Source organism: Rhodoferax sp. WC2427 (assembly GCF_040822085.1).
GTDB lineage: Bacteria > Pseudomonadota > Gammaproteobacteria > Burkholderiales > Burkholderiaceae_C > Rhodoferax_B.
In genome coordinates, this window is the sequence record NZ_CP162006.1 from 3,957,022 (window position 1) to 4,183,015 (window position 225,994).

The window sequence follows — 225,994 nt, forward strand, 5'->3', positions numbered from 1 at the left end:
TGCCGTGCCGGTGGAGCAGGTTGAAGCCCAGCTGGCCAAAATCAAATAATCCAGAGTTTTATGCCTTTCAGGCCTCCCGCGCTTATAGATAGAGCGTGAGCAGCTATTAAATATGAAGCAAACGATGTTGCACGACCTGAATGTCGAAACCCTGGTGCGCCGCCTGTCCTATTTTGGCCTGGTGCCTTTTGTGTTGTTGGCCGCGCTGATGTGGATGGTGTCGGCCGATCTGCATCCCTTCGTCGCCATCGCACTGGTCAGCTACGCGGGGGCCATCGCCGCGTTTCTGGGCGGCATCCACTGGGGCATTGCGCTGCGCCCCGATACGCTGAACGCGCCGCACGCCCGGTGGCACCTCGTCTGGGGCGTGGTGCCTTCGCTGGTGGCCTGGGTGGCGGTGGTAATGCCCGCCTACGCGGGGTTGCCGCTGCTGGGCTTGCTGCTGGTGGCCTGCTGCGTGGTGGACTTCAAGACCTGGCCCCGCGCCGGGCTGGCGGCCTGGCTGCCGATGCGCCTGCGCATCACCATCGTGGCGGTGCTGTGCTGCGTGCTGGGTGCTGCAGGCACCTGAGTCCATTGGGGTATTCTTGGCACCATGCCAAACCCCACTGAGATGTGCCCCGTCCATTACCGCGTGGAGGTTGCCCATCTCCACGCCCACCTTTTCCGCGTTACGCTAACCGTCGCCCAGCCCGCCGCCCTGCAGCGGGTATCGCTGCCGGTGTGGATCCCGGGCAGCTACCTGGTGCGCGAATTCTCCAAGAACCTGCAGCACCTGCAGGCCCGCCAGGGCAAGCGCACCCTGCCCTTGCAGCAGCTGGACAAAAACACCTGGGAAGTCGCGGCGCAGCCGGGCAAGCCGCTGGTGCTGGTGTGCGAGGTCTACGCCAATGACGCCTCGGTGCGCACCGCCTGGCTGGACGCCACCCGTGGGTTCTTCAACGGCACCAGCCTGTTTTTGCGGGTGCACGGGCAGGAACATACGGCGCACGGCCTGGAACTGGTGGCCGCCCCGGCCATCGCGCACTGGTCGGTGGCCACCGGCCTGACCGCCACCAAGGTCGACACCGCCGGCTTTGGCCACTACCAGGCCGACCACTATGACGAACTGGTGGACTGCCCGGTGGAGCTGGGCACCTTCTGGAGCGGTGCATTCAAGGCCTGTGGCGTGCCGCACCGCTTTGTGGTGGCGGGCGCACCGCCCTCGTTCGACGGTGCGCGGCTGCTGGCCGACACCAAGGCCATTTGCGAGGCCGAGATCCGCTTCTGGCACAGCGCCAACGGCGACGGCAAGCGCCCCGGCAAGCCACCGCACAAAAACTACCTGTTCATGCTCAACGCCGTGGACGACGGCTACGGCGGGCTGGAACACGGCAACTCCACCGTACTGGTCTGCAACCGCCGCGACCTGCCGCGCCTGCCGGATGCCGAGGCCAAAAAACCCGACGGCAGCACCAAACGCAGCGATGCCCCGGTCAAGCGCAGCGAGGGCTACACCACCCTGCTGGGGCTGATCTGCCACGAATACTTCCACACCTGGAACGTCAAGCGCCTGCGCCCGGCCGAGTTTGCGCGCTACGCCTACGACGCAGAGCAGTACACCCCGCTGCTGTGGTTTTTTGAAGGCTTCACCAGCTACTACGACGACCTGCTGCTGCGCCGCGCCGGGCTGCTGGACAACGCCCACTACCTCAAGCTGCTGAACAAGACCATCAACCAGGTGCAACAAACCCCGGGCCGCTTCGTCCAGTCGGTGGCCCAGGCCAGCATGGACGCGTGGGTCAAGTACTACCGGCAGGACGAAAACACCCCCAACGCCACGGTGAGCTACTACACCAAGGGCGCGCTGGTGGCCCTGTGCTTCGACTTGACCCTGCGCGGCCAGGGCCAGACCACGCTGGACGAGGTCATGCGCGCGCTGTGGCAACGCTGCCAGGCCGGGCCGATGCGCGAGGCCGACTTTGCCGAGGTGCTGGCCGACCTGGCCGGCCGCAGCTTCGACGCCGAAATCCAGGCCTGGGTGCACGGCACCGCCGACTTGCCGCTGAAAGACCTGCTGGCCGGCCACGGCGTGGCGGTGCACGAAGACCCGGCCCAACTGGCCCAACGCCTGGGCCTGCGCGTGGCCGAGGCCCAGGGCGTGCAGGTCAAGGTGGTACTGCGCGGCGGCGCGGCCGAGCAGGCAGGCATGGCGGCGGGCGACGAATGGCTGGGCGTGGAAACCGCCGAGGGCGGCTGGCGCATGGCCAAGCTGGACGATCTGCTGTTGTACCTGGGGACCACCCGCCAATGCACCGCCCTGGTGGCGCGCGACAAACGCCTGCTGCGCCTGCCGCTGACCTTGCCCACCGGGGCCAGCACCACCACCTGGCGGCTGAGCACCGAGAACGCCCGCGCTGTCACCGCCTGGCTGGAGCCCGGCAAAACCTGATTTATATGCAAAAAGTGCTTCTAGTGCTTATCGAATAAGCGTGAGCAGCTCTAAATTAAATAGCAAACCTTAAAGGATATTTGATGGACTACCAGGCAATCACCGCCACCACCGAGGCTGGCAAGGTCGGCATCGTCACCCTGAACCGCCCCAAGCAGCTCAACGCCCTGAACGACCAGCTGATGGACGAGCTGGGCCACGCGCTCAAGGCCTTTGATGCCGACCCGGCCATTGGCTGCATCATCGTCACCGGCAGCGAAAAAGCCTTTGCGGCGGGCGCGGACATCGCCGCCATGGCGGCCTACGACTTCTCGGACACCTTCAAGACCGACTTCGTTACCCGCAACTGGGAAACCCTGCGCAGCGTGCGCAAGCCGGTGATTGCTGCGGTGGCGGGCTTTGCACTGGGCGGTGGCTGCGAGCTGGCCATGGCCTGCGACTTCATCATCGCCGCCGACAACGCCAGGTTCGGCCAGCCCGAGATCAAGCTGGGCGTGATTCCCGGCGCGGGCGGCACCCAGCGCCTGCCGCGCGCCGTGGGCAAATCCAAAGCCATGGACATGGCCCTGACGGGCCGCATGGTGGATGCCGTTGAAGCCGAGCGTGCAGGCCTGGTGAGCCGCGTGGTGCCGCTGGACCAGCTGATGACCGAGGCACTGGGCGCGGCGCTGGTGATCTGCGACTACGGCCAGCTGGCGGTGATGGCCACCAAGGAATCGGTCAACCGCGCTTTTGAAAGCAGCCTGAGCGAAGGCATGTTGTTCGAGCGCCGCCTGTTCCACGCCATGTTCTCCACCGCCGACAAGCGCGAAGGCATGGACGCGTTCCTGAACAAGCGCAAGGCAGTTTTTACGCACCGCTAAAAACAGGCCAGAATTCGGTATATAATTTTCCTCTTTGGTGATATAGCTCAGTTGGTTAGAGCGCAGCATTCATAATGCTGATGTCGGTGGTTCAAATCCACCTATCACCACCAAATCTAAAACCCGCAGAGCACCCGCTCTGCGGGTTTTTCCGTTTTTGGGTTTCCGTTACAGAGCTGCCACATGAAATCAAACTTCTTCCGCACTGCACTGGTCCTGGGTTTGCTGTCGGCCATTGGCCCGTTTGCCATCGACATGTACCTGCCCGCCCTGCCCTCCATCGGCCAGACCTTGAACGCCTCCATGGCCGCGGTGCAGCTCAGCCTGATGGTGTTTTTTGTTTCCATGGGCGTTGGGCAAATCATCTACGGCCCGGTGTCCGACATGTTTGGCCGCAAGGCGCCGCTGTACTTTGGCCTGCTGCTGTTTGCGGCGGGCAGCATTGGCTGCGCGCTGGCCCCCGACGTGCACACCCTGGTGGTGCTGCGCTTCATCCAAGGCCTGGGAGCCTGCGCGGGCATGGTGATTCCGCGGGCCATCGTGCGCGATCTGCACACCGGCCATGATGCCGCCCGGCTGATGTCGCTGCTGATGCTGGTGTTCAGCGTGTCGCCCATCCTGGCGCCGCTGGCGGGCAGCTTTTTGATCGAGTGGTTTGGCTGGCGCAGCGTGTTCTGGGCCGTCACCGTGGCGGCGGCCCTGGGCCTGGCCCTGCTGGCTACCAGCCTGCCCGAAACCCGCCCCGCGTCCGAGCGGGTCAACAGCAGCGTGGCAAGCGCCCTGGCGGGCTATGGCAAGCTGCTGCGCGACCGGCATTACCTGGGGCTGGTGCTGATCGGGGCCTTCGGCATGGCCAGCTTCTTTGCCTACCTGGCCAATTCGTCCTTCATCATGATCGACCACTACGGGCTCACACCGCGCCAGTACAGCATCACCTTCTCGGTCAACGCCGCCGCCTTCATCGGGGTGTCGCAGTTCACCGGCAAGCTGAGCCAGCGCTTTGGCCTGGTCAAGGTGGTGAACATCGCCGTAACCGGCTTTGCCGCGGTGATGGCGGTGCTGCTGCTGGTGAACCTGGGCGGCGTGGACCGACTGGACGTGCTGATCGGCCTGCTGTTCGTCGGCTTTGGCTTTTTGGGCCTGGTGGTGCCCACCACCGCCGTGCTGGCGCTGGAAGAGCACGGCGAGATTGCCGGCACCGCGTCGGCCCTGATGGGCACCATCCAGTTTGTGGTGGGCGCGCTGGTGATGGCCGTGGTGGGCCTGTTTGTGGACGGCAGCGCCCGGCCCATGGTGCTGGGCATTGCCGGGTCGGCCATCGCGGCGTTTGTGTTTGCGCGCGTCACGCTGGGTGGCACGCGCGCAGTGCGTGCGGCCTGAACTTTCAGGCCAGTAGCCGCGCCTCGGCCTGGCCGTATTTCAGCGTCGCCTCCTGGCCGTTGAAGCGGCCGGTGTGTTCATCGCGGCCCTGCAGCACAAAGCGCGCCTGCGGCTGGCCCAGCGTGGCCACCGCCTGCTGGCTGTTGGCCCCGATCTGACCGGTGTGCAGGCGGTTGATGATCACGCCCAGCCGGGTGTCGGCAAAGTCTTTCATCATCCACGCGTCGCCATCGCTGTCACCACACACCAGCGCCGGGCCGTAGCCCTTGGTGGCGATGAAATGCTTTTCGATGCCGGTGGTTTTGCCCGGCCCCCAGTTGAAGTGCCAGTCTGCGCGGTACACGTTGGTGTACTTGCCGTCCTGGATGTCCAGCTTCAGGCCCAGCACGTTCTCGGGCGGCACGCCGTAGCCGTAGTCGGGCTGGCTGGCAAATGCGCGCACCACATCGTCCATGGACGCGGTGGATACATGCACGTCAAAACCATGGGCGCGCAAAGCCCCCATCAACGCCACCATGTCGGAGTCCACCCGCATGCCGTAGAAGTGCACCGGGGCGACCCGGCCTGCCCGGCCCGGTAGCTCGGCGCTGCTGTGGATGGGTGCCTGCACCAGGGGCTCGGCCAGGTTGTGGGCCACGCAGTTGGCCACCAGGGCCTGGAACTCGGCCGGGGTGAAGTTTTTGTAGAAGTAGATGATCCACTTGTAGCCCACTTCCATCGGGTAGCTGTCGCACAGCGCACCGTACAGAAAGTAGAACTTGGCGCGGAAGTTTTGGAAGGGCGCGGTCTGGCGGATGGCGGCCAGCGGCTGGGTGCCGCCCAGGGTATCGCAATGGGCGTATAGCCAGGCGTAGGCTTCGTCGATGTCGGCCGCCAGGTCGTGCATGGACACCGGCTGGCCGTCCAGGTTGGTGTAGTCGGCGTGGAACACGCCTTCGGGCACGCCCTGGCGCAGCACCTCGGCAAACTCGGCCGGGGTCAGCTTGAACTGCAGGTTTTCCGCCTGGTACAGCAGCAAGGCTTCTTCGGTGTCGTTCATGATGCAGGTGTTGTCCCAGTCGAACACCGCGTAGGGCTTGCGCGCCGGGTCATAGCCGGGGCTGTGCTGGCCCAGGCTGTCCAGCAGGTGTTGCAGGGCGCGGCGGTTGGCGGGAGACCAGCCGGGAGTCAATGCAGATGCCATGGTTCAGACCGTTTCTTCCAGTACCAGCAGGTTGTCAAAAGAGAAGCCCAGGGTCACGTTCTCGCCGCGCTGCGGCAAGGTGCGGTGCGGGTCGTTGAAGACGTCGAGCGACAGCACAAAGGTGCCCGTGCGGGCACGGATGCGCACCACCGCCCCCAGGAAATTCACGTCTTCCACCGTGGCTTGCAGGGTGTTGCGGCCGGGCACCGGTGGCTCCAGGGTGATGGCTTCGGGCCGGATGGCCAGCGCCCGGATTTGCCCGGCCACCGCCCCCGGCATTTTGTTGGCGGTGACCAGCGGCTGCCCGGCCACCGAAATCTGGCCCGCGGCCGGGTCCACCACCACCCCCGACAACAGGTTCAGCGTGCCCACAAACGAAGCCACGAAACGGGTGCGCGGGAAGTTGTAGACCTCGCTGGGCGTGCCGATCTGCTCGACCCGGCCTTCGTTGAGCACCACGATGCGGTCGGAGATGGACAGCGCCTCTTCCTGGTCGTGGGTCACGAACACCGAGGTGATGCCCAGCTCGCGCTGCACGGCGCGGATTTCTTCGCGCAGCGAGACGCGGATCTTGGCGTCCAGCGCCGACAAAGGTTCGTCCAGCAGCAGCACCTGCGGCTTGCCCGCCAGCGCACGCGCCAGCGCTACCCGCTGTTGCTGCCCGCCCGACAGCTGCCAGGGGTAGCGTGCACCCAGCGCCGCCAGGCCGATCAGCTTGAGCATCTCGGTCACGCGGACCTGGATCTGTTCTTGCGGCATCTTGGCGACCTTGAGGCCAAAGCCGATGTTCTCGGCCACCGTCATGTTGGGGAACAGCGCGTACGACTGGAACACCATGCCGATGTTGCGCTGGCTGGTGGGCGTATGGGTGACGTCCTTGCCGTCGAATCGGATAGTGCCGCCCGAGGGGCCTTCAAACCCGGCCAGCATGCGCAGGATGGTGGTCTTGCCGCAGCCGGAGGGGCCGAGGAAGGTGATGAACTCGCCTTTGGCGATGTCCATGGTGAAGTCGTGTACGGCGGTTTGGGTGCCAAAGGTCTTTTTCAGATGGGAGATTTCGAGGAAAGCCATGTGCGGTTTTTTTTCTGAAAAATTTATTGCTTGACGGCGTTCTTGGCATTGCGGCCAAAGACCTGGATCAGGCCCATCGAGGCCCAGGTGATCATGAAAGCCATGATGGCCAAGGCCGACGGCTCGTACGCCTTGTTGGCACCCACCAGTTGCAGGTAGGGGCCAAACGCCGGTCGGCTGAGCAGGCTGGCCATGGTGAACTCGCCAATCACCACCGCAAAGGTCAGGAAGGCGCCCGACAAAATGGCCGAGCGCAGGTTGGGAAAGATCACCTTGAACAAAATGGTGAAGGTGCCCGCCCCCAGCACTTCCGCGGCCTCGGTCAGGGTGCGCACGTCGATGGTGCGCAGGCCGGTATCGATGGAGCGGTACATGTAGGGCAGCGACAGGGTCACGTAGCTGCACACCAGCAGGAAGTCGGTGGCGCGTTCGTTGCCGGTCAGCGGAATCCACGAGTTGCTGCCAAAGATGCGCAGGTAGCCAAACACGATGACGATGGCCGGAATCACCAGCGGCAGCAAGGTGATGAACTCCACCAGCGGGCGCAGCTTGGGCAGGCGCAATTGCACCCAGTACGCCGTGGGCACCACCAGCAGCACGCCCACCACGATGGTGATGACGGCCATCATGATCGAGTAGCCAAACGTGGCCTGGAACAGCGGGTCGGTAAACACCACCCGGTAGGCCTCGAAGCTGTATTCGCCGCGCAGCATGCGCATGCTGAACTCAAAGGTGGCGATGAGCGGAATCAGGAAGTAGCTGGCCCCCACGCCAATGGCGATCCAGGCGCCCAAACGCGACGGGGATGAAGAGGTTGAGCTCATATGCGCCCCTTTTCTGATTTGCTGCGCAGCCAGATGTAGCCTGCGTTGGAAACACCGGTGATCACCACCATGCCCAGGGCCAGCGCATAGCCCAGGTTGGGGTTGTGCAGCACGTCGCCACGGATCTGCGCGTACAGCAGGATGGGCACGATATTGAGCGAGCTGCCGGTGAGCGCGTAGGCCGTGGCCACCGCACCAAAGGCATTGGCAAACAGCAGCAGCACGGCACCCATGATGCTGGGCCACAGCACCGGCAGTGCGATATAGCGCCAGTAGTGGTAGGCCGAGCCGCCCAGGCAGTCGCAGGCCTCGCGCCATTCGCGCTTCAGGCCTTCCAGCGCGGGCGAGACGATCAACACCATCAGTGGAATCTGAAAATACAGGTAGGTCAGCGTCAGCCCGGTGAAGCTGAGAATGCTGAAGCCGGTGGAGTACAGGTCAAAACCCAGGTACTTGCGCATCAGCGCCGTGACCAGGCCCACCCGGCCCAGCGTGGCCAGGAAGGCAAAGGCCAGAGGCACGCCCGCAAAATTGGAGGCCACGCCCGAGAAAGTCATCAAAGTGGGCTTGATCCAGCCTGGCAGCTTGCCCTGCACCGCCGCCCAGGCCAATAAGAACCCAATAATGCCGCCGCCCAGGGCCGATGCAGCACTGATGCGAAAGCTGATCCAGTAGGCCTGGATGACGCTGTCGGTCCACAAACCAAAAATATTGGCCAGGGTGAAATGCCCGGCTTCGTCCTGGAACGCCCCGACCATCAGGTAGGCCGTGGGCAAAATCAAGAACAGCGCAGCAAACAGCAGGAATGGCAGCACGCCAAGCCAGTGCCACGGTGGACTGGGCTGGGCGGACTTCGCCGGAACCAAGCCCCCGCCGGAATTCAAAGTAGGTGCCACGTGGTGCTACGCCTTTGTGCAAACTATCCCTAAAACAATACTGGCATGGCCCGTGAGAACCATGCCAGCGAGGTCACTAACCTAACGCGGTGCTTACTTGGCTACGTCAGCGCCCACCACACCCCACTGCTTGGTGATGATGTCTTTGGAAGCGTTTTGGTCTTCCAGGGTGGGGAACACGGCCTTGGCATAACCGGCTGCGGGGGGCAGCTTGTCGAGCATGGCCTTGGGCAGCTTGTTCTTGGCCACCAGGTCGGTGAAGCGGATGGGGTGGCAGTAACCATCCAGCCAGCCAATCTGGCCTTCGTCCGAGTACAGGAATTCCATCCACAGCTTGGCCGCGTTCGGGTGCGGTGCGTAGGCGCTGATGCCTTGCACGTACACGCCTGCGACCACACCGGTCTTGGGCACTACCACGGCGACCTTGGGGTTGCCCTTGAGTGCGTCACGGTCGGCCAGGGCGTTGTAATCCCAGCGGATCACGATGGGCGTGGTGCCCTGGGCCAGCGACGCGGCCTTGCCGGTCACCGGCACAAAATTACCGGCCTTGTTCATGTCGGCAAAGAACTTCAAACCGGCCGCGCTGGCAGTAGCTGCATCTTTGCCGCCCATGGCCACGCCTGCGGCGTAGACACCCTGGATCGCCTGGTTGGCCGAGCGGGGGTCACCCGCCAGGGCCACGGAATTCTTGTAGTCGGACTTGAGCAGGTCGCTCCAGTCGGCAGGCACCTTGCTGATCAGGTCGGTGTTGACTTCGAAGGCCAGCACGCCGTAGTAGTCGCCGTACCAGTAGCCTTGCGCGTCCTTGGTCGAATCAGGAATGGTGGCCCAGTTGGCCACCTTGTAGGGTTGCAGCAAACCTGCAGCTTTGGCCTGGGGGCCGAAGGACAGGCCCACGTCGATCACGTCCGGCGCTTGCGGGCCTTTGTTGTCTTTATTGGCCTTGATGGCTTCTAGCTCATCACCAGAGCCCGCGTCGGGGTTCAGTTCGTTGACCTTGATGCCGTACTTGGCCTTGAAGGCATCGATCAATTTGCCGTAGCCACACCAAGAGCGGGCCAGGGCAATGACAGTCAGCTCGCCCTCGGCCTTGGCGGCTGCCACCAGTTGGGCCGACTGGGCCGAAGCACTTTGCACACCACCCAGGGCCGCGGAGACCGCAGCGGTGACGGCTAGAACTTTGAACATTTGACGAGGCATATCACTTCCTTTTTTGAAATTTCAGTAATCTGATAAAGACACATGTGACCGATGAAAGATCAGGGCTGTGCCAACGGCTGCACAAGCGCATACATTGGTACATACCCAGCCTGGACTGGCTGCGTGAAGGCACAAAAAATGCCTGAAACTCCCCGATTGCATACTACTGCCAGCCCTTTGCTAGCGCAATCGTAGTGGCGATATATGACTACTTTGCGACTATTCCATGACACTAGCAATTTGCAAGCCAATGCCACCGCAGGCTGTACCTGCCTGGAGCGCTACAGTAAACTGAGCATCCCTTGTCCTGTGCTGGTACCTGCCCTCGATGCGAGACACACTTCTTTCTCTTAGTGGGCCCCAGATCATGCTGTGGGGCTGCATTTTTTTCGCCACGCTGTACCTGGCCACCGGTGCTATCAACCTGGGCATCGTCCGCGTGCTCATGCCGCTATGGGGAAAAGGTAGCCCATTGGACCCCCGCCCGCTGGGCCCGGGCCAAACCGCCCGTGAGCTCCGGCAATCGGCCCTGGCCATCTTGCTGTTTGGCGTGGGCAGCGTGGTGCCCTGGGGCTTTTTGCAGCTGGGCTGGGCCCGCCTGGCCACCGATGCCAGCGGCTGGCAGATTGCATTGGAAATTGGCGTTTTGGTGGTGTGGAACGAGGTGCACTTCTACACCAACCACTGGCTGCTGCACCGGCCCTGGTTGCGCCAATTTCACCTGGTACACCACCGCTCGGTGGTCGTCACGCCCTGGTCCAGTTACTGCTTCCACCCGGTGGAGGCCATGATGTTGGGCAATGTGATCCTGTTGCCGATGCTGGTGCATGACTTCAATGTGTGGTCGCTGCTGTCGGTGCCGGTGTTCAGCATCGTGTTCAACAACATCGGCCACTCTAATTACGACTTCTTGCCCGATGCCGACCGCGACCGCTGGTGGCTCAATGGGGCCCGCCGCCACCACCTGCACCACGCCTGCTACCAGGGCAATTTTGGCTTCATGTTTCCGTTCATGGACCGGCTGTGCGGCACCGCCTTGCCGCCGGATGCAGCCAATACCCACATAGATCGTCATATGGCCCGCCACCAAGCCAAACCGCATGCTGCGCCACCCGCGTGACTGGCAGTCGCTGCTGTACCTGCTGGCCCTGCCCGCGCTGGTGGTGTGGCAGTGGCGCTATGGCATGCACTGGTGGCTCTATCTGCCGATGCTGTTTTTGACCCTGGGCATCAGCGTAGTGCACCACAACCACATGCACCTGAAGATGTGGCGCAGCCGGGGCTTGAACCGCGCCACCGATCTGTGGTTGACCCTGCTGCAAGGCCACCCCGGCTTTGTGTTCCACGCCACCCACAACGCCAACCACCACCGCTACCACCACGGCCCGCAGGATGCCGCGCGCACCTACCGGTTTGGCGGCGACCACAACCACCTGGCGGGCTATCTGCTGCATCCCCTGCAGGCCACCTGGGCGCTGTACCCGCTGTTTGGGCGTTGGCTAGGCCGCCTGCGGCGGCGCGCGCCGGGGGCGTTTGCATACTGCGTGCTGCAGTACCTGCTGGTGGCTGGCTTGTGGCTGGGGCTGGCGCTGCTGGACTGGCAGAAGTGGCTGACGCTGGTGCTGCTGCCGCAACTGCACGGCCTGCACTGGCTGCTGGCCACCAACTACCTGCAGCACGCCCATGCCGATGGCCGTTCCAAGACCGATTTCGCCCGCAATTTCGAGGGCGCGCTGAACCCGCTGCTGTTCAATATCGGCCTGCATACCGCCCACCACCACCATGGCCGCGCACACTGGTCGTCCCTTCCGACCTTGCACGCCCATTACCGCCAGCGGGTCCACCCGCGCCTGAACTGTGGCGGACTGCTGCCCTACATGTTCAGCACCTTTGTACTCGGCCTGCTGCTGCGGCGCTTGCGCAGCCGGCCGCTCATGCCATCCCACAAGATCACCTGATGCCTACCCGTTTTAACCACGTCTACATCGAATCCGCAGGCTCCTTTCTGCCCGGCGCCCCCATCGCCAATGCCGAGATGGATGCCTACATTGCCCCGCTGAACCGTATTTCCAGCCGCATCAAGGCCCGCATCCTGGCCGAGAATGGCATCCAGTCGCGCCACTACGCGATAGACACCGAAGGCCGCACGACCATATCCCACGCCCAGATGGCCGCCGCCGCCGTGCGCGACTGCCTGGGCCAGGCCGGGGCAAACATCGCCGACGTGTCACTGCTCAGCATGGGTTCGTCGGGCGGCGACGCACTGATGCCCGGCTTTGCCAACATGGTGCAGGGCGAAATGGGTGCGCCGCCCATGGGCACGCTGTCCAGCCAGGGCGTGTGTGCGGCGGGGGTCACCGCCATCCTGCATGCCGCACAGGGCATCGAACTGGGCGCGCACCAGAAGGCGCTGGCGGTGGCGGCCGAGATGCCTTCGCGCATGTTCAAGCGCAGCCGCTTTGGCCCGCGTGGCTACCAGAGCGACTTTGACGCGCATTTTTTGCGCTGGATGCTGTCCGACGGCGCGGGCGCACTGCTGCTGGTGGACGGACGAAAAAGCACGCAGGGCCTGCACACGCCCACGGGCCGCGCCAAGGTGCGCCTCAAACTCAACTGGGTGCACCAGCAAAGCTTTGCGGGCGACTACCCGGTGTGCATGCAGCTGGGCCTGAGCGAAGACCGCAGCACCTCCTTCCTCGACTACCCCAGCGCCAGCGAAGCCGAGGCCGCCGGGGCCTTGTCGCTGCGCCAGGACATCCGCCTGCTGCCGCACTTGTTCGACGTGTGCATCCACGAGTATTTGAAGCTGGTGGACCAAGGCTGGGTGCAGTCCAGCGAGATCGACCACTTTCTGTGCCACTACTCGTCCGAAAAATTCATGCCGGTGGTGGCCGACCTGCTGGCCAAGGCCGGGCTGACGATCCCGCCCGAGCGCTGGTACAACAACCTGCGCACCCGGGGCAACACCGGGGCGGCATCCATCTTCATCATGCTGGCCGAGTTCATCGCCACCCGCACCTTGAAGCCGGGCGAAAAGATCCTCTGCTTCATCCCCAAATCGGGCCGCATCAGCGCCGCCTACATGCTGCTGGAAGTGGAAGCGGCCGATGCGCCTGCCAGCCCTGCAAAACCCGCACCAGTGGTTCAAGCCGCGCCCACCATCCCCGCACCGCACGACCCCCAAAAAGCCCCGCCCACGCTGCAGCCGCTGCTCACCGCCCTGGCCAGCATCTGGCACGGCTACCGCTCGGACGTGTGGCGCAGCCCGGTCATCCACAAGCTGGTGGCGGGGCAGTTTGGCGTGGTGGATTACCGCAATTGGACGGCGCAATGGGTGCCCCAGGTGCGCCAGGGCAGCCAGTGGATGCGCAAGGCCGTGGCCTCGCTCAGTGGCCCGTTTGCCGAGCTGGGCGCACTGATAGAGACCCACGCCAGCGACGAGCAGGACGACTTCCACATCCTCTACAGCGACTACCAGGCGGCGGGCGGTACATTCGCGCTGGACGATCTGCAGCGCAACCCCGGCGGCGAGGCGCTCAACAGCTACCTGCACGCCCTGGCCGCCACCGAGAATCCGCTGGGCTTGCTGGGTGCCATCTACATCATCGAAGGCACCGGCCAGCGCATCGTGCCCGCCCTGTTGCCGCTGCTGCGCCAGCAGGTGAAGCTGCCGCCCAGCGCGTTTCGTTTTCTGGAATACCACGGGGCCAATGACGCACACCACCTGGCCCGCTGGCTGGCGGCAGTCGAAATCACCCTGGCGCTCGACCCGCGTGCCGCAGATGCCATCCTGCAAACCGCCCGCCATACAGCCCAGCTGTACCTGATGCAGTTTGAACACATTGCCCAAACTTCACACTCCCAATGAAACGCCTACCCGACCTGCTCGCCCGCGACCACGACCCCTCCGACCCCAGCCCCTGGCTGGCGCTGTACCTAGACCAAAGCACCCCACTGCCCGACCATGTCAAACAGGCCTGGCTGGAAGATTCGAGTTCGGCGTCCCGCCAATTCCTGCTGCCCTTTGTACGGCCCCTGGCGCGCACCTGCATCGTGCTGATCCAGGTCGTCAAGGCGTTTATGCCCCGGGGCTGGGCGGCATCCAAGCTGCTGCACCAGCTGCTGGCCGAGGGGCTCAAGCGTCTGGTCTCGCCCGAGGCCAACTGGCTGGTGATGCGCCACTTCCACATGGGCGGGCAGATCCTGGAATTCATCGCCAAAAACGCCCCCACGCCGGTCGCCACCCACCCGCTGCAGCCCCTGACGCTGGACGACCTGAAGGACGAGACCTTCCTCAAGCACGACCTGAACCTGTTCAACTTTGTGATCCGCCTGAACCAGACCCTGCGCGATGCCGGGCAGCGCCTGCAGTTTGTGGAAAAGCCCGACTTCAGCATGGTGGTGGAGCCGCCACTGACCGTGGAGCAGTTCCCCCATGGCCGCTGGAACAAGGTGGACTTGCAAACCGCCATCGAGTGCTTCACACCCATCTACCAGCTGTTTTTGACCGACAACGACTTCTGGCGCGCCGCCAATTCGCTGCAACTGGACGAAACCATTGGCATCTACACCGCCACCATCCTGAACGCACCGCAGCACCTGATCCTGCTGAACAACAAGCATCCTCTCGTGCCGCTGAGCACGCTGCGGGCCGGGCACCGGCTGGTGGTGCACGGCCTGTCCACCGAGATGCTGCACGCGCTGCTGATGGAGCTGAAGGCAGCGCAGGCCCGCGGCAACTAAAATCGCCCCTCCCCCAGCCTCTGGATGTTTACCACGGACCGCTGTATGCCAATTCTCTCTCCCCACCGAAACGCTATATTTAGAATAGCTGCTCTCGCCCTATCCATAAGCGCTGGAGCCACTTTTTCCTTAAATCTACACGCCCAGGAGCGCAACTTCCCGGCCACGGCCCTGCGCGGCACGCTGGAAGTCACGGTGCCGCCGCAGGTGCTGCTGGATGGCAAGATCGACCAGCTCTCGCCCGGTGCCCGCATCTACAACAGCAACAACATGCTGGTGCTGTCGGGCAGCTTGGTGGGCCAGCCGACGCTGGCCGTCAACTACACCCGTGAGATCGGTGGCGCGGTCCACCAGGTGTGGCTGTTGACCGAGGCCGAAGCCGAAGTCAAACGCCCCACCGCCGCCAAGCCCTGGCGCTTCTTTGGCCTTTTCGATTGAGCGCCAGCGGCTGGCCCGCTGCGCTGTCCTGCACTGAGAGTTCCCCCATGTCTAAAAAAGTATTTATCAAAACCTTCGGCTGCCAGATGAACGAGTACGACTCGGGCAAGATGGTCGACGTACTGCACGCCGCCCAGGGCTACGAGGCCACGTTGAACGTGGACGAGGCCGACCTGATTTTGTTCAACACCTGCTCGGTGCGCGAAAAAGCGCAAGAAAAGGTCTTCAGCGACCTGGGCCGCATCAAGCACCTGAAGAAAAAGGGCGTGCAGATCGGCGTGGGCGGCTGCGTGGCCAGCCAGGAAGGCGATGCCATCATCAAACGCGCACCCTATGTGGACGTGGTGTTTGGCCCGCAAACCCTGCACCGCCTGCCCGAGCTGCTGAACCAGCGCCTGCTGCAGAGCCGCCCGCAGGTGGACATCAGCTTCCCCGAGATCGAGAAGTTCGACCACCTGCCGCCCGCCCGGGTGGAGGGCGCATCGGCCTTCGTCAGCATCATGGAAGGTTGCTCCAAATACTGTAGCTACTGCGTGGTGCCGTACACGCGTGGCGAAGAGGTTTCGCGGCCTTTTGAAGACGTGCTGGTGGAAGTGGCCGGGCTGGCCGACCAGGGCGTGAAAGAGGTAACGTTGCTGGGCCAGAACGTCAACGCCTACCGCGGTGTGATGGGCGACACAGCCGACATTGCCGACTTCGCCCTCCTGCTGGAATACGTGTCCGACATCCCCGGCATCGAGCGCATCCGCTACACCACCAGCCACCCGAACGAGTTCACCCCGCGCCTGATCGCGGCCTACGCCACCCTGCCCAAACTGGTGAGCCACCTGCACCTGCCGGTACAGCACGGCAGCGACCGCATCCTGATGGCCATGAAGCGCGGCTACACCGCCATGGAATACAAAAGCACCGTGCGCAAGCTGCGCGCCATCCGCCCCGACATGGCCATGAGCAGCGACTTTATCGTTGGCTTCCCCGGCGAGACGGAAGACGACTTCCAGAAAATGATGAAGCTCATCCATGACGTGGAATACGACAACAGCTTCAGCTTCATCTTCAGCCCCCGCCCCGGCACCCCCGCCGCCAACCTGGCCGACGACACCCCGCACGCCGTCAAGCTGGCGCGCCTGCAGCACCTGCAAGGCGTGCTCAACGACAGCGTACGCGCCATTGCCGCCCGCCGTGTCGGCACCGTACAGCGCATTCTGGTCGAAGGCCCGAGCAAACGCCCCAGCGCCGAAGGCCTGGAGCTGATGGGCCGCACCGAGTGCAACCGCGTGGTCAACTTCCAGGGCCAGCCACGCCAGATCGGCCAGATGGTCGACGTGCGCGTGACCGAGGCGATGTCGTTCTCGCTGCGGGGTGAGGTGGTGGTGCAGGCCTAACTGTCCAGCTCCGACCGCGCCAGATCCGCATCCAGGTGCTCCATGGCATCCAGGGGCGCGGCGGTGGCGGCCTGCTCGTACAGGCGAGTGGCTTCGGCCAGGCGCTGCTGGCCGTCCAGCATCAGCAGGGCGTTGGCGTACTCGACCATGGCGATGGCGGCACCGGGGGTGAGGTTCAGGGCTTCTTGCAGCAGCTTCAGGCCCACGTCTTTGCGCACGCCGTAGGTCATGCTGCCGATCAAGGCCCCCACTTTGTCGATCACCTCGGCATGGAACGCGCCCAATGCGATGTGCGCCCCGGCATGCTTCGGTTCCAGGCGGATGGTGCGCTCCAGCGACTCCTTGACCTTGCCGCCCAGGCCCTGGGCCAGCGCCTTGGCCACGCTGATGCCCTGGCTGTAACGGCCCAGCGCGTAGGCGTGCCAGTACCAGGCATTGGCGTTTTGCGGGTCTTCCTGGGCCTGGGCCTCGGCCCGGGCTGCCACTTCCAGGAACAGATCGAGCCGCAGGCGTTCAAACGGCTCCAAGTAGGTGGCGTAGATACAGGTGGCCTTGTTGGCCAGGGTCAGCCCGGCACCGCCCAGGGCCAGCCCGGCGGCTGCGGCCTTTTGGAATTCGCCGTTGTGGAACAGCGCCCAGGCATCGAGCAGGGGCGCATCGACCGGCAAAGGCTCGGAGTCGCCCTGGTGCAGGCGTGCCCAGCCCAGGGCCGTGCTGGCGGCGTCAAACGCATAGGCCCCGGGATGGGGAAAGGCGGTCCATAAGAACATGGTGTGTCTCCTCGTGGGCAGGCGTTTAGGAACCGGTCAGCCCGCCGCGCCGGCAGCAGGTTGGGAGTAGGCGGACACCAGGTTCAACAAATGCAGGCGCTGGCCCGGTTCCAGGTAGGGCAACAGCAAATTCAGCACGTGGTGGGCACCGCGCAGCAGCGCCATCTGGGCGCTCTCGGCCTCCAGCGCGTGGCGGGGGTCGCGCACGTATTCAAAGCTCAGCCAGTAGGTCAGCACCACCACCATGCTGGTCGCGGTGGGCTCGGCTTCGCGGCTGTCGATCTGCAAAGCGCCCGACTGGGCCATGCCATCGAGCAGCGCACGGATGGCGCGGGTCTTGTGCTTGAGCACCGACTGGAAATGGGTTTCCAGGTGCCTGTTGTTGCTCAGCAGGTCGTTCAGGTCGCGGTACAAAAACCGGTGTTCCCAGATCAGCTCAAACAGGCTGTGCATGAAGAACCAGGCATCTTCCACGTCGCGTACGCCGTCGCTGGCGTTGAGCAGTTCGTTCAGGCCGCGCTCATAGCGGTCAAACAGGGCGTTGATCAGCTCTTCTTTGGCGGGGTAGTGGTAGTACAGGTTGCCGGGGCTGATGGACAGCTCGGCCGAGATCAGGGTGGTGGAGACATTGGGCTCGCCAAACCGGTTGAACAGATCCAGCGTCACTTCCAGAATGCGTTCGGCCGTGCGGCGCGGCGCTTTTTTCGCCATGGATGTCTTCCCCCGTTATTGAGCATCCACTCTAACCGACGCGACCCGACACAGGCATTAGGGATGGCGCTAGTGCCCTCAACACGGCAAAAAGGGTGCCGCAGCACCCTTTTTCCACGCCCGGCCCGCTCAAGCGTCGGGCTTGGTCGTGCGCTTGGCTTTGGCTGCAGGCTCCTGCTGGGCCACCAGGGTTTGCACCAATTTGCTGAGTTCGTCGACCCGGGCCGTCAGCACCGCCACGTCCTGGGCCGAGGGCACACCGAGGCGTTGAAGGGCTTTGGCGACGCGGTCTTCAAAAATATTCTCCAGCTTATCCCACTGGCCGGTGGCCCGCTCGGTGATGCCCTGGGCCATGCTGGTCATCTTGCTGGCGGCCTCGGCCAGCTTTTCCTCGGCCATGGCCTGCGACTTGGTCTGCATGCCGATGCCGTCCTTCACCAGGGCTTCAAACACCTTGCTGCCCTCTTCCTGCGCCTTGGCAAAAGCACCCAGACCCGCCAGCCAGATCTGCTGGGCGGAATCTTTGACGCTGGGCTTGGGCGACGCGCCGGACGGGGTGTCATCGTCGGAAGGGTTGGTTTTTTTGTCCATGGCAGTCTCTTTAAAGGGGATTCGGGTCTTCAACTGTACGCAGTCGATGGTGTTGCGTGTAGATGCACACTTCTAAACGGCCTGGGCAGGATCCCGGGGTGGGCTAAACTTTAGCGGTTTATGCGCTGCCCGCAGCGCTTTGCTCTACAAGGAAAATCATGATTCTGGTGACTGGCGGCGCAGGTTTTATTGGCGCGAATTTTGTATTGGACTGGATCGCTCAGACGGGTGAAGCGGTCGTCAACCTCGATAAGCTCACCTACGCAGGTAATCTGGAGAACCTGGCCAGCCTGCAAGCCGATAGCCGCCACACTTTCGCCCAGGGCGACATCGGAGACCACGCGCTGGTGGCAGCCTTGCTGGCCCAGCACCGGCCCCGCGCCGTGGTCAACTTTGCGGCCGAGTCGCATGTGGACCGTTCCATCCACAGCCCCGAGGCCTTCGTCCAGACCAACGTGATGGGCACCTTCCAGTTGCTGGAAGCGGTACGCAGCTACTGGGGTGGCTTGCAAGGCGATGCCAAGACCGGCTTCCGTTTCCTGCACGTCTCCACCGACGAAGTCTACGGCTCGCTGGCGGCCACGGACCCCGCCTTCACCGAAAACCACCCCTACGAGCCCAACAGCCCCTACTCGGCCAGCAAGGCTGCCAGCGACCACCTGGTGCGCGCCTACCACCACACCTATGGCCTGCCGGTGCTGACCACCAATTGCAGCAACAACTACGGCCCCTACCATTTCCCGGAAAAGCTGATTCCGCTGATGGTGGTCAACGCGCTGGCGGGCAAGCCCCTGCCCATTTACGGCGACGGCCAGCAAATCCGCGACTGGCTGTATGTCAAGGACCATTGCAGCGCCATCCGCCGCGTGCTCGAAGCCGGGCGCCTGGGCGAGACCTACAACGTGGGCGGCTGGAACGAAATGCCCAACCTGGACATCGTGCACACCGTCTGCGGACTGCTCGACACCCTGCGCCCCCGCGCCGACGGCCAGAGCTACACCTCGCAGATTACCTACGTCACCGACCGGCCCGGCCACGACCGCCGCTACGCCATCGATGCCAGCAAGATCGAGCGCGAACTGGGCTGGAAACCGGCCGAGACCTTCGCCACCGGCATCGCCAAAACCATCGCCTGGTACCTGGACAACCCCGAGTGGGTGGCCCGCGTGCAAAGCGGGGCCTACCGCGACTGGGTCGACACCAACTACGCAGCCCGCGCCGCATGAGGCCTCCCTTGAAGATTCTGCTGCTGGGCAAGAATGGGCAAGTGGGCTGGGAGTTGCAGCGCAGCCTGGCCCCCCTGGGCAGGTTGACCGCACTCGACCGCCACAGCACCCACTACTGCGGCGATCTGGCCAATCTGGAAGGCATCGCCGACACGGTGCGCCGCCTGCAGCCCGACATCATCGTCAATGCCGCAGCCCACACCGCCGTCGACCGGGCCGAGAGCGAACCCGAACTGGCCCACACGCTGAACGCGCTGGCCCCCGGCGTGCTGGCCACCGAGGCCGCCCGGCTCGGCGCCTGGCTGGTGCACTACTCGACCGACTACGTATTCGACGGCGGCGGCAGCCAGCCCTGGCGGGAGTCGGACGCCACCGGCCCGCTGAGCGTGTATGGCCGCAGCAAGCTCGAAGGCGAACAACGCATCCAGGCCGCCTGTGCCAAACACCTCATCTTCCGCACCAGCTGGGTTTACGCCGCACGTGGTGGCAACTTCGCCAAAACCATGCTGCGCCTGGCCAAGGAGCGCGACAAGTTGACGGTGATCAACGACCAGTTCGGGGCCCCCACCGGAGCCGAACTGCTGGCCGATGTAACCGCCCTGGCTCTGCGCTCGGCCACCGCCACGCCCGCCCTGGCAGGCCTGTACCACCTGGCGGCAGCGGGCGAGACCTCGTGGCATGGCTATGCGCAGTACGTGCTGGCCCACGCACAGCGGGCCGGTGTGGTGCTCCAAGCCGGGCCCGATGCCGTAGCCACCGTACCGGCCACTGACTTTCCCACCATCGCCCAGCGGCCCTACAACAGCCGCCTGGACACCCACAAACTGCAAGCCGCCTTTGGCCTGACCCTGCCCGACTGGCAGATCGGCGTGGCGCGCATGCTCAACGAGACACTCACCCCATGACCAAGCCCCGTACCCAGCGCAAAGGCATCATCCTGGCGGGCGGCTCAGGCACCCGCCTGCACCCCGCCACCCTGGCCATCAGCAAGCAACTGCTGCCGGTGTACGACAAGCCGATGATCTACTACCCGCTGAGCACGCTGATGCTGGCCGGTATCCGCGACATTCTGATCATCAGCACGCCGCAAGACACGCCGCGCTTTACCCAGTTGCTGGGCGACGGCTCGCAGTGGGGCCTGAACCTGCAATACGCGGTGCAAGCCAGCCCCGACGGTCTGGCGCAGGCGTTTCTGATTGGCGAAGACTTCATCGGCAACCACCCCAGCGCGCTGGTACTGGGCGACAACATTTTTTACGGCCACGACTTTGCCCACCTGCTGGGCCGGGCCGATGCCCAGACCAGCGGAGCCTCGGTGTTCGCCTACCACGTGCACGACCCCGAGCGCTATGGCGTGGTGGCCTTCGATGCCCAGGGCAAGGCCCGCAGCATCGAGGAAAAACCGGCTGTCCCGCAAAGCAGTTATGCCGTCACCGGCCTGTACTTCTACGACAACCAAGTGGTGGACATCGCCAAGGCCGTGCAGCCCAGCGCGCGTGGCGAGCTGGAGATCACCGCCGTCAACCAGGCCTACCTGGACCAGGGCACGCTGGACGTGCAAATCATGCAGCGCGGCTATGCCTGGCTGGACACCGGCACCTTTGAGAGCCTGCTCGAAGCCGGGCAGTTCATCGCCACGCTGGAGCGCCGCCAGGGCCTGAAAATCGCCTGCCCGGAAGAAATCTCCTGGCGCAACGGCTTCATCACCAGCGAACAGGTGGAGCGCCTGGCCCAGCCGCTGGCCAAGAACGGCTATGGCCAGTACCTGCTGCGCATGCTCAAGGAGGAACTGCGCAAATGAAAGCCACCCCCACCCGCATCCCCGATGTGCTGATCCTGGAGCCCAAGGTCTTTGGCGACGCACGCGGCTTCTTCTTTGAGAGTTTCAACGCCAACGCGTTCGCCCAGGCCACGGGCCTGGACGTGGCCTTTGTGCAAGACAACCACTCGCGTTCGGCCCAGGGCGTGCTGCGCGGGCTGCACTACCAGATCCAGAACCCGCAGGGCAAGCTGGTGCGCTGCGTGCGCGGTGCCGTGTTCGATGTGGCGGTGGATATCCGCCGCAGCTCCGCCACGTTTGGCCAATGGGTCGGAGTGGAGCTGAGCGAAGAAAACAACCTCCAAATGTGGATACCGCCGGGCTTTGCCCACGGATTTATGGTGCTGACGGCGACTGCCGACTTTCTGTACAAAACCACCGACTACTACGCCCCGGCCCATGAGCGCTGCATCGCCTGGAACGACCCGGCCATCGGCATCGACTGGCCCGCAGGCATTGCGCCCCAACTGTCCGCCAAAGATGCGGTAGGCAGCCTGCTGGCCGATGCGGATGTGTTTGAAAGTTGAAGTAAACGCAGCGCGCAATGCTACATAAAAAATAGCTGCTCACGCTTATTTTATAAGCGTGAGCAGCTATTTTTGCTTCAATTTTCCACTGCACGCAGTGGCCGGCCGGATCAGGTCACCTGGGTCAGCATTTTGTCCATGCGGCGGGCGACTTCGGTTTCAATCTTGTCCTTGAATGCGCTCCACAGAAAGCCCAGCTCCGCGTCCAGCACAAAGCGGTCGTCGGTGATCTGCACCGTGCCGGTCACACCCGCGCGGCGAAAGCTGATCTCGTCACTGGCCACCCCTTCGGTGTATTCGCAGGTCATGCCCAACCGGGTTTCGGCCTGTTCCAGCCATTCGTTGGCCAGCTTGCGGGCAGCGGGGAGGCCCAGCGCGTGGTCGCGCTGCATGTGGATATCGGTCACTCAAAATCTCCTGTGTGGAATCGGCGAAGAAAGCTGCATCATGCCAGCCTGCACACGCCAGCGCGGGCACAATGGGGACATCATTCTGAAGGGGACAACCATGCTGTACAAATTCAAATCCAAAGTCGACGGCGATCTCATCCTGCTGGAGGCCAATGGGCGCAAAGTGCTGGAGATTATCGGCAAAACCCCAGGGCCCCAGGGCATCATTCTGGTTAGCGAAATGGCCGCGGCCATCACCGCGCTGCAAGCCGCCGTGGTGCTGGACGATGCCGCCCGCCAGGCCGCCACCGCCGAGGCCAAGGCCCATGAGATGGACACCGTGTCGCTGCACCAGCGCGCCAAACCCTTCATCAACCTGCTGCGCCGCTGCGAAGCAGAAAACGCCGAAGTGACCTGGGGCACGTAGGTCAAATAAAAAAGCCGCCGGGCCTTGCGGCGCGGCGGCTTTTGGCATCTTGGAAAAGGATCAGTCGGCGTAGACGTTGGCAGCCTTGATGATCGGGCTCCACTTGGCGATTTCGGCCAGCACAAACTTCTTGTGTTCGGCGGGCTCCATGCGCTTGTCGGTCACCACCACGGCGCCCAGGCCTTCTTGCTTCTTGATGAAGTCGGGGTCTTTCAGGGCGGCCTTCAAAGCCGTATTCAGCTTGGCCAGCACATCGGCTGGCGTGCCCTTCGGGGCATACAGGCCGTGCCAGATGGTGACTTCAAAGTCCTTCAAACCCGACTCTTGCAAGGTGGGCAGGTCTTTCAGCGACGGCGTGGTCAGGCGCTTGGCCGTGGTGACGGCCAGGGCCTTCACTTTCTTGGCTTCGATCTGGCTGGTGGTGTTGGTGGTCTGGTCGCACATCAGGTCGATCTGGCCGCCAATCAGGTCGGTCATGGCGGGTGCCGTGCCCTTGTAGGGCACGGTGGTCATGTCGATCTGCACAGCATTCTGGAATAGCAGGCCGCACAGGTGCGAGGCGGAGCCCACACCGGCATTGCCCAGGTTGACCTTGCCCTTGTTTTGCACCAGCCAGGCCGACAACTCTTTGTAGTTGTTGGCCGGCAAGCTGGGCTTGGTCACCAGCGTCATGGGCACTTCGTTGACCAAGCCCAGGTATTCAAAATCGCTCTCCACCTTGAACGGCAGGTTGCGCACCAGCACCGGCATGGTCGCCATGCCGATATGGTTCAACAACAAGACGTAGCCATCGGGCGTGGCGCGTGCCGCTTTGGCCGAGCCGATGGAACTGCCCGCACCGGCCACATTGTCGACCACCACACTCACCCCGCCCAGTTGCTTGCGCATGGCTTCGGCCAAGTCGCGGGCTACGCGGTCGGTGGGGCCTCCCGCCGTGAAGGGCACGATGATGCTGATGGGTTTGGTCGGGTAGTCAGCAGCATGGCTTGCCAAGGCAACGGCGGCGAGGGCCAACAACGTAACAAGTTTCTTCATCAAAGCTCCTGTGGAATTGGGGCCGATCATAGCCATACCACCGTGGTCCGATGTATGGGGAACCACGTAGACCCTGGCGAAACCGCCTCAACGGTGCAGAAGCCTATTCAGCTTCTGCATCTGCGTTCCCTTCGGACTCTTCGGGTTCTTCGCTGGGTTTGATCAACATCACGGGCACCTGCGCGGCGTGCAGCACCTCGTGCGACACCGAGCCCAGCAAGGCGCTGCGCAGGCTGCCTTTGTCGCGCGCGCCCATCACCACCATGTCGCAGCCATAGCGCTCCAGAATGTCGATCAGCGTGTGCGCCGGGTCGCCCACCGCCACCTCGGTGGCGTAGGCAATGCCCGCGTGCCGCATCAAGGCTTCGCCCGCCTTCAGCGCCTTGGCACCGGCCTGGGCGCTGGCCCGGGCAATCAGTGCCGGGTCGGCGGCCATCACCATCTCGTACAGGTGGGCGGGCTCCTGCACATTGGCCAGCACCACCTCGGCCTGCAGGCCCTGGCGCACCAGACGGATCACCTGCCGCACGGCTTGCAGCGACACCTCAGAGCCATCCAAAGGCAACAAAATCTTCATCGCGTATTCTCCCGAGGTTTAAACATGGCCAGCATAGGCGCAATTTGCGCCCCGCAAGATCCCGACATGCCCCAACTCGTATTTATTCCCGGCCTGGCCACCGATGCCCACATGTGGCAGGACCAACTTGCCGCCGTCGCCCCCTTCTGGCAGGCCACGGTGGCCGACGTGCTGGTGCACTACACCCGCATCGAAGACATGGCCCAAGCTGTGCTGCGGGAGCACCCGGGCGACCTGGTGCTGTGCGGCGCCTCCATGGGCGGCATCATCGCCATGGAGGCCGTGCGCCAGGCCCCCGCGCGCGTCCGCGCCCTGGCCCTGCTGGGCACCAGCGCCCGGCCGGAACTTCCACACCACCGTGCGCAGCGCGAAACCGCGATCAAGATGGTGGAAGCGGGTCGCCTGGCCGAATTTGTGCGGGCCACGGCCGCCATGGCGTTCTCGCCCACCCACCCCAGCGACAAGGCCGACCTGCAGCGCTACAAAGACATGGTGCTGCGCACGCCGCCCGCCCTGTGGGTGCAGCAAAACCGCGCCCTGGCCGACCGGCCCGACGCGCGCCTGCACCTGGGCGCGGTGCGCTGCCCGACCCTGGTGCTGTGCGGTGACAAGGACCTGCTGACCCCGCCCAAACTGTCGGAAGAAATCGCCAGCCTGGTGCCCGGCGCAGAGCTGCACCTGCTGCCCCGCTGCGGCCACATGCTGACCATGGAGCAACCCGACGAAGTGAACGCCGTGCTGCTGGACTGGCTGGGTCGGCTGCAACCGTAGTTGCTACAGTTTAAATAGCTTGTCACGCTGATGGAATAAGCGTGAGAGGCCTATTTTCCTTAAATGCTCAAGCCCGCTCGCGTACCTTCTCGGCCAGCTTTTCCAGCACAAACGGCGAGACGAACTTGTGCACCTCGCCACCCAGCAGGGCAATCTCGCGCACAAAGGTGCTGGAGACAAACTGGAAGCCGTCGCTGGGCGTGAGGAAGACGGTTTCCACGTCCGGCATCAGGCTGCGGTTCATGCCGGCCAGCTGGAATTCGTAGTCAAAGTCGGTCACCGCGCGCAGGCCGCGCACCATGGCCTTGCCGCCCTTGGACACCACAAAGTCGCGCAGCAGGCCGCTGAAGCTTTCTACCTGCACCTGTGGGTAGGCTTTGACCGACTCGCGCACCATCTCCAGGCGCTGCTCCAGGCTGAACAGCGTTTTTTTATGGTGCCCGGCGGCCACGGCCACGATGACCTGGTCGAACAGCTGCGTGGCGCGGCGCACCACGTCTTCGTGGCCCAGGGTCATGGGGTCGAAGGTGCCGGGGTAGACCGCAACCACCGGGGGATTCATGGCGCTTCGGCTGCCGTCAGCAATTGCAGCAAATGGGCGTGGACCGCGCCCGCCTTCAGGTAGCGGTGCACGCGCAAGCCCAGCGGGGCCAGCAGTTCGTCGGTCCACTTGGCGGGCGCTTCCAGGTAGACAAAGCCGTTGGCCTGCACGGCCTTGGCGGCGGCGTTCATGGCGGGCTCGTACAGGCCGGATTCAAACGGCGGATCCAGAAACACCAGGTCCAGGCTGCCCGCTGCCAACTGGCGCAGCGCCGCCACGCCGTCGCCACGCTGGACTTGGGTGGCCGTCGCCTGCAGCTTGGTTTGCGTGGTCTTGAGCTGGGCCACCAGGGCCGGGTCTTGCTCGAACAGGTGCACGGTGGCGGCGCCACGCGAGGCGGCCTCGAAGCCCAGCACGCCGGTGCCGGCAAACACGTCCACGCAGCGCCAGCCGGTCAGGTCCTGGCCCAGCCAGTTGAACAGGGTTTCGCGCACGCGGTCGGGCGTGGGGCGCAGGCCGGGCTTGCTGGCCACGGTGAGGCGGGTGCGCTTCCAGGCGCCGCCGATGATGCGGATCTCGCCGGGCTTGCCGCCCACCGGATGCGGGTCGGACGGGCGGGGCTTGGTCTTCTTGGCGGCTTTTTTAGGGGGGCGTTGCAACGTAGACATAGGATTTAGGGGGTTTCTCCGACCACCACGGTGGCCATTTTCTCGGGTTGCAGGATACGGGCAAAAGCCGTTCGGATGTCGGCTTGCGTGACGCGGGCGATCTGTGCGGTCCAGTGGTCCAGGTAGTCCAGCGGCAGATGGTTCCACGCGATGTTAGCCACGTTGTCGAGCAGTTTGCGGTTGCTGTCGATGCGCAGGGCAAATCCGCCCTGCAGATTGTCCTTGGCGGCCTGCAGTTCGGCGGCGGTGGGGCCGTCGGCCACGAAGCGGGCCAGCACATCCTTGGCCACCTGGATGGCCTGCTTGGCCTGGTCGGGCCGGGTCTGCAGGCCGATGGTGAAGGCCCCGGCGTGCAGGGCGGGCATAAAGCTGCTGTAGACGCTGTAGCTCAAGCCGCGCTTTTCGCGCACCTCGGTGGTCAGGCGCGAGCCAAAGCCGCCGCCGCCCAGGATGTGGTTGCCCACCAGCAGGGCGAAGAAGGCCGGGTCGCTGCGCGCATAGCCGACCTGGCCGATCAGCACCTGCGCCTGGGCAGCATCAAACGGGATTCGCTGCTCGCTGCTGCGCCCCAACGGCTGCACCTCCGCCACGGCGGGCAGGGGCAGGCAGCCGGTGGCGGGCAGGCGGGCCAGCAGCCGGGTCACCAGCGCATCGGCCTGCGCCCGGTCCACCGCGCCCACCAGGCTGACGGTGGCCCGGCAGGGCAGGATGCTGCGGGTGTAGAAGGCGCGCATGTCGGCGGTCTGGATGCGGGCCAGCGTCTCGGCGGTCAGCTCGTAACCGTAAGGGTGCGTGCCGTACACGGCGGCGGCAAACGCGCGCCCGGCCACCGTGGCGGGCCGGGTGGCGGATTCCTTGAGCTGGGCCGCCACCCGCTGGCGTTCGCGCTGCCACAGGCTGTCGCTGAAGGCGGGCTCGCCGATCTGGCGGGCCGCCAGGGCGGTGGCCTTCTCCAACAGGTCAGGATAGGTCAGGGTACGCAGCGAAAAGCTGAAGCGGTCGCTGCTGGCGCTGCTGTCCAGCGACGCGCCCAGATCGGCCCAGGCTTCGCCCAGGGCGTTTTCGTCCAGCGCGGGCGCTGTGCCCACGGCCAGTACGCCTTCCGAGGCCATGCCTGCGGTCAGGCTGGCCAACCCGGCCTGCGCAGCCGGGTCGCGGCGGCTGCCCGCGTCGAAGTCGATCTGCACGTCCAGCATGGGGATGGCCGGGCTGGGCACCAGGTAGACCTGCGCGCCGCTGGGCTGGGTCCAGTGCTGGATGGGAATGCCCGCCCATGCGAAATTTAAGCCAAACAGGCCGCTAGCGCTTATGGCAAGAGCGTGAGCAGCTATTTTTTTGATAGTAAACATCAGCGCAGCTCTCCCTGGGGAATGGCACGGGGCTTCTGGCGGTTCGGGTCCAGCGGCTGGGGCAGCAGCGTCGCCACGGTGAGCTGGTCGTCGCCAAAGTATTTCGCGGCCACGGCCTGCACCTGGTCGGCGCGGATGCCACGCAGCCGGGCAATCAGGCGGTCGTTGGCATCCAGCGGCAGGCCTTGCACCCAGTGGCTGCCCAGTTCGCGGGCCTGGTTCATCACCGAATCGAGCTTGTAGACGGCGCTGGACACCCACTGGGTCTTGACGCGGCCCAGCTCGGCCTCGGTCACGCCCTGTTGCGCCACCAGGGCCACCTGGGCGCGCAAGGCGGCCTCTACCTGCGCGGCGCTGTGGCCTGCGGCAGGCACGCCGTCCAGCACAAACAGCTGCGGGCCGCGCCCGGACAGGCCGTTGTACGCCCCCGCGCTGTCGGCCAGCGGACCACCGGCCTGGCCGTGGTCTTGCGTCAGCGCGCGCTCCAGCCGGGCACCGGTGTAGCCGTCCAGCACGGCGGCCAGCACGGTCAGGGCCAGCGCGTCGTCGCTGTCGGGCCCCATGTCCATGGTCAAACTGGGCACCTTGAAGGCCAGGGTCACCAGCGCCTGCTCGGCCGGGGCTTTGAAGTCCAGGCGCTTGGTGCCTGCCTGCGCGGGCTCCAGCCGGGGCTTACGCAGGGGCACGGGCCGCGCCGCAATGCTGCCGTAGGTCTTCTGCGCCAGCGCGCAGACCTGCACCGGGTCTACATCGCCTGCCACCACCACGGCGGCATTGGCTGGCACGTACCAGCGCTGGTAGAAAGCGCGGGCATCGTCCGGGGCCATGGCCTCCAGGTCGCTCATCCAGCCCACCACCGGGCGGCGGTAGGGCGATGCGGTGAAGGCGGTGGCCATCAGGGCCTCGTTCACCAGGGCCCGCGGGGCATCCTCGGTGCGCATGCGGCGCTCTTCTTTCACCACTTCCAGTTCGCGCTTGAATTCTTCGTCAGACCACTGGTTGTGCGCGAAACGGTCGGCTTCCAGCTGCATCACGGCCTCCAGCTGCGTCGCCGGGATTTGCTGGTAGTAGCCGGTGTAGTCCTTGGTGGTGAAGGCGTTTTCCCGCCCGCCCAGGGCCGCTACCCGGCGCGAAAATTCACCCGGCGCCAGGCTGGGCGTGCCCTTGAACAGCATGTGCTCCAGGATGTGGGCCACGCCGGACGTGCCGTCCACCTCGTCCAGCGAGCCCACCCGCACCCACAGCATCTGCACCGCCGTGGGGGCGCGGTGGTCGGGCTGGACGATGACCGCCATGCCGTTGGGCAGATCGCATTGCGTGGGTTGGGTGGTGGGTGTTTGGGCGCATGCCAAGGTGCTGCACAGGGCGAAAACCGGAAGTATTTGGCGTTTCATAGAATGGCTGATTCTAAGAACCCACCAAATGTTCAGCTTTTTCAAGAAAAAACCTCCTGCCCCCGAAATTGCGGCCCCTGCACCGGCAGTCGTTGCCCCCGCCTCGGGCTGGCTGCGCAACCCGTTTGCGGCCAAGCCTGCCGAGGTTGACGTCCCCAAAGAGCCCGAAGCCCCCGCCGCCCCCCGCGCGGGCTGGATGGACAAGCTCAAGAACGGCCTGCGCAAAACCGGCTCCGGCATCGCCACCGTGTTCACCGGCACGCAGATCGACGACGCGCTGTACGAGGAACTGGAAGAAGCCCTGCTGATGGCCGACACCGGCGTCAAGGCCACGCAGTTTCTGCTGGCCGACCTGAAGCAGCGCGTCAAAGCCGCCAAGGCCACCGAACCCCAGGCCGTGAAGGCGCTGCTGGTCGAGTCCATCACCACCCTGCTGGCGCCGCTGGAAAAAGCCCTGGTGATCGGCCAGTACACGCCCACGGTGATCATGGTGACCGGTGTGAACGGCGCTGGAAAAACCACATCGATTGGCAAGCTCACGCGCCACCTGTCTGCATCAGGCGCTAGTGTTTTACTAGCAGCAGCGGACACCTTCCGCGCCGCCGCCCGCGAACAGCTGGGCATCTGGGCCGACCGCAATACGGTTGAAATCGTCAGCCAGGAAGGCGGCGACCCGGCCTCGGTGGCGTTCGACTCGGTCAGCGCAGGCAAGGCGCGCGGCAAGGACGTGGTGCTGGTCGACACCGCGGGCCGCCTGCCCACCCAGTTGCACCTGATGGAAGAGCTCAAGAAGATCCGCCGCGTGGTCAACAAGGCCGATGCCAGCGCGCCCCACGAGGTGCTGCTGGTGATCGACGGCAACACCGGCCAGAACGCGGTCAGCCAGGTGAAGATTTTTGACGATGCCATCCAACTCACCGGCCTGATCGTCACCAAGCTGGACGGCACGGCCAAGGGCGGTGTGCTGGCGGCGATTGCCCAGGAGCGGCCGATTCCGGTGTACTTCATCGGCGTGGGCGAGCAACTGGAAGATCTGGAAACCTTCAACGCACGGGAATTTGCCCAGGCCCTGCTGGCCTGACCGCGCCAAGCATACGAATAGTGGTGCAAATTAGTTAACAGATTCGCTAGTTTCCTGCACAAGTGGGGCCACCCGTTGCATACAGGGGAACTAGTTCACAAGCGCTTTGAGGGCCCAGCCCTAGCATCCAGGTCACCGGGTTCACGCCCCTACCCTGACCTCAAACGCTATGCAAAAAACTGCTTTTCCCCGCACCCAAATGGCCAGCCGCATCGCCGGCGTACTCGCTGCAGGTTGGCTGGCTGCCTCCAACCCCGCCCAAGCCACCGCCCTGACCTTCCAAAACTACGTCCAGGGCTCCCAGTCGGTCAGTTTCAGCAACGCCGCGCCCGCCGCCAGTGGCTCATTCGGTGCGGGTGAAATGTTGTTTGGCATGAACGACGATGGTGTTGCCAGCGTTTTGCGGGCCTATTGCGTAGACATCTTCCAAAGCGCCTCCTCGACCGCCCAGAATTACACCCTGGTCGACGGTATCACCCACTTCGGTGCCGAAAAAGCCGCCGACCTGGGCCGTTTGTTCACCTCCTTCGATGCCTGGAACGGCAGCACCTCCGTCACCGCACAGGAAACGGCGGCCTTGCAAATCGCGGTGTGGGAGATCGTCAACGAAACCGCCCGCAGCGCATCGCGCCTGCAGTTGGACCTGGCTTCCGGCAACTTCAAAATCACCGCTGCCGCCACCGGCACCGTGGCGCTGGCCCAGGGTTGGCTCAATGGCCTGGCCGGCGCCAACAACTGGTACCAGGTCAGCGCCTATGAAAACGCTTCCTACCAGGACTACCTGGTACTGAACAAAGTACCCGAGCCCGGCAGCCTGGCCCTGGTGCTGGGTGCCTTGGGCAGCATGGGCCTGGTGGCCCGCCGCCGCAAGACCCAAGCCGTCTAGATATTACGGACGGGGCGGCACGCTGCTGCAGGCCCCGGCAAACAGCAGCGCCCCACCCGCCCCCAGCAGCCGCGCCCGGCCGGCCTGGCGGTCCACGATCCACTGGGCACCGCTGCCAAACACCACTTCGGTGTCGCTCACAAAACCCGAACTCAGCCACTGCGTCTGCACCGCCACCGCATCGTCGGACGCGCTGTAGCGCACTTCGGCATTACGCCGCGTCTGCGTACTGCCGTCGGCCTGCAGGTCGCACCACAGGCGCAGCATGTCCGGCGGGCCGCCTTTTTCCAGCAGATCCTGGGCGATCTGGCGGGCCCGGCCCGGCTGGCTGGTGCTGCGGCAGGCAAATTCGGCCACCATCCAGCTACCGTCCAGCATGTGCACCGGGTTGAAGGTGAGGCTGGCTATGTCCAAGGCCGTGGCGCGGCGCTGCAACAGCGGTGTTTCCGGCTTGATCGACCCCGAAGGCAGGCTGGATGCCAGCGTGGCCAGGCGCAGCGGACCCTGGCAGTCGGCCACAAACTCGGCCGTACCCGCCACCGGGCTGGGCCGGTGCAGGTTGATCAGAAAATAGCTGCCCGCCACATGGCGGCGGTCGATGATGGCCAGCGACACCGCGTCCACGCCCACCAGCACATCGTCGATGCGCTGCACGATCTGCATGTCTTTGCTGGCGGGCGCCTCGGGCGCAGCCCCGGCGACACTGCAAAAACCCAGGTAAAGCGATAGCAACAGGGTTCTACGGAATGGCAACATGCGGGCGATTTTGCCCGGGTTGGCCCGACCTCCTTAGAATCACGTTCCTCTCCAGACCGCAATATCCGGGTAAACCCCAATTCCGACCACCATGACACCCCTTTTGCAACGCATCGAAATCGAAAGCGCCCCCCACCCCACGGCGGCCGTCATCTGGCTGCACGGCCTGGGGGCCAGCGGTGACGATTTCGCGGCCATCGTGCCCGAGCTGGACCTGGCCGGTTGCGCGCCCATCCGCTTCGTCTTTCCCCATGCGCCAACCATGCCAGTCAGTATCAACAACGGCTACGTGATGCCCGCGTGGTACGACATCAAGAATGCCGACCTGGTGCGCCAGGAAGACCCGGTCGGCATCCACGCCTCGGCGCGCGCCATCGATGCGCTGATCGCCCATGAGGTGGCCCGGGGTATCGCCCCCGACCACATCGTGCTGGCCGGTTTCTCGCAAGGCTGCGCCATGGCTCTGCACACCGGGCTGCGGCACAGCGCGCGGCTGGCGGGCATCATGGCCTTGTCGGGCTACCTGCCCTTGGCCGACACCCTGGCCACCGAGCGGCACCCGGCCAACTTCGCCACGCCCATCTACATGGCCCATGGCACGGCCGACCCGGTGGTGCCCCTGGCCCGCGCCGAAGCCTCGCGCCAGGCGCTGCTGGCGCTAGGCCACCCGGTGCAATGGCACACCTACCCGATGCCGCACAGCGTGCATCCGCAAGAGGTGGCCGACATCAGCGCGTTTCTGCAATCGGTACTGGGAGCGACCCAGGGATGATGCTCGGTATTGATTTCGGCACCTCGAACACGGTGGCCGCACTGGTGCGTGCTGACGGCAGCCTGGAGACGATTGCGCTGGACGCGGGCAAGCCCACGCTGCCCACCGCGCTGTTCTTTTCGCACGAAGACCAGCACACCAGCTATGGCAGCGCGGCCATGCAGGCCTACCTGGCGGGCACCGAGGGGCGGCTGATGCGCTCTATCAAAAGCCTGCTGGGCAGCGGCCTGATGGACGAAAAAACCGTGGTCAACGGCCAGATGGTCAGTTTCACCGACATCCTGGGCATGTTTTTCAAAGAGCTGAAAAAGCGCTCGGAAGCCCACCTGGGCCACGCGGTGCAGCACGCCATGCTGGGCCGCCCGGTGCATTTTGTCGATGGCGATGCACAGCGCGATGCGCTGGCACAGGCCACGCTGGAACAGGCGGCCCGCGCCGCGGGCTTTGACGAGGTGCAGTTCCAGCTGGAACCGATTGCCGCAGCCTTCGACTTCGAACGCCGCGTGACCACCGACACCACCGTGCTGGTGGTAGACATTGGCGGCGGCACCTCCGACTTCACCGTGGTGCGCGTCGGCCCCGGCCGGCAAGCCCTGGGCGACCGCAGCGGCGATATTCTGGCCACCACCGGCGTACACATCGGCGGCACCGACTTTGACCAACTGCTCAACCTGCGCCACGCCATGCCGCTATTGGGCCTGGGCCATGTGGGGCCGAGCGGGCGTGAAGTGCCGTCGGGCGTATTTTTTGATTTGAGCACCTGGCATTTGATCCACCAGTCGTATTCGCGCAAGAGCCTGGCCCAGGCGGTGGATTTACGCGATGCCTATACCGACCGCGTCCTGCACCAGCGCCTGCTGCAGGTACTGCAGGAGCGGGTGGGGCACCACATCCTGGCCAACGTGGAGGCGGCCAAGATCGCCTGCTCGTTGTCTGGCGCCGCAGGCACCATCGACCTGGACTGCATCGCCCGCGACCTGAGCGCCCAGCTCACGCCCGAAGGCCTGGCCCAGGCGCTCCAAGGCCACCTGGCCCGGGTGGTGCAGTGCGCGCAGGAATGTGTGGCGCTGGCCGGGGTGGCACTGCCCGATGCCGTGTACCTGACCGGTGGCTCATCGGCGCTGGCCCCCTTGCAAGCGGCCCTGAAAGCCCTGTTTCCGCAGGCCCGCATGGTGGCAGGCGACCGCTTTGGCAGCGTGGCAGCGGGACTGGCGTATGCGGGTTCGGTGGCGATGGAAGCGGCTGTCGCTTAAAAATGATAGCTCCTCCCGCCCATGGATATTGGGCTGGAGGCCATTTTCGTTGGGAGTTCGGCTTATTTACTGGCCGGTTTGGCGGGAACGGATGCCTGGATGGCGGTGTTCAGGCGCTTTTCCACCGCCTGCCCCAGGGCTTTGAACCTGGGTTCGAGCTGTGCCTTGGACTCTGCCATCACCTTGTCGGTCAGCGCCTTTTGCATCTCTGCATTGAGCTGCGAATATTTGCGCAGCACTGGCGACTCCATCACGGTAATGAGTTGGCGCAACTCATCTTCGCTGAACTTGGCGTCCAGCATCGCACCAATCGTGCCCGGCGCAGCCTTGTTGGCGCGTTCGCGCAGCACGGGGCCAATGTCGTCCAGGTATTTCTTGACCTCAGCCTGGATGTCCTTGCCCAGGGCTTCGCGGTTTTCAGGGGCCACCCGGAACTGGATGGCTGCACCGACTTGCTGCAACAGAGGTGCCAGCGACAGTTCGGCCCATTGGCGGGCGGTCAGGTCCAGATTGGGCTGTTGCAGTTGTGCAATCTTGTTGAGCAGCTCTTTTTTGGCTGGGCTGGTTTCAGCCTGCGCCAGGAACGCAACAGACAGCAGTGCAATGGCAAGAAGTTTGTTTTTCATGGTCGGATCTCTGGTTGAAAAAAGGGCAACTGCGCCGCATGGGTGATTATCACCAGCTACGGCTTCGGCAAGGTAAACCGCAGAGTGCACCCACCGTCCACTGCCCCCTGCGCGCTGATGCTGCCGCCGTGGCGCAGCACGATCTGGCGCGCCAGGGCCAGGCCCACACCCGCGCCCTCGAACGCCGAGGCGGCATGCAGGCGCTGGAACAGGTCGAACATGCCAGCGCTGGCAGCGGGGTTGAAGCCCACGCCGTTGTCACGCAGCCAAAACGTAATGCCTCCCGCTACGGGCTCCCAGCCCAGAGCGATCTGCGCCAAGGGCCGGGTCCGGGTGAACTTGACGGCGTTGGACAGCGCGTACTCCCACACCTGGCGCAACAGCGCGGCATCGCCCTGCACGGCGGGCCAGTCGGCAGGCAATTGCCAATCGATGCTGCGCCCGGCGGTATCGGCCGACAGCGCGCGTTGCGCCTCCGCCACGAGCGCAGCCATGGGTACGGCGGTGGTCTGCAGCGGTATGCGCGACAGGCGCGACAGCTCCAGCAGTGCGTCAACCATGCGGGCCATGCTGCGGGCCGACTGCTCCAGGGTGTCCAGGCAAGGCGCGGGGTCTTCACCCTCGGCCAGCATTTCGCGCACCAGCGGGGCGTAGGCCGTGATGTGGCGCAGCGGGGCGCGCAGGTCGTGCGAGACGTTGCGCACAAAGTGCTCCAGCTCGGCCTGCAGTGCCAGGTTGTGGGCCTCGCTCTGCTGCAGACGGGCCTCTACATCGGCCAGACGGATATCCAGATCGCTCAAAGCGGGGCTTTCTTGACGGCGCGTTTCCAGTGGGGGATGGCCACCTGGCGGCCACGGGCCACGCTGAGTACGCCCTCGGGGGCATCCTTGGTGAGCGTGGAGCCGCCGCCTACGGTGCCGCCCGCGCCCACGGTGATGGGGGCCACCAGCACGCAGTTGCTGCCCACATGCACGTCATCGCCGATCACGGTGCGGTGCTTGTTGACCCCGTCGTAGTTGGCGGTGATGCTGCCCGCGCCAAAGTTGACGCGAGCGCCCACCGTGGCGTCTCCCAGGTAGGCCAGGTGGTTGGCCTTGGCACCCGGGCCCAGGGTGGAGTTCTTGACTTCGACAAAGTTGCCAATGTGCACATCGGCACCCAGCACCGCGCCAGGGCGCAGTCGGGCAAACGGGCCGATGCGCGCATCTACACCCACGGTGACACCGGCTTTTTCACCGTCGATGTGGCTGAACGGGTGGACGATGGCACCCGCAGCGATGCGGGCGTTGGCGATGATGCAGTTGGCACCAATTTTTACACCCTCGCCCAGCGTCACCGCGCCTTCAAACACGCAGTTCACGTCGATGGACACGTCTTGCCCGCAGACCAGGCTGCCGCGCACATCCAGCCGGGCCGGGTCGGCCAGGCGCACGCCCTGCTCCATCAGGGCCACGGCCTGCTGGCGCTGGTAGGCGCGCTCCAGTTCGGCCAGTTGCACGGGGCTGTTGACACCGGCCACCTGCACCTCGTCGGTGATCTTGTGGGCCACCACGGGCACACCGTCGGCCACGGCCATCTTGACGATGTCGGTCAGGTAGTACTCGGACTGGGCATTGCGGTTGTCCAGCCGGGCCAGCCAGGTGCGCAGACGGGTGGCGGGTGCCGCCATGATGCCGCTGTAGATTTCGCGGATGGCGCGCTGGGCCTCGGTGGCGTCTTTGTGTTCCACGATGGCCTGTACCGCATCGCCGCTGCGCTCGATACGGCCGTAGCCGGTCGGGTCGGGCAATTCCAGCGTCAGCAGGGCCAGCTTGTCGCCGCCACTGGCCGCCACCAGCTGGCGCAAGGTGTCCACCTGGGTCAGCGGCACGTCGCCCGACAGTACCAGCACCACACCGTCGTCGGCCAGAAAAGGCAGTGCCTGCTGTACCGCGTGGCCGGTTCCCAGTTGCGGTTCCTGGCGTGCAAAATTTACAGAATATTCGGCCCCATCGCAGATGTAGCCTGGCACAGCCGCTTCCACTTCTGTAGCACCGTGCCCGGTGATCACCACCACATTGCGGGGCAGAAGGCTGCTGGCGGTGTCAACCACATGGGCCAACAATGCGCGCCCGGCCAGCGTGTGCAACACTTTGGGCAACTTGCTTTTCATGCGGGTACCCTTACCTGCCGCCATGATGACTACATCGACTTCTGCCATAGCTTGCAACTTTTTAGTTAAATGGACCCGAATTATGGGACTGTTGCTGCTGGTGGGCGCGCTGCAGGCCTGCACCGGCATCAAGCTTGGTTACAACAATGGCGTGAACCTGGCGGCCTGGTGGCTGGACGGGCATATCGACTTCAGCAAAGCCCAGTCGCAGCAAGTGCGCGAAGACCTGCGCCAACTCCAGGTGCGCCACCGCCAGCACGACCTGCCCGACTACGCCCAAACCCTGCGCCAGGCACAAGCCCTGGTAACCCACGACCTGGACGCCGAGCAGGTCTGCGCCGTGGGCACCACCCTGCGCGGCTACTTCGAAGCCCTGCTGGTGGAGGCCGAACCCGCGGCGACCAACCTGTTGCAGACGCTGACCCCGGCACAAATCACGCATTTGGAGGGCAAATACGCCAAGACCAATGCCGAGTACCGCAGCGACTGGCTGGCATTGACCCCCGCCGCGATGCACCAGAAGCGCTATGACAAAGCCCTGGACCGGGCCGAGATGGTCTATGGCCGCATAGACGCCGCGCAAAAAGCGCTGATCCGCCAGCAGGTGGAGCAGTCCCGCTTCGACCCGCAGCTGGTGCAAACCGAACGCCTGCGCCGCCAAACCGACACCTTGGAGACCCTGCGCCAGCTCCAGCACGACACGGCCACGGTGGCCGACACCCGCAACGCGGTACGGGGACTGATGGAGCGCTCCGTGCACTCGCCCCAGCCCGGCTACCGCACCTACGCCCAAGCCCTGGCCCTGCAGGACTGCCAGGGCATCGCGGTGGTGCACAACAGCACCACCGCCAAACAGCGCGAGGCGGCGGTGCGCTGGCTGGCCGGGTACGAGCAGACGCTGCGCGAGCTGTCGGCGCAGCGGTAAGCAAAAGTAAGAACGCCCCGCCACGGCGGGAACCTGCCGAACGCATCGTCCCAGCGCCCGCGGCAGGCGCAGGGCCTGGTCCTATGGCCGTGGACCAACGACACGCGTGGTTGGGGTTTGCCGATGGGGCGTTGAAAGATGACAGTCCCCGGCTCTACCCTGTTTTTGGTGCATACGTCACAAATTCGAGTGGTCCGAATACCAGCCCAAACTCAATCCAAATGCCTATGCTTGTTTCAGCCTTGCTGCAAATCGTTTCTTTTTTGTATCTTCTCGCTCCAGCCTGCACGTCGCAGGACCAGCAGGCACCCTTGGGACTCCGCCATGCTGAACACTGCCCCATCCTCTTTCTCCGCCGATGCCATCAACTACATCGACGAACCCGAACTGTCCGACACCCTGGTCCTCATGCAGTGCGTGCTGGAGCAAATGGACTACGGTCTGGCCCTGGTGCACATGGCCACGCGCCAGATCCGGTTTGCCAACCGCCTGGCGCTCGACGGGCTGAACGGCCCCGGCAGCATGCGCAGTGGCCTGTGCGTGGTGGACGGGCGGCTCAGCACGCTGTTGCGCACCGACGTCCCGCAACTGGACCACGCTTTAGTGCGCGCCCAAACCGGGGTGCGGGCGCTGATCAGCCTGGGCGGTGAAGACTGCACCACCAGCGTGGCCCTGGTGCCGCTGAATGCCCCTGGCGCGGCCCCATACGCCCTGCTGGTGTTTGCCAAACAGCAACTGTGCGACAGCTCGACCATGGCGCTGTTTGCCCGCGAACGCGGCCTGACCAGCGCCGAAAGCAATGTGCTGGCCTCGGTGTGCAGCGGCATGCGCCCCACCGAAATTGCCACCCACCACGGGGTGCAGATCTCCACGGTGCGCAGCCAGTTGCGCAGCATCCGCATCAAAACCCGCTGCGACACCATCCGCCAACTGGTAGAGACGGTGTCTATCCTGCCGCCCATGGCCCGGCATATGGCAGCGGTGCAGCATTAATAGCCGCCCGGATCTGTCGAAAATGTAAAGATGGGTCGGCGAATGGCATAGACTGCGTGCGCGCGACGTGCGCCCACCTATGCCATGCAGTCACCCATCAACGCACTCACCCACGCTTTTTGCAACGATCCGGTCCAGCCCCAGCTATTGCGCGAGTTGGTGCACCTGGGCGAATCACGGCGCTACCGCAAGGGCACGGTACTGATCCACGAATCCGACCCCGGCGACACGCTGTTTGTGGTGGTGGAAGGCCGGGTCAAGGTGTACTGCACCGACGACTTCGACAAGGAAATCACCTTTGGCGTGATCGGCCCGGGCGACTATTTTGGCGAAATGGCCCTGGACGGCGGGCCACGCTCGGCCAACGTGGTGACCCTGGAGTCCACCGTTTGCACACTGCTGACGCGCACCACCCTGCTGGGCTTTATTGGCCGCCACCCCGAGTTTGCGCTGGACCTGCTGGCCAAGGTGATCCGCCGCGCCCGCATGGCCACCAACAGCGCCCGCAACCTGGCGTTTGTGGACGTGTATGGCCGTCTGAGCCAGTGCCTGCAAAATCTGGCCACGCCGCAGCCTGACGGCACCCAGCGCATTACCGAACGCATCACCCACCAGGAAATCGCCAGCCGCACCGGTTGTAGCCGGGAGATGGTCAGCCGGATTCTGAAAGACCTGGAAAACGGCGGCTACGTGCAAATCGAGAAGCGCCAGATCGTGCTGGTGCAGCCCCTACCGGCCCGCTGGTAACAGAATTTGCCGGAGCTTCTATATACCTTTTAGGCCGCTAGCGCTTATGAAATAAGCGTGAGCAGCTCCTAAAGGCATAGCAAATCAATCCAGCGCGCGTTTCAGGCGGATTTCTTCGATCTTGATGTCGCCCATGGGCACGGTCTTGGCGGTATTGAGTTCGCGCTTGAAACCGGCCAGATCGAAGAAACGCAGCGCGCGTTCATTGCGCAAGGGAATCCACACGGTCACGGTGGTGCAGCCTTCTTCGACCAGGGCTTCGCGGGCGGCATCCCACAGGGCCAGGCCTACGCCTTTGTCCCAGTGGCTCTCGGCCACGTAGATCGACCAGATTTCGCCCACGGTGTTCTTGGTGCCCTTGTCGCGCGAGCGGTCGAAACCGACAAAGCCGACGATTTGGCCACCGTCCACCGCCACCTGCACCTGCGGGTCACCGTATTCGATGGCATCGCGCCACATGCCCAGGCGCTTGCCAGCGGGCATCAGGTTGAGATGTTCGTCGGGCACCAGGCCCCGGTAGGCGGACGCGGTGGCGCTGACATGCAGGTCGGCAATCGCCTGCGCCTCTTTCAGAACAGCGGGGCGGACATCGACGGTAAAAGAACTGGTCATGGAAAAGTAAGGCCTGAGCGGGAAAATATTTGGGGGACCGGGATTGTCGCCGCAAATCGCGATGGCCTTGGCACCCCATGGGCCTCCGACTAAACTCAGCTCTACCTATGCGATACGAAACCGCCTGTTACACAGCCCAGATCGCACCCGAAGATTCGCACTTTGGTGCGCCACCTGACCTGCCCCTGCTGGTGTCGGCAGAGCACGCGGGTCGGCTAATGGCCAGTTCCTGCCGCAATGGCACCTGCCGCACCTGCATCTGCCTGCTGGTCAGCGGCCAGGTCCGCTACAGCATCGCCTGGCCAGGGCTGAGCGCCGAAGAAAAGGCCGAGGGCTTCATCCTGCCCTGTGTGGCCTACCCGTTGTCTGATGTGGTGGTCCGGCTGCCCGCGCAGGCCGGAACGACCACGTTAGACCCCTTGCCCCTTTGACCCTGCACATCCGCATGGACCCGCTTGTGCACACCCCCGACACGCCGGCGCTGACGCTGACCGTCTTGCTGGAGGACGCGGTGCTGTCCATGGCCCTGAGCGATGGGCGTGCCATCGGCCACATCGACCGGGTGGCGCTGCCCGGCGGTTGCCTGCACAGCTTGCTGGCACCCCCCCTGGACAACCCGAAGGTTCTGGGGGCCCGGCTCACCACCCGGCTGTTTCCCGAAAAAATCCACCAGTTCCTCAAACGCAGCCCGCCGCGCGACCTGTGCCTGCAGCTGGGTGACAACCTGCTCGACATCCCCTGGGAAATAGCCTTTGATGGCAGCCACTACCTGGGCGAGAAGTTCCAGACCACGCGGCGCATCCTGTCCGATGTGGAGGTGCCGCCCAGCGTGCGCCTCGGAGCGCACCGTGAAACCGTGCGCGTGCTGCTGCTGCAAGGCCTGGGTAGCACCCCGACCCACAGCGCCTACGGTGCCGAGCTGGCCAGCCGCATCCTGCCCACCGAAGGCCTGGCGCTGACCCGCATGGAGGTGGAGCACGCGCATGCCCTGGACCGCGCCACGCTGCTGCGCCTGGCCGACGACCACGACGTGGTGCACTGCATCGGCCCGATGGAATCCGACCCGGCCCGCATGGAGGCCATGCCCGGCGGGATGGTCGGCTGGACCGACATCGCCCGGCAGTCCAAATCCTCCCAGTTGCTGGTGTTCGACCACGCCGCCAGCGAAACCGCCCCGGCCCAGACCCACACCCCCTGGTTGCACATGGCCTGCCGCCGCGGTGCCCCAGTGCTGGTCCACAACGGCCACTGCGGCGCGCCGGGCCACCTGGACTTCATGCACCAGATGTACCGGGGCCTGGCCCTGGGGCTGCCACTGGGCGAAGCCGTGCGCCAGGCCCGGGGCGACAGTGTCCGCCAAACCGGCCACGGCGGCACCGGCACACCGCCCTGGACGGCAGCGCTGTATGGGGATGCCGCGCTGGTACTGCTGCCCAGCACAGACCGGCCCGGCATGGGCGACAACCTGCGCCAGGTCACCGCCATGTCCTGCGACCTGGTGAACTCCACCCAGCTGCTGGGTGCCTGGGGTGCCGAGCGCTACAGCGACATGCTCGACAGCTACCACGCCGCCTGTGCAGGCATCGTGGCCCGCTGGGGCGGCATGTCGGACGACCCGCAGGGCGACGACGGCATCATGTGCTACTTCGGCGTGCCGCTGGCCTACGAAGACTCGGTCGCCCGGGCGCTGCGGGCCGGGCTGGAGATTTTGCAGGCTGTGGCCCAGCTGGGCGTGCAGGTGCGGGTGGGCGTCGTCACCGGGCATGTGGTGGTCAAGGCTGGCCAGCCGATTGGCGTGTCGCTGCACCTGGCCGCACGCCTGCAGTCGATCGCCCTGCCCGGCACGCTGGTGGCCAGCGACTCGACCCGGCAGATCGTTCGGGACAAATTCGTCTTCGAGCCGCTTACCGACCTGCCGCAGCTCAAAGGCTTTCCCCTCGCCACCAGTGCCTACCGGGTGCTAGGCGAGGTGCGCGACCACACCCGCTACCCCGCCGAAGCCAGCCCCCGGCGCACGCCGTTTGTGGGCCGCGACAGCGAGCTGCAACTGATGGAATCGCATTGGGCCACGGTAACCACCAGCGGCTTGCGCACGGTGCTGGTGTCGGGTGAGGCGGGCATGGGCAAGTCGCGCCTGACCAGCGAATTCCGCCGCGCCCTGGGCGCACGCGGCCACCGCACCATCGAATGCCGCTGCACCCCTGAGCACGCCCACAGCGCCTTCCACCCGCTGATCTACCTGCTGCGCCGCCGCCTGCGCCTGTTTGAAGACGACAGCACCGAAGCCAAGCTGGCCCGCATCCGGGCCCGCATGCCCGCTTCGCTGCCCGACAGCGACCTGGCCCTGGTGGCCGGGCTGCTGTCGGTGCCTACCGAAGGCTACTTGCCGCCCCTGCCCCTGTCGCCGGAAAAGCAACGCCAGCGCACCCTGGAGGTGCTGGTGGCCTGGCTGGTGCATGAAACCCGCAGCGGCCCGGTGTGCCTGGTGGTGGAAGACCTGCAGTGGATTGACCCATCCACCCGCGAATGCGTGCACCGCCTGATCACCGAGGGCGCGCAGGCACCGCTGCTGGTGGTGCTGACCCTGCGCTCCGAGCTGCCACCGCCGCACGACCCCGGCTTTGCGGTCTTCGAAGTGCCCCTCAAAGGCCTGTCGGCCGCCTCCACCCGGGCCATGATCCTGACCGCCTGCGGCCCCAACACCGTACCCGGCGACATGGTCCAGCTGCTGGCCGACAAGGCCGACGGCGTGCCGCTGTTCATCGAAGAGTCGGCCCGCATGCTGATCGACCTGGGCGTGCAGCCCAACAGCATGGACGCCACCCTGGCCGCCCGTTTCAGCGTGCCCACCACCATCCAGGACCTGCTGATGGCCCGGCTCGACCGGCTGGGCAGCGCCAAGCAAGTGGCCCAGGTGGGCGCCACCATGGGGCGCGAATTCTCCCTGCCGCTGCTGCAGGCCGTGCTGTCCCACGAAACCTCGCCGATCGGCCTGAACCACCTGAGCGCCCAGCTGGCGGCGCTGGTGCGTTCGGGGCTGGTGGTCGAAAAGGGCGACACCAGCAGCCCGCGCTATTTCTTCAAGCACGCACTGGTGCGCGACGCGGCCTACGAGTCGCTGTGGGAACGCGACCGCAAACGCCTGCACCGCACCATCGCCAACGTGGTGCGCGAGCAGTTCCCCGATGTCGCGCAAAGCCAGCCCGAGCTGCTGGCCACCCACTTTGCCCAGTCAGGCAACGATGCCCAGGCGCTGGAATACTGGGAGCGCGCCGCCCGCCGCGCCGCCAGCCGCTGGGCCCACGTCGAAGCCATCAACCACCTGCGCAGCGGCCTGGCGCTGCTGGCGCGGCTGCCCCCGGTGTCGGAGCGTGACCGCACCGAACTGCGCCTGCAGCTGATGCTGGCCGGGCAGCTCATCACCACCCACGGCTACGGTGCCGACCCGGTGGGTCACGCCTACGAGCGCGCCGCCGAACTCTGCCAGCGCGCGGGGGACGAAGCCGCGCAGATGAAAACCCTGCTCGGGCTCGAGGGCTACCACTTCATGCGCGCCGACTTTGGCCGCGCCCACGTCATCGCCCGGCAGGCCGCCGCGGTGGTGGCCGACTCGGCCGACCCGATGCGCAAGATCCAGCTGCAATGGGCGGTGGGCAACATCCTGTTCCACCAGGGTGAATTTGTGGAAACCGTGGCCCACCTGGACGCCTGCCTGGTCCTGTACGACCAACTCGTGCACCGGCCCCGCATGGTGCAAGACCCTGGCGTGATGTGTATGTGCTATTCGGCCTGGGCGCTGTGGGAAATGGGCCTGGCCGACCAGGCCCTGGAGCGGGCGCACCGGGTGGTGGCCTTGGCCGAGCTGCTGGACCACAAATTCAGCATGGCCGAAGCCTACGCGTTTTGCGCCTCGGTGCACCTGTTCCGCGGCGAGCACACCGAGGCCCTGCGCTGCGCCAAGCGCTCGCGCGACATCTGCACCGAAGGCGGCTTTGCGGTGTGGCTGTCGTACGCCCAGCTGTTGCATGGCCGCCTGGAGGCCGAGCTGGGGGACCCGGAGGCCGGCGTGGCCGAGATGCGCCAGGCCTACGCCCAGTGGATCGCCACCGGGGCCATCGTCACCCGCCCGCTGTACCTGGCCATGCAGGCCGAAGGCCTGGCCCTGGCCGGACGGCCCGACGACGGCCTGGTCTTGCTGGCCGACGCCTTTGAACTGCTCAGCCACACCCGCGAGCACTACCACGAGGCCGAGGTGCGCCGCCTCACGGGGGAACTCATACTGCAGTCGTCCCGCTTAACGGGCGAGGACCGGCAGCACGAAGCCCAAGAGTGGCTACAGGGCGCACTGGAATTTGCCCACAGCCACCGGCACACCGCTGCCGCCCTGCGCAGTGCCACCAGCCTGGCCCAGCTGTGGGTGGCCCAGGGCCGCCATGCCGAGGCCCGGCACATCCTCAAAATAGAGTATGACGGCGTAACAGAAGGTTTCTACACTCGCGACGTGCAGGCTGCCAGCGCTTTGCTGCAGTCCCTAACGCACGCCAGCAGCCTGCCCACCACCGCCTGACAACCGCGACCTGCTGGCCCACCCGATGGAGCCACCATGCCTGCCCCGTACCTTCCCACCCTGACCTCAGGCCCCCAAGACTCCACCCACAACCACCGGCTTTTCAGCATCCTGTGCGACAACACCCAGCGCAGCCAGCTCTACCAGGAGCTGCTGGCCCAGCCGCAGGTGCTGTCCTTTACCAGCCGCGCCGACACCAAGTTCCGCCCCAGCGACGACGGCAACTCCCGCTACCACCAGACCGCCCACCTGCTGACCCAGCGCGCGCACATCGAGCAGGCGCTGACCGATACCGCCTGCTTCAGCAACGCCCCCTACCTGGCGCTGGGCAGCGGCACCTTCATGCTGGGGCTGGACAAGCAGCCCGATCCGGCTGCCGACGAGCACCAGCAACAGCGCGCCCTGGCCATGCAGGCCTTCCGCTTCGACCCGGCCACCATCGCCGTGCTGTCGGGCGTGGCCTGGCAGGCGGCCGCTACCCTGCCGCTGAAATCGCGCTTCTTCGACCTGGCCCTGCTGGCCGAGCAGGCCGCGCTGCGCTTTGTGGGCTTTATGTTTGGCTTTGCCCAGGCCGACATTGCCCTGCTGGAACGCACCGCACGCCTGGCCTACGCGGGCATGGGCTACCAGATGTTTGCCCGGCACTTTGTCAGCTCGCCCGGCACCCTGCTGGAGGCCTCGGGCGGCATGGGCGCGCTGCTGGTGCGGGTGGCGCAGCTGATCGACCAGTACCAGAACCCTATTGGCCGCACCGCCATCGACGAGGCCAACACCATCGCCGGTGAACTGGCCGAGCTGCAGGCCTTTCACCCGACACTCGCCAAGTTCCAGCCGGTGCTGCAAGGCCTGGCCAAGAACCCCGGCAGCTTTTCCGGCACCGAACTGGCCGCCATCGTGGTGGGATCGATTGCCGGCATCATCGGCAACGTGCAGGCCAGCGTGTCGATTGCCGTCAGCCAGTTTTTTGAGCTCAGGCTGCTGGCCGCCGCGCGGGATGCCGCCGACAGCGCGGCCTTGCAACGGATGGTGATGGAGGCCCTGCGCCTGCAACCGCCCGCGCCATTTCTGCCCCGCAAGGTGCTGTGCAACAACCCCTTTGGTAACGCGCCCGGCCTGCAGATCAAGGCGGGCGACATCGTGGTGCTGGCCATCGGCGCGGCCACCCGCCAGGGTGCGGGCGGGCCGCTGCACAGCTTTCGCAAAGAAGCCCCCACCGACGACCCGCTGGTCTTCGGCGGCCCCACCGGGGCCACGCCCGACTACCTGCACCAGTGCCTGGGCAAGCACATCGCCCTGCCCCTCATCACGTACGTGGTGCAGCAGGTGCTGCGCCTGCCCGGCCTGGACCGGGTACTGGACCCGCGCACCGGCGACCCCCAACCGCTGGTCAAGCGCTGGGGCTTCAACTGCGACAGCTTTCCGCTGCAGTACACGGTGGACAAGGCCCTGATCCAGCAGTCGCTGAACGTGGTCATGCCCATCAAGACCCCGCTGTCCGAGCACGCCGAGATGGTGAAAAAAATCATTGCCTACGGCGCGCCGCGCATCCAGCACCGGTTGGACCAGTCGCGCCACGTGCACTTTGCCTGGTTCAACCTGCAAAACAACGACAGCGAACTGGCCCTGCACACCGTGTTCGACGGCGACTTCGATGCCTACATCGAGCACTTTGCGCTGCACGTCGGCCCGCTGTTCGACCAGCTGCTGGAGCACATCCAGCACGCCCCGCCCCTGCCGGTGGCCGAGTTCCCCAAGGAATTTGTGGACACCATCCGCCGTTTCCACCAGGCCCCGGTGGGCGGCTATTTCTACAGCGCGCACCCGCTGCGCACCGTGGACAAAACCATTCCCGCGCCCCGGGCCCTGCCATGACGCTGCGCCCGCACATCCAGAACCTGGTGGCAAACGGCTTCGACACCGACCGCAGCCGCTACTTTTTGCTCCATGTCGCGCAGCCCGCCGCGGCCCGGCTGTTCTTGCGCACCCTGCTGGCCCAGGGCTGGGTGCTCCATGCCCATGAAGCGCGCCAACAGGCCAAGGCCCTGCACGAGCAGCACCGCTGCCCCGCCGGCATCGGCTTCACCTATGCCGGCCTGCAAGCCCTGGCGCTGCCCACGCGCTTTCTGCGCCTAGTGGCGGAGCAGGCACCGGCCTTTGCCGAAGGTGCCCCGCTGCGCGCCGCGCACCGCCTGGCCGACACCGGCCCCAGCGCCGCCGCGCTCTGGGAGGAGCCGTTCCGCCACCGGCACGCCCACGTGTTTTTGACCCTGCACGCCGACGACCCCGCCACCCTGGACCGCTGCAGCCAGACGCTGCAGACAATAGCGGGCGAGGCCTTTGCCCCGGCAGGCTGGGCCACGCCCTTGGACGGTGCCCACCTGGGCAGCAACAAAAAGCAGCGCCGCGAACACTTTGGCCACCTGGACGGCCTGACCAATCCCTTGATCGACGGCCTGCACACCCTGCGGGAGACCCAAGCCGCCCTGGCCGTGCCACCCACATTGCAGGCCCCTGGCGAATTCTTGCTGGGCCACCGCAACGCCGACGGCTACAACCCCTGGCTCAACGCCGCCGAGCCCGCCACGGTGCGGCAGTTTTTTACCAACGGCAGCTTCTCGGCCCTGCGCAAAATGGCGCAAGACGTGGAGCGCTTCAACCACTTTGTGCACAGCCAGCCCCTGCCCGCAGCCACCGTGCGCGCCAAGCTGCTGGGCCGCTGGGACGACGGCCAGGTGGTCAGCCCCGTGCCCGTGGCCGGGCCCAAACCCACCACCCGCGCCGGGCTGAACAGCTTCGACTTCAAAAACGACCCGCAGGGCCTGGGCTGCCCCTATGGCGCGCACATACGCCGCATGAACCCGCGCGAGGACGCGGTGGTGCCGGTGCGCAAACGCCCGCTGATCCGCCGCGGCATTCCGTACACCACAGACAGTGAGCGCGGCCTGCTGGGCCTGTTCTTTTGCGCCAGCCTGGAAGACCAGTTTGAACACCTGCTGGCCGAATGGGGCAACAAAAACCCCTTTGGCGTGCCCAACGCCAGCACCGCCAAGGACCCGATGGTGGGCAACCACGAGGCCGACGGTGGCGTCTTCTGCATCCCCAACGCCACCGGGCCCGACACGCAGCTCAGCGGCTTTACCCCGTTTGTCACTACCAAGGGCACGCTGTACAGCTTCTTTCCGAGCCTGGATGCCTTGCACATGCTGGCGGATGGCTTAGGCACGGAATAGGCCTCTTGCGCTTATGGAATGGGCGTGAGCAGCTATTTTTACAATAGCAAACAGATTGGCGGCTGCAAAGCGTGGATGAACCGGGTGTAATACAGCATCGTTCCTTCTCCACCACGATCCATGACCACCACCCTCCCCACCTATTTCATCTCCCACGGCGGCGGGCCGTGGCCCTACATGGACAGCATGCGCGAGGCCATGCGTGGCCTGGCCACCGCGCTGGCCGACATGCCGCGCCAGTACCCAGCGCCCAAGGCGATTCTGGTGATCTCGGCGCACTGGGAAGAAAACGCCTTCAGCGTCATGTCCAACCCCCACCCCGGCATGCTGTACGACTACGGCGGCTTTCCGCCGCACACCTACAAGGTGGTCTACCCGGCCCCCGGCGCGCCGGAGCTGGCCGTGCGCGTCCAGGGCCTGCTGGCTGCTGCCGGGCTGCCGGTGCGGCTGGACCCGCAGCGCGGCTTCGACCACGGCACCTTTTCACCGCTGGTGGTGATGTACCCGGATGCGGATGTGCCCCTGCTGCAGGTGTCGCTGAAAACCGGGCTCGACCCGGCGGTGCACATTGCCCTGGGCCGGGCGCTGGCCCCGCTACGCGACGAGGGCGTGCTGATTGTGGGCAGCGGCCTGAGCTACCACAACCTGCGCCAGTTCGGCCCGCCGGGCAAGGCCCCGTCCATGGCTTTTGACCAGTGGCTGCAAGACACCGTGGTGGCCGCCAGCCCGGCCGAGCGCGAAGCCCGCCTGCTGGACTGGGCCGCCGCCCCCGCCGCCCGCATCGCCCACCCGCGCGAAGAGCACCTGCTGCCGCTGATGGTGGCGATGGGCGCGGCCGAAAACGACGCTGCCACCTGCGTGTACCACGAGGACAACGTCTTCGGCGGCATCACCGTGTCCAGCTTCCGGTTCGACGCCTCCCAATAAAAAGAGCTGCTCACGCTTATGGAATAAGCGTGAGCAGCTCTTAATTAGATAGCAACAGGTTTACACGGCCCGGCCACGTCCCACCACCAGGTAGTCGCCCAGGCCGACCAGGCCCAGCACCAGGCGGCTGGCCGCGGCGCCCGCCGAGCGCAGGGCCTGGGCCAGGTCGCGGCTGGGTTGCACCACGCCGCCGCGCCACTGGGCACCGACGCTGGCGGCCTCATGGCGGCCATCCCAGACCACCTCGGCCACCGGCTCCCAGCTGAAGTACACCGGTGCGCGGGCCGCCGGGTTCCATGGCTCCACCACCAGGCGCTGACCGGGTTGCAAGGCCAGGCTGTCGCCCGCCTTGAGCAGGCGGTCGCCCGGCAGCTCGGGTTCGCCGTGCTGCATACCGTTGACCGTGGCCCACACGGCCCCCTGGGTTACGCGGAACACGCCCGGCTGGCGCGGCTGGAAGGTGGTGGCCTCGCCCGCGTCCAGCTTCCAGCATGCCGTCAATGCCGCTGCGGACAGAGGGGAGGACGATGAGAAAGTACGGAAGTGGACCATGGAATACTCCTTGAAAAATAACTGCTTGGGTGTGAATCATCGGCGCGATGGGCTAGAGGGTCCAATGAAAACGCGGTAGGCTATTGATTCCCAAACCGCATGAATCGCTATGCAGACCACCCAGACCCATTTGCGCACCCGCCCCATCGGTGTCGGCCAGTTGCGCGCCTTTGCCGCGGTAGCGCGGCTGCTGAACTTCAGGGCGGCCTCCGAAGAGCTGTCGCTCACGCAATCGGCCGTCAGCCGCCAGATCCAGGCGCTGGAAGACGAGGTGGGCGTGCCCCTGTTTCTGCGCCACACCCGGGCCGTGGAGCTGACCGGCGCAGGCGCCCAATTGATGCGTACCGTGGGCCAAACCCTGGAGCAGCTCGACAGCACGGTGCGCATGATCCGGCGCAGCGCCGGGCGCAAAAGCGTGGCCATCAGCACCTGGGCTTCGTTTGCGTCGATGTGGCTGATCACCCGGCTGGAGGCCTTCCAGACCGAGTTCCCCGACATCGACATCCGCATCGATGCCACCGACAACCTGGTGGACATGGACACCGCCGACGTGGACCTGGCCCTGCGCTATGCGATGCCCGACACCGTGCCTGCGGGCGCGGTACGCCTGTTTGGCGAGCAGCTCACCGCCGTGGCCAGCCCCTGGCTGCTGAAAACCGGTAAAAAGCTGCTGCGCGGTGAGGACCTGGCGCATTTCGCGCTGCTGGAAGCAGGCGACTCGCACCGCACCCAGCACCTGGAATGGCTCACCTGGCGGCGCTGGTTCGAAATGCACCATCTGGCAAAGGTGGAGCCCAAGCGCTGGATGCACTTCAACTACGCCCACCAGATCGCCCAGGCCGCCCTGACCGGCCAAGGCGTGGCCCTGGCCCGCATGCCGCTGATTGCCGACAGCCTGGCCAGCGGCGACCTGGTGGAAATCCTGCCCCACATGCGGCTGGACTCGCCCATGGCCTACTGGCTGGTGGTGGGCCCGCGCAGCGCCGCCCGGCCCGAGATCAAGGCCTTTTGCGCCTGGCTGCTGCTACAGGCCCAGGCCACCCGCACCGCGATCGGCGACGCGCCCGACCCGGACACGGTGGACAATCTTGATTGAAAGCAAGTTTGCTATCTTAAAAAGAGCTACTCACGCCCATCTAATAAGCGCTAGCAGCCATTTTCATGCCTAACCTACCGGCCAGACGACGCCGTTATCGTTCAGGATGGCGTCCAGCGGCACGTCGTGCGGCTCGGGCTCGAAGTCGTCCAGGTAGCCCTGGGTGAAGCCCAGGCCCACGGTGAAGGGCTTGGGCTCCAGCGTGGCCAGCATGCGGTCGTAGAAACCGCCACCGTAGCCCAGCCGGTAGCCGCCCGCCGCGTAACCCACGCAGGGCACGAACAGCAGGGTGGGCTGCACCATCTCGGTGGCCTTGGGCTTGAGGATGCCGTAGGCATCTTCTTCCATGGGGCAGCCGGGGTACCAGGCGTGGAAGGTCATGGTTTTGTGCAGCTTGTTGACCACCGGCAGACCGATGCGCTTGAGCTGGGGGCCATCGAGCAGTTCGCCGTCTTCCTTCCAGCGGTGCAGGGCGGGCAGCGGGTCGAACTCGCCTTTGATGGGCCAGTAGGCACCGATCACGGTATCGGGCCGCCCCACCAGCCAGATGCGCATCACGCGCTGCAGCAAATCGGCCCGCTCCAGGCGGTCGGGCAGCTCCAGACGTTGCGCAACCAGGGCCTCGCGCAGGGCTTTTTTGTCCTGGGCTTTGTCGTTGTTTGAGTTGTCCATAATCCCCACATGCAAGTTCCCGCCATTCTGACATCCTTAACGCTGGCCCTGAGCCTCATCTTCTCAGGCGCTGCCTGCAGCCAATCCAGATCCGATCCTGCCGGGGATGCCACCATCCTGGACATGGCCCAGGCCTTCAAAAAGGGCGACCGCAAGCGCCTGGCGGCCCTGCTGCCCCAGGCGCGCGGCCATATTTTGGAACCCTGGGCGGCCTACTGGGAGCAGCGCCTGCGCCTGGACGAGATGACCGCGCTCGACCTGCAGGCCTTCGGCGCCCGCTTCCCCAACACCTACCAGGAAGACCGGCTGCGCAACGACTGGCTGCTGCTGCTGGGCCAGCGCCGCGACTGGGCCACCTTTGCCGACGAATACAGCCGCTACCGCATGGCCGACGACCGCGAAGTGCGCTGCTACGCCCTCGGCATCGAACAAATCGAGCAAGGCGCCCGCAGCAGCCCGGCCCTGGCCGAGGAGGTGCGCAAGAACTGGTACGCCCTGCGCGAGGCCGACGACGGCTGCACCCAGGCCGCCAGCCAGCTGTTTGCCGCCAAAAAGCTCACGCCGCTGGACATCTGGCGCAAGGCCCGCCTGGCCGCAGAAGCCAACCGCCCGCGCATGGCCGCCAAGGCGGTGGAAATTGTCGCCCCCGAATCGTTGCCGCTGCTGGCCGAGCTCAACGACAGCCCGACCAAGTTCCTGCTCAGCAAGGTCACCGCCCTGTCCCGGGCGCGCCGCGAAGTGGTGCTGCTGGCCCTGGTCAAGATGGCCAGCACCGACCCCGACAACGCCGCCGCACTGCTCGACAACAAGTGGAGCAGCCAGCTCAACGCCGAAGAACGCAACTGGGTCTGGGGCGTGGTTGGCAAGCAGTCGGCCATGCGGCTGTCGCCCTTGGCGGTGGATTACTACGCCCACGTCACCGAAGACGCGGACCTGAACGACGAGATGCTGGCCTGGAAGGTACGCAGCGCGCTGCGCGTGGGCCGCTGGAAAGAGGTGGTCAGCGCCGCCAGCGCCATGGGCAAGGACGCGCAGGCCGACCCCACCTGGGTGTACTGGAAGGCGCGGGCCCTGCAGGCGCAGGTCAAGTCCGACCTGGACCGGGTGGAGCCCAAGCGTTTGTTTGAAAGCATTGCCGGGGTGCGCGGCTTCTACGAGCAGCTGGCACTGGAAGAACTGGGCCAGAAAATCACCGTGCCACCGCGCCCGCTGCCCGTCACCCCCGAAGAAAAAGACGCGGCCCGCGCCAACATCGGCCTGCAGCGCGGCCTGGCCGCCATCCAGCTGGGCCTGCGCAGCGAGGGCAACCGCGAGTGGAACTACAGCACCAACCTGCACGAGCGCGGCGGCATGGGCGACCGCGAGCTGCTGGCCGCTGCCGACCTGGCCTGCCAGCGCGAGGTGTGGGACCGCTGCATCAACACCAGCGAACGCACCCGCACGGTGATGGACTTCGAGCAGCGCTTTCCCACGCCCTACCGCGATACCGTGGTGCAGCGCAGCCGCGCCATCAACCTGGACCCGGCCTACGTGTACGGCCTGATCCGCCAGGAGTCGCGCTTCATCATGGACGCGCGCTCGGGCGTGGGCGCCTCGGGCCTGATGCAGGTCATGCCCGCCACCGCCCGCTGGACGGCCAAGAAAATCGGCCTGAACGGATTCACCCCCGACCAGCTCAGTGACCGCGACACCAACATCACCATTGGCACGGGCTACCTGAAGCTGGTGCTGGACGACTTTGCGGGCTCCATGCCCATGGCCGCCGCCGCCTACAACGCCGGGCCGGGCCGCCCGCGCGTGTGGCGCAACGGGCCGGTGCTGGAGGCGGCGATTTGGGCCGAGAATGTGCCGTTTACCGAAACCCGCGACTACGTCAAAAAAGTGCTCTCCAACACCACCAACTACGCCGCCCTGTTGACCGGCCAGCCGCAGTCGCTGAAAACCCGGCTCGGCCTGGTGGGCCCACTCGACGCGAACGCGGTGGAACTGATCAAGGACCTGCCATGAACTCCCCCGACACCGCCCCAGCCAACACCACACTGCACGCGTCACCCTACGGCACCCTGCCGCCCACCAGCACCCCGGCGCAGCGCCGCCCCATCAGCCTGCCGCGCCTGGCCGAAATGCACCAGCGGGGCGAAAAAATCACCATGCTGACCGCCTACGACGCCACCTTTGCCGCCGTGGCCGATGCCGCTGGCGTGGAGTGCATTCTGGTGGGCGACTCGCTGGGGATGGTCTGCCAGGGCCTACACAGCACCGTGGGCGTCAGCCTGGAGGCCATGCGCTACCACACCGAAAGCGTGGTGCGCGGCATGCTGCGCAGCCAGTCCACCGCCTGGGTGATTGCCGACCTGCCGTTTGGCAGCTACCAGGAAAGCCGCGAGCAGGCCATCCGCAGCGCGGGCGTGCTGATGCAGGCGGGCGCGCACATGGTCAAGCTCGAAGGCGGCGGCTGGACCACCGAGGTGGTGCAATTCCTGGTGGAGCGCGGCATTCCGGTGTGCGCCCACCTGGGGCTGACCCCGCAAACCGTGCATTCCCTGGGTGGCTACCGGGTGCAGGGCAAATCCGACGCGGCAGCCAGCACCCTGCGCCAGAACGCCCACGCCCTGCAGGACGCCGGTGCCGCCATGGTGGTGCTGGAGATGGTGCCCGCCCCGCTGGCGGCCGAGCTCACCACCGCCCTGCCCCACTGCGCCACCATCGGCATCGGCGCGGGCAAGGACACCGCCGGCCAGGTGCTGGTGATGCACGACATGCTGGGCATCAACTTGGGTAAGATGCCGCGCTTTGTGCGCAATTTCATGCTGGACGCGTCCAGCGTGCGGGGCGCCATGGAAGCGTATGTGCGCGCCGTGAAAGACGGCAGCTTTCCCGACAACAGCCAGCACGCCTGGTAAGTAACCCACGCTGCGACAGACAACGCAGCACCCCACCGATGCGCATCGCCCACACCCTCGAAGAACTCCGCGCCCACCTCAGCGGCCACCAGCACCCGGCTTTCGTGCCCACCATGGGCAATCTGCACGCCGGCCACCTGGCCCTGGTGCGCCAGGCCAAGCCCTTGGGCGATGTGACGGTGGCCAGCATCTTCGTGAACCGGTTGCAGTTTTTGCCGCACGAAGACTTCGACAGCTACCCGCGCACCTGGGAGCGCGACTGCACCTTACTCAAAGATGCCGGTTGCGACGTGCTGTTTGCACCAAAGGAAAAAGTGCTCTACCCCGAGCCGCAGACCTTCAAGATCCAGCCCAACCCCGCGCTGGCCGACCTGCTGGAGGGCCAGTTCCGCCCCGGCTTCTTTGTGGGCGTGGCCACGGTGGTGATGAAGCTGTTTGGCTGCGTGTTCTCCGAGTCCAAGGGCCAGCGCACCGCCCTGTTTGGCCAGAAGGACTACCAGCAGCTGATGGTGATCCGCCGCCTGGTGCAGCAGTTTGCCCTGCCCATCGACATCGTGGCGGGCCCCACCCAGCGCGACGCCGACGGCCTGGCCCTGTCGTCGCGCAACGGCTACCTGAGCCCCAGCGAGCGGGCCGAAGCGGTGCAGTTGTCCAAGACCCTGCAGTCCATGGCCGCCGCCCTACGTGCAGGTGCGGGTACAGGTGCCACCGACATCCCCGCCCTGGAAGCCCAGGCCATGGACAGCCTGCGCGCGCGCGGCTGGGCCCCCGACTACCTGGTGGCCCGCCGCCGCAGCGACCTGCTGCCACCCACCGCCTCCGACGAGCCCCTGGTGGTGCTGGGCGCAGCCCGGCTGGGCAGCACGCGCCTGATCGACAACCTGGAAGTCTGAGGCGTCTTGCTATTTAATCAGTAGCTTCTTACGCTGATTGGATAAGCGCTAGAGGCTGTTTTCATCTATAAAAACTGGTTCAAGCCTCCACGCGGTTACGGCCTCCGTGCTTGGCGCGGTACATGGCCTGGTCGGCCTGGTCGATGACCGCGTCCAAGGGGTAGCCCGGGCGGCACAGCGCCAGGCCGAACGAGGCGGTCACCCGCAGCTCTGCCGGGGGTGGCAGGATGGCGGTGGCAGCCAGGGCACGGCGCAGCCGCTCGGCCATGGCCTGCACGGTGGCACCGTCCGCGTCGGCAAGCAGGCAAATGAATTCTTCACCGCCCCAGCGCGCCAGGCAATCCTGCGTCCGCAGGTGGTTGCGCAGGCAGTCGGCCACCGCCACCAGCACCTGGTCGCCCACGCCGTGGCCCCGGCTATCGTTGATCTGCTTGAAGTGGTCGATGTCGAGCAGGACGATGCCGAAGCAGGCTCCGAAGCGTTGGTGCCGCACGGGCTCCTGCAGGTGCCGCATCAGGGCGCGGCGGTTCAGGCATTGGGTCAGCGGGTCGAGGTCGGCCATCTCGGCAATCACCGCCAGGGCCTGGGTCAGGTCTTCGTTCTTCTGCCGCAACTGCGCGGCCATGGCCTCGGTGGCCAGGTGGGCGCGCATGCTCCGCAGGAACAGTTGGCGGGTGGTGCGGCCATAGATTTGCACCATGGTCCATTCACCGGCCACCGTGACCACCAAAGCCAGCGGCAAAAACATCGTGTAGACCGCCCCGGCCACCAGCAGTGGCCACATCAGCCCCACATTGAAGGCGATCAGGGCGGGCCAGGACAGGCACAGGTTGTGCACCGAAATCACCCCCACCACCACCAGAAACAGCACGTTGAACATGTACAGCTGGTACTGGCCATGCAGCCCCGGCATCAGGGATGTCAGCCCCCAGCTGCTGCCCGAACAGAACAAGGCCACGGCCAGCCAGCGCACCGCGCGCCGCCGCTGCACCGGGTCGCCGGTATGCCGACCCAGCCGCACCGCCAGCATGCCGTTGGCCGCCTCAGAGGCCACCACCAGCAGCAGCCAGCCCCACAGCACCCGGTCAGCCACATGGCCATACAGCACCAGGGCCTGCAGACCATAGGCCAGGAAAGAGGTGGACGCCGACATGCGGTCGCGCACAGAAAGCTGCCGGGCCGCCTCCTGTTGCACCGGCTCGGACTCCCGTGCCATCCACAGAAACCACCGGTTTGCCAGGCCACCCCTGTCGGTACGTCGACGCACGTCCCTCATGACAGAAGTAGCCCATTTATTGCCATGCAACCCACCTGTTTATGTACCCAGATGTAGCAAGCATAAGCCAAACAGGCCACCTGGGGATAGCCAGAAAACGACACAACATACGCTACAAATAAAAGAGCTGCTAGCGCCTATTGAATAAGCGCTAGCAGCTCTTTTTACACTGAACTTTGGCCCCAGGCCAGGTGCTTAGGCCGCGTGTGTGGCGGCCCGCGAAATCGACACGCCTGCCACCAGCGGCTGACCCAGTATTTCCTGGGGTGCGGTGCGCTTGGTGGCCACACCATTGTCGTCAAACAAGTGCATGCAGTGCGGTGGGAAATACAGGTGGACCGGGTTGCCCACACTGCAACTGGACTGGCCGCTTTCGCGCACCGTGACCAGCTCGCCGCCGGTCAAACGCACATAGATGTAGCTGGCTTCGCCAAGTTGCTCCAGGAAAGCAACCAGGCCGGTCACCACATTGGGGCCACCGGGCGGCACGATCTGCACGTGCTCGGGGCGCACGCCAATCGTGACATCGGCGTTGGCGGCGATACGGGTGGCATCCACCTCGGCGTGCACTTCCACGTCAGCCACGGTCGCCACGGCGCTTTTGCCATTGGCGCGGGTCAGGCGGGCGGCGATGAAGTTCATCTTCGGGCTGCCGATGAAGCCCGCTACAAACTTGTTCACCGGGTGGTGGTACAGCTGCAAGGGGGCGCCGCACTGGGCCACGCTGCCGTCGCGCTGCACGGCTTCACCGGCGTTGAGCAAGACGATCTTGTCGGCCAGGGTCATGGCTTCGACCTGGTCATGGGTCACGTAGATCATGCTGGCGGTGCCGATGTCTTTGTGCAGCTTGGCGATTTCCAGCCGGGTTTGCACCCGCAGCGAGGCATCCAGGTTGGACAGGGGTTCGTCGAACAGGAACACGTCAGGTTCGCGCACGATGGCGCGGCCAATGGCCACGCGCTGGCGCTGGCCGCCGGAGAGTTCCTTGGGCAGGCGCTTGAGCAGCGGGTCGAGCTGCAAAATCTTGGAGGCTTTTTGCACCCGCTGCTCCACCGTGTTGGCATCGGTCTTGGCTTGCTTCAGGCCAAAGGCCATGTTGTCAAACACGGTCATGTGCGGGTACAGCGCGTAGCTCTGGAACACCATGGCCACGCCGCGGCGCGATGGCGGAGTTTCGTTCATGCGCTGGCCGTTGATGCTCAGCTCACCGCTGGTGATGTCTTCCAGGCCTGCGACCATGCGCAAAAGTGTGGACTTGCCGCAGCCCGATGGGCCCACGAACACGACGAACTCGCCTTTTTCAATGTCCAGATCGACCTTGCGGATGGTGTCGGGCAGGTGGCTGGCGTAGCGCTTGTGTACATCACGGAATCGGATTTCAGACATGGAGGTCTCCTAATGTTTTTAAGGTGTGCTGGGGAGGACGGGCTGGCGCTCAGCCCTTGACGGCACCTGCCGTCAGGCCGCCCACAATCTTGCGTTGGAATATCAACACCAGCGCGATCAATGGCAGAGTGACCAGTACCGAAGCGGCCATGATCTTGCCCCATGGGATTTCATATTTGTCGGCACCGCTGATGAGCGAAATCGACACCGGGACCGTACGGTCGGCGTTGTTCAGCACAAAGGTCAGGGCGAACATGAACTCGTTCCAGGCGGCGATAAAAGCCAGCAGGCCGGTGGTCACCAGCGCAGGCCACATCACCGGCAGAAACACCTTGGTGATGATGCCCCAGGGGGTGCAACCGTCCATGATGGCGGCCTCTTCCAGCTCTTTGGGCAGGTCGCGCACAAAGGTGGTCAGCACCCACACGGTGAATGGCAGGGTGAACACCATGTACGGCAGGGTCAGGCCCCACCAGTGGTTGTAGAAGCCGATGGCCTGCATCAGCTCGAACATGCCCGACAGCACCGCCACCTGCGGGAACATGGACACCGCCAGCACCGTCAGCAGCAGCAGGCCCCGGCCCCGGAACTGGATGCGGCCCAGCGCGTAGGAGGCGGTAACCCCCAGAAACAGCGAGGCAATCACCACCAGGGTGGAGACCATCAGCGAGTTCAGGATGTGGCGGCCAAACGGGTGCTCGGCCACGGTGAACATGGCGATGTAGTTCTTGATCGACGGTGAGGCCGGCCACAGCGAGGAGCTGAACAGTTCGGTGCCCGACTTGAGCGAAGTGACGATCGCAAAGTAGAACGGAAACAGGCAAAACAGCGCGATGACGGCCACCAGCAGGTACAGGCCAATGGCACCGAGTATTTTTTGTTGTTGGTAATTCATGGCGCGGTCCTTATTTCGACATATCCACTTTGGCCAGCTTCAGGTACAGCACCGTGCAGGCCCCGATGATCAGGAACAGCACCGTGGAGGCCGCTGAGCCATAGCCCACATAGTTGTTGTCCACAATTTCACGCCGGACAAAACCCGACATGCTGATGGTGTCCACACTGTTGGAGGTCATTACGTAGATGATGTCGAACACCCGCAATGCATCCAGCAAGCGGAAGATCACTGCCACCATCAAGGCGGGCCAGATCAGCGGCACGGTGACCTTGAAGAACACCCGCACCGGGTGGATACCGTCCACGTGGGCCGCTTCGTAGCAGTCGGTGGGCAGCATTTGCAGCGCCGCCAGGATCAGCAGGGCCATGAAGGGCGTGGTTTTCCACACGTCCACCAGCACCACCGACCACAGCGCGAAATGGGGGTCCGCGGTCCAGGCGATGTTGTGGTCAATGATGCCGGCACTGCGCAGCAGCGCGTTCATCACGCCAAACTGGTCATTCATGATCCAGGCCCACATCTTGGCCGACACGATGGTCGGGATAGCCCAAGGCACCAGCACCGCAGCACGGATGAAAGAGCGGCCCTTGAAGTTGGCATTCAGCACCAGGGCAAAGATCACGCCCAACAGCGTCTCGGTCACCACCGAGAAGAATGAGAACTTAAAGGTATTACGAATGGCCATACCCCAGTCGGTGCTCCAGAAGCCCTCTACCGCGTTCAAATTGAACACCCCGTATTCGCCAAAATAATTTTGGAAACCCACCATGTTGTAGGTAGAGTCGCCAATCGCTTCCAACGAAGCATCGGTGAAACTGAAAAAGATGGTGCGGCCCAGGGGCCAGCCTGCCACCAGTGCCAAAACGAGCAGCGTGGGGGCCAGAAATATCCACGCGCTTCGGGTGCGCTCGCGGGTCAGTTCGGATGTTTTAGTGCTCATGGAGACTCCAAGGGGATCTAGTGGCTGAACGGGCCGCTGCACGGCAAGCATGCAACGGCCCGAGGCTCAACGGAAGCGGCTTAGTTCCACTTAGGGCCGCGACGGATACCGTTCAGCTTGCCTTCCAGCTTCTTGACGCTTTCTGCGCCCGTGGCCTTCTTGGACAGCACTTCGTGGGTGGCATTCCAGAATGCGGCCGACACTTCGTTGTACTTGGCACCGGTGACGGTGGCAGGGCGTGGCACGGCACCGACAAAGGTCTCATACAGGTCGCCGAAGAATGGGTTGGCGGAGAGCACTTCCTTGTCTTTGTACAAAGCCGCAATCGTGGGGTTGTACGAACCGCGGATAGCGCGGTCTTTTTGTACCGCCGCGCTGGTCAGGTACATCACCAGATCAGCCGACTCTTTGGGGTGGGCCGAATACTTGCTGACCGCCAACTGCCAGCCGCCCAGGGTGGCAGCAGTCTTGCCGCCATCGCCCTTGGGCAAAGCCACCACACCGACCTTGCCCTTGACGGGGCTGTCTGCGCCCTGGCTCAGCGACCAGGCGTAAGGCCAGTTGCGCATGAACACCGCATTGCCCTTCTGGAACACGCCACGGGCTTCTTCTTCGCCGTAGTTCAGCACGCCGGTGGGGGCGATGGTGCCGATCCAGCTGGCTGCGGTGTCCAGTGCCTTGGCAGCCTGGGGGTTATTGATGGTGATCTTGCCGGTGCTGTCCACAATGTTGCCGCCGCCGAAGCTGGAGACCCACTCGACGCCGTCGCAGGTCAGGCCTTCGTAGGCCTTGGCCTGGAACACAAAACCTTGCATGTCGGCCATACCTGCCTTGCGCTCGCCGTCCATCACCTTGGTGGCGGTAGCGGTCAGCTCAGCCCAGGTGGTGGGGGCTTTTTCGTTGTACTTGGCCAGCAAGTCCTTGCGGTAGTACAGCACACCGGCATCGGTGAACCAGGGCATGGCCAGCAGCTTGCCGCCGACGGTGTTGTTGGCCACGATGGCAGGGAAATGCTCTTTTTCTGCGCCCTTGGCGTAAGAGGTCAAGTCCAGCAAGTGTTCCTTCAGCAGGCCGGGCCAGACCACGTCGACAGACAGCACGTCGAGTTCGGTGGCCTTGGCGGCAAACATTTGGCGGAACAGGCCCAGGATGTCGCTGGACGACTGGGGAATGCTCAGGTGCTTGACGGTATTGCCGGTCTTAGCGCTCCACTCGTCGCCCGCCTTTTTGCAGAACTCGAAATCCTGGCCTACGGAACCGCACGAAATAGTGACGGTGACACCCGCTGCCTGTGCGCCAACGGCGCCCAATGCGCCGAAGCTGATCAGCACGGCGGCTGCGGTTTTGGTCATGACTGTCATGGAATGTCTCCTGTTGTGTTCGGTGTCGGCCCAGATAGAAGACGTAGTGAATGCCGCTCCCAAAGGCCGAAGTTTTGTTGCTGTTTAGTGCCAACGCAGTATAAATTCAAAGCGCTTTGAATTGAACACTGGGTTTACCCGAGGACGCCGCTGACAGCGTCGATAATTTTTTGCAACCACCCAAAAAACGTCCCATGCAAAAAGCCCCTCATGGTCAAACTGACCATGAGGGGCTTTTCAATGTTCAACACCCTCGCCTCCTGCAGGCAGGGGGCTCAGGTGCATGAGCGCTGCAAATTAGAACGCGTAGTTCACACGGACGCTTGCACCAGACGAATCCTTGGCGGTGTTGGTGCCGCTACCCTGCGAGAACGACACTGCGGGGGTGACGGTGGCACCCTTCACGTCGAAGAATGGAATTGCGTAAGCAGCCCAGAAAGTGGTGACCTTGTCGTCGGCGTTGGTGGTAGAGCCCTTGCCAAACACGCTGGCAACGGTCAGCTGGCCAAATTTGGCCATCAGTGCAAAGGTGTTTTGCTTCACACCGATATCGCTCTTCACGGCCGCATAGTTTGCAAACAAAGTGAAATCGCCGAAGTTGTAGTCACCGGTCAGGCCCAAGCCCGTTTCACGCTTCATGTTGCCCGTGTGGTACTGCATTGCTTCCAAGCCAGCAGCGATGTGCAAGGGGCCGTTGGCGTAGGACAGTACGGGACGCAAGCCATTGACTTGGCCAGTTCCTTTGGTGGAGACACCGCTCAACACGAACGACAGGCCACCGCCCAATTGCACGGTTCCCTCTGCGTGGAACACGGCTGTGCCATAAGAACCACCGCTATTTGGAACAATGGTTACGCCGCCTTGGCGACCACGCAGCACATTGGCTTGGTAAGGCGAAAAGCCTGCGTATTCCACAATCACGTCGCCAGGGGTTTGGAACAGGTTGTAGGCTTCAAAACGGCCCAGCTTGATGTCGGAGGTATCGCCACCCATCTGAACCCACAAGTCATCCGTACCAACGGAGCCATCTGGTTTGGCCAAAAAGCTGGCCTTGCCCGCGATGAAATACTTGGATCCGGCTTTCTTGCTGGCATTGAACTCAACCCGACCGGCTTGGGAAGCGCCACGGGCATTGTTTTCGATCTTGTTGTCAAACTCGATGTTGGCATCAAAGTCTGCAAAAGCGGAAGCGGACACCATGGCGAATGCGGCAAGAGCGGTAGCGCGAAGGGCCAGTTTGGTAGTAGAAGTCAAAAAAATCTCCTGTGTTTAAGTTTTGCGAGGGATTTGCGTCAGTGTTCAGGCCAGGCCTTGCGGAGCCCATCGTTGCCACCAAAGATTGCAAACCTGCTGCATTTTTGGCTACCTGTGTTTGGGCCGGGATAAGGAAGAACCCGAATAGTCATACAAATGAGCAGGCCATAACTTACTTCACATTTCTTTTCGAGCGCGCTGCATATGCAAGAGTTACATACAAGGAACATGCCCTGCCAAAAAACCCATTTCTCCTGTGACAACCTCTTTTTTCCGCCGCCGTTTCCGGCCTTCCACAATGCGGATTTTTTTCTCCATGTAACAGACTTGTAACCAAAAAAATAGTCCACCCAAAAAGGAACTTTTTATTTTCTCCAAAAGCTGTTGCATGTTGCAGAATTACTACATTCACCGTGCTGCCTTGGGCGCAAGCACCGTTGACAAGCCGTTACATTTGAATCCCACAGGCTACTATTGCATGCTTGCCCTACGCACTACCCTTCTTAAATGTCACTGAAACGGATCGCCGAAGAACTCGGCCTGTCGCTCACCACCGTGAGCCGCGCCATGAACGGCTATCCCGAAGTGGCGGCAGCAACACGCCGGGACGTTCTGGAAGCGGCGGCGCGCATGGACTACCGGGCCGATTCCCGCGCCCGGGGCTTGGCGCTGGGGCGGGCCGATGCCGTAGGTATCGTGTTTCCTATCACCACGGGCGATCTGGGTGACCAGCAGTTTTTGCAGGTGGCTTCGTCGATGAGTGAGCGCTTTGCGCTGGCCGGGCTGGACTTGCTGATCGTGTCGGCCTCGGCCGACGACGAATTGACGGCGTACGAACGGGCCATCACCAGCCGCCATATTGGGGTGTTCGTGGTGCCCCGCACCCGCGTGCACGACCGGCGGCTGGAGCTGCTGCAGGCCCGCAACGTGGCATTTGTGGCCTACGGACGCAGCGCGTCGCTCACCTCCGAATACGCCTGGTTTGACTTCGACAACCTGGCCGGTGCCCGCATGGCCACCGACCGCCTGCTGCGCCTGGGCCACCGCCGCCTGGCCTATCTGGGCGCATCGCCTGAATACAACTTTGCCGACCAGCGCTACGCCGGGTTTTGCGCCAGCCTGAAAGCGGCGGGCGTGCCGCTCAAACCCCAGGCGGTGCAGCGCAATGCGCTGGAGCGCCGCTCCGGCTATGCGGCCATGCAGAAGCTGCTGGCCCTGCCGCAGCGGCCCACTGCGGTGCTGGTGGACAACAATTTGGCCGGTATTGGCGCGGTCCATGCTGTGCTGCACTCCGGCCTGGTGCTGGGACGGGATCTGTCGGTCATCGTGTACGACGGACTGGGCTCGGATTCGGTGGTGCGGACCTCGGTCACCGCGGTGCTGCAGCCGACGCCCGCCACCACGGGTGTGGCGCTGGCCGAAATGACGTTGGCACGCCTGCGCGGCGAGCCGCTGCAGACGCTGCAGAAACTGTGCATGCCAGAGCTGGAAATCGGCGACAGCGACGGCCCGCCGTTGGCCAGTTAATCGGCCAACCCGGCCGCGTGGATGGCCGCCACCCGCGCGGCGTGGACCAGTCCCCCAATGTCTTTGCCTTGCACGCCCTTTTCCTGGGCCATCTTGGCGATCGGCTCGGTGGCCACCGACTGTGCCGCCTGTAGCACGGCCAGCCAGTGGGGACGTTGCGGGTAGGGTTGCCCGTCCAGGCCCAGTCTTCCGCGCGCATCGCACTCGCAGGCCAGCAAGGCATCGGCGAAGCGCTGGGGTTTGCGAAAGGCATCGGCCCGCTCCAGCAGACGCAAGGCGGCGGCGCTGCTGATGTCCAAGCCGCGGTGGATATTGCCGTGCTCGCGGGCCACCACGTCGGCCAGGTCACGGCAGTCCGTGGGCACGCGCAGGCGCTGGCACAGGCCTTTCAATAGATCCGCACTGCGCATTTCGTGGCCAATATGGCGGGGCAAGATGTCGGCGGGCGTGGTGGCTTTGCCCAGATCGTGCGTCAGGCACGCAAAGCGCACCGGCAGCGGCGCCTGCAGCCGCGCCGCCATGTCGAGCACCATCATCACGTGGATACCGGTGTCGATCTCGGGGTGGTAGTCGGCGCGCTGGGGCACGCCCCACAGGGCCGCCACCTCGGGCAGCAGCCGGGCCAGGGCACCGCAGTCGCGCAGCACCGCAAACATGCGCGAGGGCTGCGGCTCCATCAGACCGCGGGCCAGTTCCTGCCACACCCGCTCGGGCACCAGGGCATCGACCTCGCCTGCGGCCACCATCTCGCGCATCAGTTCCAGGGTCTCGGGGGCCACGGTGAAGTCGGTGAAGCGGGCGGCAAAGCGGGCCACACGCAGGATGCGCACCGGGTCTTCGCGGAACGCATCGGTGACGTGGCGCAGCAGCTTGGCCTGCAGGTCGCGCTGGCCGCCAAAGGGGTCGGTCAAGGCTTCAAAATCTACGTCAAATTGGCCGTCAGCGCTTATAGGACCAGCACGAGCAGCTATTGCATTGATAGTGAGATCGCGCCGGGCCAGGTCTTGCTCCAGCGTCACATCGATGGCCGCGTGGACCGCAAAGCCACGGTAGCCGGGGGCTGTCTTGCGCTCGGTGCGGGCCAGGGCGTATTCCTCGTGGGTGCGCGGGTGCAGGAAGACGGGGAAGTCCTTGCCCACCGGCAGGAAGCCCTGGGCCACCAGCGCCTCGGGCGTCGCCCCCACTACCACCCAATCCCGGTCGCCGCCGGTGCGGCCCAACAGGGTATCGCGGACTGCGCCGCCGACTAGATAGATTTGCATCCGCCCAGTTTAGGCGACCCTGAATAAGTCCCCGCGAGCGCCGACCGCAGAGGGCTTGTTCGGCGTTGCCTTTAGCTAGCGCGCGACCCGGTAGGGCTCCTCGAAGTCGAGGAAGTCGTGCTCGGCCAGGGCCTCCTGGACCCAGGCTTGCACGCCCGGCAAGGCGGTTACCCGGTCCACATAGGCCTGGGCGGCAGCGGGCAGTGGCAGGGCATAGGTGTTCAAGCGCATGCAGACGGGTGCAAAAAACGCGTCGGCAATGCTGAAGTTGCCAAACAGCATGGGGCCGCCATGGGTTTGCAGCAGCTCGGACCACAGGGCCACCAGGCGGGCGATATCGGCGCGCACCCCGGGCTGGTCGCGCCAGACCAGTTGCCCGACCACCGGCAACTGGGCTTCGATGTTCATCGGGCAGTGGCTGCGCAAGGCTCCAAAGCCGGAATGCATTTCGGCGCACACGCTGCGGGCCCGGGCCCGGGCATGTGGGTCACGCGGCCAGAGCTGCTTGTCGGGATATTGCTCGGCCAGGGTTTCGGCAATAGCCAGTGTGTCCCATACTGCCAGATCGCCATCTACCCATACCGGTACTTTGCCGACCGGATTCACCGCATTCACCGTGGCTTTGAAGTGAGAATCAGGGTCGAAGGAATCAAACCGCACATAAATCTCTTCAAATGCAATACCAGCCTGCTTTAACAGCACCCATGGGCGCATGGACCAGGAAGAATAGTTTTTATTGCCAATGTAAAGCTTTTGCATCAGATCTCCTGAAAATAGAAGGGGTTTTGGTTGAAACCGCCGCCAGATGGCAGCCTGGTGCCAGCTTATCGCAAGCCAGGCTGGCTATTGATGCCAAAACAGGCCTCGATTGATGCGCTACCGCTGTGTGTCGGCCTGACCCTATTTTCCCAAGCCAGCCGCACAACGCAAAAAGCCCAGTCAAGTGACCGGGCCTTTTGAATATCTACCCGGGCCTGCGCAATGCAGGTGGTAGAGAATGGGATTTAGGCAATCAGAAACTGGTCGCGGTCCAGGTTTTGAATCCACTTTGGTGGTTTGCCACGGCCGGTCCAGGTATCGCCCGTGAGGGGATTGCGGAACTTGGGGGCCACTTTGGCAACGGCTTTGGTGCGGGCTTTGCCTGCGCCGAAAATATCGTCGGCAGTCAAACCAAAATCAGCTACCAGCGCCTTAACCTTTTCGATGGCATCGGCATTTTCCAGCGTATGGGCTTGCTTGATTTGCTGCTCCAGGAGTGCGCGCTGTTCGAGAAGTTCTTTGTAGGTTGGCATTTTGGTGTCCGGATTGTCTATAAATTGGCTGAGAGATAATATTATAGACCCCAAAATAAACAGTTACTAGCTTGGTACATTAAAAAAAGGCTCCGCACACCTTTTATGCGAGAGCCCTGGCACTTGCAACCAAAAATGATCCATTTAAATCCGTAAGTAGGCCGTTTTTCGAGCCTATCCGGATTCAGGCCAGTGCCACGGCCGCGTAATCCCCGACCTTGTCGGCCAGGCCGGCGGGTACCAGCAAAGCGCCGGTGGTTAATGCGGGCAAATGGGCATCAATATGCGCCTGCAAACGGGGCAGCAGAAAGTCGCGGTTATGCCAAAACACGCTGCCACCCATACTAATGCGCTGCAAATCCAGGATGGCCACCAGGTTGTACAAGGTGCGCCCCATCACGCGGCACAGGTCATCGACGATTTTCAAGGCGGCAGCATCGCCCGCGCGGGCCGCCTGGAACAGCACCGGCGCCTCCTGGCCAAAGCGGCGGGCGATCGAGTTGCCCGCTACCAGGCCCTCCACGTCGCCCACGTTGCCGCAGCCGCACAGGGCGTCGTCGTTGTCGCTCACAAACATATGCCCCGCGTGGCCGGCATTGCCGTTTTTGCCGCGCAGCACATGGCCGTCCACGCACAGGCCGACGCCGATGCCGGTACTCCAGGTGACGTAGGCACAGTGGTCAAAGCCTTTCAAGGCGCCCCAGTGGCGTTCGGCCTCCAGCGCGGCGACGCAGTCGTTTTCGATACGCACGCGGGCGAAGCGGGCTCCCAGCGGGGCTTCCAGCAAGGCGGTGGTCCAGTCGTTGGGCAGGCCACGCGCCGGGCCGGCCATGCCGCCGCAGATATTGGGACCGGCCAGTTCGATGAGGCCGTCGTTGATGATGAACGGGCCGGCCGACGAGACACCGGCGTTTTGCACCGATGCGGGGTCTACGCCGAGCTCGGCACAGGTTTCATCGACCATGCGGATGATCTGCACCGCCAGCGCGTCGTTTTTGCCGGTTTTGGCAGTGGGTTCGGTGCGGCGGCCTTGCAGCACCGGCAGGTCGTCGTTACCGCTGGCCAGGCTCACGGCAACCTTGGTGCCGCCGACGTCGATACATGCTTTCATGGAGCTCTTTTCATTAGATAAATTTAGCGACCAGGCCTGCAACCAGGCTGAGGACGAGGGTGGTGGTGATTGGAATGAACCAGGGCCGGCCGAAGAGCCGAAAGCGCAAGTCGCCCGGCAGTCTGCCAAAACCCAGCTTCTGCAGCAACGGGGAAAACCAGTCTATGAGTAACAAGGCGAAAAAGATGACCAGCAGCCAACGGAACATGGCTAAAGGGTGTGGCTGCGGTCGCCCTGGGTGAAGCCCAGCGGCTCCCACTCCTGGCCAGCGCCAAACGCCACCACCTTGAACAATTCGCCCATTTCGTGTTCCGTGATCAATTTAAGGGCTTGCGCCCGTTCCATATGCGTAGCGTGCTCCATTTTAGATAGCAAACCACAGTTCATCAGAAACCGCGCCTGGCTGGTGTAGCCCAGCACGTTGAGGCCCGCGTCCTGCCCGGCCAGGGCGATGCCGCTGAAGTTGACGTGGGCGGTGATGTCCTTCAGCCCCACCAGGGCCAGCGGGTCGGGGTCGGCGCGGTGCTGGTAGTGGCACATCACCGTGCCGGTGCTGCGCTGCGGGTGGTAGTACTCGGCCTCGGGGAAGCCATAGTCCAGAAAGAAGGCCGCGCCCTGGGTGAGCCGGTCGGCCAGGGTGCGGATGAAGGACTCGGCCTGGGGGTGGATTTCGGTCAGGTAGTCGTGCGGGCCGTCGATGCCACAGGGCGGACGCAGGGCGGTGGGGCGGTCTTGCCAGGTGAACTCTTCGCCAGACCACGCCACGCCGCGCTCATGCCACACGCCGCCGACCCGGGCCAGCAGCTGCACCGGCATCGCGTCCAGCACCTCGTTGCCCACCACCACTGCCTGCAGCGTGGCGGGCAGCTCGGTCACCCACTGCACCTTGTCGGCAAAGCGGGCCAGGCGCAGCTGCTGGCGGGCCCGCAACGTGCCCGACAGGTCGACGATGCAATAGCGCTGCACCTGGTCGCCCAGGGCTTCGAGCAGCTGCAGCGCCAGCGCACCCGAACCCGCGCCGAACTCCCACACCTCGGTGGTACCGGTGGCTTGCAGCGCCTGGGCCACCTGCGTGGCCAGGGCCTGGCCAAACAGGCCGGACAGCTCGGGCGCGGTGACAAAGTCGCTGCCGTCGGCATCCTGGCTGCCGAACTTGGGGCGCTCGTTGGCGTAGTAGCCCAAACCGGGGTGGTACAGGGCCTGGGCCATGAACTGGTCAAAGGGGATCCAGCCGTCGGCGGCTGCAATAGCCCCCCGAATCTCGGTCTGGAGCGCGATCGTTAAACTGGGCGATGTTTTTTCCACCCACGGATTGTCTCTGAATGTTGCCACCAAACCCGCCCGTCCCCCCAGCCCGTACTGCATTGGTAACTGGTGCGGGCAAACGGCTGGGCCGCGAAATTGCCCTGGCCCTGGCGGCAGGCGGCTGGCAGGTAGCGGTGCACTACCGACACTCCGAGCACGATGCTATTCAAACTGTAGCTGACTGCGCCGATATTACAAGCGCTAGCGGCCTAAAACACCATATGTTTCAGGCCGATCTGGCCGACGAAGCCGCCGTACGCGCCCTGCTGCCCCGCGTGGTGGCGCACTTTGGCGCGGTAGACGCGGTGGTGAATTGCGCCTCCACTTTTGAGCACGACAACGCCGCCACCTTTGGCTTTGCCGCACTGGAGCAGCATCTGCGCAGCAATACCGGCGCACCGATTTTGCTGGCCCAGGCCCTGCACAGCCACCTGCAAGCGCGCAATGCGGGGGGTGCGGTGGTCAATCTGCTGGACCAGAAGCTGTGGAACCTGAACCCTGACTTTTTCAGCTACACCCTGTCCAAAGCCGCGCTGGAGGTGGCCAACACCATGCTGGCGCAGGCCCTGGCGCCGCATGTGCGGGTGGTGGGCGTAGCCCCCGGCCTGACGCTCAAGAGCCACATGCTCAGTGACGAACAGTTTGCCGTGCTGCACCAGATCTCGCCGCTGGGCCGCTCGTCCACCGCGGTCGATGTGGCGGCCACGGTGAAGTTTGCACTGGAAAATGGCTCCATCACCGGCACCACCCTGCTGGTGGACGGCGGCCAACACCTGATGCAATTCGAGCGGGACTTTTCCCTCATGGACCTTACCTAAAAAAACACTATGTCCCACATTTCCGGCAACCAAACCCTGCAACTCTCCGGCCTGCGCTTCAACGCCAACCTGGGGATCCTGGAATCCGAAAAAACCACGCCGCAGCCCATCCTGGTGGATGCCGAACTCAACCTGGGGCCCCAGCCGCTGGAGCCCAGCGACGACGACATCCACCACGTGCTCGACTACCGCAAGGTGCGCCAGATCATCATCGACGACTGCACCGCCCAGCATGTGAACCTGCTGGAGAGCATGATCGGCAAGCTGGCCCAGCGCCTGATGCAGCTGCCCGGCGTGTTGGGTGTGCGCGTCAAAATCGCCAAGCTGGAGATTTTTGACGACTGCGAAGTGGCCATCCGGGTCGAAACAGGGCAGTGGTGAGCCTGAAATACGCATAGCATGCACTACGCGTAATAATATGTATCCGCCATCCTCTTCACAGGGTGCACAGAGCCCCCCTTGGAGAGCTGAATGACACTGTTGGCTTCCCGCGCAATTCACCGCCGCACTGTATTGCGCATCGCAGCCCTGGGCCTGTGGGCCTGCGCTGTATCGGCCCAGGCTGTCGAAACCATCCGCATCCTGACGGAAGAGTACCCACCCTTCAATTTCACCGACAAAGGCCGCATCACCGGCCTGGGGACCGAAGTGGTGCAGGCGGTGCTCAGGGAAATCAACGTCGAAGGCCAGTTCCAATCGGTACCGTGGGCCCGCGCCTACGAGACCACGCAAACCAACGCCAACGTGCTGATCTACTCGATCAACCGGTCCAAGGAACGCGAAAAACTCTTCAAATGGGTGGGTCCGATCACCCCTACCGACTTCTATCTGTTCTCGCTGAAATCCCGCAACGTGCACCTGGGCAGCCTGGAGGACGCCAAAGCCCTGCAAATCGGCACCGTCAACCAGGACATTGGCGAGCAGTATCTGGTGTCCCAGGGGTTTGCGCTGGGCCACAACCTGCAGTCCAGCACCCGGTATGAGCTGAACTACGAAAAGCTCAAACTCGGCCGGGTCGATTTGTGGGTGATGAACGAGCTGGGGGCCTACTATATGGTGCGCCAGGCCGGGGATGACCCCGCCGAGATGCTGAACAAGGTACTGCGCATCGCCGACATCAGCGGCAGCGGCAACTACATGGCTTTTGGCCTGAAAACCCCGGATGCCGTGGTGGAGCGCTTCCGCAAAGGCCTGGACGCCATCAAAAAGAACGGCATCTACGACGCGCTGCAGAAAAAATGGCTCTAAAAGCCGCCAAGCCCACCACCCTGGGCGGACGCATTGTGTGGGCCACACTGATGTTTTGCCTGCTGTTCACCCTGGTGGTGGTGGCCGTGCGCACCTGGTCGGCCTGGCAAAGCAATGTGGCCCGCATGTCGGGCGAAATAGCGCTGATCGCGCAGGTCTACCAGCAGACCGTGTCCAAATCCATCTGGGAGATGGACCGCGACACCCTGCAGACCCACATCAACAGCATGGCCAATGCAGCCTCGGTGGGCCAGGTGGTGGTGACGCTGCAGTCTGCCAACCACACCCCTGAAGTGTTCCGGCGGGTGCGCGACGGGTGGAAGCCTTCCACCCAGGCGCCGACGCTGGACCGCACGCTGGACTACGAATTGTTTGCGGGCAACCACGAGACTGTGGGCCATCTGGTGTTGTATGGCGACGAGCGGGTACTGTGGATACGCTTGCGCGGCGAGGTGGCGGAAATCGTCGCCACCCAGATCGCCCAGTCCTTGTTGCTGGCCAGCCTGATCATGCTGCTGCTGAACCGCCTGGTCACGGTGCATGTGCGCCGCATCGCCCAGCACCTGGGCCAATTGACCCCCGCCAACCTGCGCCAGCGGCTGGCCCTGGACCGCGCGCCCACCCGGCAGGACGAACTGACGCAACTGGTGGACGGGGTCAACCACCTGCAAACCACGCTGTCCGACTACCTGGAGAAGCAACAGCGCGATGAAGCAGAACTGCTGATCCACCGCGATAACCTGACCGCGCTGGTGCGCGAACGCACTGCCGCACTGGAAAGCGCCAACAGCCAACTGGAAGACACCAACACCCGGTTGGACGGCCTGGCACGCACCGATCCACTGACCGGCCTGGCCAACCGCCGCCAATTTGACGAAATGAAGCAGATCGAGTTTCGCCGGGCCCTGCGCACCGGCCACCCGCTGACCTTGCTGGTCTGCGACATTGATTGCTTCAAGCGCTACAACGACACCTATGGCCACGCCAGCGGCGACCAGTGCCTGCGCGCCGTAGCCGCGGCCCTTGGAGCGGGCAGCGCACGGGCCGGAGACCTGGTGGCCCGCATCGGCGGCGAAGAATTTGCCGTGCTCCTGCCCGCCACCGATGCCACCCAGGGCACGCTGCTGGCCAACCAGCTGCTGCGCGCGGTGGCCGATCTGGGCATCGCCCACAGCAACTCCGATGCCGCGTCGGTGGTCACCATCAGCGTTGGCCTGGCCCAACTCGACCCCAAACAGGTGGACCAGTTCGAGACCCTGTTCGACCAGGCCGACAAAGCCCTCTACCAGGCCAAAAGCGCCGGCCGCAACCGGGTGGTGGCGCACGGGCAGGGCCCGGCATGACCCCGTTCCCTTCCACTCCGCAGGAACTCCGCATGACAACTGCACGGCGCGCCGCCCTCCTCGCCTGGGCCCTGCTGCTACCGCTGAGCCCTTGGGCGCAGACGGTGCAGGTGGTGACCGAAACCACACCCTTCGTCTACATGCAAGATGGCAAGATTGCCGGCCCGGCCACCGAGGTGCTGGAAAAAACCCTGCAACTGGCGGGCATCAAAGACTACCGCCTCAACGTATACCCCTGGGCCCGTGCCTACGACATGGCGCAAAACGAGCCCAATGTGCTGATCTACCTGGTGGCCCGCACCCCCGAGCGCGAGGCCAAATTCCAGTGGGTCGGCGAATTCATGCAAACCCGCTACCACCTGTACAAACTGCGCGAGCGAGCCGACATCCGCGCCAGCAATCTGGATGCGGCGCGCCAGTTCACCATCGGCGTGATGCGCGACGACCTGCGCCACCAGTTCCTGCAGCAGCAGGGCTTTACCCGGCTGGTGATGTCGGCGCAAACCAGCGAAAACTTTGGCCAGTTGCTCAAACACAAGGTGGACATGGTGCCGCTCAGCGAAGCCGGTGCCGAAGCCCAGTGCCGCAGCACCGCGTTCGACTGCGCCGGGCTGGAGCGGGTGCTGCCCCTGGACGCGCTGACCACCGGCCTCTACATGGCCTACAGCCTGGGCACCCCGCCCGCCTTGGTGCAACGCACCCAGGCCGCGTTCAAGCAACTCAAGGCCAACGGCACCGTGCAACGCACCATGGAACCCAAGACCACGGTCAGCAAAGCACCCTGATCTGGCACAGAAAACAGACGACGCGGGATAATCGGCATTTTTCAGCACCGATTGCCCCCCTATGAGCGCCGTATGGACCACCGACGAGGTGATTGCCCCCACCTCTCCAGCCGCCCCCGATTTCAAGATCGAGCGCGAAACGCATAAATTAGAGAAACGCCTGTGCCGCGAGATGGGCAAGGCCATCGTGGACTACAACATGGTGGAAGAAGGCGACAAGGTGATGGTGTGCGTGAGCGGCGGCAAGGACAGCTACGCCATGCTGGACATCCTGCTCAAGCTCAAGGCCCGCGCGCCCATCCACTTCGACATCATCGCCGTCAACCTCGACCAGAAGCAGCCCGGCTTCCCCGCCGACGTGCTGCCCACCTACCTCACCGCCCTGGGTGTGCCCTTTCACATCGAGAACCAGGACACCTACAGCATCGTCAAGCGCGTGATCCCCGAGGGCAAGACCACCTGCGGCCTGTGCAGCCGCCTGCGCCGCGGCATTCTGTACCGCGTGGCCGACGAGCTGGGGGCCACCAAGATTGCGCTGGGCCACCACCGCGACGACATGCTGCAGACCTTCTTCTTGAACATGTTCTTCGGCGGCAAGCTCAAGGGCATGCCGCCCAAGCTGGTCAGCGACGATGGCCGCCACATCGTCATCCGTCCCCTGGCCTACGTGACGGAGAAAGACCTGACCCGCTGGGCCGCGCACAAGCAGTTCCCCATCATCCCCTGCACCCTGTGCGGCAGCCAGGAAAACCTGCAGCGCAAGCAGATCGCCCAGATGCTGCAAGAGTGGGAAAAGAAACACCCCGGCCGCATCGAAAGCATGTTCAGCGCGCTGCAAAACGTGGTGCCCTCGCACCTGATGGACCGCAGCCGCTACGACTTCGAAGGCCTGCAAACCACCGGCATGCCCAGCGATGACGGCGACCAGGCGTTTGATGCGCCGACCTTTCCACCCGCAGGTTTGCCCGGTCTGCAGGTCGTGCACCTATGACCGCCTGGCGCACCCTGCTCTTGGCCGCCGCCGTGCTGCTGGGCGGCTGCGCCACCACCACCCGGGTGGACAGCGACGTGCAAAGTTTTGCCAACTGGACCAGCGCCGTACCCCGCCCTGTGGGTTTCCGCTTCGAGCGCCTGCCCTCCCAGCAGACCGATGCCGCGCAGCAAACCGCCGTCGAGCAACTGGCCCTGCCTGCCCTGGCGCAGGCCGGGCTGGTGCTGGATGGGCCCAACGCCCGCTTCAGCCTGCAGATCAACACCCAGATGGTCACCGAAAGCACCTGGAGCAACCCCTATGGTCCCTGGGGGCCACGGGGTCCCTGGCTGGCCGGTGGCCGGGGCCTGCACGGCCCCTTCATGGGCCCGCTGATGCCTCCCATGGAAGTGCGCAGCTACCAGCGCCTGCTCAGCCTGGTGCTGCGCGACCTCACCACCGGCCAGGTGGTCTACGAAACCCAGGCCCGCATGGACAGCCGCTGGCCCATCGGCAACGATCTCCTCCCCGCCATGGTCACGGCGGCTCTGCACGGATTTCCAAACCCTCCCCAGGGCCTGCAGCGCATCACCGTCGACCTGCCCCCCGCCACCCCGTGAAAGCCCCCTTGATGGACGCCACCCGCATCATCGCCATCCGCCACGGCGAAACCGCCTGGAACGTCGACACCCGCCTCCAGGGCCAACTGGACATTCCCCTCAACGACACCGGCCGCTGGCAGGCCCACCAACTGGCGCTGGCGCTGGCCGGAGAACCCATCACCGCCGTCTACGCCAGCGACCTGTGGCGGGCCTATGAAACCGCGCTGTCGGTGGCCGGGGCGGTCGACCTGAACATCACCACCGACGAGGGCCTGCGCGAACGCGGCTTTGGCAGCTTCCAGGGCCGCACCTTTACCGAAATTGAAGCCGAACTGCCCGAGCAGGCCTTGCGCTGGCGCAAGCGCGACCCGACCTTTGCCCCCGAAGGCGGCGAGTGCCTGAACGACTTCCGCGACCGCGTGCTGGCCTGTGTCGACACCCTGGCCGCCCGCCACCCCGGCGAGCTGATCACCGTGGTGGCCCATGGCGGCGTGATGGACGTGCTGTACCGCGCCGCCACCGGCCAGGGCCTGCAAGCCCCGCGCACCTGGGACCTGGGCAACGCCGCCATCAACCGCCTGCTGTGGACCCCCGAGGGCTTCACGCTGGTGGGTTGGGCCGACACCAACCACCTGGAGCAGCAGGGCGCGTTGGACGAAAATTCGGCGTAGTGCTATTTATTTAGGAGCTTCTCACGCCCATTCCATCAGCGTAAGAGCCCGATTTAATCTACAGAAAACAGCCCACCCTCGGTCTGCGGTGGGGTCACGCCCAAATGCCGGTAGGCGGCCAGGGTGGCGATGCGGCCGCGGTTGGTGCGCTGCAAAAAGCCCTGCTGGATCAAATACGGCTCGATCACGTCTTCGATGGTGTCGCGCTCTTCGCCGATGCTGGCGGCGATGTTGTCCAGCCCCACCGGGCCACCGTCGAAGCGGTGGATCACCGCCTCCAGCAGTTTGCGGTCCATCAGGTCAAAGCCTTGCGGGTCCACGTCCAGCATGGCCAGGGCGCGGTTGGCGATGTCCAGGGTGATGGTGCCGGTGCCCTTCACGTCGGCGTAGTCGCGCACGCGGCGCAGCAGGCGGTTGGCGATACGCGGCGTGCCACGCGAGCGGCGGGCGATCTCGAAGCCGCCATCGGCATCCATGGGGGCATTGAGCAGCCCGGCGCTGCGCTTGACGATGCGGGCCAGTTCTTCGGGCGTGTAGAACTCCAGCCGCGCCACGATGCCAAAGCGGTCGCGCAGCGGGTTGGTCAGCATGCCGGCGCGGGTGGTGGCCCCCACCAGGGTGAAGGGCTGCAGATCGAGCTTGATGCTGCGGGCCGCCGGGCCCTCGCCGATCATGATGTCGATCTGGTAGTCCTCCAGCGCGGGGTACAGGATTTCTTCCACCACGGGGCTGAGCCGGTGGATTTCGTCAATGAAGAGTACGTCGTTTTTTTCCAGATTGGTCAGCAGCGCGGCCAGGTCCTTGGGCTTTTCGAGCACCGGGCCGCTGGTCTGGCGCAGGTTCACGCCCAGTTCGTGGGCAATGATGTGGCTGAGCGTGGTTTTACCCAGGCCGGGCGGGCCGAACAGCAGCACGTGGTCCAGCGCCTCGCCGCGCTTGGTGGCGGCACCGATGAAGATCTCCAGCTGCTCGCGGGCCTTGGTCTGGCCCACGTAGTCGTCGAACAGCTTGGGGCGCAGGGCGCGTTCGATCGCCTCCTCTTGCGGCGAGGTGGGGGCGGCAGAAACCATGCGCTTCGGGGGCGGCGCGGCAAAATCATCAGTCTGGATGGACACGGGCAGGCAGTCGAAAAAAGGAAAGCCACTATAGCGCCTGGGCCTGCCCGCGCTGAAAACACGGCCCGCTTGTGGCTATAGTCAAGACCCACCCCTTTCGCCCCCGCCAGGATTCCCCATGACGCACTGCACGCACACTGTTTCAACCCGTTGGGCACTGGCCCTGCTGCTTTGTGCCGGCGGGATGGTCGCGGCCCATGCCGAAGATGCGGCCGCCGACAAGCCCAAGGCCAAGGCCATGGGCAAAATCGTGCTGCCCGCCAAACCCGAGCCGCAAGACCCGGGCAGCAAGGAATCCATGGCGCAGCGCGTGCGCGAGGCGGTCGACAAAGTCAACGCCGGTGAAGGCAGCAAAACCAAGAAGACCAAGGGCAAGGCAGAGGAAACACCGGCCGTCACCATCACCATCGAGGCCGAACCCAAAAAAGCCACGGCCCGGGGCGCGCCAGCCCCTCCGCCCGACATTGCCGCCGCCCACGCCAAGGCGCACGGGCTGGTCAACCCCACCGACAGCAAGGCGGCTACCCGCGCCGCCGCGATGGCGGCCACGGCTTCTGGTTCGCCCACCCTGGTCCGCGGCAATGGCAGCGCCCACGAAACCCACTGGGACTATGCGGGCAGCAACGGTCCACAGGTCTGGTCGCAGCTGAATCCTGAATTCAACCTGTGTGCACTGGGCCAACGCCAGTCGCCCATCGCCATCCAGGATGCCAACAACCTGCAGGGCCCGGCCGAGCCGCTGCAAATCCATTACCAGCCCAGCAGCGCCATGGTGGTGAATAACGGCCACACCATCCAGGTCGATGTGGTGGGCGAGAACACGCTGACCGTGCGCGGCTCCACCTACAAGCTGCTGCAATTCCATTTCCACCACCCCAGCGAAGAGCGCGTCAACGACCGGACCTTTGGCATGGTGGCGCACCTGGTGCACCGCAATGTAGACGGCCAACTGGCGGTGCTGGCCGTTCTGCTCGATCCCGGCCAGGCCAATGGGTTGATCAATAAGGTCTGGACCTACATGCCCCTGGATGTCGGTGACCGGGTGCGCATGCCTGCCGGACTGTTGGATTTGAACGAGCTGCTACCGCAAGACATGCGCTACTACCAGTTCATGGGCTCGTTGACCACGCCACCGTGCTCGGAAAATGTGCTGTGGATGGTGCTGAAGCAGCCGGTGCAGATCAGCCCCGAGCAGCTGCGCCTGTTTAGCCAGCTGTACCCGGCCAACGCCCGTCCGGTGCAGCCCTTGAATGGCCGCGTCGTCCGAGACGCACAGTAAACTGCAGGCGCAAAAAAAAGGGCTGGGAATACCCAGCCCTTCTTATTTAGAAGCGCTACTTACTTGGTCGCGGATGCAGCGGCAGCCGGAGCGGCGGCGGGCGCATCCATCTTCTTGGCGGCCACGTGCTTCTTCACCTTCTTGGCGGCATGCTTTTTCACGGGTGCAACGGGCTTGGCGGTGGCATCGGCAGGCGCGGTGGCCGCAGCTGGTGCGGCCTCTTTGGCGGGTGCGGCGGTCTGGGCAAACGAGGCCACGGACACAGCAGAAATCAGGGCAGCGGCAAACAAAGATTTGATCATGGTCATAACAATTTCCTGGCAGTGACAGTCGTGTGTGCTCCGACTTCCTAGAGCGAATCTGAATTGCGTTCAGACCTGCACCTACAACGGGCCCCGCCAACGCTGGTTGACCAGCTATACATTTCTTTATACAAGCCCGATCTGCCCCACCGGGCCTATTTGCCCAGCGCCTTCAGCGCCAGCTTGATGCCCTCGCTCACACCCACACTGGCGGGCAGGGCTTTGAGTGCCAACGCGGCTTCCTTGTCGCTGTAGCCCAGGGCCACCAGGGCCTGCAGGATGTCGACCTGGGCATCGCTGGTGGCGCCGGTGCGTACGCCGATGTCGGAACCCAGCTTGCCCTTGAGCTCCAGCAGCAGACGCTCGGCGGTTTTGGGACCAATGCCGGGCACCTTCTTGAGCCGCCCCACTTCTTGCAAGGTGATGGCCTGGGCCAGGTCGTCTACGCCCATGCCCGACAGCACGCTTAGCGCCGTGCGCGGCCCCACGCCACTGATCTTGATGAGCTGGCGAAAGGCATCGCGCTCACCCGGCGTGGCAAAGCCATACAGGATTTGGGCATCTTCGCGCACCACAAAGTGCGTCAGCAGCGTGACCTGCTCGCCCAGGCCCGGCAGGTTGTAGAAAGTGCTCATGGGTACATCCACGTCGTAGCCCACGCCGTGGCAGTCGATCAGCACCTGGGGCGGGTTCTTGGCGGCCAGCAGGCCTTGGAGTCGTCCGATCATGGGGTTCCTGGAGAGAAACCGCCATTGTCCATGACGCCGCACCCCGGCATTCGAGCGAAATGTGAGCGAATCTACGCCAGTGATTTGCTTCCATTTTGTTACATACATTGCATCCTGTACGAAGATGTAACCGGCCCCGGCCCCTACCATGGGCTTCTTTCAAGAAGGGAACTCCCATGGCTCTACAGACCCCGTTTTTTGGCAAGCGTGAACCCGAAGCTTTTGGCGTGCGCAACAACCTCGCCCAGGCACAGGCCCTGGCCCCGCGGCCCCAGCCCCTGCCCACCCCACCGGTGGCCGAGCCCGTGGACATTCCGGTCGACACGGTGGCCGTCCAGCCCCCGGCCAAAGCCACAGGCAGCACCCTCACCGTGGGCCCCAACATCAAGCTCAAGGGCGTGGAGATCACCGACTGCGACACGCTGGTGGTCGAGGGCACGGTCGAGGCGACCATGGATTCGCGCCTGATGCAGATCACCGCCGCCGGGGCCTTCAAGGGCTCGGCCGACATCGACATCGCCGAAATCCACGGGGCCTTTGACGGCGAGTTGACGGTGCGCGACAAGCTGGTGATCTACGCCACGGGCCGCGTCACCGGCAAAGTGCGCTACGGCAAGCTGGTGATCGAGGAAGGCGGCCAGTTATCGGGCGAAATCGCCTTTGGTACGGCCAAGACCGTACCGGTCAAAGCCCCACTGCAATCCATCGCAGCCTGAGGCGCGGGCTCAGCGCCCCGCCGTCTCCAGCCAGGCGTCGAGCTCCTGCGCAAGGGCATCGGTGGCGGCGGCCAGCGCCCGCACTCCACCGGGCGCGTCGGCACTGGGGGCCGGGCGCTGCACGCTGAAAGACCGTTGGGCCAACAGGCTGTCGCCCAGCGGCGTGTTCTCCAGCAGCGTGGCGCGCAGCCGCACCAGGCCGGTGCTGGCGGTGGGCGACTGGAATACCTGGGTAAATTCCTGCAGCTCGAGCCGCACCAGCCGCGGCGCGGGCCCGCTGGTACGCGCCAGCGCCGCGCTGTCGCCTGCCCCCAGCACCGCCCGGCGCTGGCCCAGTACATCGCGCAGCCGCTGGCCCACCAGTTGCGCGGGCGGCACGCTCCAGCGGGCCTGGGTGTAGGGGCGCAGTTGCTGGGCATCGGCATAGCCCAGCCGGTACACGACTGCGGTGCCACCGTCACTCAGCCCGGGCGCTTCCACGTCGGCCAGGGCCAAGGGTGGCAAGCTGGCAGTTGCCAACGCCGTAGTGGTGCCGGGACCAAAGTCGTACTGCACCGCCCGCAGCGGTTTGTCGGGCAGGGCCGAGCACGCGCCCAAGGTCAAAAATACCAAGCAAAACAGGCACTTTACGCCCATTCCATAAGCACAAGCAGCTCTTTTATCCATAGCAAATCCTAAGGGTTTCATGGTTGCGCAGCCGGGGCGACAAAACCCGCCTCGCCCGGGCCGGGCACCACCGCGCCGCCGCCAAAGATCAGCGACTGCGGCTGCTCGCTGATGCCGTTGACGGTGCGGCCCAGTTGCCGCGCCGCACGCGAGGCGTCGTCGGCCACGCGGTTGATGCGCGGCAGGGTGGCGCTGCCAAAGGTGTCGGCGGCGTGGGACAAGGCGCTCGAGCCGTCGGCCAGCCGGTCCATCACGCCGCCTTTTTCGTTCAGCCTGGCCGCTGTCTGGCCGATGGCGGCAAAACTGCCGTTGGCCGTGTCGGCGGCGGTTTGCAATGCGCGCATGGCCTGGTGGGTGTCGTCGGCGAGTGCCGGGATGCGGGCCAGCGCCGGGTCCAGCCGCTGGGCCACCGTCTGCTCCAGCCGGGCACTGAGCTGGGCCAGGCTGGTGGTGGCGTGGTCGGCGCTGGTCAGCACGCCAGTGAGCAGCTTCTGGTTTTCATCGCTGAGCAACTGGTTCAGGCGCAGCGATGCTTCGTCCACCTGGGCCAGGATGTGCGGCACCTGCTCGGTCAGCTTGCCGAGCTGCGAGGTCTCCAGCGGCAGGCGCGGCACGCCGCTGCGGCCAGGGGGCAGACGCTCCTGCGGCTGGCCCGCGTCGTCAATCTGCACAAAGGCCAGACCGGTGATGCCCTGGTAGCTCAGGGTGGCAAAGGCAGTGGGTGACAGCGGCGTGGTGTCGTCCACGGCGATGCGGATCAGCACATTGCCCGCCACGTCGGGGTCGAAGCCGATGTGGGTCACCTTGCCCACGGCCACGCCCTTGTAGCGCACGGCGGCCTGGGGCTGCAGGCCGGTGACCGGGTCGCGCGACGAGAGTTCATAAGGGTGGCTGCTGCCCGCGTCGCGGGTGAGCCAGACCGCCAGCGCCACCAGCAGCGCGGTAATGGCCAGCACAAACGCGCCCGCGGCCAGCGCGTGGGATTTATTTTCCATGGGGGAGATCTCCTTGGGGAATGGGAACTACGGGCAGCGGCGCCAAGGCACGCCGACCGCGTTCGCCCAGAAAAAAGTGTTCGATGAACGGGTGCGGGAAAGCCACCACCTCGGCGGGCGTGCCGGTGACCAGCACCTTTTTTTCGGCCAGCACGGCGACCCGGGTGCTCAGCGCAAACAGGGTGTCCAGGTCGTGCGTGACCATCACCACCGTCAGGCCCAGGCCCTGGTGCAGGGCGCGCAGCAGGGCCACAAATTCGTCGGCCCCGTTCGGGTCCAGCCCGGCGGTGGGCTCGTCCAGCAGCAGCAGCGGCGGGTCCATCACCAGCGCGCGGGCCAGGGCCACGCGTTTGACCATGCCGCCCGACAGATCGGCGGGCATCTTGTCGGCATCGGCAGGCTGCAAGCCGACCATTTGCAGCTTGACCAGGGCCGCGTCGCGCACCAGCGCAGCGGGCAGGGTTTTGAGCTCATTCAGTGGGAAAGCAATGTTCTCCAGCACGGTAAAGGCAGAAAACAGCGCCCCTTGCTGGAACAGCATGCCGACCCGGCTGGCCGCGCCGGTGCGGCCCAGTTCTGCGGCGGGCTGGCCCAGCACGCTGACCTGGCCCTGGGCCGGATGCTCCAGCCCCAGCATCTGGCGCAGCAGCACGGTTTTGCCGGTGCCCGAGCCGCCCACCAACGACAGAATTTCGCCGCGCTGCACAGTCAGCGCCAGGTCCTGGTGGATCACGACCCGGCTTTTGCCGCTGCCAAACGCGGTCTGCAGGCCCTGGATATCAACGATGGTGTCGGCATCCATGTCAGACCCCCACGTTCTTGAAAAGAATAGCAAACAGGGCATCCACCAGGATCACCACCGTGATCGAAGTCACTACCGAGGCGGTGGTGCCCTGCCCCAGGCTCTGGGTGTTGGGTTTGACGCGCAGGCCGCAGTGGCAACCCACCAGCGCGATCAGCAGGCCAAACACCGCCGACTTGAACACCGCCAGCCCCAGGTTGGCTACGCCCACCGCCCCCGGCAGCGCCTGCAAGAAGAAGGCGGGCGTGATGCCCAGCGCCAGGTCGGCCGCCAGCATGCCCCCGGCCAGTGCGGTCAGGGTGGTCCACACGCTGATCAGCGGCATGGCAATGGCCAGTGCAATGGCGCGCGGCATCACCAGCCGGTAGCCCAGCGGGATACCCATGACCCGCATGGCATCGAGCTCTTCGGTGACGCGCATCACGCCGATTTGCGCGGTGATGGCCGAGCCGGAGCGCCCGGCAATCAGGATGGCGGCCAGCATCGGCCCCAGCTCGCGCACCACCGACATGCCCAAAATGTTGACAATAAATGCCTCGGCCCCGAACTGGCGCAGCTGCTGCGAGGTAAGGTAGGCCAGCACCACGCCAATCAAAAAACCCACCAGCGCGGTGATCGGCAGGGCCATGGTGCCCATCTGGTACAGGTGGCCCGAAATATCCCGCCACGGCCCGGCCTGCGGGCGGCGCGCCAGGCGCAGCAGGTCCAGTGCCAACTGCCCCACCATGCGCAGCAGCACCACCCCCTGGGCCAGCCCCGCCAGCACCCACACCCCCAGCGCGTCAAAGTGCTGCGCCCAGCTGGTGGCGGGTACCGGGGGCGCGGTGGTGGAGAAGCCCGCCACCCGCTCCAGCAGGCTGCGCTGTGCGGGCAGCAGGTCGATCTGCGCCGGCCATTGGCGGCCCCAGTGGTTCCACAGCAGCTGCGCGCCCACGTGGTCCAGCCGCTCTACACCCACCAGGTCCCAGTGCGCCGACGGCGGCAGCGCCTGCAGCGCGGCGGTGGCGGCCCGCCACTGCGCTGGTACGGCCAGGTCGGCGGCCGCCCAGCGGCCCAATAGCCGTGCGGTCGGGCCAGGGGCGATGCGGGGGATGGAATCCAAATTCATAGGTCACCCCATCCTACCAACGCGCAGGGCCGCACCGGGTAGGACAAGCGCCTGAGAATGCGTTCCAAATGCGGGGTACAGGCGACAATAGAGCCATGATCCTTCGCCACACCTTTTCGCCTCCCAACAACACCCGGCTAGACCACCTGTGTGGCCCCATGGACAGCCACCTGCGCACCATCGAGGCGGCGCTGCAAATCTCCATCGCCCACCGCCACGAGCAGTTCAAGATCGACGGCCCCAAGCCCAAGGCGCAGCAAGCGCTGGAGCTGCTGCAGGCGCTGTACGAGCAGGCCGCGCGCCCGATCCGCCCCGACACCGTGCAACTCATGCTGGCCACCGACACCAGCGAAGGCGTCGACGGCCAGTCGCTGCAAACCCGGCGCGCCGACCTGCGTGCCCGCACGCCCAACCAGGCCACCTACCTGGAAAACATCGCCCAGCACGACATCACCTTCGGCATCGGCCCGGCGGGCACCGGCAAAACCTACCTGGCCGTGGCCTGTGCGGTGGACGCGCTGGAGCGTAGCGCGGTGCAGCGCATCGTGCTGACCCGCCCGGCGGTGGAAGCCGGGGAGCGCCTGGGCTTCCTGCCCGGCGACCTGAACCAGAAGATCGACCCGTATCTGCGCCCGCTGTACGACGCGCTGTACGAACTGATGGGCGCCGAAAAAGTGCAAAAAGCCTTTGAGCGCAACGCCCTGGAAGTGGCCCCGCTGGCCTTCATGCGCGGGCGCACGCTGAACAACGCCTTTGTGATCCTGGACGAGGCGCAAAACACCACGCCCGAGCAGATGAAGATGTTTTTGACCCGCATCGGCTTTGGCGCCAAGGCGGTGGTGACCGGCGACGTAAGCCAGATCGACCTGCCCAAAACCCAAACCAGCGGCCTGATCGATGCCGAACAGGTGCTGCGCCGCACCCAGGGCATTGCCATCTGCCGCTTCACCAGCGCCGACGTGGTGCGCCACCCGCTGGTGGCGCGCATCGTGGATGCGTACGACACCCGCGGCAAATCCGACAGCGTGCCGCGCAAACGTGCTAGCTCCTGAATTAATAGCTGCTCACGCTTATTTAATAAGCGCTAGAGCCCTAAGACATGCTTAAAAATCTACAACTCTCCCTGCAGTTCGGTGACCTGGCCGATGCGGCACTGCACCGCGCCGCCCTGCCCCGCCACAGCGTCAACCGTTGGATCCGCCATGCGTTACAAAGCGATGGCGAAATCACCGTGCGCATTGTCGACACCGCCGAAGGCCAGACCCTGAACCGTGACTACCGCCACAAAGACTACGCCACCAACGTGCTGACCTTCGACTACACCCAGGAGCCCACCGTGACCGCGGATCTGGTGCTGTGCGCCCCGGTGGTGGCCCGCGAAGCTGCAGAGAACGGTAAAACTCTGCAAGCGCACTATGCCCATCTGCTGGTCCACGGTACCCTGCATGCCCAGGGTTATGACCACGAAACCAGCGAAGCCGATGCGGTGGCCATGGAAGCCCTGGAAACACAGATTTTGGCCGGGCTGGGCATCGCCAACCCCTATGCGGCCTAAGTTGGAGTAAGTTGGAGAACACATGCGAACCCTTGTATCTACCCTCGCACTGGCTTTGTGCTGTGGTGCAGCCGGTGCCCAAAGCCTGGATGCCGCCCGCGCAGGCACGCTGAAAACCGTGCAGGGCACGGTGACCGTCACCAATGCCCAGGGCGCACGTACAGTCCACCCTGGCGACCCCGTGGCCGAGGCAGACAAGCTGCTCACCGGAACCAACGGCGCGGCCAGCGTGGTGATGCGCGACGGCACCACCCTGGTGCTGGGCCCCAGCAGCCAGCTCGATATCACCAGCTTCGCCTTCAACGGCACCACCCAAAAGGGCAATATGCTGCTCAGCCTGCTGCGCGGTAGCCTGCGCATGGTCACCGGGCTGGTGGGCAAGGGCAACCCCGATGCCGTCAAGATCACCACGCCCACCTCGGTGATTGGCGTGCTGGGCACCGACTTCATCGTTCGCGCCACCGGAGGCAAACCATGATGGGGCCCGCGCTGGTCGCCATCGGCGTTACCGTGATGGCCTTGCTGGCAGGCCGGGCCCTGCCGCCCACCTCGGAGGTGCTGCTGCTGCCCCAGGCCGACGGTTCGCCATCGTCGGTGGTGGTGGTGTCGGGCACCGACCGGCAAACGCTATCTGCCCCGTACCAGCGGGCCACCGCCGTACAAGGCCAAAAGCCCACGCAAGACAGCTTGGACCCGTTGGCCGTGCAACACGCCTACCCGGCACTGTTCAGCGCCATGCCGCCACCGCCGCAGCACTTCACCGTCTACTTTGAGCCCGGCGGTACCGAGCTCACCCCCGCGTCGCAGGCCGACCTGGCGACGATCATCGCGGCCGCCCAGCAACGCGCCGGAGCCGACATCCTGGTGATCGGCCACACCGATGCGCAGGGCGACGATGGCGAGAACGACGCCCTGTCGCTCCAGCGCGCCCAGCAAGTCCGCGACATGCTGCTGCGTGACCCCCAGGCGGTACAGGCCGACCTGATTGAGGCCCGGGGCCGCGGCAAGCGCGAACTGGCCATACCCACCGCCGACGGCGTAGCCGAAGCCCGCAACCGCCGGGTGGAAATTGTGCTGCGCTAAAGCTGGATGGGAATGGTCACCGGCCCGTCGTTGACCAGGTGCACCTGCATGTCGGCCCCAAACTGCCCGGTCTGCACGGGGCTGTGTGCCCTTTGGGCCTGGGCCACAAAGTAGTCGTACAGGCGCCGCCCCTCCTCAGGCGGTGCCGCAGTGGTGAAGCTGGGCCGGTTGCCGCCCGCCACGTCCGCCGCCAGCGTGAACTGGCTCACCACCAGCAGGCCACCGGCCACGTCTTGCAGGCTCCGATTCATCTTGCCTGCCGCGTCGCTGAAGATACGCAGCTTCAAGATCTTGGCCAGCAGCTTGTCGGCCTGCGCGTCGGTATCACCACGCTCGGCGCACAACAGCACCAGCAGGCCCTGGGTGATGGCACCCACGGTTTCGTCGGCGACCACCACACGGGCTTCGCGCACTCTTTGCAATACAGCTTTCATCGGCAAACGGCTTCTGGTTGGGAATTCGGTGGAGGCACAGGGGCCAGACTCTACCCGGCCAGACCGCCGCCGGACACGGAGGCACAATGCGCCCCATGTGGAAAACCGTACGGCACCCCGGTGCCTGGCTTGTGGCGTGGGCGGTGCTGGCGGCGCTGGGTGGCGTGGCGCTGGCCCGCCAAGAGTTGGTGCGCCAGCGCGAAGCCTTCGAGACCGACGCGCGCATTGCCCACCGGCTGCTGAGCCAGCGCGCAGTGCAACAAGACGCGGTGCTGGCCACACTGGCCTTGCTGCAGCCCACCGGCACGGCCGGGCCCACGGCGCAGCCCGAGCAGCGCCTGTCGTCGGTGTACCCGCAGATTCTGGAAGTGCAGCGCCGCGGCCCGGGCGAGGCCTGGCCTGTCACTCCACCCGCTGCGCAAGCCGCGCTGGCCGAGGCCGAGGCCGTTTCGCGCACCGGTCACCGGGTGGCGCTGGCAGCCGCACACCTGGCCACCGGGCGCTACCGGCTGGTCCTGGCGGCCAACCCGAACAGTTACGCGCTGCAGATCGATGTGGCCACCATGTTGCCCTGGAACGAATGGCCCATGCCGCGCGACACAACCCCGGTGCGCCTCACCCTGGAGCAGGACGGCCAGGTCTTTGTGGTGCAGCCCGGCCGCGTTGCGCAGGGTGGCTGGCGCTTCGAATTCCACAAGCACCTGGCCACCGACAGCCAGCCCTTCGACGTGTTCGCCCTGCGCCAGGTCGGCTGGGGCGAGCTGCCCTGGGCCTGGATGCTGGCCTGGGCGCTGGGCATGGCGGTACTGCTGGCCGCCCTGCAGAGCGCGTTGGCCCAGCGCGCCGCGCGCCGCCGCGCGGAAGAACTGCTGCGCCTGGGCCAGGTGGCGCGGCTCAACACCTTGGGCGAGCTCGCCGCCGGCATGGCCCATGAACTGAACCAGCCGCTGACCGCCGTGCTGGCCAACACCCAGGCCGCGCGCCGCCTGCTGGATGAAGACCCGCCCGAGCTGGACACAGCCCGCCACGCCATGGTGCAGGCGGTGGAGCAGGCCCGGCGCGCCTCCACGGTGGTGGGTCGGCTGCGCCGCGCGGTGGAGCGGCCCGACCTGGCAGGCCCGCTGTCCCCCGTCAAGCTGCAGGACGCGGTGCGCGAAGCCTTGTACCTGCTGGAGCCCGAAAGCGCACGCCGTGGCATCGCACCCACCGTGCAGGCCCCGGCACAGGATGTGGTGGTGCTGGCCGACCGCGTGGCGCTGGAGCAGATCGTGCACAACCTGGTGATGAACGCGCTTCAGGCGCTGGAGCAGGTACCCCCAGGCCAACGGCGCCTGGCCCTCACGATTTCCAGCGATGCACATCTGGGCAGCCTGACGGTGCAGGACAGCGGCCCCGGCATCCCGCCCGATGTCTTGCCGCGCATCTTTGAGCCGTTTTTCTCGACCCGCCAGGGCGGCCTGGGGCTGGGCCTGAACCTGTGCGAAACATTGGCAGGCAGCATGGGCGGCAGCCTGGTGGCCACCCCTGTCGCACCCCATGGCGCGGCGCTGCACCTGTCCCTTCCCTTGTCCGCATGAACACCACCCTGTCCCCCCTGGTCCACCTCATCGACGACGACGCGGCCGTACGCGACAGCCTGGCCCTGCTGATCGGCACCGTGGGCCTGCGCGTGCAGACCTGGGCCGACCCGCAGGCTTTCCTGGCGCAGTTCGACCGGCAAGGCATCGGCGCCATCGTGCTGGACGTGCGCATGCCGGGCATCAGCGGCCTGGCGGTGCTCGACACCCTGGTGGCGCAGGGCGTGGACCAGCCGGTGGTCATGCTCACCGGCCACGGCACGGTGGAGATGTGCCGCCGCGCCTTCAAGGCCGGTGCGGCCGAGTTCCTGGAAAAGCCGGTGGACGACGAGGCGCTGATCGAGGTGCTGCAGAACGCGGTGCGCCAGCATGTGCGCTCGCGCGAACGCCACCAGGCCGACCGGCAGGCGCGCGAGCGGTATGCGCAGCTGTCGGAGCGCGAGCGTGAGGTGCTGGGCCTCATCGTTTCGGGCCTGACCAACAAGGAAATCGGCCGGGTGCTGGCCGTGTCGCCGCGCACGGTGGAGACGCACCGCGCCAACCTGTTCGCCAAGCTGGGGGCCGAATCGCTGGCGCAACTGATCCGCCGCTACGCCGCGCTGGCCGACGAGGCATCCTGATGCAGGCCAAGTGACTCCGTAGAACTACGGAGGCTGTGGCGTAGCCGTACGCATAGGCAATACGGGCGCGTTTTTGTAAAGTTCTCCCACGGTTGATCGAACCGCTTCACCCCGGAGACCCTTATGAAAAACACCACCTGCCTCGCCGCCCTCGCCCTCGTCTGCATCGCGGGCACGGCCAACGCCCAGGCCGTGCGCACCGAGCGCAATATGTCGCTGGACCTGGCCAACCAGATCGCCGCATCCGCCGTGGCCAGCTGCGCCGCCAACGGCTATGCCGTGTCCGCCACCGTGGTGGACCGCGCAGGCGGTGTGCGCGCCGTGCAGCGTGCCGACAACGCAGGCCCCCACACCCTGGGTGCGAGCCAGCAAAAAGCCTTCACGTCGGCTTCGGCCAAGAACACCACCCTGGCCATCATGGAAACCAGCCAGAAGAACCCCGGCGCGGCCAACCTGGTGGACATTCCGGGCTACCTGCTGCTCGGCGGCGGTGTGCCAGTGAAGGTGGGCAACGAGGTCATCGGCGCCGTGGGCGTGGGTGGCGCACCGGCTGGCAACCTTGACGAGCAGTGTGCGCTGGCCGCCATCGACCATGTCAAAGACTTGCTGAAATAAGCCCCTAGCGCTTATCCCATATGCACAAGCTGCTACACATTTTGGGGTTTTCAGGTGTTTGCCTGCTGGCGAATGCCTGCCTGGCCCAGGTCGCCCCCAGCCCCGCGCAAATCGCCCAGTACCAGGGCCTGCACGCGGCAGCCCAGCGTGGCGACTTGGCCAAAGCCGAAAAACTCATCGCCCAAAAGGTGGACCTGAACGCCCGCGACGCCCAGGGCCGCACCCCGTTGCAGGTCGCCACCTTCGCGCGGCATGGGGAACTGGTCCGGGCACTGGCCCAGGCCGGTGCCGATCTGTCGCTGCTGGAAAACGACCGCTACGACGCGGTGACCATCGCCGCCGTGGCCGACGACGAAGCCACGCTGGCCACCCTGCTCTCGCTGGGCGCCAGCGCAAAGCTCACCACCAGCCGGTACGACGGCACGGCGCTGATCGCCGCGGCCCACCTCGGGCATGACGGCGTGGTCAGGCAACTGATCGCTGCGGGTGCGCCGCTGGACCATGTAAACAACCTGCACTGGACGGCGGTCATCGAATCCATCGTGCTCGGCGACGGTGGCCCACGCCACCAGCGCACGCTGCGCGCGCTGGTCGATGCCGGAGCCAACCTGCAACTCGCCGACCGCCAGGGCAACACGCCGCTGCAGTTGGCCCGCACCCGGGGCTTTGCCGAGATGGTGGCAATGCTGGAAAAAGCCGGGGCCAGGCCCTGAGGATGTGCCGTCAGGCCAGTGTTACGCGGGCGAACTTGCGTTTGCCCACCTGCACCACATAGGTTCCGGCGCCCAATTTCAGGCCCTTGTCGCTGACCACGCTGGAGTCCACGCGCACGCCACCGCCGTCGACCAGGCGGTTGCCTTCACCGCTGCTGGCCGCCAGATTGGCCATCTTCAGCAGCGCAGCAATACCAACCGCCGCGCCGCCTTCACCCAAGGGCAGGCTGAGCTCGGCAATGTCATCCGGCACGCCACCCTTGCTACGGTTGTTGAAATCCTGCTCGGCCGCATCGGCAGCAGCCGCACTGTGGAAGCGTGCGGTGATTTCCTTGGCCAGCGCCACCTTGGCGTCCTTGGGATTGCGACCGCCCTCCACTTCCGCCTTGAGCGCGGCGATTTCGGCCTCGCTTTTGAACGACAGCAGGGTGTACCAGCGCCACATCAGCACGTCGGAAATGCTCAATACCTTGGCGAACATGGTGTTGGGCTCTTCGCTGATGCCGATGTAGTTGTTCTTGGACTTGGACATCTTCTCTACGCCGTCCAGGCCTTCGAGCAGTGGCATGGTCAGAATGCACTGCGGCTCCTGGCCGTATTCGGCCTGCAGGTGGCGGCCCATCAGCAGGTTGAACTTCTGGTCGGTGCCACCCAGTTCCAGGTCGCTCTTGAGCGCCACCGAGTCATAGCCCTGCATCAGCGGGTACAAGAACTCGTGCACCGCGATCGACTGGCCGCCGTGGAAGCGGTCGTGGAAGTCGTTGCGCTCCATCATGCGGGCCACGGTGTAGCGCGACGCCAGCTGGATCATGCCGCGTGCACCCAACGGCTCGCTCCATTCACTGTTGTAACGGATCTCGGTCTTGGCCGGATCCAGCACCAGGCTGGCCTGCTTGTAATAGGTCTCGGCGTTGGTCTTGATCTGCTCGGGCGTCAGCGGCGGGCGGGTGCTGTTGCGCCCGCTCGGGTCACCAATCAGCGAAGTGAAGTCGCCGATCAGGAAGATCACGGTGTGGCCCAGGTCCTGCAACTGGCGCATCTTGTTGAGCACCACGGTGTGGCCGATGTGGATGTCGGGCGCGGTCGGATCCAGGCCGAGCTTGATGCGCAGCGGCACGCCCGTGGCCTCGGAACGGGCCAGTTTTTTGACCCAGTCTTCTTGCGGAATCAGCTCGTCGCAGCCACGCAGCGTCACCGCCAGGGCTTCTTTCACACGATCTGTTACAAGAAATGAGCCACTCAACTTTACCTGTGCGGGTTGATTCATAAGGGTTTTTCAGTGTTTTATCGGTTGTGGCCCACGCAGGGCACCGTTATACTCGCGGACTCGCTGTAACCCCTGATTTTAGTGGTGCGTTGCCTGATAGGCCGCCCCCAGACTGAACTTCCAGGCCGCACAGCACGATATCCAAGCTGCTCCCCAGCACCCACATTCGTTAGGACCCCCAGTTTTGAACCACGGTCTCCCAACCGTCAGCGATCGTTTGTCATCCCTGTTGCAACGCCACCCCAAGCACCTTACCGCGCTGGTGGCAGCCCTGTTGCTGGGCGGAGGCGGCGGCGCATTTGCCGTTGCGTCCTTAGGCCCGGATGCCGCTGACCTTCCCATCCAACAAATTTCCGAGGTAGTGCAGCCGCTGGCCCTGCAAGAGCAGGCCAATGCGCTCGACTCCCACAGTTTCAACCTGTTCCGCACCGATACCACCCGCTCCAGCGACACGGCCAAGTCCTTGCTGCAGCGCCTGGGCATCGACGATGCAGAGGCCGTGGCGTTTTTGCGCAGCGACACGCTGGCCAGCAAGGCCCTGCTGGGCAAGGCGGGCCGTGTGGTCCACGCTGAAGCCAGCGACAACCACGCATTGCGCAGCCTGAGCGTGCGCTGGAGCCCTTCCAACGACGGCGTTTTTGAGCGCGTAGTGGTGGAAAAAACGGCACAAGGCTTGCGCTCGCGCATCGAAACCGCCGACCTGCAAAACACCAGCCGCCTGGCCGGTGGTACGGTGCGCAGCTCGCTGTTTGCCGCCACCGACGAAGCCGGTATCCCCGACGCGGTAGCCACCCAACTGGCAGACATCTTCGCCAGCGACATCGACTTCCACCGCGGCCTGCGCAAGGGCGACCACTTTTCGGTGGTCTATGAAACCGCCGAGGCCGATGGCCAGGTGGTGCGTACCGGCAAGGTGCTGAGTGCCGAGTTCACCAACAACGGCAAAACCTACCAGGCTATGTGGTTCACCGAGCCAGGCAAAAAGGGCAACTACTACACGCTGGACGGCCAAAGCCTGCGCCGCTCGTTCCTGGCCTCGCCGGTGGAGTTTTCGCGCATCACCAGCGGCTTCAGCATGCGCATGCACCCGATCCTGAAAAACTGGCGCGCCCACCTGGGTGTGGACTACGCCGGAGCCACCGGCACACCGGTGCGCACCGTGGGCGACGGCGTGGTGGAGTTTGCCGGGGTGCAAAACGGCTACGGCAACGTCATCATCGTCAAACACCAGAACCAGAACGAAACCGTCTACGCCCACCTGAGCCAGATCAATGTGCGCGCCGGCCAAGCCGTCAGCCAAGGTGACCATATCGGTGCGGTGGGTGCAACCGGCTGGGCGACGGGCCCGCACCTGCATTTTGAATTCCGTGTCAACGGCGTGCACCAGGACCCGCTGACCATTGCCCGGCAGAACGACAGCCAGCCCGTGTCGCCCACGGCCAAGGCCAATTTCAACCAGTTGTCCAGCGTGATGCGCCAGCAACTGTCGGCCGCCATGTCGATCCAGCAGGCCAGCGCCGACTAGTCCCGTGGCTGAAAGGTTCATCGGCCTGATGTCCGGTACCTCGCTGGACGGCGTGGACGGCGTGCTGGTGGACTTTGCCGCTGGTCGCATGCAGGTACAGCAGTACGCCACCCTGCCCTTTGCGCCTGCGCTGCGGGCCGAGTTGCTGGCACTCAACACCCCCGGCGACAACGAACTTCACCGCACGGCCCTGGCATCCAATGGGCTGGTCGGCGTCTACGCCGCAGTGGTGCAGCAACTGCTGGAGCAGGGCAACACCCGCGCCGCACAGGTCCAGGCCATCGGTGCCCACGGCCAGACGGTGCGGCACCGCCCGCAAGAATTCGACGGTACCGGCTACACCCTGCAACTCAACAACCCTGCGCTGCTGGCCGAGCTGACCGGCATCACGGTGGTGGCCGACTTCCGCAGCCGCGACGTGGCCGCGGGTGGCCAGGGTGCGCCGCTGGTGCCCGCCTTCCACCAGCAGGTGTTTGGCCGCAAGGGCGAAGCGGTGGCCGTGCTGAACATCGGTGGCATCTCCAACCTTAGTCTGCTGGACGGGCAGATCCTGGGCTTTGACTGCGGCCCCGGCAATGCCCTGATGGACCATTGGTGCCAGTTGCACACTGGGCAGGCATTTGACGCAGACGGGGCCTGGGCCGCCAGCGGCACGGTCCATCGCGCTCTGCTGGCCGCCCTGCTGGACGAGCCCTACCTGGCCAAAGCCCCGCCCAAAAGCACAGGCCGCGATCTATTCAACCCGCCTTGGCTGACCAGCAAACTGCGGGGCTTTGCCGGACTGGCCCCGGCCGACGTGCAGGCCACATTGACAGAATTGACTGCCAGGGCAATATCCATGGGCGTGACAAGCTATGGAAAAAATAGCAATTTACTCATCGTGTGCGGTGGCGGCGCGTTGAACGGCACTTTGATGCAGCGCCTGCAAACCCTGCTGCCTGGGATGCAGGTGCAGTCGTCTGCCGCGCACGGCCTGCCGCCCTTGCAGGTCGAGGCGGCGGCCTTCGCCTGGCTGGCCCGCCAGACGGTACGGGGATTGCCGGGCAATCTGGCCAGTGTCACGGGCGCCCGCGGCGAACGCGTGCTGGGCGCCATTTACCCCGCTTAGTGGTTGTCGGCGTGGGTGGTGCCGGTGCCCCGCACATCGGGCGATAGCTGCCAGAAAATCCATGCGGAAGCCAGCGTCATCAGCCCCATGGTGGCAAACGTGGCGTGGAAGGCGTCCAGTGTCTGCGCAGCACCTGCCCCCTCAAAGTAACCGGTAAAGCCCGCCAGCACGGCCCCAGCGGCCGCCACACCCATACTCATGGCCAGCATCTGCACCATCGACAGCAAGCTATTGCCGCTGCTGGCCAGGGGGCCGTCCAGGTCTTTCAGGGTGACGGTGTTCATGGCGGTGAACTGCATGGAGTTCACCGCGCCAAAAATGGCCAGTTGCACCAGTTTCAACCACAGCGGCTGACCGGGCGTGGCCAGCGCGAAGCTGGCCATACTTAACCCCACCAGCACGGTATTAAGCACCAGCACCAGGCGGTAGCCCAGCCGGGTAATGAGCCGGGTGGCCAGGGTCTTGGTGACCATGCCCGCCAAGGCCACGGGTAGCATCATCATGCCCGCCTGGGCCGGCGAATAGCCCATGCTGACCTGCAGCAGCAAGGGAATCAAAAATGGCATGCAACTGCTGCCAATGCGCGCGAACAGATTGCCCAGTAGGCCGATGGCCAGCGAGGGAATGGCAAACAGCCGGGGCGAAAACAGCGGATCGGGCTGGCGCATGGCATGCAGCCAATAGGCCACCAGGCTGGCCAGTCCAAATATCAGCAGCACCAGCACGGTCGCCTGGCGCAGCCCCAGCTCCGACAGCCCGTCCAGCGACAGCGACAAGGCCACCATGCCAAACGACAGCATCGCGTAGCCGCCCAGGTCAAACCGCTTGGACACCACCCGCAGGCCTTCGGGCATGAAAGCCAGCGTGGCGGCGCAGCCAAGCACACCGACCGGCAAGTTGATCAGGAAAATCCAGTGCCAGGTGGTGTACTCCACCAGCCAGCCGCCCAGCGTGGGGCCGATCAGCGGGCCGATCAAGCCCGGCAAGGCCACGAAGCTCATGGCCTTCAAAAACTGCTCACGCGGAAAAGCCCGCAGCACCGCCAGCCGTCCCACCGGCAGCAACAACGCCCCGCCAATCCCCTGGACAATGCGCGACAGCACCAGTTGCGTCAGGCTGTGCGACACCGCGCATAGCAAGGAACCCAAAGTAAACAACACAATCGCCGACACAAACAGGCGGCGGGTGCCAAAGCGGTCGGCCATCCAGCCCGAGGCCGGAATCAACATGGCCATGGTCAGCGAATAGGCCACCACCACCGACTGCATGCGCAGCGGGCTGACGCCCAGACTGGCCGCCATGGCCGGCAAGGCGGTGTTGACGATGGTGGCGTCCAGCGTCTGCATGAAAAACCCGATCGCGACCAGCCACAGCAGGCGTTGGTTGGATGCGTCTTGTTGCATGGTTTTTGGTCACCCACAAAAAAGCCGCCCTCGGGCGGCTGTTTTTGACACGCTCGGCGTTTACGCCGAGAAGCTGGAGCCGCAGCCGCAGGTGCTGGTGGCGTTGGGGTTCTTGATGACGAACTGGGCACCTTGCAGGTCTTCCTTGTAGTCGATCTCGGCACCCAGCAGGTACTGGTAGCTCATGGCATCGATCAACAGCGACACACCGTTCTTGGTCATGGTGGTGTCGTCTTCGTTGGTGATCTCATCAAAGGTAAAACCATACTGGAAGCCGGAGCAGCCGCCACCCTGCACAAACACCCGCAATTTCAGATCCGGATTGCCTTCTTCGGCGATCAGGTCGGCCACCTTGGCGGCGGCGCTGTCGGTGAAGACGATGGGGGTAGGCATTTCGGTCTGGATGTTTTCAGCAAGGGCGCTCATGGGGTACTCCGTTATCAGTTGGGTGCGATGCTACTGTAATTCCCGACTCAAGTTGCGGGGCAAACAATTTGCCGGTATTGGCAGTGCGGTCTTTTCAAAAGCAAAAACCGCCGAAGCCCGAAGGCTTGGCGGTTTTTGCGTCGCACAGATGCGAAAAGCTTAACGCTTGGAGAACTGCTTGCGACGGCGAGCACCGTGCAAACCGACCTTCTTACGTTCGACTTCGCGCGCATCACGCGTCACGAAACCGGCTTTGCTCAGCTCGGGCTTGAGCGTAGCGTCGTAGTCGATCAGGGCGCGGGTAATGCCGTGGCGGGTAGCGCCAGCCTGGCCGGACTCGCCACCACCGTGCACATTCACCATCACGTCGAAAGTTTCGGCGTGGTTGGTCAGTACCAGGGGTTGCTTGCAAATCATGATCGAGGTAGCACGACCGAAGAACTCGGTGATGTCTTTACCGTTGACCTTGATCTGGCCGGAGCCTTTTTTCAGAAACACACGTGCGACGCTGGATTTGCGACGGCCGGTGCCATTGTTCCAATCACCAATCATCAGAAATACTCCTTAGATGTCCAGCACTTTAGGCTGTTGGGCGGTGTGTGGGTGCACAGCACCACCGTACACCTTGAGCTTCTTGATCATGGCGTAGCCGAGCGGGCCCTTGGGCAGCATGCCCTTGACGGCTTTTTCCAAAGCGCGGCCTGGGTGTTTGGCTTGCATGTCGCGGAACGAGATGGCAGAGATGCCACCTGGGTAACCGGAATGGCTGTAGTAAATCTTGTCAGTCGACTTGGCGCCGGTGACACGCAGCTGGGCTGCGTTGATGATGACGATGAAGTCACCGGTATCGACGTGAGGCGTATAAATGGCCTTGTGTTTGCCGCGCAAACGGAGAGCAACTTCGCTGGCTACTCGTCCGAGGACCTTGTCGGTCGCGTCAATCACAAACCACTCATGCACTACGTCAGCGGGTTTTGCGCTGAAAGTTTTGGTCATGAATTTTCTCTTTGAAAGAATGGTTTGGCCAACCCAAGAGGTTGGCGTTCTAGCAGTCCTTTTCCACGGTCGGCGTCTCTCTAGTGGAGATCTCTTAGGTGGGGTTTAAAGCTTCGCCGCGGGACTGGCTATTCGCTGCGAAGCCTTTGATTATACAAAGTCGCGGGCGATACCGTCAAATTAGCGTCTAACGCCGATTTTGCTGAGGGGCCTGCAGGCTCTGCGCATTCTCAATACAGACCGGCAAGGCGGCAAATTCCGGCTTCTGGCACTCCCGGTACAAACACATCGGACGGGTGAGAAAATTGTTGTCAGTGCACAGAAACACGGCAGTGTTGCCTCCCGGGGATGCGCGGTGGCGCTGGGCCAGATGGGCCGAAACCACTTCGTCGGCAGGGACCGATGCCGGCGGCATCACTTTCACCTTGGCCGTTGCGGTGGTTTTGCGCGGCGGCACCAGCGGTGACGAAGCGGCCTGCACAGGCGCCGCAACCAGTGGCGGCATCGGCTCTGCCACGGCTACGGATGGCACAGCGGGAAGCGTCGGCGCCAACATGGCCAACTTGGGCTCAGGGGTTGGCATTACGGCCACAGACCGCGGCAGATCGGCTGGTCGCCTCCACACCGCCGTACCGACACCGGCTACCAGCGCCAGCGCGGCCACCACGACCCACACCCGGGCCCGGCGGGGGCCTGGCGCCCCCTGGGGCGCCGTCAGCGGGCCCAGCAGCTCCAGCGGCCTGTCCACCGACGGGCGGGGCGGGTACACAAACTGGGTGGGCAACTCGGCCAGGTCGATCGGCACCGGCAGCGCCCACTCGCGCGGCGCAGGCTTCCAACCCAGTCCCATCTCAGCACGCCAGTCAAATTGGGCCATTTCCGCCGACGGGTGCAAGTCCATGGCATGGGCAAAGGCCTGGACCGTCTGCGGACGGTCTTCGGGGCGGATCGCCAGGCTCTGGTCGATCGCCGCCACGAACGCAGGCGAATAGGCTTGGCCGTGCTCGGCCTGCGCAGCCAGCGCGACCATCTGCATGCTGGGCATGCGGTCCCGCAGCACCCGGAACGTGGCGGGCAGCGGCAAGGTGTTTGCCACGCAGCCATGCACCACCGCTGCCAGCGCGTACAGGTCGCTCCAAGGCCCTTGCACCATGTCACGTGCATCGGCGTACTGCTCGATGGGCGCGTAGTTCACCTTCAGCACGGCGGTGTGCCGGGGGCCCAGGTCACCAATCGCCCGGCGGGCCGCGCCCAGATCCAGCAGCACCGGTGGGCCACTGTCTTGCAGGAAAATATTTTCGGGCGACACATCCCGGTGCACGGTGTGGCTGTCGTGCAGCAGTTTCAGCGCCTGCAGCACCGACCACAGCACCTGGCGCAGCCAGTCTTCGGAGGGCGGGCTGCGCATCTGGCCCCGGGCCTGCTTGAGCGTCATGCCGCTGTACAGGGGCATCACCATGTAGGCCGTATTGTTCGCCTCCCAGAAGCGAAGAACCTTGACCAGCGAAGGGTGGTCAAACTGCGCCAGCAGCCGCGCCTCGGCCACAAACGACTGCAAACCGGCCTGGTAGCTGGCGCCATCCAGCGATGATCGGATGCCAACGGTGACACCCCCTGCGCGTCCGGCCAAAGCCGTTGGCATGTATTCCTTGATGGCCACCGACCGGTGCAGGGAATGGTCATAGGCCTCGTAGACCATGCCAAAGCCGCCCACACCCAGCAGGCGCACCAGCTCAAACTCACCCAGCCGCGTGCCACTGGGCAGGGCGTCAGAATGCAAAATCGGAAGGTGGGCGGAATCGGACATACGCGGAAATGGTCGCTTAGCCCCTTAGTTTAGTGCGCAGCCTGACACAGCACCGGCCCGCCTCGTTACCATAGGGGCCTATGTTTAGTTACCGCCACGCCTTCCACGCAGGCAACCACGCCGATGTGCTCAAACACACGGTGGTGATTGCCGCCCTCAAACACCTGACCGAAAAAGACCCGGCCCTGGCCGTGCTGGACACCCATGCCGGTGCCGGTCTGTACCGGCTCGACGGCGACTACGCCGAAACCAGCGGCGAGGCGGCCAATGGCATTTTGAAGCTGCTGGCCGATCCTGAACCGGGCCAGCCGCCCCTGGTGCCCGCACCCGCGCTGCAAGACTACCTGGACATGGTCGCCAGCTTCAACAAGTCGGGCGGCAAAAAGGTCTATCCCGGCTCGCCTTTCATCATGCAACAGCTGTTACGCGACCACGACCGGCTCAAGCTGTTTGAACTGCACCCCACCGACAGCAAAACCCTGTCGGCCAACATCGCCCAGCTGTCTGCCGGGCGACAGATCGCGGTGTTCCGCGAAGACGGTTTTGAAGGCATCCGCAAATTCTTGCCTCCACCCAGCCGCCGTGCTTTCCTGCTGTGCGATCCCAGCTATGAAATCAAGAGCGATTACAGCCTGGTGACCGAGATGATCGCCAACAGCCTGAAACTGTTTGCCACCGGCACCTATGCCGTCTGGTACCCCATCATCCCGCGCCCCGAAGCCCACGACCTGCCGCGCAAGCTCAAGACCCTGGCCACCAAGGCCGGCAAGAGCTGGCTGCACGCCACCCTGACCGTCAAGTTCAGCAAGCTCACCACCGATGCTGACGGCGAAGTCAAGCGGCCCGGCCTGCCCGCCAGCGGCATGTTCCTGATCAACCCGCCGCACACCCTGAAAGCCGCGCTCAAGCCCGCGCTGGCGCAGATGGTGGAACGGCTGGGGCAAGACAAACACGCTACTTCGACCCTGGATTCGGGCGGCTGAGCGCGTAAGCCGATGGTTGGACCGTGGAAACTCAGGCAGGTATGCAACCGGGTGTTTCCTCCAATCCCGAATCCAAGGAATTCGCTTAATATCTTGACCAAATGATCAAGAAATTGCCCCAAACTGGCAAGTTTATTGCTTGATGTTTTGGCCTTATTTCATCCACCACCCACCTGCCTGCCATGAAACTCACTTCCATCTCTCTCGCTGTAGCCACTGCATTTTGCGCCCTCAGCGCACACGCGGCCGACCCCAAATTGGCGCTGGTCTATGGCAGCGGCGGCAAGTTTGACAAATCGTTCAACCAGTCGGCTTACGAAGGTGCCGAGCGCTTCAAGAAGGAGACCAAGATCGGTTACCTGGAAGCCTCCATCACCTCCGACGCGCAAAGCGAGCAGGTGCTGCGCCAGATGGCCCGCAAGAACGTCGACCTGGTCGTGTCCATCGGCTTTTCGATGACCAACGCGGTCACCACGGTGTCCAAAGAGTTCCCCAAGGTCAAGTTCATGATCATTGACGACGTGGTCAATGGCGACAACGTCAGCTCCGTCACCTTCAAGGAACAAGAAGGTTCCTATTTGGTCGGTGTGGCCGCGGCGCTGGCCAGCAAGTCGCAGAAAGTCGGCTTCATCGGCGGTATGGACGTACCCCTGATCCGCGCTTTTGGCTGCGGCTATGCGCAGGGCGCCAAGTCGGTAGACCCCAAGATCGACGTGACGCAAAACATGGTTGGCACCACCCCCGCCGCCTGGAGCGATCCGGCCAAGGGTGGCGAACTGGCCCGCGCGCAGTTTGACCGGGGCGTCGACGTGGTGTTTGCCGCCGCCGGTGGCAGCGGCATGGGAGCACTGCAGGCCGTCAAGGACAAGGGCAAACTCGGCATTGGAGTCGATTCCAACCAGAACCCGCTCTACCCCGGCTTCATCCTGACCTCCATGCTCAAGCGCGTGGACAACGCCACCTACGACGGCTTCATGAGCGTCAAAAATGGCACCTGGAAGGCTGGCGTCGTCAGCAAGGGCCTGATTGAGGGCGGCGTGGACTGGGCACTAGATGCCAACAACCGCAAACTGATCACCCCCGCGATGGAAGCCAGCATCAAACAGGCCGCTGCCGACATCAAGTCTGGCAAGGTCAAGGTAGTCGACTACCGCACCGGCAACAGCTGCCCCGTCTAACCGGGGGCGTGTTGACTGCGCAAGAAGGCGGCACCCTGCCGGGGGTGCCGGTCGTCGAATTCCAAGGCATTTCCAAACAGTTTGGGGCCGTCAAGGCCAACGCCCAGGTCAGCTTCAAGGTCCGCAAAGGCTCCATCCACGGCATCGTGGGTGAAAACGGCGCGGGCAAATCCACGCTGATGAGCATCCTGTACGGCTACTACCAGGCCGACAGCGGACACATTTTGCTCAATGGCCAGCCTGCCCCCATGCGCAACAGCCAGGAAGCCATCCAACGCGGCATCGGCATGATCCACCAGCACTTCATGCTGGTGGACAGCTTTACCGTGCTGGAGAACATTTTGCTGGGCGTGGAAGGCGCGCTGGTGCTGGATGCGCCTTTCAAGGCGGCCGAACAACGCCTGCGCGCCTTGGGTGCCGAGTACAACCTGGAAGTCGACCCCAACGTGCGGGTCGAAAACCTGTCGGTGGGTGCGCAGCAGCGGGTGGAGATCCTGAAGCTGATCTACCGTGGCGCCGACATTTTGATTCTGGACGAGCCCACCGCCGTCCTGACTCCGCAAGAAACCGACTCCCTGTTTGCCATCCTGCGCGTGTTCCGCGACCAGGGCAAAACCATCATCCTGATCACCCACAAGCTGCAAGAAATTTTTGCGCTGACCGACCGCGTCACCGTGATGCGCGCGGGCACCGTGGTGGGCGAGGTCGATACCGCCACCAGCAGCCGCGAGGCCGTGGCCAGCCTGATGATTGGCCGCAGCATCGAATCCACCCTGTCGCGCGGCCCCTACCAACCCGGTGCCGCCGTGCTGGAGGTGCAGCACCTGAGCCTGCACAACGTCCAGGGCGTAAAGCTGCTGGACGACCTGAACTTTTCGGTGCGTGCCGGAGAAATCGTGGCCGTGGCAGGGGTCTCGGGCAACGGCCAGTCCGAGCTGCTGGAAGTGCTGGCGGGCATGCGTCTGCCCAGCAGCGGCGACATCCGCTACAAGGGCCAACCCTTGCCCTTCAAGGGGCGGCGCGATGCCGATGGCCTGCCCGCGGTGTACCGCACACTGGGCATTGCCCACGCGCCCGAAGACCGCTTGCGCGAAGGCCTGGTCAAAGCCAACTCGGTGGCCCTGAACACCCTGCTGGGACACCAGAACGACCGCCTGTTCCACTCCGGTTGGCTGCTCAACCCGCAGGCCATCCTGGCGCATGCCAAAAAGCTGATTGCCGAATTTGACGTGCGCCCCACCGACCCGACCCTGCGCGTCGGCCTGCTGTCGGGCGGCAACCAGCAAAAAGTGGTGCTGGCGCGCGAGATAGCGGCACAGCCTGCTCTCATTTTGATAGGGCAACCCACCCGCGGCGTGGACATTGGCTCGATCGAGACCATCCACCGCCGCCTGCTGGCATTGCGCGACGCGGGCATCGCCATCGTGCTGGTGTCGGTGGAGCTGGAAGAAATCCGCGTGCTGGCCGACCGCATTCTGGTGATGTGTGGCGGCAAGATTACCGGCGAACTGGCCGCGGGAGACTTTGACACCACCCGCATCGGCCTGATGATGGGCGGCGTGACGCACTAAATTTATGAACCCACACAACCTCCCCGGCTGGGCCACCAACCTGCTGTTGCCCATCCTGAACCTCATCTCGGCCATGCTGGTGGCGGGCGTGGTGATCTACGCCCTGGGCGAAAGCCCCACCGAGTCGCTGGGCATCCTGGTCAACAGCGCCTTCCTCAACCCCGAGGGGCTGGGTTACACCCTGTTTTACGCCACCACCTTCATCTTCACCGGGCTCGCCGTGGCCTTTGCGCTGCACGCCGGCCTGTTCAACATCGGCGGCGAAGGCCAGATGTACATCGGCGGCCTGGGCATGGCCCTGGTGGTGCTGAACATGGACGCGGCCTGGAGCCCCTGGCTGGTGATTCCGCTGGCCATCCTGATGAGCACCCTGTTTGGCGCGGCCTGGGCGTTTTTGCCGGGCTACCTGCAAGCCAAGCGCGGCAGCCACATCGTGGTGACCACCATCATGTTCAACTTCATCGCCGCGTCGCTGATGAACTACATCATCGTCAGCCTGCTGATCCCGGTGGGCCAGCAAAGCACCTCCAGCCGCCAGTTTGCCGAAGCCACCTGGCTGCCCCGGCTCAACGAATGGCTGCCGGTGCTGGGCCAAACCCCCGTCAACATCAGCTTTGTGCTGGCGCTGGCCGCGCTGGGCCTGTACGCGCTGGTGATGTGGCGCACCTCCTGGGGCTACGGCGTGAGCACCGTGGGCCTGAACCCGTACGCGGCCCACTACGCGGGCATTTCCATCAAGGGCACCATCATCGGCGTGATGGCCGTATCGGGCGCGCTGGCGGGCATGGCGGCCGTCAACAGCCAGATGGGCTCGTCCCACAACCTGGGCCTCAACTTCACGGCGGGCGCGGGTTTCATCGGCATTGCGGTGGCCCTGATGGGGCGCAACCACCCCATCGGCATCCTGCTGTCGGCGGTGCTGTTTGGCGGGCTGATCCAGGGCGGGTTTGACCTGTCGCTGGAGAAGTCCAATATCCCGCCAGAAACTTTTGTGTTCATCCAGGGCCTGATCATCCTGTTTTGCGGAGCCATGGAGAATTTATATGCCCCTGCCCTATCCGCCTTGCTGAATAGCTACAAAAAAAGGAGTGCGGTCTGATGGACGACATCCAACTCTCCAGCATCTTTGTAGCCATGGTGCGCAGCGCGCCGGTGCTGATTTTTGCAGCCCTGGGCGGCTTGTTTGCCGAGCGCTCGGGCATTGTGGATATCAGCCTGGAAGGCAAAATTTTGGCCAGCGCCTTTGCCTCGGCCTGCGTAGCCTACGCCACGCAAAACCCCTGGTTTGGCGTGCTGGCGGGCATCGTGGTGTCGTGCCTGCTGGCGCTGCTGCACGGCTTTGTGTGCATCCAGCAGCGCGGCAACCAGCTGGTGTCGGGCATGGCCATCAACATCTCGGTCAGCGGCCTGACCTTTGTGCTGGCGCAGTTCTTCTTCCAGCAAGGGGGCCGGACGCCGCCACTGGATGAAGGCCGGTTCCAGGCGCTCAACATTCCCGGCAGCCAGGCAGTGGCCGATGTGCCAGTGGTGGGCTGGCTGCTGCGCGAGCTGGTCGGTGGCCACACCATCCTGGTCTACCTGGCGTTTCTGGCCGTGCCGCTGGTGCACTGGGTGGTCAACCACACCCGCTTTGGCCTGCGCCTGCGCGCCGTGGGCGACAACCCGCATGCGGCGGACACCGCCGGTATCAGCGTGGCAAGCACGCGCTATCTGGCCCTGCTGGCGGGTGGCGTGCTCTGCGGTCTGTCGGGTGCCTATCTGGCGATTGTGCAAACCGGCTTCTTTTTGGCCGATATGTCGGCGGGCAACGGATTTTTGGCATTGGCGGCGCTGGTATTTGGCAGCTGGCGTGCAGTACACACCACGCTGGGCTGCCTGATGTTTGCATTTTTCAGCGCGCTGCAGATCCAGCTCGAAGGCGTGGTGCTGCCCGGTATCGGCAAGGTGCCGGGCTCGCTGATCCAGATGATTCCGTACATCGTCACCGTCATCATCCTGGCGGGCTTCATGGCCAAATCTGTAGCCCCTAAAGCCATCGGTGTCCCGTTCGTCAAATCCCGCTGATTGGGTTTCTCCATGATTTTTGTTGCTGGCTCGGCCAATCTTGACTTTGTAGTGCGCGCCGCCCACATCCCCGCACCGGGTGAAACCGTGCTGGGCCGCGCGTTCCAGACCTTCCCCGGCGGCAAGGGGGCCAACCAGGCCATCGCCTGCGCCCGTGCGGGCGGTGCCGCTACGCACATGCTGCTGGCGCTGGGCGCAGATGCGTTTGCCCAGCCGCTGGAGGCATCGCTCGCCGATGCTGGTGTGGTGCAGCACGTGGTGCGCAGCCCCGACCAGCCCACCGGCACCGCCTTCATCTGCGTATCCGACGATGCCGAAAACGCCATCACCGTCGCCCCGGGTGCCAACGCCAGCCTGCAGCCCACGCATTTGCCGCCGCTGGCGGGCTTCAGCCACCTGCTGCTGCAGCTGGAAACCCCGCTGGACACGGTGACAGCCTACGCCCAGGCCGCCCGTGCCCAGGGCGTGCAGGTGGTGCTCAACGCCGCTCCCGCCCAGGTGCTGCCCGCCGACCTATTGGCCGCGGTGGATGTGCTGGTAGTCAACGAAGGTGAACTCGCCAGCGTGGCCCAGCACAACGGCAGCATTGCTGAATGCCTGGCCCGGCTGGACACCGCCTGCGTGGTCGTCACCCTGGGCCACCGGGGCTGCTGCGCACGGCTCAACGGCCAGATCCTGCTGCAAGCCGCCTACCCCGTCACGCCGGTGGACACCACCGCGGCGGGCGACAGCTTCTGCGGCGCCCTCACCGCCGCCCTGTCTCTGGGCCACCCGCTGGCGCTGGCCATGCAGTACGGCAGCGCCGCCGGTGCCCTGGCCTGCACCCGGCCCGGTGCGCAGTCCAGCATCCCCACGCATGCCGAAGTGCAGGCCCTCGTTGCCAGTGGAACCCCCACCGGAGCCGAGGCCGCGCTGCGAGAATTTTGCGGATTCCCCGCCTAAACTGTTTTTATCTGAGTACCCGCCATGACCTCTTCCACAGCTCCCACCAAAGTTATTTTTGACACCGACCCCGGCGTAGACGACGCAATGGCCCTGTACTTCGCGCTGGCGCATCCGGCCATCGACGTGGTGGGCATCACCACCACCTTTGGCAATGTCACGGTGGAGCAAGCCGCCACCAACGCGCTGTACCTCACCGCCATTGCAGGCAAGACCGTGCCCGTCACCAAAGGCGTGGCCACGCCCTGGGTCAAGCCCGGCGAAGCGCCCCCGGCCTTCATCCACGGAGCCGACGGCCTGGGCAACCTGCCCTCGCGCGTGGCTACCACCAACCAGCTCGACCCGCGCTCCAGCGCCCAGTTCATCGTCGACATGGCCCGGGCCCATCCCGGTGAAATCACCCTGGTGGCCGTAGGCCCGTTGGGCAACCTGAGCCTGGCCCTGAAGCTGGAGCCCACTCTGCCCAAGCTGCTGAAAGAAGTGATTCTGATGGCGGGCACCATAACCGAGCCCGGCAACGTCTCGCCCGTGGCCGAAGCCAATGTGTGGAACGACCCGCACGCCGCCGACCACGTGTTCAGCGCAGGCTGGAAGCTCACCATGGTGGGCCTGGACGTGACCCACCGCGTGATCGTGCCGCTGGCACTGTTCAAGAAAATTGCCGACCACCATAAGCACATCGCCACCGACGTGCTGCACCACGCCGTGAGCTTTTACGCCGACTTCTACAGCGGCATCTACCCGCATGTGGCCAAGATCCACGGCTGCTTTGGGCACGACGTGCTGGCCTTCATCTACCTGGTCAACCCGGAGCTGTTCACCATCGAGTCCGGCGGTATCCGCGTGGCCACCGAAGGCATTGCCAACGGCCAGACCATGATGAAGCGCAAAGACATCTTCCACCCCCAGGCCGGTTGGGCCGACACCCCGCCCACCCAGGTGTGCATGCAGGTGCAAGCCGAGGCCTGCAACGCCGTGCTGGAAGAAATGCTGATGTCCGACTGGCTGCCCAAGTAGTCCTATCGTTCTTCCAAGGAGAGGTCGCCATGCAGTTCCCCGTCGTCAACTACCTCAGCGCCACCGCCGCGCAAGACTTTTGCAAAAGCCTGCACGAGACAGGCTTTGGCGTGCTGTCGCACCACCCCCTCGACCAGCACCTGGTAGACGGCATCTACGCCGAGTGGCTGGCGTTCTTTGGCTCCGAGGCCAAGCACAAGTACGCGCAAGACCCGGTCAAATTCGACGGCTACTTCTCGCCCGCCGTGTCGGAAACCGCCAAAGGCAACGACAAGCGCGACCTCAAGGAGTTCTTCCACATCTACCCCTGGGGCCGGTACCCGGCCGAGGTGTCGGATGCAGCGCGCCGCTACTACAGCCAAGGCAGCGCCCTGGCCGCCGAACTGCTCAAGTGGGTCGAAGACAACTCGCCCCCCGAGGTGCGCGCCCGCTACACCGAACCCCTGCCGCAAATGATCGAGGGCTGCGACCAGACCCTGCTGCGCGTGCTGCACTACCCGCCCCTGCGTGGCAACGAGGAGCCCGGCAGTGTGCGCGCCGCTGCGCACGGCGACATCAACCTGCTGACCATCCTGCCCGCCGCCACCGAACCCGGCCTGCAGGTACTGGGCAAAGACGGTGCCTGGTACGACGTGCCCTGCGACTTCGGCCTGCTGATCGTCAACATCGGCGACATGCTGCAAGAAGCCTCGGGCCACTACTACCCGTCCACCACCCACCGCGTGCTCAACCCCATGGGCGAAGGCCGCTTCAAGTCGCGCGTGTCGCTGCCGCTGTTTTTGCACCCGCGCCGCGACGTGGTGCTGTCCGAGCGCTACACCGTGCAAAAGTATTTCGACGAGCGCATGGCCGAGCTGCGCGGACCCAAAACCTGATTTTCGGAGTTTCCATGCGCGCACTGCAACCCCACCCCTACCCCCGTCTTGCCCTGGCCCTGCTGGTCGCTGCCCTGGCCGGTTGCTCCTCCCTGGCCCCCGGCCCCGAGAAGGACAAAACCTACAACATCACCATCCTGCACACCAACGACCACCATGGCCGGTTCTGGAAGAACGGCGATGGCGAGTACGGCATGTCGGCGCAGAAAACCGTGGTGGACCAGGTGCGCAAGGAAGTGGCCGCCACCGGTGGCTCCATGCTGCTGCTCAGCGGCGGCGACATCAACACCGGCGTGCCCGAGTCCGACCTGCAAGATGCCGTGCCTGACTTCAAGGGCATGAACCTGCTGGGCTTCGATGCCATGGCCGTGGGCAACCACGAGTTCGACAAGCCCCGCGCCGTGCTGCAAATGCAGCGCGATATGGCCAAATTTCCCATGCTGTCGGCCAACATCTACGACCACGGCCAGCGCATGTTTGCGCCCTACAAGATCTTCAACGTCGGCGGTGTCCGCGTGGGTGTCATGGGCCTGACTACCGAAGACACCTTCAAAATGGTGCTGCCCGACAACGTCAAGGACGTTGAATTCCGCAGCGTGGTCAACGAAGCCCGCCAGGTCGTGCCCGAGCTGCGCGCCAAAGCCGACGTGGTCATCGCCGCCACCCACATGGGCCACTACCCCAACGGCCAGCACGGCAGCCAGGCCCAGGGCGATGTGGAAATGGCCCGTGCTGTGAAGGGCATCGACTTGGTGGTCGGCGGCCACTCGCAAAACCCGGTCTGCATGAAAGCCGAGAACGTGCGCGACGAAGCATACGTGCCCGGCACCCCCTGCGCGCCCGATCGGCAAAACGGCACCTGGATCGTGCAGGCCCACGAATGGGGCAAGTACGTGGGCCGCGCCGACTTCACCTACCGCAACGGCGAATTCAAGCTGGTGCACTACGCGCTGATCCCCATCAACCTGAAAAAGACCGTACAGGGAGCCGACGGCAAGCCCGCCAAGGCCTACTACACCAGCGAGATCGCCGAAGACCCGGCCATGCTGGCCGTGCTCACGCCCTACCAGAACATCGGCCAGGAAAAGCTCGGTATCACCGTGGGCAGCAGCGATGCCCGCATCGAAGGCGACCGCAGCATCATCCGCGCCCAGCCTGCCGCTATGGGCGTGCTGGTGGGCCTGTCGATGCTGGCCAAAACCCAGGCCGACTTCGCCGTGGTCAATTCGGGTGGCGTGCGCGACTCCCTGCCCGCAGGCCCGCTGACCTACAAAGACGTGCTCAAGGTCCAGCCCTTTGGCAACACCATCTCCACCGTGGAGTTCACCGGCGCCGAGGTGATGGACTACCTCAACGCCACCGCCAAAATGACGGCGGGCTCGGGCGCGTTTCCGCAGTTTGCGGGCATCCGGCTGGTCATTGCCGATGGCAAAGTCAGCAGCGCCAGCATCCGCGGCGTGCCCATCCAGCCCACCACCACCTACCGCATGGCCGTCAACAACTTCCAGGCCGTGGGCGGCGACGGCTACCCCAAGCTGCTGGCCCACCCCAGCTACACCAACACCGGCTTTGTGGATGCCGACGTGCTGCGCGGCTACATCACCTCGCACAGCCCCCTGAAGGCCGCCGACTTTGCGCCGGGCGATGCGGTGGTGCGCAAATAGAAAATTTATAAGAAATAGACCGCTCACGCTCATTCCATGGGCGTGAGCAGCTATTTATTCAATAGCGATTAAGTTGAAATTGGCTGCGGGCGCACAGGCCCCATAATCGAGCGCCTGCCCAGGACCGTCCACACAGGACGGTATGGGCTTCTCAAAGGCACCCTGTGAAAAAAACATTCCCCCTGAATATCGAAGGCAAAAACCGCGACCGCGTGGTCGAAGCCACCAAGCACGACATCCGTAAATACGTCAAACGCCAGCTGCGCGTAGCCCTGCCCGAAGGCGTGGACTACTGGGACTGGGACTGCCGCTTCGGCACCAGCGCCGACACCGCCGTGGTCGTGCACTTCGCCACCATCACCAAGCTGATCGACGACGTGGCCGCTGCCGGTGGCGCATCGTTCTACATCGAGCTGATCGCCAAAAACGGCGTGCGCACCGCCAAACCCAGCGCCGCGTAATAAGCATTCAGTCCATGGACTACCTCGACTTCGACACCAGCGAAGACGAGCACGGCTGCGCATCCCTGGAAGCCATGGCCTCCGTCCCCCCCGCCCAGGTGCCCGCCGTGCAAGCCGAAATCCAGCAAGTGCTGGACTGGGCCCACGCCGCCTTTCCTGGCCTGCAGGCCCCGCTGGAGGAAGGTGGGGAGTGGGACTTTCAGGTGCAGCAGCAATCAGAGGTAGTGGCTGGGCATACGCGGCAGACGTTTACGCTTTCACTGACGGGTACGCCGCAGTTTTGCGAGGCGTTTCGGGGGCGGTTTTTGACGGGATGAGGGTGGCGAGCGAGCACTGAATAGGCGTTCAGCGACCGTCTGAGGCTGATAGGTTCAGGCTTGGGCCGCCTAAAGTTTGAGATAGCCAGTATGACCCGGCTTGCCGGGGCATATCCGGTTGATTGAATGGTTGGGCGCCATTGGTGGCCCGGACACACAGCCTCCTTGTTCGACGCCCCGCGTGCTACGGCTCGCAATGACTGGCCACGCAAACCTTGTTTCCTTCTGGGTCCCGGAAGTAGGCGCCATAGTAGTTTGGGTGGTACTGAGGCCTTAATCCCGGCGCCCCCTCCGAGGTACCTCCGGTGCGCAGCGCAGCCTCGTAAGCTGCCTCGACGGTATTTCTATCCTTCGCCTGGAACGCGACCATTTGCCCATTACCTGGGTTGTGTGGGTGCCCGTCGTAGGGTTTGCAGATAACGAAGTAGGGACGCGAGCGACCTTCACTGTGCCAACCGGCCCAGGGTTTCTCGGGCTCGCAAAAGCGAGCTTCGTTACCAAGAACGAGCATGACTTCGGAATAGAACTTCAACGCTCGATCGAAGTCTTTGACGCTCACGAAGATGTGCGAGAACACGGCAGTTCCTCCGCTCCTATGACGCCCAACGTGATGTACACCGCAAAACCTGCGGCTTAATTCGACGAATGAGGCTTAAATGAACCATCGAAATATCCTGTAAGTGGCTTGGTAACTGGTTGTTCGCGGGAGAGTCCAGGTCTTGTACAGCTATGAAAACTCTGCTAAACCCCGCGGCCAAACGATAGCCCAGTATGTAGCGAGGCGAGCCTATGAAAACGTCCAAGCAACGGAGTTTGTGGTTCAAAACGTAAAGCCGTGAAACGCTCTCTTATCCATAGCTACTACCGCTTATGGAATATGCGCCAGGGGCACTTTTTTCTTGAACTGGTGAATATGCCAATCAGCGTTCGTGCTGACCACCTGGGGACCGGGTCAGACCTTGACCGCTCGCATGGACAACAGCCGGGAGGGGTCAGAGCCCCTTTTCGGTTTTCGACCGGTCCCACATCGGCGTGGTCAGTCGCGCAATGGGGATCTGACCCCACCAGGCTGCCTCCCGCCAAGCTGCGTCCATTTACGAACCCAACCCCAACCGCTTGCAAATCTCCAGCGTCGCCACGCTCTGGTTCATGGTGTAGAAGTGCAGGCTGGGTGCACCACCTTTGATGAGGCGTTCGCACAGGTCGGTGACCACTTCCAGGCCGAAGGCCTTGATGCTGGCGGTGTCGTCACCGAAGCCTTGCAAGCGCAGGCGGATCCAGCGGGGGATTTCGGCGCCACAGGCGTCGCTGAAGCGCATCAGCTGCGACGAGCTGGCGATGGGCATGATGCCGGGAACGACCGGGATGGTCACGCCCAGCTTGCGGGCGTCGTCCACCAGGCGGAAGTAGGCATCGGCGTTGTAGAAGTACTGCGTCATGGCCGAATTGGCCCCGGCGTGGACTTTGATGGCGAAGGCGTTCAGGTCGGCATCCGCCGATTTGGCCTGGGGGTGCACTTCGGGGTAGCAGGCCACCTCGATGTGGAAGGCATTGCCGGTTTCGGCGCGGATGAAGGCCACCAGGTCGCTGGCGTAGTGGAATTCACCGCCTGCGCCGTAGCCGCTGGGCAGGTCACCGCGCAGGGCCACCAGGCGCTTCACGCCCATGGAGCGCAAAGTGGCGAGCTGGGCCCGCACGGTGGCCTTGGTGGCACCGACGCACGAAAAGTGGCTGGCGGCCGACACGCCCTCGGCCAGGATCTCGGCCACGGTGGAAAAAGTGCCTTCTTGCGTAGAACCACCGGCACCAAAGGTGACCGAGCAGAACTCGGGCTTCAGGGCGTACAGGGCCTGGCGCACGGTGCGCAGCTTGGCCGCACCTTCAGGCGTTTTGGGAGGGAAAAACTCCAGACTCAGGGGAATATTCTTGGCCATGGCTCATGCCGCCTTTTTTGCATAAATAAAGAATTCACGGTTGCCGTCGCCGCCTTCGAGCACGCTGTCAAACCAGTCCAGCACTTCCAGCTCCACTTCGGCGCAGCACTGGCGCAGGCGCGCTTCCACCACGGCGTACAGGGCCGGGTCGCGCACGATGCCGCCCTTGCCGACCTGGCCGGGCTGCAGTTCGAACTGCGGCTTGACCAGCATCAACAGGTGGCCATCGGGCGGCAGCAAGGGCACCAGCGCGGGCAGGATGTGGGTGAGCGAGATAAACGACACATCACCCGTGACCAGGTCGAACTCGGGCGTGGTGTCCACACCGTCCAGCCCGGCCTTGCGGCGGTGGCGCTTGGGGGCAGCGTCGGCGGCGGGTTCAGCCTCCAGAGGCCGCGCGTTGACTTTGCCGGTGGCCTGGGCGATGTGCGCCTCGATCTCGGCATCGTCTGCGTCGTCGCTGTCGTCGTAGTCGGTGACTTCACCGCCGCCGCGCATCCAGCTGTAGGGGGCCTCGGGCTCGGGGTCGTCCACGGTGGGGGGCACCCAGTGCTCAGACAACACCAGCTCGCAGGCTTCCTGCAGGGATTCAGGGGTGAGCGAGCGGGCGTTCAGGCCCTCTACGCACAGCACCCGGGCATCGACGCGCAGCTTGGGGTGCAGCTGGGCATGGCCCACGTCCACACCGGTCACCTGGGCCACGCCCGCCTGCAGCAGGCAGTCGGTGAAACCACCGGTGCTTTGGCCCACGTCCAGCACGTACAGGCCGGTCACATCCAGGCCGGTGTGTTTGAGAGCGGCCTCCAGCTTGAGCCCGCCGCGCGAGACGTAGCGCGCCTCGGCATCGTTGAGCAGCTCCAGCGGCGCGTCTTCGGGGATATCGTCCTTGTTCTTGACCACCGTGCGCCATTTGATGCCGTCGAACCAGCGCATCCCCCCGGTGATCAGGCGCACGGCCTGCGAACGGGATGCGGCCATGCCGCGTTCTACTAACAATTGGTCTGCACGCATCGGGTTCCTAGAAGATAAAAACTCCCCCGTTGCGGGGGAGCGAACGCTTTAATAGCGGTAGGTTTCGGCTTTGTACGGGCCGGCTTTGGAGACACCGATGTACGCGGCTTGCTCGTCGGTCAGTTCGGTCAGCATCGCGCCGACCTTCTTCAGGTGCAGGCGGGCGACTTTTTCGTCCAGGTGCTTGGGCAGCACGTAGACCTTGCCGTTTTCGTACGCGTCCTTCTTGGTGAACAGCTCGATCTGGGCGATGGTCTGGTTGGCGAAGCTGGCCGACATCACAAAGCTGGGGTGGCCGGTGCCGCAACCCAGGTTGACCAAACGGCCCTTGGCCAGCAGGATGATCTTTTTGCCGCTGGGGAAGGTGATGTGATCGACCTGGGGCTTGATCTCTTCCCACTGGTACTTTTCAATCGCCGCAACTTCGATTTCGTTGTCGAAGTGGCCGATATTGCAGACGATGGCCTGGTCCTTCATGCGCAGCATGTGGTCGTGGGTGATGACGCTCTTGTTGCCGGTGGTGGTCACGAAGATGTCAGCGTGTTCGCAGGCGTATTCCATGGTGACCACGCGGTAGCCTTCCATGGCGGCTTGCAGGGCGTTGATGGGGTCGATCTCGGTGACCCACACCTGGGCGCTGAGTGCGCGCAGGGCTTGGGCCGAGCCCTTGCCCACGTCGCCGTAACCGGCCACCACGGCTACCTTGCCCGCAATCATCACGTCGGTGGCGCGCTTGATGCCGTCCACCAGGGATTCGCGGCAGCCGTACAGGTTGTCGAACTTGCTCTTGGTCACCGAATCGTTGACGTTGATGGCGCGGAACAGCAGCGTGCCCTTGGCCGACATTTCGTTCAGGCGGTGCACGCCGGTGGTGGTTTCTTCGGTCACGCCGATGATTTCAGCGGCCTTGCGGGTGTACCAGGTGGGGTCCACGGCCAGCTTGGCCTTGATGGCGTTGTACAGCAGGGTTTCTTCTTCGCTGGTGGGGTTGGCCACCACGGAGAGGTCTTTTTCGGCGCGCTGGCCCAGGTGCATCAGCAGCGTGGCATCGCCGCCGTCGTCCAGGATCATGTTCGGGCCTTCGCCGGGCGTGCCCTTGGCGCCGAAGTCAAAAATCGCGTGGGTGTAGTCCCAGTAGTCTTTCAGCGACTCGCCCTTGATGGCGAACACCGGCGTACCGGCAGCGGCAATGGCAGCAGCTGCGTGGTCTTGGGTGGAGAAAATATTGCACGAAGCCCAGCGCACGGTGGCACCCAGGGCTTGCAGGGTCTCGATCAGCACGGCGGTCTGGATCGTCATGTGCAGCGAACCGGTGATGCGCGCGCCCTTCAGCGGCTGGGCCGCGGCGAATTCTTCGCGGATGGCCATCAGGCCGGGCATTTCGGTTTCAGCAATGCGGATTTCGCGCTGGCCCCAGCCTGCCAGGGACAGGTCGGCAATGGCTTGGTCGGCGGTGGAAACGGGAGAAACAGACTTGAGAACTGCGTTCATGGTGGCTCCAATAGAGGTTGGTACAGCCACTGCGCAGCAGAACGGGGAACAACTCGACTCACCCTGCTGGCAGTGGGTGAGCGCCGTTATCAAAGGATACGGGTTCCGAGCCTCACACTTTGGTAGTGACCAAAGGTTGCAGCGCTCCTCGGAAGTGGCAGATTATACGGTTGACTTGCACCCGTCCTGTGGGATGCGGGCCAAATTGGCCCCTGGCGCTCGATGGATAAGCGAGAGCAGCTACTTATTTTGTAGCACCCATAAAAAAACCTCCCGAAGGAGGTTTTTTTGGATACGGACCATCGCCGTGCCTAGTTCACCATGCCCAGCAGGCGTGGCAGCCACAGGGTCAGGCTGGGCCAGAACGTCACCACCAGCAAGAAGCCGATCATGGTTTTGAGCCAGGGCCAGACGGCGACGGTGAGCTCGCTGATGCCCATTTTGGTAATGCCCGATGCCACATACAGGTTCAAGCCGACGGGAGGGTGACACAGGCCCACTTCCATGTTGACGGCCATCAAAATGCCGAAGTGCACCGGGTGGATGCCCATCTTGACGGCCACCGGAAACAGGATGGGGGCCATGATCAGCACAATGGCCGCCGGGTCCATGAAGTTGCCGGCGGCCAGCAGAATCACGTTCACCAGCAGCAGGAATGCCACCAGGCCAAAGCCCTGGGCGCTCATCCACGCGGCCATGGCCTGCGGAATTTGCTCGGAGGTCATCAGGAACGAGAACAGCACCGCGTTGGTGATGATGTACAGCAGCATGGAGCTCATGGCAGCGGCGCTGCGCAGCGACTTGGGCACGTCGCTCAGCTTCAGGTCTTTGTAGACAAACACCGAGATAAAGAACGCATACACCGCCGCCATGGCCGCTGCCTCGGTGGGGGTGAACTTGCCGCTGTAGATGCCGCCGATCACCACCACGATCAGCAGCAGACCCCACATGCTGTCGCGGAAGGCCTGGTAGCGCTCACGCCAGGTGGCCTTGGGCATGCGCGGGTAGTCCAGCTTCTTGGCACGCCACCAGGTGGTCACGCCCAGCAAAAACGACAGGCACAGGCCGGGCACGATACCGGCCAGAAACAGCTGCCCCACCGAGGCCGAGCTGACGGCTTCGCCGTGCGGGCCCACACCGTTCATACCGGCGGTGGCGATGGAGTAAATCACCAGGTTGATGGACGGCGGGAACAAGATGCCGAGTGCGCCCGAGGTGGCAATCACACCCGCGCCGAATTGCTTGGGATAGCCCTGCTTGACCATGGCAGGCAGCATGATGGAGCCCACCGCCACCACGGTGGCCACCGACGAGCCGGAGATGGCTGCAAACAGTGCACAGGCCAGCACGCCCGCCAGCCCCATGCCGCCGTACCAGTGGCCGATCATGGAGGTGCAGAAGTTGATCATCCGCTTGGCCACGCCACCGTGCGTCAGAAAGTTGCCCGCCAGAATGAAGAACGGGATGGCCATGATCTCGAACTTCTCGATGCCGGTAAACAGCTTCAAGGCCACCGAGGCCACAGGCACGTCGGTCAGCGTAAACAGAAAGGTCAGCACCGTCAGGCCCAGCGCGATCGAGATGGGCATGCCGGTGACCATCAAGACCACCAGCAGGGAAAAAATGATAAGGGTATTCATAAACAGTCTCCGGCGGCTCAGTGGGCTTCTTCGTCGACACCGGCGACGGTATGGGCTGCATGGGGCACTTCACCGGTCTGCCAGAAGTGCCAGGCCACCTGCAGGAAGCGAAAGCACATCAGCGACGAACCCAGTGGCACGCAGGAATAGGCGATCCAGGTGGGGATTTCCATGTCGGGCGAGGTGGGGCCTTCGGGTACGTCGCCCAGCTCCAGGCCCAGCTGGTGGAACAGCGCGTAGTGGAAGCCGTTTTCCCACACGAAATGCGCCCCCAGGGTCGCCACCACACCGGTAAACAGCGCACCCGCCAACAGGCCGAACAGCACCAACCATTTGGCCTTTTCGGGGGGCAGCTGGCGCACCAGCACGTCCACGCCCACGTGGGTGCCGTTGCGCACGCCATAGGCGGCACCAAACTTGGCCATCCACACAAACATGTAGATGCACAGCTCTTGCGCCCAGCTCACGTCCATGCGCACGGCATAGTCCTGGATGTAGGGCACGCCGCTCAAGAAGCGGTGCACCACCGCGAAAAAGATCACCAGGGTGGCGGCACCGATCAGGAAGGTGATCAGCCACTCTTCCAGGTGGTTCAGGATTCGATTGAACATGGGTTCTCCAAAAATCGCCACGCCATGGAAAGCCACGGCGGGGGCTGATTTTTTTGGTTACTTGGGGGCCACGAAGCCGGTGGCTTTGTAGGCGGCATCGATGGTGGTCTTGCCCACGCGCGCCTCCATTTCCTTGTGCACCGGCATCAGCGCCTTCTTCCACTCGTTCAGCTCGGCCGGGGTGGGGGTGTAGACGGTGGTTTTGCCGCTGGCCTTGATTTTTTCCAGCGCCTGCACGTTCTCGGTGGCGGCAATCGCGTTGGCATAGGTGGTGGCATCCTTGACCGCGCCTTCCAGCGTGGTGCGGATGTCGGCGGGCAGGCCGTCCCAGAACTTCTTGTTGACGATCACCGCGTAGGCCAGGTGGCCGTGATTGGACAGGGTGATGTGCTTTTGCACTTCATAGGTTTTCTGGGTGTAGAAGTTGGACGGCACGCCTTCGGTGCCATCCACCACGCCGGACTGCAGGGCCTGGTACAGCTCGCTGAAGGCCATCACCTGTGGGATCGCGCCCAGTGCCCGCATCTGCGCGTCCAGCACCTTGGAGCTCTGGATACGCATCTTCATGCCCTTGAAATCGGCCACGGTGTGCAGCGGCTTGTTGGCGCTCATGATGTGGAAACCGTTGTCCCAGTAGGCCAGGCCGTGGATGCCCTTGGGCTCCAGCTTCTTGAACAGCTCGGCACCCAGCGGACCTTCGGTGATGGCGCGGAATGCTGCGTCGTCCTTGAACAGGAACGGCAGGTCAAACACCTCGAATTCTTTTGCGCCCAGCGGGCCGAACTTGGCCAGCGACGGGGCCAGCATCTGCACCGAACCCAGCTGCAGCGCTTCCAGTTCTTCCTTGTCTTTGTACAGCTGGCTGTTGGGGTACAGCTCGACCTTGACCTTGCCCTTGGTGCGCTCTTCGGCCAGTTCCTTGAAGCGCTGTGCGCCCTTGCCCTTGGGGGTGTCGGGGGCGACCACGTGGCTGAACTTGATGACGATGGGAGCCTGCGCGAAAGCGACGGTGGCGGCACACAGGGTGGCGGCGGCGATGGCGGCCTGGACCAAGGTACGGCGGGCAATGGGGTGCATGGTGGTGTCTCCAGAGGGAAATGTTGCGATGGGGCGCAGTGTGTTCTGCGGGCCGCCGGGCGGGTAGTGTGGACTTCCACATTTATCGCCCTGCGGTGCTTCAAAAGCGGGTTTCGCCAGGGTGTCTACCCCTTGAAATGGAGGGCAAACGCTAGACTGCGGCCATGCGCTCTTCCCCCATACCCCACACCGCGCCGCGCCGCGATGCGCGCAGCAAGCTGTGGGCCCTGCCGCTGCTGGCCGCGGTGCTGTTTGTGGCCGGGGTGATCGTGTGGGCCTGGCGCTCCGAGCTGGACGACGCGGCCGACCGCCGCGCCACCATGATTGCCGATGCACTCAGCACCGAAGCCCAGTTGCGTGGCCGCGTGGATGTGGAAATGGCCCACCTGCAAGACCTGGCCAAGCAAATCCCCCAGCTGCCGCGCAATGCCCGGGCGCTGGCGGCCAACGCCGATGTGGCCGAAGGCCTGCGCCGCCTCTGGCTCAGCGTGACCTGGCTGGACGCCAACAACCGCATCGTGGCCCACGTGCCCGAGCAGCACCCCATGACCGACACCGCCATCCGCGAAACCCTGGACAGCGCGGGCGTGTCGGCCCACCTGGTGCAGCCCGCCGGGGCCGACAGGCTGGTGGTGCGCTATTCCGCCGCCCTGCTGCTGCGCCGCGGCGCGCCCTGGTGGCTGACCCGCAAATACGATGTGGAGCTGATCGACAGCTCCGACCAGGCGATTGCCTCGGTGGACGAAGTGCCCCTGCGGCTCGACCCCACCCTGCACGAGAGCTACAAGGTGCAGGTCGGCGGCAACATGCCCGGCACCTACCTGGAACTGAGCCTGCGCGAAGTGCAGCGCCCGTTTTGGCGCAGCCTGCCCATCGTGCTGGTGGGCGGCTTCCTGGGGCTGATGCTGGTGGCCACCGCCCTGCTGCGCCGCCAGATGCGGCAGATCTCGCGGGCCGAAGACGCGTGGCGCACCGAAGCCGCCTGGCGCCAGGCCATGGAAGACTCGGCCCTGGTGGGGCTGCGCGCGCGCGATGCCGATGGCCGCATCCTGTTTGTCAACCGCACCTTTTGCGACATGGTCGGCCTGCCCGCCCAGGCCTTGGTGGGGCTGGCACCGCCCATGCCCTACTGGCCGCCCGAGTCTCTGGCCGAGGTGATGCAGCGCCACAAAAGCAACCTGGCAGGCCACGCCCCGCGCGACGGCTACGAAGCCGTGTGGTGCCACCAGGACGGCCACCAGCTCAACGTGATGGTGTTCGAGTCGCCGCTCATCGATGCCGACGGCACCCAGATCGGCTGGATGGGCTCCATCATCGACATCACCGCCCGCAAGCAGCTCGAAGAACGCCAGCGCCACCAGGCCGAGGCCATGGCCACCCAATCGCGCCTGACCACGCTGGGCGAAGTGGCCTCGGCCCTGGCCCACCAGCTGAACCAGCCGCTCACCGCGGTGATTGGCTACAACGCCGGCCTGCAGCGCATGCTGGGCCAGGATGCCAACGCCAACGCATCGCTGCTCAAGGCGCTCAAAAACCAGGGCGAACAGGCCGCCGAGGCCGGGCGCATCGTGCAGCGCATCCGCGAATTCCTCACCCGCCGCGCGCCCCAGCGCGAGCGCTGCGACCTGGCCGCCGTGGCGCGCCGTGCGGTGGAGCTGCTGCAGCGCGACCTGCAACGCCAGCAGATCCAGATCGACTGGGCGGTACAGCCCGACCTGCCGCCGGTCTTTGCCGACCCCATCCTCATCGAGCAGGTGCTGATCAACCTGGTGCGCAACGCCGCCGATGCGCTGGCGGCCAAGGGCTCCGGCGGGTGCATCCAGATCGCCACCACGCTGCCCCCGCTCCCGGCGCCGCAGCAGGTGCGCCTGGCCGTGGGCGATGACGGCCCCGGCCTGGAAGGCCGCAGCATCGAGCAATTAACCACTGCGTTCTACTCCACCAAGGCCGACGGCATGGGCATGGGGCTGGCCATCTGCCGCTCCATCATCGAGCTGCACCACGGCAGCATGGCCGCTGGCACCAGCCCGCTGGGCGGCGCATCCCTGTCGTTCAGCCTGCCGGTATTCGACACCGCCCTCCACCCCGCGCACGATGAGGAATCCACCCTATGACCCACCCCTACGACACCGTTGCCGTGCACCTGGTGGACGACGAAGCCCCGGTGCGCGAAGCGCTAGAGTTCTTGTTCAGCTCGCACGGCTTCAATGTGCGCAGCTATGCCAGCGGCCCGGCCTTTCTGGCCGCCCTGGACGGCCCCACGCCGGTGCGCGGTTGCATCCTGCTGGATGTGCGCATGGAGCCGATGTCGGGACTGCAGGTGCACGACACCCTGGTGGCGCGCGGCGTGCCGGTGCCGGTGATCTTCTTGACCGGCCACGGCGACATCCCGATGGCGGTGGAGGCGCTGAAAAAAGGCGCGTTCGACTTTGTGGAAAAACCCTTTGGCGATGCCGCCCTGGTGGACCGGGTACGCGACGCACTGGCGGCCGAGGCCGCCCAGCAGCTGCGCCTGGCCGAAGGCGACGCACGCGGTGCCAAGCTGGCCGGCCTCACCCCGCGCGAGCAGGACGTGATGCACCGCGTGGCCGCAGGCAAGCTCAACAAGGTGATTGCCGACGAAATGCACGTCTCCATGCGCACCGTGGAGGTGTACCGCGCCCGGGTCTACGCCAAGCTGGGCGTGCGCTCGGCCGCCGAGGTGGCCACGCTGCTGGCGAAAAGCTGAGATTTATAAAAAATCGGCTGCTTGCGCTTATTCCATCAGCGAAAGCAGCTATCACTTCAATAGCAATACCGTTTTACTTGCTGTAGGTCAGCACGTAGAACTTGTCGTCAAAAAACGTGTTCGCGTAGTAGGGCGAAACGCTGGTGGTGATCTTCTTGGCGTAGTCGGCGCTGCCCTCGGCGGTGATGGCATAGATCTTCTTGCTGCCGTGGTCCATCGCCATGGTGCGCACACCGGCCTGGGTGCCCAGGGCTTCCAACGGTTTGTAGGTATTGGCATCCACCTGCTCAAACACGTTGAGCACCGCGTTCACGCCATTGGCCAAAAACACCCGCTTCAGGCTGGCGTCATACACCACCTCATCATTGCCGCCACCGATCTCGGCGGTGTAGAGGATGGCACCGTTGTCGGCATCCATCACCGCAAACGAGGGCTTCACCGTGGCACTGCCGCGGCAGCCCAGAAAGATGCGGTGGTGGGCGGCATCCAGCGCCAGGCCGTTGGTCTGGGCGCAGCCCGGCGTAGGCCACTGGGCGGTGACCACCATGTCCTTGGTGTTGATGCGGTAGACCGCGTTTTCATCGCGCGAAGCCATGTAGAAATTGCCCTGGCCGTCGGCCTCGGCATGCTCGGGCTTCTTGGTGCTGACCTTGATGGAGCCCACCTGCTTGAGCGAGGGCGCTTGCAGCACCAGCAGCTCGGTGCCGTCCTTGCCCGCCGCCATGTTCACCACGATGCGCTGGGTGCTGGGATCGTAGTGGGTGGCATCCAGCTCCTCGCCCAGCTTGACCGAGGGCTGGGCTTCCAGGGTGGACAGCTTGAAGGGCGTGATGGTGCCGTTTTCGTTGTACGAGATGCCCAGGTCGAACTCCGGCATCAGGGTCGCACCGTTGGAGCTGTCGCTGGCGGTGCTGCCGACCACGGCGATGGCCTTGTGCGTGGCGATGTCGTACACCTGCAGGCCCGCGCCCCGGCGGCCGATGAACAAATGGCCGCGCCCGGCATCCAGCGACACATAGTCCCAGGCCGACCCTTTGCCGGGAATGGCGGTGGCGTTGTCCAGGTGCCAGCCATCGAACGCGGCAGCGGGCATAGACGCACCGGCCACCACGGCCACAGCCGCCGCCACAGAAAACATTTTGAATAAAGACATGCAAACTCCTGGTGGTAAGAGCCCGCATCCTGGGACGCTGCTGGACCCTGCCGCAGGGGGCAAGTACTAACGTATTTTCCACATAGGCGCCGCTGGAGGCGGTCCGGCTCCCCCAGCCCTGCATTCAAAGCAAATGGGCCGCCCACGCTTATCCCATCGGCGCAGGCAGCTCTTATTTTTATAGTATTTCAACCGCCAGAGCGGTTGCTTCGCCGCCGCCTATGCACAGCGTGGCCACGCCCCGGCGCAGGCCGTGGGCTTGTAGGGCATGCAGCAGCGTCACCAGAATACGCGCACCGCTGGCGCCGATGGGATGGCCCAGCGCGCAGGCACCGCCATGCACATTCACCTGGCTGTGCGGCAAGTCCAGCTCGGCCATCAGCGCCATGGGCACCACGGCAAAGGCCTCATTCACTTCCCACAGGTCCACCTCGGCCACACCCCAGCCGATCTTGGCCAGCAGCCTGTGCACGGCCCCCAGCGGCGCGGTGGAAAACCAGGCCGGTGCCTGGGCAAACGTGGCGTGGCCGACGATGCGCGCCAGCGGCTGCAGGCCCAGCTGCGCGGCGGTGGAGGCGCGGGCCAGCACCAGGGCCGCCGCCCCGTCGCTGATGGACGAGCTGCTGGCAGCGGTAATGGTGCCGTCGGGTTTGAACGCCGGTCGCAACGTGGGGATCTTGTCCAGGCGGATCTTGCCCGGGGCTTCGTCGGTGGTGACTTCGGCTCCTTTGGCCAGTACCGGCGTGGTCTCTGCCGCAAACGCGCCCGAGCCAATCGCCGCCTGCGCCCGCTGCACGCTGGCGGTGGCAAACGCGTCCTGCGCCGCGCGGGTAAAGCCGTATTTCGCTGCGCAGTCTTCGCCAAAGCTGCCCATGGAGCGGCCCGGCTCGTAGGCATCTTCCAGCCCGTCCAGCATCATGTGGTCCAGCACCTGGCCGTGGCCGATGCGGATGCCGCTGCGCCCCTGGGGCAGCAGGTGGGGCGCGTTGGTCATGCTCTCCATGCCCCCGGCCACCACCAGGTCGTGGCTGCCCGCCACCAGCATGTCGTGCGCCATCATGGTGGCAAACAGGCCCGAGCCGCACATCTTGGACAGCGTGACCGCCCCCGTGCCCTGCCCCAGCCCGCCCTTGAACCCCGCCTGCCGCGCCGGAGCCTGCCCCTGCCCCGCCATCAGGCAGTTGCCCATCACCACCTGGTCGATCCGCGCCGGGTCCACCCCCGCCCGCGCCACCGCCGCCCCAATAGCCGCCCCGCCCAGATCGTGCGCCGCCAGCGTGGCGAAGGCCCCCTGGAATGCCCCCATGGGGGTGCGGGCGGCGGACAGGATGACGATGGGGTCGGTGGTGGGCATGGTGGCACTCCTTTAGAGGCACTGTACGCCTGCTGGCCCGGCAGGTGCGGCACGGCGAATGGCATGGCGCCCCGGGCAGAAGGGCCCGGCGCCATCCGCCAGCAGATACCGGGGTGCCAAGAAGCGGTGGCTATCGGGATTCATTTTCCCCATTAAAAAAGGGGCCTAGGCCCCTTAATGCATGGTTCACCGTGCGATTTACTTTTCAGCGCGACGGCGGCGTGAAACGGCCAAACCGACCAGTCCCAAACCGAGTAGAGCAATACTGGCGGGTTCAGGCACTTTATTCACAGGGGTGTTTCCAAAGTCCACGCCACCAGAAGCATTGTTAATCGCAACCAAACCATTGGTTGCCGCATCAAAACCGCCCGATGTATTGGTGAAGCTAGTGAACAAGGTGTCGTAAAAAGGATTGGGTGTTACAAAAAACAATGCCCCATCGGCAGTTAAGGAAAATGCCAGAGTTGCATTTAACGAAGTGCCAAATAATTCATTGATACTGGACGAGGCCACGATGCCCGAACCCGAACCCAACAAAACCGTATCCGACGAATGCACCACCGTGCCGCTGCTGGCGTCGGCATTATTTGCCATACTGAATACGCTATTGGATCCGTCAGATTTTTCACCCCACAAAGTAGAGGTTAATGAATTCACGGTGTAGGTGCTGCCAACTGCGCCGAAAGACCCGCTCAACAAACTTGTGGTGTAGCTGTACTCGGCCCACAACGCGTAGCCCTTGGTATTGCTCAATCCTAGACCCGTATCACCGGCGCCCAATAAGCTTCCCTGCGCATCGGTAAATGAAGTCAGCTGAATATAGCCAATACCTGACATGGTCTGGGCGATTGGATTCAACGCGATTAACGTCGATGCCGATCCATTCATGAAGTTGGCATTATAAGTGGGTGCAACATAACCAAAAAAACTTGGATCCACGACAAAACTCGGTGTGGGCGCAGCGAAGGCCGGCAATGTGAAACCAGCTGCAGCAACGACTGCATACATAGCGGCAGTCTTAAATACGTTTTTCATGAAATATCCAGGTTTTAGAGGCAAGGCGAGCACCACTATTGGCGCTGATACATTTGTTACAAGCAATGTACATGCCAATTTTCAAAATCCCTTTGAATCAACGACTTATAAGGAAAAAATACCTTTTCACAAATCCGAGTGTAAGAAAAATCGATATGTTGTATAACGAACAGATAAAACAAAGAAAATCTGTTATAGGAACTTGGAAAATACCGCCAATTCCCGAGCTCTTGTGCAGGTTGTAAAAAGCTGCGCAGGGCGTGCGGTGTCCACACGCCCTGCGCAGCGGCAGCACTGCCGCTTCCGCGCGCCTAGCCTTGTGCGATCGGGATCACCGCGTTCACCGGCACGTAGATTTCCCCGCCTGCGCTTTTGAATTCCTGCGACTTTTCCAGCATGCCCTGTTCGGCTGCGGCGGCTTCGCTCACACCCAGGTTCTTGGCGTACTCGCGCACCTCTTGCGTGATCTTCATGGAGCAGAACTTGGGGCCGCACATGGAGCAAAAGTGCGCCACCTTGGCCGAGTCCTTGGGCAGGGTTTCGTCGTGGAATTTCTTCGCGGTTTCGGGGTCCAGCGACAGGTTGAACTGGTCCATCCAGCGGAACTCGAAGCGGGCCTTGGACAGCGCGTCGTCGCGGTAGCGCGCACCCGGGTGGCCTTTGGCCACGTCGGCGGCGTGGGCGGCGATCTTGTAGGTGATGATGCCCACCTTCACGTCGTCGCGGTCGGGTAGGCCCAGGTGCTCCTTGGGCGTGACGTAGCACAGCATGGCAGTGCCAAACCAGCCGATCATGGCCGCGCCTATGCCGCTGGTGATGTGGTCGTAGCCGGGCGCAATGTCGGTGGTCAGCGGGCCCAGGGTATAGAACGGGGCCTCACCGCAGTGCTTGAGCTGCTCGGTCATGTTCTCCTGCACCATGTGCATGGGCACATGGCCGGGGCCTTCGATCATGACCTGCACGTCCTGCTGCCAGGCGCGTTGCGTCAGCTCGCCCAGGGTGCGCAGTTCGGCAAACTGGGCCTCGTCGTTGGCATCGGCGCTGGAGCCGGGGCGCAGGCCGTCGCCGAGCGAGTAGCTGACGTCGTAGGCCTTCAGGATCTCGGTCATCTCATCGAAGTGGGTGTAGATGAAATTCTCTTGGTGGTGGGCAATGCACCACTTGGCCATGATGGAGCCGCCGCGCGAGACGATACCGGTCATGCGGTTGGCGGTGAGGTGGATGAACGGTAGGCGCACACCGGCGTGCACGGTGAAGTAGTCCACGCCCTGCTCGGCCTGCTCGATCAGGGTGTCGCGGAAGATTTCCCAGGTCAGGTCTTCGGCCACGCCGCCCACTTTTTCCAGCGCCTGGTAGATCGGCACGGTGCCGATGGGCACAGGGCTGTTGCGGATGATCCAGTCGCGGGTGGTGTGGATGTTTTTGCCGGTGGACAGGTCCATCACCGTGTCGGCACCCCAGCGGATCGCCCAGACCAGTTTTTCGACTTCTTCTTCGATGCTGGAGGTGACGGCCGAGTTGCCGATGTTGGCGTTGATCTTGACCAGGAAGTTGCGGCCAATGGCCATGGGCTCGACTTCGGGGTGGTTGATGTTGAGCGGGATCACGGCGCGGCCGCGGGCCACTTCGGAGCGCACGAACTCGGGGGTCATCACCTTCGGGATACTGGCACCGAAGCTGTTGCCTGCCAGGCGCTGGTCGCGCTCGGTGTTGGCAGCGTACTGGGCCATCCACTCCATCTTTTGGTTCTCGCGCAGGGCGACGAATTCCATTTCAGGAGTGATGATGCCTTGGCGGGCGTAGTGCATCTGCGAGACATTGGCACCGGCCTTCGCCCGGCGCGGTGTGCGTTGCAGGCCACTGGCCTGTGCGCGCAACAGATGCAGCGCTTCGTTCTCATCGTTCTTGCGGCCATCGTCCAGCGCGTGCAGGATGCGGGCGGCGTAGGCCTCGGTGTCGCCCCGGGCTTCGATCCAGCCCGCACGCAGGGCCTGCAGACCGGCGCGCACGTCGATCTGGGCGGCGGGGTCGGTGTAGGGGCCGGAGGTGTCGTAGACGGTGACGGCCTCGCCGTTGCTCTGCATGATTTCGCGCAGCGGCACGCGCAGGTCGGGGCGGCTGCCCTGGATGTAGCGCTTGGTACTGGCGGGCAGTGGATCGCAGGCGTAGCGCAGTAACTGGGCGAATTTGTCGGGTGCGTTCATGGGGTCTCCTTTGGATGGTGGAGCCCGGAATGCGCAGCCAGACCGCGCAAACCCCCAAGGAGATGCCCCGCTGCCTTGCGGCTGGGACGTGTAGACGGTAAGCGCCCGTACCCTCCAGGGATAGGACGCAGTCGTCAAGCTCTTCTTACGCTGGTATGAACCAGATCAAGTTCGCGGGTTTGGATTCCATCTCAGCGCAGCCACTGCGCACCCCGGGCAGCGCGCAGTGTACGGCATCGGCTAGCCGGTCCGGCCCAGGCTGAAGCCCCGCGCCCGCAGGAGTTGGCGCAAGGCAGGCAAGGCCGCCACACCGGACTCGTAGCCCGCCTGGACGATTTCCTTGCGCACGGTGAAATCGGTGCTGGAAAAGCGAGCGGTGTCCGGGCGGACCAGGAAGTCGGCGGTTTGCCCCTCCAGCTGCGAGAGCGAGCGGCCCATGATTTCAAACGACTGCAGAATCACCTCGTAGAGGCCCGCACGGGTGCTGTTTTGCGGCAACACGCCCACGTCCACGCCAATCACCACATCGGCTCCCAGCCTGCGGGCAGCCTTGACGGGCAAGGGGCTGACCAGGCCGCCGTCCACCAGTTCCTCGTCGCCAATCACACAGGGCACAAACACCCCGGGAATCGAGCACGATGCGCGTACGGCCGCACCGGCATTGCCGCCAGACAACAGGCGCAGTTCGCCAGATTTCAGTACCGTGGCCACCGCGCCGAACCGGCGCTTGAAGCGCTCCATGGGCACATCCTTGACGTACTGGTTGACCAGCCTTTGTAGCGTTTCGCCAGTGAACATGCCGCGTTTGTTGCCCTGGCCCAGATCGACGATTTCGATGTCGCGCAGCCGCAGTGCTACCTCTTCGATCTGCCAGGGCGTGTAGCCCGCGGCATAAAACGCGCCGACCAGGGACCCGGCACTGGTGCCCGCCACCACCTCGGGGGCCAGACCGGCCTCGACCAGGGCCTTGAGCACGCCGATATGGGCAAATCCCCGGGCCGAACCGGCGCCCAGGGCCACCCCGATTTTGGGACTGGCCGCAGCCGCCTGCGCGAGCCAGGGTGCAGTCCCTGCAGCGGCCAGCAGTGTCCGGCGCAACATTACCGATTGTCCGGTAGCTGGATCAGACCTTCGTCCACCATCTTGCGCAGTTTGTCGAAAGCCGACGCAAACGCGTTGGCGGGTTCGCCCTGGGTCAAGGTTTCCACCTTTTCGTCCAGCACCATCAGCTCGACGCGGCGGTTCAGCGTGCGCCCCTGGTCGCTGGCGTTGGAGGCAACCGGTCGGTGGTAGGCGAAGCCTGCGGAGACGATGCGCCGGGGCTCGACACCGCGCTCTTCCAAGGCCTTGCGCAACGCACGGGCCCGGTTGTCGGACAAGGTCTGGTTCATATCCAGGCCCCCCACGTTGTCGGTATGGCCCTCCACGCTGACATCGTGGGTGGTTTTGTTTTTCAGCAAGCTGGCCAGGCGGTCCAGGTAGGGTGCGGCTTCCTCGGTTTTGAAGGTGTACTCGCCGGTGGCGAACAACACCGTGACAGGCAGAACAATTTGCACGCCCCGCTCGGTTTGCTCGATATCCAGCGTGGGGCCGGTGTAGGCCACCGGTGCGGGCGGTGGGGTCTGGCAGGCGGCCAGCGCCACGCCCAGCACCACTGCGGCGCCCAGACGCCCCCCGTGCCAGGCGCGCAGTCGAAGTTTTGAATTGTCCATGGTGTGAATTTTTCCTGTGTCTTGGTGGGGGCATACATGGCGGTGGACCGCATGGATGTGGCAGGTGAACGCAAGCAAGGCGGTCACGGAAAGCCCAGGAATTTTATCGTCCGCACATATTTTTAAATTGAAAATTGCATGCGTGTGTACAAAACAAGGGTAAAGCCCGGCGTGAACCGGAACTTTTTCACACCCTCACGCTGAATTCAAGCCGCCCCGAAGCGTTTGTCCTGCTCGTACGGGAAGACGTCGTGTACGTAGCCCGCCTGGATGCGCTCCTTGTGCGCTTGCCAGAAGCTGGCCTCCAGCAAATCGGCGTGGTGGCGCATGAAGGCTTCGCGCACCAGCGGGTTGCCCAGCAAGAAGGGGCCAAAAGTTTCGGGAAATACGTCCTTGGGGCCGACCCGGTACCAGATCTCGCCGCTCATTTCCTCCTCTTCGTTGCGCGGCTGGGGCACGGTGCGGAAGTTGCAGTCGGTGAGGTATTCGATCTCGTCGTAATCGTAGAACACCACCTTGCCGTGGCGTGTCACGCCAAAGTTCTTCCACAGCATGTCGCCGGGAAAGATGTTGGCGGCCACCAGGTCCTTGATGGCGTTGCCGTACTCGACCACCGAGCGCTCGATCTGGGCGCGGGCCCGGCGGTCGTCCGGGCCCGCGTCAAAGGCCTCCTGCAGGTAGATATTGAGCGGGATCATGCGGCGCTCGATGTAGACGTGCTTGATGACCACCTCCAGCTGCCCATCCCCATCGCGGTCGCTGATTTCCAGCTGGCTGGGGGCACACTTTTCCAGCTCGGCAATCACTGCGTCGCTGAACCGGTCGCGCGGAAATGCCACCTCGCTGTACTCCAGCGTATCGGCCATGCGGCCCACGCGGTCGTGCTGCTTGACCAGCAAATACTTGGCCTTGATCTGCTCGCGGGTGGTGTCTTTTTGCGGCGGAAAGTAGTCTTTGATGACCTTGAACACGTAGGGAAACGACGGCATGTCGAACACCAGCATCACCATGCCCTTGATGCCCGGCGCAATGCGGAACTGGTCGGTGGAATGGCGCTGGTGCAGCAGCAGATCGCGGTAAAACAAGGTCTTGCCCTGCTTGGCCAGGCCGAGCGCGTTGTAGATTTCATTGCGCGGCTTGCGCGGCATCATGCTGCGCAGAAACTGCACGTAGGCGCTGGGGATTTCCATGTCCACCATGAAGTAGGCGCGCGCAAAGCTGAACAGCAACAGCATGTCGTCTTCGCCAAACAGCGCGGCATCGATGGCCAGGCGGTCCTGCGCATCGTGCAGGATGGGCAGGGCAAACGGGTGCTCCTGGAAGCCGTTGATCACCTTGCCGCAGATGTACGCCCCCTTGTTGCGGAAGAACAGGCTGGTGAGCACCTGGATCTGGAAATTGGCCCGCAGCGTCACCTCGCCCAGTTGCAGGCGCACCGCCGCCTCTACATAGGCGATGTCGCGCACCAGGTCGCCAAACGCGCGCTGCAGGTCGAAGTCTTGCACCATCTGCAGCAGCACGGCCCCCAGGTTGGCGCGGGTGGGGTAGTAGGCGCGGTAGGTGGGGCGTGGTTCGGTGGCTTCCAGGTACTCGGTGCTGACCGCCGGGCGCACGAAGATGAAGTCGTTCTGGAAGTAGCTGCGGTGCAGTATCTTGGTGGTGACCGAATTGAAAAAGGTCTCGGCGAGTTCGGGTTGGCGGTGGTCGACCAGCAGGCCGATGTAGTGCAGCTTGACCTGCTGCCACACATCCATGCCCTGCTCCCCCGCCTTGAACTCGCGCTCCAGCCGGGTCGAGCATTCACGCACCCGCAGGTCGTAGAACTCAATGCGCTCGCGCTGGGCCCGCTGCTGGCCGTGCCAGTCGGCGGTTTCAAACCGGTGCTTGGCCCGGGCCGATTCGGAGCGGAACAGCCGGTAATGCCGGTTGAAGCCGTCCACCATGGCCTTGGCAATGTCGTAGGCGAGCGGGGAATCCAGGCGTTGGGGAAACATGGGCACAGTCTACCCAGACGGGGCTTCTCAGCCCGCTGCGCGCCCTGCCTGGCCGCGCACGGCACCGGCCACGCCCGCCACCGCTGCCCGGTAGGCCGCCTCCAGCCCCTCGATGCCGTTGACCGTGATGTGCAGGTTTTGCAGCAGGCCGTCGTGGATGCCGTAGACCCAGCCGTGCACGGTGACTTTCTGGCCCCGCGCCCAGGCATCGACCATGACGGTGCTTTGGCAGACGTTGACCACCTGCTCAATGGCGTTGAGCTCGACCAGCGCGTCATGGCGTTGGGGTTCGGCAATCTGGTCCAGCAGGTTCCAGTGGCGGTCCCGCACGTCCTGGATGTGGCGCAGCCAATTGTCGGCCAGGCCGACCCGCTGGCCGGCCAGCGCCGCCGCCACGCCCGAGCAGCCGTAGTGGCCCACCACGGTGATGTGCTCGACCTTGATCACGTCCACCGCAAACTGTACGGTGGACAGCGCGTTCAGGTCCGAATGCACCACCACGTTGGCCACGTTGCGGTGCACAAACACCTCGCCCGGCGCCAGGCCCATGATCTCGTTGGCCGGGACGCGGCTGTCGGAGCAGCCGATCCACATGTACTTGGGCTTTTGCTGGCGCGTGAGTTCGGTAAAAAAACCGGGGCGCTCGCGCTCCATCTCGGCGGCCCAGGCACGGTTATTGGCAAAAATATCGGGTATGGATTGGGTCATATGTGTATTTTGCCGCCACAGGGACGGGCCAGATCATCAGAATTAAGCATGAAATTGGCAGCCTGCGCTTATGCCATAAGCACAAGCAGCTACTAAAACTGCAGCAAATCAACCGGGTTACCAAACCCGCATCCGGCCCTGCCCCGCGCGGTTGACGTTGACGTTAACGTCAAGTATAGCCAGGCTTGGGCCTCATAGGGGATGCCCTGCCCCCACGCGCCCCGCCCTGGGCGGAGAATCGCGCGGCGGCATGCGGTCCGCAGCCACCCCAGGAGACAACCATGACGCTATTTCACAAATACCACCCCCTGCGCCCTTATGCATTCCTGTTGGTGGGGCTGGTATCGGTCAGCACGCTGCTGGCGCAAAACCCGGGCTTGCAACGCACGGTGGTCGGGCGGGCCGATGTGTCGATCGCCGGGCACGAGGCGGTGGTGGCGCGGGTCGAGGTGGCTCCTGGCGCCAAAGCCGGGCGGCACACCCACCCCGGCGATGAAATCAGCTACGTGCTCGAAGGCGAGGCCACCCTGCTGGTCGATGGCCAGCCGCCGCGGGTCATCAAGGCGGGCGAGTCGTTTGTGGTGCCCGCTGGGGTGGTGCACGATGCCCACAACGACGGGGCCGTACCCACCAAACTGGTGGGCGTGTACGTGGTGGAAAAAGGCAAGCCGCTGGCCTCGCCCGCGCCATAACACCTTCAGGCAGTTTTTGCCTGTTTGCGGCTCTTGGAGAGCTGCGCCTGCGCTTCCTTCTCGTGGGCCTTGACCTCGTCGATATTGGCTTGCAGCTCGGCCATCTGCTCTTCCAGTTGCTGGCGGTGCGCGGCCAGCACGTCCAGAAACTTACCCAGCTGGGCGGTGGTGTCGCGTGGGCTGTCGTACATGTCGATGACTTCCCTGGCCTGCGTCAGGCTCAGGCCCAGGCGTTTGGCGCGCAGGGTCAGTTTGAGGCGGGTCCTGTCGCGCTGGCTGTAGACGCGGGTGCGGCCACCCGGGCCGCTGCGCGTGGGCTGCAGCAGGCCCATGTCTTCGTAAAAGCGGATGGCCCGGGTGGTCAGGTCGAACTCAAGGGCCAGGTCGCTGATGCTGTAGGTGCTTATCGCCATGGTGTCAAAGGGTTGCAAAGAGCGGGCCTAGAATGACTTTTACGTAAACGTCAACACAAAAGCCGACTATAGCGCCATGAATCTGCTCGAACAACAACTCCACTACCCCCTGGGCGATGCCCTGCCCGCACAGGGCGACACCCTGGCGGTGGCACCCGGCGTGCGCTGGATCCGCATGGCGCTGCCGTTCGCGCTGAACCACATCAACCTGTGGCTGCTGGAGGACGAAATCGACGGCCAGCGCGGTTGGAGCGTGGTGGACTGCTGCATCAGCGCCGACGCGTCCCGCGCCCAGTGGGAGGCCATTTTTGCCACCCAACTCGGCGGCTTGCCCATCCTGCGCGTCATCGTGACCCACATGCATCCTGACCACATCGGCCTGGCTGCCTGGCTATGTGCGCGATGGAATGCTCCCCTGTGGATTAGCGCCACCGACTACTTTGTGGCCGAGCACAACATCGCCCACTCCAGCGGCAACGGCGGGCCGGGCGCTGCCGAGTTCTTCCAGAAACACGGCCTGAGCGACCCGCAAGCGGTCGATAAAATCCGCGCCCGCACCGGCTATTTTTCGGCCATGGTGCCCAGCCTGCCGCCTAGCTTTGTGCGCATGCAAGACGGCCAGACGTTGCGCATCGGCGGGCGCGACTGGCGCTGCATCAGCGGCTATGGCCACGCGCCGGAGCACATTGCGCTGTACTGTGCGCAGACCCGGGTGCTTATCGGCGGTGACATGATGCTGCCGCGCATCTCCACCAATGTGAGCGTGTTCGATGTAGAGCCCGAAAGCAACCCGCTGCAGCAGTTTCTGGACTCGATCGACAAGTTCACGCCCCTGCACGCCGACACCCTCACCCTGCCCGCCCACGGCAAGCCCTTCCAGGGTCTGCACACCCGCATCCAGCAGTTGCACGACCACCACCGCGACCACCTGGCCCGCGTGATGGCTTTCGCCCAACAGCAACCGTGCAGCGCAGCCGACATCCTGCCCGTGCTGTTTACCCGCGTGCTCGACCTGCACCAGACCACCTTCGCCATGGGCGAGGCGGTGGCGCATTTGCACAAATTGTGGGTCGATGGCTACCTGCAGCGCGTGCGCGGAGCAGATGGCGTGTACCGGTTTGGCCCGACCGCGCTGGCCTATCCCGACAGCGCGCTGCTGGAGCCCAGCGAGGCCGTACCCGTCAGCGCATAAACACGGTTTTACAGCTCATCCCATCTGGGAACCACCACGCTGCGCAACTCGGCACGCAGCGGCGCATAGCCGGGCACGATAGAAGCCACCGTGGCCCAGAACTGGGCGCTGTGGTCCATAAAGCGCAGATGGCTCAGCTCGTGCACCACCACGTAGTCCACCACGGCCATGCGGTGGTGCAGCAGCCGCCAATTCAGCCGGATCGACCCGAGGGTGCTGGCGCTGCCCCAGCGCGTGGTGGCGTTGGACAAGGCCAGGCGCTTCCACTGCACGCCCAGTAGCGGCGCAAAGTGGTTCAGGCGCTCCACGAACAGGGCCCGCGCCTGCAGCAGCAGCCACTTGTGCACGGCAGCGCGGATCTGCGCGGGCGCGGCATCCAGCGGCAAGCCCAGGCGCAATGTGTTGTCGATCACCAGCGCCCCCTTGTGCGCGCGGTGCAGTGCGGGCTCCAGCACCAGCGTCAGCGGCTGGCCCAGGTAGGGAAACGCCGAGCCGTTTTGCCAGGCCACCCGCGTGGCCTGTTGCTGCGCTTGGCGCTCCTGCGACTGGCCGAGCTTTTGCACGATCCAGCCGCCCTTGCTGCGCACCGCCGCGTCCACCTCCGCCAGCGGCACCCATTTCGGGGCGCTGACCACCAGACCTTGCGCACCCACCACAAAGCCGATGCTGCGGCGCTTGCTGCGTTTGAACGCGTAAGCCACCAAGGCACCCGGCAATTGGGCTTCGCGGTTGGCGGCGGGATGCCGAAATTGGGTTGGTTCAGATACCGTGCCCCACACCATGGCAGGAAGCACGGGCCCATGCGCATCCATTTCGGGTGCGACCAGCGCGATATCGGTGGGCGCCACTGCAGGGTCTCTTGTGGGACGTGGGCGTCCTTTAGAAACAAGTGGTGCGGCAGGAGCCTTGGGTTCGAGACCCAAAAGATCCCGAGTGAACTTCAAGAGGCTGGACATAGGCGGAAAGTTTAGCGTGGTGTCGCCTGCAGCCCCCATTTACCATACCAACAACCCCAGCGGCCATCCGCAAAACGCCGACAACGCGCGCCACATCAGCGCTGCGAGCAGCGAGAGGTTAGCGGTACGCCTCGGGGTCCAGGCGGCGCATTTCGGCTTCGATCCAGGCCTGCACCTCGGCCATCAGCTCGTCCGGGCGGCGGCCCACGCTGGGGATGGGCTTGCCGATGGAGATGTCCACAATGCCCGGCGTCTTGATGAAGGCCTTGCGCGGCCAGCATTTGGCCGAGGTGACGGCGATCGGGATCACCGGTACGCCGCACTGGATGGCCAGGCGGGTCCCGCCGGTCTTGTATTCGCCGACCTGGCCACGGTCGATGCGGGTGCCCTCGGGGAACATGATGATCCAGGTGCCCTGCCCCACCAGCCGCTTGCCCGAAGCCACCAACTTCTTGAACGCCTGCGTGCCCTGGCTGCGGTCGATGTGGATCATGTCCATGCAGGCCATGGCCCAGCCGAAAAACGGCACGTACAGCAGCTCTTTCTTGAACACGTAGGCCAGCGGGCGCGGCATGATGGCGGGCATCAGCAGCGCCTCCCAGGTGGACTGGTGCTTGACCAGCAGCACGGCCGAATCCAGCGCGCCGGTGGGCAGGTTTTCCATGCCGGTGATGCGGTTCTGGATGCCCAGTATCACAGTGCCGCTGTCTACCGCCAGCTTCAGCCAGCGCGCACACGCCCAGTACACCGCCGTGGGTCCGGCAAACAGCCGGATCACAAACACGGCCGAGGCCCAGGGGATGACGGTGACCGCCAAAAACAGCATGTGCAAAACAGAGCGGATGAAAGGCATTTTTTAGTCTTTTTGGCAGCTAACGCTTATTCCATAAGCACGAGCAGCTATAAATTAAGGAGTATCAGACCGCCGGCGTTTTGGCCGCCAGCTCGCGGTGGATCAGAAAGGTGGCAAACGCCAGCAGGTCCTGGTGGATCCAGGTGCCCACCGGAAACTCCGGCGGCAACACACCCGGTCCGCGAAACCGTGCGGCCTTGCCGGTCAGCACCACGTGCGGTTCGCAGCCCACCGCCACCCCGGCCTGCAGGTCGCGCAGGCTGTCGCCCACCGTGGGCACGCCGTGCAGGTCGATGCCAAAGCGCTCGCCGATCTGCTCGAACAGCCCTGGCGCGGGTTTGCGGCAGTGGCAACCGTCGTCGGGTGCGTGCGGGCAAAAGAACACCGCGTCGATCTTGCCGCCCGCCGCCGCCAACAGTTTGAACATCTTGGCATGCATGGCATTGAGCGCCGCCATGTCAAACAGGCCCCGCCCCAAGCCTGACTGGTTAGTCGCCACCACCACATGCCAGCCCGCATGGTTGAGCTTGGCAATCGCCTCCAGCGCGCCGGGCAGCGGCAGCCATTCTTCGGGCGACTTGACGAACTCGTCGCTATCCACATTGATGGTGCCGTCGCGGTCGAGGATGGCGAGTTTCATGCGGTGTTTCCTAGGAAGCTAACTTGGACAAGTCCGCCACGCGGTTCATGGCGTTGTGCAGGCTTTGCAGCAGGCCCAGGCGGTTCAGGCGCACGTCGATGGCCTCGGCGTTGACCATCACGCCGTCAAAGAAGGCATCCACCGGCGCACGCAGGGCGGCCAGCGACTGCAGGCTGGCGGTGTAGTCACCCGCTTCGAACTGGGCCTGGGCGGCAGGGGTGACCTGCTGCATGGCGGCGAACAAGGCAATCTCGGCAGGCTCCTGCAGCAACACCGTGCTGACATGGGGGTCCACCGTATCGGCCTTCTTCAGGATGTTGCCGATGCGTTTGTTGGCGGCGGCCAGCGCGGCGGCTTCTGGCAGGGCGGCAAAGGCGCGCACGGCGGCCAGGCGTTTGGGGATGTCGGCCAGACGCTGCGGGCGCAGGGCCAGCACGGCATCGACTTCCTGGGGGCTGTAGCCTTCTTCGCGCAGGCTGCCGCCCAGGCGCTCAAACATGAAGGTCAACAAGGCCTGCACCGAAGCTTCGCGTGGCGCCGTGCATTTGTCGCCCAGTACGGCGAACGCGGCTTCCACCAGCGCGGTCACGTCCAGCGGCAGGTTTTGCTCGGTCAGCATGCGGATGACGCCCAGCGCGTGGCGGCGCAGCGCAAACGGGTCCTTGTCGCCGGTGGGCAGGTTGCCGATGCCGAACATGCCGACCAGGGTTTCCAGCTTGTCGGCCAGCGCCACGGCGGTGCCCACGGGATTGCGCGGCAGCGTGTCGCCTGCGAAACGGGGTTTGTAGTGGTCTTCGATGGCATCGGCCACGTCCACGCCCAGGCCGTCGTTGAGCGCGTAGTAGCGGCCCATGGTGCCTTGCAGCTCGGGGAATTCACCCACCATGTCGGTGACCAGATCGGTCTTGGCCAGCAGCGCGGCCTGGTCGGCCTGCAGGGCCAGCGCCTCGCCGCCGAGTTGCAGGGCGATGGCTTTGGCAATGGCACGCACGCGCACCACGCGTTCGCCCTGCGAGCCCAGCTGGTTGTGGTAGACCACCTTGTCCAGCCCCGCCACGCGGGACTCCAGCGTCTTCTTGCGGTCCTGGTCGAAGAAAAACTTCGCATCGGCCAGGCGCGGGCGCACCACGCGTTCGTTGCCGCCGATGACCTGGCTGGGATCGGCCGGGCTGATGTTGCTGACGATCAGGAACTGGTGGGTCAGCTTGCCCGCCGCGTCCAGCAGCGGGAAGTACTTCTGGTTGGCCTTCATGGTCAGGATCAGGCATTCCTGCGGCACGCCGAGGAATTCTTCTTCGAAGCTGCAGACCAGCACATTGGGGCGCTCGACCAGGGCGGTCACTTCGTCCAGCAGCGCTTCATCTTCGATAGCACGCACGCCATTGCCAATCAGCGCAGCAGCCGCATTCAGCTGGCGCACGATGTCGGCCCGGCGGTCGGCAAAGCTGGCAATCACCGCGCCGTCGCGGGCCAGGGTTTCGGCGTAGCTGTCGGCATCTTTGAGCACCACAGGATCGACACTGGCTTCAAAGCGGTGGCCGTGGGTGGTGTTGCCAGACTGCAGGCCCAGGGCTTCCACGGGCACGATGTCGCTGCCATGCAACGCCACCAGGCCATGCGCGGGGCGCACAAAGCTGACGCTGGTCCAGCCGGGCTGGGCGCAGCCGCTGGCCAGCTGGTAGGTCATCACTTTCGGGATGGGCAGCTTGGCGATGGCTTCCAGCAGGGCTTTCTGCAGGCCTTCCTGCAGGCGGGCACCGGCCACGGTGCGCTCAAAAAACAGGGCTTCGGCCTTGCCGTCCAGGGCGCGCTTCAAACCGGCAACGGCTTCTGGCCCGGCACCCAGGGCCTGCAGCTTTTTCAGCAGCGCGGGCGTGGGCTGGCCATCGGCGCTCAGGCCCACGGCCACGGGCATCAGCTTGGCAGACACGGCCTTGTCGGCGGCAAAGGGGGCCACTGCAGTGATGTGCGCGGCCAGGCGGCGGGGCGAGGCGAAGGCGGTGAGCTGCGACTCGACGCTGGCCAGGCCCTGGGCCTTGAGTTGCTCCAGCAGTACGGCGGCAAACGCGTCGCCCAGTTTCTTGAGGGCCTTGGGTGGCAGCTCTTCAACGAACAGCTCCACCAGTAAATTTTGAACGCTCATAGGTACTGACATTTAAGCGGCTTTCTTTTCAATCTGGGCCAGGACTTCGGCGGCCCAGTCTTTGGGGGCCATCGGAAAGCCCAGGCGGGCGCGGCTATCCAGGTAGCTTTGCGCCACGCTGCGGGCCAGGTTGCGGATGCGGCCCATGTAGGCGGCGCGCTCGGTCACGCTGATGGCACCGCGGGCGTCCAGCAGGTTGAAGCTGTGCGCGGCTTTGAGCACCTGCTCGTAGGCGGGCAGCGCCAGGCTCTCGGTCACCAGGTGCTTGGCCTGCTTTTCGTGGGCGGTGAAGGCGGTGAACAGGAAGTCGGTGTCGCTGTGCTCGAAGTTGTAGGTGGATTGCTCCACCTCGTTCTGCTTGTACACGTCGCCATAGCTCAAACCGTCGGTCCAGACCAGGTTGTAGACGTTGTCCACGCCCTGCAGGTACATGGCCAGGCGCTCCAGGCCGTAGGTGATTTCGCCGGTGGCGGGCTTGCAGTCGATGCCGCCGACCTGCTGGAAGTAGGTGAACTGCGTGACTTCCATGCCGTTGAGCCAGACTTCCCAGCCCAGGCCCCAGGCACCCAGGGTGGGGTTTTCCCAGTCGTCTTCGACGAAGCGGATGTCGTTCTTTTTGAGGTCAAAGCCCAGCGCTTCGAGCGAGCCCAGGTACAGCTCCAGGATGTTGGCCGGGGCGGGCTTCAAGACCACCTGGTACTGGTAGTAGTGCTGCAGGCGGTTGGGGTTCTCGCCGTAGCGGCCATCCTTGGGGCGGCGGCTGGGCTGCACGTAGGCGGCTTTCCAGGGCTCCGGGCCGATTGCTCGCAAAAATGTAGCGGTATGCGACGTACCCGCGCCCACTTCCATATCGTAGGGCTGCAACAGCGCGCAGCCTTGATCAGCCCAGTAGGACTGCAGTGTCAAAATAATTTGCTGGAATGTCTTCATGGAGGTCTGCAAAGGGGGATCGCCGGGGGCGGCAATTTAACCTTTGATTTTACGGGGCTGTGGAATATGTCACGTAATACCGCCAGGCACGCCCATTGTGTGGCTCGCACTCGTTACATTCACACAGGTTGCGCAGAGGAAAAACAATGGACTTGGAACAAGCAGGCAGCAATTTCAGTTGGTTTATGGCGTACCTGATCGCCAGCATCTTGCTGATCATGGGTGTGGCGGCGGGGCTCATGCTGTGGCAGTACCGCAAGCAAAAACGCGAGCGGCGAACGACGGCGCGCATGGCCCGGGCCCGCGCACGGGCTTGGCGCGATGGCAAGCCCACCCCCTCCCAGCAAGCCAAACTTGAGCATAAAAAAGGCGCCTAGCGCTTATTCCATCAGCACGACAAGCTCCTCATTCAATAGCAAAACCCACCCACGAACAGAAGCATGGCGCTGCGGCGCCACCACCACCGGCCCAGGGCCCACCGCTTGCCAGGTGGTGCGAGGGGGTGGGGCTAAAGCAAAAAGAGCTGCTAGCGCTTATATAACAAGCACGAACAGCTCTTTTTTTTATAGCGAACAGTCCCTCAGCCAGACGTGTGCCCTGCCAGGACACCCGTGCAATGGGAGCCTGGGGGTGTTCAATATTCCCAGAAAATGCGCTGCAGTTCCTTGGTGTCGCTGGTCTTGGTCAAGGCCACCATAGCCAGGATGCGGGCCTTCTGGGGGCGCAGGTCGTGGGCCACGACCCAGTCGTACTTGTCGTCAGGCTGCTCGGCGTTGCGCAGCACAAAGCCGTCGGGCACGCGGGCGCTGCGGATCACGATGGCGCCGTCGGCACGTACTTTTTGCAGGTAGGGCACGATGCGGTCGGCCACCGAGCCGTTGCCGGGGCCGCCGTGGATCAGCGCCTTGATGCCGCTCTTGCCCAGGGCTTCGATGGCGGTAGGTGCCACGCCTTCGTAGCCCATGGCGATTTCCACGTTGGGCAGGCTGGTGATGGTGTCGATGTCGAACTCGGAGTTCATGGTGTGGCGCTTGACGGGGGCACGGAACCAGTAGTTCTTGCCTTCCACGATCATGCCCAAGGGGCCCCACTGGCTGGAGAACGCATTGGTCTTGATGTTGACGTTCTTGCTGACATCGCGGCCGCTGTCGATGGTGTCGTTCATGGTCAGGAGCACGCCCTTGCCCATGGCGTCCTTGCTGCCCGCCACGCTGACGGCGTCAAACAGATTCAACGCGCCGTCGGCCGACAAGGCCGTCCCCGGACGCATGGACGCCACCATCACGATGGGCTTGTTGGTGTGCTCCACCAGGGTCAGGAAGTAGGCGGTTTCTTCCACGGTGTCGGTGCCGTGGGTGATGACGATGCCGTCCACGTCGGCTTGCTTGGCCAGGGCCGAGACGCGCTTGGCCAGGGTCAGCAGGTTGTCGTTGGTCAGGCTTTCAGAGGCCACCTGGAACACCTGCTCGCCGCGCACATTGGCCACATTGGCCAGCTCGGGCAAACCGGCGATCAGCTTTTCCACACCCACCTTGGCCGCGGCGTAGGTGGCGCTGTTGAGGGCCGACGCACCGGCACCGGCGATGGTGCCGCCGGTGGCCAGGATCACCACATTGGGTTTGGCCGCCTGGGCATGGGCCAGGGTGGCAAGAGCCGACAGGGCCGCGATGGCAGCTCCGGCGACGAATTTTTCGATCTTGAAATGGGCGCGCATGGGAGGTTCTCAGGTGAAAGGGTTATGACAAAAAGCACCTCGTTTTCGAGGTGCCTGATGGTAGCGATGGGCACCAGAATTGGGTATGCAAGTCCCATGCCTTGTGCGTATAACCCCGTCACACTTCGGTCATAAGCTTATGTTGCGCACCGCTACCGCCCGTTTTACTTGAGGTGGTGCACCGGCCCCATGCCGTACACAGGGGTGGGAATACCCTCCATGCGCGCCTTCAGCTGCAGCGCCAAAAACTCCGAGTAGTGCCGCGACTGGTGCATGTTGCCGCCGTGGAACCACATCTGCGGCTGCGCCGTGGGCTTCCACATATTGCGCAGCTCGCCCTCCCACGGACCCGGGTCCTTGGTGGTGCCAGAGCCCAGCCCCCAGCACTTGCCGACCCGGTCGGCCACTTCCTGCGACACCAGCTTGGCAACCCAGCCGTTCATCGAACCGTAGCCGGTGGCGTAAACCACCAGGTCGGCGGGCAGCTCGGAGCCGTCGGTAAAGCTGACCGAATGCGCATTCAGCCGCTCGATGTTGACCCCGCTCTTGAGCTTGATGCGGCCATCGGCCACCAGCTCCGACGCGCCCACGTCGATGTAGTAGCCCGAGCCGCGCCGCAGGTACTTCATGAACAGGCCCGAGCCGTCTTCGCCGAAGTCGAGCAGAAAGCCCGCGCGCTCCAGCCGGGCGTAGAAGTCGGCATCGCGCTGCTTCATCGCGTCGTACACCGGGATGTGGAAGGTGTGCATGATCTTGTAGGGCACCGAGGCGAAGGTCAGGTCGGCCTGGTTGGTGGTCACGCCCTTGGCAATCGCTTCCTCGGAGTACAGCCCGCCCAGGGCCAGCTCCATCAGCGAGTCCGACCGGGCGATGTGGGTGCTGGAGCGCTGCACCATGGTCACGTCGGCGCCGTTCTCCCACAGGTCGGCGCAGATGTCGTGGGCCGAGTTGTTGGAGCCCAGCACCACCACCTTCTTGCCCGCATACGCCTCGCCACCCGGGTGCTGGCTGGAGTGGTGTTGCACGCCCTGAAACGTCTCTGCGCCGGCCACCTTGGGCACATTGGCAAAGCCGGACACGCCCAGCGCAAACACCAGCTGTTGGGGCCGTAGCACCACCGGTTGACCGTTGCGCAGCACGTGCACGGTCCACTCCTGGGCGGCTTCGTCGAACTGCGCGCTCTGGCACTCGGTGGAGCTCCAGTAGTTCAATTCCATCACCTTGGTGTACATCTCCAGCCAGTCGCCCACCTTGTCCTTGGGGGTAAACACCGGCCAGTCGTCGGGAAACGGCAGGTAGGGCATGTGGTCGTACCAGACCGGGTCGTGCAGGCACAGCGACTTGTAGCGGTTGCGCCAGGAATCCCCGGCACGCGGGTTCTTCTCAATAATCAGCGTGGGCACGCCCAGCCGCTTGAGCCGCGCCCCCAGGCCGATGCCGCCCTGCCCGCCGCCGATGATGACCACGTAGGGCTGCTCGGTGCTGCCCAGTGCCGCCTCCTGCTGCGTCTTGCGTTCCAGCCAGTTCTGGCGGTTTTTCTGCGCGCCGTGCTCCGCGCCCTTGATGCGGCGTGGCCCCTTTTTCTCTTCGAAGCCCTTGAGCTCGGTCATGGTGGTCAGCAGCGTCCAGCACAGGCCGTTCTTCAAACGGATCTGGCCGCGCCCGCGCGCCACCGCGGTCTCGAAGGTGAACCAGGCCTCGGTCAGGTCGCCGGTGGCGCTGGCCTCGCCCTCGACCTGCCAGTGGCCGGGCTGCACACGGGCCAGCGTGCTGTCCAGCAGGTCGCGGATCTGGTCGCGGCCCTCCACGGTTTTGATGTTCCAGGTGAAGGCGACCAGGTCGCGCCAATAGCTCTCGGGCGCGAACAGGGCCAGCGCGCCGTCCACGTCATGCGCCGTGAGCGCCGCGCCAAAGCGGTCCAGCCAGGCTTGCACCTGCTGGTGGGGGGAATGCACAGAATCGGTCATACAGCTTGTCTCCGTTATCGTTGGGTAGTTCGTCACCGGGTCGCCCCGGCAGGCTCTTACCGCAAACGCCGTGCCCGCGGGCACTGCCGCTGCCCACAGAATGCAAGCTGTTGATCCTATTCACTATTTTCCGCACGCACGGGTCAAGGGCCGCCCCGTGCGGGTGTCACACCGTGACAGTTGCCACAGGCCGCTGCGTGACAGCTGTCACACCGGCGGCGGCCCCTCACCCCCATGGTTGGGCGAGGTGATGCCCCAGCGCTGCATGCGCCGATACACCGTCATGCGCGACACCTGGAGCTGGCGGGCCACGGCCGTCACGTTCCAGCCCGCGGCGCGCAGTTGGCGGGCCAGCGCAGCCGCATCCCCATCGCCCACCGGGGGTGCCAGCGCGGTGTGCGGGCCGGGCATGCCGCCCAGCCGGTCGGGCAGATCGGCCAGGGTGATGCGGCCCTGGCGGCACACGCTGCGGGCGTACTCGACCACGTTGTGCAGCTCGCGCAGATTGCCCGGCCAGCGGTAGGCCAGCAGCCAGGCCCGCGCATCGGGGGCCAGCACGGGCACCTCGGCACCGTCGGCAGCCGTTTGCAGCATATGGTCCAGCATCCAGCCCAGGTCCTGCCGCTCGCGCAGCGCGGGCAGGCGGATGTGTGCGCCGTTCAACCGGTAGTACAGGTCGTCGCGAAACCGCCCTTCCCGCACCAGCACTTCCAGGTCGCAGTGGGTGGCGGCGATGACGCGCAGGTTCACCGGCACCGGCCGCGTGGCACCGATAGGCAGCACCTCGCGCTCGGACAGCACGCGCAGCAGCCGCGCCTGCAGCAGCCGCGGCATGTCGCCAATCTCGTCCAGAAACAGGGTGCCGCCATCGGCCTCCTGGATCAGCCCGCGCTTGGCCTTGCTGCCCGCGCCAGTGAAGCTACCCGGCAGGTGGCCAAACAGCTCGCTCTCGATCAGGTTCTCGGGGATCGCCGCGCAATTCACCGCCACAAACGGGCGGCTGCGCCGCGCGCTGCTGGCGTGCAAGGCCTTGGCCAGCACCTCTTTGCCGGTGCCGGTCTCGCCGGTGAGCAGCATGCTGACGGGAGAGTTCAGCAGGCGGGCGGCGCGCTCGATCTGCCGGTCCAGCGCCGCGTCGCCGCCCGACAAACGGGCCAGGGGCGCAGGCAGCGGGTTCTCTGCTGGCGTGTGCGGCACGCTGGGCCAGCGGGTGGGCGGCGGCGTGGCCAGCAAAAAAAGCAGGCGGGCACTGCCCGCCAGCGCTACGGCGCGCTGGTCGGTGGGATGGCCCTGCACAAAGCGGCCCAGGTCGTTGAAATCCAGGTGGAAAATGCGGTCCAGGCGCTGGCCCAGCACCGGGGCGGTGTGCAGCGGCTCCAGCAGCAGCTGGGCGCGCCGGTTGTGGCCGATGATGCGACCGCCCGCGTCCAGGGCCAGCAGGTATTCGGGGTTGGCATCCAGAAACTGCGGGGCCGCACTCAACCGCAAGATCCAGTCATGCCTAAAGCGCTGCAGAAAACTGGCGTTCTCTACATGTTGGGCATACACCTTCACCAGTTGCAGCGCCAGGTGCTGGCTGTCCTTGGGCAGGGGCGAGCGCAGCGCCGAAATGTCCAGCACGGCGGTCAGTTGGCCCAGCGCATCAAATACCGGCGCGGTGGTGCAGGTCAGCGGGATATGGGTGGCATCGAAATGGTCGCCCTGGTGCACGGTCAGGGCTTCGCCGGTGCTGATGCAGGTGCCCACACCGCAGGTACCGGCCACCGACTCACTCCAGTCTGCGCCCAGGCACAGCCCGGCTTTGCGCATGGGCTGGTCGTACTGCAGGTCGCCAATGAAATCCACGGTGATGCCGCGCGCGTCGGTCAACAGCACCACATAGCCCATGCCAGCCACCTGCTGGTAGAGCGTTTCCATGCCGTGGCGGGCAATCTGCAAAAACGCCTCCATCTGGTCCTGCCGCTCCCGCAGCCGCGCGTGCGGCAGGATGATGGCTTCCTGCATGCGGGTGGGGTCGAGCTGGTGCTGCTGCACGCAGCGCGTCCACGAGTTGCGGATGATGCTGTCGTGCCCCTCGGTGCCGACCATGGCGTGGCCGCCGCTGGACAGGCGCATGACCTGGGCGATGTGCTGCTGCTGGGAAGAATGCATGGACTTGTCTCCTGTGCAGCCGTCCACCGCCGGTGGAAGCCGGGCCTCTGCGGGCCAGAAGCACTATAGCCTGCGCGCCCTGCGTGCGCCCATCCACGCCAGCGCCCACGCCAGCAGCCCCAGCCCCCACAGCGGCCACAGCCCCATGCGGGCCACCCACCAAGCGTAGGGGGTGATGCGCCAGCCACTGGTGGCATTCAGCCCCCGGCCCTGCACCTCGCCCACCAGCACATCGCGCGTCAGCCGGGGTAGCGCCTGCACCACGCGGCCCCGGTGGTCGATGATGGCGGTGGCGCCGGTGTTGGTGGCGCGCAGCATGGGCCGCTCGAATTCCAGCGTGCGCATGCGCGAGATGCCCAAGTGCTGGTCAATCGCCAGCGAGTCGCCAAACCAGCCGATGTTGCTGATGTTGACAAAGATGGTCGGGGCCTGCGCCGGGTCGATGAAGCGTGCGCCCAGCTCCTCGCCAAACAAATCTTCGTAGCAGATATTCGGCGCCAGGCGCTGGCCCGCCACCACCAGCGACGGCTGGCCCACCGCGCCGCGGTTGAAGTCGCCCAGCGGGATGTGCATCATCTCGGTGAACCACTTGAACAGCGGCGGAATGAACTCGCCAAACGGCACCAGGTGGTGCTTGGCGTAGGTGTAAGGCTGGGGGCTGCCGGGTTGCAGGCCAACCACGGCGTTCAGGTAACCTTCTTGGGCGTTGCCCAGCGGCACGCCGACCAGGGCGGTTTGTTCGCCGCTGGCAAAGCGCTGCAACAGGCCCGGCCAGTATCCTGCGGGCAGCTGCTGCGGCAGCATGGGAAGGGCGGTCTCGGGGGCCACCACCAGCACAGTCTTGGCCTGGGCCAGCTGCTCGCCATACCAGTTCAACGCCACGGGTACACCGGCACCCAGCTCAAACTTTTCGTCCTGCGGGATATTGCCCTGCAGCAGCGTGACAGCCAGGCGGGCCGCCGGGTCGTTGGGCGGCTGCACTACCGAGTCGGCCGTGGCCACCAGCAGCGCCACCAGCGCCAGCACCCGCCACTGGCGCAGCACCACGCACGCCGCCACCAACGAAGCCACCCAGCCCACGCCGTACACGCCCACGTACGGGGCCAGCAGCGCCAGCCCATCGAGCTGGGCATAGCCGCCCGCCCCCCAGGGGAAGCCGGTCAGCCACTGCCCGCGTGCCAGTTCGGCCAGCAACCAGGAAAATGCAAAAACAATAGCACGCCACGCCCTATTGGTGGGCGCCAAGGCCTTAAAACACCCACATGCCAGTGCATAGACCATAGCCAACGCTGCGGCCAGCCCGGCCACCGCCATCACGGCCAAAGGGGCTGGCAAACCGCCGTAGGTGTGCATGGAAATGAACAGCCACCAGAAGGTGCCGCCCAGCCAGGCCCAGGCAAACAGCCCGCCCAGCAGGGCCGCATGCCGGGGCGAAGCGGCGCGTTCCACCAGCCAGTACAGGCCACCCATGGACAGCAGTTGCAGCCACCACAGCGGCTGGCCGTTCCAGGGGTTGGCAATCGACAGGGCCTGCGCGCCGCCGAACACTGCTGCCAGCAAGAGGCCTCCCAGCCCGGTGGGGCGGGGGCTGCGGAACAGGCCGCGCATCAACCGGTGAGGTCGGTATCGGCCACCGGCGACACTTTGAACCAGCGCACCGCACCGCCCTTGGCGTGCAGCACCACAAAGTTCAGCCCGGCCATGGCGTGGTGTTCGCCGCGCTTGGGCACGTGGCCCATTTCGTGGGCAATCAGGCCGCCGATGGTGTCGAACGCGTCGTCGGGGTCGGTGCTGGCCAGCTTCACGCCAAAGGCTTCGTTGACGCGCTCGATGGAGGTGTCGCCGCTGACCCGGTAGGTGCGGTCGGCCAGGCCGAAGATGTCGCCTTCGTCCTCGGCAATGTCAAACTCGTCTTCGATCTCGCCGACGATCTGCTCCAGCACGTCTTCGATGGTGATCAGCCCGGCAATGCGGCCAAACTCATCGACCACGATGGCCAGGTGGTTGCGGTTGCCACGGAACTCGCGCAGCAGGTCGTTCAGGCCCTTGGTTTCGGGCACGAACACCGCCGGGCGCAGCAGGGCGCGGATGTTCAGCTCGGGGGCCCGCTGCAGCTTGAGCAGGTCCTTGGCCATCAGGATGCCGATGATGTTTTCTTTTTCGCCCTCGTAGACCGGAAAGCGCGAGTGGGCGGTTTCGATCACGATGTGCAGCAGCTCGTCGAACGGTGCGGCAATGTTGAGCAGGTCCATGCGCGTGGCCGCCACCATCACTTCGCCCGCAGCCATGTCGGCCATGCGGATCACCCCCTCCAGCATGGCGCGCGACTCGGCACCGATGATGTGGTTGCCCTCGGCTTCGGACAGGGTTTCCAGGAGTTCGTCGCGCGAATCGGGTCCGGGGTGGATGAATTCGGCGAGTTTTTGCAGAAAGCCACGCTTGTCTTCCCGTTCAGGGAGCGATGAAGACGAGCGCGCGGGGTAAGGGTCTGACACAGCCTTGGATGCAGGACGTGCGGTTGTTAAGGAGCCCCTAGGATAGCTGATCGCCATGGCGGCGACCCGAAAACTTCAGGCGGCCGACTTATGCCGGGCATCGCGCACACCCCGGCGCACGCTTTGCAGGCCACTGAGCAGGTCCCAGAAGTTTTTCGCCTGGGTCTTGAACTGGTAGTCGGTCTGGGCGATCTGCTCGGCCACCATGGCGGTGACACGGCTGTCCAGCGTGGCGGGCGGCAGGCGCAGGAAGGCCTCGGCTTCGGAGCCCTCACGCTCCACCGTGGCCCCGGCTTTGCGGGCAATCTTGAGCATGGCGGTGTTTTCGCTCAGGGCATGGACAAACAGCAGCTCGACCCCTTCGTTGCGGGCATGCACGGTGGCACGGTCGAACAGCCGCGCGCCATAGCCCCGGCCCCGGGCGGTGGGCCGCACCGACACGCCAAATTCGGCGCAGGACTTGAACTGCGGATTCACCGAGTACGCCAGGTGTGCCATGGCAATCAGTTCCAGCTTGCGGTTGTAGATGCCAAAGATGTCGTCTTTCGCAAAATTGAGGCTGTCCACGTACTCCCGGATATTGCGGTCGGCGGCGCTGTAACCAAACCGAAGGTAGCGGTCGCGGGGGTCCAGCGCCAGCAGGTGGGCAGCAATGCGCTCGCGGTGGCCTTCGCCCAGGGAGCGAATGGGCACCAAAACGGGCGTGGCCGCATGGGGAACGACCAGGGCCAGGGGTGCAGGAGACGGTTTTTGAAAATCTGACATCCCTGGAATATACGGGTTTTCCCTTAAAACACCAGCCCCCGCCCCTGCTGGGTTTGTGGACTAGCGCCCACCCCCCGCCTCCGCGCCAAATAGTGCCGTTTTAACCGGTGGAAAAACAACAATTTCCCCTGCACGCACCGCCAGGACGGCATAAACTTTGCATTCAGTTCCAAGGTAAATAGCGATTACGGTAATTTTTCACAGACAGGGGGTGCAAGATGCGCATACACACCGATTATTTTTTGACCCAGATGGGCCGCCAATGGGGCTGGGTGGTATTTCGCGGGCTGGTGGCGATTGTTTTTGGCGGGCTGGCTTTGCTGGTATCCAACCGCGAGTTCGAAGCCCTGGCCCCGATTTGGGGCGGCTATGTGGTGGCCGACGGCTTTCTGGCCCTGCTCACGGCCTACCAGATCCGCGAAAAAAACCGTCCCTGGTGGTCGCTGGCGGTGGTGGGGCTGGTCGGCATGCTGGCCGGGTGGTTCATCTTTGCCTTGCCGGGCAAAACCATGGGTCTGCCGTCGCTGGTGGCCCTGTGGTCGCTGGCCATGGGCGGGTTCCAGATTGTGGCGGCGCTGCGCATGCGCCAGTCCATCAAGGGCGAGTGGAGCCTGATTTTGTCGGGTGCGCTGGCGGTGCTGTTCGGCGTGCTGCTGCTGATCATCCCCAGTGAATTCACCAAGGCCATCGACTGGCTGATCATCGGCTTTTCTGTCAGCTTTGGCGTGCTGGTCATCGCCTTTGGCCTGCGGTTGCGCAACGCGGCGTACGTGGCCTGAATCGTCAAGTCTCTTAGACCGGCAAGGCCGTGGTGGCCTTGACGTGGTCGAGCACAAAGCTGGTTTTGCAGTCCTCCACGCTGGGGTGCTTGAGCAGCGTGTCCATGATGAAGCGCGAGTAGGCCGCCATATCCTGCACCACCACGCGCAGCAGGTAGTCCATCTCGCCGGTCAGCGACGCGCATTCCACCACCTCGGGCCAGGTCTGCACGCTGGCACGGAACACGTCCATGGGGTTGCGCTTGTGGGTTTCGGTGTGCTTTTCCAGCCGCACGTTGAGGTAGGCGGTGAGCCCCAGGCCCACGGCCTCGGGCTTGACCAGGGCCACGTAGCGGTCGATCACCCCCGTGTCTTCCAGCCGCTTGACGCGCCGCAGCACCGCGCTGGGCGACAGGCTCACCTGCTCTGAAAGCTGGTCGTAGGTGGCCCGTCCGTCGGCTTGCAGGCTGCGCAAAATCAGGCGGTCAATCTTGTCGAGTGTTTGCATGGATTGGATTTTGCAGCTTTCCTGCGCAGAATGTCCAAACATGCAGTAAAGCTAAATCGCCTGCGGTCTACAGTGCACGGTGAACAAAGGAGACCCGCCATGGCCACAGAACCCGCCGTCTACGGTAGCAGCGACCGACCACCCCGAGGCGACTACACCCGCGACGGCCTGGTGCTGGCCGACTACACCTGCCCGCAAAACTACACGGCCTACACGCCCCAGGACCACGACACCTACCGCCGCCTGTTCGAGCGCCAGTCGGCCCTGCTGCCGGGCCTGGCCTGCGACGAATTCATCGCCGCCCTGCCCTCGCTGGGCGTGAAAGACCGGATTCCGCGCTTCGAGGAGATCAACGACAAGCTCTACCCGGCCACCGGCTGGGAGGTGGTGGCCGTGCCCGGGCTGATCCCCGAGGTGCCGTTTTTCACCCTGCTGGCGAACCGCAAGTTCCCGGTGACCGACTGGATCCGCACGCCCGCCGAGTACGACTACATCGTCGAACCCGACGTGTTCCACGACCTGTTTGGCCACGTGCCGCTGCTGTTCAACCCGGTGTTTGCCGAGCATATGCAGGCCTACGGCGCGGGCGGCCTGAAAGCGCACCGCCTGGGTGCCTGCGAGCTGCTGTCGCGCCTGTACTGGTACACCATCGAGTTCGGCCTGGTGCGCCAGGCCAACGGGCTGCGGGCCTACGGCGCGGGCATCCTCAGCTCGTCCGGCGAGTTGCAGCACAGCGTGCGCAGCCCGGAGCCACAGCGCATTGCCCTGGACGTGACCCGCTGCATGCGCACCCGCTACAAGATCGACAGCTACCAGCAGACCTACTTCGTGATCGACAGCTTCCAGCAGCTGTTCGACATGACCGCCCCCGACTTCACGCCGCTGTATGCGCAGGTGCAGACCCTGGGCGAGCTGGCGGCAGATGCCCGGCTGGCCAGCGACCGCGTGCTATGAATTCATGAGCTTCTCACGCTGATGGAATAAGCGCCAGCGGCCTGAAAAGCTTGCAAAATGGCGGCATGCCCCACTTTGCCGCCAACCTGACAATGCTCTACCAGGAGCATGACTTTCTGGACCGTTTTGCCGCCGCCGCTGCGGATGGCTTCAGCGCCGTCGAAATCCTGTTCCCCTACGCCTATGCCGCCACCGATCTGGCCGCGCAACTGCGCGCGCATGGCCTGCAGCAGGTGCTGATCAACGCCCCGCCCGGCGACTGGGATGCGGGCGAGCGCGGCCTGGCCTGCCTGCCGGGGCGCGAGGCCGGATTTCGCCAGCTCTTTGCCCAGGCCCTGGACTACGCCCACGCGCTGGACTGCCCGCGCATCCACGTGATGGCTGGCATAGTGCCTGCGGGCCAGAGCCGTGACAGCCTGCGCCCGGTGCTGGAGGCCAATCTGGCCTGGGCCGCCGAGCAGGCCGCCGCCGCGGGCAAGGCGGTGCTGATCGAGCCCATCAACACCCGCGACATGCCCGGCTACTACCTGAACCACCAGGCCCAGGCGCACAGCCTGGTGCAGGCCGTGGGCGCGCCGAACCTGCAGGTGCAGATGGACCTGTACCACTGCCAGATCATGGAAGGCGACCTGGCCACGCGGCTGCGCCAGTACCTGCCCACGGGCCGGGTCGGCCACATCCAGATCGCCGGGGTGCCCGATCGGCACGAGCCGGACGCGGGCGAAGTGCACTACCCCTACCTGTTCGCCCTGCTCGACAGCCTGGGCTACACCGGCTCCGTAGCCTGCGAGTACCGGCCCCGGCGCGGTACCTCGGAAGGGCTGGGCTGGATGCGCCAGGCACTACAAAATAAGTAGCTGCTCACGCTGATGGAATGGGCGCTAGGGGCATAAAAGACTTAAATCCTCAGGCATGCAGCAATTCCAGGAACCGGGCCGTCGCCACGCCCACCGGTCGGTCGCTGCGCACGATGCTGCCGTAGGCGGCCAGCTTGTGCTTGATGGTGTAGGGCAGGATCTTCAGCAGGCCGTGGGTCTGGTAGCGGCTGGCGCTGGACTCGGGGATCACCGCGATCATCTGGGTCTTGAAGATCAGGTTGGTGGTGGTGAGGATGGACGAGGTTTCGATCAGCCCGCGGTGCAGGCCCGCATGGTGGTCGCGGAACTCCTGCTCCAGCACCTCGCGCATGGGGCTGCCATGGGGCTGCAAGATCCATGGAAATTGCAGCATGTCCTCAAACGACACCTGGGCCTGGCCCGCCAGCGGGTGGTCCACCGCCACCACCACCGACAGCGGCTCCTCGCCGATGGGGCGGAACTGGTGGTTCTGCCGCGCCGGGCCCAGCATGCGGCCAATCACCACGTCCAGCGCGCCCTCGCGCATCTGCTCCACCAGGCGGTCGCTGGTGTCCACCGCAATCTCGATGGCCAGCAGCGGGTACTCCTGTTTCAGACGGATCAGGCTGTCGGTCAGCAGCACCGGCGACGCCGCCATGATGCTGCCGATGAACAGCTTGCCCGCGCCGCCCAGGCGCAGCTCCTGCAGCTCGCGGTTCAGGGCCTCCATGGTGCCGCGCATGCCGCGAAAGGTGTTCATCACCGCCTGCCCCGCCGGGTTCAGCTGCAGGCCGCGCCCCACCCGGTCAAACAGCGGCTGGCCCAGCGCGTCCTCCAGCTCGTGCAGCATCTTGGTGGCCGCGGGCTGGGTCATGCCCAGCTGCTGCGCGGCCGCGTGCAGGGTGCGGTGCGCGTCAATCGCCAGCAACAGGGCCACCTGGCGCATGCGCAGGCGGTTCAGCAGCTGGGCGGTGGTGTCTGTCGTCGTTGTCATTTGATAACCCCAGGCAATCAATACATCAAATACTTTCACTATACGGGAATCAATTGGCTTCCTAAGATCCAGCCCATACAACGAATTGGAGCCCCCTATGCGCACCCCCTTTTGGCTGGCCACCGCCACCGTCCTGGCCTGCACCAGCTTTGCCACCCAGGCCCAGGAATGGCCCAGCAAGCCGGTCAAAATTCTGGTCGGCTCGGCCCCCGGCGGCGGCACCGATGCCATGGCCCGCGCCGTGGCCGACCGGCTGGGCCCGCTGCTGAAGCAACCGGTGGTGGTGGAGAACAAACCCGGTGCCTCCAACACCCTGGCCGCCGATGTGGCCGCCAAATCCACCGATGGCCACACCTTGCTGATGGGCGTGTCCACCGCCCAGGCGATTGCGCCCCATTTGCTCAAGCTCAACTACGACAGCAATAAGGACCTGGTGCCGGTGGCCTTTGTGGGCTCGGTGCCGAATGTGCTGGTGGTCAACACCGGGCTGGGGCTCACCGACGTGCAGTCGCTGGTCAAGATGGCCAAGGCCAAACCCGGCCAGATGAACTACGCCACCAGCGGATCGGGCAGCACGCAGCACATTGCGGCCGAACTGTTCAAGGAAGCGGCGGGGGTGTTCATCACCCACATCCCCTACCGGGGCAGCGGCCCGGCCATGATCGACCTGATCGGTGGCCAGGTGCAGATGAGCTTTGACACCCTGCCCTCGGTGATCGGCCAAATCAAGGCGGGCAAGATCAAGGCGCTGGCCGTGGCCGCGCCCAAACGCAACAGCCAACTGCCCGACGTGCCCACCCTGGCCGAAGCGGGTGTCAAGGGTGTGGAAATGAGCGCCTGGTATGGCATCTACATGCCCTCCAGCACGCCCAAGGCGGTGCAGGAACGGGTGCTGGCCGAGGTCAACAAGGTGCTGGCCATGCCCGAAACCCTGGCCCGGCTCGACGGTATCGGCGCAGAGGTCACGCCCATGGCGCAGGCCAGGTTCCAGGAATTCCACAACGCCGAATACCAGCGCTTCGGCGACCTCATCAAGCGCAAAAACATCAAACTCGACTGAGCGAAACCATGCAACACACAAAACCTGTGGTGGCCCTCACCCTGGGCGACCCCGCGGGCATCGGCCCAGAGCTGATCGCCCGCCTGCTGGGCCAGACCGATGCCACCACCCACGCCAACATCGTGCTGGTGGGCGATGCCTGGCTGTGGGCCGACGGCCAGAAGATTGCAGGCCTAGAGGTCGCCACCCAGCCGGTGCAAAGCTTTGCCGCAGTGCGCGCCCGCACCGACACCTCCCTGCCCGCCTGGCTGCCGATGGACACTGTGGCCGCCGCGCAGGTGCAGCGCGGCCAGGCCCAGGCCGTGGGCGGAGCGTCGGTGCTGCAGGTACTGAATGCCTGCATGGACGCCACCCAGCGCGGCGAGGTGGACGCCATCTGCTTTGCCCCGCTGAACAAGTTCGCCATGAAGCAAGGCGGCCTGCGCCATGAGGACGAGCTGCACCACTTTGCCGAGTACCTGGGCGTAAAAACCTACTTTTGCGAGTTCAACACCCTGGGCGATTTGTGGACCTCGCGGGTGTCCTCGCACATCCCGCTGAAAGATGCCGCCAGCTACCTGACGCAAGAGCGCATCCAGCAGGCTGCCGCCCTGATCTACCGCTCGCTGCAGGCCAGCGGCATTGCTGCGCCCAAAGTGGCGGTGGCGGCGTTCAACCCGCACGGCGGCGACGGCGGCACCTGCGGGCGCGAAGAGATCGACACCATCATCCCGGCCGTGGCCGCACTGCAGGCGCAGGGCATCGCGGTGGAAGGGCCCTTTCCCGCCGACACCATCTTCCTCAAAGCCCGCGACGGCGAATACCAAGCGATCGTCACCATGTACCACGACCAGGGCCAGATCGCCATCAAGCTGATGGGTTTCAGCAAGGGCGTGACGGTGCAGGGCGGCCTGCCCGTGCCCATCACCACGCCCGCCCACGGCACGGCCTACGACATCGCCGGGCTCGGCCAAGCCGATGTCAACGCCACCTACAACGCCTTGCGCATCGCCGCCCGCATGGGCCTGGCATCCCCAAAGAACTGAAAGAGCAGCAACATGAAAATCACCGCCGTCCGCGCCCGCGTCTTCGAATGGAAGGGCAAGACCGTGCCCCCGCAAGGCAACTTCTGCTCCAACGCCATGGACCTGGTTTACTCCAAAACCGAAAGCATGAGCACTTTCCGCTTCCATTCCTGGACGGTGGTGGAGATTGAAACCGACAGCGGCATCGTCGGCCTGGGCAACGTGGCCCTGGCCCCCAAGATCGCCAAGGCAATCATCGACGAATACCTCACGCCGCTGGTGCTTGGCCAGGACCCCTGGGACTATGAATACCTGTGGCAGCGCATGTACCGCGCCACCCACGCCTGGGGCCGCAAGGGCGTGACCATGGGCGCGATCTCGGCCATCGACCTGGCCATCTGGGACATCCTGGGCAAGTCGGTCAACAAGCCGGTCTTCAAGCTGCTGGGTGGCCGCACCAAGGAGAAGATCCCCTGCTACTACAGCAAGCTGTACCGCACCGGTCTGGCGGAGATGCAAAAGGAAGCCCAGACTTTCAAGGACCAGGGTTTCACCGCCTTCAAGATGCGCTTTGGCTACGGCCCGGCGCACCTGCAACACGGTGTGGCCGAGAACCTGAAATCGGTAGCCGCCATCCGCGAAGTGATTGGCTATGACAACGACCTGATGCTGGAGTGCTACATGGGCTGGAACCTGGAATACGCCAAGCGCATGCTGCCCAAACTGGCGAAGTTCGAACCGCGCTGGCTGGAGGAGCCGGTGATTGCCGACGACATCGACGGCTACGCCGAACTCAACGCCATGAACATCATCCCCATCAGCGGCGGCGAGCACGAGTTCAGCCTCTACGGCTTCAAGCAGCTGCTGGACAAAAAAGCCGTGAGCGTGGTGCAGTACGACACGAATCGCGTGGGCGGCATCACCGCCGCGCACAAGATCAACGCCCTGTGCGAGGCCTACAGCGTGCCGGTCATTCCGCACGCTGGCCAGATGCACAACTACCACCTGACCATGAGCACCATCGCCAGCCCCATGAGCGAGTACTTTCCGATGTTCGACGTGGAAGTCGGCAACGAGCTGTTCTATTACATCTTCAAAGGCGAGCCGGTGGCGGAGAACGGCTTTGTGCAGCTCGACGACAACACGCCAGGCCTGGGCCTGACCCTGAACACCGAGTTCCTCGACCAGTTCGTGGTCACCGAATGAGCGCCCTGCCGGCCCGCTACCGGGGCGTCTTCCCGGTCGCGCCCACCATCTTCCACCCCGATGGCACGCTGGACCTGCCCGGCCAGAAGCGCTGCATCGACTTCATGGTGGACGCGGGCTCGCACGGCATCTGTATCCTGGCGAATTTTTCCGAGCAGTTTTTGCTGTCGGACGAGGAGCGCGAAGTGCTGACGCGCACCGCGCTGGAGCATGTGGATGGCCGGGTGCCGGTGATCGTCACCACCACGCATTTCAGCACCGATGTGTGCATTGCCCGCAGCCAGCGCGCCCAGGCCCGGGGTGCCGCCATGGTGATGGTGATGCCGCCCTACCACGGGGCCACGTTCCGCGTGCCCGAGGTGCAGATCTACGAGTTCTACGCCCGGCTGTCGGACGCAATCCGCATCCCCATCATGCTCCAGGACGCACCGGCCAGCGGCACGGTGTTGTCTGCCGCCTTTCTGGCGCGCATGGCGCAAGACATCGAACATTTAAGCTACTTCAAGATCGAAACCGCCGGGGCAGCCAGCAAGCTGCGCGAGCTGATCCGCCTGGGCGGCAATGCCATCGAAGGCCCGTGGGACGGCGAAGAAGCCATCACCCTGCTGCCCGACCTGGACGCGGGGGCCACCGGCGCGATGACCGGCGGGGCTTACCCCGACGGCATCCGCCAGATCATGGATGCCTACACCGCAGGCCGCCGTGGCGACGCCGTGGCCGCCTACACCCGCTGGCTGCCGCTGATCAACTACGAGAACCGCCAGGGCGGCATCCTGACGGCCAAGGAACTGATGGCCGAGGGCGGCGTGATCGCCTGCGCCGCACCACGCCACCCGTTTCCCGACATGCACCCCGAGGTGCGCAAGGGGCTGATCGAAACCGCCCGGCGGCTCGATCCGCTGGTGCTGCGCTGGGGCCGATAAACAAAAAATGCTATTGAATCAATAGCTTCTTACGCCCATTCCATAAGCGCTAGCAGCCGAAAAGACTCAAACCTTCTTCAAAAAGCAGGCCTTCAGCATGAAGCTGCCTGCGTCCATCTTGCAGTCCACCTCGTGGTCGCCGCCAACCAGGCGGATACTTTTTACCTTGGTGCCCACCTTGAGCACGGTAGATGAGCCTTTGACCTTCAAATCCTTGATCAGCACCACGGCATCGCCGTTGGCCAGCAGGTTGCCGTTGGCATCCTTCACCTGCGGTTCGGCATCATCTTCCACATCGATGGCAGCATCCTGGGGCCATTCATGGCCGCAGTCGGCACACACAAAATGGGCCCCGTCGGGGTAGGTGTTGGTCAGGGTGCATTGGGGGCAGGCAGGGGCAATAGTGGACATGGTGGCTCTTTGGGTAGGACAGGTATTGTCTGGCATACCCGCGACCCGCTGTCTCCCAAGCGACCAAATCTAGGGACTTGCCCGGTAACGCCCCAGCCCGGCTGCCACCCAGAATCGCTCCTACAAGGAGCCTCCATGGACAAGGTCTGGTTGAAGAGTTACCCCGCCGACGTGGCGCATGAAATCGACGTCACCCCCTACAGCTCGCTGACCCAACTGCTGGACGAGTCGTTCACCAAGCACGCCGACAACCCCTTTTCGGTGTGCATGGAGCGCTGGATGTCGTACCGCGAGCTGGACCACCTGTCGGGCGCGCTGGGCGCGTGGCTGCAGGCCCAGGGGCTCAAGCCCGGTGCACGGGTGGCCATCATGCTGCCGAATATTCCACAGTTTGCCGTCACCATGGCCGCCGTGCTGCGCGCCGGGTACACCTGCGTCAACGTCAACCCCCTGTACACCCCGCGCGAGCTGGAGCACCAGCTCAAGGACTCGGGGGCCACCGCCATCGTGATCCTGGAGAACTTTGCCCGCACGCTGCAAGAGGTGGTGGGCCGCACCCTGGTGCAGCACGTGGTGATGGCCCACATGGGCGACCTGCTGGGCGCGGTGTATGGCCGGGTGGTCAATTTCATGGTGCGCCGGGTCAAGAAGCTGGTGCCTGCCTTCCAGTTGCCACGCAACGGCACCTTGCGCGTCACGGCCTTCAACCAGGCGCTGGCCGATGGCCGGGGCCGCGCGCTGCAGCCGCACCGGTGCACCATGGATTCGATTGCCTTCTTGCAATACACCGGCGGCACCACCGGGCTGTCCAAGGGCGCGGTGCTGACCCACCGCAACATCGTGGCCGCCGCGCTGCAGACCGAGGCCTGGTTCACCCCTGCGCTGGCGCGGGTGGGGTCCGCCCGCAACGTCAACATGGTGGCCGCCCTGCCGCTGTACCACATCTACGCCCTGACCACCTGCCTGATGTGCGTACGCCTGGGCGCCCACATCACCCTGGTGCCCAACCCGCGCGACTTCAAAGCCTTCATCGGCATGCTGAAAAAACGGCCCTTCCACATCCTGCCCGCCGTCAACACCTTGTTCAACGCCTTGCTGCTGCAACCCACGTTCAAGACCATCGACTTCTCCCACCTGTGCGTCACCCAGGCGGGCGGCATGGCCGCATCCGAGGGCACGGCCCAGCGCTGGCTGGATGTCACCGGCAGCCCCATGGTGGAAGGCTGGGGCATGAGCGAAACCTGCGCCGTGGGCACCAACAACCCGGTGCTGAGCAAGAGCTTCACCGGCACCATCGGCCTGCCCCTGCCCAGCATCGACCTCACCATCAAGGACGACGACGGCAACGACCTGCCGCTGGGCGCCGCGGGCGAAATCTGCATCAAGGGCCCCAACGTCACCACCGGCTACTACCAACAGCCCGAGGAAAACGCCCGCGCCTTCACCGCCGACGGCTACCTGCGCACCGGCGACATTGGCATCATGGACGAGCGCGGTTACACCCGCATCGTGGACCGCAAGAAAGACATGATTTTGGTCAGCGGCTTCAACGTGTTCCCCAACGAGCTGGAAAACGTGATCTCGCTCTGCCCCGGCGTGGTGGAGTGCGCGGCCATCGGCGTGCCCGACGAAAAGCAGGGCGAGGCCATCAAGGTGTTCATCGTCAAGAACGACCCGGCCCTGACCGAAGCCGACGTGCTGCAGTTCTGCAAGCAGAACCTCACCGGCTACAAAATGCCCAAGTTCATCGAGTTCCGCAAAGATTTGCCCAAGTCCAATGTGGGCAAAATCCTGCGCCGCGAACTGCGCACCCCTAGTACAACCTAAGCAGCAGCCGCCTGCCGCGCCACGTGCACCTGGTGCAGGGTGATCTTGCGCACCTCGGCCTGGCTGCTCTGGATGTGGGCGCGCAGCAGCATGGCGGCCTGGTCGCCGCGGTGGCTGCGGATGGCCTTGAGGATCTTGGCGTGCTCCTCATACGTGGCAGTGATGCGCGCCTGCTTGGTGAAGTCCAGGCGACGGATGATGCGGATGCGCTCCGTCACGTCGCTGTGCACCCGGGCCATCTCGGTGTTGCCTGCGGCGCGCACCAGGGCGCAGTGGAATTCTTCGTCCCAGCGGGCCACGGCAATGCCGTCGGTGCTGCGCTGGGCCACCGGCACCAGCCAGATGGCCACCAGCTCGTCCAGCAAGGCATGGTTGATCTGGATGTGCGGTGCCCCGGCGCCCGCGCCGCCTTCGCACAGGCGGTGGGCGGCGGTGGTTTCCAGCACCATGCGCAGGTCGTAAAGCTGCTCGAACTGCTCGAAGTTGAACGGCAGCACGCGCCAGCCGCTGCGAAACAGCACTTCCACGTAGCCCTCTTGCTGCAGCCGGATCAGCGCCTGCCGCACGGGGGTGCGCGATACGCCCAGGCGCTCGCTGATCTCGTTTTCGGTGAATCGGTCGCCGGGGACCAGGGTGAATTCGCCTACGTCGCGCTTGAGCTGGGCATAGACCTCGTCGGCGCGCGAGCGGTATACGGTGGGTTCTGCGGGGGGAATGGGGGTGGGAGTCAAGGAGTGCACCAGGCAAACTTTAGCAGTTGCAGCGCACTGGCCGTCACGGACCTGCCAATGCCCGCAATACCGCCGAGCTGGGGGCCGTCCAGCCGACGATGCCGCCCTGGGCACGCACCATCTCCAGCGTGGCGGCCTTGAACTGCGGGAAGTAGCTTTCGGTGCAGTCTTCCAGCAACAGACCGTCGTAACCCCGGTCGTTGGCCTCGCGCATGCTGGTCTGCACGCAGACCTCGGTGGTCACGCCCATGAACAACAGCTGCCCGATGCCGCGCTGTTGCAGCATCTCGTGCAGGCCGGTGGCGTAGAACGCGCCCTTGCCGGGCTTGTCGATGGCGATTTCGCCGTCTATCGGAGCCAGCGCCGGGATGATCTGGTTGCCCGGCTCGCCCGCTACCAGAATGCGGCCCATCGCGCCCATATCACCGATGCGCAGCGCCGGGTTGCCCCGGTTCAATTTGGCCGGGGGGCAGTCGGACAGGTCGGGCCGGTGCGCCTCGCGGGTGTGCACCACCAGGCCGCCCGCGGCGCGCCAGGCGGCCAGCATGGCCTGGCAGGCGGGCACGATGGCCTCCAGCAGGGCTACGTTGTTGCCCAGGGTGGCCCCGAAGCCACCGGGCTCGATGAAGTCGCGCTGCATGTCGATGATGACCAGGGCGGCGCGGGAAACGTCCAGCGGGTAATCGAACGGCAGTGCGGGGATATTCATGCAGCCTCCTGGTGGTGGTCATGGCCGCCGCCCATGTGTGCGCCCAACACGTGGCGCTCGGCGGTGGCGGCGGGGGTTTCAAACACGATGCGGCCTTCGCTCATGACCACGATGCGGTCGGCCAGCTCCAGCAGCTCGTCCAGGTCTTCGCTGATCAGCAGCACCGCGCCGCCGCGGTCGCGCACGCCCAGGATGCGGCTGTGGATTTCGGCCACGGCGGCAAAGTCCAGGCCGAACACCGGGTTGGCGGCAATCAGCACATTGATCTCGCCCGCCAGCTCGCGGGCCAGCACGGCGCGCTGCACGTTGCCGCCCGACAGGCTGCGGATGGGCGCGCCCTCGCCCCGCGTCTTCACACCGTACTCCTGGATCCAGTCGCGCGCCCGTTTGCGCCAGGTGGCAAAGCGCAGCAGGCCGCCCAGGTTCAGCGGCGGCTGGTCGAAGTCGCGCAGCGCCATGTTCTCGGCTACCGACAAATCCCCCACGCAGGCGTTACGCAAGGGCTCTTCGGGCAGGCTGCGCACCTTGAGGCGGCGGTTGTCGGCACGGCGGGCGGCGTAGGGCTCGCCCATCACCTGCACCGTGCCGCCCAGGCGCGCGCGCTGGCCCACCAGCGCTTCCACCAGCTCGCGCTGGCCGTTGCCCGAGACCCCGGCCACGCCCAGGACCTCGCCCTTGCGCACCTGCAGGCTCAGGCCGTGCAGCGCCAAAGTGCCGCGATCGCCCTGGGCTTGCAGCTGGTCTACCAGTAGGGCTACGGGGGCATCGTCAGCTACTGTTTTTATAGCTTTTCGTGCTTTATCCATGGGCGTTAGGGCCGTATTTGGCTCTGAACTCTCGCCCATCATGGCCTGGGCCAGGGTGCGGGTGAGTGCCTGCGGCGCAGCGCCCGCCACCCGGTCGTGGTGCACCGCCTTGCCCCGGCGCAGCACGGTCACGCCGTCGGCGTAGGCCAGCACCTCACGGAACTTGTGGGTGATGATGAGCACACTGCACTGGCCGCTCTGGGCGAAGGCGCGCACGTGGCCCAACACCTCATCGGCCTCTTGCGGGGTGAGCACCGAGGTGGGCTCGTCCAGGATCAGCAGGCGCGGCTTCAGGTACAGCTGCTTCAACAACTCCAGCTTTTGTTTTTCGCCCGCCGCCAGCTCGGCGGGGCGGGCATCCAGGTCCAGGCTGAACGGGGTGGTGGCCAGAAAGGCCTTGAGCTCGGCGCGCTTGGCGGTCCAGTCGATCACCGCAGGCAGGGTGCCTCCCGCCAGCAGCAGGTTCTCGGCCACGGTCATGCCCGGCGCCAGCGTGAAGTGCTGGTAGACCATGCCGATGCCGAGGCTGCGGGCCACGATGGGGTTGGCAATGTCCTGCTCGCGCCCGTCGATCAGGATGCTGCCCTCTTCCGCGCGCTGGAAGCCCGCCACGCATTTCACCAGGGTGCTTTTGCCCGCGCCGTTTTCGCCCAGCAGGGCGTGCACCGTGCCGGGCTCGACCCGCATGGTGACGCCGTCCATGGCGGTAAAGCTGCCGAAGCGCTTGGTCAGCAAATAGGTGTCTAACGCCAGCGCGCCGGTGCCTGCGGGGAGCGCGCCAATCGGGGTGGATTCGGGTGCCATGGGGTTCCTTGGGTTAGACGGCGGCCAGCAGCGCGGCGGACGTGGCGTGTGCACCGAACACGCCGCCCTGCATGGTCACCATGTTCAGCGCGGCCTGGTGGTTGGCGGGGTCGGTGGCCGCCGTGCAGTCGGACAGCAGCAGGCACTCGTAGCCCCGGTCGTTGGCATCGCGCATGGTGGTGTGCACGCACACGTCGGTGGTGATGCCCGCCAGGATGAGGTTCTGCACGCCGCGCAGGCGTAGCACCATGTCCAGGTCGGTGGCATAGAACGAGCCTTTACCGGGCTTGTCGATCACCACCTCGCCGGGCAGTGGGGCCAGCTCGGGAATGATCTCCCAGCCCGGTTCGCCACGCACCAGGATGCGCCCGCAGGGGCCGGGGTCGCCAATGCCGACACCGCCCGCACCAATCTGCCGCGAGCGCCAGCGCTTGTTGGCGGGCAGGTCCGCCAGGTCGGGCCGGTGCCCTTCACGGGTGTGGATGATGTGGTAGCCCAAGGGCCGCAGCCGGGCCAGCACGGCGGCAATCGGAGCGATAGGCGCGCGGGTCAGCGCGATGTCGTAACCCATCACGTCCACATACCCGCCGACCCCGCAAAAGTCGGTCTGCATGTCGATCACGACCAGCGCCGTGTTGTCGGGCCGCAGGTCGCCGTTATAGGGCCAGGCGTAGGGGTTGGCTTGCACGAAGAGAGGCGTCATACCGAGTACTCGCATGCGTTCGGAACGCTGTTCAGTGAACGGGCCGAGGGCACCGGGCACCTCCCTCCGCGAATGTCCCCCGGCTGCGCCTCCTCCTTTATTTCGCTGCAGGAGGCACCCGATACCCTCAACACAGGACTCGCCGTGCCATGCCTGTCGATCCACCACCGCACTGATGGCTCGCGACGATGGTGTGCTCTGCGCAGCGAAATAAAGGAGGAGCCTCGGCCATAGGCCGGGCGGGGGACATTCGCGGAGCAGAGCACACCATCGTCGCGAGCCCACCCCGAATGCCTCCCACAGCGTTGCATCAAATAACACATGGCCATCTCAGCGCACCGAAGACAGTTCACCCGGGCTGCCTACCGCCACGCTGCCAGGCTTGCAGGTCAGCACCAAAATCACCAGGGTCAGCACATAGGGCACGGTGTTGAACAGGTGGTAGCCCCAGCCGATGCCCACCGACTGCATGGCCGGCCCAATCGCCCCCGCACCGCCAAACAGCAGGCCCGCGCCCACACAGCGCAGCGGGCTCCAGCGCGCAAAAATCACCAGCGCCACCGCGATCAGCCCCTGGCCGCTGGAGATGCCCTCGTTCCAGCTACCGGGGTAAAACAAGGTGAGCGACGCACCGCCCAAACCGGCCATGAATCCCCCCGCCGCCGTGGCCGCGATACGGATACCCGACACCGAATAGCCCAGCGCCCGCGTGGCATTGGCCGAGTCACCCGCCAGCCGCACCAGCAGGCCCCAGCGGGTGCGCGCAAACGCCCACCACATCGCAATCGCCAGAGCGATGCCGATGGGCAGCAGCGCATTGATCTGCAAGGCCGCCTGCACCACGGTGGAGCTGCTCCAGCCACCCAGCGCAATGGCTGGAATCTGCGGTGCCTGGGGTTGGATCAAGGGCTTGCCCAGGTAGAAGGCCAGTCCCGTGCCCAGCAGCATCAGCGCAATGCCGGTGGCCACGTCGTTGACCCGTGGCAGTGAGCACAGCACGCCGTGCAAGGTGGCCAGCAGCGCACCCGCCATGGCTCCGGCCAGCACACCCAGCCAAGGCGAACCGGTGAGGTAAGCCCCGCCAAAAGCCGTCATGGCCGACAGCACCAGAACGCCTTCCAGCCCCAGGTTGATTCGGCCGGATTTTTCGGTCAGGCATTCGCCCAGGCTCACGAACAGGAACGGCGTACCGACACGCAAGGCCCCACCAATAATTCCGGCGAATAAGGCTACCCATTGGTCTGCAGTCATAAAGTTACCCCCACGCTCGGCATTGCATGTACTCGCTGCCCCCCGAGGGGGCCGCGAGCTTGCTTGGGACGGCCCGGCACGGCGCTCATACAGCCTCCACCGGTTTACGCATCTTGGCAAACACCGTTTTCCAGTCCACGTCGCGCAGCGCTTCGCTGGCCAGAATCAGCACAAAGGCAATGCCTTGCAGCACCATCACCGACGCGTCGGGCAGGCCCAGGCGGCGCTGCAGCAGGCTGCCTGCGGCACCAAAGCCGCCGAACAAAATGGCCACCGGCACGATGGCCACCGGGTTGTGCCGGGCGATAAACGACACCAGAATGCCCGCGTAGCCGTAGCCCGAGATCAGCGAGGCATTGGCATTGGTATGCACCGCCGCCACCTCCACGGCACCGGCCAGCCCGGCACCGGCCCCGCCCAGGGCGCAGGCCGTCAAGATCAGTTGCGTGGCGGGCAGGCCCACCAACTGGGCCGCACGCGGGTTGCCGCCCACCACGCGGATCGAGAAGCCCGATGCCGTCCAGCGCAACCACAGCCCCAGGGCCACGCAGGCCAGCACGCCCAGCACCAGCCCCCAGTGCACGTCCGAGCCCGCAATGCCGGTGATCAGCATGCCTTCGGGCAGGGAATGGGTGGCGGGCTTGTTCAGGCTGGCCGGGTCGCGCAGCAGGCCCTCCACAAGGTGCTTGAAGATGCCGATGGCGATGTAGGCCAGCAGCAGGCTGCTGATGGTCTCATTGATGCCCCGCGCCTGCCGCAGCCAGCCTGCCAGCACAATCCACAGCGCCCCGGCCAGCGCGCCCGCTGCGCACACCAGCACCGTGCCCGCCATATTGGCAGGCAGCGGCAACAGGCTGGGCAGCGCAGCAGCGGCCAGCCCTCCCAGCACCAAAGCCCCCTCCCCGCCGATGATGACCAGCCCGGCCCGCGCGGGCAGCGCCACGCACAGGGCGGTGAGCATCAGCGGTGCGGCGCGTTGCAGCGTGTTCTGCCACGAGAACCAGTCGCCAAACGCCCCCTTGAACAGGGTCAGCCACATGTCCGCTGGGTTGACCCCGGCGAACCAGACGAACACACCGAACAGCAGCAGCGCCAGCGCAATGGCTGAGGTGGGCAGCAGGATGTCTTTCATGGCGGTGGCTTAGAAACTGCCTTGTACGCCTTCGACCAGATAGTTCATGCTCTCCAGCACCGGATCGGTCTGCTTCAAGACCTTGCCTGCGGCGATGACCTCCTTGCCCTTGTTGTCCTTCAGCGGGCCTTTGAAGATGTCGAACTTGTCGGCCAGCATCTGGGCCTTGGTGCCGTCGGCCTGCTTCTTGGCGGCGTCGGTCACCATGGCGCCGTAGGGCGAGGTTTTCACATAGCCGTCTTTCAGGCCGCCGCGCAAAAAGTTGGGGTGCGGCTTGCCGGACTGGGCCGCGTCGATGGCGGTTTTGTAGGCGGTAAACCAGTTCCACTCCGCACCGGTGAGGTAGGCGTTGGGGGCCAGCTTGGCCTGGCTGGCGTGGTAGCCGCAGACCATCTTGCCGCGCTTGGCGGCGGTTTCCACAATCACCTTGGGGCCGTCCACGTGCATGGTGAACACGTCACAGCCCTGGTCGGCCAGGCTGTTGGTGGCCTCGGCTTCTTTCACGGCCATGGACCAGTCTCCGGTGAAGATCACGCTGCAGGTGATGCCGGGCTTGACCGAGCGCGCACCCAGGGTGAAGGCGTTGATGTTGCGCAGCACCTGCGGAATCGGCTTGGCGGCCACAAAGGCGATCTTGCCGCTCTTGCTCATGTGCCCGGCGATCACACCGTTCAAAAACTGGCATTCGTCGATGTAGCCAAAAAAGCTGCCCACGTTCTTGGGGTGCTTGCCCTCGGTCCACATGCCACCGCAGTGCGAAAAGCGCACGTCGGGGTACTTGGCGGCCAGCGCCAGCACATGCGGGTCGAAGTAGCCGTACGAGGTGGGAAACAGCAGCTTGGCACCGTCTTGGGCGATCATGCCGGTCATGGTTTTTTGCACCGCCGAGGTCTCGGGCACGTTCTCTTCTTCCACCACCTTGATGCCGGGCAGCTTTTTGGCTTCGGCGGCGGCCGCTGCCTGCGACTGGTTGTAGCCGTAGTCGTCGCGCGGGCCGACGTAGATCACGCCGATGGTCAATGGCGCTTGCGCCCGGGCCAGGCTGCCCAAGCCACCCAGCGAGCTGGCAGCGCCCAGGGCGGCGATGGTTTTCAGGGAGTCGCGGCGGTTGAAGGTGGTCATGGCAGTCCTTTCGGTGGTGACAGCGTGGGGTTGGATCAAAACGGTGCGTAAAACAGAATCCTTCTTGGATACAAGAGAGGATGCAAATTGCGTGCCTAGGCGCTATTCCAGCAGACTGACGTGGGCGGCCACCACCTTCCAGCCCGCGGGCATGCGCAGCCAGGTCTGGCTTTGGCGGCCCGTGCGGGTGCCACCGTCGCGCAAAAACTCCACGTTGGCGGTGGCGAAGTCGTGGCCGTAGGTGGTGATGACGGTCTTGAGCAGGCGGCGCTGCTGGCCCTGGGCCGGGCGGCCTGCGCGAAAGGCCTGGATGGCTTCAAAACCGTACAGGTTTTCGGTGCCGCCATAGCGCAGGGTGTGCGGGCTGTCCCAGAACAGTGCGTCCAGCACCTCCACGCGGTTGTGCACCAGGGCATCTTCGTAGCGGTCGAACACGGCCTGCACTTCGGCCAAAACATCGGGCAGGTTGATGGCGTAGTCCATGGGTACCTTTCAGAGATGGGCGACCGGGGCGCGGCACACGCCTGCGGCCTCGAGCACGGCGGCGGCGCGCAGCACCAGGTCTTCGCGCCAGGGCGCGGCAATCACCTGCACGCCGATGGGCAGATGCGGCAGTTGCGGGTCCATGCCCCACACCGGCACGGCGCACACCGGCAGGCCGATGCAGGAGATGGGCTGGGTCAGCACGCCCATGTTGGGGCGCAGCGGCAGGTCGCGGCCATTCAGGTCCAGCCGCTCGGTGCCCAAAGGGGTGGCGGCGCAGGGCGTGGCGGGGGCCAGCAGCAGGTCGTACTGTTCAAACACCTGGGCGGCGGCCTGGGCGTAGCGCCGGCGCACCCGCTGGGCGCGGGCCACCCAGGCGGCAGGTATCAGCGCTCCGGCCAGAAAGCGGTCGCGCGACAGGGGTTCAAAGTCTTGCGGGCGGCGGCGCAGGTTGTCCAGGTGCAGGGCTGCGCTTTCGGAGTTGGTGAGCAGGAAGGCGGCAGCACGGCCCGCCTCGACCCAGGGCAACTCCACCGTGTCGTGCGCGCCCAACGCCTGCGCCACGGCGGCCACGGCAGCGCGGGCGGGGGGCAAGGCGTTGTCAAAGAAGTAGCCGCCCAGCACGCCAATGCGCAAACCGGCAATGCCCAGGTCCAGCTCATTCACTACCGTTTCTGTAGCACGTTGTGCGCATCCAGCGTCCACAAACGGGCTATTTTCTTCAAACCCTTGCATCGCGTCATAGGCCAGGGCCAGGTCGCGCACGCTGCGGGCAAACGGGCCCAGGTGGTCCAGAGTGGTGACAAACGGGAAGCTGCCGGTGCGCGGCAAGCGGCCAAACGTGGGCTTGAGGCCGAAGACGCCGCACAGCGACGAGGGCACGCGGATGGAGCCATTGGTGTCCGAGCCCAGCGCCAACGGCACCTGCCCCGCCGCCACGGCCGCGCCCGAGCCGCCCGAGGAGCCGCCTGCGGTACGGGCCAGGTCGTGCGGGTTGTGGCAGGCGCCTTCATGGGTGTTTTCGGTGGTGAAGCCATAGGCGTATTCGTCCATGTTCAGCGCGCCGACCAGGATGGCCCCTGCGGCTTCCATGCGTTGCACCAGCAGGCCGTCGGCCGTGGCGGGGGCGCTGTCGCGCTCGATCCTGGAGCCCGCCAGCGTGCGCAACCCGGCAATGTCGAACAGGTTCTTGACCGCGAAGGGCACACCCAACAAAGGCAGTGCGGGCTGGCTGCCTTCTGCCAGGCCCGCGTCGATCTGCGCGGCACGTTGCAGAGCCCGGACTTGCACCACATCGGTGAAGGCATTGACGCGGCTGTCGGTGGCGGCGATGCGGTCCAGGCAGGCCTGCACCAGTTGCGTGGCCGTCACCTCGCGGGCCGCCACGGCGCGGGCCATGCGGGATGCGTCCAGCGGCCACCAGTCGGCGGTCATGGCTTGCTCCGAGAGGATGCGGGGGAGACGGGGATGAAGGCCATGGGCGACTCGTCGTGCACGGTTAGGGGCGCGGCCTGCACGATGTCGGCAAAGCCCGCGGCCAGCGCAAAGTAGCGCAGCACGCCGGGGCGGGATTCGCCCAGCGACAGGCCGATGGCGGCCGCCGCCGCATCCACGTAGGTTTCCAGCTCTTGTTCGGTCATTTCTGCAACTCCCCTTGGACATAGGCACGCCATCCGCCCCAGTGGCTGATGTCCCGCGCCCCCGCCAGCGCCTGCGGCTCGCAGATGAAGCCCTGCACGCTGCTGCCGTCGGCCAGCGCCAGGGTGCCAATGCCTAAAGGCGCGGGAATCAAAGCCACGAAAGAACCGTAGTGGGCCACGGGCATCTCCCACACCTCCACGGCAATGCCTATGCCCTGGCCGGGCGCGACGCGCAGCAGACCGGGCTTGGGCGGCACGGTGCCGGGCAAGGCAAACAGCTGGTAGTCCGGCGCGGTGGTGGTGCTGGCGACCAGGCGCGCCTGGCGTTCGGTCAACTGGCTGTTCAAGGGCATACCGGACAGATGCGCGCCGACCACGGCCACCCGGACCACCGCCTGCGGCCGGAGACCCGGCAGCGCCTGCAGTTCGGGCAAAGGCCACTCCAGCGCGCCCTGCAGCATGCCGCTGGCGTGGTGGTAGCGTTGGCCCAGCGCGGCCAGTTGCCAGTCGCTGCCGCAGGGGCCGATCAGCGTGATGCCAAACGGCAAGCCGTCGGCGCGCAGGCTGCTGGGCACCGCGATGGCGGCGTAGTCCAGCAGATTGACGAAGTTGGTGTACGCGCCCAGGTTGCGGTTGAGCACCACCGGGTCGGTCTGCATCTGCGCAATGGTGTAGTGCGTGGGCGCGGTGGGCACCAGCAGCACGTCGATGCCGTCCCACATGGCGGCGGCCTGTTGGCCATAGGCCCGCAAACGCACCTGGGCATCCACCAGATCGGCGGCGCTGTAGGCCCGCCCACTGGCGAGGATGCTGCGCACCGGCTCGATGACCTCGGCCTCGTGGGCGTCGAAGAAACGGCGCACGGCGGCGTAGCGCTCGGCCACCAGTGCGCTGTCGTACAGCAGCGCGGCAGCGGCGGCCAGCGGGGCGTAGGCAATGGTGACGGGTGTGCCGCCCAGGTCGCAGAGCCTCTGGATCGCCTGCTGGAAGGCCGCTTCGGCCGCCCTATCGCCGAAAAAAGCCAGGGTGTCGGGTACCCCAAAGCGAAACTGCGCAGGAAAAGGGCTGCTGGCCAAAGCCAATGGCCGAGAAAACGGGTCCAGCGGGTCGTAGCCCATGGCCGCCTGCAGCACCTGGGCGGCGGTGCCCACGCTGCGGGCGAAGATGGACACGCAGTCCACGCTTTGCGCCGCAGGCAGCACCCCCCGAGCGCTGACCAGGCCCTTGGACGGCTTGATGCCGACGATGTTGTTCAGCCCGGCGGGCACGCGGCCCGACCCAGCGGTGTCGGTGCCCAGCGCAAAGTCCACCTGCCCGGTGGCCACCACATAGGCCGAACCCGCGCTGGAGCCGCCCGACACGTAGGCGGGGTTGAAGGCATTGGGCACCGCGCCATAGGGCGAGCGTGTGCCGTTGAGGCCGCAGGCAAACTGGTCCAGATTGGTCTTGCCCAGCAGCGATGCACCGGCTTGCAGCAGCTTGTGCACCACACCGGCATGCGCCGTGGGTTGATAGGCAAAGGCCGGGCAAGCGGCGGTGGTGGGCAGGCCCAGCACGTCGATGTTGTCCTTGACCGCGAAGCGCAAACCCGCCAAAGGGCCGTGCGTCGCCCCCACGATGGGCGCGTCAGCGCGTGACAGCCAGGCTGCAGCAGCGGTACCGCTGAGCGGTGATTCAGTTTGCACCATGTTGAAACATCCCATCTTGTATCCAAGACGAGATGCAAACAGTGTGCCAACTTGCGAGGGGTGCTAGCGGGCGCGAGCTGCCCAGTTCGGCACCATGCCTGCGGCTCCCTGCCGATTTTGGGCAGCCCTGGTTAAAATCGCGGGTTGCCTACCTGCCTGGTAGCGCCCCGTTTTGCTCTGGAAACCACCTTGTCTTACGCCTCCGAAACCCGCCGCCGCCGCACGTTTGCGATCATTTCCCACCCGGATGCGGGTAAAACCACGCTGACCGAAAAGCTGCTGCTGTTCTCGGGCGCGATCCAGATTGCGGGCTCGGTGAAAGCGCGCAAGGCTACTCGGCACGCCACCAGCGACTGGATGGAGATTGAAAAGCAGCGCGGTATCTCGGTGGCCTCGTCGGTCATGCAGATGCTGTACCGCGACCACGTGATCAACCTGCTCGACACGCCCGGCCACAAAGACTTCTCGGAAGACACCTACCGCGTGCTGACCGCGGTGGACTCGGCCCTGATGGTGATCGACGCGGCCAACGGCGTGGAAGCACAAACCCGCCGCCTGATCGAGGTCTGCCGCCAGCGCGATACGCCCATCATCACCTTCGTCAACAAGATGGACCGCGAAGTGCGCGAGCCACTGGACATCCTGGACGAGATCGAACGCGAACTCGGCATGCCCTGCGTGCCCATGACCTGGCCGGTGGGCCAGGGCAAGAGCTTTGGCGGCATCATGAACCTGCGCACCCAGACCATGACGGTGTTCGACTCGGGCAAGGAACGCCTGCCGCAAGAGTTTGAAACCATCGCCCTGGACAACCGCGCCGAACTGCTCAAGCGTTTTGGGGCCGAATTTGAATCGGCCGAGCAAAGCATGGAACTGGCCGCCGGGGCCTCCCCTGCCTGGGACCTGCAGGCCTTTTTGGCGGGTAAGCAAACCCCCGTGTTTTTTGGCTCCGGGGTGAACAACTTCGGGGTGATGGAAGTGCTGGACGCGCTGGTCGACCTAGCCCCGCCGCCCCAGCCGCGCACCAGCACCACGCTGGTAAACCGCCAGCCGGTGGTCAAAGAGATCCAGCCCGAAGACAAGGCCTTTGCCGGTGTGGTGTTCAAGGTGCAGGCCAATATGGACCCGGCACACCGCGACCGTATCGCCTTTGTGCGCATGGCCTCGGGCAAGTACACGCCCGGCATGAAGCTGCGCGTGCAGCGCACCGCCAAAGAGCTGCGCCCCACCAGCGTGGTGACCTTTCTGAGCCAGCGCCGCGAAGCAGTGGACGAGGCCTATGCGGGCGACATCATCGGCTTTACCACCCACGGCGGCGTGCAGTTGGGCGACACAATTACCGACGGTGCCAGCCTGCAGTTCACCGGCCTGCCCTTCTTTGCGCCCGAGCTGTTCATGACCGTGATCTTGAAGAACCCGCTGCGCACCAAGCAGTTGCAGCAGGGCCTGGCCCAGCTGGGCGAAGAAGGGGCCATCCAGGTGTTCCGCCCCAATGTGGGCGGGCCGATGCTGCTGGGTGCCGTGGGCCAGTTGCAGTTTGAAGTGGTGCAGCACCGCCTGAAGTCTGAATACGACGCCGACGTGCGGCTGGAAGGCTGCCAGTACACCGGTGCGCGCTGGATCACCGCCGACACCCCTGCAGAGCTGCGCGCCTTCACCGATGCCTACCCCATGCGCATGGCCAACGACGCGGCAGAGACGCTGGCCTACCTGTGCACCTCGCCCTACGACGTGCGGCTGGCGCAAGAGCGTTTCCCGAAGATCCACTTCCACCCGCTACGCGAGCACGCGGGCCTGGCGCTGCAAAACGCGGGCTGAACAGAATTGCTACAAAAAGTGAGCTTTGCCGCTAGCCACTACGGAGCATTGGCCGTTTTTGTCATTGCCTGCTGGGGTTTGGGACGCACGGCCATCCACAGCCTGCTGCAAGAATCGAAGGTAGACCCGTGGATGGGGCATGCGCTGTCTACCACCTTGGGCTTGGGGATTTTCATCTGTGCGTTGCAATGGCTAGGGGTCGCTGGTGCACTAAAGGCTCCATGGATATACAGCCTGCTCATTCTCGGCGCGTTATGCGCGGCTGCGCCGTTACAGGCGGTCTTTAAGAAATCCATCGATGCAGGAATGCCATCCTGGCGTGCGCTGGCGTTCCACCGCGGTGGAGCCGCGGTTGCAGTCATCCTGGTCGGCTGTTTTGTGCTGCTCGACCCCCTCAAACCTCCGCATGAGTGGGATGAACTGGCTTACCACCTTCCCCATGCCCAGCAATGGGCGCAAAGCGGCCATCTACAACCCAACGAATGGCTGCGTTACCCCTGGTTTCCGTATAACTACGACTTGCTTTATGCCGGCAGCCTTGTGGTGCTGGACGATATCGCTCCCCACCTGCTGCACGCGCTGGCAGGTTGGACCATTGCATTGATGGTGTTTCGTCTGGGGGTGCGCTATGCATCTACTTTAGAGGCATGCCTCGCCAGCATCCTATGGCTGCGCTTGTCGCGGGCCGAATTTAGCAATGCATACGTTGACATGGGGGTCACCCTGTTCGTGCTGGCAGCGTGCATCGCGCTTCAATATTGGTTCGAGAATCCCGAGCAGCGCCGTTGGCTGGCGCTGTCGGCGTTTGTGATGGGCTTAGCGGTCGGCTCCAAATACCAGGCCCTGAGCTTTCTCCCGCTGTTCGGTTGTGCGGTGCTATGGCGAGATCGGCGGGCCAGCACCATTGCAATGGCAAGTCTATGCCTCTTGGTTCCCTGCTTGTATTGGTATGCCCGCAACACATGGATGACGGGTGATCCGTTCAACCCTTTGGGCGGGAAGATCTTTGGCTTCACCGACTGGAACCTTGCCGACTATGAATACCAGTTTGCCGATATCCGACGCGTTTATGGCTGGCCCCACGGCGCATTCTGGGCCGCCTTATTAGCCCCCTGCCTGCCGTCGTTGCGCCAAATCAATGGTTTGCGGGCCGCTATGGTGTTCTGCATCTATGCAACGCTCGTGTGGGCCGGAACCTCCCACTACCCACGTTATTTGATGCCAGCCTACCCACTATTGGCGCTGCTGGCGGTCTGTGTATGGTGCCAGTTGCTGCAGGGTGCTCTGCATTTTCTTGGCGGCACGGCATGGCATAGGCTGAACCCATCGACACACAACCGCATCCAGAGCGGGGGGTGGGCTGTACTACTGGCGGTTTTGACGCTTGCCTGCTTTGACAGTGTCGCCCGTAAATGGCCCCAGTTGGCGACAACACCGGAGGCGCGCCAAGCCTTTTTGCAACGCACGGCCTTGCTTACCTATGGCGACACCCTGGCATATTTAAATACACATGACATGGGGAAGATTTACCAAAGCGGCATGGAAGGCGCTCTTTACTATGCCCCCCAGCCGATATGGGGCGACTCTTTTGGCCCCTGGCGCAACCAGGACTTTCTACGCCTGGAGCCCAAAGCACTCGCGGCCAAACTGACACGGCAACAGTTCAATACACTGGTATTGCATAGCCCTTCTTACCGCAGCCTGGTATCAAGTCCCGATTTTCCGCAGTATTTTTCAGAAGCCCACCGCACAGAAAATTACTCGATCTACCGCGTCATCGGTAACTCGCCATGAATAACGCCTCACCAGAGCCACGTATCGCCGTGCTCATCCCGTGCTACAACGAGGCCATCGCCATTGCCCGCGTCATCCGAGACTTTCAAGCGAGTTTGCCGCAGGCCCACATCCATGTGTTTGACAATAACTCCACCGATGAAACTGCCGAGGTCGCAGAGAGACATGGAGCCATGGTGACGCACGTAGCGTTGCGCGGCAAAGGCAATGTCGTACGACGCATGTTTGCCGATGTGGACGCAGATATCTACCTCATGGTGGATGGAGATGCGACTTATGACGCGACTCAAGCCCCTCGCATGGTGGCCTTATTGCGAGAACGCATGTTGGACATGGTCGTAGGTTGCCGTGTGGATGACCGCCACAACCAAGCCACATACCGCCCAGGACATCGCCTTGGCAACCAATTACTGACGGGTTCAGTGCTTCGGATTTTTGGGGGGCAATTCACCGACATGCTGTCTGGCTACCGCGTGTTTTCTCGCCGTTACGTGAAATCATTCCCAGCGGTAGCACAAGGCTTTGAAACCGAAACCGAACTTACGGTTCATGCCTTGGAACTGCGCATGCCCTATGCGGAGGTTCCCACCGCCTACCAATCCCGACCGGTGGGCTCGGAAAGCAAACTCTCGACATTCCGTGACGGCTGGCGTATTTTGAAAACGATTCTGCAACTTTTCATCAGCGAACGGCCACTGGCTTTTTTCGCTACTGCAGCAGCCGTTTTAGCCACAGTGTCCATCATGCTGGCCATTCCCCTGGCGCTTACATACTTCCACACCGGTCTGGTCCCGCGCTTACCCACCGCGGTATTGGCCACCGGTGGCATGGTTAGTGCTCTGTTGTCACTAGTCTGTGGTGCCGTGCTCAACACCGTCACCATTGGAAGGCAAGAAATGAAGCACCTGGTATATCTCAGCATCCCTCCAAGCCACAGTGCTTCACACGCATGAAGCCCTCGCCCCAGTTTTTGCGCTTTTGCGTGGTTGGCGTCGTCGGCCTGGGTGTGGACATGGCGGTTCTGTATGCCACGGCCTGGGCCTTGGGCTGGTATGGGGCGCGGGTGCTGTCGTTTACGGCGGCGGCCACTGCCACCTGGTGGCTGAACCGGCGTTTCACCTTCCAGGCCGAGGGGACCGGCAGCACATCGGCCGGGCAACAGTACCTGCGCTACATGGTGTCAATGCTGGGCGGGGCGGTGCTGAACTATGCGGCCTATGTGGCCACGCTGCACTGGATCGACCTGCCCGGCAAGGCGGCGCTAGGCGTGGCCTTGGGTAGCTGCGCGGGCCTGCTGTCCAACTACCTGACGGCCCGGCACCTGGTGTTCAAGCAAAAGCATCAGGCCTGACGCTCCACTTCCAGCGTCGAATCGCAGCCGATGCCCGCCGCCACCCAGCGCCGGGCCCAGCGGCCCAGCAGAGGAGCCGCCCAACGCCAGCGCGGACCCAGCACCTCGGCGGGTTGGGCGATGGCACCACACAGATAACGGGCCTGCGCACCGTCCCAACGCAAAGCCGCACACGCTCCCGTGCGGCGCCCCGACAACAGGATGCCTAGCGGGCATGGAGCCGACAGGCAGCACACGCCGCAGCCGTTGCAGGGCGCGCCCACGGCGGGTTTGGCCGGGGCGGAGGGGTGGATATGGAGCACCTGCCAGTCGTGGGCAGAGGGATGGGGCATGCGCCATTGTGGCCCCAAGACATTTGCTACAGATAAAGTAGCTTCTTACGCTTATGGAATAAGCGCTAGAGGCACAAAAGACCCCTATTTTCAGAAACTGGCCTTCAGTGCCTGGTACAGCGCGCCAAAGCGCTGGTAGCGCGCGGCCACGGCGGCGGGCTGGGCCACCGGCTCGAAGCGCTGCGCTACGGGCGGGCTCAGGCAGACATTGGCCTCCACGCCACCATCGGCCAGCCAGGCCAGACGGGCCGCGCCCAGGGCACCACCGGTGGCGCCGCCCTCTTGCGTGACCAGCGGCACACCCAGGGTGTTGGCCAGCTCTTGCGACCACCAAGCGCTGCGGGCACCGCCACCCACCACCGACAGCGCGCCGATCGGCTGGTCGGTGGCCAGGGTACGCCAGCCATCGCACAGGCCGAAGTTCACGCCCTCCACCACCGCATAAGCGATGGCCGCCGTGTCGTGGCTGTGGGTCAGGCCGAAGAGCACGCCCTGGGCGTTCGGGTTGTTGTGCGGCGAACGCTCGCCCGACAGGTAGGGCAAAAACAGCGGTGCGTTGGCGCGCGCGCTGGGCGACACCTGGGCGGCTGCGGCCAGCAGCGCGGCTTCGTTGTCATAGCGCAGCAGCTTGGTAGCCCAGCTCACCGCACTGGCGGCCGACAGCATCACCGACATCTGGTGCCAGCGGTTCGGCAAGGCATGGCAAAACGCGTGCACCGCCTGCGCCGGGTTGGGCCGGAACGTGTCGGTGGCCAGAAACACCACACCCGAGGTGCCCAGCGACACAAACCCCTGCCCTGGCGACACCACGCCCATGCCCACGGCGCTGGCGGCGTTGTCACCGCCACCACCGGCGACCGGCAGACCGGCCCGCAGCCCCCAGCGGATGGCAATGTTGGCCGACAAACCGGCGGAAACTTCACTGCCCTCAACCACGCGGGGCATGTGCGATTCGCTCAAGCCGCAGGCCGCCAGCAGCTTGGGCGACCAGGCGCGTGCGCCCACGTCCAGCCACAGGGTGCCGGAGGCGTCGGAGCAGTCGGTCACGGCCTCACCAGTCAACAGCAGGCGCAGATAGTCTTTGGGCAACAGCACGCGGGCGGTTTGCTTAAATATTTCGGGTTCATGCTCGCGCAGCCACCACAGCTTGGGCGCGGTAAAACCGGGCATGGCCAGGTTGCCGGTGATAGCGGCCACCTCGGGCACGGCTTCGGTCAGGGCTACGCAGGCCGCACCGCTGCGGCCATCGTTCCACAGAATCGCCGGGCGCAGCACCTTGTCTTGCGCGTCCAGCAGCACCGCACCGTGCATCTGGCCCGACAGGCCGATGGCCCGCACGGCTGACAAATCGGCCCGGTGGCTGGCGGCCAGCTGGTCCATCACCGATTCCAGCGCGCGCCACCAGCTGTGCGGGTCTTGTTCGGACCATAGGGGCTGGGGTTGCTGCACGGTGAGCTGCGCATGTGCCACCGCCACCACACGGTGGTCGTCGGCCAGCAGCAGGGCTTTGAGTTCGGAGGTGCCGAGATCGAGTCCTAAATACATGGGGGGTCTTTTCAGTTCTTGTTGCCAAATCTTGCTTCGGCCTGGCGGCGGAAGTCTTTGGGAGTCATGCCTTTGATTTGCATGAAACGGCGGTTGAAATTGGCGACGTTGTTGAAGCCCACGTCGTAGCAGACGTTGTTGATGTAGCGGTCGGTTTCCATCAGCAGCTGGCAGGCGCGGTTGATGCGCAGGCGGTTCACGAAGTCGGTGAAGGTGTTGCCGGTGGCGCGGCGGAAGTAGCGGGAGAACTGGCTCTCGGTCATGTTGACGCGGGATGCCACTTCGGCCATGGTGAACTGGTCGGCGCTGTGCTCGGTGAGGTAGCTGACAACCCCACTGATCTGCGCCAGCGAGGCATCGTCGTCAAAGCTTTGCATTTGCACCGTGGACAGCAGCCGGTAGTCGGTGCATCCAGCCAACTGGTCCAACAAAATCAGGAATTCGCCGTACCGGGCCATGCCATGGCTGTTTTTGATGCGCACCAGGGCATCGCGCGCGATGTCGCTCATGTCGAAAAATTCAATGCCATGGCGGGCCCGCTCCAGCAGGGGCAGCACGCTGTGCAGTTCGCCCACTTCGGCTCCGGCCTGGCGCAGTGGGGCTTCTGAAAATTGCAGCACCATGTCGCGCAGATGGACCACTTCGTCGGAGCCATCGCTGCTGATCCAGTTGTGCGGCAGGCGCGGTCCGGTAAGTACCAGATTGCCGGGCTCGAAGTGGCCAATGTAGTCGCCCACAAACAGCTTGCCCCTGGTCTCGACGATGAGGTGCAGCTCGCACTCCTCGTGCTGGTGCCAGCGCACCAGTGGCGTGGGAATGCCGTGCTCCAGATAGCGCAGACTGCCGGGCATCTCCAGCGGCTCGTAACCCAGTGTCAAATGGCGGCCCAGGTCGTGTTCCAGCTCTGGTTCGCGGTCGCGTTGTCGCACGCTGGCCATGGTGATCTCCTTGTGAACCTGTGACAGTACCACCATCGCTGCTCAGGCATGGATGGTGGTGGTCTGCAGGCTCAAACTTTCAACATGAACTGCTGCACCTGGGCGCTGGCTTTGTGCAGCGCTGCGACCAGGCGCGGATCGCCCGCCAGCTCGGCCCAGAACGGCACGTTGGCGGCCAGCGCCACCACCGGGTCGGGGGCATCGCACATGGCATGGGCCACGGCGGGGTCCATCGCCTGGTCCTGGTAGACATACGACAGTTCACCCCGGTGCCAACGCTGCAAAAAGGCAAGGAACAGCGCGGGCAGAACAGCCACCGCGTCGATACTGCGGCCCTGGGCCAGGCACTCGCGCACAGTGGGTGCGATGAAGCCAGGCATCTTGGAGAAACCGTCGGCAGCCACGCGCTGGTTGGTGTCCAGAATGGCGGCGTTGCCAAAGCGGTCCAGCACCACGTCGCGGTAGGCGGGCAGGTCCAGCGGGCAGGGGTGCTCGGGCGTATCCAGGCACGGGATCACGTCAGAGGTGACGTAGTCATAAGCCATCTTGCGAATGCGTGCGTCGTGCGTGCCCTCGTGGATATAGGTGTAGCCCGCCAGCGTACCGGCCCAGGCAATGCAGCTGTGGGTGGCGTTGAGCAGGCGGATCTTGGCCTCTTCAAAAGCCGCAACCGAATCCACCATCTGCACGCCCACGGTTTCCCATGCGGGGCGGCCGTTGCAGAAGTTGTCTTCGATCACCCACTGGATGAACGACTCGCCCATGATGGCGGCACCGTCGTCCCAGCCGGTGGCGGCCAGCACGCGGCCCCGCAGCTCGGGCGCGGGGCGCGGCGTGATGCGGTCCACCATGGCGTTGGGGCAGGTGGTGTTGGCCAGCACCCAGGCGTGCAAGGCGGTGTCGCCGACCAACTGGATGAAGGACAGCAGTCCCTTGCGTACGCGGTCGCCGTTGTGGCGCAGGTTGTCGCAGTTCAGCAGCGTGACCTTGCCGCCGCCGCTGGCCATGCGCGCACGCAGGATGGCGGTGAGTGCGGCGTAGATGCAGCTGCCGGGCTGGCCTTGCTTGGCGCGCTCCAGATCGACGGCCAGATCGGGCGAACCCAGGTCCAACTGGTCGTTGGCATCCAGGTAGTAACCGGCTTCGGTGACGGTGAACGAGATGATGCGGGTGTTGGCATCGGCCCCCACCTGGATCAAACCGGCCAGGTCGGGCGTATACGGCACGATCTGGCGGATGGACTCGATGCGCTCGTAGCTGCGCTCGTCGGTGGGGGTGACGGTTTCCAGTGTGTAGGCACCGCCCTGGGCGGCCAGCGCAGCCATGGTGTCAACCATGTCGGGGCGGGTATTGCCCCCGGCCAGCGACCATTGGGTATCGCCCGTAGCACGCAGCTTGTGCATGTAAACGGCCTGGTGGGCGCGGTGGAACGAGCCCACGCCCAGATGCAGCATGACGTAGTGGGTAGCAGACATTTTGGGCAACTCCTCAGGACAGCGCGACCGTGCGGCCCGCACTGTCAAAGCAATGCAGGGTGTTCAGGTCGAACTCCAGCGTGACCGGGTCGCCGATCTGCAGGTTGGTGCGCTCGGCCTGGCGGGAGATCATTTGCGTGCCCATCACGTCCACGTGGATCAGGGTGTCGGCCCCCAGGGCTTCGATCAGCTCCACCTTGCCGGGCACACCGGCGCTGCCCACGGGTAGAACCTTCACGCCTTCGGGGCGCACGCCGATCAGGCCGTCCTTGGGCACCCGGCCCGCCGCCTGGCCGGCCAGTGCACCAAACTGCGACAGCTGGGCGGCCTTGACGATATTCATCGACGGCATGCCGATGAACTGCGCCACGAACTGGTTGGCGGGCTTGTCGTACAGCTCCAGCGGTGCGCCGACTTGCTCGATGGCACCGTCGCGCAGCACCACCACGCGGTCGGCCAGGGTCATGGCTTCCACCTGGTCGTGGGTCACGTAGATGGTGGTCACACCCAGGGCGCGGTGCAGCTTGTGGATTTCGACACGGGTCTGGCCACGCAGGGCGGCATCCAGGTTGGACAGGGGTTCGTCGAACAAGAAGATCTTGGGTGCCCGCACGATGGCGCGGCCAATGGCCACACGCTGGCGCTGGCCACCCGAGAGCTCTTTGGGGGTGCGCTTGAGGTAGGCGGTGAGGTTGAGCTTGTCGGCGGCGGCCTCGACCTTTTTCTTGATCTCGTCCGGGGCCACCTTGGCCAGCTTGAGGGCGAAGGACATGTTGTCGAACACCGTCATGTGCGGGTACAGGGCGTAGCTCTGGAACACCATGGCCAGCTCGCGCTGGCTGGACGGCAGGTGGGTGATGTCCCGTCCGTCGACATGCAGGGTGCCGCCGTCGGTGGTTTCCAGCCCGGCGATCATGCGCAGCAGGGTGGACTTGCCGCAGCCCGAGGGGCCGACGAAAACGATGAACTCGTTTTTATTGATATCGAGGTTGATACCTTTGATGGCGCGGTGCTCGCCAAAGAATTTTTCAACACCGCGGAGTTGCAGAAAAGACATGATCGAATCCTTAATAGACTGACAAATATTCAAAGACAGAACGCAACGCTCCCTTCCAGCGATACCGAGGAACCGGCTTTGCCGGGCCTCTGGTATCGCCCCCTGCAAGGGGGTTGGAGGAAACGCGAAGCGTGTAGCCTGGGGGTGTTCTCTATTTCACGGCGCCGAAGGTAAGACCTTGGACGAGTTGTTTCTGGCTGAACCAGCCAAACACAATGATGGGTCCAATGGCCATCAGCGAGGCGGCCGACAGCTTGGCCCAGAACAGGCCTTCAGGGCTGGAGTACGAGGCGATCAGCGAAGCCAGCGTACCGGCGTTGGCCGAGGTCAGGTTGAGGGCCCAGAAGGCTTCGTTCCACGACAGCACCAGGCACAGCAGACCGGTGGAGGCAATGCCGCCCATGGTGAGTGGCAGGATCACGTGCTGGAACTCTTCCCACACGGTGGCACCGTCGAGACGCACAGCTTCCAGAATGTCCTTGGGGACTTCCTTGAAGGCGCTGAACAGCATCCAGACCATGATCGGCAGGTTGGACAGGGTGAACACGATGACCAGGGCGGTCAGCGAGTCCAGCATGCCGACGGTCTGCGCCATCACGTACACCGGCACCAGGGCGCCCACGGCGGGCATCATCTTGGTCGACAGCATCCACAGCAGGATGTCGCGGGTCTTCTTGGTGGGGAAGAAGGCCATCGAGTAGGCGGCGGGTACCGCAATCAGAATGCCCAGAATGGTCGAACCCAGGCTGGTGATCAGCGAGTTGCGGGCAAACAGCAAGTAGTTGCTGCGCTCTTGCACTTCGGCAAAGCTGGACAGCGTGGGCGAGAAGAACAGGTGCCCGGCGATGGCCTGGCCTTCGGTCTTGAACGCGGTGATGCCGACCCAGAACAGCGGGAAGAACAGGAACAGCGCAATGCCCCAGGAGAACACGGTGCGCCACAGCGGAAATGGTACTTTTTTCATCATGATAGGGGTCCCCTTCAGTCCAGGTTCTTGCCAACGAGCTTGACCAGGAACACCGAGGCGATGTTGGCCAAAATGACCGCAAACAAGGCTCCGGAAGAGGCCACACCCACGTCAAAGTTCATCAGCGCCTGCTTGAAGATCAAGAAAGCCAGGTTGGTGCTGTCGTTGCCGGGGCCGCCACCGGTGGTGGTGAAGATTTCGGCAAACACGCTCAGCAAGAAGATCATTTCGATCATCACCACCACCGCGATGGAGCGGCCCATGTGGGGCAGTACCAGGTAGTAGAACTTGTCCAGGCCGGTGGCGCCGTCCATGCCGGCGGCATCCATCTGCTCGCGGTCCAGCGACTGCAGCGAGGTAATGAAGATCAGGCAGGCAAACGGCAGCCATTGCCACGACAGCATGATGATCACCGACAGCAGCGGGAAGTCGGTCATCCAATCAATGGGCGTGAGGCCAAAGAACTGCCAAACATGCGCCATCACCCCGTAAATCGGGTTCATCATCATGTGCTTCCACAGCAGTGCGTTCACTGTGGGCATGACGAAGAAGGGCGAAATCAGCAGCACGCGCACGATACCCTGGCCTGGGAACGGCTCGTTCACCAGCACCGCCAGGCCCACGCCCAGCACCACGGTAATCACGACGACCGAGCCCAGCAATTGCAGGGTGTGCATCACCGACGGCCAGAAGTCGGGATCGGACATGAAGTAGCGGAAGTTCTCGAGGCCCACGAAACCGGTTTCGTCGGGCTGCATCAGGTTGTAGTGGATGACGGAGAAATACAGCGTCATCACCAGTGGAACTATCATCCACAGAAAGAGCGTGACGATGGAGGGAGCCATCAGTGCACGGGGAAGAAATCGACTCATGGTAGTAGCTTTCAAGAGCGAGCCCGCAACCCCGACATCCCCAGGAGGAGCCATGGTCGAAGCCCATTTTTCGGGTTACCTGCGGTCCAGCGGAACGAAGTTGGCGGTCTGAAAACCATCAGCCGACAACCCCGCCAGGCGTACACAGCGCAAGCCGGTCCATGGGGCAGTGGGGGGTAGCCGCCGGGGCCGCTACCCTTCCACGCACCCGGTCAGAGCCTTACTTCTTGTAGTAACCGCCCTTGGTCATTTCACGTTCGGCCGCGGTTTGCGAGGTCTTCAGCGCCGCATCGACCGTGACCTTGCCCGACAAAGCCGCGCTCATTTGCTGGCCTACAGCGATACCGATGGCTTGGAACTCAGGGATGGCAGCGTACTGCACACCCACGTACGGCGACTTGGGCAAAGTGCTGTCGTTGGGGTTGGCGCTGTTGATGGCCTTGAGCTCTTCGGTGGCGAATTTGGCCACTTTCTGGAACTCGGGGTTGGCGTAGGTGGACTTGCGGGTGCCGGTGGGCACTGCGTTCCAGCCTTCTTCTTTGGCCACCAGGTTCACGTAGTCCTTGGAGGTGGCCCAGGTGATGAACTTCTGTGCTTCCGCTGGCTTCTTGCTGGACGCAGGCACGGCCAGGTTCCACGACCACAGCCAGTTGGAACCCTTGGCGGTCACAGCCTGGGGCGCCTGGGTGAAAGCCATCTTGTCAGCCACTTTGGACTGCTTGGGATCGCTCACGAACGAAGCTGCGATGGTGGCATCGATCCACACGCCGCACTTGCCTTCGTTCATCAAAGCCAGGTTTTCGTTGAAGCTGTTGGCCGAAGCGCCGGGGGGGCCGTACTTCTTCATCAGGTCGACGTACTGGTTGATGGCATCGTGCCAAGGCTTGGTGTCGATTTGTGGCTTCCAGGCCATGTCAAACCACTGACCGCCGTAGGTGTTGACCATGGTGCTCAGGAAAGCCATGTTGTCGCCCCAGCCTGGCTTGCCGCGCAGGCACAGACCATACACGCCCTTGGCTGGGTCGTTGATCTTGGCCACGATGTTGGCCATTTCTGCCCAGGTGGGGTTGGCTGGCATGGTCAGACCGGCCGCCTTGACCAGGTCGGCACGGTACATGGTCATCGAGCTTTCGCCATAGAACGGCGCTGCGTACAGCTTGCCTTCCATGGACAGGCCGTTGCGGATGGCGGGCAGCATGTCGTCCACGTCATAGGCCGCATCGGTCACGATGGGAGCCAACCAGCCCTTTTTGGACCAGATAGGTGCTTCGTATAGACCAATGGTCATCACGTCAAACTGGCCGCCCTTGGTGGCGATGTCGGTGGTAACGCGCTGGCGCAGCACGGCTTCTTCCATCGTCACCCACTTGACTGTGATGCCGGGGTTCGCGGCTTCAAAGTGCTTGGTCAGCTTTTGCATCGTGATCATGTGGCCGTTGTTCACGGTGGCAATGACCAATTCCGTGGCAGCAAATGCGCTGGCGGAAGCGAACATCGCAGTGACAAGGGCAGCGCAGTATTTCAATTTCATGGAGTGTCTCCTGGGGTTTTAGACGAATTCCGCAAGCACATGCGATGCACTTGATCGGTGCCGCTATCGTAGGAGTGCGCCCGTGCAAACAACAATACCCAAAAGGCTAGTTCTTGTACTTTGATGCGATAGAAGTCTAGTAAAAACCCTTATTCCATAGATAAAAGTATCTGTATTTAAGGGTTAGGGCGGATGCCTCCCCCGCTGCCGCAGGCTTGCCGCGTGCTGGCCGTACTGGGTATGGGTTTGCGGTGCCCATAAAAAAAAGCCCCCGCAAGCCCTGGCAAGGGTCTGCGGAGGCCGGGATTGGGATTTACAAACGGCTCAGCAGCTCGGCTTTTTTGGTCGCAAACTCTTGCGGGGTCAGGATGCCCTTGGCCTGCAAAGAAGCCAGTTTTTCGATGCTGGCAAACACGTCGCCTGCGTTGGCGGAACCGACGTTGTTGTTGCTGTAGCTGCTGTCGTTGTTGCCAGTGAAAGCCGGAGCCTGCAGGGGCGCAGGCGCGGGCGTTGGCGCGGGAGCCATGCCGTTGATGCTGACCACGGGCAACTGCGACAGGTTCACGTAGCCGTACTGGCTGCTGAACTGGGGCGCATAGCCACTGCTTTGCTGCGACACGCCACCGATGCTGTGGTCCAGGGTGTCGTACACAGTGACCTGGCCGCCCAAGTCGATCGCCAGGCGATGGGCTTGCGCAAAGTAAGCGTAGCGCATGTCATTTTGGCCGCCGGTGCTATTGGGGAAACGCAAGTCTGCGCCCCACCAGTCGGGTGGCGCGGGGGCAAACAGGCTATTGCCATCGCCCGAACCATAGGAGGCGTTAGAGCCGTTGTATTGGGTGCTGCCGTTCTGGCTTTGGCTCTGGAAACTGCCGCTGCGCAGCAGGTCGGGCTGGTTGCTGATCAGGCGGGCCAGCTCTCCGCACAGGTTGTCGACCCGGCCTTTGAGATAGCCGTTGAACATGTCGCCAATCATGGTCATGCCGCCCGCCATCCACTGCCCGCCGCCGCCAAATTCCGGGTGGTTGAACTGGGCCATGCTGCCATTGCCGTTGATGACCGACTCCAGCATGGATTCCACCGCGTTGGTGCTAAAACCCTGGCGCTGGGCAATTTCGTTGACGGCCTGCTGGCCTGCGGGGGAGAGTTGGCGCATATAAGTAACCTGAAAAGAGTGCAACAGTGGAAACCACTAAGGAGATCACTCTACCAGTCCGGGCGTGAAATAGGGTGTATAAAAGTCCACGGCCTCATGCCCTCTGGGCATAACCCTCCAACACATTGACGGTATTCGTGCCCAGCGCGTTCACCGCGTATCCGCCCTCAAACACAAACACCGTGGGCAGGCCGGTAGCCGCCAGGTCTTCGCCCACGCGGAAATAGTCCTCGCTGCGCAGCTGAAAGCCCGAAATCGGGTCGCCCTCAAACGTATCCAACCCCAGCGACACCACCAGGGCCTGCGCACCGCTCAGCGCAATCCGCTGCAGTGCCAGGGCCAGCGCCTCGCGCCAGCGCGCAAAGCCGGTGCCGCGCGGCAAGGGCAGATTCAGGTTCGCCCCCAGCCCCGCGCCCTGCCCTGTCTCATCCGCGTAGCCCAGGTAAAAAGGGTATTCGGTGTGCGGGTCGCCGTGCACGCTGGCAAAGAATACGTCGGCACGGTCGTAAAAGATGGCCTGGGTGCCGTTGCCGTGGTGGTAGTCGATATCCAGCACCGCCACCTTGGCCATACCCGCGTCGCGCAGCGCCTGGGCGGCAATGGCCGCGTTGTTCAAAAAGCAGTAGCCGCCGAAAAAGTCGGCCCCGGCATGGTGGCCCGGCGGGCGGCTCAGCGAAAACGCGCTGCGCGCACCACCGCTAACCATTTGCGCGGCCGTCACTGCACAGCAGGCCCCGGCGTAGGCCGCAGCCCAGGTGCCCGAGGTCAGCGGTGTGCCCGCGTCCATTGAGAACAGCCCCATGCGTGCCGAAAAGTTGGCGGGCAGCACATCGCTGCGAAAGCTGCGCACCGGCCATACCGAAGGCAGCGCATCGCGCTCGGCATTGGCCGGGTCCAACGCCACCCATTCGGCCCAGGCCCCGGCCAGAAAATCGAGGTAGCGCGGGCTGTGGATGCGCTCCAGGGGAGCCAACCCGCAGTCCTGCGGTGCCAGCACCTCGCCGAGTTGGCGGCGCTGCAACTCTTGCAGCACATCGTCGGCCCGGGCGGGCACCTCGAAGCAAGGGACCAGTTGGCCCCGGAACATTTCCAGCTTGCCCTGGTGCAGGGCGTGGTGGTGGTTATAGACGGTAATCATGCGGGGTTTCTTTCCATGCCAAAGAGCCCAAAGTATGCCGCCAGGCCGCTGAAATAGCTTTGCTTTATCGCACCGCACAGGGCTACCATGCGCAATGAAAAGCGCATTTAAGGGCCTCAAATGGGTACGATCATCTCCACACACGCACTAGACAGCACAGACCGCACTATTTTGCGACTCCTGCAAAAAGACGGCACGCTGTCCACGCCGCAGTTGGCGGAGCAGGTCGCCCTCAGCGTCACGCCCTGCTGGCGCAGGCTCAAGCGCCTGGAAGACGCGGGCTTTATCACCGGCTACCAGGCCAACCTGGACCGCCGCAAACTCGGGCTGGACATATTGGCTTTTGTGCAACTGACCTTCGGCGTGGTTACCGGCGCATCGGTGCAACACTTTGAAGAAGCCATCCAGCAGCGCCCCGAGGTACTCAGCTGCCACAAGGTCACCGGCCAGGCCGACTACCTATTGCAGGTGGTCGCACCCAGCCTGGATGCTTACAGCGACTTCGTGGAAACCGTGCTGCGCAGCATGCCGGGGGTCAGCCTAATCCACTCCAGCCTGGCACTGCGGCAGGTCAAGGCATCACACCAGTTGCCGGTGCTGGACTCCAACTGAAAGATATAAACAAAAAGAGCTTCTTGCGCTTATTCCATAAGCGCAAGAAGCTCTTTATTTGATAGCAGAACTAAGCTACTACCACCGCAGCAGCCACTGGCCTAGTGCATGCGCATGGTGTGCACCCGCCGCCGGATATGGGGGGCGGCCAGCAAAAAGAAACCCAAACCCAGCAATGCCAGACTGCCAGGCTCCGGCACATTGTTGCAATTCGGGTCGGTTGCGGAGCAGATCAAGGCCGCTGCAGAGCCCAGGAATATTTGCTCGTAGCCATTGTTCAAACTGCGATTGGGCGACGTAGATGTTCCCGTGCAATCGACAGCAGCGGTACCTGGGTCGCAACCCAAGCGCACATCAAGATGCAAGGTGAACAAAGCCAGGTCGGCATCGCTGACACTGGAAAAAAGGGTGCTCAACTGCGCATTCAGTTCGGGGAACAAAATGGCATACGCCGCATGGTCTGCCCCGAGGTTGTGCGAGACGGGACCTTCGTCGTGTGGGGCTGAACAACTCACCGGTGTCCCGGCCATCCGACAGACGGCACCACCAGAATAAATATAGTCGGTCGACGCATTGGTTCCCGCCAAGGGATCGCCCAAGCCGCCCGAGGTGTACGAGGTCACATCGCCATTGAACTGGCCGCCGCCACCTTCAGAAAACAGCGCATATTTCCCGCCGTCATTGGTGAAGTCGTACACACCTACCAACGCACCCGTTTTATCGGTGATCGACACCTGGGCCCAGGCTGCCAGGCTTTGGGTGGAACCGTCTTGGCTGTTGATCTGGTTGTTATTGAAAAATGCGACCAGTTGGCTGCCCGCTAGAAAGGTTTTCATCGAAGCCAGGGATGCATCCCAGGTATTGGCCCCATTGAAATTAACGCTGCTGTCTTCCCCGAGGCTGGTAGCGGTTTCGGTACGAAAAAAGGTGGATCCACTCACCCCGCTGGGCGTTGCGAAAGCGTTGTCCATACCCGACACGTTGGTGGTCACTGGCCCACCCGAGGACCCAGTGGCCACCACGATCAAGTCTTTGATGGCCCCGGCGGTCGAGTCCACGCTGTATTGGCAACCCGATGCCGATCCCCCGCATTGGTCGATGATGCTGAAGGGCATCGAATACGTCTGGGCGTCGCCGTATTGCACGTATTGCAGGCTATTGAGATCGATGGTTGGCACAGCGAAAGCCACTCCAGATGCGCCAGCCCAACAGGCTGCTGCCACGGCGGCGAAACGCCATAGCGCTTTGCACCTACCGGCGACCCGCGATCGCTGCAGGGCAGCGGGTAGAAAGTTCCTGTCGAATGTAAGTTGGTTTGTCATGGCGTAGTCCTTGTCTATTGGCCGTCTATTCCCGTTTGGGCCGGCCACAACCGCATAACCTACGCCAACTTAAAAAAACCAATGTATACAATGATCTTCCACAAAAACAGGCTCCGCCATCGGGAAATTTGTATGGATTTTCGACACCCTGAAAACCCTGAAAGACCCCTCCCGGTACCAGAGAAACCCGTGCCCCGCCGCTGCCCAAAGTAGCCCAGCCCAGGCCTGCTACCGTGCCAACACCGGTTGCAGCGCCACGCCCGTGGCCGTACCCAGCCGCACCACCGCCTCCGGTGCCGCCGCGGCCACAATCCGCCCGCCACCGTTGCCGCCGTCCGGCCCCAGGTCGATGACCCAGTCGGCCTCGGCGATCACGTCCAGGTCGTGCTCGATCACCACCACGCTGTGGCCGCCGTCGACCAAGCGGTGCAATACGCGGATGAGCTTTTCCACGTCGGCCATGTGCAGGCCCACGGTGGGTTCGTCCAGCACGTACAGGGTGTGCGGGGCTTTCTGGCCGCGCTTGGTGATGTCGTCGCGCACCTTGGCCAGCTCGGTCACCAGCTTGATCCGCTGGGCCTCGCCACCACTGAGCGTGGGCGACGGCTGGCCGATGGTCAGGTAGCCCAGGCCCACGTCTTTCAGCAGTTGCAGTGGGTAGGCGATGACCGGCATCACGGCAAAGAAATCGACGGCTTCGTCTACCTCCATTTGCAGCACGTCGCCAATGCTTTTGCCACGCCAGGTGACGGTCAGCGTCTCGGGGTTAAAGCGTGCGCCATGGCAGGTTTCGCACTTCACCTTCACGTCGGGCATGAAGCTCATGGCGATGGTGCGCAGGCCCTGGCCTTCGCAACTGGGGCAGCGGCCTTCGCCGGTGTTGAACGAAAAGCGTGCCGGGCCATAGCCGCGCGCGCGGGCTTCCAGCGTCTCGGCAAACAGCTTGCGGATGGTGTCCCAAAAGCCGATGTAGGTGGCGGGGCAACTGCGCGGGGTTTTGCCGATGGGGGTTTGGTCCACTTCCAGCACACGGTCGATGGCGGCGAAGCCCGCCACGTCGGCACAGCCCAGCCAGGGCGCGTGTTGGCCTGCGGCCCAGCTCTCACGACCCGCTTTGGTGGAACGCTGGACGACTGCGGTTTGCACATTCGCCAGCAGCACGTCACGGGCCAGCGTGGACTTGCCGGAGCCACTGACCCCGGTGACGGCCACCAGCCGCTTCAAGGGCACATAGGCGTTGACGTTTTGCAGGTTGTGCATGGTGGCACCGGTGACGACCAGCCACTGCAAAGGCTCGGCCACGGCCACCGCTTCGGGCTCTGCAGCCGCTTTTTTCTTGGCAGCCGCCTTGCTCTTGGCCGTGGGGGCCACGTAGGGCAGATCGGCCACCGGCAGCGCCACCGCCGCCGCGTCAAACGCGTCCACGGTGCGCCGCGCCTGCAGCGGGTGCCGCATGGCGTGCAGCAGGTAACGGCCGGTGACGGACTCTGCCGCGTCCGAGATATCGGCCACGCTGCCCTGTGCCACCAGCCGCCCGCCGCGCTTGCCTGCGCTGGGGCCGATGTCGATGATGTGGTCGGCGCGGCGGATGGTGTCCTCGTCGTGCTCCACCACCACCAGGGTGTTGCCCTTGCTGCTGAGGGTGTGCAGGGCGTTGAGCAGGATGTGGTTGTCGCGGGCGTGCAGGCCGATGGTGGGCTCGTCGAGGATGTAACACACACCCTGCAGGTTGCTGCCCAGCTGCGCGGCCAGGCGGATGCGCTGGGCTTCGCCACCACTCAGGGTGGGCGCGCCCCGGTCCAGGGTCAGGTAGCCCAGGCCCACCTCTTCCAGAAACTCCAGGCGGCTCTGGATTTCGGGCACCAGGTCGCGGGCAATATCGCCCTCGCGCTGGCTCATTTGCCCGGCTACTTGCAGGGCCTGTACCCAGACGCGGATGTCGCTCACGCTGAGGCGGGCCAGGTCGGTAATGCCCACCCCGGCAAAACGCACGGCGCGGGCGGTGGCGTTCAGGCGGGTGCCCTGGCAGGTGGGGCAGGCAACATCGTGCAGGTCTTCCACCTCGGGCTCGGCAAAGGTTTGCTCACGTCCCCCGGTGTCGTCGGCGCGCACCGAGTCGTCAAACACGGCCCGCTGGTCGCGGGTGAGCTTCACGCCCGTGCCCACGCAGTCGGGGCACCAGCCGTGCTTGCTGTTGTAGCTGAACAGGCGCGGGTCCAGCTCGGCATAGCTGGTGCTGCACACCGGGCAGGCGCGCTTGGTGGAGAACACCATCACCCGACCGATGTGTGCAGTGGGCTCGCCCGCATCCATCGCGGCCTTGAGCCCGTCGATGTTGACCAGCACATGCACCACGCCCTTGCCGTGCTCCAGCGCCGTCATCAGGCCTTCGCGCAGGCGGGCTTCGCTGCCGGGGTTCACGTCCAGGCTCAGTACTGGCAACTCGACAGTGTGCTCCTTGAAGCGGTCGATGCGCGGGAAGTTGGTGGTGGGCAAGAAGTCGCCGTCCACCCGCAGGTGGGTGTAGTTGCGCGGCCGGGCCCAGTCGGCCAGCTCGGTGTACACGCCCTTGCGGTTCAGCACCAGCGGGGCCATCAGGCCGATGTGCTGGCCGCGGAAGGTTTTGAGTAGCTGCGCGGCAATGCTGTCCGGGGTTTGCGGCTGTACCGCCGTGCCGTCGTGGATGCAGTGCTGGGTGCCCAGCTTCACATACAGCAGGCGCAGGAAGTGCCACACTTCGGTGGTGGTGCCCACGGTGGACTTGCGCCCGCCCCGGCTCAGGCGCTGCTCGATAGCCACTGTCGGCGGAATGCCGTAGACCGCATCCACCTCGGGCCGACCGGCGGGCTGCACGATGCTGCGGGCGTAGGCGTTGAGCGACTCCAGGTAGCGGCGCTGGCCCTCGTTGAACAAAATGTCGAATGCCAGCGTGGACTTGCCGGAGCCGCTCACGCCGGTCACCACATTGAACTGGCCGCGCGGAATGTCCACGCTGAGCGACTTGAGGTTGTGCTCCTTGGCGTTGACGATCTGGATCGCATTGGGCGGCACCAGCTTGGCCACCTTGTTGGCCCAGGCGGGCGACATTTCACAGGCCACTTGCAGGCCCAGGCCGAGGGTGGATTCGTACTCGCGCAGGGCCGCGCCGGTGTGCGATGTGGGGTGGTGGCGCACGTCCTCGGGCTTGCCTTCGGCCACCACCAGGCCACCGCCATAGCCGCCCTCGGGGCCCATGTCGATCAGCCAGTCGCTGGCGCGGATCACGTCGAGGTTGTGCTCGATCACCACCAGGGAATGGCCCGCATCCAGCAGCTTGCGCAGCGCCCGCATCAGCTTGGCGATGTCGTCAAAGTGCAGGCCGGTGGTGGGCTCGTCGAACAGAAACAGCGTGCCTTTTTTGGCCAGCGGCTGGCGGTTGCTGCTTTTGGCGGCCTCGGCCAAAAAGCCCGCCAGCTTCAACCGCTGGGCTTCGCCGCCCGACAGCGTAGGCACGGGCTGGCCTAGTTTCACGTATTCCAGGCCTACATCCACAATCGGCTGTAGCGCCCGTAGTACGTCACGGTCACCTTCAAAAATAATAGCAGCCTCGCTGACCGTCAGGTCCAGCACATCGGCCACGTTCAAGGCCACCAGCCGGGCATCTTGCACGGCACGGCGCTCAATGGTGATCTCCAGTACTTCGGGGCGGTAGCGTTTGCCGTCGCAGTCCGGGCAGCGCAGGTACACGTCGCTCAAAAACTGCATTTCCACGTGCTCAAAGCCCGAGCCGCCGCAGGTGGGGCAACGGCCATCGCCGCTGTTGAAGCTGAACTTGCTGGCGGTGTAGCCGCGCTGCCGTGACGCAGGCGCGTTGGCAAAGATTTCGCGGATGGCATCCCAGGCCCCCACGTAGCTGGCGGGGTTGGAGCGGGCGGTTTTGCCGATGGGCGACTGGTCCACAAACACCACGTCGCTCAAAAAGTCGGCCCCCAGCAGGCGATCGTGCAGGCCGGGGGTATCGGTGGCTTTGCCAAAGTGGCGCAGCAAGGCCGGGGCCAGCACGTCCTGGATCAGCGTGGACTTGCCGGAGCCGCTGACCCCGGTGATGCACACCAGCCGCTGCAAGGGGAATTCGACCGACACGTTTTGCAGGTTGTGCTCGCGCGCGCCTTCCAGCACCAGGCGGGGCGTGCTGTCGGTCACCAGTTTCTTGAAACCCATGCCGATGGTCTTGCGGCCACCCAGGTAGGCACCGGTCAGCGTGTCGGCGCTGCGCAAATCATGCGTGCTGCCGTCGAACACGATCTGCCCACCGCGCTCGCCGGGGCCAGGGCCCATGTCGATCATGCGGTCGGCCGCCAACATCACCGCCGGGTCGTGCTCCACCACCACCAGGGTGTTGCCCGCATCGCGCAGGCGCTGCATGGCCTCGATGATGCGGTGCATGTCGCGCGGGTGCAGGCCGATGCTGGGCTCGTCCAGCACAAACAAGGTGTTGACCAGCGAGGTACCCAGCGCAGTGGTGAGGTTGATGCGCTGCACTTCGCCGCCGCTGAGGGTGCGGCTTTGCCGGTCCAGCGTCAGGTAGCCAATGCCCACGTCGCACAGGTATTTCAGGCGGGTGGTGATCTCGTCCAGTAGCAGCTTCAGCGCCTGCTCGTCGCCGCCGCCTTTGCCGCCGCGTTCTGCACGGCCGCCCAGAATGCGGTCGGCTTGCAGGTCGAAGAAGCGCCGCAGCCGGTCGATGGGCAAGAGCATCAGGTCGTGCAGGCACAGGCCGGGCAAGGCTTCCAGCTGGGCACGGCTCCACGACACGCCCTGCGGCAGGTGGCGCTTGGCCGGGTCCAGCACCGTATTCGCATCGTCCACGCTGCCCAGCCGCCACAGCAGGCTCTCGGTTTTAAGCCGCGCGCCCTCGCAGGCCGGGCAGGTGGTGTAGCTGCGGTACTTGGACAGCAGCACCCGGATATGCATCTTGTAGGACTTGGTTTCCAGGTACTCGAAAAAGCGCTTCACCCCAAACCAGTGCTGGTTCCACTTGCCGTTCCAGTTCGGCGAACCGTGGATCACCCAGTGCTGGTGCTCGGGCGTGAGCTTGTAGTACGGCGTGTCGCGCGGAATGCCGGCAGCCTCGGCGTGGCGCATCAGGTCGTCCTGGCACTCCTGCCAGGCGGGCGTCTGCATGGGCTTGATGGCCCCGGCGCGCAGGGTCAGCTTGTCGTTGGGGATGACCAGCCCGTAATCCACGCCGATCACGCGGCCAAAACCCTTGCAGGTTTCGCAGGCCCCCACGGGCGAGTTGAAGGAAAACATCGACGGAATCGGGTCGGTGTAGCGCACATCGCTTTCGGCGCAATGCAGGCCGGTAGAGAACTTCCACAGCAGCGGCTCCACCGCTTCGTCCGCAGACAACACGTAGACGTTGACACGCCCGCCCCCGCGCTTAAGGGCAACTTCAATCGCTTCGAGTGCACGGGCTTTTTCGGTGCCCGCTATGCGAAACCGGTCGGCCACCACGTCCAACACCTTGCGGGTGGCAGGGGCCACTGTCGCTTTTTTGCTGGCTTTGGCGGGCGTGGCGGGTGCGTCAACCGCCACCTCGCGCTCGGCCTGCACCCGGGTGAAGCCGCTGGCCGACAGCCATTGCGCCACCTCTTCGGCACTGGTGTTGCCAGGCAGCTCGACAGGAAAAGTGAGGACGAGACGCGGGTCCTGCGCCGCTGCCGCGCGTTCGCACAGCTCGGCGTAGGTGCTCTCGGGCGTGTCGTGCCGCACGGGCAAGGCGGTTTTTCTGTCAAACAGCGACCCGGCGCGGGCATACAGCAGCTTCAGGTGGTCGTTCAGCTCAGTCATGGTGCCGACGGTGGAGCGGCTGGAGCGCACCGGATTGGTCTGGTCGATGGCAATCGCCGGGGGCACGCCCTCCACCTTGTCCACGGCGGGCTTGTCCATGCGGTCCAGGAACTGGCGCGCATAGGCCGAGAAGGTCTCCACGTAACGCCGCTGGCCTTCGGCAAACAAGGTGTCAAACACCAGGCTGGACTTGCCGGACCCGCTGGGGCCGGTCACCACCGTGAGCTCGCCGGTGCGGATATCCAGGTCCAAGTTCTTGAGGTTGTGCTGGCGCGCTCCGCGGATGCGGATGGTTCCCTGGGTCATAAGTGCGGTGCTCTGGGGGTAAGGCGGCCCATTGTAGGGAGGGCATACCAGCGCCCACTGCCTGGGGTTATTAGGCGCATCCCTCACAAAGTGTGCACAGACTGCCTACAAAACAGCATTCGCCGTGAACTACAACACATTGCATTTTTCAAAAAAAAAGATAATTCATTGCATACAAAGTTATCTACACGGAAAAGAGAAAACCATGAACACACTTACCCTAAAAAAGCTCAGCCTGGTAGCAGCCTGCGTGGGTGCGGGCCTGGCGTTTTCCAGCGCAGCCCACGCCCTGCCGACGTTGGATCCCCTGAATATCGGTGGCACTCCCAGCGGCAGCGGCGCCGGCCTGGCGGGCACCTGGTACAAGGTCGACAACACCGCCCATTTCAGTAACTACAGCTACACCGAAACCGACCCGACCTCCAGCCGCTATGGCCAAACCGATGCCATCAAGAATTTCAGCTGGGGTTCCGGTATCTGGGCCGCCACCGACATTGCCGACATGGCCGCAGGCAACAACCCCTATGTCACCTCAACCGCCAGCACCCTGGGCGCCGTCAGCTATTCAAACAACATCTATAACAACACCGTCAGCAGCGGGGGTTATGGCAATCCCTGGGCCCCTGACTACAACCGCACGCTAACTCCCATCGTCGGCGGTGCCAATAGCTGCAGCGTCAGCACCGAAACCACGACCGCCTGCGCAGGTGAGCAAAACTACGCAGCCATCTTCACCGGCTACATCTACGTGGCCACAGCCGGTGTGTACGACTTTGGCGTGTTTGCCGACGATGGTTTTCTGTTCAACCTGCTGGGCGCCAATAGCACCAGCCTGGCGATGGCCCACAACTCGGTCGTAGGCAGTCCGGGCCGCGACATGTATTCGCTGGCCAACGAAAACGGCAGCACCGGCGTCAACCTGGGCATGGGCTACTACGGCATCGACCTGAGCTACTTCAACCGCGAAGAAGCGGGTGTGATCGACCTGGGATGGCGCGGCCCGGGTGCCACCGCCTGGTCGGTGATCGACAACAACGTGCTCTACAACAACGTGCCAGAACCTAGCAGTATCGCTTTGATCGGCATGGGCCTGTTGGGTTTGTGGGGCTCACGCAAAAGCCGTCGCTCCGCCCACCGCGCCGCCGTTTAACGCCCCCTACTGTGCGCCCGTTCGCTCTGCGCGACGGGCGCATTTTTTTTCACGCATCTAATATCTTTTGTAACGTTAGAAGCACAAAAACACAAAGCCGCAACGAAACCCGGCACACTTTCCAAGCTATCTTGGTGTGCATCAGCAGTCTGAATTGAATCCTATGGGAATAAAAACTCCAAAAACGACGCTATTTTTAGCTTTGGTGATTACGTCGCTCACCGGTGGTGCGCAGACCATCTCCGAGCCTCCCAACGCCTACCAACAGGCGATCTCCAATGCCCGTGCCGGCCGCTTCGATGCCGCCTTGCCCATGCTGGAGCGGCTGGTGCAGCAGCATCCCTACAGTCCCGCCTACCGTTACGACTGGATAGCCGTGTTGAGCTGGTCCAACCGGCACGCCGAGGCACTGGCCGCCAGCCAGGCCGTCGGCTTCACCACCCAGGTGCCAGATTACGTGGTGTCGGCCATCGGCAAATCGGCCCTCAACGCGGGGCATCCACAGCGGGCAGAGGCCGCCTACCGTAGCCTGTTGGCGCGCCACCCCCGCGATGCCGATGCAGCCCAGGGCCTGGTCATGTCTCTGCAAGCCCAACAGTTCCCGGTAGCCCCCGTGGCCCTGGCACCGTCTGCACCAACGGCACCTGCGGCACCACCGACCCTACCCAGCCGCGACTGGTCTGCCGAGCAGGCGCAGAACGGCGCGCATATCCGGGCGGCCATGGCCGTGCTGGACACCGACTTCACACTGGCCCGCTATGCGCCGATGGACGCAGCATTGGCCGACAACAGCGCCTTGACCCGCGAGGCCATCACGGCCCACCAAATGGGGATTGCACGCCGACTGCGCCTGGACCACATCGTCGGCCTACAGGCGCGTGGCACATCCGCCCAGGCGTGGAACGAATTCCAGGCCCTGGATGCCGAGGGCGATCCCCTGCCCGCCTATGCACTGACCGCCGCTGCCGATGCCTTGATGGCCCTGCGCCAGCCTGAGCAAGCCCGGGCCTTGTACCAGCGTGCACTAGCAGCCGATCCCGGCAATAGTGGTACCCAAACCGGCCTGATGTATGCCGAGCTGGAAGCCGAGAACTTTCCCGGTATGGAGCAGATCGTGCAGCAACGCCTGGAAGCGACCCAGCGTAGCGTCGCCGCGCGCCGGACCGAGGTGTCGGCCCTGCGCTTTGCCGATCGGATCCCACCCGCAGCCGCCGCTCTGGCGCAGCTCCACGCTGAATTCCCTGACGACGTGGGCCTGTGGCTGGACCAGGCCGATCTGCTCTCGCAACGCGGCCTGCCCCGTGCTGCTGCCGAACGCTACCGCGCAGTCCTCGCGGCTGACCCTGCCAACACCAAGGCCCGCATAGGTTTGACCGATGCCGTATGGGCGCAGGGCGATATCGCTGAAGCCGCGCAGATGGTGGCGGCTTTGCAAGCCGAAGCCCCAGAACACCCTGCTGTACAGCGCCTTCTGCGCGCATGGGAGCGCCGACAACGCCCCTTTTTGACCAGCAGCGCGACCTGGGGTTTTGGCAGTGGCCAGGTGACCGGCAATGACGACATGTCATGGTCAACCTCCTTGTACAGCGGCCAAAACGATCAAGGGCTGCGCATCTTCGCCACGCACCATTTGGCCCGCGCCCAATGGTGGTGGGACAGTGCGCATCTCTACCAGGGCTCTGCCAGCCATGAACGCGGCGGTGTGGGTTTGGAATGGACCCGGCGCGACCTGCAAGCCACCGTCGAAGCGGGCACCGATCTGCGCAACGGTCGCGATGCCGTGGGTGCCGTGGGTGTGAACTGGCAGGTCAATGACCACCTGTCCCTGCGAGGCCGTTACGAAAGCCAGACCAACGACTTCCCACTCAAAGGCCGGGTGCCGGATGTGGAGTCCAACCTCGGAGCCCCCACCTACCTGCACGCCGACAAAAAAACCGTCGGCGTGGCCTACCGTTGGAACGAATCGCGCCGCGTGGCCGCCGATATCTCCAGCTACCGTTTCAACGACGGCAACCAGCGCAGCGCCCTGGCCGCCAGCTGGTCCGAGCGCTTGTACAGCGGCTATGGCCGTACGCTGGACCTGCAGACCGCCGCCTACACCAGCGCCAACAGCCTGCGGGATGCGGTGTACTTCAACCCCCGGCGCGACTTTGCTGTCTCCGAAACCCTGGCGGCCGATTGGCTGACCTGGCGGCACTACGAGCGCAGCTTCAACCAACGCATAGCGGTATCCGTGGGCCTGTACCGACAGCAAAGCGGTGACGGTAGCAGCAGCGCCAGCTACGGGAAAACCTACGGCTGGAACCCGTTTTATGGCGTGCACTACGAACACGAATGGCAGTTCGGCCCTGACCGATCGTTGCGCTACGGTATCGGGGCTCGGCGCTTCCCTTACGACGGCAAGTTTGAAACCAGCCGCTACATCGACGCGACCCTGAACTGGAGATTTTGACCATGACCCCCTGCCTACCGGCGCAATTTCAGGAGATCTGAGTTGGACCATCTACTCTCCGGCTCTGCCATCCAGATGCTGTTCGACTTCACGTTTTACTACCCGCTGTTCATGTCCTACCTGTGGATGTGCGGCGGGCTGTATTACTATTTCCACTACGAGTGCAACGACCCGCCGTACGACCAGCCGCCTGGGCTGACAGAGTACCCCCCGGTCAGCATCCTGGTGCCCTGCCACAACGAAGCCAGCAACATCGAAGACACAGTAGAGTCCCTGCTGGCCATCAATTACCCCACTTTCGAGATCCTGCTGATCGACGACGGCAGCACCGATGCGTCGCCCCAGATGCTGGATGCCCTTGCCCGCCAGGACAGCCGCGTACGCGTCATCCACCTGGCCAAAAACCAGGGCAAGGCCGTGGGCCTGAACACCGCTGCCATGATGGCCAAATACGACTACTTTTTGTGCGTCGATGGCGACTCGCTGGTCGATCCCCATTGCCTGCACTGGATGATGCGGCACCTCGTCAATAGCCCCCGCGTCGGCGCGGTATCGGGCAACCCCCGCATTCGCACCCGCTCGACGCTGATCGGCCGCATCCAGGTGGGCGAGTTCTCGTCCATCATCGGCCTGATCAAGCGCGCTCAGCGCACCTACGGCAAGATGTTCACGGTGTCGGGCGTGATGGTGTGCTTTCGCCGCGCGGCATTGCACGACGCGGGCTACTGGAACCCGGATGCGTTGACCGAAGACATCGACATCAGCTGGCGGCTGCAAATGCGCCATTGGGATGTGCGCTTTGAGCCCAACGCCCTGTGCTGGATTCTGATGCCTGAAACCCTGCGTGGCTTGTGGCGGCAACGCCTGCGCTGGTCCATGGGCGGCACGCAGGTGCTGTTCAGCCAGAACGGTTTGTTCGGCCGCTGGCGGCACCGGCGCATGTTGCCGGTGTACCTGGAGTACTTCACCAGCGTGCTCTGGGCTTACACCATGGCAGTGGTATTCGCGTTGTGGACGCTCAAGCACTTTGTCCAACTGCCGCCTGCGTTGGTCATCGACACCCTGCTGCCTGAATGGAATGGCCTGGTGATCGGCAGCACCTGCCTGCTGCAATTTGCCGTCAGCATGGCGCTGGATGCGCGCTACGAAAAAGGCCTGGGCCGCTACTACTACTGGATGATCTGGTATCCGCTGGCATTTTGGATTTTGAACGTCTTCACCACCCTGGTGGCTGTGCCCAAGGTGCTGCTGCGCGGCAAACAGCGCGCCACCTGGAAAAGCCCGGACCGGGGGTTGCAACCATGAAATCACCGCTGATCATCGACCGCCCCGACCTGCAGGTCTGGCAACAGAAAGCCATGTTTGGCGCACTCACCGCCCTGTTCTGGATGCTCTGGATATTCTTGTGGATGCCGCTCATCACGTTGGTCGCCTGGCTGTTTTTCGGCCAGCGTTTCCAGCTCTATATGTTCGAGCTGGACGGCTACAAAACCTTCATGGGCTTGCTGGCGATTTACTGCCTGGTGATTGGCATCATGGGCGGTGCCTTGTTGCTGTGGGCCACCTACAACCACCTGCGCTTTCGGGGTATTGACCGCCGCCAGGAAATGCAGGCCCCGTCGGCCACTGCCATGGGCGACCTCATCAACCACCCCAGCACCGCGATTGACAACTGGCGCAACCACGCCATTGTGACCGTGCACCACGACGACCAAGGCAACATCACCCGGGTTGAGTCGACTGGGGTATCGCGGGCCTAAAGCGCCCCGCCAAACCCGCCCCGAGGGCGGGAAAACCCCCTCCCCAAAAGCCGTTTCAAGGCCAGAAACGTCAGCTATCGGTCAGCCCCCCTGCGCACACTCATTCCACTGCCAGAACGATATGTCGTCCTGTCGGCGGTTCGATTGACATACACAAAAGGGGACAACCATGACGGATCCGATCGTGGCCAGAATAGAGGCCAATCCCAAATACCACGAGCTCAAACGCAAGCGCACCCGGTTCGGCTGGCTGCTCTCTGCGCTGATGATGCTGGTCTATTACGGCTATATCGCGCTCATCGCGTTCGACAAGCCGTTTTTAGCCACACCCCTGGGCGCAGGCGTGACCACCCTCGGGATTCCCATGGGCATGGGCGTGATCGTATTTACCGTGCTGATCACCGCCATCTACGTACGCCGCGCCAACGGCGAATACGATCGCCTGACCGCCGAAATCCTGAAGGATGTCTCCAAATGAAAGCCATCCTGAAATCCGTGGGCGCCTTGGCGCTCGTGCTGGCAGCCGGTGCGGCCATGGCCGCCGGCGGCGACCTGGGCCAGGTCGACAAGCAGCCCACCAACTGGGTGGCCATCAGCATGTTTGCGATCTTTGTGGTCGCCACGCTGTTCATCACCAAATGGGCGGCCGCCAAGACCAAGTCGGCCTCTGACTTCTACACCGCAGGCGGCGGCATCACCGGCTTCCAGAACGGCCTGGCGATCGCAGGCGACTACATGTCGGCAGCGTCCTTCCTGGGTATTACCGCCACTGTCATGGCTTTCGGCTATGACGGCCTGATCTACTCTATCGGCTTCCTGGTCGGCTGGCCTGTCATCACCTTCCTGATGGCCGAGCGCCTGCGCAACCTGGGCAAGTTCACCTTCGCCGACGTGGCGGCGTACCGCTTCCAGCAAACCCCGATCCGCATGTTTGCGGCCTCGGGCACGCTGGTGGTGGTGGCTTTCTACCTGATCGCCCAGATGGTGGGTGCGGGTGCGCTGATCAAACTGCTGTTCGGCCTGGACTACTGGCTGGCGGTGGTGATCGTGGGCGGCCTGATGATGGTGTACGTGCTGTTCGGCGGCATGACGGCCACGACCTGGGTGCAGATCATCAAGGCCTGCATGCTGTTGGCGGGGGTGAGCTTTATGGCCTTCATGGTGCTGGCGCAGTTCAGCTTCAGCCCCGAGGCACTGTTTGCCAAGGCGGTGGAAGTCAAGACCCAGTTCGCCCTGAACGACGGCAAGATGCCGGACGCGGCGGCCAAGATCGGCCTGGCCATCATGGGGCCTGGTGGTTTTGTGAAAGACCCGATTTCGGCCATCTCCTTCGGCATGGCGCTGATGTTTGGTACCGCCGGTCTGCCGCACATCCTGATGCGCTTCTTCACCGTACCCAACGCCAAGGAAGCCCGTAAATCCGTGCTGTGGGCGACCACCTGGATTGGCTACTTCTACGTGCTGATCTTCATCATCGGTTTTGGTGCCATCACCCTGGTATTGACCAACCCCGAGTTCGCAGACACTGCCAAGGGCATCATCAAGGGCGGCGGCGGATCGAGCAACATGGCAGCTGTGCTGGTTGCCAAGGCAGTGGGCGGCAACGTGTTCTTCGGCTTCATCTCCGCCGTCGCATTTGCCACCATCCTGGCCGTGGTTGCAGGCTTGACCCTGTCGGGTGCCTCTGCTGTGTCGCATGACCTGTACGCCACCGTGTTCAAAAAGGGCAAGGCCGACAGCGCATCCGAGCTGAAGGTATCGCGCATCACCACCGTGGCGCTGGGTATCGTGGCTGTGGCACTGGGCATTGCGTTCGAGAAGCAAAACGTCGCCTTCATGGTGTCGCTGGCCTTCGCGATTGCAGCATCGGCCAACTTCCCCGTGCTGTTCATGTCGGTGCTGTGGAAAGACTGCACCACCCGCGGCGCGGTGGTTGGTGGCTTCATGGGCCTGATCTCGTCGGTGGGCCTGACCGTGGTGTCGCCTGCGGTGTGGGAAGTCACGCTGGGTTACGCCAAGGGCTCGGCCCTGTTCCCCTACACCTCGCCTGCGCTGTTCTCCATGACCATCGGCTTTTTCGGCATCTGGCTGTTCTCGGTCCTGGACCGCAGCCCGCAAGCCGCCAAAGAGCGCGATGCCTTCAAGTCGCAGCAAGTGCGTTCGGAAACCGGGTTCGGTGCATCGGGCGCGTCGGGCCACTAAAACGCCCCTGCCACCATGGCCCTCCGAGAGCATTCTCGGTGGGCCATCCAAAACCGTTTGCGCGGGTCGGGTCGAATCCATTCGGCCAGACCGGCCCGAACGGTTTTTGCGTTTTAACCGGAAGCCAAAGGAGCGCGCTGGGCAATCAGGGCCCACACCGCCAGTCGGCCCGGGCCATCCAAGGTACGCCAAGCACCGATTTCATCCAACGTGCGCAGGCAGCCTGTACAGAACTGGCCCACCGCATCCATTTGGCAGACACCCACACAAGGCGACGCCACTTCAGCATCTTTTAGGCTCCCTGTGCTTATGGCAACGGCGTGAGCAGCTATCAAATCCATAGTACTCATACCACCACATCCGCCACCGGCGCTTGCGTCAGCCGCACCAGGTCGTCGGGGGACAGCGCAAACACCGCGTGCGGATGCCCGGCAGCCGCCCAGATCTGGCCGAACCGGAACAACTCCCGGTCGATCAACGTCACCGATGCATGGGCGTGCGCCACCGGGGCCACGCCGCCGATGCTGAAGCCCGTGCGGGCCTTCACAAACGCTGCATCGGCCCGCCCCACCGGCCCCACCAGCGAGGTGACTTTCTGCTCGTCCACCCGCCGGTCGCCCGAGGTCACCACCAGCACCGCGGCACCGTCGGACACCCGGCGGAAAATAATGCTCTTGGCAATTTGCCCCACCGCAATGCCCAGCGCATCGGCCGCCTGCTGCGCGGTGCGGGCCGCATCGTCCAGCATGCGGGGAAGGTGGGGATGGCCCTGCGCCTGCAATTGCGTTGCCACGCGCCGCACGCCTTCCGGCAGGGGCTTGAGTTCAGCGCCACACATCAATAACCCCGCTCGCGTTGCACCACGCCCGCCACCGGCAGGCCTTGCGGCAATGCCTGCAGCTTGGTGATGATCTGCGCCAGGCTCTCTGCGTCCAGCGTGCGCGCCGATATGTGCGGCGTGATGTGGATCTTCGGGTGGCGCCAGAAAGGGTGCTCGGACGGCAATGGTTCGGTGCGAAACACGTCCAGCGTGGCCCCGGCAAGGTGGCCGCGGTCCAGCAGCGCCAGCAGGTCGGCATCCACCAGGTGCGCGCCACGCGCGACGTTGACAACATAGCCGCCCGGCTGCAGGCGCGACAAGGTGTCTTGGTTGAGGATATTTTGCGTGTCCACCGTCAGCGGCAGCAGGCAGACCAGCACTTTGCTGGCGGCCAGAAACGCATCCAGCTGCTCCGTTCCGGCAAAGCAGCGCACCCCGTCCAAGGCCTTGGGCTGGCGGCTCCAGGCGTTGATGGGGAACTCAAAACCCTGCAAGGCCCGCACCACCCGCGTGCCCAGCACACCCAGGCCCATCACGCCCACCGGAAAATCGCCGTGCACCGCCGGTGCCTGTTTGCGCCAGCGCCCGGCGCGGGCATCGGCCTCGTACGCGTCCAGCCCCCGAAAGTGCCGCAGCACCGCGTGGCACACGTACTCGGCCATTTGCACCGCCATGCCCGCGTCTTCCAGCCGCACCACCTGGGTCTGCGGGGGAATGCGCAAGCGCATCAGTGCATCGACACCCGCGCCCAGGTTGAAGACGGCCTGCAGGTGAGGCTGTTCGTCGAAAAATGCCTGCGGCGGTGCCCAGGCGATGGCGAAATCCGCCGCAGGGCTGCCGGGGCTCCACAGCGCCACCTCGGCCTCGGGCCAGACGGCGTGCAGACCGTCGATCCAGAACTGCGCCACCCCATCGGGGTTATATAAAGCGATCCGCATCCAAGTTTCCCTTTGTTTCAGATTTGCCGCGTATTGTGTCTGTTGGCGTGTCGGCAAACTCCTAGAATTTGCCCACCCATCCCACAAAGGAGACATTCATGGCAAACACCCCTTGCGAATTTGTTTGGTACGAACTGATGACCAGCGATGGCCCGGCAGCGGAAGCCTTCTACCAGGCCGTCGTGGGCTGGACGGTCAAAGATGCGGAGATGCCCGGCATGCGCTACGCCCTGGCGTCGGCGGGCGGCACGCAGGTCGGCGGCATCATGACCCTCCCGTCGGAAGCCAAGGCGGCGGGTGCCCAGCCCGGCTGGAGCGGCTACATCGCCGTGCCCGATGTAGATGCACATGCTGCACGCCTGACACAAATGGGCGGAACCGTGCACGTGCCGGGCACCGACATTCCCGGCGTGGGCCGGTTTGCCATGGTGTCCGACCCCCAAGGCGCCGTATTTGCGCTGTTCAAGGGCCTGCCTGCCGAGCGCCCTGCCCCGCCGCCCGCGGGTACGCCGGGCACCTTTGGCTGGAACGAACTGCACGCGCTGGACGATGCTGCCGCATTTGCCTTGTATGCCGACTTGTTTGGCTGGACCGCCGCCGAAGCCATGGACATGGGCCCGATGGGCATCTACCAACTATTTTCCGCAGGGTCCACGCCCATCGGCGGCATGATGCGGCGCGCCGATGGCGGCACACGCGCCAGCTGGCTGTACTACATCCATGTGGAACAGATCGATGCCGCGGCAGACCGCGTACGGGCCCACGGCGGACAGGTGCTCAACGGCCCGATGGAAGTGCCCGGAAATATGTGGATCGTGCAGTGTGTCGACCCGCAAGGCGCGCAGTTCGCGCTGCTCGGCCCGCGCTGAAATACTATTATTTATATAGCTGCTTACGCTTATGCAGTAAGCGCAAGCAGCCAATTTCCTTCAAATCGCCCAACTGCGCACCCTGCGCACCAGAGCCTTCAGAAAAGACCACAGCACCACCAGCAACCAGATGCTGAGGACCAGCACCACGCACAGCACCAATCCGAAAATGACCGGGTAGTGCGCCGCCAGCCACAGCGCACCGATGCTCAGGCCATCTTCCAGGAAGCTCAGGGCTACGTTGGAAAACGGCTCGGGCGAGGTGTTCGCGGCGGCCCGCGTGGCGGCCTTGGTGGCAAACGAGGTGGCGGCCAGCGAGCCGCCCAACAAAGCCGCTACCGCGCCCATGGTGCCGCTGTCGGCCCCGAACACGGCCGCGGCCAGGGCCGCTCCGGCGGGGATACGGACCACCGAATGCAGGATGTCCCACACGGTATCGAGCCCCGGAATCTTGTCGGCAAAGAACTCCACAAACAGCATCGCCCCGCTGGCGGCCAGCATGGCCGGGTGTTGCAGCACATGCAGGCCGGCAGGCAGGGTCCACCAGCCCAGCGCCCCGGTCAGCCCGGTGACAAACACCACGGCATAGAGCCGGATGCCGCTGGCCCAGCCCAGCGCGGCGGCCAGGGCCAGTAGCGCGGGCATGTCCAGGTGCGCGCCGCCCTGCGCCAATACGTCCCCTACAGCGCTGGTGCCCTTGGGAATGTACTGGCCCAGCGACTGCCACCAGGTGGTGAAGCTGTCCATGGCATCAGGGGGCCGTCGGCTTGACCCACACCACGGTTTCGTCTACCGCATAGAGTTGGCAAGGGGTGGTGCTGATGCGGCGGCAGCGTACCAGCGCACGCTCGGCGGGATCGGCAGGGTCGGCGGCGTCGGTAGGGGTGGTACCCACGGTGTAAACCACTTTTTCACCCGACAGCGCAAAGGCCCGGGGCATGGGCTGGGCCAGCCATTCGCGGTAGATCTTGCGCATGTTGTCGTTGCCATTGGGCAGCGCGGCCACGTCGTTCAGCGCGGCAAAACCCGAGCTGGCGTAAGGCACTATGCGCACCAAGGCACCCGAGGCAGTGGTGCTGTTGGCCGCTACCGGCTCGGTCACTGCCATCGCTTGCGCTGGTAGCTCTGGCAGCGCGGGCAAGGCAACCCGCTCGTTGCGCTTCTCAAAGAATCCACGCAAGACATCGGGGAGGCGCTGCGCCCAGGCGACCATGGCCGCATCGTCGTCCACCGCCTGCACGGGCACAAAAACCCGTACCCGGCCATATTCGTTGGTGGCGTATTTGGCGTACACCACCTCGTACACCGGGCCGGGCAAGCGCACCGATTCGGCCCGCACCCATTGTTGCGCCTGGCCATAGAAATCGGTTTGCAGTCCCAACAGGTGGCCGCTGCGCTTGAAGACCTGCAGGCATTCAGGCTCTTTCCAGGTACTGCCAAAACTGTTGCTGAACAGGGGGTTGAAAAGCTTGCAGTCGTCGGTTTTCCAGGTGATGTCGGGGAAGCGGCGCGCAGGCAGCTCCAGCACCACACCGCCACGCATGCGCCCGTCTTGCACGTCCATGGCATAGGCCACATGCACCTGCACGGATGGCGGGCGGTTGACGGCACTCCACTGGGTTTGGGCAATATAGGTCCAATTGCCAGTGGGCAACGTCAGCGTGCGGTCCACCACGGTGAGTTGCTGGTCGGCCACCGCTTTGGGCGGTGCATTGCCCGGAATGTTCAGCGCCAAAGCCTGGCTGGCCAGTCCGAACAGCGCCACCAGGTACAACGAAGGGCGGCAGATAGAGGTAAAACGCATGGTGTCTCCGATATTTGGGGGGCAGTATCCCACGCAGCTCAGGGCGGGGCGGCCGCATCCCACACCACGGCATCGTCCACCGCGTACAGCTTGCAGCTGGCATCTTTGGCAAAGCTATTGCAGCGGTCCAGTGCGGCTTGCATGGCATTGGCGCGGCCGGTGGAAGAGGCCCAGGCACCGCCCGTGGCAGAGATGGCAAAAGCCTTGGGCGATTCCGCCGCGCCATAGGCCAGGAAGCCTTGCTGCCCGCTTTCCTTGCTGCGTGGAAGGGCCTTTTCGTCGCTGATCTTGGCAAACCCCGTAGCGGACGGAGGCGGCGTGGCGTGGCTGGTGACGGGCAAGCGGCTCCGTACCGCGTGGGGTAGCCCCAGTTCTGCCAGGAACGCGTCCACCTCGGGCACCCAGATGGGCAGGCCGGCACGGGCACCGAACATGCTGTGCGCGTCGCTGCCAAAATTGCCAAAGGCCACCAGCCGGGCCTTGCCGCCGCCGTCCTGGTACTTCTGGTGCATATCTTTGTACAGCGCCGGGCGCCAATACGAGTCGTTGTCGCCATAGAACCAGAGCGAGGGTACGGTGGTTTGGCCTCCATAGGCCTGGAGGGCGCGGACCAGGTTGGATTCCCACCCCACGCACTGGTCTTGCCGCAAGCCCCCGGCAAAGTTCACCAGGCCCTTGACTCCGGGCGTTGCCAGCGTGCCAAAGGCCAGCGTGGTCAGCCCGCCGTGCGACTGGCCCACTACCAGCACCCGGCTGGTATCGGCATCGGGCACGGTTTTCAGGTGCGCCAGCACGGCGGTCACGTCTTCGGCCTGCACCCGGCCATTGCTCTCCACGTTGCAACCACCGCTAATGTAGGAGCCGCTGGACTTGGAAAAGCCCTGCCGCATCGGCACCGCCACCAGGTAGCCGCGCTGCACAAACTCGCGCGCAGGGATCTCGTACCGGGCACGCGGCTGGAACTTGGTGTTGCCGGGCGCTTTGCCGTGGTTGATGATGACCACCGGGAACGGCCCCGCGCCGGGCGGGCGGAAGAAGGTGGTTTCCAGCTCGATGGTGAACAGGCCCGCCTTCTTGACCATCTGCACCTCTTCGCGCAGGGCGGTGTTCAGCGGTGGCTCGGTTTGGGCACGGGCACCGCCGGTCCCCAGGCACAGGGCGGCCAGGGCCCACGGTAAGCATCGGGTACGGGTCATTGCATTCCTTTTAAACCCATGGAGGCCGCCCCACCATCGCGGTAGAGGTCTGCGGCTGCGGGCGGTGGCCATCAGAGAGCCTCGATACCAGATGGCGGTGCGGATAAAACACCCTCGGGTGCATTGCTTCAAAAAATCATACACACGAAGCGCAAAAAAGCGATGGGGCGGATCGCTCCGCCCCATCGCTTGCCTGCCAGCCGCGGTTTACACCACCGCCACCATCTGCTTCACCAGCGCCATGCGCTTGCTGGTGTGGGTGCCGGTGAGCACGAATCCGTGCGCGCGCTCGGGTGCATCTGCCGGGGCAAACCACCATTCGCCCAGGGTCTGCTCCACCCACGCGCCCAGGTAGCCGGGGGCGGGCGGGTGCGCCACGATGGGCAGGGCCGGGGTTTTGATGGCCACCGGCATGGCGGCAAATTCCAGCGTGGCTGCGGTGCCGCACAGATTCGCCGCCAGCACTTTGGCCGCCGCCATGATGGGCATCACATACGGCAAGGTACGGCCCGTGGGCGCGCCGGGGCTGGCCGCGCTGGCGTACTGCGCGCCGTCGCCCAGCGCCCACACATGGGGGGCACTGGTTTGCAACTGGCGGTTCACGGCGATGCCGCGCTCGCAGGCAATACCGGCGGCTTGGGCCAGCGTGGTGTCGGCCCGCAGGCCGATGGCGCTGAGCACGATGTCGGCGGCGATGCGCTGGCCGTTGGCCAGGGTAAGCGACAGCGCACCGGCCAGCGGCTCCACGCTCTGCACCGTGGTGCCAAGGTGCCACTGCACCGACAGGCCCTCCAACGCGGCTTGCAGCTGGGCACTGGCGGTGGGCGGCAGCAAGGCGGCCAGCGGGCGGTCGGCGGGATCGACCACCGCCACGGCATAGCCCGCACCGGCCAGGTCGTTGGCAAATTCACAGCCGATCAGGCCCGCGCCCATGATGGCCACTCGGGCACCGTCCCCCAGCGCGGTCAGGCGCTGGTGGAACACGCCGAAGTCGGCCAGCGAATTGACCGACAGCACCTGGTCAGATGCCGCGCCCGCCAGGGGCACGCGGATGGGCTGCGCGCCGGTGGCCAGCACCAGGTCGCGGTAGCCCAGCGGGCCGGTGGAGGTGTGCACCACCTGGGCGGCGGTGTCGATGGCCGTGACCTGGGTGTGCGACAGCAGGGTGACGTTCAGCGTCTGCGCGATGGTGGCTGCCGGGGTGGTGACCAGCTGCGCCGGGCCGCGCTTTTGGCCAAACGCGTTGGACAGCGTGGGCTTGGCGTAGAAGTCGCCCGCGTCGGCAGTCACCAGGGTGATGGGCGTGGTGGTGTCGAGCTTGCGGAACTCGCGCACCGTCTGCCAACCGGCCAGGCCCGCGCCGATGATGAGGAGCGGCCGGTCCATTAAATTTCGACGGGCTCGAAGTCGGCCTTGGCCACGCCGCAGTCGGGGCATTCCCAGCTGGCGGGCACGTCGGCCCACACGGTGCCTGCGGCAATGCCGTCTTCGGGACGGCCCGCGGCCTCGTCGTACACAAAGCCGCAAACGATACAGATATAGGTTTTCATCGTGGTTCCTTCAATTTATATAAAAAGTGCCTCTAGCGCTTATTCAATGAGCGTGAGCAGCTATTAAAAACGTAGTAATTATGCCGTGGCAGTCAAGCTGTCCAGGTGCGCCTGGTAGTGGTTGGCGTGGCGCTCTTCGACCTTGGCCAGGGCGGCGAAGCGTTTTTGCGCCTTGGCCAGGGTGGCGACGAACTGGGCGGCGTGGACCTTGGATTCCTCGATCTGCTCGTCCATCTCGGCCACGGCGGCGGCATTGCCCTCGGCTTCGGCGGTGGCGCGGAAGCCGGGGTACATCTCGGTGTACTCGTAGGTTTCGCCGTCGATGGCGATCTGCAGTGCCTTGGCCGGGGTCATGCTGGCCTTGGGGTAGAGCAGGTCCAGGTGGCCGAAGGCGTGCATCACTTCCTGGTCGGCGGTGGCCTCAAACACTTTGGCCGTGGCTTCGTCGCCGGCTTCCCGCGCCAGCTTGGCGAAGTAGCGGTACTTGATGTGGGCCATGGACTCGCCTGCGAAGGCCGATTCGAGGTTGGCGAGGGTTTTGATTTCTGGGCGTTGGCTGGCGACGGACATCGTGGGCTCCTGTGGGGTTAAGTCGTTGTGAACAGGTGCAATCTTACGGCGAATAGATTGTTATTAACAATTGATAAAACCTAATCGATTGATAGCAGCTATGGAATCGCAAAAAGCCGACCTGGCCTTGCTACACCAGCAATCCGGCCAGTTGCTCCATGCCGGTAAACGTCTGGTAGGCCCCCGCCTCCATCAGCGCCTGGGCGTCCACGTGGCCGGAGGTAGCGGGCGCGTAGCCGAACACCGTGGCCCCGGCGGCCACGCCTGCGCGCACGCCGGTGGTGGTGTCTTCCACCACGGCGCAGCGGGCCGGGTTGGCCTGCAACGCGGCAGCGGCGGCCAGGTACACGTCGGGCCAGGGCTTGGTGCGGGGCATTTCATGGCCGCTGAAGACCAGCCCCTTGAAATACGCTGCCAGGGCCACTTTTTCCAGTTGCAGCTCGATCTTGATGCGGTCGGCCCCGGAGGCACAGGCGATACGGCCGCCATAGGCGGCGTGCACCACCTCGATGGCGGCATGGATGCCGGGCACCGGTTGCAGCCGGGTCTGCAGCGCGTGGTTGCGCCGGGCGCGGAACTCCAGCATCCAGGCCTCGGTGAGCGGGCGGCCGGTGCGGGCTTCGATGGCGGGGGCTTCGTCCATCACGGTCTTGCCGACAAACAAACGCATGCATTCGGCCAGCGTCATAGCCCAGCCGCTCTCGGCCAGCAGGTCGCGCAGCACGCCAATGGTCAGCGGCTCGGAATCCACCAGCACGCCATCACAGTCAAACAATACGGCATCAAACTTCATGCGACTTCACTCTCTAGAGGTTGGGGAAATTTTCAAGGGTCAAATTGGCCTCTTGCGCTTATGCATAGAGCGCAAGAAGCTATAAAACATATAGCACCAGGCGGATTTATGCCGCAGCACCCAGCCCATGGTAAACGGGGCTTGCTATGCTCTACCCATGGCCCATTTACTCATAGTTGAAGACGACGATTTGCTGCGCGACGGCCTGGCAGCCCAATTGGGGCTGGCGGGGCACCAGACCACCACCGCCGCCAATGGCGCGCTGGCCCAGGAGCAGCTGGAAGCCAACCGCTTCGACGGCGTGGTGCTGGACCTGGGTTTGCCGCTGGTGGACGGCATGGCGGTGCTGCGCTGGATCCGCAAACGTCTGCTGGCCCTGCCGGTGCTGATTCTGACGGCGCGCGACGGCGTGGAAGACCGCATCGAAGGCCTGAACGCCGGGGCCGACGACTACCTCACCAAGCCCTTCAACATGGCCGAACTGGAAGCCCGCCTGGGCGCCATGCTGCGCCGCTCGCGCCTGCCCGCCTTTGGCGGCTCGCTGGAGCTGCAAATGGGCGAAGCGGGCCGCCTGCGGCTGGATGCCACGCAACCCTTGGCCTGGCTGGGCGACGAGCCGCTGGAGCTGACCCAGCGCGAATGGGCGCTGCTGTCGCTGCTGGTGGCCAATGCGGGCCAGGTGGTGGGCCGCGAAGACGTGCTCAGCGCCTGGAAGGCCGACCCCAGCGACCCCAGCGACACCACCAACACCGGCTCCAACGCGCTGGAGGTGTACGTGCACCGCCTGCGCCGCAAGTTGGCCGACTCGGGCCTGAGCATCCGCAACGTGCGCGGCCTGGGCTACATGCTGGAAACCACCACACCATGAGCCTGCCGGGCCTGCCGCCGGGCCTGCAAAAAGACAAAGCCCCCGGCCTGTCGCTCAAGCGCCAACTGCTGCTGTGGCTGCTGCTGCCGCAACTGCTGCTGTGGCTGGTGGGCGGGCTGCTGGCCTACCGCATCGCGCTGAACTACGCCGAAAAGGGCATTGACCAGTCGCTGACCCAGTCGGTGCGCTCGCTGGCGCGCCAGGTCAAGCCCATGGGCTCGGGCCTGCTGGTGGACTTTCCGCGGGCCGCGCGCGACATCCTGGAAGAAGACCCGACCGACCGCGTCAGCTACATGGTGTCGTCGCCACCCGGCCAGTTTGTGCTGGGCAACAGCAAGCTGCCCGACCCCCTGCTCGATGTCCACGTGGAGCCAGGCAAACCCCTGATTTACGAAACCCTGCTTGACAAAAAGCCGGTGCGCGTGGCCCTGCTGGAAGTCAACTACGGCGATGCCGAGGCGCCCCAGCGCCTGCGCGTACAGGTGGCCAAAAGCCTGGCGGTGCAGCAACGCATTGCCCGCGAACTGGTGGCCGACATGCTGGTGCCGCTGGTGCTGCTGGGCGCGCTGATCGGCACCGTGGTGTTCATCGGCGTGGGCCGGGGCCTGCAGCCCCTCAAGCGCCTGGAGGCCCTGCTGGGCGACCGGGCCCACCGCAGCGTTACCACCCTGCTGCCTATCGCGCTGACCCAGGCCCCGCTGGAAGTGCATTCGCTGGCCGAGGCGGTGAACCAGATGCTGGCCGCCGTGCGGCGCAGCCTGGGGCAGGAAAAGCGCTTCATCAACGATGCCGCCCACCAGCTGCGCACCCCGCTGGCGGGCCTGATCAGCCAGACCGAGCTGGCCCTGGCCGAGCGCGACCCGCAGGCCCTGCAAGAGCGGCTCACCAAGGTGCACGCCGGGGCCCTGCGCAGCGCCCACCTGGTGCACCAGCTGCTGTCGCTGGCCCGCACCGAGGCCGACATCACGCCGCAGCCACTGGACGTGGCCGCGCTGGCCCGCGAAGTGGCCCGCGAATGGACACCCCGCGCCATCTCGGCGGGCATCGACCTGGGCTACGAGGGCGAAGACAGCCTGGTCACCCAGGGCGAAAAGCTGCTGCTGCGCGAAGCCCTCAGCAACCTGATCGACAACGCCCTGCACTACGCGGGCCGGGGGGCCACCGTGACCTTGCGGGTGCAGCGCCAGCAAGGCTTTGCGGTGGTGGAGGTGGAAGACAATGGCCCGGGCCTGCAAGAGGCCGATGTACCCCGGGTTTTCGAGCGCTTCTGGCGTGCCAGCGAGCTGCCCGGCGGCTGCGGCCTGGGCCTGGCCATCGTGCAAGAAATCACCCTGCGCCACCGTGGCACCGCCGAGGCCCGGAACATGGACCCGCAGGGCCTGTGCGTGCGCTTGCGGCTGCCGCTGCCAGCGTTTCCGCTGACCTCGGGCGACTTCCGCCACCCGCCGCCATTTCCGCCCGTGCCATGAAGGCGGCTGTGGGATACTGGCCTGCGGGGCCTTGCCGGCCTGCCGCCACTGCCCCTTTGTCGACGACAGCCAGGTTCTTTCAAATCCGCACATGCGTATTTCTCGACCCTCCCTGAGGGTGGCCATCTCGGTGCCGTTTGCACTGATCCTGGCCACCACCGTAGCCTTGCTGGCCGCCACGCAGCAAGACAACAACACCCGCCTGATCGACAAGACCAGCGTACGCATCCTGGACGCGCTCTCCGCAGCGTCGACCAACCGCCTGGCGCATTTTCTGGAAGAGCCATTCCGCATCCAGAGCGGCATTGCCGACGCCATTGCGCGCCATGGCCTGTACCGGCCCCACGACCTGGGCCCGGTCTACCGCTACCTGGGCGGGGTGTACCAGGATCTGTACCGCGAGCCCGCGCAGATGAGTGCGCTGGGTTTTGGCAGTGCCACCGGCGAATACGCCGGCATGCGCCGCGAAGACGCGAATGCTGGTTTCACCCTGATACTCAAAGACGGCTCGACCCGCGGACAGCTGCGGATTTACAAAGGCAGCCAACCTGGGGAAGTCCTGGCCGCCTACGACCAGTACGATCCGCGCGGACGGCCCTGGTATGCGCCCATTGCCCAGTCGGGCCAGCCGGGCTGGTCGACCCTGTACACCAACTACGACGAGCGGGCCGAAATCACCATCTCGGCATCCACGCCCGTCAAGGCGGGGCCCCAATTGCTCGGCGTCATGTCGGCCGACGTCAAGATCAACGGCCTGAACCAGTTTTTGTTCGACGAGCCGCTGCGGGGTGCCGCCGTCATCGCGATTGTCGACCTGGAGGGGCAACTGGTGGCGTTTTCAGAGCCGGGTTCGGTGCTCGCCGATGGCACGACGGGCACCCCGCGCGGGCAACGCCTGCGCCTGTCGGAGGGGGCCAACCCGGTGCTGCGCGCCGCCGCGAAGCCCGTGGCCGATGCCCCCACCGAGAGTGCGTTCAGCTTTCAAATGCAAGTCAACGGCAAGCTGTACATCTGCCGGGTGACACCGTATTCGGACATCCGGGGGCTGAACTGGCGCATCGTGACCCTGGTGCCCGAATCCGAACTGCTGGGCGACATCCGCGCTGGCAGCCAGCGCAGCCTGGCCTGGATCGTGGGCTTTGCGTCGCTGGGTTTTGTGCTGGGGCTGTGGGCGATTGGCTGGGTCACGCGGCCCATCCAGCGTACGGCCCAGGCGGCAAACCAGCTGGCGCTGGGCCAGTGGGACACGGCCCTCGACACCGGCGGCGCGGTGCAGGAAACCGACACCCTGGTACGGGCTTTCAATGCGATGGCGCAGCGCCTGCAGCGGGCCTTCAACAACATGCAGGACCAGTTGCGCTTTGATGGCCTGACCCAGCTGCGGACCCGCCGCGGGCTACTGGAGGAGGCGCAATGGGACGGCACCCGGCCCGCCGTGCTCTGCCTGTTGGGACTGGATGGGTTTCGGGCCATCAATGACAACGTGGGCCACGCCACCGGCGAGCGCCTGTTGCTGGCCATCGCCGAGCGCATGCGGGCCCAGTTGCCCAACCAGGTTCTGATGGCCCGCGTGGGCGGTGACGAATTTGCGCTGCTGCACCTGGATACCCGACAGACCGCCGCGGAACTGGGCGCACAGGCCGTGCAACTTTTCGCCACCCCATTTGCCTCGGGGGGCGACGAGATCCAGGTCAGTGCTTCGGTAGGGGTGGTCGAAGGGCTGCTACCGGCCGATGGCCTGTCCGAATGGCTGCGCAATGCCAGCGTGGCGCTGGGCGAGGTCAAGCGCCGCAGCCGGGGCGCATTCGGGGTGTTTGAACCCGGCATGGTGGAGCAATCGCAGGAGCAGGCGCGGCTGGCCAATGAATTGCGCCAGGCGCTGGAGCGCGAACAATTTCTGGTCTATTACCAGACCGTCATCGACATGGCGACCGGCAGCGTCAGCGGTGTCGAAGCGCTGGTGCGCTGGCAAAGCCCATTGCGCGGCTTGGTGCCGCCCGGCATCTTCATTCCGGTGGCGGAAAGTTCCGACCTGATCCTGGCGCTGGGCGACTGGGTGCTGCGCACCGCCACCCGCGATGTGGCCCGGCACCTGGCGCAGCTGGCACCAGATTTCGACTTGCATGTGAACGTGTCGGCCCGGCAACTGATCCAGTCCGACTTCGTTGCCACGCTGAAACAGGCCCTTCGGGAGAGCGGGTTGCCGCCCCGGAGCCTGACGCTGGAGCTGACCGAATCCGTGCTCATCGAACAAAACGGCCAGACCGTGGAGCGCTTGCGCGAGATCCGCGCTCTGGGGGTCAAAATTGCCATCGACGACTTCGGGACCGGCTATTCCTCGCTGGCCTACCTGGGGCGGCTGCCGTTCGACTGCCTCAAGGTGGACCAGAGCTTTGTGCGCACCCTGTGCAGCTCGCCGCAGGACGCGGCGATTGTGGCGGCGGTGTTGCAGATGGCCAAAGGCTTTGGCGTGGATGTCGTGGCCGAGGGCGTGGAAACCGAAGCCCAGGCCCAGCGCCTGCAAGAGATGGGCTGCCGCCACGCCCAGGGCTACTGGTTTGGCCGTCCACTGCCCTGGTCCCGGATCGACTGGGCCCCGCATCCACTCACCCAACCCTTCACCGATATCCCCTAAAAATGGCAGTTTGTGCCTATGAATAGAGCACAAGCAGCTATTAAATAAGTAGCAATTCGCATACACCACCTCGGTGTGTTGGACCAGCCGTGCCGGGTGCCCCGCGTGCGGCACCGTGCAGCAGCCCGGCCGACCCGGTTGCGATGGGGGTGCCGTGCTGGAAAGCCCGCAGATTTGGAAGCCGGTTTGCGACACGGCGTGGGCAGGCCGTGGCCGCTTGCCCGGTGGGATTGTCCAGCCGATGACGCGTTTTGCAGGGCGTCCATCGGGCCGCTCAGGCTCTGCGGTGGCACGGGTTCAGGCCCACCTTCAGCATGCCCCTCGTGGCGCGGGACGGTGTGGGTTGCGACCGACGCATCCGCACTCTTCTTGGATTCGCGCTTTCGTCGCCCTACGCCCAGTCGCGTCCAACACAAACATTCCATGCGGCATCGGAAAACCGCAGCAAGAGCTCGCGTTTTGCATACACTAATTATTACATTAACAATTGTTTTAATACATTTAAAACAGGCATCTTCAACTATTGCATTGTCTACAATATTAGAAATGTAAATTTACTGTCCTCACTTTTTTTACAAATTTAATAAGTACACCGCACCGATGTGTCGGCCTTGTTAAAGGCCCAACGCGCTTGTCGTGGCACCCAGCACCACAAGCTGCCAGCCCCCCAACCGCATGAAAAAGACGTGGGCGGCAGGCCGTCAGACCGGGTTGGCAACCACCCAAAGCGCTGCATTCACCAAAAATTAACCAGGAAATAACGTCACTTATGAACAACACACCCCCCCTCCAGGAGCCGATCGCCATCGTGGGAATGGCCTGCCGTTTCCCCGGCGAAGCAGAAAACATCGAGGCGTATTGGGAGGTTTTGCGCAGCGGCGGCATCACGGTAGGTGAGGTACCCGCCACCCGCTGGGACTGGCGCCGCCACTTCAGCGAGAACCCGGATGCGCCAGGACGCGCGTATGTCAAACACGGCAATTTCATCCGCCAGGACCTCCGTGCCTTCGATGCGGGATTTTTTGGAATTTCAAACCGCGAAGCCGAGGTGATGGACCCGCAGCAGCGCCTGCTGCTGGAAGTGGCATGGGAAACCATTGAGCATGCAGGCTCCGACCTGGCGGCACTGGGCGCCGCCCGAACCGGCGTGTACATCGGCGCATTTACCCTGGACAACCTGATTGGCCGCATGGGCGGGGCATCGCGCTTTGCGACGGGTTCGCATACGGCGGTCGGCTCCACGGCGACGATCCTGTCCAACCGGATTTCCCATGCCTTCAACCTGACCGGTCCCAGCCTGTCGGTAGACACCGCATGCTCGTCCTCCCTGGTGGCGGTGCACCTTGCCGCACAAGCCATCTGGAGCGGCGAGTGCGATGTCGCCCTGGCGGGGGGTGTCAACGTGATGTTCCGCCCGGAATATGTGATCGCCATGAGCAAGGGGCACTTCTTGGCGACCGACGGTCGTTCCAAAACCTTTGATGCTTCGGCCAATGGCTATGGGCGGGGCGAAGGTGCCGGTGTCGTCATGCTCAAGCCTCTGTCGCGTGCGCAGGCCGACGGCGACCGCATCCTGGCGGTGCTGCGTTCCACAGGCTGTAACCAGGACGGCCGCACCGAAGGCATCACGGTGCCCAACAAGGTCGCGCAAAGCAAGCTGATGCAGCAGGTGCTGGACCGCGCAGGGCTGGTACCCGACGACGTGCATTACGTGGAGGCCCACGGTACCGGAACGCCGCTGGGCGATCCGATCGAAAGCGCCGCGATCAGTTCGGTCTTCGGCGTTCACCGCGCCTATCCCATGCCCGTGGGTTCGGTGAAGGCCAACATCGGCCATCTGGAAGCCGCGTCTGGCGTGGCATCGCTGATCAAGCTGGTGCTGTGCATGCGCGAGCGCCAGCTGCCTGCGGTGGCGGGGCTCACCCACCTGAACCCGGCCATCGACTTCGAAGGCCTCAACATCCGGCCGCCGCGCGAACTGGAAGCTTTGCCGCAAGGGACGTTGCGCATGGCCGTCAATTCGTTTGGGTACGGCGGCACCAATGCCCACGCCATCCTGGAATCGCCTCCGGAGGCAGCCGCTTCGACCCCCGTCGCCGCAAGCGCGGATGGTTGGTGCATGCTGCCGATCTCGGCGCGTTCCGACGAGGCATTGGCTGACTTGGTCACCCAATGGAGCAACACGCTCGACACGATGGGCCCCGATGTGCCACGGTCTCTGCTGGCCACTGCCGCACTGCGCCGCACGCACCACGATTGCCGGGTAGCCTTTGCGGCCGATTCTGGCCCATCGCTGCGCAGCGCGGTGGCATCCTGGCTGGAAGCTCGCCCGCGTGCCGAACGCCCGCTCAAGAATACCGATGCCGTGTTCGTATTCACCGGCATGGGACCCCAGTGGTGGGGCATGGCGCGTGAGTTGCTCAGTAGCGACGCGGCCAGCCAGCAGCTCGCGCAGAAATTCGATGGCATTTTCAAGTCGCTATCAGGCTGGTCCTTGGTGGATGCCCTGTTGCAGCCAGAAGAAGCCTCTTTGGTGGCCAAAACCCATATCGCACAACCGGCCAACTTCTTGTGCCAATGGTTGGTGACGCAGTGGCTTGCAGCGCGCGGGGTTCGCCCTGCAGCGGTGGTAGGCCACAGCGTGGGAGAAGTGGGATCCGCCTGGGCCAGCGGCGTGCTGAGCCTGGAGGACGCCATCCGCGTCAGCTACCAACGCGCCAAGCTGCAAGCGACCACGGCGGGCCAGGGCGGCATGCTGGCTGTCGGTTTGTCGGAAGCGGATGCGCTGGCCCTGATCGAGAGCACCCAAGGCAAAGTTGAAATCGCCGCCATCAACGGCCCCACAGCGGTGACCTTGGCAGGCGACGAAGCATCGTTGAGCGATCTCGCCGGGCGGCTGGAAGTCCGCAGCATTTTCAACCGCCGCCTGAAAGTGGAAGTGGCCTACCACAGCCGCTACATGGATCCGATTCTGGACGACCTGCGCACCGAACTGTCGGGCCTGACCCTGCATACGGCCACCACGCCCGTATGGTCGACCGTCAGCGCACACCAGGGCTCGGATGGCCTGTTCGGTGCCGGGTACTGGTGCCGCAATGTGCGCGAGCCGGTGCGCTTTCGGGCCGCGATCGAAGACCTGCTGGACCATGGCTACCGGCTGTTTGTCGAGATCGGCCCCCATCCGGTGATCGGCGGCAACATCCGCGAAATCATGGCGCGCCGCAGCGACGAGGGCCGTACCATTTCCACACTGGTACGCGGCGCATCCGATTTCGTGCAGTTACACGCTACCCTGGGGCGCTTGTATGCAGCAGGGGTCGCGCCAGATTGGCAGCACCTCAATGGTCCGGCCAGCGCACAGTGGGATCTACCGCGCCACCCTTGGTTGCGCGACAACCTGTGGGCAGAGGCCGACAGCTGCGCACGCGAGCGCGCCTGTCCACCGGTCGGCCCCCTGTGCGGCGAACCGCTGGACCACCCCACGCCCACCTGGGAGCGGGCTATGAACACCTTGTACTTGCCGTGGATTGCCGACCACAAGGTCGACGGCATGGTGCTGTTGCCGGGTGCCGCGTATATCGATACGGCGTTTGCCGTTGCCGAACAGATGCTGGAGGGCGATGGCGCGCTGTGTGTCGAGAATGTAGAAGTCAGCCGCCCCCTGGTCCTGGAAGGTGATGCCACCCTGCTCTACCGCACCAGCTACAACCCCCAACGCAGCCTGGTGGAAATGGCCAGCCGCGAAGAGTCTGGTGGCCCATGGACTCGGCATGCGCAAGCCCGTATCAGCCGCGTGGCATTTGACGACAGCCTGCGCGCACCGGCGTTCGAGGGTGGAGAGTCCCTGGACGTCGCGTCCGCCTATGCCCGCTTTGCCCAGATGGGCCTGGTGTACGGTCCGGCCTGCCAACGCATCCAGACCCTGGCTGTGAGTGGCGACACCGTGCGTGCAGAACTGTCTGCGCTGGACAACGCCCCAGCCGACGTGAACCACCACTTGCATCCCACGGTGCTGGACGGCGCGTTCCAGTCCCTGTTGGCCGTCGTTTTGACCGGCGGCGACACACCGTGGGTTCCCACCGCCATCGACGAGATCACCTTGCGTGCGCCAGTGACCGGGCCGGTGGTGTGCATCGGCCGCGTGAAGAGCCGTTCCGAGCGGGAGATCGTGGGGGAACTTTGGCTGAGCGATGCGGCTGGCCAGTTGCTGGTGCATGTGGACGGGGTGCATTGTGTGCCTGCCAAGCGGGCCCACGACCCGATGCAAGGCCTGCTCTACACCGAGAATTTCGAATCGGTTCTGCCGGTCGGCGAACCCATGCGCCTGGGCGCATGGATGGTGCTGAGCGAAGACGGGTGTGCAGCCGGTAGTTTTGGCGAAGCGCTCACCCGGTCCTTGGTGCAAGCCAACGTGGCACGGCTGCTGGCCTTCGCAGTGGGCACGGCCCCTGGCCCGATGGCTATCAGCCGCATGGATGGTGAGCTAGAACTGAAAACGCTGTTCGCCGAATACCCCATCCACACCTTGGCAGGCGTGCTCTATCTGGCGGCAGGCATTGACTCCGCGCCAGCGCAAGCCCGGGCCCGCGTCGCCCGCGTACACGCACTGGTGAAGGCGCTGGGGGGCGACGACGCCGTGCCACGGGTTTACCTGGCCACTTGCAACGCACAGTCCGTCCAAGCCAACGACAGCGTGGCCGGGTATGCACAAGCCGCAGTCCACGGCTATGGACGTGTCGCGCACAACGAATTCACGGCGCTGGCGGTCACCCTGCTGGACCACGATGGTCATCCCGCCTCTGCTACCGCGCTGGTGGGTGAGTTGCTGGCAGATGATGTCGAGGACGACGTGGCACTGCGTGCCGGCACCCGTTGGGCACGCCGCGTACGCCCACTGTCTGCGCCGGAAATGCGCCAGGCCGCACTGGCCGATATGGTGGCAGAGCCGCAGGCGGTAGTGCTGGAGAAACAAGCGGGCGCAGACACGCACTGGCGTGCCATCGCAGTGCCCACGCCAGTCCAAACAGCTGATGGAGGACAAACAGCACTGGCGTTGCACGGCCTGGTGCAAGAGACGCCAGAAGGTGCGGATGGCGCCGCCTTGTGCGGGTTTACCGCCCAGGTCACCCAGGCCAACAGCCGCTGGAAAGTGGGCCAATGGCTGGTGGGTGCTGCGGTCATCCGCCCGGCCAGCCATATCGCCATCGCCGATGGGGCGCTCTTTGCGATGCCTATCGATGGCCCCCTGGTTGGTGCAGAGCGGGTGCTGACGCTGTGGGCGGGCATCCACGACGCGTTGCGGCGCGTGGTCCCGCTGGCCGAGACGCAGTCGCTTTTGCTGTTCGGCGGCAATTCCGAGCATGGCCGCATCGTGCGCGCCCTGGCACCCTTGCTGGGCATCGCACACGTCATCGACGCAGACCACTACGCGCCCCAATCACGCGGCATGGCAGCCCGCCTGGATGGCGCCAATGGGTCCATCCCGCTGGTGGTGTTTGCGGACATGGCGCACTTGAGCCCCCAAAAACTGCAGCTGCATCCTGGGGCACAGCTGGTGTGCATGGGTTCTGCACTGGGCATGGAGGTCGGGCCATGGCTGGGCTCGGCCGCCACCATTGGCGTACACCGCGTCGATGCCTTGGCCACCGTGCAGCGCGCGCCACAGCGCTTGGCAGCCAGTCTGCTGGCTTTGGCGGATGCCATTCGCCATAAAACACTGAAGCTGCCGGACAGCCAATGGCTCAGTGCCCGGCAATGGGTCGCGCAAGGAACCCCGCTGGGACAGGCTGTGTCGCTGCAAAGCCTGCCGCCTGCTGTTGCAGCCAATGCCGGGCATTTCGATCCGACCGGCGCCTGGCTCATCACCGGGGGATTTGGTGGCTTTGGCCTGGCTTGCGCAGAATGGCTGGCCGCACAGGGTGCAAATGAACTCATTCTGGTGGGCCGCTCTGGGGCCAATGCCGAAGCCGCCGAACGCCTGACCGTACTGGAACGCACAGGCGTGGTCGTGCGCCGCGTGCAGGCCGACATCGGCGACGCTGCCGCGGTGCAGGCTTTGTGCGCCACGCTGGCCCGCGAGAAGCTACCGCTGGCCGGTGTGCTGCACGCCGCAGGCACCCTGGCCGACATGACGATCCAGGAGATGGATGTCGCCGATCTGCAGCGTGTGATGGTGCCCAAAATGGACGGTGCGTGGCACCTTTCAGACGCACTCGACAGCAACGCATTGCGGCCACGGCACTTCATCATGTTCTCGTCGATTGCAGCGACCGTGGGCAATGCACGCCAGGCCAACTATGCAGCAGCCAACGTGGCGATCGATGCCTTGGCAGCCGCCCGGCGTGCGCGTGGTCTGCCCGCAGACTGCGTGGCCTGGGGCGCACTCAGCTTTGGCATGGGTGTTTCCAACGAAACCTTGACACGGCACTTTGAAGGCATGGGCATGCAGCCACTGTCGTCCGCTGTGGCCTTGTCGGGTCTGGAGCGCGTCCTCGCAGAGCGCCCTGGCTCGGTGGTCCTGGCGGCGGTCGACTGGGAGCAGTGGGGCCGCTTCGAGCCCACCGGAGGACGCTCACCGCGATTTGCCCACCTCACCGGAAAAGATGCGACCGGCGGCGAATCCGCGCTGAAGGCAGAGTTGGCAGCCATGAGCGTTCCCGAACGCGAAGAGATGGCCATGCTGATGCTGACCGAAGCCCTGTCCGGCCCACTGAAGATGGCGGCCGAACGGATCGATCCTGAACGCTCCCTGTCGGACCTGGGGGTGGATTCACTGATGGCCGTGGAAGTGCAAATTGCCATCAGCTCCGTGTTCGCCGTCGAGTTTTCGACACTCGAGCTGATGCGTGGCAACACCGTCAGCCTGCTCGCCTCCAGGGTACTGGAGCGCATGCAGATCGCGCAACCCACCGCCTGATCCTGCGGGATTCCACCACCCAGGAACCACCTTCCCCAAAGGAGGTGGTTCCTGGATGTCTGTCTCTGTGCAGGCCTCTGGCCCTAGCGCCCACTTCTACCACCACTACGCCCTTTCACCATGAACTCACCACAACGCGATGTCGCGCGCGCCCGCGCCAAAGAACTGATGCAAAAACATGCTGGCACGAACGCCAGCGCGCCCACGGCATCGGCCACAGCGCAGCACAGTCCACCCGCAGGCCCTGCCAGCTTTGAAAACTTCCCCGGCTACCAAGAGCATTGCCGCCAGCGCGACGCATTCGCAAAGTTCGGCATGCGCAACCCGTACTTCTCTCTGCACGACGGGGTACAGGCCGCCACGGTGGCGGTCAATGGCCGCGAGTACCTGAGTTTTTCGGGCTACAACTACCTGGACCTGGCCGGCCACCCCGCGCTGACCAACGCCTCCATCGAGGCCATCCGCCGCTACGGCAGCACGGTGTCTGCCAGCCGCGTGGTCTCCGGAGAGATTGCGCTGCACCAACAGCTGGAGCGCGACATGGCGGACTTTCTGGGCATGGACGATGCCGTCAGCTTCGTCAGCGGCTACGGCACCAACGTCAGCACCCTGGGCCATCTGTTTGGGCCTGGCGATCTGATCGTGCACGACGCGCTGATCCACAACTCGCTGATGACCGGTGCACGGCTGTCCGGTGCCCGCCGCATCCCCTACCCGCACAACGACTACGCCGCACTGGACCGCATTCTTGCCGAAGCCAGCAAGCAACACCGCCATACCGTCATCGTGACGGAAGGTGTTTTCAGCATGGACGGCGACATTGTCGATTTGCCCCAGCTGGTCGAGATCAAGAAGCGGCACAACGTCTTTCTGATGGTGGACGAGGCCCATTCATTCGGCGTGTTGGGCCAGCGCGGCGTGGGTGTGGCCGAGCATTTCGGCCTCCCCACCTCGGTGATCGACATCTGGATGGGCACGCTGTCCAAATCCATGGCATCGTGCGGCGGCATCATTGCCGGATCGCATGCCCTGATTGCCAATCTGCGCCTCAACGCACCTGGCGGCATTCTCTACAGCGTCGGCTTGTCGCCCGCGAACACGGCGGCGGCGATTGCGGCCCTGCAGGTCATGCAGGCCGAACCCGAGCGGATTGAAAAACTACGCCACAACAGCAAGTTCTTTCTGGAAAAAATCCGGGCCTTGGGTCTGGATGCCGGGCCGGCACAAGGTACGCCGGTCACACCGGTCATTCTGGGCAATAGCCTGAAATGCCTACGTGTGGCCGAACACCTGTTTGACAACGGCGTGCAAGTGCATCCCATCCTGTATCCGGCGGTGCCGGAAGAGGCCTCGCGCCTGCGCTTCTTCATCACCTCCGGGCACAGTGAAGAACAGCTGACCCACGCCGCAAATGCGACGGCTGCCGCCGTGGCAGCGGTGGCGTCCCAAGGGTGAGGCCGCCCATGCTGATACGTTTCACAGCCTTTTTGGTCCAGTGGCGCAACTGGTTGGCAGCAACCACTGTCGTGCTGCTGGGTCTGTGCAGCCTGGGCCTGCCCAAGCTGCATTTCGAGAACGACTACCGCATGTTTTTTTCACCGGACAACCCGGAGTTAAAGGCCTTTGACGATCTGCAGAACAAATTTGCCAAGACCGACAATGTGTTGATCGCCATCAAGCCGCGGCAAGGAGATTTATTCACCGCCGAGCGCCTCTCCATTTTGGAGAAACTGACGCGCGATGCCTGGCGCCTGCCAAGCGCACGCCGGGTCGATTCACCGGCCAACTTCCAGCACTCGGCGGCGATGGGTGATGAGCTCAACGTAGCTGCCGTTCTGGAACATTCCGACAAGCTGGACGCTGCGGGCATCGCGGCGCGGCGCGCCGTACTGCTGGGTGAACCGATGCTGGTCGGGCGCCTGATCTCCGCCGATGGCACCACGGCCGGTGTGGCAGTGGGCCTGGCCATGGACGAAGCCCGCAAAGATGAGCAGGTGCTGGAGGTATCCGCTGCTGCGAGAAGGCTAGCTGCGGATGTGATGCTGGCGCATCCAGATATGGAGGTTCGCCTGACCGGCTCCGCCATGCTCGACACGGCCTTCCACGATGCCGCGCAGGCCGATGGCCAGGTGCTGATTCCTGCCATGTTCACCGTCTCGCTGCTGCTGTGCTGGTGGTTGATGCGCTCCCTGGCCTTGTCGTTGCTCGTGGGCACCGTGATTGCCTGCTCGATCATGGCGGCACTGGGTATCGCAGGGCTTATGGGGGTTCCTCTGTCGCCCACAGCGGTCGCAGCCCCCAACATCATCATGACCATGGCCGTGGCCGATTCCATCCACTTTCTGGTGGCATGGCAAAACCAGGTCTCCAAAGGCGAAACCCGTGAACAAGCGATGCGCAACGTGTTGCAGAGCCATCTGACGTTGGTGGCATTCACCACGGCGGCAACCGTTGTCAGTTTTCTGACCATGAATACCAGCGATGCCCCTCCGTTTCGCGATCTTGGCAACATCACGGCCATCGGAGTGGTTGCCGCACTGTGGATTTCTTTGACCTTGCTGCCTGCCATCGCGATCGCGGTACCGGTGCGGTTCATTGGCCGTCCACGGGACCTGGTGCCGCGGGGTCTGGATGCCTTGCTCCAATGGATCATCCGCAAGCCCCGCACGATTGCGATCGTGGGTCTGGGCGGCGCACTGCTGTTCTCGCAGCTCCTGTGGTTGAACAAACTCGACGATGAATACGTCAAGTACTTCGATACCTCGCTGAGCTTTCGCCAGGACACGGACTGGGTCGAAAAGAACCTCACCGGCATCTATGAGCTGGAGTACATGCTGCCGTCGGGCCAACCCGATGGTGTCTATGACCCGCAGTATCTGAAACAAGTGGATGCCTTTGCCGTGTGGTTGCGGGCCCAGCCGGAAGTAAGCCATGTCAGTTCGCTGGCCGATGTTCTGCGCAAGCTGAACAAGAATTTCAATGGCGACGATTCGGCCCACTTCCGCATACCGGAAACACGCGCCTTGGCAACCCAATACTTCCTGGCCTATGAACTCGCGCTGCCCCAGGGCATGGATGTCAGCGACCAGGTGGATGTCTCGCGCAGCGCGCTGCGCATGACCGCCAGCCTGCGCAATATCTCCAGCGAACAGATACGGGCCGTGGAAGCGCGAGCACGTGCTTGGCTGGAGGCCAACGCCAACGAAAGCATGCATGTTGCAGCAACAGGCCCCAGCCTGATGTTTGCCAATATTGGAGAACGCAACATCTCCTCCATGATCTCGGGCGAGGTGGCCGGCATGGTGGTGGTGGGCCTGCTGCTGGGGCTGGGTTTGCGCTCTTTGCGACTGGGCATTTTGTCGCTGGTACCGACCATCTTGCCCGCTGCAGTCGCGTTCGGCGTGTGGGGCGTATTCGTGGGTCAAGTGGGCCTGGCTTCGTCGGTAGTGGCCGCCATGACGCTGGGCATTTTGTCCGACGACACGGTGCACTTCCTGGGCCATTACCGCGAATCGCTACGCAAGCAAGGGGACCGCACCGTCGCCGTCGAGCACGCCTTCCATGAAGCCGGTCAGGCCTTGTGGATCACGACGCTGGTGCTGGTGTCCGGCTTCGGCATCCTGGCGCTCTCGCACTTTCGCATCAATTCCCATCTTGGGATATTGACCGTGATCATTCTTATCCTGGGCCTGCTGGCCGATTTTGTGCTGTTGCCCGCATTGTTATTGTTTGGAGTCAAGAAAAAATGAAGTTCCCTAAAACCGCCCTCTCTCTGGTGTTGGCCACACTCGTATCCATCGCTCCGATGGCAGCCTATGCCGACGCGGCAGCGGACAAAGGTATGTCCATCGCGGTCGAGACCGACCACCGCGACGCAGGGTTTTCGGATTCAGTGGCCGAAGCCACCATGGAGTTGCGCGATGCCGCAGGCACCACGACCACGCGCCGTTTCAAAATGCTGACGCTGGAACAGAAGACCGATGGCGATCGGACCCTGGTGGTCTTCAACCAGCCGGTGGATCTTTCCGGCACCGCGGTGCTGACCTGGTCGCATGCCCTGGCGGCAGACGACCAATGGTTGTATCTGCCCGCACTGAAACGCACCAAGCGCATTGCCTCCAAAAACAAGGCCGCCGCCTTTATCGGCAGTGAGTACGCGTTTGAAGACCTGTCGGCCTGGGAGGTGAAGAAGTTCACCTACCGCCTCTTGCGCGAGGAAAACCTTGAGGGTGCAGATTGCTTCGTGGTGGAAAACACGCCGGCCTATGAAGACTCGGGCTATTCACGCCAGGTGGAATGGGTAGACAAAACCATGTACCAGCCGCGCCGCATTGACTACTACGACCGGGAAGGCGCTTTGCTCAAATCCATGAAGTTCAGCGACTACAAGCTCTATCTGGGCAAGCACTGGCGCGCCGGTGTCCAGAGTATGGAAAACCTGAAAACGGGCAAGAGCACCCGCCTGCAGTGGGCCAGCTGGAAATTCAAGACCGGCCTGACGGCAGGCGATTTCACGGCCGATGCCTTAGAGCGCCAGCAGTGAAATACGCCATCGTTGCCAGCGCATGGCTCTTGGCCATGCGCGCCGCCCTGGGGGCGGACGATGGCACGGCAGAAGCCAGTCTTTGGAAGCTCAAAGGCAATGCCGCACTGGGTGCCAGACTCTACGCCAGCCCCCACGAAGCCACCAAGGAGTCGGATCGCCTCGCGGTTCGGCTTGCGCCAGAGTGGCGCTGGGCGGACGGTGGCAAAACCTTCGTCATCAGCCCCGCGCTGTACCTGGAAGGAGCGCACAACGGGCGCACACGGGTGGACCTGAACGAGCTGTACTTCTCGACCCGTCTGAACGAGACCATCGTCAAGGTCGGGCTTACGCGGCTGTTTTGGGGCGTGACCGAGTCGCGCCACCTGGTGGATGTCGTCAACCCGCCCGATTTGGCGCACCACTATGCGGCGGAGCAGCGTCTGTCCACCGCCATGCTGTATGTAGCCCATCCCACGCCGGTGGGCCAGTTGGAGGCCCTGCTGCTGCCGTGGGAGCGCGATCCCGTGTATCCCGATACCGCGGGGCGGCCGCGCACCGACTTGCCCATCCACAATGCGGTGGAACACCCCAACGGCACCCCGCCCGCGTTCGCCGCACGGCTGGCCATCAGCCAGGGCGACTACGACTCCCACCTGTATTTCTTTCGCGGACTGGACCGTGAATCCGCGCTGACGGCACGCACCCTGCCTTACGCCGCCCCCACGGAATTGACGGCCACCCGCCGACTCGTCCGGCAATGGGGCGCCGACCTGCAAGTACCGGTAGGCAACTTTCTGGTCAAGTCCGAGCTGGCCCACCGCAGCGGCTACTCACGCGACTTCTTCTCTGGCGTGCTGGGGGGCGAATACGCCCTGAACGGCATCCACGGCAGTGTGGTGGACGTCAACCTGCTCGGTGAATACCAGTTTGATCTGCGCCCGGCGGATGCCCCGCTGACCACCCTGAGCCACGGCATCTATGCCGGGGTGCGGGTGGCCCTCAACGACCCCGCCAGCACCGAGTTCAAGTTCGGGGTGGTGGCAGAACCCTCCACCGGTGCCCGTCTATGGCGAGGCGACGCCAGCCGCCGTATCGCCAAGAACTGGACGGTCGAAGGAACCATGAGCGTGTTTGACAACGTGCGCAAGTCGCCCAGCTTGATGGACTACCGCAAAGAGAGCTATGTCGAGGTGTTGGCCAAATACCATTTCCAATAACCAGCTTGCTCAAGCCAGGTCCAGGTCGAACACCATCAGCCCCTGCAACCCGCCCTGGGCCGCCTGGACCAGCTTGGCACCGGTGGCCTGGTGCGCCGGATGCGCCTGGTAGGCGGCCAGGCCCTGCGGGCCGTCGAACACGGCGATGAAGCCGTCGGCAAAGCCGTGGTCCAGATCTTCGTAGCGGGCATTGGCCCCGGCGCGCACCTCCCGCAGGCCGGGCACCTCGCCCACCAGGGCACGCAGCTCGTCCCACAGCCCTTGCTTGGCGGCCTCGGTGATTTCAGG

General features: G+C 64.3%; 210 protein-coding genes, 1 tRNA gene and 2 riboswitches (2 of these 213 running past the window's edge). Of the genes, 99 read left to right on the forward strand and 112 right to left on the reverse strand.

Going from position 1 to position 225,994, the window contains the following annotated elements:
- The 6 genes from AB3G31_RS18400 to AB3G31_RS18425 form a co-directional block, all read left to right on the forward strand.
- Window positions 1-49, forward strand: the 3' portion of a protein-coding gene (locus AB3G31_RS18400; RefSeq protein WP_367847511.1) for a DsbC family protein. It extends 668 nt beyond the left edge of the window; only the last 49 of its 717 coding nucleotides appear in the window; its start codon lies beyond the left edge, outside the window; it ends in the stop codon at window positions 47-49.
- Window positions 50-112: 63 nt separating this feature from the next.
- The gene (locus tag AB3G31_RS18405; RefSeq protein ID WP_367847512.1) at window positions 113-571 is read left to right on the forward strand and encodes a DUF3429 domain-containing protein; all 459 of its coding nucleotides are present in this window, start codon (window positions 113-115) and stop codon (window positions 569-571) included.
- Window positions 572-595: 24 nt separating this feature from the next.
- A complete protein-coding gene (locus AB3G31_RS18410) occupies window positions 596-2,431 on the forward strand; it encodes a M61 family metallopeptidase (protein WP_367847513.1) in 1,836 nt (611 codons plus the stop codon).
- A gap of 83 nt (window positions 2,432-2,514) precedes the next feature.
- On the forward strand, window positions 2,515-3,294 hold the full coding sequence (locus AB3G31_RS18415) for an enoyl-CoA hydratase (RefSeq protein ID WP_367847514.1): 780 nt from the start codon (window positions 2,515-2,517) through the stop codon (window positions 3,292-3,294).
- 36 nt (window positions 3,295-3,330) lie between these two features.
- Window positions 3,331-3,407, forward strand: a tRNA-Met gene (locus AB3G31_RS18420).
- A gap of 70 nt (window positions 3,408-3,477) precedes the next feature.
- Complete coding sequence (locus AB3G31_RS18425) at window positions 3,478-4,674, forward strand: multidrug effflux MFS transporter (RefSeq protein WP_367847515.1); 1,197 nt, start codon at window positions 3,478-3,480, stop codon at window positions 4,672-4,674.
- Window positions 4,675-4,678: 4 nt separating this feature from the next.
- Here AB3G31_RS18425 and AB3G31_RS18430 read toward each other — a convergent pair whose 3' ends face one another.
- From AB3G31_RS18430 to AB3G31_RS18450, 5 genes are all read right to left on the reverse strand, one after another.
- Window positions 4,679-5,857 (reverse strand): haloacid dehalogenase-like hydrolase, encoded by a 1,179-nt coding sequence (locus tag AB3G31_RS18430; RefSeq protein ID WP_367847516.1) that lies wholly within the window; start codon window positions 5,855-5,857, stop codon window positions 4,679-4,681.
- Window positions 5,858-5,860: 3 nt separating this feature from the next.
- Complete coding sequence (locus tag AB3G31_RS18435; protein ID WP_367847517.1) at window positions 5,861-6,928, reverse strand: ABC transporter ATP-binding protein; 1,068 nt, start codon at window positions 6,926-6,928, stop codon at window positions 5,861-5,863.
- 23 nt (window positions 6,929-6,951) lie between these two features.
- Entirely contained in the window at window positions 6,952-7,752 is an 801-nt protein-coding gene (locus AB3G31_RS18440; protein ID WP_367847518.1) for an ABC transporter permease, read from the reverse strand.
- The gene (locus tag AB3G31_RS18445; RefSeq protein WP_367850382.1) at window positions 7,749-8,618 is read right to left on the reverse strand and encodes an ABC transporter permease; all 870 of its coding nucleotides are present in this window, start codon (window positions 8,616-8,618) and stop codon (window positions 7,749-7,751) included. Before AB3G31_RS18445 ends, AB3G31_RS18440 begins: the two co-directional genes overlap by 4 nt.
- Before the next feature lie 123 nt (window positions 8,619-8,741).
- Window positions 8,742-9,848: an ABC transporter substrate-binding protein gene (locus tag AB3G31_RS18450; protein WP_367847519.1), complete on the reverse strand. Its 1,107-nt coding sequence runs from the start codon at window positions 9,846-9,848 to the stop codon at window positions 8,742-8,744.
- Window positions 9,849-10,176: 328 nt separating this feature from the next.
- On the opposite strand from AB3G31_RS18450, the gene AB3G31_RS18455 reads away from it, so the two are divergent.
- The 6 genes from AB3G31_RS18455 to miaB are packed head-to-tail and all read left to right on the forward strand — an operon-like array spanning window position 10,177 to window position 16,414.
- Window positions 10,177-10,968 (forward strand): sterol desaturase family protein, encoded by a 792-nt coding sequence (locus AB3G31_RS18455; protein ID WP_367847520.1) that lies wholly within the window; start codon window positions 10,177-10,179, stop codon window positions 10,966-10,968.
- Entirely contained in the window at window positions 10,949-11,806 is an 858-nt protein-coding gene (locus tag AB3G31_RS18460; protein WP_367847521.1) for a fatty acid desaturase, read from the forward strand. The genes AB3G31_RS18455 and AB3G31_RS18460 overlap by 20 nt, the downstream gene beginning before the upstream one ends.
- Window positions 11,806-13,716, forward strand: coding sequence for an iron-containing redox enzyme family protein (locus AB3G31_RS18465; protein ID WP_367847522.1), 1,911 nt, complete (start codon window positions 11,806-11,808; stop codon window positions 13,714-13,716). The genes AB3G31_RS18460 and AB3G31_RS18465 overlap by 1 nt, the downstream gene beginning before the upstream one ends.
- Window positions 13,713-14,591, forward strand: coding sequence for a hypothetical protein (locus AB3G31_RS18470; protein WP_367847523.1), 879 nt, complete (start codon window positions 13,713-13,715; stop codon window positions 14,589-14,591). Before AB3G31_RS18465 ends, AB3G31_RS18470 begins: the two co-directional genes overlap by 4 nt.
- Before the next feature lie 45 nt (window positions 14,592-14,636).
- A complete protein-coding gene (locus AB3G31_RS18475) occupies window positions 14,637-15,029 on the forward strand; it encodes a hypothetical protein (RefSeq protein ID WP_367847524.1) in 393 nt (130 codons plus the stop codon).
- Window positions 15,030-15,076: 47 nt separating this feature from the next.
- The gene (gene miaB / locus AB3G31_RS18480; protein WP_367847525.1) at window positions 15,077-16,414 is read left to right on the forward strand and encodes a tRNA (N6-isopentenyl adenosine(37)-C2)-methylthiotransferase MiaB; all 1,338 of its coding nucleotides are present in this window, start codon (window positions 15,077-15,079) and stop codon (window positions 16,412-16,414) included.
- On the opposite strand, the gene AB3G31_RS18485 is transcribed toward miaB, so the two are convergent.
- The 3 genes from AB3G31_RS18485 to AB3G31_RS18495 form a co-directional block, all read right to left on the reverse strand.
- Window positions 16,411-17,184 (reverse strand): hypothetical protein, encoded by a 774-nt coding sequence (locus AB3G31_RS18485; protein WP_367847526.1) that lies wholly within the window; start codon window positions 17,182-17,184, stop codon window positions 16,411-16,413. The genes miaB and AB3G31_RS18485 overlap by 4 nt on opposite strands.
- Window positions 17,185-17,220: 36 nt before the next feature.
- Entirely contained in the window at window positions 17,221-17,895 is a 675-nt protein-coding gene (locus AB3G31_RS18490) for a TetR/AcrR family transcriptional regulator (protein WP_367847527.1), read from the reverse strand.
- A 129-nt stretch (window positions 17,896-18,024) separates the two neighbouring features.
- Complete coding sequence (locus tag AB3G31_RS18495; RefSeq protein WP_367847528.1) at window positions 18,025-18,486, reverse strand: phasin family protein; 462 nt, start codon at window positions 18,484-18,486, stop codon at window positions 18,025-18,027.
- A gap of 158 nt (window positions 18,487-18,644) precedes the next feature.
- Between AB3G31_RS18495 and rfbB the strand changes: the two genes are divergently transcribed.
- From rfbB to rfbC, 4 genes are read left to right on the forward strand one after another with little or no spacing between them, the layout of a single operon-like run.
- Window positions 18,645-19,712, forward strand: a complete 1,068-nt coding sequence (rfbB, locus tag AB3G31_RS18500) for a dTDP-glucose 4,6-dehydratase (RefSeq protein ID WP_367847529.1) — start codon at window positions 18,645-18,647, stop codon at window positions 19,710-19,712.
- Between the two features lie 8 nt (window positions 19,713-19,720).
- A complete protein-coding gene (gene rfbD / locus AB3G31_RS18505) occupies window positions 19,721-20,617 on the forward strand; it encodes a dTDP-4-dehydrorhamnose reductase (RefSeq protein WP_367847530.1) in 897 nt (298 codons plus the stop codon).
- Window positions 20,614-21,513 carry a glucose-1-phosphate thymidylyltransferase RfbA gene (rfbA, locus tag AB3G31_RS18510; RefSeq protein WP_367847531.1) on the forward strand — a complete coding sequence of 300 codons (900 nt, stop codon included), beginning with the start codon at window positions 20,614-20,616 and terminating at the stop codon, window positions 21,511-21,513. Before rfbD ends, rfbA begins: the two co-directional genes overlap by 4 nt.
- Window positions 21,510-22,058, forward strand: a complete 549-nt coding sequence (gene rfbC / locus AB3G31_RS18515) for a dTDP-4-dehydrorhamnose 3,5-epimerase (protein ID WP_367847532.1) — start codon at window positions 21,510-21,512, stop codon at window positions 22,056-22,058. Before rfbA ends, rfbC begins: the two co-directional genes overlap by 4 nt.
- A gap of 110 nt (window positions 22,059-22,168) precedes the next feature.
- Here the strand turns inward: rfbC and AB3G31_RS18520 are convergent, their stop codons facing one another.
- Window positions 22,169-22,465 carry a polyhydroxyalkanoic acid system family protein gene (locus AB3G31_RS18520; protein WP_367847533.1) on the reverse strand — a complete coding sequence of 99 codons (297 nt, stop codon included), beginning with the start codon at window positions 22,463-22,465 and terminating at the stop codon, window positions 22,169-22,171.
- Window positions 22,466-22,565: 100 nt separating this feature from the next.
- Between AB3G31_RS18520 and AB3G31_RS18525 the strand changes: the two genes are divergently transcribed.
- Complete coding sequence (locus tag AB3G31_RS18525) at window positions 22,566-22,874, forward strand: DUF1840 domain-containing protein (protein WP_367847534.1); 309 nt, start codon at window positions 22,566-22,568, stop codon at window positions 22,872-22,874.
- A 60-nt stretch (window positions 22,875-22,934) separates the two neighbouring features.
- Here AB3G31_RS18525 and AB3G31_RS18530 read toward each other — a convergent pair whose 3' ends face one another.
- Both AB3G31_RS18530 and AB3G31_RS18535 read right to left on the reverse strand, forming a co-directional pair.
- The gene (locus AB3G31_RS18530; RefSeq protein ID WP_367847535.1) at window positions 22,935-23,909 is read right to left on the reverse strand and encodes a tripartite tricarboxylate transporter substrate-binding protein; all 975 of its coding nucleotides are present in this window, start codon (window positions 23,907-23,909) and stop codon (window positions 22,935-22,937) included.
- A 103-nt stretch (window positions 23,910-24,012) separates the two neighbouring features.
- A complete protein-coding gene (locus AB3G31_RS18535) occupies window positions 24,013-24,486 on the reverse strand; it encodes a universal stress protein (protein WP_367847536.1) in 474 nt (157 codons plus the stop codon).
- Between the two features lie 66 nt (window positions 24,487-24,552).
- On the opposite strand from AB3G31_RS18535, the gene AB3G31_RS18540 reads away from it, so the two are divergent.
- The gene (locus tag AB3G31_RS18540; RefSeq protein ID WP_367847537.1) at window positions 24,553-25,257 is read left to right on the forward strand and encodes an alpha/beta fold hydrolase; all 705 of its coding nucleotides are present in this window, start codon (window positions 24,553-24,555) and stop codon (window positions 25,255-25,257) included.
- Window positions 25,258-25,324: 67 nt separating this feature from the next.
- Here the strand turns inward: AB3G31_RS18540 and coaD are convergent, their stop codons facing one another.
- Genes coaD through AB3G31_RS18560 form a run of 4 tightly spaced genes read right to left on the reverse strand, consistent with a single transcriptional unit; the run spans window position 25,325 to window position 29,110 of the window.
- Complete coding sequence (coaD, locus tag AB3G31_RS18545; RefSeq protein WP_367847538.1) at window positions 25,325-25,819, reverse strand: pantetheine-phosphate adenylyltransferase; 495 nt, start codon at window positions 25,817-25,819, stop codon at window positions 25,325-25,327.
- On the reverse strand, window positions 25,816-26,466 hold the full coding sequence (gene rsmD, locus AB3G31_RS18550) for a 16S rRNA (guanine(966)-N(2))-methyltransferase RsmD (RefSeq protein ID WP_367847539.1): 651 nt from the start codon (window positions 26,464-26,466) through the stop codon (window positions 25,816-25,818). The genes coaD and rsmD overlap by 4 nt, the downstream gene beginning before the upstream one ends.
- A gap of 5 nt (window positions 26,467-26,471) precedes the next feature.
- A complete protein-coding gene (locus AB3G31_RS18555; protein ID WP_367850383.1) occupies window positions 26,472-27,818 on the reverse strand; it encodes a M16 family metallopeptidase in 1,347 nt (448 codons plus the stop codon).
- Complete coding sequence (locus tag AB3G31_RS18560) at window positions 27,815-29,110, reverse strand: M16 family metallopeptidase (RefSeq protein WP_367850384.1); 1,296 nt, start codon at window positions 29,108-29,110, stop codon at window positions 27,815-27,817. The genes AB3G31_RS18555 and AB3G31_RS18560 overlap by 4 nt, the downstream gene beginning before the upstream one ends.
- Before the next feature lie 127 nt (window positions 29,111-29,237).
- Here AB3G31_RS18560 and ftsY point away from each other — a divergent pair, with 127 nt between their 5' ends.
- Together ftsY and AB3G31_RS18570 are read left to right on the forward strand one after the other, a co-directional pair.
- Window positions 29,238-30,290, forward strand: coding sequence for a signal recognition particle-docking protein FtsY (ftsY, locus tag AB3G31_RS18565; RefSeq protein WP_367847540.1), 1,053 nt, complete (start codon window positions 29,238-29,240; stop codon window positions 30,288-30,290).
- Window positions 30,291-30,459: 169 nt separating this feature from the next.
- A complete protein-coding gene (locus AB3G31_RS18570) occupies window positions 30,460-31,176 on the forward strand; it encodes a PEP-CTERM sorting domain-containing protein (protein WP_367847541.1) in 717 nt (238 codons plus the stop codon).
- A gap of 3 nt (window positions 31,177-31,179) precedes the next feature.
- Here AB3G31_RS18570 and AB3G31_RS18575 read toward each other — a convergent pair whose 3' ends face one another.
- Window positions 31,180-31,932 (reverse strand): hypothetical protein, encoded by a 753-nt coding sequence (locus AB3G31_RS18575; protein WP_367847542.1) that lies wholly within the window; start codon window positions 31,930-31,932, stop codon window positions 31,180-31,182.
- Window positions 31,933-32,023: 91 nt separating this feature from the next.
- On the opposite strand from AB3G31_RS18575, the gene AB3G31_RS18580 reads away from it, so the two are divergent.
- Together AB3G31_RS18580 and AB3G31_RS18585 are read left to right on the forward strand one after the other, a co-directional pair.
- On the forward strand, window positions 32,024-32,704 hold the full coding sequence (locus AB3G31_RS18580) for an alpha/beta hydrolase (RefSeq protein ID WP_367847543.1): 681 nt from the start codon (window positions 32,024-32,026) through the stop codon (window positions 32,702-32,704).
- Window positions 32,701-33,957, forward strand: a complete 1,257-nt coding sequence (locus AB3G31_RS18585; RefSeq protein WP_367847544.1) for an Hsp70 family protein — start codon at window positions 32,701-32,703, stop codon at window positions 33,955-33,957. Before AB3G31_RS18580 ends, AB3G31_RS18585 begins: the two co-directional genes overlap by 4 nt.
- A 62-nt stretch (window positions 33,958-34,019) precedes the next feature.
- Here AB3G31_RS18585 and AB3G31_RS18590 read toward each other — a convergent pair whose 3' ends face one another.
- Genes AB3G31_RS18590 through glmU form a run of 3 tightly spaced genes read right to left on the reverse strand, consistent with a single transcriptional unit; the run spans window position 34,020 to window position 36,783 of the window.
- Complete coding sequence (locus AB3G31_RS18590) at window positions 34,020-34,583, reverse strand: hypothetical protein (RefSeq protein WP_367847545.1); 564 nt, start codon at window positions 34,581-34,583, stop codon at window positions 34,020-34,022.
- 56 nt (window positions 34,584-34,639) lie between these two features.
- Complete coding sequence (locus tag AB3G31_RS18595; RefSeq protein WP_367847546.1) at window positions 34,640-35,383, reverse strand: ATP-binding protein; 744 nt, start codon at window positions 35,381-35,383, stop codon at window positions 34,640-34,642.
- On the reverse strand, window positions 35,380-36,783 hold the full coding sequence (gene glmU, locus AB3G31_RS18600) for a bifunctional UDP-N-acetylglucosamine diphosphorylase/glucosamine-1-phosphate N-acetyltransferase GlmU (RefSeq protein WP_367847547.1): 1,404 nt from the start codon (window positions 36,781-36,783) through the stop codon (window positions 35,380-35,382). The genes AB3G31_RS18595 and glmU overlap by 4 nt, the downstream gene beginning before the upstream one ends.
- A gap of 34 nt (window positions 36,784-36,817) precedes the next feature.
- On the opposite strand from glmU, the gene AB3G31_RS18605 reads away from it, so the two are divergent.
- The 3 genes from AB3G31_RS18605 (at window position 36,818) to AB3G31_RS18615 (ending at window position 39,400) form a co-directional block, all read left to right on the forward strand.
- Window positions 36,818-37,660, forward strand: a complete 843-nt coding sequence (locus AB3G31_RS18605) for a DUF6279 family lipoprotein (protein ID WP_367847548.1) — start codon at window positions 36,818-36,820, stop codon at window positions 37,658-37,660.
- A gap of 324 nt (window positions 37,661-37,984) precedes the next feature.
- Window positions 37,985-38,653: a helix-turn-helix transcriptional regulator gene (locus AB3G31_RS18610; protein WP_367847549.1), complete on the forward strand. Its 669-nt coding sequence runs from the start codon at window positions 37,985-37,987 to the stop codon at window positions 38,651-38,653.
- An 84-nt stretch (window positions 38,654-38,737) separates the two neighbouring features.
- The gene (locus tag AB3G31_RS18615; RefSeq protein ID WP_367847550.1) at window positions 38,738-39,400 is read left to right on the forward strand and encodes a Crp/Fnr family transcriptional regulator; all 663 of its coding nucleotides are present in this window, start codon (window positions 38,738-38,740) and stop codon (window positions 39,398-39,400) included.
- Between the two features lie 84 nt (window positions 39,401-39,484).
- Here the strand turns inward: AB3G31_RS18615 and AB3G31_RS18620 are convergent, their stop codons facing one another.
- Window positions 39,485-40,012, reverse strand: a complete 528-nt coding sequence (locus tag AB3G31_RS18620) for an N-acetyltransferase family protein (protein WP_367847551.1) — start codon at window positions 40,010-40,012, stop codon at window positions 39,485-39,487.
- A 107-nt stretch (window positions 40,013-40,119) separates the two neighbouring features.
- On the opposite strand from AB3G31_RS18620, the gene AB3G31_RS18625 reads away from it, so the two are divergent.
- The 5 genes from AB3G31_RS18625 to AB3G31_RS18645 all read left to right on the forward strand — a co-directional run bounded on the left by AB3G31_RS18625 (window position 40,120) and on the right by AB3G31_RS18645 (window position 48,736).
- Window positions 40,120-40,443, forward strand: a complete 324-nt coding sequence (locus AB3G31_RS18625; RefSeq protein ID WP_367847552.1) for a 2Fe-2S iron-sulfur cluster-binding protein — start codon at window positions 40,120-40,122, stop codon at window positions 40,441-40,443.
- Window positions 40,444-40,457: 14 nt separating this feature from the next.
- A complete protein-coding gene (locus tag AB3G31_RS18630; RefSeq protein WP_367847553.1) occupies window positions 40,458-44,579 on the forward strand; it encodes an AAA family ATPase in 4,122 nt (1,373 codons plus the stop codon).
- Between the two features lie 36 nt (window positions 44,580-44,615).
- Complete coding sequence (locus AB3G31_RS18635; protein ID WP_367847554.1) at window positions 44,616-46,451, forward strand: hypothetical protein; 1,836 nt, start codon at window positions 44,616-44,618, stop codon at window positions 46,449-46,451.
- Window positions 46,448-47,809, forward strand: a complete 1,362-nt coding sequence (locus AB3G31_RS18640) for a Dyp-type peroxidase (protein WP_367847555.1) — start codon at window positions 46,448-46,450, stop codon at window positions 47,807-47,809. Before AB3G31_RS18635 ends, AB3G31_RS18640 begins: the two co-directional genes overlap by 4 nt.
- A 120-nt stretch (window positions 47,810-47,929) precedes the next feature.
- Entirely contained in the window at window positions 47,930-48,736 is an 807-nt protein-coding gene (locus tag AB3G31_RS18645; RefSeq protein ID WP_367847556.1) for a class III extradiol ring-cleavage dioxygenase, read from the forward strand.
- Between the two features lie 60 nt (window positions 48,737-48,796).
- Here AB3G31_RS18645 and AB3G31_RS18650 read toward each other — a convergent pair whose 3' ends face one another.
- Window positions 48,797-49,288: a DUF2917 domain-containing protein gene (locus AB3G31_RS18650; RefSeq protein ID WP_367847557.1), complete on the reverse strand. Its 492-nt coding sequence runs from the start codon at window positions 49,286-49,288 to the stop codon at window positions 48,797-48,799.
- A 109-nt stretch (window positions 49,289-49,397) separates the two neighbouring features.
- Here AB3G31_RS18650 and AB3G31_RS18655 point away from each other — a divergent pair, with 109 nt between their 5' ends.
- Window positions 49,398-50,384, forward strand: a complete 987-nt coding sequence (locus AB3G31_RS18655; protein ID WP_367847558.1) for a LysR substrate-binding domain-containing protein — start codon at window positions 49,398-49,400, stop codon at window positions 50,382-50,384.
- Between the two features lie 69 nt (window positions 50,385-50,453).
- On the opposite strand, the gene AB3G31_RS18660 is transcribed toward AB3G31_RS18655, so the two are convergent.
- Window positions 50,454-51,056 (reverse strand): 5-formyltetrahydrofolate cyclo-ligase, encoded by a 603-nt coding sequence (locus tag AB3G31_RS18660; protein WP_367847559.1) that lies wholly within the window; start codon window positions 51,054-51,056, stop codon window positions 50,454-50,456.
- 9 nt (window positions 51,057-51,065) lie between these two features.
- Between AB3G31_RS18660 and AB3G31_RS18665 the strand changes: the two genes are divergently transcribed.
- The 3 genes from AB3G31_RS18665 to panC are packed head-to-tail and all read left to right on the forward strand — an operon-like array spanning window position 51,066 to window position 54,852.
- Window positions 51,066-53,063: a transglycosylase SLT domain-containing protein gene (locus tag AB3G31_RS18665; protein WP_367847560.1), complete on the forward strand. Its 1,998-nt coding sequence runs from the start codon at window positions 51,066-51,068 to the stop codon at window positions 53,061-53,063.
- Window positions 53,060-53,959, forward strand: coding sequence for a 3-methyl-2-oxobutanoate hydroxymethyltransferase (panB, locus tag AB3G31_RS18670; protein WP_367847561.1), 900 nt, complete (start codon window positions 53,060-53,062; stop codon window positions 53,957-53,959). Before AB3G31_RS18665 ends, panB begins: the two co-directional genes overlap by 4 nt.
- A gap of 38 nt (window positions 53,960-53,997) precedes the next feature.
- Window positions 53,998-54,852 carry a pantoate--beta-alanine ligase gene (gene panC, locus AB3G31_RS18675; protein WP_367847562.1) on the forward strand — a complete coding sequence of 285 codons (855 nt, stop codon included), beginning with the start codon at window positions 53,998-54,000 and terminating at the stop codon, window positions 54,850-54,852.
- A 79-nt stretch (window positions 54,853-54,931) separates the two neighbouring features.
- On the opposite strand, the gene AB3G31_RS18680 is transcribed toward panC, so the two are convergent.
- From AB3G31_RS18680 to AB3G31_RS18705, 6 genes are all read right to left on the reverse strand, one after another.
- Window positions 54,932-56,068 (reverse strand): GGDEF domain-containing protein, encoded by a 1,137-nt coding sequence (locus tag AB3G31_RS18680; RefSeq protein ID WP_367847563.1) that lies wholly within the window; start codon window positions 56,066-56,068, stop codon window positions 54,932-54,934.
- Window positions 56,069-56,323: 255 nt separating this feature from the next.
- Window positions 56,324-57,514, reverse strand: coding sequence for an ABC transporter ATP-binding protein (locus AB3G31_RS18685; protein ID WP_367847564.1), 1,191 nt, complete (start codon window positions 57,512-57,514; stop codon window positions 56,324-56,326).
- A 49-nt stretch (window positions 57,515-57,563) separates the two neighbouring features.
- Window positions 57,564-58,409, reverse strand: coding sequence for a carbohydrate ABC transporter permease (locus AB3G31_RS18690; RefSeq protein ID WP_367847565.1), 846 nt, complete (start codon window positions 58,407-58,409; stop codon window positions 57,564-57,566).
- 10 nt (window positions 58,410-58,419) lie between these two features.
- A complete protein-coding gene (locus AB3G31_RS18695; protein ID WP_367847566.1) occupies window positions 58,420-59,352 on the reverse strand; it encodes a carbohydrate ABC transporter permease in 933 nt (310 codons plus the stop codon).
- 80 nt (window positions 59,353-59,432) lie between these two features.
- Window positions 59,433-60,713 carry an ABC transporter substrate-binding protein gene (locus AB3G31_RS18700; protein ID WP_367847567.1) on the reverse strand — a complete coding sequence of 427 codons (1,281 nt, stop codon included), beginning with the start codon at window positions 60,711-60,713 and terminating at the stop codon, window positions 59,433-59,435.
- A gap of 297 nt (window positions 60,714-61,010) precedes the next feature.
- Window positions 61,011-61,967, reverse strand: coding sequence for a carbohydrate porin (locus tag AB3G31_RS18705; protein WP_367847568.1), 957 nt, complete (start codon window positions 61,965-61,967; stop codon window positions 61,011-61,013).
- 507 nt (window positions 61,968-62,474) lie between these two features.
- Here AB3G31_RS18705 and AB3G31_RS18710 point away from each other — a divergent pair.
- Window positions 62,475-63,494, forward strand: coding sequence for a substrate-binding domain-containing protein (locus AB3G31_RS18710; protein WP_367847569.1), 1,020 nt, complete (start codon window positions 62,475-62,477; stop codon window positions 63,492-63,494).
- Here the strand turns inward: AB3G31_RS18710 and AB3G31_RS18715 are convergent.
- The 6 genes from AB3G31_RS18715 to AB3G31_RS18740 all read right to left on the reverse strand — a co-directional run bounded on the left by AB3G31_RS18715 (window position 63,491) and on the right by AB3G31_RS18740 (window position 68,464).
- On the reverse strand, window positions 63,491-64,756 hold the full coding sequence (locus AB3G31_RS18715) for a multifunctional CCA addition/repair protein (RefSeq protein ID WP_367847570.1): 1,266 nt from the start codon (window positions 64,754-64,756) through the stop codon (window positions 63,491-63,493). The two genes, AB3G31_RS18710 and AB3G31_RS18715, sit on opposite strands and share 4 nt — an antisense overlap.
- 75 nt (window positions 64,757-64,831) lie before the next feature.
- On the reverse strand, window positions 64,832-65,515 hold the full coding sequence (locus AB3G31_RS18720; protein ID WP_367847571.1) for a glutathione S-transferase family protein: 684 nt from the start codon (window positions 65,513-65,515) through the stop codon (window positions 64,832-64,834).
- A gap of 245 nt (window positions 65,516-65,760) precedes the next feature.
- Window positions 65,761-66,048: an H-NS histone family protein gene (locus AB3G31_RS18725; RefSeq protein WP_315246420.1), complete on the reverse strand. Its 288-nt coding sequence runs from the start codon at window positions 66,046-66,048 to the stop codon at window positions 65,761-65,763.
- A gap of 184 nt (window positions 66,049-66,232) precedes the next feature.
- Window positions 66,233-67,159 carry an ROK family protein gene (locus AB3G31_RS18730; protein ID WP_367847572.1) on the reverse strand — a complete coding sequence of 309 codons (927 nt, stop codon included), beginning with the start codon at window positions 67,157-67,159 and terminating at the stop codon, window positions 66,233-66,235.
- Window positions 67,160-67,172: 13 nt separating this feature from the next.
- Window positions 67,173-67,367 (reverse strand): DUF2905 domain-containing protein, encoded by a 195-nt coding sequence (locus tag AB3G31_RS18735; RefSeq protein WP_367847573.1) that lies wholly within the window; start codon window positions 67,365-67,367, stop codon window positions 67,173-67,175.
- A gap of 2 nt (window positions 67,368-67,369) precedes the next feature.
- Window positions 67,370-68,464, reverse strand: a complete 1,095-nt coding sequence (locus AB3G31_RS18740; RefSeq protein ID WP_367847574.1) for a class I SAM-dependent methyltransferase — start codon at window positions 68,462-68,464, stop codon at window positions 67,370-67,372.
- A gap of 17 nt (window positions 68,465-68,481) precedes the next feature.
- Between AB3G31_RS18740 and AB3G31_RS18745 the strand changes: the two genes are divergently transcribed.
- The 8 genes from AB3G31_RS18745 (at window position 68,482) to AB3G31_RS18780 (ending at window position 74,901) form a co-directional block, all read left to right on the forward strand.
- Complete coding sequence (locus tag AB3G31_RS18745) at window positions 68,482-69,282, forward strand: SDR family oxidoreductase (protein ID WP_367847575.1); 801 nt, start codon at window positions 68,482-68,484, stop codon at window positions 69,280-69,282.
- Window positions 69,283-69,291: 9 nt separating this feature from the next.
- Window positions 69,292-69,663 (forward strand): dihydroneopterin aldolase, encoded by a 372-nt coding sequence (locus AB3G31_RS18750; protein ID WP_367847576.1) that lies wholly within the window; start codon window positions 69,292-69,294, stop codon window positions 69,661-69,663.
- Between the two features lie 90 nt (window positions 69,664-69,753).
- On the forward strand, window positions 69,754-70,530 hold the full coding sequence (locus AB3G31_RS18755) for a substrate-binding periplasmic protein (RefSeq protein WP_367847577.1): 777 nt from the start codon (window positions 69,754-69,756) through the stop codon (window positions 70,528-70,530).
- Window positions 70,521-71,873, forward strand: coding sequence for a diguanylate cyclase (locus AB3G31_RS18760; RefSeq protein ID WP_367847578.1), 1,353 nt, complete (start codon window positions 70,521-70,523; stop codon window positions 71,871-71,873). Before AB3G31_RS18755 ends, AB3G31_RS18760 begins: the two co-directional genes overlap by 10 nt.
- Window positions 71,874-71,905: 32 nt before the next feature.
- Window positions 71,906-72,658: a substrate-binding periplasmic protein gene (locus tag AB3G31_RS18765; protein WP_367847579.1), complete on the forward strand. Its 753-nt coding sequence runs from the start codon at window positions 71,906-71,908 to the stop codon at window positions 72,656-72,658.
- A 61-nt stretch (window positions 72,659-72,719) separates the two neighbouring features.
- Window positions 72,720-73,649: a tRNA 2-thiocytidine(32) synthetase TtcA gene (ttcA, locus tag AB3G31_RS18770; RefSeq protein WP_367847580.1), complete on the forward strand. Its 930-nt coding sequence runs from the start codon at window positions 72,720-72,722 to the stop codon at window positions 73,647-73,649.
- Window positions 73,646-74,248, forward strand: coding sequence for a DUF4136 domain-containing protein (locus tag AB3G31_RS18775; protein WP_367847581.1), 603 nt, complete (start codon window positions 73,646-73,648; stop codon window positions 74,246-74,248). The genes ttcA and AB3G31_RS18775 overlap by 4 nt, the downstream gene beginning before the upstream one ends.
- A gap of 11 nt (window positions 74,249-74,259) precedes the next feature.
- Window positions 74,260-74,901: a histidine phosphatase family protein gene (locus AB3G31_RS18780; protein WP_367850385.1), complete on the forward strand. Its 642-nt coding sequence runs from the start codon at window positions 74,260-74,262 to the stop codon at window positions 74,899-74,901.
- A 53-nt stretch (window positions 74,902-74,954) separates the two neighbouring features.
- Here the strand turns inward: AB3G31_RS18780 and ruvB are convergent, their stop codons facing one another.
- A complete protein-coding gene (gene ruvB / locus AB3G31_RS18785; RefSeq protein WP_367847582.1) occupies window positions 74,955-76,016 on the reverse strand; it encodes a Holliday junction branch migration DNA helicase RuvB in 1,062 nt (353 codons plus the stop codon).
- A 118-nt stretch (window positions 76,017-76,134) separates the two neighbouring features.
- Between ruvB and AB3G31_RS18790 the strand changes: the two genes are divergently transcribed.
- The gene (locus tag AB3G31_RS18790) at window positions 76,135-77,295 is read left to right on the forward strand and encodes a carbonic anhydrase (protein WP_367847583.1); all 1,161 of its coding nucleotides are present in this window, start codon (window positions 76,135-76,137) and stop codon (window positions 77,293-77,295) included.
- 59 nt (window positions 77,296-77,354) lie between these two features.
- On the opposite strand, the gene AB3G31_RS18795 is transcribed toward AB3G31_RS18790, so the two are convergent.
- On the reverse strand, window positions 77,355-77,603 hold the full coding sequence (locus AB3G31_RS18795) for a hypothetical protein (RefSeq protein ID WP_367847584.1): 249 nt from the start codon (window positions 77,601-77,603) through the stop codon (window positions 77,355-77,357).
- 149 nt (window positions 77,604-77,752) lie between these two features.
- Window positions 77,753-78,325: a Holliday junction branch migration protein RuvA gene (gene ruvA / locus AB3G31_RS18800; RefSeq protein WP_367847585.1), complete on the reverse strand. Its 573-nt coding sequence runs from the start codon at window positions 78,323-78,325 to the stop codon at window positions 77,753-77,755.
- A gap of 176 nt (window positions 78,326-78,501) precedes the next feature.
- Here ruvA and AB3G31_RS18805 point away from each other — a divergent pair, with 176 nt between their 5' ends.
- Window positions 78,502-79,041, forward strand: a complete 540-nt coding sequence (locus tag AB3G31_RS18805; RefSeq protein ID WP_367847586.1) for a polymer-forming cytoskeletal protein — start codon at window positions 78,502-78,504, stop codon at window positions 79,039-79,041.
- A 9-nt stretch (window positions 79,042-79,050) separates the two neighbouring features.
- Here the strand turns inward: AB3G31_RS18805 and AB3G31_RS18810 are convergent, their stop codons facing one another.
- The 4 genes from AB3G31_RS18810 to AB3G31_RS18825 form a co-directional block, all read right to left on the reverse strand.
- Window positions 79,051-79,644: an ABC-type transport auxiliary lipoprotein family protein gene (locus AB3G31_RS18810; RefSeq protein ID WP_367847587.1), complete on the reverse strand. Its 594-nt coding sequence runs from the start codon at window positions 79,642-79,644 to the stop codon at window positions 79,051-79,053.
- A gap of 80 nt (window positions 79,645-79,724) precedes the next feature.
- Complete coding sequence (locus AB3G31_RS18815; protein ID WP_367847588.1) at window positions 79,725-80,702, reverse strand: MlaD family protein; 978 nt, start codon at window positions 80,700-80,702, stop codon at window positions 79,725-79,727.
- Window positions 80,692-81,504 carry an ABC transporter ATP-binding protein gene (locus tag AB3G31_RS18820; RefSeq protein WP_367847589.1) on the reverse strand — a complete coding sequence of 271 codons (813 nt, stop codon included), beginning with the start codon at window positions 81,502-81,504 and terminating at the stop codon, window positions 80,692-80,694. Before AB3G31_RS18820 ends, AB3G31_RS18815 begins: the two co-directional genes overlap by 11 nt.
- 1 nt (window position 81,505) lies before the next feature.
- On the reverse strand, window positions 81,506-82,612 hold the full coding sequence (locus AB3G31_RS18825; RefSeq protein ID WP_367847590.1) for an MlaE family ABC transporter permease: 1,107 nt from the start codon (window positions 82,610-82,612) through the stop codon (window positions 81,506-81,508).
- Window positions 82,613-82,707: 95 nt separating this feature from the next.
- Here AB3G31_RS18825 and AB3G31_RS18830 point away from each other — a divergent pair, with 95 nt between their 5' ends.
- From AB3G31_RS18830 to AB3G31_RS18845, 4 genes are read left to right on the forward strand one after another with little or no spacing between them, the layout of a single operon-like run.
- A complete protein-coding gene (locus AB3G31_RS18830) occupies window positions 82,708-83,664 on the forward strand; it encodes a PhoH family protein (protein ID WP_367847591.1) in 957 nt (318 codons plus the stop codon).
- Window positions 83,665-83,711: 47 nt separating this feature from the next.
- On the forward strand, window positions 83,712-84,167 hold the full coding sequence (ybeY, locus tag AB3G31_RS18835) for an rRNA maturation RNase YbeY (RefSeq protein WP_367847592.1): 456 nt from the start codon (window positions 83,712-83,714) through the stop codon (window positions 84,165-84,167).
- Window positions 84,168-84,189: 22 nt separating this feature from the next.
- A complete protein-coding gene (locus AB3G31_RS18840; protein WP_367847593.1) occupies window positions 84,190-84,645 on the forward strand; it encodes a FecR domain-containing protein in 456 nt (151 codons plus the stop codon).
- Window positions 84,642-85,250, forward strand: a complete 609-nt coding sequence (locus AB3G31_RS18845) for an OmpA family protein (protein ID WP_367847594.1) — start codon at window positions 84,642-84,644, stop codon at window positions 85,248-85,250. Before AB3G31_RS18840 ends, AB3G31_RS18845 begins: the two co-directional genes overlap by 4 nt.
- Here the strand turns inward: AB3G31_RS18845 and dtd are convergent.
- Window positions 85,247-85,684: a D-aminoacyl-tRNA deacylase gene (gene dtd / locus AB3G31_RS18850; RefSeq protein WP_367847595.1), complete on the reverse strand. Its 438-nt coding sequence runs from the start codon at window positions 85,682-85,684 to the stop codon at window positions 85,247-85,249. The genes AB3G31_RS18845 and dtd overlap by 4 nt on opposite strands.
- Before the next feature lie 95 nt (window positions 85,685-85,779).
- Here dtd and AB3G31_RS18855 point away from each other — a divergent pair, with 95 nt between their 5' ends.
- The 4 genes from AB3G31_RS18855 (at window position 85,780) to AB3G31_RS18870 (ending at window position 89,209) form a co-directional block, all read left to right on the forward strand.
- Entirely contained in the window at window positions 85,780-87,261 is a 1,482-nt protein-coding gene (locus tag AB3G31_RS18855; protein WP_367847596.1) for a sensor histidine kinase, read from the forward strand.
- Entirely contained in the window at window positions 87,258-87,881 is a 624-nt protein-coding gene (locus AB3G31_RS18860; RefSeq protein ID WP_367847597.1) for a response regulator transcription factor, read from the forward strand. The genes AB3G31_RS18855 and AB3G31_RS18860 overlap by 4 nt, the downstream gene beginning before the upstream one ends.
- Before the next feature lie 123 nt (window positions 87,882-88,004).
- Complete coding sequence (locus AB3G31_RS18865) at window positions 88,005-88,496, forward strand: heme-binding protein (RefSeq protein ID WP_367847598.1); 492 nt, start codon at window positions 88,005-88,007, stop codon at window positions 88,494-88,496.
- Between the two features lie 20 nt (window positions 88,497-88,516).
- Complete coding sequence (locus tag AB3G31_RS18870; protein WP_367847599.1) at window positions 88,517-89,209, forward strand: ankyrin repeat domain-containing protein; 693 nt, start codon at window positions 88,517-88,519, stop codon at window positions 89,207-89,209.
- A 10-nt stretch (window positions 89,210-89,219) separates the two neighbouring features.
- Here the strand turns inward: AB3G31_RS18870 and tyrS are convergent, their stop codons facing one another.
- Entirely contained in the window at window positions 89,220-90,476 is a 1,257-nt protein-coding gene (gene tyrS / locus AB3G31_RS18875; RefSeq protein ID WP_367847600.1) for a tyrosine--tRNA ligase, read from the reverse strand.
- Between the two features lie 184 nt (window positions 90,477-90,660).
- Here tyrS and AB3G31_RS18880 point away from each other — a divergent pair, with 184 nt between their 5' ends.
- Both AB3G31_RS18880 and AB3G31_RS18885 read left to right on the forward strand, forming a co-directional pair.
- Entirely contained in the window at window positions 90,661-92,001 is a 1,341-nt protein-coding gene (locus AB3G31_RS18880; protein WP_367847601.1) for a peptidoglycan DD-metalloendopeptidase family protein, read from the forward strand.
- Window positions 92,002-92,029: 28 nt separating this feature from the next.
- Entirely contained in the window at window positions 92,030-93,109 is a 1,080-nt protein-coding gene (locus AB3G31_RS18885) for an anhydro-N-acetylmuramic acid kinase (RefSeq protein WP_367850386.1), read from the forward strand.
- On the opposite strand, the gene mdtD is transcribed toward AB3G31_RS18885, so the two are convergent.
- From mdtD to AB3G31_RS18910, 5 genes are all read right to left on the reverse strand, one after another.
- Window positions 93,106-94,512 (reverse strand): multidrug transporter subunit MdtD, encoded by a 1,407-nt coding sequence (gene mdtD / locus AB3G31_RS18890; protein ID WP_367847602.1) that lies wholly within the window; start codon window positions 94,510-94,512, stop codon window positions 93,106-93,108. The two genes, AB3G31_RS18885 and mdtD, sit on opposite strands and share 4 nt — an antisense overlap.
- Before the next feature lie 60 nt (window positions 94,513-94,572).
- Window positions 94,573-94,938 (reverse strand): iron-sulfur cluster insertion protein ErpA, encoded by a 366-nt coding sequence (erpA, locus tag AB3G31_RS18895; protein ID WP_092758362.1) that lies wholly within the window; start codon window positions 94,936-94,938, stop codon window positions 94,573-94,575.
- Between the two features lie 159 nt (window positions 94,939-95,097).
- Entirely contained in the window at window positions 95,098-95,490 is a 393-nt protein-coding gene (gene rpsI, locus AB3G31_RS18900) for a 30S ribosomal protein S9 (RefSeq protein ID WP_315246353.1), read from the reverse strand.
- Window positions 95,491-95,502: 12 nt separating this feature from the next.
- Window positions 95,503-95,934, reverse strand: a complete 432-nt coding sequence (gene rplM, locus AB3G31_RS18905) for a 50S ribosomal protein L13 (protein WP_092758364.1) — start codon at window positions 95,932-95,934, stop codon at window positions 95,503-95,505.
- A 187-nt stretch (window positions 95,935-96,121) separates the two neighbouring features.
- The gene (locus AB3G31_RS18910; RefSeq protein WP_367847603.1) at window positions 96,122-97,741 is read right to left on the reverse strand and encodes a serine/threonine protein kinase; all 1,620 of its coding nucleotides are present in this window, start codon (window positions 97,739-97,741) and stop codon (window positions 96,122-96,124) included.
- A gap of 80 nt (window positions 97,742-97,821) precedes the next feature.
- Between AB3G31_RS18910 and AB3G31_RS18915 the strand changes: the two genes are divergently transcribed.
- From AB3G31_RS18915 to AB3G31_RS18965, 11 genes are all read left to right on the forward strand, one after another.
- The gene (locus AB3G31_RS18915) at window positions 97,822-98,724 is read left to right on the forward strand and encodes a 23S rRNA (adenine(2030)-N(6))-methyltransferase RlmJ (protein WP_367847604.1); all 903 of its coding nucleotides are present in this window, start codon (window positions 97,822-97,824) and stop codon (window positions 98,722-98,724) included.
- A 182-nt stretch (window positions 98,725-98,906) separates the two neighbouring features.
- Complete coding sequence (locus AB3G31_RS18920) at window positions 98,907-99,902, forward strand: BMP family protein (RefSeq protein ID WP_367847605.1); 996 nt, start codon at window positions 98,907-98,909, stop codon at window positions 99,900-99,902.
- Window positions 99,903-99,910: 8 nt separating this feature from the next.
- The gene (locus AB3G31_RS18925) at window positions 99,911-101,473 is read left to right on the forward strand and encodes an ABC transporter ATP-binding protein (protein WP_367847606.1); all 1,563 of its coding nucleotides are present in this window, start codon (window positions 99,911-99,913) and stop codon (window positions 101,471-101,473) included.
- A 4-nt stretch (window positions 101,474-101,477) separates the two neighbouring features.
- A complete protein-coding gene (locus AB3G31_RS18930; RefSeq protein ID WP_367847607.1) occupies window positions 101,478-102,572 on the forward strand; it encodes an ABC transporter permease in 1,095 nt (364 codons plus the stop codon).
- A complete protein-coding gene (locus tag AB3G31_RS18935; protein WP_367847608.1) occupies window positions 102,572-103,537 on the forward strand; it encodes an ABC transporter permease in 966 nt (321 codons plus the stop codon). The genes AB3G31_RS18930 and AB3G31_RS18935 overlap by 1 nt, the downstream gene beginning before the upstream one ends.
- A gap of 12 nt (window positions 103,538-103,549) precedes the next feature.
- A complete protein-coding gene (locus AB3G31_RS18940; RefSeq protein WP_367847609.1) occupies window positions 103,550-104,479 on the forward strand; it encodes a ribokinase in 930 nt (309 codons plus the stop codon).
- A 24-nt stretch (window positions 104,480-104,503) separates the two neighbouring features.
- Entirely contained in the window at window positions 104,504-105,496 is a 993-nt protein-coding gene (locus AB3G31_RS18945) for a nucleoside hydrolase (protein ID WP_367847610.1), read from the forward strand.
- Window positions 105,497-105,525: 29 nt separating this feature from the next.
- Window positions 105,526-106,371, forward strand: a complete 846-nt coding sequence (locus tag AB3G31_RS18950) for a 2OG-Fe(II) oxygenase family protein (protein ID WP_367847611.1) — start codon at window positions 105,526-105,528, stop codon at window positions 106,369-106,371.
- A gap of 14 nt (window positions 106,372-106,385) precedes the next feature.
- On the forward strand, window positions 106,386-108,035 hold the full coding sequence (gene ushA, locus AB3G31_RS18955; RefSeq protein ID WP_367847612.1) for a bifunctional UDP-sugar hydrolase/5'-nucleotidase UshA: 1,650 nt from the start codon (window positions 106,386-106,388) through the stop codon (window positions 108,033-108,035).
- A 164-nt stretch (window positions 108,036-108,199) separates the two neighbouring features.
- A complete protein-coding gene (locus AB3G31_RS18960) occupies window positions 108,200-108,496 on the forward strand; it encodes a DUF6172 family protein (RefSeq protein WP_367847613.1) in 297 nt (98 codons plus the stop codon).
- A gap of 14 nt (window positions 108,497-108,510) precedes the next feature.
- Window positions 108,511-108,813: a hypothetical protein gene (locus AB3G31_RS18965; RefSeq protein ID WP_367847614.1), complete on the forward strand. Its 303-nt coding sequence runs from the start codon at window positions 108,511-108,513 to the stop codon at window positions 108,811-108,813.
- A gap of 184 nt (window positions 108,814-108,997) precedes the next feature.
- Here the strand turns inward: AB3G31_RS18965 and AB3G31_RS18970 are convergent, their stop codons facing one another.
- The 7 genes from AB3G31_RS18970 to AB3G31_RS19000 form a co-directional block, all read right to left on the reverse strand.
- On the reverse strand, window positions 108,998-109,390 hold the full coding sequence (locus tag AB3G31_RS18970) for a VOC family protein (protein ID WP_367847615.1): 393 nt from the start codon (window positions 109,388-109,390) through the stop codon (window positions 108,998-109,000).
- A gap of 517 nt (window positions 109,391-109,907) precedes the next feature.
- Window positions 109,908-110,747: a methylenetetrahydrofolate reductase [NAD(P)H] gene (gene metF / locus AB3G31_RS18975; RefSeq protein WP_367847616.1), complete on the reverse strand. Its 840-nt coding sequence runs from the start codon at window positions 110,745-110,747 to the stop codon at window positions 109,908-109,910.
- Between the two features lie 3 nt (window positions 110,748-110,750).
- Window positions 110,751-111,758, reverse strand: coding sequence for a TlyA family RNA methyltransferase (locus tag AB3G31_RS18980; protein ID WP_367847617.1), 1,008 nt, complete (start codon window positions 111,756-111,758; stop codon window positions 110,751-110,753).
- Window positions 111,759-111,806: 48 nt separating this feature from the next.
- The gene (gene ahcY, locus AB3G31_RS18985) at window positions 111,807-113,249 is read right to left on the reverse strand and encodes an adenosylhomocysteinase (protein WP_367847618.1); all 1,443 of its coding nucleotides are present in this window, start codon (window positions 113,247-113,249) and stop codon (window positions 111,807-111,809) included.
- Between the two features lie 71 nt (window positions 113,250-113,320).
- Window positions 113,321-113,405: riboswitch (S-adenosyl-L-homocysteine riboswitch) on the reverse strand.
- A 155-nt stretch (window positions 113,406-113,560) separates the two neighbouring features.
- On the reverse strand, window positions 113,561-114,889 hold the full coding sequence (locus AB3G31_RS18990; protein WP_367847619.1) for a TRAP transporter large permease: 1,329 nt from the start codon (window positions 114,887-114,889) through the stop codon (window positions 113,561-113,563).
- Between the two features lie 17 nt (window positions 114,890-114,906).
- Window positions 114,907-115,500 carry a TRAP transporter small permease gene (locus AB3G31_RS18995; protein WP_367847620.1) on the reverse strand — a complete coding sequence of 198 codons (594 nt, stop codon included), beginning with the start codon at window positions 115,498-115,500 and terminating at the stop codon, window positions 114,907-114,909.
- Between the two features lie 57 nt (window positions 115,501-115,557).
- The gene (locus AB3G31_RS19000; protein WP_367850387.1) at window positions 115,558-116,568 is read right to left on the reverse strand and encodes a TRAP transporter substrate-binding protein; all 1,011 of its coding nucleotides are present in this window, start codon (window positions 116,566-116,568) and stop codon (window positions 115,558-115,560) included.
- Window positions 116,569-116,741: 173 nt separating this feature from the next.
- Between AB3G31_RS19000 and AB3G31_RS19005 the strand changes: the two genes are divergently transcribed.
- Both AB3G31_RS19005 and AB3G31_RS19010 read left to right on the forward strand, forming a co-directional pair.
- Window positions 116,742-118,691 (forward strand): sensor histidine kinase, encoded by a 1,950-nt coding sequence (locus AB3G31_RS19005; RefSeq protein ID WP_367847621.1) that lies wholly within the window; start codon window positions 116,742-116,744, stop codon window positions 118,689-118,691.
- Window positions 118,688-119,305, forward strand: coding sequence for a response regulator transcription factor (locus AB3G31_RS19010; protein ID WP_367847622.1), 618 nt, complete (start codon window positions 118,688-118,690; stop codon window positions 119,303-119,305). Before AB3G31_RS19005 ends, AB3G31_RS19010 begins: the two co-directional genes overlap by 4 nt.
- 73 nt (window positions 119,306-119,378) lie before the next feature.
- Here the strand turns inward: AB3G31_RS19010 and AB3G31_RS19015 are convergent, their stop codons facing one another.
- The 8 genes from AB3G31_RS19015 to can form a co-directional block, all read right to left on the reverse strand.
- Complete coding sequence (locus AB3G31_RS19015) at window positions 119,379-120,458, reverse strand: YncE family protein (RefSeq protein WP_367847623.1); 1,080 nt, start codon at window positions 120,456-120,458, stop codon at window positions 119,379-119,381.
- A 178-nt stretch (window positions 120,459-120,636) separates the two neighbouring features.
- Window positions 120,637-121,812, reverse strand: coding sequence for an acetyl-CoA C-acyltransferase (locus AB3G31_RS19020; protein WP_367847624.1), 1,176 nt, complete (start codon window positions 121,810-121,812; stop codon window positions 120,637-120,639).
- 198 nt (window positions 121,813-122,010) lie between these two features.
- Window positions 122,011-122,847, reverse strand: coding sequence for a flocculation-associated PEP-CTERM protein PepA (gene pepA / locus AB3G31_RS19025; protein WP_367847625.1), 837 nt, complete (start codon window positions 122,845-122,847; stop codon window positions 122,011-122,013).
- Window positions 122,848-123,158: 311 nt separating this feature from the next.
- Window positions 123,159-125,051 carry a phosphomethylpyrimidine synthase ThiC gene (thiC, locus tag AB3G31_RS19030; protein ID WP_367847626.1) on the reverse strand — a complete coding sequence of 631 codons (1,893 nt, stop codon included), beginning with the start codon at window positions 125,049-125,051 and terminating at the stop codon, window positions 123,159-123,161.
- 124 nt (window positions 125,052-125,175) lie between these two features.
- A riboswitch (TPP riboswitch) is annotated at window positions 125,176-125,276 on the reverse strand.
- Window positions 125,277-125,291: 15 nt separating this feature from the next.
- Window positions 125,292-126,152: a patatin-like phospholipase family protein gene (locus AB3G31_RS19035; RefSeq protein ID WP_367847627.1), complete on the reverse strand. Its 861-nt coding sequence runs from the start codon at window positions 126,150-126,152 to the stop codon at window positions 125,292-125,294.
- Complete coding sequence (locus tag AB3G31_RS19040; protein WP_367847628.1) at window positions 126,152-126,763, reverse strand: OmpA family protein; 612 nt, start codon at window positions 126,761-126,763, stop codon at window positions 126,152-126,154. Before AB3G31_RS19040 ends, AB3G31_RS19035 begins: the two co-directional genes overlap by 1 nt.
- A 206-nt stretch (window positions 126,764-126,969) precedes the next feature.
- A complete protein-coding gene (gene aceK, locus AB3G31_RS19045; RefSeq protein ID WP_367847629.1) occupies window positions 126,970-128,757 on the reverse strand; it encodes a bifunctional isocitrate dehydrogenase kinase/phosphatase in 1,788 nt (595 codons plus the stop codon).
- A 27-nt stretch (window positions 128,758-128,784) separates the two neighbouring features.
- The gene (gene can, locus AB3G31_RS19050; protein ID WP_367847630.1) at window positions 128,785-129,465 is read right to left on the reverse strand and encodes a carbonate dehydratase; all 681 of its coding nucleotides are present in this window, start codon (window positions 129,463-129,465) and stop codon (window positions 128,785-128,787) included.
- A gap of 281 nt (window positions 129,466-129,746) precedes the next feature.
- Between can and AB3G31_RS19055 the strand changes: the two genes are divergently transcribed.
- On the forward strand, window positions 129,747-130,157 hold the full coding sequence (locus tag AB3G31_RS19055) for a cupin domain-containing protein (RefSeq protein WP_367847631.1): 411 nt from the start codon (window positions 129,747-129,749) through the stop codon (window positions 130,155-130,157).
- Between the two features lie 5 nt (window positions 130,158-130,162).
- Here AB3G31_RS19055 and AB3G31_RS19060 read toward each other — a convergent pair whose 3' ends face one another.
- A complete protein-coding gene (locus AB3G31_RS19060) occupies window positions 130,163-130,570 on the reverse strand; it encodes a MerR family DNA-binding transcriptional regulator (RefSeq protein WP_367847632.1) in 408 nt (135 codons plus the stop codon).
- A gap of 76 nt (window positions 130,571-130,646) precedes the next feature.
- On the opposite strand from AB3G31_RS19060, the gene AB3G31_RS19065 reads away from it, so the two are divergent.
- Window positions 130,647-131,762 (forward strand): MBL fold metallo-hydrolase, encoded by a 1,116-nt coding sequence (locus AB3G31_RS19065; RefSeq protein ID WP_367847633.1) that lies wholly within the window; start codon window positions 130,647-130,649, stop codon window positions 131,760-131,762.
- 8 nt (window positions 131,763-131,770) lie between these two features.
- Here AB3G31_RS19065 and AB3G31_RS19070 read toward each other — a convergent pair whose 3' ends face one another.
- The 5 genes from AB3G31_RS19070 to glyQ all read right to left on the reverse strand — a co-directional run bounded on the left by AB3G31_RS19070 (window position 131,771) and on the right by glyQ (window position 137,284).
- Window positions 131,771-132,610: a M48 family metallopeptidase gene (locus tag AB3G31_RS19070; protein WP_367847634.1), complete on the reverse strand. Its 840-nt coding sequence runs from the start codon at window positions 132,608-132,610 to the stop codon at window positions 131,771-131,773.
- Between the two features lie 226 nt (window positions 132,611-132,836).
- Entirely contained in the window at window positions 132,837-133,571 is a 735-nt protein-coding gene (locus AB3G31_RS19075; protein ID WP_367847635.1) for a lysophospholipid acyltransferase family protein, read from the reverse strand.
- A 64-nt stretch (window positions 133,572-133,635) separates the two neighbouring features.
- Entirely contained in the window at window positions 133,636-134,211 is a 576-nt protein-coding gene (gmhB, locus tag AB3G31_RS19080) for a D-glycero-beta-D-manno-heptose 1,7-bisphosphate 7-phosphatase (RefSeq protein WP_367847636.1), read from the reverse strand.
- A gap of 10 nt (window positions 134,212-134,221) precedes the next feature.
- On the reverse strand, window positions 134,222-136,354 hold the full coding sequence (glyS, locus tag AB3G31_RS19085) for a glycine--tRNA ligase subunit beta (protein ID WP_367847637.1): 2,133 nt from the start codon (window positions 136,352-136,354) through the stop codon (window positions 134,222-134,224).
- Between the two features lie 12 nt (window positions 136,355-136,366).
- Entirely contained in the window at window positions 136,367-137,284 is a 918-nt protein-coding gene (glyQ, locus tag AB3G31_RS19090) for a glycine--tRNA ligase subunit alpha (protein WP_367847638.1), read from the reverse strand.
- Between the two features lie 152 nt (window positions 137,285-137,436).
- Here glyQ and AB3G31_RS19095 point away from each other — a divergent pair, with 152 nt between their 5' ends.
- A complete protein-coding gene (locus tag AB3G31_RS19095) occupies window positions 137,437-137,661 on the forward strand; it encodes a hypothetical protein (protein ID WP_367847639.1) in 225 nt (74 codons plus the stop codon).
- Window positions 137,662-137,918: 257 nt separating this feature from the next.
- On the opposite strand, the gene AB3G31_RS19100 is transcribed toward AB3G31_RS19095, so the two are convergent.
- From AB3G31_RS19100 to AB3G31_RS19125, 6 genes are all read right to left on the reverse strand, one after another.
- On the reverse strand, window positions 137,919-138,998 hold the full coding sequence (locus AB3G31_RS19100; protein WP_367847640.1) for a type II asparaginase: 1,080 nt from the start codon (window positions 138,996-138,998) through the stop codon (window positions 137,919-137,921).
- Between the two features lie 164 nt (window positions 138,999-139,162).
- Window positions 139,163-140,965: an NAD(P)/FAD-dependent oxidoreductase gene (locus AB3G31_RS19105; RefSeq protein ID WP_367847641.1), complete on the reverse strand. Its 1,803-nt coding sequence runs from the start codon at window positions 140,963-140,965 to the stop codon at window positions 139,163-139,165.
- Between the two features lie 207 nt (window positions 140,966-141,172).
- Complete coding sequence (locus AB3G31_RS19110; protein ID WP_367847642.1) at window positions 141,173-143,116, reverse strand: sigma-54-dependent Fis family transcriptional regulator; 1,944 nt, start codon at window positions 143,114-143,116, stop codon at window positions 141,173-141,175.
- A gap of 63 nt (window positions 143,117-143,179) precedes the next feature.
- Window positions 143,180-144,724, reverse strand: coding sequence for an apolipoprotein N-acyltransferase (gene lnt, locus AB3G31_RS19115; protein ID WP_367847643.1), 1,545 nt, complete (start codon window positions 144,722-144,724; stop codon window positions 143,180-143,182).
- Window positions 144,724-145,611 (reverse strand): HlyC/CorC family transporter, encoded by an 888-nt coding sequence (locus AB3G31_RS19120; RefSeq protein WP_367847644.1) that lies wholly within the window; start codon window positions 145,609-145,611, stop codon window positions 144,724-144,726. The genes lnt and AB3G31_RS19120 overlap by 1 nt, the downstream gene beginning before the upstream one ends.
- A 75-nt stretch (window positions 145,612-145,686) precedes the next feature.
- Window positions 145,687-146,376, reverse strand: a complete 690-nt coding sequence (locus tag AB3G31_RS19125; RefSeq protein ID WP_367847645.1) for an N-acetyltransferase family protein — start codon at window positions 146,374-146,376, stop codon at window positions 145,687-145,689.
- 218 nt (window positions 146,377-146,594) lie between these two features.
- Here AB3G31_RS19125 and AB3G31_RS19130 point away from each other — a divergent pair, with 218 nt between their 5' ends.
- Window positions 146,595-147,155, forward strand: coding sequence for an HdeD family acid-resistance protein (locus AB3G31_RS19130; protein ID WP_367847646.1), 561 nt, complete (start codon window positions 146,595-146,597; stop codon window positions 147,153-147,155).
- 13 nt (window positions 147,156-147,168) lie between these two features.
- Here AB3G31_RS19130 and AB3G31_RS19135 read toward each other — a convergent pair whose 3' ends face one another.
- Window positions 147,169-147,642 (reverse strand): Lrp/AsnC family transcriptional regulator, encoded by a 474-nt coding sequence (locus AB3G31_RS19135; protein ID WP_367847647.1) that lies wholly within the window; start codon window positions 147,640-147,642, stop codon window positions 147,169-147,171.
- Between the two features lie 99 nt (window positions 147,643-147,741).
- Between AB3G31_RS19135 and phhA the strand changes: the two genes are divergently transcribed.
- A complete protein-coding gene (gene phhA, locus AB3G31_RS19140; protein WP_367847648.1) occupies window positions 147,742-148,596 on the forward strand; it encodes a phenylalanine 4-monooxygenase in 855 nt (284 codons plus the stop codon).
- A 65-nt stretch (window positions 148,597-148,661) separates the two neighbouring features.
- Window positions 148,662-149,453 (forward strand): 2-oxo-tetronate isomerase, encoded by a 792-nt coding sequence (otnI, locus tag AB3G31_RS19145; protein WP_367847649.1) that lies wholly within the window; start codon window positions 148,662-148,664, stop codon window positions 149,451-149,453.
- A gap of 49 nt (window positions 149,454-149,502) precedes the next feature.
- Here the strand turns inward: otnI and AB3G31_RS19150 are convergent, their stop codons facing one another.
- Window positions 149,503-150,426, reverse strand: coding sequence for a LysR family transcriptional regulator (locus AB3G31_RS19150; RefSeq protein WP_367847650.1), 924 nt, complete (start codon window positions 150,424-150,426; stop codon window positions 149,503-149,505).
- 97 nt (window positions 150,427-150,523) lie between these two features.
- On the opposite strand from AB3G31_RS19150, the gene AB3G31_RS19155 reads away from it, so the two are divergent.
- The 4 genes from AB3G31_RS19155 to AB3G31_RS19170 are packed head-to-tail and all read left to right on the forward strand — an operon-like array spanning window position 150,524 to window position 154,619.
- Window positions 150,524-151,486 carry a Bug family tripartite tricarboxylate transporter substrate binding protein gene (locus tag AB3G31_RS19155; protein ID WP_367847651.1) on the forward strand — a complete coding sequence of 321 codons (963 nt, stop codon included), beginning with the start codon at window positions 150,524-150,526 and terminating at the stop codon, window positions 151,484-151,486.
- Window positions 151,487-151,494: 8 nt separating this feature from the next.
- A complete protein-coding gene (locus tag AB3G31_RS19160; protein ID WP_367847652.1) occupies window positions 151,495-152,511 on the forward strand; it encodes a 4-hydroxythreonine-4-phosphate dehydrogenase PdxA in 1,017 nt (338 codons plus the stop codon).
- 12 nt (window positions 152,512-152,523) lie between these two features.
- A complete protein-coding gene (locus AB3G31_RS19165) occupies window positions 152,524-153,696 on the forward strand; it encodes an L-rhamnonate dehydratase (protein ID WP_367847653.1) in 1,173 nt (390 codons plus the stop codon).
- Window positions 153,693-154,619, forward strand: a complete 927-nt coding sequence (locus AB3G31_RS19170) for a dihydrodipicolinate synthase family protein (RefSeq protein WP_367847654.1) — start codon at window positions 153,693-153,695, stop codon at window positions 154,617-154,619. Before AB3G31_RS19165 ends, AB3G31_RS19170 begins: the two co-directional genes overlap by 4 nt.
- 66 nt (window positions 154,620-154,685) lie before the next feature.
- Here the strand turns inward: AB3G31_RS19170 and AB3G31_RS19175 are convergent, their stop codons facing one another.
- Entirely contained in the window at window positions 154,686-155,030 is a 345-nt protein-coding gene (locus AB3G31_RS19175) for a zinc ribbon domain-containing protein YjdM (protein ID WP_367847655.1), read from the reverse strand.
- Between the two features lie 135 nt (window positions 155,031-155,165).
- Between AB3G31_RS19175 and AB3G31_RS19180 the strand changes: the two genes are divergently transcribed.
- Window positions 155,166-156,857 carry an AMP-binding protein gene (locus AB3G31_RS19180; protein WP_367847656.1) on the forward strand — a complete coding sequence of 564 codons (1,692 nt, stop codon included), beginning with the start codon at window positions 155,166-155,168 and terminating at the stop codon, window positions 156,855-156,857.
- On the opposite strand, the gene AB3G31_RS19185 is transcribed toward AB3G31_RS19180, so the two are convergent.
- The 11 genes from AB3G31_RS19185 to atzF all read right to left on the reverse strand — a co-directional run bounded on the left by AB3G31_RS19185 (window position 156,854) and on the right by atzF (window position 167,926).
- On the reverse strand, window positions 156,854-157,588 hold the full coding sequence (locus AB3G31_RS19185; RefSeq protein ID WP_367847657.1) for a GntR family transcriptional regulator: 735 nt from the start codon (window positions 157,586-157,588) through the stop codon (window positions 156,854-156,856). The two genes, AB3G31_RS19180 and AB3G31_RS19185, sit on opposite strands and share 4 nt — an antisense overlap.
- A 43-nt stretch (window positions 157,589-157,631) precedes the next feature.
- A complete protein-coding gene (locus AB3G31_RS19190) occupies window positions 157,632-158,297 on the reverse strand; it encodes a cysteine hydrolase family protein (protein ID WP_367847658.1) in 666 nt (221 codons plus the stop codon).
- Window positions 158,294-159,907: an ABC transporter ATP-binding protein gene (locus AB3G31_RS19195; RefSeq protein WP_367847659.1), complete on the reverse strand. Its 1,614-nt coding sequence runs from the start codon at window positions 159,905-159,907 to the stop codon at window positions 158,294-158,296. Before AB3G31_RS19195 ends, AB3G31_RS19190 begins: the two co-directional genes overlap by 4 nt.
- A 13-nt stretch (window positions 159,908-159,920) precedes the next feature.
- Window positions 159,921-160,610 (reverse strand): cysteine hydrolase family protein, encoded by a 690-nt coding sequence (locus AB3G31_RS19200; protein ID WP_367847660.1) that lies wholly within the window; start codon window positions 160,608-160,610, stop codon window positions 159,921-159,923.
- A gap of 330 nt (window positions 160,611-160,940) precedes the next feature.
- Complete coding sequence (locus AB3G31_RS19205) at window positions 160,941-161,861, reverse strand: ABC transporter permease (RefSeq protein WP_367847661.1); 921 nt, start codon at window positions 161,859-161,861, stop codon at window positions 160,941-160,943.
- A gap of 85 nt (window positions 161,862-161,946) precedes the next feature.
- A complete protein-coding gene (locus AB3G31_RS19210) occupies window positions 161,947-162,993 on the reverse strand; it encodes an ABC transporter permease (RefSeq protein WP_367847662.1) in 1,047 nt (348 codons plus the stop codon).
- A 9-nt stretch (window positions 162,994-163,002) separates the two neighbouring features.
- Complete coding sequence (locus AB3G31_RS19215; RefSeq protein WP_367847663.1) at window positions 163,003-164,115, reverse strand: BMP family ABC transporter substrate-binding protein; 1,113 nt, start codon at window positions 164,113-164,115, stop codon at window positions 163,003-163,005.
- 102 nt (window positions 164,116-164,217) lie between these two features.
- Window positions 164,218-164,598 (reverse strand): oxalurate catabolism protein HpxZ, encoded by a 381-nt coding sequence (gene hpxZ / locus AB3G31_RS19220; protein WP_367847664.1) that lies wholly within the window; start codon window positions 164,596-164,598, stop codon window positions 164,218-164,220.
- Window positions 164,599-164,607: 9 nt separating this feature from the next.
- Complete coding sequence (locus AB3G31_RS19225; protein ID WP_367847665.1) at window positions 164,608-166,032, reverse strand: AtzE family amidohydrolase; 1,425 nt, start codon at window positions 166,030-166,032, stop codon at window positions 164,608-164,610.
- Window positions 166,029-166,238: a DUF4089 domain-containing protein gene (locus AB3G31_RS19230; RefSeq protein WP_367847666.1), complete on the reverse strand. Its 210-nt coding sequence runs from the start codon at window positions 166,236-166,238 to the stop codon at window positions 166,029-166,031. Before AB3G31_RS19230 ends, AB3G31_RS19225 begins: the two co-directional genes overlap by 4 nt.
- A complete protein-coding gene (gene atzF, locus AB3G31_RS19235; RefSeq protein ID WP_367847667.1) occupies window positions 166,235-167,926 on the reverse strand; it encodes an allophanate hydrolase in 1,692 nt (563 codons plus the stop codon). Before atzF ends, AB3G31_RS19230 begins: the two co-directional genes overlap by 4 nt.
- 189 nt (window positions 167,927-168,115) lie before the next feature.
- On the opposite strand from atzF, the gene AB3G31_RS19240 reads away from it, so the two are divergent.
- From AB3G31_RS19240 to AB3G31_RS19255, 4 genes are read left to right on the forward strand one after another with little or no spacing between them, the layout of a single operon-like run.
- Entirely contained in the window at window positions 168,116-169,744 is a 1,629-nt protein-coding gene (locus tag AB3G31_RS19240) for a peptide chain release factor 3 (protein ID WP_367847668.1), read from the forward strand.
- A gap of 18 nt (window positions 169,745-169,762) precedes the next feature.
- A complete protein-coding gene (locus AB3G31_RS19245; protein WP_367847669.1) occupies window positions 169,763-171,538 on the forward strand; it encodes an ArnT family glycosyltransferase in 1,776 nt (591 codons plus the stop codon).
- Window positions 171,535-172,491, forward strand: a complete 957-nt coding sequence (locus tag AB3G31_RS19250; protein ID WP_367847670.1) for a glycosyltransferase family 2 protein — start codon at window positions 171,535-171,537, stop codon at window positions 172,489-172,491. Before AB3G31_RS19245 ends, AB3G31_RS19250 begins: the two co-directional genes overlap by 4 nt.
- A complete protein-coding gene (locus tag AB3G31_RS19255) occupies window positions 172,488-172,889 on the forward strand; it encodes a GtrA family protein (protein WP_367847671.1) in 402 nt (133 codons plus the stop codon). The genes AB3G31_RS19250 and AB3G31_RS19255 overlap by 4 nt, the downstream gene beginning before the upstream one ends.
- Here AB3G31_RS19255 and AB3G31_RS19260 read toward each other — a convergent pair.
- The 10 genes from AB3G31_RS19260 to AB3G31_RS19305 form a co-directional block, all read right to left on the reverse strand.
- A complete protein-coding gene (locus AB3G31_RS19260) occupies window positions 172,880-173,221 on the reverse strand; it encodes a hypothetical protein (protein WP_367847672.1) in 342 nt (113 codons plus the stop codon). The genes AB3G31_RS19255 and AB3G31_RS19260 overlap by 10 nt on opposite strands.
- Before the next feature lie 90 nt (window positions 173,222-173,311).
- The gene (xylB, locus tag AB3G31_RS19265; protein ID WP_367847673.1) at window positions 173,312-174,766 is read right to left on the reverse strand and encodes a xylulokinase; all 1,455 of its coding nucleotides are present in this window, start codon (window positions 174,764-174,766) and stop codon (window positions 173,312-173,314) included.
- Window positions 174,767-174,777: 11 nt separating this feature from the next.
- The gene (locus AB3G31_RS19270; RefSeq protein ID WP_367847674.1) at window positions 174,778-175,704 is read right to left on the reverse strand and encodes an AraC family transcriptional regulator; all 927 of its coding nucleotides are present in this window, start codon (window positions 175,702-175,704) and stop codon (window positions 174,778-174,780) included.
- A 71-nt stretch (window positions 175,705-175,775) separates the two neighbouring features.
- On the reverse strand, window positions 175,776-177,179 hold the full coding sequence (dalD, locus tag AB3G31_RS19275; RefSeq protein WP_367847675.1) for a D-arabinitol 4-dehydrogenase: 1,404 nt from the start codon (window positions 177,177-177,179) through the stop codon (window positions 175,776-175,778).
- A 13-nt stretch (window positions 177,180-177,192) separates the two neighbouring features.
- Window positions 177,193-178,236, reverse strand: a complete 1,044-nt coding sequence (locus AB3G31_RS19280; RefSeq protein ID WP_367847676.1) for an ABC transporter ATP-binding protein — start codon at window positions 178,234-178,236, stop codon at window positions 177,193-177,195.
- Between the two features lie 151 nt (window positions 178,237-178,387).
- The gene (locus tag AB3G31_RS19285) at window positions 178,388-179,200 is read right to left on the reverse strand and encodes a carbohydrate ABC transporter permease (protein WP_367847677.1); all 813 of its coding nucleotides are present in this window, start codon (window positions 179,198-179,200) and stop codon (window positions 178,388-178,390) included.
- A 17-nt stretch (window positions 179,201-179,217) separates the two neighbouring features.
- Window positions 179,218-180,075: a carbohydrate ABC transporter permease gene (locus AB3G31_RS19290; protein WP_367847678.1), complete on the reverse strand. Its 858-nt coding sequence runs from the start codon at window positions 180,073-180,075 to the stop codon at window positions 179,218-179,220.
- A 220-nt stretch (window positions 180,076-180,295) separates the two neighbouring features.
- Window positions 180,296-181,606 carry a sugar ABC transporter substrate-binding protein gene (locus tag AB3G31_RS19295; RefSeq protein ID WP_367847679.1) on the reverse strand — a complete coding sequence of 437 codons (1,311 nt, stop codon included), beginning with the start codon at window positions 181,604-181,606 and terminating at the stop codon, window positions 180,296-180,298.
- A gap of 313 nt (window positions 181,607-181,919) precedes the next feature.
- Window positions 181,920-182,762, reverse strand: coding sequence for an SHOCT domain-containing protein (locus tag AB3G31_RS19300; protein WP_367847680.1), 843 nt, complete (start codon window positions 182,760-182,762; stop codon window positions 181,920-181,922).
- A gap of 94 nt (window positions 182,763-182,856) precedes the next feature.
- Window positions 182,857-183,900, reverse strand: a complete 1,044-nt coding sequence (locus AB3G31_RS19305; protein WP_367847681.1) for a histone deacetylase family protein — start codon at window positions 183,898-183,900, stop codon at window positions 182,857-182,859.
- Window positions 183,901-184,020: 120 nt separating this feature from the next.
- Between AB3G31_RS19305 and AB3G31_RS19310 the strand changes: the two genes are divergently transcribed.
- The gene (locus AB3G31_RS19310) at window positions 184,021-184,512 is read left to right on the forward strand and encodes an Lrp/AsnC family transcriptional regulator (RefSeq protein ID WP_367847682.1); all 492 of its coding nucleotides are present in this window, start codon (window positions 184,021-184,023) and stop codon (window positions 184,510-184,512) included.
- Between the two features lie 101 nt (window positions 184,513-184,613).
- Here the strand turns inward: AB3G31_RS19310 and AB3G31_RS19315 are convergent, their stop codons facing one another.
- Both AB3G31_RS19315 and uvrA read right to left on the reverse strand, forming a co-directional pair.
- The gene (locus AB3G31_RS19315) at window positions 184,614-185,834 is read right to left on the reverse strand and encodes a PEP-CTERM sorting domain-containing protein (protein ID WP_367847683.1); all 1,221 of its coding nucleotides are present in this window, start codon (window positions 185,832-185,834) and stop codon (window positions 184,614-184,616) included.
- A 228-nt stretch (window positions 185,835-186,062) separates the two neighbouring features.
- The gene (gene uvrA, locus AB3G31_RS19320) at window positions 186,063-191,972 is read right to left on the reverse strand and encodes an excinuclease ABC subunit UvrA (RefSeq protein WP_367847684.1); all 5,910 of its coding nucleotides are present in this window, start codon (window positions 191,970-191,972) and stop codon (window positions 186,063-186,065) included.
- Window positions 191,973-192,177: 205 nt separating this feature from the next.
- Here uvrA and AB3G31_RS19325 point away from each other — a divergent pair, with 205 nt between their 5' ends.
- The 6 genes from AB3G31_RS19325 (at window position 192,178) to AB3G31_RS19350 (ending at window position 199,536) form a co-directional block, all read left to right on the forward strand.
- Complete coding sequence (locus AB3G31_RS19325; RefSeq protein ID WP_367847685.1) at window positions 192,178-193,122, forward strand: PEP-CTERM sorting domain-containing protein; 945 nt, start codon at window positions 192,178-192,180, stop codon at window positions 193,120-193,122.
- A 205-nt stretch (window positions 193,123-193,327) separates the two neighbouring features.
- Window positions 193,328-195,574, forward strand: coding sequence for a poly-beta-1,6 N-acetyl-D-glucosamine export porin PgaA (gene pgaA, locus AB3G31_RS19330; RefSeq protein ID WP_367847686.1), 2,247 nt, complete (start codon window positions 193,328-193,330; stop codon window positions 195,572-195,574).
- Window positions 195,575-195,616: 42 nt separating this feature from the next.
- A complete protein-coding gene (gene pgaC / locus AB3G31_RS19335) occupies window positions 195,617-196,879 on the forward strand; it encodes a poly-beta-1,6-N-acetyl-D-glucosamine synthase (RefSeq protein ID WP_367847687.1) in 1,263 nt (420 codons plus the stop codon).
- On the forward strand, window positions 196,876-197,334 hold the full coding sequence (pgaD, locus tag AB3G31_RS19340) for a poly-beta-1,6-N-acetyl-D-glucosamine biosynthesis protein PgaD (RefSeq protein ID WP_367847688.1): 459 nt from the start codon (window positions 196,876-196,878) through the stop codon (window positions 197,332-197,334). The genes pgaC and pgaD overlap by 4 nt, the downstream gene beginning before the upstream one ends.
- 169 nt (window positions 197,335-197,503) lie before the next feature.
- Window positions 197,504-197,812: a DUF485 domain-containing protein gene (locus AB3G31_RS19345; protein WP_367847689.1), complete on the forward strand. Its 309-nt coding sequence runs from the start codon at window positions 197,504-197,506 to the stop codon at window positions 197,810-197,812.
- Entirely contained in the window at window positions 197,809-199,536 is a 1,728-nt protein-coding gene (locus AB3G31_RS19350) for a cation acetate symporter (protein ID WP_367847690.1), read from the forward strand. Before AB3G31_RS19345 ends, AB3G31_RS19350 begins: the two co-directional genes overlap by 4 nt.
- 113 nt (window positions 199,537-199,649) lie before the next feature.
- Here AB3G31_RS19350 and AB3G31_RS19355 read toward each other — a convergent pair whose 3' ends face one another.
- Genes AB3G31_RS19355 through AB3G31_RS19365 form a run of 3 tightly spaced genes read right to left on the reverse strand, consistent with a single transcriptional unit; the run spans window position 199,650 to window position 201,294 of the window.
- Complete coding sequence (locus tag AB3G31_RS19355; protein ID WP_367847691.1) at window positions 199,650-199,886, reverse strand: DUF1289 domain-containing protein; 237 nt, start codon at window positions 199,884-199,886, stop codon at window positions 199,650-199,652.
- Complete coding sequence (locus tag AB3G31_RS19360; protein WP_367847692.1) at window positions 199,883-200,374, reverse strand: YbaK/EbsC family protein; 492 nt, start codon at window positions 200,372-200,374, stop codon at window positions 199,883-199,885. Before AB3G31_RS19360 ends, AB3G31_RS19355 begins: the two co-directional genes overlap by 4 nt.
- Window positions 200,374-201,294, reverse strand: a complete 921-nt coding sequence (locus AB3G31_RS19365; RefSeq protein ID WP_367847693.1) for a 2-hydroxyacid dehydrogenase — start codon at window positions 201,292-201,294, stop codon at window positions 200,374-200,376. The genes AB3G31_RS19360 and AB3G31_RS19365 overlap by 1 nt, the downstream gene beginning before the upstream one ends.
- A 98-nt stretch (window positions 201,295-201,392) precedes the next feature.
- On the opposite strand from AB3G31_RS19365, the gene AB3G31_RS19370 reads away from it, so the two are divergent.
- Window positions 201,393-202,163: a VOC family protein gene (locus AB3G31_RS19370; RefSeq protein WP_367847694.1), complete on the forward strand. Its 771-nt coding sequence runs from the start codon at window positions 201,393-201,395 to the stop codon at window positions 202,161-202,163.
- A gap of 60 nt (window positions 202,164-202,223) precedes the next feature.
- Here the strand turns inward: AB3G31_RS19370 and AB3G31_RS19375 are convergent, their stop codons facing one another.
- From AB3G31_RS19375 to AB3G31_RS19405, 7 genes are all read right to left on the reverse strand, one after another.
- Window positions 202,224-202,910: a DUF4126 domain-containing protein gene (locus AB3G31_RS19375; protein ID WP_367847695.1), complete on the reverse strand. Its 687-nt coding sequence runs from the start codon at window positions 202,908-202,910 to the stop codon at window positions 202,224-202,226.
- 4 nt (window positions 202,911-202,914) lie between these two features.
- Complete coding sequence (locus AB3G31_RS19380) at window positions 202,915-203,967, reverse strand: hypothetical protein (RefSeq protein WP_367847696.1); 1,053 nt, start codon at window positions 203,965-203,967, stop codon at window positions 202,915-202,917.
- Between the two features lie 38 nt (window positions 203,968-204,005).
- Entirely contained in the window at window positions 204,006-205,163 is a 1,158-nt protein-coding gene (locus AB3G31_RS19385) for a dienelactone hydrolase family protein (protein ID WP_367847697.1), read from the reverse strand.
- 207 nt (window positions 205,164-205,370) lie between these two features.
- Window positions 205,371-206,549 (reverse strand): FAD-dependent oxidoreductase, encoded by a 1,179-nt coding sequence (locus AB3G31_RS19390; protein WP_367847698.1) that lies wholly within the window; start codon window positions 206,547-206,549, stop codon window positions 205,371-205,373.
- A complete protein-coding gene (locus AB3G31_RS19395) occupies window positions 206,549-206,713 on the reverse strand; it encodes a rubredoxin (protein ID WP_367847699.1) in 165 nt (54 codons plus the stop codon). Before AB3G31_RS19395 ends, AB3G31_RS19390 begins: the two co-directional genes overlap by 1 nt.
- 78 nt (window positions 206,714-206,791) lie before the next feature.
- Window positions 206,792-207,283 carry a rubrerythrin family protein gene (locus AB3G31_RS19400; protein WP_315244605.1) on the reverse strand — a complete coding sequence of 164 codons (492 nt, stop codon included), beginning with the start codon at window positions 207,281-207,283 and terminating at the stop codon, window positions 206,792-206,794.
- Between the two features lie 130 nt (window positions 207,284-207,413).
- Window positions 207,414-208,076, reverse strand: coding sequence for an HAD family hydrolase (locus tag AB3G31_RS19405; protein ID WP_367847700.1), 663 nt, complete (start codon window positions 208,074-208,076; stop codon window positions 207,414-207,416).
- 157 nt (window positions 208,077-208,233) lie between these two features.
- Between AB3G31_RS19405 and AB3G31_RS19410 the strand changes: the two genes are divergently transcribed.
- The 8 genes from AB3G31_RS19410 (at window position 208,234) to AB3G31_RS19445 (ending at window position 225,706) form a co-directional block, all read left to right on the forward strand.
- Entirely contained in the window at window positions 208,234-208,944 is a 711-nt protein-coding gene (locus tag AB3G31_RS19410; RefSeq protein WP_367847701.1) for a response regulator, read from the forward strand.
- A complete protein-coding gene (locus tag AB3G31_RS19415) occupies window positions 208,941-210,413 on the forward strand; it encodes a sensor histidine kinase (protein ID WP_367847702.1) in 1,473 nt (490 codons plus the stop codon). Before AB3G31_RS19410 ends, AB3G31_RS19415 begins: the two co-directional genes overlap by 4 nt.
- Window positions 210,414-210,504: 91 nt before the next feature.
- Window positions 210,505-213,048 (forward strand): EAL domain-containing protein, encoded by a 2,544-nt coding sequence (locus AB3G31_RS19420; RefSeq protein ID WP_367847703.1) that lies wholly within the window; start codon window positions 210,505-210,507, stop codon window positions 213,046-213,048.
- Between the two features lie 769 nt (window positions 213,049-213,817).
- A complete protein-coding gene (locus AB3G31_RS19425; RefSeq protein WP_367847704.1) occupies window positions 213,818-219,964 on the forward strand; it encodes an SDR family NAD(P)-dependent oxidoreductase in 6,147 nt (2,048 codons plus the stop codon).
- A 120-nt stretch (window positions 219,965-220,084) separates the two neighbouring features.
- Window positions 220,085-221,419: an aminotransferase class I/II-fold pyridoxal phosphate-dependent enzyme gene (locus AB3G31_RS19430; RefSeq protein WP_367847705.1), complete on the forward strand. Its 1,335-nt coding sequence runs from the start codon at window positions 220,085-220,087 to the stop codon at window positions 221,417-221,419.
- Between the two features lie 8 nt (window positions 221,420-221,427).
- On the forward strand, window positions 221,428-223,713 hold the full coding sequence (locus AB3G31_RS19435) for an RND family transporter (RefSeq protein ID WP_367847706.1): 2,286 nt from the start codon (window positions 221,428-221,430) through the stop codon (window positions 223,711-223,713).
- A complete protein-coding gene (locus tag AB3G31_RS19440) occupies window positions 223,710-224,507 on the forward strand; it encodes an outer membrane lipoprotein-sorting protein (RefSeq protein WP_367847707.1) in 798 nt (265 codons plus the stop codon). Before AB3G31_RS19435 ends, AB3G31_RS19440 begins: the two co-directional genes overlap by 4 nt.
- Window positions 224,504-225,706 (forward strand): hypothetical protein, encoded by a 1,203-nt coding sequence (locus tag AB3G31_RS19445; protein WP_367847708.1) that lies wholly within the window; start codon window positions 224,504-224,506, stop codon window positions 225,704-225,706. The genes AB3G31_RS19440 and AB3G31_RS19445 overlap by 4 nt, the downstream gene beginning before the upstream one ends.
- Window positions 225,707-225,715: 9 nt before the next feature.
- Here the strand turns inward: AB3G31_RS19445 and AB3G31_RS19450 are convergent, their stop codons facing one another.
- A protein-coding gene (locus AB3G31_RS19450; protein WP_367847709.1) for a Dabb family protein crosses the window boundary here: on the reverse strand, window positions 225,716-225,994 show its 3' portion. 33 nt of this gene lie beyond the right edge of the window; the window shows 279 of its 312 coding nt (coding positions 34-312); its start codon lies beyond the right edge, outside the window — the gene reads right to left on this strand; it ends in the stop codon at window positions 225,716-225,718.

Bases quoted from the DNA above. Each gene is read 5' to 3' on its own strand.
- AB3G31_RS19005 (WP_367847621.1), top strand. From the start codon at position 116,742: ATGCGCTCTTCCCCCATACCCCACACCGCGCCGCGCCGCGATGCGCGC.
- can (WP_367847630.1), bottom strand. From the start codon at position 129,465: ATGACCCAATCCATACCCGATATTTTTGCCAATAACCGTGCCTGGGCC.
- AB3G31_RS18585 (WP_367847544.1), top strand. From the start codon at position 32,701: ATGATGCTCGGTATTGATTTCGGCACCTCGAACACGGTGGCCGCACTG.
- AB3G31_RS18950 (WP_367847611.1), top strand. From the start codon at position 105,526: ATGCAGTTCCCCGTCGTCAACTACCTCAGCGCCACCGCCGCGCAAGAC.
- AB3G31_RS18965 (WP_367847614.1), top strand. From the start codon at position 108,511: ATGGACTACCTCGACTTCGACACCAGCGAAGACGAGCACGGCTGCGCA.
- panB (WP_367847561.1), top strand. From the start codon at position 53,060: ATGAACTCCCCCGACACCGCCCCAGCCAACACCACACTGCACGCGTCA.
- AB3G31_RS18915 (WP_367847604.1), top strand. From the start codon at position 97,822: ATGTTTAGTTACCGCCACGCCTTCCACGCAGGCAACCACGCCGATGTG.
- AB3G31_RS18730 (WP_367847572.1), bottom strand. From the start codon at position 67,159: ATGAAAGCATGTATCGACGTCGGCGGCACCAAGGTTGCCGTGAGCCTG.
- AB3G31_RS19405 (WP_367847700.1), bottom strand. From the start codon at position 208,076: ATGAAGTTTGATGCCGTATTGTTTGACTGTGATGGCGTGCTGGTGGAT.
- AB3G31_RS19365 (WP_367847693.1), bottom strand. From the start codon at position 201,294: ATGCGGATCGCTTTATATAACCCCGATGGGGTGGCGCAGTTCTGGATC.
- AB3G31_RS18820 (WP_367847589.1), bottom strand. From the start codon at position 81,504: ATGGATGCCGACACCATCGTTGATATCCAGGGCCTGCAGACCGCGTTT.
- AB3G31_RS19195 (WP_367847659.1), bottom strand. From the start codon at position 159,907: ATGGCACCCGAATCCACCCCGATTGGCGCGCTCCCCGCAGGCACCGGC.
- AB3G31_RS18605 (WP_367847548.1), top strand. From the start codon at position 36,818: ATGGGACTGTTGCTGCTGGTGGGCGCGCTGCAGGCCTGCACCGGCATC.
- AB3G31_RS18450 (WP_367847519.1), bottom strand. From the start codon at position 9,848: ATGCCTCGTCAAATGTTCAAAGTTCTAGCCGTCACCGCTGCGGTCTCC.
- AB3G31_RS18615 (WP_367847550.1), top strand. From the start codon at position 38,738: ATGCAGTCACCCATCAACGCACTCACCCACGCTTTTTGCAACGATCCG.
- AB3G31_RS18410 (WP_367847513.1), top strand. From the start codon at position 596: ATGCCAAACCCCACTGAGATGTGCCCCGTCCATTACCGCGTGGAGGTT.
- AB3G31_RS18710 (WP_367847569.1), top strand. From the start codon at position 62,475: ATGTCACTGAAACGGATCGCCGAAGAACTCGGCCTGTCGCTCACCACC.
- AB3G31_RS18845 (WP_367847594.1), top strand. From the start codon at position 84,642: ATGATGGGGCCCGCGCTGGTCGCCATCGGCGTTACCGTGATGGCCTTG.
- AB3G31_RS19290 (WP_367847678.1), bottom strand. From the start codon at position 180,075: ATGAGTCGATTTCTTCCCCGTGCACTGATGGCTCCCTCCATCGTCACG.
- AB3G31_RS19375 (WP_367847695.1), bottom strand. From the start codon at position 202,910: ATGGACAGCTTCACCACCTGGTGGCAGTCGCTGGGCCAGTACATTCCC.
- hpxZ (WP_367847664.1), bottom strand. From the start codon at position 164,598: ATGGACTACGCCATCAACCTGCCCGATGTTTTGGCCGAAGTGCAGGCC.
- AB3G31_RS19390 (WP_367847698.1), bottom strand. From the start codon at position 206,549: ATGGACCGGCCGCTCCTCATCATCGGCGCGGGCCTGGCCGGTTGGCAG.
- AB3G31_RS18720 (WP_367847571.1), bottom strand. From the start codon at position 65,515: ATGCAAAAGCTTTACATTGGCAATAAAAACTATTCTTCCTGGTCCATG.
- gmhB (WP_367847636.1), bottom strand. From the start codon at position 134,211: ATGAAACTCGCCATCCTCGACCGCGACGGCACCATCAATGTGGATAGC.
- AB3G31_RS18690 (WP_367847565.1), bottom strand. From the start codon at position 58,409: ATGAATTACCAACAACAAAAAATACTCGGTGCCATTGGCCTGTACCTG.
- ushA (WP_367847612.1), top strand. From the start codon at position 106,386: ATGCGCGCACTGCAACCCCACCCCTACCCCCGTCTTGCCCTGGCCCTG.
- AB3G31_RS19105 (WP_367847641.1), bottom strand. From the start codon at position 140,965: ATGACCGATTCTGTGCATTCCCCCCACCAGCAGGTGCAAGCCTGGCTG.
- AB3G31_RS18885 (WP_367850386.1), top strand. From the start codon at position 92,030: ATGTCCGGTACCTCGCTGGACGGCGTGGACGGCGTGCTGGTGGACTTT.
- AB3G31_RS18570 (WP_367847541.1), top strand. From the start codon at position 30,460: ATGCAAAAAACTGCTTTTCCCCGCACCCAAATGGCCAGCCGCATCGCC.
- AB3G31_RS18495 (WP_367847528.1), bottom strand. From the start codon at position 18,486: ATGGACAAAAAAACCAACCCTTCCGACGATGACACCCCGTCCGGCGCG.
- AB3G31_RS19135 (WP_367847647.1), bottom strand. From the start codon at position 147,642: ATGCAAACACTCGACAAGATTGACCGCCTGATTTTGCGCAGCCTGCAA.
- glyS (WP_367847637.1), bottom strand. From the start codon at position 136,354: ATGAGCGTTCAAAATTTACTGGTGGAGCTGTTCGTTGAAGAGCTGCCA.
- AB3G31_RS18540 (WP_367847537.1), top strand. From the start codon at position 24,553: ATGCCCCAACTCGTATTTATTCCCGGCCTGGCCACCGATGCCCACATG.
- AB3G31_RS18995 (WP_367847620.1), bottom strand. From the start codon at position 115,500: ATGTTCAATCGAATCCTGAACCACCTGGAAGAGTGGCTGATCACCTTC.
- thiC (WP_367847626.1), bottom strand. From the start codon at position 125,051: ATGAACGCACCCGACAAATTCGCCCAGTTACTGCGCTACGCCTGCGAT.
- AB3G31_RS19355 (WP_367847691.1), bottom strand. From the start codon at position 199,886: ATGAGTACTATGGATTTGATAGCTGCTCACGCCGTTGCCATAAGCACA.
- AB3G31_RS19425 (WP_367847704.1), top strand. From the start codon at position 213,818: ATGAACAACACACCCCCCCTCCAGGAGCCGATCGCCATCGTGGGAATG.
- AB3G31_RS18765 (WP_367847579.1), top strand. From the start codon at position 71,906: ATGACAACTGCACGGCGCGCCGCCCTCCTCGCCTGGGCCCTGCTGCTA.
- AB3G31_RS18750 (WP_367847576.1), top strand. From the start codon at position 69,292: ATGTCCCACATTTCCGGCAACCAAACCCTGCAACTCTCCGGCCTGCGC.
- aceK (WP_367847629.1), bottom strand. From the start codon at position 128,757: ATGTTTCCCCAACGCCTGGATTCCCCGCTCGCCTACGACATTGCCAAG.
- AB3G31_RS18865 (WP_367847598.1), top strand. From the start codon at position 88,005: ATGAAAAACACCACCTGCCTCGCCGCCCTCGCCCTCGTCTGCATCGCG.
- AB3G31_RS18665 (WP_367847560.1), top strand. From the start codon at position 51,066: ATGCAAGTTCCCGCCATTCTGACATCCTTAACGCTGGCCCTGAGCCTC.
- AB3G31_RS19125 (WP_367847645.1), bottom strand. From the start codon at position 146,376: ATGTCAGATTTTCAAAAACCGTCTCCTGCACCCCTGGCCCTGGTCGTT.
- xylB (WP_367847673.1), bottom strand. From the start codon at position 174,766: ATGTATTTAGGACTCGATCTCGGCACCTCCGAACTCAAAGCCCTGCTG.
- AB3G31_RS19130 (WP_367847646.1), top strand. From the start codon at position 146,595: ATGCGCATACACACCGATTATTTTTTGACCCAGATGGGCCGCCAATGG.
- AB3G31_RS18655 (WP_367847558.1), top strand. From the start codon at position 49,398: ATGCAGACCACCCAGACCCATTTGCGCACCCGCCCCATCGGTGTCGGC.
- AB3G31_RS19385 (WP_367847697.1), bottom strand. From the start codon at position 205,163: ATGACCCGTACCCGATGCTTACCGTGGGCCCTGGCCGCCCTGTGCCTG.
- rfbC (WP_367847532.1), top strand. From the start codon at position 21,510: ATGAAAGCCACCCCCACCCGCATCCCCGATGTGCTGATCCTGGAGCCC.
- erpA (WP_092758362.1), bottom strand. From the start codon at position 94,938: ATGAGCGCCCTTGCTGAAAACATCCAGACCGAAATGCCTACCCCCATC.
- AB3G31_RS19205 (WP_367847661.1), bottom strand. From the start codon at position 161,861: ATGACTGCAGACCAATGGGTAGCCTTATTCGCCGGAATTATTGGTGGG.
- AB3G31_RS18535 (WP_367847536.1), bottom strand. From the start codon at position 24,486: ATGAAGATTTTGTTGCCTTTGGATGGCTCTGAGGTGTCGCTGCAAGCC.
- AB3G31_RS19225 (WP_367847665.1), bottom strand. From the start codon at position 166,032: ATGACCGCCGACTGGTGGCCGCTGGACGCATCCCGCATGGCCCGCGCC.
- AB3G31_RS18760 (WP_367847578.1), top strand. From the start codon at position 70,521: ATGGCTCTAAAAGCCGCCAAGCCCACCACCCTGGGCGGACGCATTGTG.
- AB3G31_RS18610 (WP_367847549.1), top strand. From the start codon at position 37,985: ATGCTGAACACTGCCCCATCCTCTTTCTCCGCCGATGCCATCAACTAC.
- AB3G31_RS18860 (WP_367847597.1), top strand. From the start codon at position 87,258: ATGAACACCACCCTGTCCCCCCTGGTCCACCTCATCGACGACGACGCG.
- AB3G31_RS19360 (WP_367847692.1), bottom strand. From the start codon at position 200,374: ATGTGTGGCGCTGAACTCAAGCCCCTGCCGGAAGGCGTGCGGCGCGTG.
- tyrS (WP_367847600.1), bottom strand. From the start codon at position 90,476: ATGAATCAACCCGCACAGGTAAAGTTGAGTGGCTCATTTCTTGTAACA.
- AB3G31_RS19410 (WP_367847701.1), top strand. From the start codon at position 208,234: ATGGCCCATTTACTCATAGTTGAAGACGACGATTTGCTGCGCGACGGC.
- AB3G31_RS18910 (WP_367847603.1), bottom strand. From the start codon at position 97,741: ATGTCCGATTCCGCCCACCTTCCGATTTTGCATTCTGACGCCCTGCCC.
- AB3G31_RS18805 (WP_367847586.1), top strand. From the start codon at position 78,502: ATGGCTCTACAGACCCCGTTTTTTGGCAAGCGTGAACCCGAAGCTTTT.
- rsmD (WP_367847539.1), bottom strand. From the start codon at position 26,466: ATGTCTACGTTGCAACGCCCCCCTAAAAAAGCCGCCAAGAAGACCAAG.
- AB3G31_RS18775 (WP_367847581.1), top strand. From the start codon at position 73,646: ATGACCGCCTGGCGCACCCTGCTCTTGGCCGCCGCCGTGCTGCTGGGC.
- AB3G31_RS19055 (WP_367847631.1), top strand. From the start codon at position 129,747: ATGACGCTATTTCACAAATACCACCCCCTGCGCCCTTATGCATTCCTG.
- AB3G31_RS18735 (WP_367847573.1), bottom strand. From the start codon at position 67,367: ATGTTCCGTTGGCTGCTGGTCATCTTTTTCGCCTTGTTACTCATAGAC.
- dalD (WP_367847675.1), bottom strand. From the start codon at position 177,179: ATGTCTGCTACCCACTACGTCATGCTGCATCTGGGCGTGGGCTCGTTC.
- glmU (WP_367847547.1), bottom strand. From the start codon at position 36,783: ATGGCAGAAGTCGATGTAGTCATCATGGCGGCAGGTAAGGGTACCCGC.
- AB3G31_RS19415 (WP_367847702.1), top strand. From the start codon at position 208,941: ATGAGCCTGCCGGGCCTGCCGCCGGGCCTGCAAAAAGACAAAGCCCCC.
- AB3G31_RS19170 (WP_367847654.1), top strand. From the start codon at position 153,693: ATGAGCGCCCTGCCGGCCCGCTACCGGGGCGTCTTCCCGGTCGCGCCC.
- AB3G31_RS18490 (WP_367847527.1), bottom strand. From the start codon at position 17,895: ATGGCGAAAAAAGCGCCGCGCCGCACGGCCGAACGCATTCTGGAAGTG.
- AB3G31_RS19035 (WP_367847627.1), bottom strand. From the start codon at position 126,152: ATGTTGCGCCGGACACTGCTGGCCGCTGCAGGGACTGCACCCTGGCTC.
- uvrA (WP_367847684.1), bottom strand. From the start codon at position 191,972: ATGACCCAGGGAACCATCCGCATCCGCGGAGCGCGCCAGCACAACCTC.
- AB3G31_RS19370 (WP_367847694.1), top strand. From the start codon at position 201,393: ATGGCAAACACCCCTTGCGAATTTGTTTGGTACGAACTGATGACCAGC.
- AB3G31_RS18795 (WP_367847584.1), bottom strand. From the start codon at position 77,603: ATGACCATGATCAAATCTTTGTTTGCCGCTGCCCTGATTTCTGCTGTG.
- AB3G31_RS18935 (WP_367847608.1), top strand. From the start codon at position 102,572: ATGGACGACATCCAACTCTCCAGCATCTTTGTAGCCATGGTGCGCAGC.
- AB3G31_RS18525 (WP_367847534.1), top strand. From the start codon at position 22,566: ATGCTGTACAAATTCAAATCCAAAGTCGACGGCGATCTCATCCTGCTG.
- otnI (WP_367847649.1), top strand. From the start codon at position 148,662: ATGCCCCACTTTGCCGCCAACCTGACAATGCTCTACCAGGAGCATGAC.
- AB3G31_RS18930 (WP_367847607.1), top strand. From the start codon at position 101,478: ATGAACCCACACAACCTCCCCGGCTGGGCCACCAACCTGCTGTTGCCC.
- AB3G31_RS18755 (WP_367847577.1), top strand. From the start codon at position 69,754: ATGACACTGTTGGCTTCCCGCGCAATTCACCGCCGCACTGTATTGCGC.
- AB3G31_RS18870 (WP_367847599.1), top strand. From the start codon at position 88,517: ATGCACAAGCTGCTACACATTTTGGGGTTTTCAGGTGTTTGCCTGCTG.
- AB3G31_RS18625 (WP_367847552.1), top strand. From the start codon at position 40,120: ATGCGATACGAAACCGCCTGTTACACAGCCCAGATCGCACCCGAAGAT.
- ftsY (WP_367847540.1), top strand. From the start codon at position 29,238: ATGTTCAGCTTTTTCAAGAAAAAACCTCCTGCCCCCGAAATTGCGGCC.
- AB3G31_RS19165 (WP_367847653.1), top strand. From the start codon at position 152,524: ATGAAAATCACCGCCGTCCGCGCCCGCGTCTTCGAATGGAAGGGCAAG.
- AB3G31_RS18640 (WP_367847555.1), top strand. From the start codon at position 46,448: ATGACGCTGCGCCCGCACATCCAGAACCTGGTGGCAAACGGCTTCGAC.
- AB3G31_RS18415 (WP_367847514.1), top strand. From the start codon at position 2,515: ATGGACTACCAGGCAATCACCGCCACCACCGAGGCTGGCAAGGTCGGC.
- AB3G31_RS19230 (WP_367847666.1), bottom strand. From the start codon at position 166,238: ATGACCGAACAAGAGCTGGAAACCTACGTGGATGCGGCGGCGGCCGCC.
- AB3G31_RS18840 (WP_367847593.1), top strand. From the start codon at position 84,190: ATGCGAACCCTTGTATCTACCCTCGCACTGGCTTTGTGCTGTGGTGCA.
- ttcA (WP_367847580.1), top strand. From the start codon at position 72,720: ATGAGCGCCGTATGGACCACCGACGAGGTGATTGCCCCCACCTCTCCA.
- AB3G31_RS19270 (WP_367847674.1), bottom strand. From the start codon at position 175,704: ATGGCCAGCGTGCGACAACGCGACCGCGAACCAGAGCTGGAACACGAC.
- AB3G31_RS19155 (WP_367847651.1), top strand. From the start codon at position 150,524: ATGCGCACCCCCTTTTGGCTGGCCACCGCCACCGTCCTGGCCTGCACC.
- AB3G31_RS18485 (WP_367847526.1), bottom strand. From the start codon at position 17,184: ATGTTCTTATGGACCGCCTTTCCCCATCCCGGGGCCTATGCGTTTGAC.
- AB3G31_RS18575 (WP_367847542.1), bottom strand. From the start codon at position 31,932: ATGTTGCCATTCCGTAGAACCCTGTTGCTATCGCTTTACCTGGGTTTT.
- AB3G31_RS19305 (WP_367847681.1), bottom strand. From the start codon at position 183,900: ATGATTACCGTCTATAACCACCACCACGCCCTGCACCAGGGCAAGCTG.
- AB3G31_RS18620 (WP_367847551.1), bottom strand. From the start codon at position 40,012: ATGACCAGTTCTTTTACCGTCGATGTCCGCCCCGCTGTTCTGAAAGAG.
- AB3G31_RS18695 (WP_367847566.1), bottom strand. From the start codon at position 59,352: ATGAGCACTAAAACATCCGAACTGACCCGCGAGCGCACCCGAAGCGCG.
- AB3G31_RS19200 (WP_367847660.1), bottom strand. From the start codon at position 160,610: ATGACGCCTCTCTTCGTGCAAGCCAACCCCTACGCCTGGCCCTATAAC.
- AB3G31_RS19420 (WP_367847703.1), top strand. From the start codon at position 210,505: ATGCGTATTTCTCGACCCTCCCTGAGGGTGGCCATCTCGGTGCCGTTT.
- coaD (WP_367847538.1), bottom strand. From the start codon at position 25,819: ATGAATCCCCCGGTGGTTGCGGTCTACCCCGGCACCTTCGACCCCATG.
- AB3G31_RS19015 (WP_367847623.1), bottom strand. From the start codon at position 120,458: ATGTCTTTATTCAAAATGTTTTCTGTGGCGGCGGCTGTGGCCGTGGTG.
- AB3G31_RS18590 (WP_367847545.1), bottom strand. From the start codon at position 34,583: ATGAAAAACAAACTTCTTGCCATTGCACTGCTGTCTGTTGCGTTCCTG.
- glyQ (WP_367847638.1), bottom strand. From the start codon at position 137,284: ATGAAGACATTCCAGCAAATTATTTTGACACTGCAGTCCTACTGGGCT.
- ybeY (WP_367847592.1), top strand. From the start codon at position 83,712: ATGCTTAAAAATCTACAACTCTCCCTGCAGTTCGGTGACCTGGCCGAT.
- AB3G31_RS18725 (WP_315246420.1), bottom strand. From the start codon at position 66,048: ATGCCAACCTACAAAGAACTTCTCGAACAGCGCGCACTCCTGGAGCAG.
- AB3G31_RS18830 (WP_367847591.1), top strand. From the start codon at position 82,708: ATGATCCTTCGCCACACCTTTTCGCCTCCCAACAACACCCGGCTAGAC.
- AB3G31_RS18430 (WP_367847516.1), bottom strand. From the start codon at position 5,857: ATGGCATCTGCATTGACTCCCGGCTGGTCTCCCGCCAACCGCCGCGCC.
- AB3G31_RS19150 (WP_367847650.1), bottom strand. From the start codon at position 150,426: ATGACAACGACGACAGACACCACCGCCCAGCTGCTGAACCGCCTGCGC.
- AB3G31_RS19040 (WP_367847628.1), bottom strand. From the start codon at position 126,763: ATGGACAATTCAAAACTTCGACTGCGCGCCTGGCACGGGGGGCGTCTG.
- panC (WP_367847562.1), top strand. From the start codon at position 53,998: ATGCGCATCGCCCACACCCTCGAAGAACTCCGCGCCCACCTCAGCGGC.
- mdtD (WP_367847602.1), bottom strand. From the start codon at position 94,512: ATGCAACAAGACGCATCCAACCAACGCCTGCTGTGGCTGGTCGCGATC.
- AB3G31_RS18680 (WP_367847563.1), bottom strand. From the start codon at position 56,068: ATGGCACGGGAGTCCGAGCCGGTGCAACAGGAGGCGGCCCGGCAGCTT.
- AB3G31_RS18530 (WP_367847535.1), bottom strand. From the start codon at position 23,909: ATGAAGAAACTTGTTACGTTGTTGGCCCTCGCCGCCGTTGCCTTGGCA.
- phhA (WP_367847648.1), top strand. From the start codon at position 147,742: ATGGCCACAGAACCCGCCGTCTACGGTAGCAGCGACCGACCACCCCGA.
- AB3G31_RS19250 (WP_367847670.1), top strand. From the start codon at position 171,535: ATGAATAACGCCTCACCAGAGCCACGTATCGCCGTGCTCATCCCGTGC.
- AB3G31_RS18780 (WP_367850385.1), top strand. From the start codon at position 74,260: ATGGACGCCACCCGCATCATCGCCATCCGCCACGGCGAAACCGCCTGG.
- AB3G31_RS19010 (WP_367847622.1), top strand. From the start codon at position 118,688: ATGACCCACCCCTACGACACCGTTGCCGTGCACCTGGTGGACGACGAA.
- AB3G31_RS19350 (WP_367847690.1), top strand. From the start codon at position 197,809: ATGAAAGCCATCCTGAAATCCGTGGGCGCCTTGGCGCTCGTGCTGGCA.
- AB3G31_RS19255 (WP_367847671.1), top strand. From the start codon at position 172,488: ATGAAGCCCTCGCCCCAGTTTTTGCGCTTTTGCGTGGTTGGCGTCGTC.
- AB3G31_RS19285 (WP_367847677.1), bottom strand. From the start codon at position 179,200: ATGAAAAAAGTACCATTTCCGCTGTGGCGCACCGTGTTCTCCTGGGGC.
- AB3G31_RS18715 (WP_367847570.1), bottom strand. From the start codon at position 64,756: ATGCAAATCTATCTAGTCGGCGGCGCAGTCCGCGATACCCTGTTGGGC.
- AB3G31_RS18825 (WP_367847590.1), bottom strand. From the start codon at position 82,612: ATGAATTTGGATTCCATCCCCCGCATCGCCCCTGGCCCGACCGCACGG.
- pgaD (WP_367847688.1), top strand. From the start codon at position 196,876: ATGAAATCACCGCTGATCATCGACCGCCCCGACCTGCAGGTCTGGCAA.
- rfbB (WP_367847529.1), top strand. From the start codon at position 18,645: ATGATTCTGGTGACTGGCGGCGCAGGTTTTATTGGCGCGAATTTTGTA.
- AB3G31_RS18650 (WP_367847557.1), bottom strand. From the start codon at position 49,288: ATGGTCCACTTCCGTACTTTCTCATCGTCCTCCCCTCTGTCCGCAGCG.
- AB3G31_RS18920 (WP_367847605.1), top strand. From the start codon at position 98,907: ATGAAACTCACTTCCATCTCTCTCGCTGTAGCCACTGCATTTTGCGCC.
- AB3G31_RS18660 (WP_367847559.1), bottom strand. From the start codon at position 51,056: ATGGACAACTCAAACAACGACAAAGCCCAGGACAAAAAAGCCCTGCGC.
- rfbA (WP_367847531.1), top strand. From the start codon at position 20,614: ATGACCAAGCCCCGTACCCAGCGCAAAGGCATCATCCTGGCGGGCGGC.
- AB3G31_RS18580 (WP_367847543.1), top strand. From the start codon at position 32,024: ATGACACCCCTTTTGCAACGCATCGAAATCGAAAGCGCCCCCCACCCC.
- AB3G31_RS18645 (WP_367847556.1), top strand. From the start codon at position 47,930: ATGACCACCACCCTCCCCACCTATTTCATCTCCCACGGCGGCGGGCCG.
- AB3G31_RS19380 (WP_367847696.1), bottom strand. From the start codon at position 203,967: ATGCGTTTTACCTCTATCTGCCGCCCTTCGTTGTACCTGGTGGCGCTG.
- AB3G31_RS19175 (WP_367847655.1), bottom strand. From the start codon at position 155,030: ATGTCCACTATTGCCCCTGCCTGCCCCCAATGCACCCTGACCAACACC.
- AB3G31_RS18435 (WP_367847517.1), bottom strand. From the start codon at position 6,928: ATGGCTTTCCTCGAAATCTCCCATCTGAAAAAGACCTTTGGCACCCAA.
- AB3G31_RS18980 (WP_367847617.1), bottom strand. From the start codon at position 111,758: ATGCGTGCAGACCAATTGTTAGTAGAACGCGGCATGGCCGCATCCCGT.
- ruvA (WP_367847585.1), bottom strand. From the start codon at position 78,325: ATGATCGGACGACTCCAAGGCCTGCTGGCCGCCAAGAACCCGCCCCAG.
- rplM (WP_092758364.1), bottom strand. From the start codon at position 95,934: ATGACCAAAACTTTCAGCGCAAAACCCGCTGACGTAGTGCATGAGTGG.
- AB3G31_RS18685 (WP_367847564.1), bottom strand. From the start codon at position 57,514: ATGTCTGAAATCCGATTCCGTGATGTACACAAGCGCTACGCCAGCCAC.
- AB3G31_RS18940 (WP_367847609.1), top strand. From the start codon at position 103,550: ATGATTTTTGTTGCTGGCTCGGCCAATCTTGACTTTGTAGTGCGCGCC.
- AB3G31_RS18745 (WP_367847575.1), top strand. From the start codon at position 68,482: ATGTTGCCACCAAACCCGCCCGTCCCCCCAGCCCGTACTGCATTGGTA.
- pepA (WP_367847625.1), bottom strand. From the start codon at position 122,847: ATGAAAAACGTATTTAAGACTGCCGCTATGTATGCAGTCGTTGCTGCA.
- AB3G31_RS18475 (WP_367847524.1), top strand. From the start codon at position 14,637: ATGCCAATTCTCTCTCCCCACCGAAACGCTATATTTAGAATAGCTGCT.
- AB3G31_RS18945 (WP_367847610.1), top strand. From the start codon at position 104,504: ATGACCTCTTCCACAGCTCCCACCAAAGTTATTTTTGACACCGACCCC.
- AB3G31_RS18465 (WP_367847522.1), top strand. From the start codon at position 11,806: ATGCCTACCCGTTTTAACCACGTCTACATCGAATCCGCAGGCTCCTTT.
- AB3G31_RS19395 (WP_367847699.1), bottom strand. From the start codon at position 206,713: ATGAAAACCTATATCTGTATCGTTTGCGGCTTTGTGTACGACGAGGCC.
- AB3G31_RS19190 (WP_367847658.1), bottom strand. From the start codon at position 158,297: ATGAATATCCCCGCACTGCCGTTCGATTACCCGCTGGACGTTTCCCGC.
- AB3G31_RS19345 (WP_367847689.1), top strand. From the start codon at position 197,504: ATGACGGATCCGATCGTGGCCAGAATAGAGGCCAATCCCAAATACCAC.
- AB3G31_RS18470 (WP_367847523.1), top strand. From the start codon at position 13,713: ATGAAACGCCTACCCGACCTGCTCGCCCGCGACCACGACCCCTCCGAC.
- AB3G31_RS19300 (WP_367847680.1), bottom strand. From the start codon at position 182,762: ATGCGCCAACTCTCCCCCGCAGGCCAGCAGGCCGTCAACGAAATTGCC.
- AB3G31_RS19315 (WP_367847683.1), bottom strand. From the start codon at position 185,834: ATGACAAACCAACTTACATTCGACAGGAACTTTCTACCCGCTGCCCTG.
- AB3G31_RS19160 (WP_367847652.1), top strand. From the start codon at position 151,495: ATGCAACACACAAAACCTGTGGTGGCCCTCACCCTGGGCGACCCCGCG.
- AB3G31_RS18790 (WP_367847583.1), top strand. From the start codon at position 76,135: ATGACGCACTGCACGCACACTGTTTCAACCCGTTGGGCACTGGCCCTG.
- AB3G31_RS19065 (WP_367847633.1), top strand. From the start codon at position 130,647: ATGAATCTGCTCGAACAACAACTCCACTACCCCCTGGGCGATGCCCTG.
- AB3G31_RS18990 (WP_367847619.1), bottom strand. From the start codon at position 114,889: ATGAATACCCTTATCATTTTTTCCCTGCTGGTGGTCTTGATGGTCACC.
- AB3G31_RS19440 (WP_367847707.1), top strand. From the start codon at position 223,710: ATGAAGTTCCCTAAAACCGCCCTCTCTCTGGTGTTGGCCACACTCGTA.
- AB3G31_RS19430 (WP_367847705.1), top strand. From the start codon at position 220,085: ATGAACTCACCACAACGCGATGTCGCGCGCGCCCGCGCCAAAGAACTG.
- AB3G31_RS19020 (WP_367847624.1), bottom strand. From the start codon at position 121,812: ATGCCCACCACCGACCCCATCGTCATCCTGTCCGCCGCCCGCACCCCC.
- AB3G31_RS19210 (WP_367847662.1), bottom strand. From the start codon at position 162,993: ATGAAAGACATCCTGCTGCCCACCTCAGCCATTGCGCTGGCGCTGCTG.
- AB3G31_RS19110 (WP_367847642.1), bottom strand. From the start codon at position 143,116: ATGCATTCTTCCCAGCAGCAGCACATCGCCCAGGTCATGCGCCTGTCC.
- AB3G31_RS18405 (WP_367847512.1), top strand. From the start codon at position 113: ATGAAGCAAACGATGTTGCACGACCTGAATGTCGAAACCCTGGTGCGC.
- AB3G31_RS19215 (WP_367847663.1), bottom strand. From the start codon at position 164,115: ATGACCACCTTCAACCGCCGCGACTCCCTGAAAACCATCGCCGCCCTG.
- lnt (WP_367847643.1), bottom strand. From the start codon at position 144,724: ATGCGCGGCCTGTTCCGCAGCCCCCGCCCCACCGGGCTGGGAGGCCTC.
- atzF (WP_367847667.1), bottom strand. From the start codon at position 167,926: ATGGTGCAAACTGAATCACCGCTCAGCGGTACCGCTGCTGCAGCCTGG.
- AB3G31_RS19075 (WP_367847635.1), bottom strand. From the start codon at position 133,571: ATGCCTTTCATCCGCTCTGTTTTGCACATGCTGTTTTTGGCGGTCACC.
- AB3G31_RS18440 (WP_367847518.1), bottom strand. From the start codon at position 7,752: ATGAGCTCAACCTCTTCATCCCCGTCGCGTTTGGGCGCCTGGATCGCC.
- AB3G31_RS19435 (WP_367847706.1), top strand. From the start codon at position 221,428: ATGCTGATACGTTTCACAGCCTTTTTGGTCCAGTGGCGCAACTGGTTG.
- AB3G31_RS18560 (WP_367850384.1), bottom strand. From the start codon at position 29,110: ATGGCGGTCATCGTCCAGCCCGACCACCGCGCCCCCACGGCGGTGCAG.
- AB3G31_RS18425 (WP_367847515.1), top strand. From the start codon at position 3,478: ATGAAATCAAACTTCTTCCGCACTGCACTGGTCCTGGGTTTGCTGTCG.
- AB3G31_RS19180 (WP_367847656.1), top strand. From the start codon at position 155,166: ATGGACAAGGTCTGGTTGAAGAGTTACCCCGCCGACGTGGCGCATGAA.
- AB3G31_RS18455 (WP_367847520.1), top strand. From the start codon at position 10,177: ATGCGAGACACACTTCTTTCTCTTAGTGGGCCCCAGATCATGCTGTGG.
- miaB (WP_367847525.1), top strand. From the start codon at position 15,077: ATGTCTAAAAAAGTATTTATCAAAACCTTCGGCTGCCAGATGAACGAG.
- AB3G31_RS19100 (WP_367847640.1), bottom strand. From the start codon at position 138,998: ATGCGCGCCCATTTCAAGATCGAAAAATTCGTCGCCGGAGCTGCCATC.
- AB3G31_RS19325 (WP_367847685.1), top strand. From the start codon at position 192,178: ATGAACACACTTACCCTAAAAAAGCTCAGCCTGGTAGCAGCCTGCGTG.
- AB3G31_RS19280 (WP_367847676.1), bottom strand. From the start codon at position 178,236: ATGTCTTTTCTGCAACTCCGCGGTGTTGAAAAATTCTTTGGCGAGCAC.
- AB3G31_RS18635 (WP_367847554.1), top strand. From the start codon at position 44,616: ATGCCTGCCCCGTACCTTCCCACCCTGACCTCAGGCCCCCAAGACTCC.
- AB3G31_RS18700 (WP_367847567.1), bottom strand. From the start codon at position 60,713: ATGACAGTCATGACCAAAACCGCAGCCGCCGTGCTGATCAGCTTCGGC.
- metF (WP_367847616.1), bottom strand. From the start codon at position 110,747: ATGGCCAAGAATATTCCCCTGAGTCTGGAGTTTTTCCCTCCCAAAACG.
- AB3G31_RS18815 (WP_367847588.1), bottom strand. From the start codon at position 80,702: ATGGAAAATAAATCCCACGCGCTGGCCGCGGGCGCGTTTGTGCTGGCC.
- AB3G31_RS19310 (WP_367847682.1), top strand. From the start codon at position 184,021: ATGGGTACGATCATCTCCACACACGCACTAGACAGCACAGACCGCACT.
- dtd (WP_367847595.1), bottom strand. From the start codon at position 85,684: ATGAAAGCTGTATTGCAAAGAGTGCGCGAAGCCCGTGTGGTGGTCGCC.
- AB3G31_RS19060 (WP_367847632.1), bottom strand. From the start codon at position 130,570: ATGGCGATAAGCACCTACAGCATCAGCGACCTGGCCCTTGAGTTCGAC.
- AB3G31_RS18460 (WP_367847521.1), top strand. From the start codon at position 10,949: ATGCTGCGCCACCCGCGTGACTGGCAGTCGCTGCTGTACCTGCTGGCC.
- AB3G31_RS18855 (WP_367847596.1), top strand. From the start codon at position 85,780: ATGTGGAAAACCGTACGGCACCCCGGTGCCTGGCTTGTGGCGTGGGCG.
- ahcY (WP_367847618.1), bottom strand. From the start codon at position 113,249: ATGAACGCAGTTCTCAAGTCTGTTTCTCCCGTTTCCACCGCCGACCAA.
- AB3G31_RS19400 (WP_315244605.1), bottom strand. From the start codon at position 207,283: ATGTCCGTCGCCAGCCAACGCCCAGAAATCAAAACCCTCGCCAACCTC.
- AB3G31_RS19260 (WP_367847672.1), bottom strand. From the start codon at position 173,221: ATGCCCCATCCCTCTGCCCACGACTGGCAGGTGCTCCATATCCACCCC.
- rpsI (WP_315246353.1), bottom strand. From the start codon at position 95,490: ATGATTGGTGATTGGAACAATGGCACCGGCCGTCGCAAATCCAGCGTC.
- AB3G31_RS19295 (WP_367847679.1), bottom strand. From the start codon at position 181,606: ATGAAATTGAAATACTGCGCTGCCCTTGTCACTGCGATGTTCGCTTCC.
- AB3G31_RS18630 (WP_367847553.1), top strand. From the start codon at position 40,458: ATGGACCCGCTTGTGCACACCCCCGACACGCCGGCGCTGACGCTGACC.